The organism is Paucidesulfovibrio longus DSM 6739, from assembly GCF_000420485.1.
Classification (GTDB): Bacteria; Desulfobacterota; Desulfovibrionia; order Desulfovibrionales; family Desulfovibrionaceae; genus Paucidesulfovibrio; species Paucidesulfovibrio longus.
Genome location: NZ_ATVA01000013.1, coordinates 194,465 through 420,466, shown reverse-complemented (window position 1 = coordinate 420,466; position 226,002 = coordinate 194,465). Strand labels below are relative to the sequence as shown.

Genomic DNA, 226,002 nt, shown 5'->3' with positions numbered 1-226,002 from the left:
CGAAACTTTCCTGAACTGGTTCTTCGTCATCAAGCCTGTGGGCCGCATGGGCGAAAAGGACAGCATCATGGGCTGGCGGGCCTGGGCCGACGAGGTCAAGAAGCTCTTCGGCAGGCTGAGCATCAAGTATCTCGTGGGAACCCGCGAGGAAGTATTGATTTTTTCGCTCAAGGGTCTGCGCTCCATGCGGACCTTCATCGCCGAGCTGCTCAAGCTCATCGCCGAAACCAAGAACCAGCCGGAGCGTTCGTATTGGCCCTGCGTCATGGCGGCCGTCGGCCAAAAGGGCAAGCAGTTCACCGAGGAAATCACGCATAAGTTCAATCTCGACTGGAACAAGCTGACTCCTGATCTGCCGCACCTGAGCTACCGCGACGCCTTCATGCTCGGAGAGGGCTTCAAGGTCAACGAAGCCCGCTACGGGGGCGACGAATCCCTGGAATCCTGGTGCAACGTCAGTCTTGCGGCCGACGCCGGAGAGCGTTCCAAGAGCGCCGCGGAGATCATCCTGCCGCGCAAGCTGATGATTTCCCGACACGATTCGGAGTGCTTCTATTGCGGCCTGCGCAGCCATCAGTCCGGCGAGTGCCCTTCCCGCTGGTTGACGGAGTCCAAGCCCGGCGTCTGGAACGCCCTGGCCCGCATCGACATCAAGGAATTTCCCAAGGGCATGCGCAAGCTGGACGAAGCCCTGGACGAGAAGGACACCCTGGGAAGCCTCACGGAGCTGCTCGGCTCGGAAAAGAAGATCGAAAATCTCATGGCCGCGGCCATGTTCGAGATCAACAGCGCCGCGCAGTTCCGCATTCTGGAACGGATCTGGCGCAGCCGAGGCAAGGAGTGGCCCTCAGGACTCAAGCAGCTCGTGCCCGAGGAGGGCCAGTTCGTCAACGAGGCCATGGAAGCCTTCAAAGCGCGGGATTACGAGCGCACTGCCGGCCTGCTCAAGCAGTTGCGCATGAAATACGTGCGAAGCTACATTCCCTCGTCGCTTCAGGGATTTTTAGCCATGGAGGAAGGCGACCAGCACCAGGCCAGATTCTACTGGCAGGAGGCGGAGCGCCTGAGCTACACGCCGTTGCAGCAGGGGTATTTTCTCTTTCTCCAGGCCCGGAGCCTGGAGGTGGAAGGGGAGTACAAGGAAGCCGCGACCCTCTACAGGCGCGCCTACATGGCTTCCCCGAAATGGCTGGACACGCTCTACCGGGGCGGCGTCTGCATGGTCAAGCTCGGCTTCACCGGGCAGGCCATCGACATGTTCAACGACCTTTGGCAGCAGAATCCGCATTTCTTCAACCAGGCCCTCATCGACCCGGAGCTGGACCGGGGCCGCGCGCACGTGCTTTCCGCCATGTGGGACCGCTGGGCCGCCGCCGAGAGCCAGGTGGAGTCGGAGCGGGAGCGGGTGGAGAAGCTGGATGCGGAGATCGAGCAGCGCTTCAGCGAGGACCACGAGTTCTACGAACCGGCCAAGAAGACGCTGGAGAACATGAAGGCCCTTGCGAAGCTGAACAACTTCGTAGCCTTCCTCGAATTGATCAATGAGCTGGCATTGTTCGACGCCAAGCTTTCGCGCCAGGTGGAGCAGGACATCAAGCGGATGCAGTCCAAGGTCGAATACCTGGTGGAGCGGCTCAAGGACGTGCAGCAGGAAGCATCCTGGTTTCCGTTTCCGAAGCTTCTGCGGGAGTTCAACCGCGATTTCAACTACTGCGTGGAAAAAATCAACTGGGTCAACCATCAGCATATCAAGGCGGCGGACAACTTCCGGCAGGCCGCGAAATATCTTTCCGAGGTGGAAGAACGCCTGACCAATCTGCAAAGCCGCCTCGTGACCTTGCGGATCATCCGCGACTCCACGCTGTTCATCCTCATGCTCGGCCGCAGTTTCGTCTGGTTCGAGGTCATCGGCCTGGGCCTGGGACTGATCGGCCTGCCTCTCGCGATCTACTTCACGAGAACCGTCCAGCACGTCTGGATCGTGGACGTCATCCGCGATCAGCAGTGGGAATTCCAGAAAGGCCTGATTCTGATCTTGAGTGTGCTCGCGCTTGTGGTATCCTTGCTCAAGACCGCCATCGGCTTCGAGCGCAGGAAAAAGGAGCTTTTCGAGCGCCCTGAGGAAGAGGACGCAAAGAGCCGCAAGGGCAGGTCCGGCTCGCGGAAGGCGAAGAACGCCGCTTCGCCCAAGGCGAAACGGCAAGTTCAAAAATAGCGGGACGGTTCATCCTCCCGCGCAGGGGGATATTCATGCACAGTCTCGTATTGATCCGTCATGGCCAGAGCGCCTGGAATCTCGAAAACCGCTTCACGGGCTGGACCGACGTCGACCTCACGGAGCAGGGACGAAGCGAGGCGCGTTCCGGAGCGCTCAACCTTCGGGACGAAGGCCTTGATTTCGACATCTGCCATACCTCGGTGCTGAAACGGGCCATCCGGACCCTTTGGATCGTCCAGGAGGAAATGGACAGGCTCTGGCTCCCCGTGCGCAAGACCTGGCGACTGAACGAGCGGCACTACGGTGCGCTCCAGGGCTTGAACAAGGCGGAAACCGCAGCCAAGTACGGGGACGATCAGGTCTTCACCTGGCGGCGCAGTTTCGACGTGCCGCCGCCGGCCCTGGACGCTTCGGACGACCGCTGGCCCGGAAACGATCCCCGCTATGCCGACATTCCCCGCAACGAGTTGCCCCTGGGCGAAAGCCTGGAGATGACCATCGCCCGGACCATGCCCTATTGGTTCGAGGAGATCGTGCCGGACATCCGCGCCGGGAAACGGGTTCTCGTGGTCGCGCACGGCAATTCGCTTCGCGGGCTCGTCAAATATCTCGACGGCCTGGACAATGCGGCCATCACCAAGGTGAACATCCCGACGGGCGTTCCGCTGCTCTATGAGCTGGACGACGAATTGCGCGCGGTTTCCCGTCGCTACCTGGGCGATCCGGACGAGGTGGCTGCGGCGCAGGCTTCCGTGGCGGCCCAGGGAAAGGCCCGGACATAGGGCGGCGGCGCGCGGCGGCGGAGCGGTCTTGCTCCCGGACCGCTCAGGGCGTACACCGACGCCATGTCCTGCAACGAATTCTCTTTTCCGGAAATGGACGGACGGCTTTTTGCCGAGCAGCTTTGCGCCTGGTTCGAGCAACGCGGCCGGGATCTGCCCTGGCGTCGCAGCTATGCCCCCTACGAGGTCTGGATTTCCGAGATCATGGCGCAGCAGACCCAGATGGGCCGCGTGGTGGAATATTTCCAGCGTTGGATGAAGCGGTTTCCCGACGTGGAAAGTCTTGCAGCCGCGGGCGAAGACGAGGTGCTGAGGCTCTGGGAAGGGCTGGGGTATTACAGCAGGGCGCGCAATCTCCGCAAGGCCGCGCAGCACATGCTCAAGGAGGGCGGCTTTCCCTCTTCGCACGAGCGGGTGCTGTCCCTGCCCGGTGTCGGGCCCTACACGGCGGGCGCGATCATGAGCGTGGCCTTCAACGCACCTTACCCCGCTGTCGACGCCAATGTGGAGCGCGTATTCGCCCGGATCTACGACCTGGACAAACCCGTGAAGCTTTCCGCCAACCAGGCCTTTATCGAGGACAGGGCTCAGGCCTTGATCCCGGAGGGAAAAGCGCGCGTCTTCAATCAGGCGCTCATGGAACTGGGGGCGCTGATCTGCACGCCCAAGGGGCCGAAATGCCCGGAATGCCCGGTGCTGGAACATTGCCGAAGCCGCGCCCTGGGGCTTGAATCCGAGCGGCCCGTGCCGGGCAGGCGCCAGGAAACCGTGCACGTCACGGTGGCCACCGGAGCCTTGGTTCACAAGGGCCGCGTCTACATTCAGAAACGAAAGCCGGACGACGTTTGGCCGGGACTCTGGGAGTTTCCCGGCGGGGGCATCGAGAGCGGCGAGACTCCGGAAGAGGCGGTCGTGCGCGAATATGCCGAGGAAACGGATCTGGAGGTGGTTCCCGTGCATTCGTCCGGAGTGGTCAGATACAGCTACACCAAGTTCCGGGTGACCCTGCATTGCTTTTATCTTCGCCATGCCGGACGCGCCAAGACTCCCGCCTGCCACGAGGCCGTGGAGGGGATGTACGTGCTTCCCGAACGGCTTCAGGACTTCGCCTTCCCTGCGGGCCATCGTAAATTCATACGAATGTTGAGCGCTGATCCCGTCTTTTTTGGTCTTCTTTCTTCTTGATTTAATTGATATTATATAGCCATTCCCGCGCATGGCACGGATTCTGCTCAATCCTGGTGGGCACAGCCTTTTGTGTCCGGATTTTGACAGGGGGAGCCGACATGGCGGAAATGGACTATTCCCAACTGATGCAGGTTCTCGGAACGAGACCCGCCGCAGCCGTCCAGCGGCCTATGAGCGCGAAGCAGGCCGGGGATCTGGCGTTTCACACCCAGATGCAGATGGCCTTGAACCTTTTCAGCGATGGAAAGGAAAGTCAGGCCGGACAGTCGCATTTGATGGGCGGCTCGTTGATGAACGACGCGTTGATGATGGACGCGCTTTCGACCATATCCCGTTTGATCGGGGAAAACCCGCTGGAGCGCAGCCAGCCCATGAACGTGGTGCGCGCCAAGGTGCCCGAACCGCAAAAGAACGCTTTGGTGGCCGGAGCGCTTTCAGCCATGTTCGAATCCGGGGACAAGGGCGTGGAGGCCATCGGTTTCGACCGTGTGGGCGGAACGTCCTACGGTAAGTTCCAGATAGCCTCGCGCACGGGATCCATGCATGACTTCCTGAAGTTCCTCGACGAGCGGGCGCCGGAATGGTCCAAGCGGCTGCGCGCCGCAGGGCCTGCCAACACCGGAGGCACGCGCGGGGGAATGCCCCGCGAATGGAAGAAGATCGCCGAGGAGTCGCCGGAACGATTCGAGCTGTTGCAGCGCGAGTTCATTCGGGAGGATCATTACCAGCCTGCGCGGGAAAAGATCATCGCCCAGACCGGAATCGATGTGGACAAGCTGCCGCTGGCGGCGCGCGAGGTGCTCTGGAGCACGGCCGTGCAGCACGGCGCCACGGGAGCTGCGGAAATCTTCGGGCAGGCCATTGCCGGGCTGCACGCCAAGCCGGATAGCGGCGAGTTCGTGCACAAGCTCATCGACGAGGTCTACGACAACCGCAAGACCCAGTTCGGCTCTTCAAGCCGTCGGGTGCGCGCGAGCGTGCAGAGCCGCATGGATCATGAAAAGCGCATGGCTCTGGCCATGCTCGACACCGGAAGCGTGAACATGCTGGCCTGAGAATCCAAGGTCCAAGGTCGCCGAGACGTCAAAACGCCGTCCCGCATAACTGCGGGACGGCGTTTTGACGTTCGGGCGCAGGCGGGTCAGGCTTTGCGGGCGAGCTTCTGCTCCAGTTCCGGGTCGGGCCGCACCGCCAGCGTGCCCTGGACCTGATCCACGGCCACGGAACCGTGGTCCAGTCCCTTGATCTTGCGGATGTCCTTGACGAGCGCGTACATGACTTCCACTCTCCCGTCGCCTTTGAACGAACTCTTCAGAGCGCAGAGTTCCGCGGCTTGGAGCAGGGAGCGTTCCGGGACTTCCTGGGCCGGGTGGTCGCGTTTGAGAATCACATGCGAGCTGGGGCCGTCCTGGGCATGGAACCAGTAGTCGAAGGGACTCGCCGCCCGCGAGAGCATCTCGTGGTTGGCCTTCTTGTTCTTGCCGCGTGCAACGGCGAATCCGTCCTCGGTCGTGAAGAGGCTCACGGCGAGCCCCTGCCAGCGTTTGGGAAGCGGGGCGGGCGCGTCTGCCCCTTCCGTGCCGCCGTGCCGCCTTGGAGCCTGGCCGGGAGCCGGAGCGCCGCCTGCGTCCAGCCGGGCCAGCTCCTTGCCGAGTTCGTTGCGGCGGCGGGCGAGATGGACATACCCTCGTCTGCCCTTGTCCGCGAGGCGGAAGAGTCGTTCCATGTTTGCCGCAGGGGAAATTTGCGGGTCAAGCTCGATTTCCAGAGGGCCGAGTACCGGGTGTTCCAAGGTGATGCGTTCCGGAATCCGGTTTTGCTCTCCGTCATATCCGGTCAGCGTATAGAGGTTGGCCTTGAGGGCTTCGCCTTGCTCGCGCAGGGCGATCAGCCCGTCGAGCCGGGCTTTTTCCTGGTCGAGTCTTTCCAGAGCCTTGGCGATTTTTTTGCGTTGGCGTTTCAGCCGAACGAATTCCGGGCGTTCGGCCTGGTCTTCGAGGTCGGGAAAGAGGGTGCGCGCCCCCCAGGCTTCGGCGGCTTCCAGGGCGGTGTCGAAGGAAAGGTTGCGGCCAGGGGACGGCCAGACCAAGGGCATGCCCGGCCCTTCCTCCTCTTCCGGCGCATGGAAGCGGGAAGGGCGGTCGCCGCGGATCACCTGGAGATAGAGGTCGCGGGCGTCGTCGGGGTCAAGGCTGGCGAGCCGCTTGCGCAGCGGCGGCGAAATCTGGGGATACTCCCGCCAAATGTCCTTGTTCGCCATGACTTCGTCCGGTCCGGGCCATTCCGGTTCCGCGCCGAAGTCCGTGTCCGGCTCGTCGCAGACCCGCAGCCCTTCGCGCAGATCGAGGATCAGGCATCGCCCCGGGTTTTCCCGCGTGGTCGGGGCCAGTTCCAGCGCGAGACGCAGCGAGGGCCAGTCCGCGCGGCAGCCGATGATCCGGCGTCCGCCGAGGCGCTTGCGAAGCCACATGACGCGTGCGGGCGCGGTAAAGGGATTGGCCGGCTTCTGCGCCGAGAAAAAGAGAAGGCCCGCGATTTTCGCGGGCCGGAAAAGCAGATATCGAGCCGCATCCTTTCCGTCCAGGCGAAGCGTCCAGACGTTGTCGGCGGGGGCGTATATTTTTTCGATGCGCCGCCCCGCAAGCAGGATTCCGGCCTCGGCGGCCAGATGGCGGAAGAAGTTCGCCTCCATTGCGGCTGTCTCGAACCGGGGCTAGTCGCCCCGGACCTGTTCGTCCTCTTCCTGTTTGCTTTTGCACTGGATGCACAGCGTGGTCATGGGGCGGGCCTTGAGCCTGGGGGTGCCGATCTCGTCTCCGCATTCGGAGCAGATGCCGAAATCGCCGTCCTCGATGCGCTGCAGGGCCTGCTGGATTTTGCGGACGAGTTTGCGCTCGCGGTCGCGGATGCGCAGAGTGAAGGCGCGATCCGATTCAGCGGTGGCGCGGTCCGCAGGGTCGGCGTAGATTTCGCCGGACTCCGTCATGTCCTCGATGGTTTCCTGGCTCTTCTGCATGATGTCGTCGAGCAGGCCTTCGAGCACTTCGCGGAAATACTTGATATCGTTAGCTTCCATGTGAAAATACTCCTGCGGGGATGTCGGCTGCCCGATTGTTTCGGGTTGCCGCGCTCGAATGAAGTGTGTGGATATATCAGAAAAGTGCCAAAAGTAAAGCATATGAATATGCTTAATGAAACCAGGAAGTTTTACTCTGAGAAAAAGTTAAATCGAAGGGTTGACAGGTGAGGGCGGCACGAGTAAACAGAGTGTCCCTTGATTGAGCGGGAATAACTCAGTGGTAGAGTGCAACCTTGCCAAGGTTGAAGTCGCGGGTTCAAATCCCGTTTCCCGCTCCATGTTTCAGGCCGGCTTTCGAGTCGGCCTTTTCTTTTGCCCTGCGTCCGGCGTGCGCCTGGCTTTGATGTCGAGCCATGTGTGCCCTGCGGCGTCGGCGGTCCGCCGCAAGCACGAGGCCCCGCTTTCGCGGGGCCTTTGTCGTTCGAATCAGTCGATCCAGTCCACCTGGACGGGATTGCGGTCCGGGATCATATAATATCGGAATTTCGTGTAGCCGAGCATGAGCGCGCCGTAGATGCGGTTGCCCTGGGGAATGTTCAGCAGCTTGTCGATCTGGTCCGTGTATTCCACGGCGTTCATCAGAAATCCGGCCCAGCAGGCCCCCACGCCCTTGGAATGGCCCGCCAGTTCCAGATAGGTGCAGGCGATGGAGCAGTCCGCGGCGGGGCTTTCCCCGTCCACGGGCGCGTGGGCCACGGCCATGTGCGGCGCGTGCCGCAGCACCTTGTCGTCCTGATGGTCGCGCCAGGCCCGGATGACGCCCGGGAAGAGCTTCATTTTTTCCATCCATTCGACCACGCATTCCGTGAGCTGGTCGATGGTTTTGCGGTCGTTGACGATGACCCACCGAACCGGCTGGGCATTATGGGCCGAGGGGGCATAGCGGGCCACGTCGAGCATCCATTCGAGATCCTCGCGGGAGACCGGTTTCTTCTTGAAGGTGCGGACGGAGCGGCGCGACTTGAGGAACTGGGCTACCTGTTCCGGACCGGGCTGGAGCTCCTTGTCGAAGGGGATGCAGTTCTCAAGCCGGAGCATCTTCAGGTCGAGGGCCTGGGAAGGGCAGACCGAGACGCAGTGGCCGCAGGCGATGCAGTGCTTTTTGGCGGCGCGGCGCAGACGCGGGTAGCCATCGTCCCCGTAGTAGATCAAGTCGAAGGGACATTCCAGCTCGCAGATGCAGTCGCGATTGCATTTATCCCGATCGATCAGGATCAGGTCTTCGGCGTTTTTTGCCATTTTCTTCTCCTTGCTTCAGGCAAGCTTGTATCAAGGCCACTTCCGAGCGTCCACGAAAAGGTTTCGGCCTGCCCGGACATGACTGACGCAGCGCAATGCTCTGATTTGATTGGGATGTGATTAAAAAATGAATTTTGAAGGAGGCAGGCGGACATCCCGGCACAACCCCTGCACTGGATCGGGGGACTGCAAAAAATGCCCGCCGCGCTTCGCGGCCACTGGAGGAATCGCCATGAGCAAGGTCGCTGCTCCTTGTCATCTCAACAACGAAGAGGCTGCCGGCTTGATCGGTCCGGCTCCGCGCTGGCTGGACCAGGCCCCTTTGGTGGACGACCTTCGGATCCTCGGCGATCCCATGGTTCCTCTTTCCGCACAGTCTCTGATGAACGTCGCGGCAAAGTATTTTTTCGCCTTTGTCCATCCCGGCGCGCAGTCCAATCCGGTTCCGCCCTCGGCAATCGGGGCGCTGCTCGGCATGTTTGCGCGCTGCCGCAGCCTGAACGAGCCGGACGACGACATTGAAATCATGAACATGCTGCGGCGGTTCGCGCCGGCTTTGTCCCTGGCCGGGGAGCCCGAAACAGCGGCCCGCATGTTGCGCGCGCTGTTCGGTCAGCGCGTGGCCGAAACCGGGCGTTTTCTGGGGCTGGATCTCTATTCCGGTGCGGGCCTGCTGGTCCTTGGGCAATATCTTCTGGCCCGCCGCGCCGGCGTCGAATCCATCGAGGTCTGGGGCATGGAGGAGGACGCGGAGGTCGCGGACCGTGCAGGGGCGCTGCTGCGATCCCTGGGGGCGGGCAACGTCGTGCACGCCAGCCCCGCGACGGCTTCCTCCTATGCCTTGGCAGGGGGGCGGAACATCGCTCTCGTCAGCGCAGCAGACACCACGGGCACCTGCGCCGCTCTTTGCGACGAACGGTTTTTCGGTGCCTACGCCGCTCTGTTCGAAGCCTGCGGTCCGGCCTTGGGCCGTGCGGAATTCTTTCCGGAAGGATTGATCGTCTACAGCCGGGAAACGAACGCTTCCCTCATACTCAGCCGGGAGAACGGCTTTCAGCGTCCTGCGGAATTCGAGGGCGCGGCCCTGCATCCCCAGGCCTGGATCGTGAGCGGCGAAATCCTGCCTTTGCACAGGCTGTCCCGCGGATCGGGCTTCGGCAAGAACTAGCCTCTCGAAGTCGCCTGTAAATCCCGCAGGACCAGCGCGGCTATTCCATGAAGGAACGCGCGAACGTCTTGCCGCCTCTGTGGAAGACGAATTCCTTGATCTGGCCGGAAGAGTCCAGCCGGACGGTCAGGGCGAAGGGAGTGCGTCCGTTTTCGAAGAGCTTGCGCATCAGCGGTCCGGGCGACTGGAAGCGCAGGTCGCCGAAAACGAGATTGCGCTCTCCGTGCTCGCCGGGTTCCTCTATATAATATGGGAAGGCGGTAAACCAGAAATAGGTGTCGAGGAAGGGGTCCGCCTTGCGCAGCCGTTCGATCAGTTCGCGGGTGGGGCGCAGGTAGGCGAAATCCGGATCGGCGTTGGCGTCGGAGAGCATGTCGATGCTTTCCAGGGCGTATCGTCCGTCGCTGACGAGAATCGCCTTCCAGTAGAGCGGGGAAAGCACGTCCGTTGTGACGCTGAGGCATTCGTACGGAGCGTCGCTTTTGGCCAGGGCGTCCACGTAGCGGGTTTCGGCCACGACGCGCAGCCCGGCGCAGGCCAGTGGATAGATGAATATCCAGGCCAAGGCGACCAGGGCGATGGTTCGCCTGCGGCTTTTCCAGAATGCGGCGATGAGAATCGCGGCGATGGTCAGGCCGGTGTAGATGGGGTCGATGATGAATATGGCGTCAAAGGAAAGCCGGGCGTGGGAAAGGGGAGCGAAAATCTGCGTGCCGTAGCTGGTGGCCAGATCCTGATAGATGTGCGTCGAGAGCAGGGCTGCGCAGAGCCCGGCCAGGATGCCGAAGCCTGGCCGTCCTGCGGGACGCGCATACAGCCATGCGAAAAGCGGCGAGGCCAGGGCCACGAAGAATACGGAATGGGTGAGCCCCCGGTGGTGCAGCAGATAAAAGGACGGGTCCGAGGGAAAGAAGAGAATGTCCACGTCAGGCAGAACCGCGAGGAGCAGGCAGAGCGCCAGAAGCAGACGCGCCCGGGGAAGGCGGTCGCGTACGGCCTGAAAGATGACGGCTCCGGCGGAAAGATGGGTTACGGGATCCATGCGGTTTTCATACTGGAAGGAACCGGGACGCACAAGAGGCGTGAGCAAGGTTGACCTGGGAACCGAGGCCGGGTAGCCTACGCTTTTATATCAATGTTACCGTTTTGCCCGGAAGCGGAGGTGAACGATGCAGCAGAGGTCCGTCGGCGTATGTCCTGAAGGCTATCCCTTTCTGATTCTGGCGGCGTTCGCCACAGTGATATTCGCCGTTCTCGGCTGGTGGGGCTTCACCTTGCTGAGCTTCGCCCTGACGGCCTTTGTGGGCCATTTCTTTCGCGACCCGGAGCGCGTGCCGCCGGAGGACGCGGAGGCCGTGGTTTCGCCTGCGGACGGGCGCATCGTCAAGATCGCTCGCGAAAAGGATCCCATCTCCGGCGAGGAAAAGCAGGCGGTATGCGTGTTCATGAACGTCTTCGACGTGCACGTGAACCGCATGCCCGTTTCCGGTAAGATTGAGACAATCCGGTATATTCCCGGCAAGTTCTTCAACGCCTCCCTGGACAAGGCCAGCACGGACAACGAACGCAACATTCTGGAGATCGTGGGCAAGGGCAACCAGCGCTTCACCGTGGTCCAGATCGCGGGCCTCATTGCCCGACGCATCGTCTGCTGGTCCGAAAAGGGCGACAAGCTCAAGCGTGGGGACCGGTTCGGCATGATCCGCTTCGGCTCCCGCGTGGACCTCTACCTGCCCGACGGCTTCGAGCTGGAAGTCTCGGTGGGCGACCGCGTCTTTGCCGGAGAAACCGCCCTTGCCAAGCGCAAGGCATCCTAGGAGCTTTCACGTATGGCTGTTCGCAAGCGGCTGCCGCGCAGCAAGGCCGTCTACATCCTGCCCAACCTGTTTACCACCGCCAGCCTCTTTCTGGGGTTCATGGGCATGGTTTGGTCCGTGCGCGGCGATTTCGAGTCCTGCGCGCTGGCCATCCTGGGCAGCGCCGTCTTCGACGCCCTGGACGGCAGGGTGGCGCGCATGACCAACACCACCAGCGAATTCGGGGTCCAGTACGATTCCCTGGCCGATCTCGTGGCTTTCGGCGTTTCCCCCGCGATCCTGGTCTACATGTGGCAGCTTTCGCAGTTCGGCCGCCTGGGCCTGATGGCCTCGTTCCTGCTTGTGGCCTGCGGGGCGTTGCGTCTGGCTCGTTTCAACGTCCAGGTCAAGGTCACGGACAAGCGCTTCTTCACCGGCCTGCCCATTCCCGCCGCGGCCTGCACCCTGGCCACGCTTGTGCTCTTCATGCCTTTCGTCCCGCCGCACATCGCGGAGACGTCCCTGGCTCCGGCCCTGCTTGTGCTGGTCTACCTGCTTTCCTTCCTGATGGTCAGCACGGTGCGCTTCGCCTCCTTCAAGGAGCTCGGCTTTCTGCGCGCCCATTCCTTCAGCACCATGGTCGTGGCCATCCTGCTTTTCGTGCTCGTGGCCACCAAGCCCCGTGTCCTTGGCTTCCTGATCTTTCTGGCCTACATCGCTTCGGGCCTCGGCTATACGCTGTTCGTGCTTTCGCGGCGCGGGGCCAAGCTCTCGCAGCCGCCGCACGAGGATGCGGAACATGGCGAAAAAGAGGGCGGGCGCTAGCGGAGACGAAGCCGCGCACTCTCGGGCAAAGCGCATTGCGGGCCGAGCGGCGTTTGCCCGTTCGGCCCGTTTGTTTTTCCGGGGGGAATCCGGAGCGGCAACGGTTTCTCGTCCCTGTTTCGGAATCGTGCGATTTGTGGTTGACAGCACGCGAGTCCCGCGACTACCTTCGAGGCAAATGATCTCTTCTTTCTCCCGAGCCCATGCGGCTCTTCTTCTCTCCCTCTCTCTACGCCCCCTATCCCTATAGGGGGGCGCAATCACGCGCGAACCGCGCGTTGCTTCAAATCATAGATTTTCTCTCCCTTGCCCCCGGAGAGCCGGTATTGTCCCTGGCGCCGGTGTATCCTGTTGCGGGCATGGCGCTGAACGTTTACCTTCCACAAACCGATGGAGGCTGTCATGGCTGACCGCGTATACGTATTCGACACCACCCTCCGCGACGGCGAGCAGTCGCCCGGCGCGACCATGAACCTGCACGAGAAGATCAGCATGGCCCGGCAGCTCGAGACGCTGGGCGTGGACATCATCGAGGCGGGTTTTCCCATCGCCAGCCAGGGCGACTTCGAGGCCGTGCGCGAAATCGCCCGTTCCGTGGGGGACGGCGTGCAGGTGGCCGGGCTCTGCCGCTCCGTGCTGAAAGACATCGACCGCGCCTGGGAGGCCGTCAAGGTTGCCAAGAATCCGCGCATTCACACCTTCCTCGCCACCAGCGACATTCACATGAAGTACAAGCTTCAGCGCACGCCGGAGCAGGTGCTTGAAATGGCCGAAGCGGCCGTTCGCCATGCCGTGTCCCTGACCCCCAACGTGGAGTTTTCCGCCGAGGACGCCTCCCGCTCGGACTGGGGCTTTCTGGCCAAGGTCTGCGAGCTGGTCATCGACTGCGGCGCAACCACGGTGAACATTCCCGACACCGTGGGCTACATCCAGCCTTTCGAATACCACGATCTGATCAAATATCTGATCGAGAAGGTGCCCAACAGCCACAAGGCCGTCTTCTCGGTGCACTGCCACAACGATCTCGGCCTGGCCGTGGCCAACACCCTGGCGGCCATCCGCGCCGGAGCCCGGCAGGTGGAGTGCACCATTTCCGGCATCGGCGAGCGCGCGGGCAACGCGGCCCTGGAAGAGGTCATCATGGCCTTGAACACCCGCAAGGAAGCCTACGAGGTGGAAACCGGAGTGGACACCACCCAGCTCTTCCCCTCCTGCCGACGCCTGGCCCAGATCATCGGCCAGCCCATTCCGCCGTACAAGGCCGTGGTCGGACCCAACGCCTTTGCCCACGAATCCGGCGTGCATCAGGACGGCATGCTCAAGAACCGCATGACCTACGAGATCATGACTCCGGAGGCCATCGGCCGCTCCGGCACGGAAATGGTCATCGGCAAGCATTCCGGCTCCCATGCAATCAAGGCCAAGGTCAAGGAGCTGGGCTACGATCTGGACGACGCCCAGCTGGCCGTGGTTTTCCAGGCCGTCAAGGATCTGGCGGACAAGAAGGAAAAGATTTACGACGAAGACGTGCAGGCCATGATCATGGAAAAGGTCTTCCGCAAGCGCGACCTTTTCCGCATCAAGGACATGAGCGTTTCTTCCAGTTCCGGCAGCGTGCCTCCCCAGGCCGCCGTGGTCATGGAGTTCCTCCGCGACGGCGAGCTGGTGGAGGAAAAGACGAACGTCGTCTTCGGCAAGGGATGCGTGGACGCCGTGTTCCGCTGCATCTGCGACGTGGTGAACGTGCACCCCAAGCTGGAGCGCTATTCCGTCAATGCCGTGACCGCCGGGACCGACGCCCTGGGCCAGGTCAGCATCCGCATTGAGGAGAACGGCATTCGGGCCGTGGGCCGCGCCGCCGATTCCGACGTCATCCGCGCATCGGCCATGGCGCTCGTCAACGCCTTGAACCGGCTGATGAAGATCAAAGAGGAGAACTGACAGATGCCCCAGACGTTAGCTGAAAAGATTTTGCAGCGGCATACCGACGAGGAGGCCGCTTCCGGCCGGATCGTCCGCTGCCGGGTGGACATGGTCCTGGCCAACGACATTACCGCTCCCCTCGCCATCAAGTCCTTCAAGGCCATGGGCGCGGAAAAGGTCTTCGACAAAGACCGCGTGGCGCTGGTCTGCGACCATTTCACGCCCAACAAGGACATCGATTCCGCCGAACAGGTCAAGGTCGTGCGGGATTTCGCCCGGCAGATGGACGTGACCCATTATTACGAAGGCGGCAATGTGGGAGTGGAGCATGCCCTGCTGCCGGAGCTGGGGCTTGTCGGTCCCGGCGACGTGGTGGTCGGCGCGGACAGCCATACCTGCACCTACGGCGGCCTGGGCGCGTTCGCCACGGGCATGGGCTCCACGGACATCGCCGGAGCCATGGCCCTTGGGGAAACCTGGTTCAAGGTGCCGCCGAGCATCAAGGTGGAGATCAAGGGCAAGCCCGAACCGTTCGTGGGCGCCAAGGACTACATGCTGAAGCTGATCGGGGAGATCGGCGTGGCCGGTGCGCTCTACAAGGCGCTTGAATTCTGCGGTCCCATCGTGGAAGGACTCACCGTCGAGGGACGCATGACCATGGCCAACATGGCCATCGAAGCGGGCGGCAAGGTCGGACTCTTCGCCGTGGACGGCAAGACCCTGGAGTATGCCGGACAAGCCGGGCGCAAGGGCGACGTTGTGCTCTTCCCGGACAAGGACGCCGAGTACGAGCGGCTCGTGGAGATCAACGTGGACGACATGTCCCCGCAGATCGCCTGCCCCCATCTGCCGGACAACGTCCGCCCCGTGGACGAGGTCGCTGGGCTGCGGGTGGACCAGTCCGTGATCGGCTCCTGCACCAACGGCCGCATCGAAGACCTGCGCGAGGCCGCCGCAGTGCTGCGCGGCAGGAAGGTCGCGAAGCATGTGCGCTGCATCGTGCTGCCCGCCACCCCCAGGATCTGGACCCAGGCCCTGCGCGAGGGGCTGCTCGAAATCTTCATGGAAGCGGGCTGCATCGTCGGTCCGGCCACCTGCGGCCCCTGCCTGGGAGGGCACATGGGCATTCTGGCGGGCGGCGAGCGCGCCATCGCCACCACCAACCGCAACTTCAAGGGCCGCATGGGCAGCCTGGAAAGCGAAGTGTACCTGTCCGGTCCCGCCGTGGCCGCGGCCTCGGCAATCGCCGGAGAAATCGCCCACCCCGCGCACGTCTAGAACTGCGCGGGGAGGAAAAGGCACGCCTCCGGCGGCCAAGGGGCCAGCAGCCCCTTGGAACCCCGTTTACCGCCTTGCTGCGCAAGGCGGGGTGGGTTTCGGAAAGAATTGACGCAACTTCGCGGGTCGCAGCAGGCGGACCGCAGAGTAAAGATTTTGGGAGGGGGGTCCGGGAGGAGGGCCTTTTGCAAAAAGGTCACCCCCGGGACTTCTCCAAAGGAGAAATAGCTCATGAAAGTACAGGGCAAGGCGCACGTGGTCGGCGACCACATCGACACGGACGCCATCATTCCGGCGCGGTTTCTGGTGACCACGGACCCGGCGCAGCTCGGCGCGAACTGCATGGAAGGCCTGGAAGCGGGCTGGATCAAGCGGGTCAGCGCCAACGACATCATGGTGGCCGGGGAGAACTTCGGCTGCGGCTCTTCGCGGGAACACGCGCCCATCTCCATCCTCGGCGCGGGAATCCCCGTGGTCGTGGCCAAGAGCTTCGCGCGCATCTTCTATCGCAACGGCTTCAACATGGGGCTGGTGCTTTTGGAAGTGGGCGATGAGATCGACAAGCTGCGCGACGGCGACGAACTGGAAGTGGACACGGCTACCGGCGTGATCCGCAACCTGACCACGGGCGAGCAGGTGCAGTGCGCACCGGTGCCGCCGTTCATGCAGGAGATCCTGGATGCGGGGGGACTGGTTCCGTATGTGAAGAAACGTTTGGCCGCCTGATTCGTGTCAGCTGCAACTGTTTGAAATAGAAGAGAGTTGATTGCCATGACCAAGATTTGCGTATTGGCCGGAGACGGCATCGGGCCGGAAATCGTGGCCCAGGCCCTGCGTGTGCTGGCGAAGGTCGGCGAGCGTTTCGGGCGGAGTTTTGAAATCGAAAACGCGCTGATCGGCGGATGCGCCATCGATGCCACGGGCGGGCCGCTGCCCCAGGAAACCGTGGACAAGTGCCGCGCTTCGGACGCCGTGCTGCTCGGCGCCGTGGGCGGCCCCAAGTGGGACGACCTGGATCCCGCCATCCGTCCCGAAAAGGGGCTGCTCGGCATTCGCAAGGAGCTGGTGCTGTTCGCCAACCTGCGTCCGGCCAAGCTTTTTTCGGAACTGCGCGACGCCTGCTACCTGCGGCCCGACATCACGGCCAAGGGGCTCGACGTGATGGTGGTGCGGGAGCTTACCGGCGGCATATACTTCGGCGAACCGCGCGGCGAGGAGCTGCGCGAGGGCAAGCGCGTGGGCTGGAACACCATGATCTACCACGAGGACGAGGTCCGGCGCATCGGCGTGGTCGCTTTCGAGGCGGCCCGCAAGCGGGGCAAAAAGGTCTGTTCCGTGGACAAGGCCAACGTGCTCGACGTTTCCCGCGTCTGGCGGGCGGTCATGCGCGAGGTGGCGGCCCAGTACCCGGACGTGGAGTTCAGCGAGATGTACGTGGACAACGCGGCCATGCAGCTCGTGCGCGACCCCTCCCAGTTCGACGTCATGGTCACGGGCAACCTCTTCGGCGACATCCTTTCCGACGAGGCCGCCGCCATCACCGGGTCCATCGGCATGCTTCCCTCGGCTTCCCTGGGGAGCGGCGGTCCGGGGCTGTACGAACCCATCCACGGTTCCGCGCCGGACATCGCCGGGCAGAACAAGGCCAACCCCCTGGCCACGATTCTGTCCATTTCCATGATGCTGCGCCACTCCCTGGGCATGGCCGAGGAGGCGGACGCCGTTGACGCCGCCGTGGAAAAGACCCTGGCCCAGGACTACCGCACGGGCGACATCATGCAGCCGGGAGCCATTCCCGTCGGTTGCAAGGAGATGGCCGATGCCGTTCTTGCGAATATCTGATCCTGTTGGTATCGATTCCAAAAGCTCCGCCGCAAGCGGCGGAGCTTTTGGAGGTTCATGTGGTGTTCGCTGAATGGAACGAGGGCTTGTCCGTCGGGGACGAAGAAATCGACGGCCAGCACAAATGGCTGTTCTTCATTATTAACCGCCTCGTGGACGCCATCGGCCAGGACGACGAGGAACGGGCTGTCGTACGCTGCATGGTGGACATGGAGCGCTACGCCCTGACGCATTTTTCCACCGAGGAAGCCTACATGGAAAGCCTGGGCTATCCCGGACTCGCCCAGCACCGACTGTTGCATCTGGGATTCGCCGAACAGGTTGAGAACTTCCGGGAAGCGCTCATTCTTGGGGAAATCTCCGCAGTCGATGTGGCCGATTATCTCAAGAAATGGCTGGTCGCGCATATCCAGAAGGCGGACGGCGACATCGCCCGGACCATGGGGCTTGGCGGCTGACCGCCGGAGGGGGCATGACCTCGCCGCACGACGTGCGCTTTTGGCGCGACCCGGAACTGCAAGACCTGGAAATCCGTTTCTCCCGCTATCGCAGCGTTTCCTTTCCGAAGCATGCCCACGAAACCTATTCGATAGGTGCCGTGCTTTCCGGCGGAACCCGTCTCTGGGCGCGCGGCCGGGAGCAGCGAGTCGCCGAAGGCTGCCTTGTGCTTTTCGCGCCGGGCGAGGTGCACTCCTGCAATCCCGAAGATCCTGATTGGGCCTATTACATGTTTCACGTCCGCCCGGATTGGCTGGAGGCGCTCGCCAGGGACATGGCCGGGGCATCGGCTGCCGGAGAAGCGTCGGTCCGGTTTCCGCGGACGGTGGTTCGCGACGCCGAGCTGGTGGACGCCTTGCAGCGATTGGCGGTGTCCGTGACGGAGCAGGCCGAGCTTCTGGAGCGGCAGGGGCGGGCCGTGGAGGCTTTCGGACTGCTTCTCGCGCGGCACGGCGAAGTGGGCCGGACCGGCGGCGACGTTGCAGGCGAGCGCCGGGCCGTGAGCCGGGTACGCGAAATCCTGTCCGAAAATTTCGCAGACAAGCTGACCCTCGAAGATCTGGCCCGCGAGGCGGCCCTGAGTCCCTACCATCTCTTGCGGGTCTTCCGGGAAAGCACGGGGCTCACTCCGCACGCCTGGCGCACGCAGCGGCGCATCAGCCACGCGCGCGACCTGCTCGCGCAGGGGGTTCCCCTGGCGCGGGCTGCCCAGGAGACCGGGTTCGCGGACCAAAGCCATTTCAGCAAAGCCTTCAAGCAGTATGTCGGAGTGACGCCCGGCGGCTATCTGCGGGAGGCTTCCGCGCAGAGCAATTTTTGACAAGACGTTGCTCCGGGAGCATGGCAGCCTGCCGTCATCCTGACACGGTATCATCGGAGCGAGCAATGCAGCGGAAGGACGAAGTGCGCTTCTGGCGAGATCCGGATATCGCTGGCGTGGAATTCCGCGTCTCGCGATACGAGCGGTTCGCCTTTGCTCCGCACACCCACGACACCTATTCCGTGGGGCTCATGCACACGGGAGGAACCCGGCTCCTCGAACACGGTCCCGGAGAGCCCCGTGTCCTGGCCGGAGAAATCGCGGTCATTCCGCCCGGACGTGTCCATTCCGGCGTACCTCTGAACGGGAGGGAGATCGCCTACCAGATGCTTTATGTCGAGGCGGCCTGGCTGCGCGACTTGAGCCGCGAGATCGGGGGCGGGGACGAACTGCCGCGTTTTCGCGACAACGTGCTCCGCGACCCGGCTCTGCGAAGCGCGCTGCGTTTCATCGTGGACCTGACCGCGAAGAGCGGGCAGGGCGGGAGCCTGGCCAAGCAGTCCGCTTCCGTGGTGGCCTTTTCCTGGCTGCTCGCGCGGTACGGCGAGGTTCGCGGCCGGGGGCTGGATGCGCCCATGGAGCCGCGCGCCGTGCAACTGGCGCGGGAATATCTCGCGGACAACTATGCCCGCAAGGTCAGCCTGGACGAACTGGCGGCGGTGACGGGGCTGAGCCGCTATCATCTGCTCCGGCAGTTCAAGCGCAGCCTGGGGCTGCCGCCGCACGCCTGGCAGGTTCAGCAGCGCGTGCAGCAGGCCCAGCGTCTGCTGGCCTCGGGCGAGCCCATCGCGGAAACCGCCCTGGCCACGGGCTTTGCGGATCAGAGCCACTTCAGCAAGGTCTTCAGGCAGATCGTCGGGGCAACGCCGAATCAATATCGACGCTGCGCGGATTGAGCGCCTTTCCGGAATTCCTTTCGGATCAGCAATTTTCTACAAGATGGATTTCGTGCCTGGGGGTAGAAACGCCCATGCATGAAACGGAGGATGCGATGCGAAAAATGGAACGCAATATCTGGCCCGTGGCCGCCGTGCTCGGCGCAGTGGTGCTCTGGGGCAGTTCTTTTCCGATGATGAAGGCGGTTCTGGCGGTCTTCGGTCCCTGGACCATCATGTGGCTGCGCATGGCCGTGGGCGCGCTGGTGCTTCTGCCTTTTTGCGGCCGCATGAGCTTCGCCGGCTACCGCAGGGGCGATTGGCTGCCCCTGGCCGGCATGGCCCTGTGCATGCCCTGCCTGTATTTCCTGCTGGAGTCCAACGCCCTGACGCTGACCACCTCTTCCCAGGCGGGAGTGGTCTCGGCCATCCTGCCGTTGGTGGTGGCCGTGGGCGGCTGGCTTTTCCTGCGCGAACCCCTGGAACGCGGCTCGCTTCTGGGATTGGCTCTGGCTTTGGGCGGAGTGCTCTGGTTGACGCTGAGCGGCAGCCCGAAGGCGAGCGCGCCGAATCCCGTGCTCGGCAACCTGCTGGAACTCGGAGCCATGCTCATGGCGGCGGTATACATGCTCCTGGCGCGCAGGCTGGGCGACCGCTACTCGGCCCTGACCCTGACCGCGCTCCAGACCGCCGCAGGGCTGATATTCTTCTCGCCCGGAGCGTTGGAACTGGGCTCGCAGACCCTTTCGCAGACCAGCGCGCTGCTCGCCGCCGCCTATCTCGGCGCTTTCGTGAGCATCGGCGCGTTCGGGCTCTATAATTACGGCCTCACGCATATGGCCGCAGGCAAGGCCGCCTCGGCCATCAACCTCGTGCCCGTGGTTTCGGTGACGCTGGCCTGGGTCTGGCTTGGGGAGTCCCTGAACCTGACCCAGGGCATCGCGGCCTGCGCCACGCTGCTCGGAGTCTGGCTCGCGCAGCGCGGCGTTTCCACGCAAAAGGGCATGGAAGAGGTTCTGGCGAACCCCGCGGCGAACGAGGCGGGCTGAGCTTAAAAAATGGGAGGAAGGCTGCGGCTCAGCTTTCCCGCGCCCTCCGCCTGGTCACGCTTTCCCCGCCGATGCCCCAGTTGTCCGTGTCCACTTCTTCGATGATCACCACGGTGGTGGCCGGGTTCTTGCCGAGCACGTCGCGCAGCAGCCCGGTCACGCCTTCGATCAGTGCGGCCTTTTGTTCGGCCGTGGCCCCCTCTTTGGTGATCTTGATGTTCACGAACGGCACGTCGCTTCCTCCTCGGCAGCGAGCTTCAAGGCCGCCGGTTTTTTGTTTCTGGGCAGTTTCTTGATGGCCATTTCCAGACGCAGCGCGGCTCCCTTGTCCGCGCAGGGGCAGCAGGCCACCGCGCGCACAGGGGTTCGGGAACGGGTGTATTTCGCTCCCGCGCCCGCATTGTGAGCGGTCAGGCGGCGGTCCAGATCCGTGGTCACGCCGCAGTAATACGTGCCGTCCGCGCATTCCAGCAGATAGACGAACCAGGGCGAATCGGTCATTTCCATGCTCCAACGAAACCGCAACCAGGGGGTTGCGGATGCTTGCGGTCCAAGTGGGCCGAACCAGGCTTCAAGACGTCCCGCCCTTGCCATTCCTGGCGTCCCGGTATATTCCCATGCACGCGCGGCGTTCGCCTCGCGCACGCAAGTCCGAGTTTCCACGAACCCCAACCAAACCGCAACCCCGGTTGCGCGAAACGAGTGTCTTCATGTCCCGCGTGACGGTGCAGTCCCTTGAGAAATCCTACGGCGGCCGCGATCTTTTCGGCGGCTTGTCCTTCGAGCTCGCCCCAGGCATGCGCCTGGCCATCGCCGGACCCAACGGCTGCGGCAAGACCACGCTGATGCGCATTCTCGCCGGGGAGTCCTCTGCGGACGCGGGGCAGGTCAGCATGGCCAAGGGAGCCCGCGTCGGGTACGTGCGCCAGGAGCTGGACGAGGCGGATCTCTCGGAGCGGCTGCTTTCCTGGGTGCTTTCGGCGCTTCCCTCCTGGCATGATTTCTGGGATGAATGGGAAGCGGCGGTGCAGGCCAAGGACGAGTCCAAGCTGGAGCGTCTTTCGCACCAGCAGGCCGAGTTCGAACAGCAATACGGCTACAACCCGGACCATCAGGCCCGCACCATTCTTTCGGGCCTGGGCTTTTCCGAATCGGATCTGCTCAAGACCCTGGGCGAATTGTCGGGCGGCTGGCGCGAGCGCGCCAAGCTCAGCCGCGTGCTGCTCCAGGGCGCGGACGTGCTCCTGCTCGACGAGCCCACCAACCATCTCGACCTGGAAGCCGTGGAGTGGCTGGAGCAGTATCTGCTCGGCTTTCGCGGCACCCTGGCTTTCGTGGCCCACGACCGGATTTTTCTGGAAAAGGTCGGCACCCATGTGCTTTTCGTCGCCGGCGGGCGGGCGCTTCTGCGCAAGGGCACGTTTTCCCAGTTTCTGGAATGGGAACAGGAGAACCGCGAGCAGCTGAATCGCGAAGCGGCCAAGCTGAGCAACCGCATCGAATCGGAAATGAGCTACATCCGGCGGTTCCGGGTCAAGGCGCGCAAGGCGGCCCAGGCCCAGAGCAAGCTCAAGAAGGTGGAGAAGCTCCAGACCGAGCTGGCCCGGCTTCAGGGCGAGCAGTCTTCCGCGCGTCCCGGCAAGTCCCTCAGTTTCCGGCTGCCCGAACCCAAGCGCGGCGACAAGGTGGCCATCAACGCCGTGGATCTGCGCTTTTCCTATCCCGGCGGGGAGAGCGTCTGGGACGGGCTCGGCTTCCAGCTCTTCCGGGGCAAGAAGGTGGCCCTGGCCGCGCCCAATGGAGCGGGCAAGACCACGCTGCTCAAGATCATCACCGGAACGCTGAAGCCGGAAGCGGGCCACGTCAAGATCGGACAGAACACGTCCGTGGGCTATTTCAGCCAGCATCAAAGCGAGATCCTGAACACGGGCAATACGGTCATCGGCGAGATTCGCCGCCTTTCCGACCCGAACCTGACCGAAGAACAGCTCATGTCCGTGCTGGGGCTGTTCCTGCTCGGCGAATCCTATTTCGAGCGCCGCGTGGAGGCGCTCTCCGGCGGCGAGAAGAACCGGCTGATCCTGGCGACGCTTTTTCTGGCCCGGGCCAATCTGCTCATTCTCGACGAGCCCACCAACCACCTGGATCTGGAAAGCCGCATGGGCCTCGTGTCGGCGCTCAAGGACTACGAGGGCACGCTCTTTTTCGTGGCCCACGACCGCTACCTGCTCAGCGAAGTGGCCGAGGAGGTCTGGTCCCTGAGCAGGGAGGGCATCGAGCAGCATACGGGCTTCGAGGCCTGGGACGCCTGGCGGCGGCAGCAGCTCTCCGGGGCAGGCACGCAGGGCGCGGCCAAGAACCCGACGCAGGACGCAGGCCAGGAAGGGGACGAAGCCCCCGAGGAAAGCGCGGAGGCCGCGTCCGCTCCGCGCCTCTCCAAGGAGGACAAGCGTCGCCTTGCGGAAGCGCGCAACCGTCTGTACCGTGAGCTCAAGCCGCTCAAGGAGGAATATTCCTCCAAGGAGGCCGAGCTGGAAAAGGTGCTGGCCGAGATGGCCGGGCTGGAAGAGCGCATGAACGATCCCGCCACGTATGAGAAGCCGGAAGAAGCGCTTCGGATCAACAAGGCCTATCGCGAGGTCGAGGACTGGTCCGAGCGGCTCATGGAACGCATGCACGAGTTGGAGACGAAGATGGAAGCGATCAACGTCAAGCGCGTCGAGCTGGGGCTGGAGTAGGCCGGGTGCGCGGAGAAATCCACGTCGTTGCCGCCGTGATCTGGCAGGACGGCAGATATCTGGCCGTGGAACGCCCCGATCACGGCCCCTGGGCGGGTTGGTGGGAGTTCCCCGGGGGAAAGATCGAGCCGGGCGAGGCCCGCGAGGCCGCCCTGGCCCGCGAGCTGAAAGAGGAACTGAACATCACGCCCGTGCGTTTCGAATTCTGGCGCGGGAAGCGGCACAGCTATCGGCGCATGGACGTCAACCTCTATTTCTTTCATGTTTTCGAATATTCCGGGCTGCTCGTGCCTCAGGAAGGCCAGGTCATGACCTGGCTTGAGCCGGGGAATCCCGGTTCGCGGGTCTTTTTGCCCGCGGATGTGGAAATCGTCCAGGATCTCAAACGGTCCGGCCCGCCCCGCAGCTGATCTATTGAACCTTCCGGGGGAAGGGAGTAAGAAGCATGACTTGTCCGGACCGGCTCCGAGGCAGCGTCACAGGAGACAAGAGTTTTGCGCATACCTGAACTGATCGACCGTCGGTCCCCGTTCCTCTCGCTGGAATTTTTCCCGCCCAAGGAGCGCGAGGCCTGGCCCAAGTTTTTCGAGGTCGTGGAGCGGCTCAAGGCCCTCGATCCCCTGTTCGCCTCCGTGACCTACGGAGCGGGCGGCGGCACCCAGGACAACAGCCTGGAGATCGTGCGCCGCCTCAAACGCGACATGGGCCTGGAACCCCTGGCCCACCTGACCTGCGTGGGCGCTTCCGCGTCCCGAATCGAGGAGTTCGTTTCCGCGCTCCGCGATGCGGACGTGCAGAACGTCCTTGCCCTGCGCGGCGACCCGCCCAAGAACAATCCCGATTTCGACTTCAGCGCGGGCGAGTTCGGCCACGGTTCGGATCTGGCGGCATTCATCAAGCGGACCTTCCCCGGAATGTCCGTCGGCGTGACGGGATATCCGGAGCCGCACAACGAATCTGCGTCCATCAAAGAGGATCTGCACTGGACCAAGGTCAAGGTCGAGTCGGGCGGCGATTTCATCGTCACGCAGCTTTTCTTCGACAACCGTCTTTATTTCGATTTCGTGGAGCGGCTCGGCGGCATGGGCGTCCATGTGCCTGTCGTGCCCGGCGTGCTGCCCATTTTGAGCATCAAGTCGGCGAAATTCATTCTTTCGCTTTGCGGCGCGTCGATTCCCGGCAAGTTTCTTGCCGCACTGGAATCCGCGTACGAGGACGGCGGGGACGAGGCCGTCCGGGAAGTGGGGCTGGCCTATGCCGTGCGTCAGTCTCAGGAATTGATTGATAAGGGAGCTCCGGGCGTGCATCTGTACACGCTGAACAAGGCCGAGGCCTGCCTGGAGATCGGCAGCAAACTCAAGATGTAGGGGGGAGCATGAGCAGGAATCCCAGAGTCGCGGTCTGCGGCGCCACGGGCGCCGTCGGGCGCGAGATGCTCAAGGTGCTTGAGCAGCGCAATTTTCCGGCCGCCGAGGTCGTGCCGTTCGCATCGGCCCGGTCCAAGGGCAAGAAGGTTCCTTTCAAGGACGGCGAACTGACCGTCCAGGAACTGACCCACGAATGCTTCGAGGGATTCGACCTTGCCCTTTTCTCCGCCGGAGGCGGCACTTCCGAGACGTTCGCGCCCTCCGCGGCCGAGCGGGGCTGCACCGTCGTCGACAACTCCAGCGCCTGGCGCATGAACCCGGAATGTCCGTTGGTCGTTCCCGAGGTCAACCCGCATGATCTGGAGTGGCACAAGGGCATCATCGCCAACCCGAACTGCTCCACCATCCAGATGGTCGTGGCCCTCCAGCCCATTCATCTGGAAGCCAAGATCAAGCGCATCGTGGTCTCCACCTACCAGGCCGTTTCCGGCACGGGCCAGAAGGCCATCGACGAGCTGGAAACCCAGGTCCGCCGCCTTTTCAACGGTCAGGAAGTGGTTCCCCAGGTCTACCCGCACCAGATCGCCTTCAACTGCCTGCCGCAGATCGACGTCTTCCTGGACAACGGCTACACCAAGGAAGAGATGAAGATGGTCCACGAGACCAAGAAGATCATGGGCGATCCGAGCATCAGGGTCACCGCCACCACGGTGCGCGTGCCCGTGTTCTTCGGCCACTCCGAAGCCGTGAACATCGAAACCGAGACCAAGCTCACGGCCGAGGACTGCCGCGCTCTGCTGGCCACGGCGCCGGGCGTGGAGGTGATCGATTTTCCGGAAAAGAAGGCCTACCCCATGGCTCTGGACGCAACCGGCCGGGACGAGGTCTTCGTGGGCCGCATCCGCGAGGACGAGAGCATCGAGAACGGCCTGAACATCTGGATCGTTGCCGACAACATCCGCAAGGGCGCGGCGCTGAACGCGGTGCAGATCGCGGAAAAGCTTCTGGAGATGGATCTTCTCCGGGTCAACCGCTAGGAGGGCCTCGTGGCTGAAGTGCTGGGCTCCGAAGCGTACCTGAGCGCCCTGCTCAATGCCCCCAGACCGGGCATGGGCCAAGTGTACGCCTTCTACGATCACCGGGTCGGAGCGATCTGCCGCGATCCGCGCATGATGCTCATGCCTTGGGACGACCACCTCGTGCATCGCGGGGACGGCGTTTTCGAGACCATGAAGTTCATCGGCAGACGCATCTACCAGGTGGAGCCGCATCTGGCCCGGCTTCAGCGTTCGTCCAAGGCCATTCATCTCAACGCTCCCTGCTCCTGGGACGAGGTGCGCGACCTTATCGTCGAAGTGGCTCGCGCGGGCGAGCGGGATACCGGGCTGGTCCGCGTGCTGCTCGGCCGCGGACCGGGCGGTTTCGGCATTTCGCCGGACGAGTGTCCCCGCGCCAGCCTCTACGTCGTCGCCTATGAGATCCATTCCAAGCCGGAGGCGGTCTATGAGAAAGGCGTAACAGCCTTCAAGACCTCCATTCCTGCCAAGCAGTCCTATCTGGCCACGATCAAGAGCATAGACTATCTCCCCAACGTGCTCATGAAGCACGAGGCGGCGGAGAAGGGCTACGACTTCCCGTTCTGTTTCGACGAGCGGGGCTTCTTGGCCGAAGGGGCCACGGAGAACGTCTGCATCGTGGACCAGGACGGCAAGCTGCACATCCCGGAGTTCACGAATTCCCTGGCCGGGACGACACTGATGCGCGCGGTGGATCTGATCAAGAACGAATACGAGATCATTTTCCGGGCCATCACCGAGTCCGAAGTCCGCGCGGCCAAGGAAGTCATCATCGTGGGCACGACCACGGACGCTCTTTCCGTGGTTCGCTACGAGGGCAAGCCCATCCATAACGTCAAGCCCGGTCCCGTGAGCAGGCGCATACGCGAATTGCTCCGAAAGGATCTGGCGGAAAACGGACTGCCGTTCTGACGGAATCCGGACAATGCCGCATAAGAAAGGCCGCCTTTGGGCGGCCTTTTTCGTGCGCATGTCCTGATGGAAATTCAGGCTCCGAGGGCTCCGAGGGAGCATTGCGGGCCCGGAAAGGTTTCCACGGGGTGTTGTCCGGTGCGGCTCAGCCGTTCCATTCTGATCTGCTCGTGCATCAGTTCTCGAATTTCGCGCGGCGACGGCAACCCGCGGCACTCCGGAAGCATGGCCCAGGCTCTGCGGCGAAGCACGCCGAGCGCCCAGCGCAACTGGTCCACATGGAAGAAACCGGCTTGCCGGGTCACGAGCCGTGCCATTTCCTCAGCCGGGCCGTTGGCTTTCCAGTCGTAGGAGGGCACGGAGTAGAGCAGGCGGGGCAGCCGCAGAAATCGCAAGCCGCGCTGCGCCGCCTGGATGCCCAGCTCCCACGAAGGGAAAGGGGAAGCCTCGCGGAAATGCAGAGCGCGGCGGGCTCGAGAGGTGAGGACCGGAAGAGGGCCGATCGCATCGAGCGAGCGGAGCTGCTCCTGGGGGCTGCCTTGAGGGCGGATAAAGCCCGCGCCCAGGGGGCCGCTGCTCAGGAAACCGGAGAAAAGCACGTCCGCTTCCGGATGTTGGTGCAGCGCCGACAGATGGGCGGAGGCGAAGCCTCGGTCCAGGCGCAGTCCGGGCTGCACGCAGGCGGCGAGAAGTCCCGTGCATTCCTTCAGCCCCAGGTTCCAGGCCTTGGCCGGGCTCGCGCCTGGTGCGGAAATCACGCGCAACAGATACTCTCCCGCCCGCGCCCTGTAGCGCTTCGCCATTCGGGGCAGGGCAGAGTCGGCATTCGTATCCACGAGACAGACTTCGAGGCGGCAGGACGGGATGTCCTGATCTGCCAGGGTGCGGAAGAATCGCGCGAACCTGTCCGTGCCGTGGCGGTCGTGAAGAATGAATGAAAAAGCAGCGATGCTGTTCATGGAACCCTTCCTTGGGAAACCTTGAAGGCGCGTGTGTCGTTCTGAAGGAGTTCTGCCCGTCCTTGGGCGAAACATTCCTTACTCGTGCCTCATCGGCAGGAAATATAAAATCTTTAGGCTGAAGCGATAAGTTTTCGAGGCAGTTGCGAAGCGGACCGCCATGCAATACAAGTAGACATGGATGAATTGAAGTACGATGTCCGCATAGAAGGGAGCATGGGCGAGGCTTCGGACATCCTGGTCCGGGTTCCCGGCGAGAGCCGCGAAATGCGCTGCTGGGGCAGGGGAGGGCTGGACAGGGAGCGCCAGCTTGCGGGTTCCCTGCCTGCGGGCGCCCTGCCCGTGCTGATCGGCTCCGGACTGGGCGCCTGCCTGGAGCTGCTTTCCCGCAACGGGCCTGTGGCCGTCGTCGACCGAGAAACTCCGATCCAGGCGGCCACCGGGGTGCGGAAGCGCTTCGGCGGCGATCGGAACGTCCTTTGGCTGGACGGGGATTTCAAGGACTCCCTGGACCGGCTCCTCGCCTGGAGCCGCCTGATGGACAAGCCGCTGCATACCTTGCGCATGCCGCTCTATCTTCGTCTCGCCCCTTCCCATTACCGAGCCTTGGCCGACGCGCTGCGCGACGCGCCCGGCGGCGCAGGCGACGAATCTTCCGGCCCGCCCCTCTGGGCGCGCTACCCGAAATTTCGCGGCGTCCGGCCTCGGGTGCTTCTTCTGCGCAGGAATTACTTTCTCTATGCCGAAATTCAGGAGGCCTTGGACCGTCTCCAGGTGCCCAACGCGTCCATCGACGTGGGCGAGACGGAAACGGTGCGTCCGGATTTCATGGAGGCGTTGCTCCTCGGCATCGCGCGCTTCCAGCCCGATTTCCTGCTCACCGTGAACCATTTCGGATTGGACCGGGAAGGGAAGATCGCGGCGCTGCTGGAAAAGGCGCAGCTCCCGTTGGCTTCGTGGTTCGTGGACAGTCCCGAGCTGATCCTTCACGGCTGGCCGGGACAGTCGCGATCCAATATCGCCGTGTTCAGTTTCGACGCCGACAGCCTGGGCTATCTGCATGAGCAGGGCTTCAGCCATGCCGAGTATCTTCCCCTGGGGACCGATCCGAATCGTTTCGCGCCCGGAGCGCCCCAACGTCCGGAATGGAAAAGCCCGGTGTCTTTCGTGGGCGAAAGCATTGCCGAGCGCGTGCGCGGACTGGCCGAATCCTTGGGAGCCGATGGTCTGGGAAAACGGCTTTTGGAGGCGGGCAGGCATTTTGCCGAAGCCGAGACGCGATCAAGCGCGGCCTATCTTCGGGAAAGCAGGCCAGAGCTGGCAGCCGAGGTCGCTGCTCTTTCGCCCGAAGGGCAACTCGCAGCCGAATCCTTGGTGACGTTTTCAGCGGCACATCATTACCGGGTGTCCTGCCTGCGTGCCTTGGCTCCGTCCCCGACCTTGGTGGCGGGCGATGATGCCTGGCCCGCCTTGCTGCGCGAACCGAACTTCCGTTTTTTGCCCCGGATGAATTATTATTCGGAACTGCCCGGATTCTACGCCGCCGCGGACGTGAATTTCAACTGCACCAGCGCCCAGATGAAAGGCGCTGTGAACCAACGTGTTTTCGACGTTCCGGCCTGCGGAGGGTTCCTGCTCACGGACGAGCGCGAGCAACTGGCGCTGCTTTTCGACCCCGGCAGGGAGGCGGCCTGCTATGGCCGGGTCGAGGACGTTCCTGAACTGGTCCGGCGCTGGCTGGCTTCCCCGGATGAGCGGCTGGCTGTTGCCCGGCGGGCGAGGCGGCGCGTCCTGGCGCAGCATACGTATGAGCATCGCCTTGGATCCTTGCTGGCCTCCATGCGCGCCGCTTATGACGCGCGGGTTGTGGGCGCTGGAAATATCTGCAATATACTATGATAAAACCAATGCCGCTGTGAGATCAAGGCGGCGGAGAAAGATGCATGGCTCGATTTCATTGTGCCGATTGCGACGTCAGCAAGCAGGTGCCCGACGCGTATGTGGGCCGCAGGGTGCGCTGTCCTGGCTGCGGCCGCGACGTCGCCGTCCGGGATGACGGGCAGGAGCCGACCCGCGGCGGCATGGAACAGACGCCGAAGGGCGAGCGGTCCGGACCTGTCGGCCGGGTTCCTTTTCAGTGCGCCGCGTGCGGACATGTGGCCGAGGTTCCGGAACGTTTTGCAGGGCGCAAGGCGCGTTGTCCGAACTGTGGTGAAGTGGGATCGGTTTCCCCGGCTTCGCTGCCGCTTGCCCCGCCCAGCGAGAGCGATGTCGATTTGGACGATCTTGCCGAGGATTTTGCCGAGAATCTGGCCATGGACGCCGAGATCGAGAGATTGCGGACCCATGCCGCGCACGGAGGCGAAGAGGACGCAGACCTTGATGTTTCCGTGATTGACAAGCAAGCGGCAAGGGGAGCGCTCCAGGAGGCGAGAGGGAGAATTCCGCGTCGCATCTTCAACGGCTTTTGGCTGGGGCTCGTTGCGATATTCTTCAGTCTGGGCCTTGCGCTTGCCCCGGCAGTGGGGGCCGGCGACCAGGCGTTCTATGCCTCCATGCTGCAGATGGCGCTCGCCGCGTCCGTGCTCGGCGGCCTTGCCTATGCGCTGCTGAGCCGGATTCCGTTTGCCTCGGCCGGGGCCGAAGGGGTGACCGGCGCGGGACTCTTCTTGCTCGCCCAGGCTGTGGCGGGCTTGTCCCTCTCTCCGGAGGCGCTCCTGCCCACGCTGGTCGGGGCCGTGCTGGCGACAGCGCTGGTGTCGGGCCTGCTCTGCATTTTCTTTTCGCAGTTCCAGGAAGGCGGCTGGATGCGCTTCGTGCCTTTTCCCGTCATCGGCGGAGTGCTCGCCGGGGTGGGAGTGCTGCTTCTCCAGGTCTCGTTCCGGGCGCGAACGGGCCTGCATCCGGACCTGGACCTGCTGCTCGGCTTCCTGCACGGCTCCGACGGCTTTTCCGGCAACAGCCTGGTGCAGTGGCTGCCGTCCTTGTGTTTCGGGCTCCTGCTCTCCTTGGCCTATCACCGCATTCGGGCCGTCTGGTGGCTGGCAGTGCCATTGCTGCTGGGCGTGGCGTGGTGCCTTGCCGTTCCCTATCTCGGCGCACAGGGGCTGTCCGCTGCGCTGGGGCCGGAACTCGTTCAGGAATTGTCCTGCGGGAGCGCCGCGCCCATGAGTCTGGAGGGGCTTCGTCTCCTGCATTCCCCGGCGTTCCTGGCCGGGGCGGATTGGTCGGCGTTGCTCGCATTGTCGTACCTGGTTTTTGCGCTTGCTCTGCTCCTGGCGGTCAATGCCTCTTCAAAGGCTTTTGTCCTTGAGGAACACCTGGGGAGAGAGGTTTCGCCCGGTCCGGAGTTGCGCGCTCTCGGAGTTGCGAATCTCCTTTCCGGGCTGGCCGTGGGATTTCCCGTGTCCATGTCCCTGGGGCGCAGCCTCGGCACCTTGCGGGCCGGCGGCGTAGGCCGCCTGGGCTCCCTGGTGGCTTCTCTGGTGTGCGCCGCGGCCCTGGTCTGGGGGGGAGGCCTTCTTTCCGCCATCCCGCCGTTTATTCCGGCCGGTCTGCTTTGCTTCATGGGATTGAATCTGATCAAGCGCTGGCTTGTGGATGCCGTTGCCGAGGACTTGCGTTCCGAGGAATTCGCCTGCCTTCTGCTCAGCTTCGCGGTGACCGTGGGGGCCGGGTTCGCGCCGGGCGTGGTGGTGGGAGTGTTCCTTGCGCTCATGCTCGGCCTGGCTCGCCATTCCTCCACTTCGGCCATCAAGTCGATCATGTCCGGAGACACTCTGCACAGCAATGTCGACCGGGCTCCGGGGCAGGCAGACGCCCTGCGCGAACTTGGACAAAGCATCTTCATCCTGCGAATGCAGGGCTTCCTTTCCGGAGGTTCTCTGAGCGCGGCCCTGCGCGCCGTTTGGGAGCGGTTGGAAGAACCCGGCCACAGGCCGCTTCGTTTCGTGGTTCTCGATTTCACCCAGATCAAGGGATTCGGCTCCGGCCTGACCCGCGTTCTGGGCGGCATGGCGCAGCTTGGGCGGGATCAGGAAGTGCGCACGATCTTGACCAACGTGCCTTTCGTGCTTGAGGAGCGCCTGGAAAAAGCAGGGCTTGCAGGGGAGGATCAAAAGGCATTCGTGCTTTTCCGAAATCTGGATTTCGCCCTGGAGTGGTGCGAGGACAAGCTGCTTGAGCAGGCCGGGCTGCTTGAGGCCGAGGAAAGTTCGCTGGTGGATCTGCTCGCTCCGGTCTTCCCGGACAGGAACGATCTGCCTCGCCTGTTGCGTATTCTCCAGAGGATGGAGGTGCGGAGCGGGGAGTACGTGTTCCGGCAGGGCGACGCCTCGGATTCCATGTTTTTCGTCGAGTCGGGAATGCTGACCGTCGAGTTGGAGATTCCCGGAGGCAAGACCGTCCGGCTCAAGAAGCTCGGACCGGGATCCATCTTCGGTGAAATGGGCATCTATACCCACTCGGAGCGCAGCGCTTCCGTGCGGGCCAACGAGCAGAGCGTGGTGCATCGTTTGTCCAAGAAGCGGTTGGCCGTGCTCAAGCAAAAGCTGCCGCAACTGGCGACTTCCCTGGATCGATTCCTGGTCACGTTGCTGGCGCGCCGCGTGGCGGACGCGAACGTGATGGTTCGCGACTTGATGCGTTGAGGCTGTGGCCGGAGGAGTTTATTCCTCGGTGAATTGGTCCGCGAGGTCGGTGTAGACGTAATCCCGCAGGGCCTGCGCCCAGGTTCGGGGCGTTTTCCCGGTTGCCTCGGCGAGTTTGCCGGTGTCCAGTTGAGAAAACGCCGGGCGAACGGCCTTGGCGGGGTAGGCGCTGGAAGGAATCGCTTCGATGCGGCAATTCAGCCCGGCGATCTTGATCGCTTCCGCAGCCAGCTCGCACCAACTGGCCCGTCCGCTGTTGACCACGTGGAATATCCCTTTGGCTCCGGCATCCACCAGGGCGAGGGTGTGCCGGGCCAGGTCCGGCGTGTATGTCGGGGAACCGATCTGGTCGTGCACGACGGAAAGGGTTTCGCGGGTTTTTGCCAGCCGAAGGATCTTGGATACGAAATTGTCGCGGCCTGGACCGAAAAGCCACGCGGAGCGGACGATCAGCAGATCGTCAAGCCCCAAGGCGAGCAGTTTCTGTTCCCCTTGAAGCTTGGTTTTTCCATAGACCGACAGGGGGGCCGTGGGATCGTCCTCGACGTAGGCGGTTTCCTTGCGCCCGTCAAAGACGAAGTCCGTGCTGAAGTGCACGAGCCGGAATCCCATTTTTTGCGAAAGCTGCCCCAGCTTTTCCGGCAGCGAGGCGTTCAAGGCTTTGGCCTCCTCCGGTTCGTCCTCGGCCATGTCGACCTGGGTGTGCGCCACGGCATTGAAGAGCAGGGCGGGTTCCTCCCGGTCGATGAAGCCGTTCAGGGCTTCGCTGTTCAGCGGATTCAGGCCCGAGCGGGCAGTGGCCGTGACCTCGGCTCCGGCCTCATGGAGCGCCCTGACCAGGGCCTGGCCGAGCAGGCCGGTTTTGCCGCCCAGAACGATCGCCTTTTTGCCCTCGAAAAAGTTCATTTTCGTTCTCCGTACCATTGGTCCATGAAGTCGCGGTAGGCGCCGCTTTGAACCTGATCCAGCCACGCGGCGTTGTCGCGGTACCATTCGATGGTCTGCGTCAGCCCCTGGGAAAAGGAAACTCGCGGTTCGAAGCCGAGTTCACGGGATGCAAGACCGTAATCCATGGCATAGCGCCGATCATGCCCCGGACGATCCTTGACGAACGTGATCAGCGAATGGGGCTTGTCCAGGAGGTCGAGCAGGGTCTTGACCAGTTCGATGTTCGGCAATTCGGCGTTGCCGCCGAAGTTGTAGGCCTGTCCGGCCCGGCCCTTGAGCAGCGCCAGTTCCACTCCCCGGCAGTGATCGTCCACGAATATCCAGTCGCGCACGTTTCTCCCGTCGCCGTAGACCGGAAGCGGCTCGTCCCGCAACGCCTTGAGAAACATCAGGGGAATGAGCTTTTCAGGAAACTGATAGGGGCCGTAATTGTTGGAGCAGCGGGTGATGACCGCGTCCAGGCCATAGGTTTCGACATAGGCGCGGACCATGAGGTCCGCCCCGGCCTTGCTTGCGGAATAAGGGCTGTTGGGCGCGAGGGGAGTGCTTTCGCTGAAGCGGCCTTCGGGGCCGAGGGTTCCGTAGACCTCGTCCGTGGAGACCTGCACGAAGCGTTCGACGCCGTGGCGTCGCGCGCGCTCCAGAAGGTTCTGCGCTCCCTGCACGTTGGTGCTGACAAAGGGCGCCGGGTCGTTGATGGAGCGGTCCACATGCGACTCCGCCGCAAAGTTGACCACGGCTTCGATGCGATGTTCTTCGAGCAGCGCGGAGACGAATTCAGGGTCGCGGATGTCTCCGTGGGCGAAGGAGTAGTCGCCGCCCGAAGCGGTTCGGGAAGACGCTTCCAGCGGCAGGAGGTTGAGTCGGTTTCCTGCGTAGGTCAGCAGGTCCAGGTTGACGATGTTCCAGTCCGGATGGGCTTCGCGCATCATCAGGATGAAATTGGTGCCGATGAAACCGCAGCCGCCAGTAACCAACAGCCTCATATCGTATCCTTTTTGGAGTCGATCCGCATTCGGATGACTATACGTGCCCGCTCTCTTGAAGGCAAGGCGGCTCAAACGCCGGGCAGCCCGCCAGTGCGGCGCAGGGCCTCGTACAGCAGGATTCCCGCCGAAGTGGAGAGATTCAGGCTGCGCACGTTGTCCGTGGTGGGAATGCGGACGCAGGCGTCGGCAAGGTTGAGCACTTCGATGGGCAGTCCCACGGATTCCGGGCCGAGCAGCAGGCAGTCTCCGGGGCGGTATTCGAAATCGTGATAGCAGGCCCCTGCGCGGGCGCTGCTGGCCACGATCCGTCCGGGCCGGGCGGCGAAGAAGGCTTTCCAGTCGTCGTGAACGGTCAGGCGCACCTTGGGCCAGTAGTCCAGTCCGGCCCGCTTCAGGTAGCGGTCGTCCAGGGAAAAGCCCAGGGGACGGATCAGGTGCAGGGGAACGTCCGTGGCCGCGCAGAGGCGCGCGACGTTGCCGGTATTGGGAGGGATTTCAGGCTGGTAAAGGGCCATGTGCATGGGATGTACTTCTCGTTCTCAGTAGATCATGCGGACCGGAAAAAGAAAAGGCAGGTTTGATGCAACCTGCCTTTTCATGAATTCGGTGGTGGGCGATCCGGGATTTGAACTCGGGACTTCCACCGTGTGAAGATGGCACTCTAACCGCTGAGTTAATCGCCCTTGGGGAGAGATTGATTACCTAAAGAGTCTGCCGTTTGGCAAGCGCTTTTTTTCATTTCACTCATTTTTTTTCAGGCGGCGGTCTTGTCGCTGCCCGCGTCCGAGGCCACAGAGTCGGAAGACGGCTGGTCCCGGTCGTAGCAGGTCAGGCCGCAACGCAGGCAGCGCCCCGCTTCGTAGAGGGCTTCGGCTTCGGTGATGTTGCCTTCGACCTCGTCGAAGCAGCGGGTGCGCTCGTCCAGGCTGCAACTGTGGGGCATGCTGGTCCGGCGCTTGGGGTCCACGTTCTCCACGTCCTTGAAGAGCGTGTATTCCAGGAGCCCGTGCAGCAGCTTTTCCGGAACGGGCACATGCCGGGAAGCGAGATAATGGTGGATGGAGCGTGCCGCCTTGCGCCCGCCTCCGATGGCGGAGATGACGAGATTCGGTCCGGTGAACATGTCGCCGCCGGTGAAGACGTTGGGAATGGCGGTCTGGAGCGTGTCCGGGTCCGCGGCCAGGGTGCGCCAGCGCGTCGCCTCCAGGGGGCAGGATTGGCCGTCCTCGTAGAGGCAGTCCAGGGCGGGTTTCTGGCCGATGGCAGCCAGGATCGTGTCGGCTTCGAGCACGGTTTCCGAGCCGGGAACGGGTTCCGGGCGTCGGCGTCCCGAAGCGTCCGGCTCTCCCAGTTCCATGCGCACATACTTGAGTCCCTTCGCATGTCCGTTTTCGTCGAGGATGACCTCGATCGGCTGGGAAAGGAATTGGAATTTCACGCCTTCCTCTTCGGCTCCCTCGATTTCTTCCGGGTTTGCGGGCATTTCGTTGCGCGAGCGGCGGTACATCATGGTCACCTCCGCGCCGAGCCGCACGCTGGTGCGCGCCGAGTCGATGGCGGTATTGCCGCCGCCGACCACGATGACGCGCTTGCCGATGCCCGTGCCCACGCCCAGTCCCACCTTGGTGAGCATTTCCGTTCCGCTCATGACGCCGGGAGCGTTTTCGCCGGGAATGCGCAGCGTGGAGTTGGCCCAGGCGCCGATGGAGAGGAATACCGCGTCGAAACCGTGTTTCCCGATGTCGTTCAGGCTCAGATCCTTGCCGAATTGCGTGTTGGTGCGCACATCCACGCCGAGGTCGAGGATGCCCTGGATTTCCCAGTCGAGGACGGCCTTGGGCAAGCGGTATTCCGGGATGCCGTACCGCAGCTGGCCGCCGAGCATGGGCATGGATTCGAAAATGGTCGGGCTGTGTCCGAAACGGCGCAGGAAAAAGGCGCAGGAGAGTCCCGCCGGGCCGCCGCCGATGATGGCGACGCGCTTGCCCGTTGACGGGGCGCAGGGAATGGGCAGCCGGGTGCCGGAGTTCATTTCCCAGTCGGCCACGAAACGCTTGAGCATGTTGATGCCCACGGGTTCGTCCACATGGCCCCGGCGGCAGACGTTTTCGCAGGGGCGCGGGCAGACCCGGCCGCAGACCAGCAGAAGCGGGTTGCGTTCCTTGATGGTCAAAACCGCGCTTGCGTAGTCGCCGTTCTTTACGCAGTTGATGTACTTGGGAATGTTGATTTCGCCGGGACAGCGCTGCCTGCATGGCGCGAGGCAATCTGAAGTTTCGTTGAGATGCAGCAGGCCGTCCGTATTGCCGTAGACGGCCATGACGCCGCGCGGACAGGCTTCCTCGCATTTTCCGCAGGCGCGGCAGGCCACCGGATCCACCACGGGATAGCCGTTTTTGCCCATGAAGATGGCGTCGAACGGGCAGGCGCGCACGCAGCTTCCCAGGCCCAGGCAGCCTTCCGGGCACATCTTGGAACCGCCGTGCAGAAGGTGCTGCGCGCGGCAGTCAAGGACTCCCTCGTAGCGGTAGATGTCCTCGGCGCGCTTTCCGCCCGTGCAGTCGACGCGGGCCAGCCTCGGTTCCAGGGCGACCACTTCCAGTCCCATGATCCGGGCCACGTTGCGGGCGACTTCCTCGCCGCCGATGACGCAGACGCCCGCGCCCTCCTTGCCCGCCACCACGGCGGCAGCCGCACCGGCGCAGCCGGGATAGCCGCAGCCGCCGCAGTTGGCTCCGGCCAGGGCGTCCTCCACGAGGGCCAGGCGCGGGTCTTCTTTGACGTAGAGCAGGCGGGAGGCCACGCCCAGGATGACTGCGGCGGTGAATCCGATGCCCAGGAGGGCGAGAAAAGAAGCGAGAATCATGTGCTCTCCTTTAGGAGATCATGCCCTTGAAGGCGAAGAAGGCCAGGGACATCAGTCCGGCCAGAATCAGCGCGATGGGCGTGCCTTTGAGCGCGCGGGGCACGCGGACCAGGTCGAGCCGCTCTCGGATGCCGGAAAGCAGCACCAGCGCCAGGGCGAAGCCCACGCCGGAGGCGAAGGCGAAGATCACTGACTTGGCGAAACCGAATTCGTTGCGCTGGACGATGAGGGCGATGCCGAGCACGGCGCAGTTGGTGGTGATCAGCGGCAGGAAGATGCCCAGAGAGCGATAGAGCGGGGGCAGCGCTTTTTTCAGGAACATCTCCACGAACTGCACGAGGGAGGCGATGACCAGGATGAAGGCGATGGTCTGGAGGTATTCGAGTCCCGTGGGAACGAGCAGGTATTCCTGCACCGCCCAGGTGATGGCCGTGGAGAGCGTGCCCACGAACACGACCGCCGCGCCCATGCCGGACGCAACGCCGATGCTCTTGGACGTGCCGATGAATGGGCAGTTGCCCAGGTATTGCGCCAGGACGATGTTGTTGACGAAGATGGCCGCGAGAACCAGGAGGACGTATTCCTGCATGGCTTAGTTCCCCGATCCTTTGCAGAGCCCGCAGGAGCCGCATTCGTGCACGGGGTTGCTCTTGGGAGCGAGCCCCTGGCGGCGGCGTTGCAGGTTGCTGAAGTAGTTCATCGCCCCCAGGAGCAGTCCGAGGCAGACGAAGGCGCCCGGAGCTTCGATCATGAAGCTGAAGGGCTTGTAGCCCGCGGGCATGACCGCGTGCCCGAAGATCGTTCCGTATCCGAATACCTCCCGCAGCGAACCCAGGAAGGTCAGGGACATGGTGAATCCGATTCCCATGCCCAGGCCGTCGGCCACGGAGAGGTGGGGCGGGTTCTTGGAGGCGAACGCCTCTGCACGGCCCAGGATGATGCAGTTGACCACGATGAGGGAAACGAAGATGCCGAGCTGCTGGTAGAGCGGGTAGGCGAAGGCCTGCATGAACAGCTCCACGGCCACCACCAGCGAGGCCGCGATGACGATGTAGCAGGCGATGCGCACCTTGGGGGGAATGATCTTGCGCAGCAGGGAGACGAGCAGGTTGGACAGCGCCAGCACGAAGACCACTGCCAGTCCCATGCCCAGGCCGCCGTCCGCGGTCTTGGTGACGGCCAGGGTCGGGCAGAGGCCGAGTACCAGCCGGAAGGGCGGCAGTTCCTTCCAAAGTCCCTTGGCGAATTCCTTCCAGAGTCTGATCATGCTGCCCCCGTTATTGCGCGCCGGTCGTGAAGGCCGTGATGAACTGGTCCTTCAGGGCCGTGTAGACGTTCAAGGCCTGATCCACGGCGAACATGGCCGCAGTGGAGGATATGGTGGCTCCGGAAACAGCGTCGATGTCGCCGCCCTGGGAGCGCAGGGCCAGATTTTCCAGGCCGTGGCCCCGGAATTGGCCGGTGAAGCCGTGCTTGGCCACGCGCGCGCCGATGCCCGGCGTCTCCTTGAGCGTGGTCATGCTGATGCCGGCCACGGATCCCGGCTCGAAGGTGAAGCCGATCATCACTCCGAGATCTCCTCCGTAGCCTTGCCCCGTGGATTCGAAGGCGACGCCGATCAGCTTGCCGTCCTTGCGTGCGGGGAAGACCGTGACCTTCTTGTCCGAACCTGGCACGTCGAACTGCTTGCGTTCCTTGACCGGGTCGTTGTCGAAGTCGGTGAAGACGGCTTTTATGGACGGGCCTTGCACAAAGGTGAGCACCTGTTCTTCGATCAGGGGCGCGGTGAACTGCTTGATGCTCGCCAGCGAAAGCCCGGACAGGCCGCAGATCAAGGAGAGGACGACCACCATTTTCATGATTTCGCGCATCAGATCGCCTCCTTGCCGTACCCGAACGGTTTGGGCCGGATGCGGTCGAGCAGAGGGGCCACCAGGTTGGCGAGAAGCACGGCAAAAGCCGCTCCGTCGGGATAGACGCCCCAGACCCGGATGATCACCAGCAGACTGCCCGCGAAAAGCCCGAAAAGGGCTGAGGGAATCGGATAGGCGGGCGAGGAGGAGTTGTCCGTGGCCAGGAAGAAGGCGGCGAAGACCGTGGAACCGGCGAAAAGGTGGAAGAGCGGCGGAGCGTACTCTTCCGGATACGGAAAGTGGAAACAGGCCGCCGTAAGCAGGACGCCAATGATAAAGCCGACGGGAATGAGCGGTTTGATCCTGCCGCGCAGCAGCAGCCAGAAACCGCCGAGCAGAAGCGGCAGAACCTGGGTCGCGCCGAGCCCTCCGATCTGCTGGCCTGCCAACGCTTCCGTCAGGGGGAAGTCCTCCACGGCCAGGTAGCCGAAATGCTTGAGCTGGTGCAAAGGAGCCATGAAGTTGAAGCCGAGCAGGTTCAGCTCCGTATCCATGAGTTCCGGCCAGGATAGCATCAGCACTGCCCAGCCGATGCACGGAGCGCACAGGGGGCTGCCGCCCAAGCCGCCGAAGATGGCCTTGCCGAGCACGATGCTTGTCGCTGCACCGGCCATGACCAGCCACCAGGGGGCGGAGGCGGGCAGCAGAAAGGCCAGGAGCAGGCCCGTGAGCAGGGCGTGCAGGTCGTCGGTCTCGTTCTCCCGCTCCATGATCCGGGTGGTCAGATATTCGAAGACCACGGCGGAGGAAGCGGCCAGGGCCATGACCCGCAGTGCGGGCAGGCCGTAATTGATCATGGCCATGAACACGGCGGGGGTCAGGGCCATGATGATTTCGAGCATCATGGTCCGCGTGGTTTGCCCGCTATGCACGTGGGGTGCGCAGGAAACGGTCAGCAACGGGGTGGGCGGTCGCATCTATTCGGCTCCCTCGGCGTCTTTGGGCGGTTCGGCGGAGACGGGCCCGCTTGCCTTGCTTCGGGCTTCATCGAGCAGACGAAGTTCGGATTTGGCGAACTGAAGGTATTGCAGCAGCGGGCGTCGGGCCGGGCAGACGTATCCGCAGATGCCGCATTCGAAACAGCTCTCCACATGGCCGAGCCTGGCGCGCTCGAAGAGCTTCGCCTCGGCGCACATGCTCAGTTCTCCCGGAAAAATACGCGCCGGGCAGCTGCGTGCGCATTGGCCGCAGTTCAGGCAGGCCGCGTCGCGCACGGGCGGGTAGGAGTCCGCGGGAATCATGAAAAGGCCGTATTCGTTTTCCGGCAGGCCGAGGTCGAGCCGGCAGAGGGCCGTTCCGCGCATGGGCCCGCCGATGACGGCGCGATCGCCGTCCGAGGGCGTTGCTCCGGCCGCGGTCAGAACGTCGCGCAGGGGGGTGCCGATGAGCGCGCGGACGTTCTTGCCCTGCACGGTGAGGAACACTTCCGTCCGGGGACGCCCCGTTTCATGGATCCTGCCCAGGGCCATAAGCTGGAAAAGATCGACCACGGTAACGTCGTCAGCGTATTCCTTTCCGGTCACGGTCTTGATTATCAGGGGGGCGAGTCCCTGCGGGTAGCGGGCCCGCACGCGGACGACCTCGCAGTTGCCGAAGGCCGAGGCATCCACTTCCGGTCCGGCCAGCGTGACCTTGGTGGGGCCGACGATGGATTTGGCGAGCTTGAGGCCCCGCGCGAGAGTGTCGCGGTAGTCCTTGAGCAGCCTTCCGGTCACGCCGATGCCGGGTTCGGGCGGAACCGCGTTGACGATCATGTGCCGTGTCGGGCGAAGCGCGGGGATGTCTATGCCGCAGCGGGAGAGCGCTTCAAGAAGCGGTTCGCCGCTGAGCGTGGAAAAATCCAGGGGGGCGACGGCCGCCTCCTGGGTCCGCGCGGCCCGCACCGTGACGAAGTCGGCGTCCACCTCCAGCACTTCGCCTGCGATGGGCGTGTGGATCCAGGCGGCCAGCGGCGCGCAGGGCTCGCCCACTGCCGCTCCCGCAGAAAGCGAGTCTCCTGCGGCGACCACCGGGGTGCGCCCCCGCAGGGGAATCCGGGCCAGCTCGGGCGGCGCGAGAATCAAGAATGCGGAGCCTGTTTCCGTCGTCAAGGTAAAATCGTTTCTGCCCATGCCCGTCACCTGATGTGGCATTTGCCGCATTCGTTTTCGCCGTAAGGGCCTTTTTTCAGCTCCTTGTGGCAGTTCATGCACTGGTCGTGGAAGGCGTTGGTGCGCGTGAGCACAAGCTCCCTGTCCGGGCTGGGAGTGCGGTGGCACTGCTGGCAGGGCGTGTACGATCCCGTGTAGCCGGTCATGTCCTTCATCTTGTGACAAGGGGCGCAACCCTTGATGCCCTTGTCGAACATGTCTTCATGGCAGGTCGCGCAGCGTTTGTGCGCGGCGTCGCGCAGGCTGGGCATGGTCTCGCTTCCGGCAAGGTCGTGGCACTGGTTGCAGTGGCCCGGCTCCGCTTCGATGTCCGTCCCGTGGTGGCAGGCCTGGCAATCCTCCGAGGCGTATTCCTTGTGGGCTTCGTGGTCGAAGGCAAGCACTCCGAATTCCGCGTGGTGGCACTTCACGCAATAGCTCTTGTCCGGGAAGGAATTGACGTGTTCGGCCACGTAGTCCTGGTCGAAGGAGGCCGGATGGCAGGAGCCGCAAGGAAGGGGTTCCGAGGAGGTTGCCGCTTGTCCCTGGCCATGCCCGGAGTCCGCCTCATGGTGGCATGTGGCGCAGGCGATCTGGTAGTTCTTGTGGTGCCGGAGGTGCGAGAAGATGACCCGGCCGCCGTTGTTCTGGAACAAGATGCGCACGGGCAGCTTCTGGGCCTTGACCGGCGTGAGGTAACCCGCAAGCGCCGCCGCGGCGAGCAGGCAGACTACAACGGTGATGGGGATGTAGCGTTTTTGCAAGATGGTGCACCTATTTGCTGATCGGCGCGCAGTATAACCACTTTCGGATGAACTCGTCCAGACCCGCGCCTGCGGCGCCGGACTCTGCCTATGCCTCCGGTTCCAGCTCCGCGTCGGTTTGCGCGGTCGTGAGCTTGCGGGCGTATGTCGCGGCCTCGATGCCCGCGACGCAGCCCTCGCCCACCGCCTTGGCGATCTGAAGCGGCGGGCCGCAGATGTCTCCGGCGGCGAACACGCCCGGAATATTCGTGCGCTGTTTTTTGTCCGTCTGGACGTACTTCATGCTTTCGTCCAGCTCCAGGCCGAGGGTGGCCGCCAGTTCCAGCACGCCCTTGGCACCGAGTTCGATGAACACGCCCGTGACGTTCAGAGTGTTGCCGTCCTTGAGGGCCAGGCCGGTCACGGCGGTTTCTCCGAGAATGGATTTGACGCTCGTGCCTTCCAGCAGGGTCACGCCGCTCTCCGCTGCCTGGGCCAGGAGCGCCGGGGCGACCTCGAAGGATTCGTTCACCAGCCAGACCTTGGAGGCGAGCTTGGAGAGCGTCACCGCGCCTCCGACCGCGGCGCTCTGGCCGCCGAGAACGGCCACGGGTTCGTTCCGGAAGAAGCCGCCGTCGCACTCCACGCAATAGCTGACGCCTTTGCCGAGCAGTTCCTTTTCCCCGGGAACCCCGAGCTTGTTGCGGGTGGTGCCGGTGGCCAGGATCAAAGATCGAGCGGTGAAGCTCGTTCCGCTCTCGATGGTCAGCACGAAGTGCTTGCCTTCGGGAACGATGGAAAGCACGTCTTCCTCAATGATTTCCGTGCCGAAATTCTCCGCCTGCATCTTTCCCGTTTCCAGCATTTCCTCGCCCGTGACGCGGAACTGGCAGCAGAAGTTTTCCACGTGGGCCCAGTAAAGGCTGCTCTTGTGCATCCGGCCGAGCATGAGCACTGCGGCTTTCTTGCGGGAGGCGTGGATGGCCGCCTGGATTCCGGCGGGGCCGGAGCCGAGGATGATCACGTCATAAATTTTATTCATAGGTGCTCCTGGAAAAGCTGTGGTGAAGCGGGCGGCTGCCCATTGTAAGCCCGCGCGGGAAAAAAGCAAGCGTGCGCTCCATGCCCGCAATTAAAGGAACGGGAGCAGCAGGAGCCGGTCGATTCTGGAGAACGACGGGGACCGAAAGATATTCAGCCCGATTTCCATTCCGAGTTGTCCCTTGTCCGGGTGCGGCTTGTAGGTCGCGAAGATGCGGTCCCACCAGGGCACGCTGAATCCGAAGTTGCGGTTCGATTCGCGCATGTCCGTGGAATGGTGGACGCGATGCATGTCCGGGGTGATCAGCAGCAGACGCAGGAGCCTGTCGGCGCGGGGGGGCAGCGCGAGATTGGCGTGGTTGAACATGGCGCAGCCGTTGAGCAGCAGCTCGAAGACCAGCACCGAGACGGCGGAGGCCCCCAGAAGAACCACGAGCAGCATCTTGAAGATCAACGACGCCAGCAGTTCGATGGGATGGAAGCGCAGTCCGGAGCTGGCGTCCAGGTCCAGATCGGAGTGGTGCATGCGGTGCACGCGCCAGAGCGGCCGGAAGCGGTGAAAGGCACGGTGTTGCCAGTAGATGGCCGCATCGAGGAACAGGACGGCCATGACTCCCTCCACAAGAGGGGGCAGCGGCAGCGCGTGGAACAGGCCGACTCCCTGCTGGGCGCTCCAGAGCGCGGCCCCGACAGGGGCCATGGGCAGAAGCAGGCGCGCCAGCAGGGCCGCCGAAGCGACCATGCCGAGATTGCCGGGCCAGCGCCGGAGCCGGGGAAGCTTGCGCGGGCGGCGCGGAAACGCCGCCTCCAGTGCGGACATGAGCACGAAAACGCCGAAAAAGGCTCCGAGTCTGATCCAGACTTCGTTCTGCAAGGCTCAGATGTCCTTCTGCGCTTTGGGGGTCGCGCTTTTGGACTTGCGCGGCTTGCCGTCCTCGGGCCGCCAGGCGCGGTTGAAGAGCCGCATGTAGAGCTTTTCCGCCTCCGGAAAATCGCTGTTCAGGGACAGGGCCGAGTCGAGCCATTTTCCGGAACTCTCGATCTCGCCCATGTAGTAATGGGCCTTGCCGAGGTTGAAATGGATGTTCTCGTCCTTGGGCGTGATCTGAAGGGCCTGCTTGTAGGCGTGAATGGCCCCTGCGTAGTCCCCCTGCTTGCGCAGGTTCACGCCGAGGGTATTGTAGGGGTTCGGGGAATCGCTCTGGTACTTGAGAACCTCGATGAAGGTCTGCTTGGCTTCTTCCAGGCGGTCGAACTGTGCGTAGATCTCGGATGCCTTTTGCATGTAGAGGCGGTAGTTTTCCTTGTCCCCCTTGCCCTTGTAGGCCTCTGCCAGCCCCTTGTAGGCTTCCGCGAAAAGGTCGTTGATGCGCAGGGCCTTTTTGAAGGCCACGATGGCCTTGCCGTAGCGTTCTTCGGTCAGGAAGCGATAGCCCATGTCGTAGTAGTGCTGGGCCTCGTCCTGGATGGAGAGGATTTCCTCGAAGGTCTCGATGGCTTCGTCGAAGTTGCCCGCGCTGACCATGTCCTTGGCTTCGTCGAGCTGCATGTCCTCGATTTCTGGGTAGTGCACGAGCTGCTTGGCCATGACCAGGTAGCGCTCGAGGGTTTCCGGAGCGTAGGGCCGCAGCACGTAGCCGATGCAGCCGGCAGCGATGGCGTCGAGCACATGGCTTTTCTGGTTCTCAAGGGTGACCATGACCACGGGAAGCATCTTCAGGCGCATGTTTCGTCGCAGTATGTTCACGAATTTCACGCCGGGCATGTCCGTGAGGGTGTTGTCGCAGAGAATCAGATCGACGGGGTGGGTGCCGACATAGTCCACGGCCTCGGCTCCGGAGCGCAGGATGCGCATGGTCTGGGGAGCGAATGCGGACATGGATTCCTGGTCGCGGCGGGCGTGCACGTCCACATCCGTGAGGATGAGGACATGCTGGAAGTAGCGGAAAACGCGGCTTTCTCTTTTCAGCGCCATGCCACTGGTCCAGGGTTGAAATCTGACAGCATGACCGGAATCTACCTTTGCGCCGCGTGTTAATCAAGGGCGGAGACGCATCGGAGGGAAACGTCGTTCACGGCGAGCTCTCCGAGGATCTTCCGGCGCAGCGTGCGCATGGACTCGTCGTCCGGCAATGCCGCGAACAGGGTTTTGAGGTAGCCGCGCTCGACGTAGAGCCGCATGCTTGTGGGAAAATTCAGGTCGTAGAGCCAGCCGAGAACCAGCAGCCGGAAATCGTGCGCCCAGCGCATTTCTTCATATTTTGCGGATTCCCCGGCCAGCACCTGTTCGTAGATCGAGCGGGTGTAGTTCGTGGGGTGCGACTTGATGCCGAGGGTGACGACGCTGCTGCCTTCGGCACTGGCGTCGAGATGTTCCAGCACCACGGGAACGATGTCCAGCTTGTCGCTGTCGCGCACGACCTTGACCACGGTGGACAGCGGTTCGCGCAGGTTCGGGGGCAGGGTGCGGACGTTGTGCAGGAAAACGGCGCCCAGCACGGTGCGGCGTGCGTCGTTGGGCAGCCCTTCGAGCAGGTTCGTCGAGAGCAGGGCGCGTATGCCCAGGCGGGCGTGGTTTTCGGTGCTGGGATCGTGGAAGCTTCGGTAGCGCTGATACTGAACGAAGCGGCCCGTGTCGTGGAACAAGGCCGAGGTCAGCGCGGCTTCCGCAGCGGGCGCGGGAATCGCCTCTTCCTTCACGATGCGCCGGGCCAGTTCATAGACCCGCAGGCTGTGCCGGAGCTTCAGCTCGATGTGAAAATCGTTGTCCGCGTCTCCGTTGAAAAAGTCTGCGACATACGCGCGGAAACGTTGCTCGAAATCCGCATGGGAAACGTTCATGAGTTTTCGATGTGTCGCTTTTTCCGGCGGTATTGTCTTTCGGACCATTCGCCCCGGCGGTATTCCGCTTCCAGTTCCGCCAATTCCTGGCGGCGCAGTTCTTCGGCCTCGCGGTCCAATTCCTTGTCGCGGAAAAACCCGTTCGGTCCGAACTGAATCCTCAGAAAAATGGCGATGACAGCGAAGATGGCGAGCATGAAGCCGATGCGGGCGATCATGGGCAGCCATTTTTCCCCGTATCCGCTGGAGAAGGGCCAGAATTCCCAACCGTTGGGAACGGCGCTGGCCTGGGAAAGGAAGTGCAATGGGGTCAGATCCATGGGTGCTCCTTGCTGTGTGCAGCCTTCACCCATAATGTGCGCGGCGGCGCATGGCAAGTGGCGAAACCGTCTGGAACTGGACAGTCGGGCCGTCATTCCGTATCGTCCGTCCCGTTCAATCAACCCCCGAACCTGGGAGCTGACCATGGGAAAGACGTGGTTGCCGGCGATTTTCGCTCTGGTCGCGTTGTTGTGGCTTTGCGCGCCCGCGCCCTCCTCGGCGTGGAGTCTGGCCCCCGAGCACGGCTCGGGCGGCGCTTTCGCCGCGCAGCAAAGCGACGGCGGCCTTCCTGACAATCAGGTCGCCCCGGAACGGGAAACGCACTCGTCCCGCGGGTTCGGCATGCAGATCATCCCCTTGATCCTGATCATTCCCCTGGGGTGGCTTTTCTTCCGGAGCATTGCCCGCAGGGGGCGCGACCAGGACGAAGAGGGGCGCCCGGATTCCCCGTCCGGGCCGGATGTCCACACGCGCGATGAGGATCCGCAGAATCTGCAGGAAGCCTACCGCCGCGCCCGCGCCCAGTGGGAGTGGATGACCTCCGAGCCGACCGCCGGACCGAAGAGTGTCGAAAAGCCTTCCGGCGTCGAGCCGGGCGGCTTCGACAAGGCGGAGTTCTTGCGGGGGGCCAAGCTGGTCTATTCCCGGTTGACGGAAGCCTTCGACAAGCTGGATGTGGAAGCCGCCGCGCCCTTTGCGGGCGAGGCCGTTCTCGAAGGACTGCGGGCCAGGACCGCTTCGGGCGCGCGTCCGGCCAGCACGGAGATCGTGCTTGTCGAGGCGGAACTTCTCGAACATGCAAAAAAAGAAGATTCGGAAGAGGCGGTCGTGCTCTACGATGCGCTGGTGCGGCGCGGCCCGGATGCGGCCGAACCCGAACAGCTGAAGCAGGTCTGGCGGTTTTCGCGCGATCCGCGCGACCCGTCCTCCATGTGGCGGCTGGAGCGCATGGAGCCTTACAGCGACCCCGTTTCCTGACGAGGAGCAATCTTGACGAAACCTCCCTTTGATCCCAACGCCTCGTTGGAAGAGCTGCTGGCCAAGGCGCGGGCGCGCTTCGGCGAGCTGGTTTTCGACCAGGTGGAAATCGGCGGAGCCCCCTTGGATATCCTCCAGGTCAAGGACATGCCCGCCTACATCGACAAGCTGCTGGCCCGTGCGGGCGCCGGGAAAAAGGTGGATCTGCCGCTCTGGGCCAAGGTCTGGCCCACCAACGTGGTGCTCTCCATGTTTCTCGGCAAATATCCCTTTCCGCAGGATTTCGAGTTCCTGGAGATCGGTGCGGGCGTGGGGCTGGCCGGACTTGTTCTGGCCCGGCGCGGCTATGCCGTGACCATCACGGACATCGAGCCGGACGCGCTCCTGTTCAGCCGCATCAATGCCTTGCGCAACGGGCTGGCCGACAAGGTGGACATCCGCATCGCGGACTTCACCAAGGACCGCCTCGGCAGACGCTACGACGTCATTCTCGGCTGCGAGATTCTCTTTCGGAAATCCTTTTTCGAGCCTCTGGGCCTGTTCCTGGGCGAGCATCTTTCGGACCGTGCTGAGGCCGAGATCGTGCTGGGCTCGGACGGGGCTCGGCAGGGCTTGGATTTTTTCAAGAAGGCTGCCGAAACATATGCAATGATGCGCAAGGACGTGGAGTATGCCGACATGGAGTGCGACGAGCAGAAGACAGCCTGCCTCTATCGGCTTCGGAGGAAGCAGTAGATGTTCGTGCTGAAGAGCTGCCCCAAGTCCTACGTGGTGGACCAGGACAAGGCCGTTTCCCCGCGGGAGACGATCGAACGCGTCAAGGCCCGGCTGGACCGGGAATTTCAGGGCGTCCTGGAGGAAATCGACCGGGTGGACACGGGGCGTCTCGGTATTCCCGTGTTCGTCAGCCGCTGCGGTCCCCGCGCCAGGGCGATCATGCCCACCCGCAAGCAGATGGGCAAAGGCGCTTCGCCGGAGCAGGCCGAAGCCTCGGCTCTCATGGAACTGGTGGAGCGGTTCAGCTTCTTCAATTTTTGGAATACTCCCGACCGATTCGAGGAATTGACCTGGAGCGAGGCCGAGGAACGCTGGGGCGATATGCTCATGCCCTTGTCCGAAGTGCTCCGCTCCGTGGAAGACGGCCTCTGCGAGGAGGACGCCCGCAGCGTGCTCGATCTGGTGCGCTGGCGTTTTCACCCAGCCTTGCATGTCGCCGCGGGCAAAACGGTGATGGTGCCTCTGGACTGGTTCAAGAAGCTCAATGAGTTCAACGGATCGTCCGCCGGGAACACCTATGAGGAATCCATCCTCCAGGGAGCCTGCGAGCTGGTGGAGCGGCACGTCTGCGCCGTCATCGACAAGGATCGGCGTCAGACGCCGACCATCGACCCCGCGAGTTCCGACGATCCGGTTTTTCAACGCCTGATCGGCTGCTTTGACAACTGCGGAGTGCGCGTGCTGCTCAAGGATTTCAGCATGGGCCTTCCCGTGCCCACCGTGGCCGCGGTGGCCTGGGATCCCAAGTCCTTTCCCGGCATGAGCGAGATCGTGTTCACGGCGGGCACCTCTTCCTCTCCGGTCAAGGCCGCTGTGCGCGCCCTGACCGAAGTGGCCCAGCTCGCCGGGGATTTCGAAACGGGGCGCGTGTACGAGGCTTCCGGACTGCCCAAGTTCACCAGCCTGAGCCAGCTGGACTGGTTGCGGCAGGGGCCGACGGTTCCGATGGACGCGCTGCCCAGCGTGGAGCGGGACGACATCCTGGACGAGCTGCTGGCGCTGGCGCGCGGCCTGGAGCGCGAGGGATATCGGCTTTACAGCGTGGACACGGCCATTCCCGGACTGGAAGCGGCCGCCAACTACAGCTTTGTGCCGGGGTTCGATTTTCGCGAGCGTGCGGCGCGGCGCAGCCTGGGGCTTTTCGTGGGGCGGATGCTCGCGGAGGACGCGCCCATGCCCGAAGCCGCCATCGGCCTTGAAATTCTTTCGGACATCTACCCGGATGCTTATTTCCTGCCGTTCTTCAAAGGCTTGCTGGCCCTGAGGCTGGACGACGCTGAAGAAGCCGCACGGCTTTTCGCCATGGCGGAGACGCTTCAGCCCGCCGCCGAGGAGCAGGCTCTGGCCGCGTTTTACCATGCCTACGCTCTCAGCCGCCTGGACCGCTGGGATGAAGTGGAGCCCGCGCTGGACCGGGCCGCCGAACTGGACGCGGAGATCAAGGAAGTCTTCAACCTGCGCGGCGTGGCCCGTTTCAAGGCCGGTCGATACGAAGAGGCCGCCAGGGATTTCAGCGCGGCCCTGGACATCGACAGCGGCTCGGCCGCGGATCTGGCCAACCTGGGCCTCTGCCACAAGTTCATGGGCAACAGCTCCGCAGCGGTCGATTATCTCGGCACCGCCCTGGGCATGGACCCGTCCCTGGAATGGGCCAAACCGCATCTGGAAGAGCTGCTGGGCGGAGAGTAGTCGAGCTTTGCCGTTCGGAGTATTGACATCTTGAGCCTGGGCATTTATTCCAATGATTGAACCGTATGGTCGACAAGCGACGGATCGTCGCTGATCGGATATGGAACAGCCCCGGACTTCGTTGCCGGGTGCGGAGTTGGCGCCGAAAGGCATTCAACCAACCAGGAGGAAAGAATATGGCTACTGTTGAATTCAAGGGCAAATCCTTTGAGGTCGATGAGGACGGTTTCCTGCAGAGCTTCGATACTTGGAACCCGGATTGGGTCGAGTACGTCAAGGAGCAGGAAGGCATCGCCGAGATTTCTCCCGACCACCAGAAGGTCATCGAGTTCCTGCAGGACTACTACAAGAAAAACGGCATCGCCCCGATGGTGCGCATCCTCTCCAAGGTCACCGGCTTCAAGCTGAAGCAGATCTACGAGCTGTTCCCGTCCGGCCCCGGCAAGGGAGCCTGTAAGATGGCCGGCCTGCCCAAGCCCACCGGCTGCGTGTAATTCGCGCGACCAGAAAATTCTAAGGCGGAAGCTGCGGCTTCCGCCTTTTTTTTGCGCCGTTGCATTTGCCTGTTCCCCGGTGCGCGTAATGTGTGCTAGAAAAAATCGTCTCGCATTGCTCTTCGGGAGTGGTTTGGACCGTAGTACCGTCGTTGCGCATTGTTCAACCCAAATGGAGGATCGTTGATGGCTGGTTTTGATATTGCTGGCACCGTGCAGAGCATGCTGCATATGCTGTCGCTTTGGATCGGGGAATACGGGATTCGGCTGGTCGTGGCCCTGGTCATCTTCTATGTCGGCCTCGTGATTTCCCGCAAGGTCGCCGCACTGGTCGGACGGATCATGTCGAAGGCCAAGGTGGACGACACGTTGATCTGCTTCACCCGCAACATGATTCACTACATGCTTCTGACCGTGGTCGGCATAGCCGCTCTCGGACAACTCGGCATCAACGTGACCTCCTTCCTGGCCGTACTCGGCGCCGCAGGCCTGGCCGTCGGCCTCGCGCTCAAGGATTCCCTGTCCAACTTCGCCTCCGGCGTCATGCTGATCCTCTTCCGCTTTTTCCGCGTCGGGGACTATGTCACCGTCGCCGGCACGTCCGGCACGGTGAAGGCCGTGAACCTCTTCAACACCGAACTGGCCACGCCGGACAACCAGAAGGTCTACGTGCCCAACTCCAGCATCACGGGCGGCGTCATCGTCAACGTCACCGCCAACGACACGCGGCGCATCGACCTGGTCGTGGGCATCGGTTACGGCGACAAGATCTCCCAGGCCCAGGGCATTCTGGAGCGACTGGTCGCCGCGGATTCCCGCATCCTGGAGACTCCCGCGCCCACTGTGGCGGTTTCGGAGCTGGCCGACAGCAGCGTGAACTTCGTGGTCCGTCCCTGGGTCGCCACGGGCGACTACTGGGCCGTGCGTTTCGACCTGATCAGGGCCATCAAGGAAACGTTCGACGAAGAAGGCGTTTCCATCCCCTTCCCGCAGCAGGACGTGCATCTTTTCAACGAAAAGTAGTGCTTCCCCGCGCCGAATCCGGGCCGGGCGCGTCTCGAACGGCGCGTCCGGCCCGCTTGCTCATGCAGGAGCGATCTGCTAGGCAAAACAACAGCCGATAGGGGTGCTTCGGTCGGACCGAAGCTGAGATCACACCCTTCGAACGTGAAGCAGTTCGCACTGCCGTACGGAATTTGGCGCAGATAATCTTTGCACCTCGTTTCGCGCAGTGCCCCTGGAATACCTTCTCCAAAGGGGCTTTTTACGTGTCCAAACAACAGCTTTCCTTTGCCAATCTCTTCTTTCTCTGGTTCGGCGCGGCCGTGTCCGTGGCCGAAATCCTCACGGGCGGGCTGCTGGCCGACCTCGGCCTTGAGCGGGCCATGTGGGCCAACGTTCTGGGGCATCTCGCCGGAACCTCGCTGCTCGTGCTGGCGGGCTGGATCGGGTTTCGCGAGCGCCTGCCCGCGATCATGTCCACGCGCATCTCGTTCGGCCGCCAGGGATCCTGGCTCATTTCCGGCATCAACGTCCTCCAGCTTCTGGGCTGGACCGCATGGATGGTGCTGCTCGGCGGCGGCGCCTTGAACAGTCTGACCACGCAGCTGTGGGGATTCGATCATCAGGCGGCGCTCTCCGCCGTGGTCGGGGCGTGCATCGCCTTCTGGGTCTTTCTCGGCGTGCGCGGCTTCAAGTGGCTGAACATGGTCGCGGTGAGCCTGCTGCTGGTGCTCACGGTCGTTCTCAGCTGGGTGCTCCTGAACCGTCCGGGAGCGCTGTCGGGCGGGGCCGGGCCGGGCGAATTCCATTTCGGCTTTGAAATGGCCATCATCATGCCCCTGTCCTGGTTCCCGCTCATCGCCGACTATACTTCCATGTCCCGGTCGCGCACGGCTTCCTGGCTGGCGCCGCTTCTGGGATATCTCTTCGGCAGTTGCTGGATGTACGGCATCGGCATTCTTGGCGCGCTGCATTCCGGCAGCTTCGACCCCGCACGGATGATGCTCGCGGCCAATCTCGGTCTGGCCGCCCTGGCGGTCATCGGCCTGTCCACGATCACGACCACGTTTCTTGACGTCTATTCCGCCGCGGTTTCCACCCTGAACGTCTTCCCGAAACTGGACCGCCGCTGGACCTCCGTGTTCTTCGCCGCCGTGGGAACGGTTTTGGCCATGTTCGTGCCCATCACGGAATATGAATGGTTTCTCTACCTGCTCGGCTCGATTTTCGCACCGCTTATCGCCGTGCTGCTGACGGATTACTTCATCTTGCGCACGGATCGGCGCGATTCCGACTGGGATCCCGCCGCGACCTTGAGCCTTGCGCTCGGCGTCGCGCTGTATTATCAGCTGAAGCCCTACGGACTCGTGGTCGGTCCAACCCTGATCACGATTCTGGGCACTTGTCTGCTGCACTTGACGGTGCGCGGCCTGGCCAAGACGTTTTTCAGGGTATAAAAATGTTGGAGCATGCCGAATGTCCCTTGCCAAACGGGCGACATGCGGATATATAGCTCTGCTTCACGCAATCAATGACAGGAGACCGTCATGAAACAGGATATCCATCCCAAGCTTTACAAGGCCAAGATCACTTGCCACTGCGGTTACGAAGCCGAGATTCTTACCACCAAGGGCGAGAAGCTTGAGCTTGAAATCTGCTCCCAGTGCCACCCCTTCTACACCGGAAAGCAGCGCTTTGTGGACACCGCTGGCCGCATCGACCGCTTCCGCAAGAAGTACGCGCAGTTCGGGCAGGAAAAGAATTAGCCTTCTTCTTCGGCCTCGGCCGCAAGAAATGCCTCTATTGGGCTTACCCAATGGAGGTTTTCTTGTTTGTCCGAAAAGTGGGGAGGCCCCATGCGGCGCGCTTTACTTTTCCGGGGCAGACATTATCCTCGGTGGGTGGCTGAACGTCTTTCCACAGTGAGGTTCCCGTGAATTTGACTCGTCTTCTCTGCGCTGCGCCGAAAATCTCGGTGGGCGGACAGGCCGTAATCGAGGGCGTCATGATGCGCGCCCGCGACCGTCTCGCCATCGCTGTCCGGCGGCCCGACGGAGAGATCAAGGTCGAGCTGCGGCCCTGGTTCTCGCTGACCGACCATCCCTGGTTGAAAAAGCCGTTCGTGCGCGGCTTTCCCGTGCTGCTGGAAACCATGGTCAACGGCATCAAGGCGTTGAACTGGTCGGCCAACGAGGCCCTGCTGGAAGAAGACGAGGAGACGGGCGAGGAGTCGAGCGGACTTTCCACCTGGCATCTCGTGCTCACCCTCGGTGCTGCGCTGGCCTTCGCCCTGGGGCTTTTCGTGGTCCTGCCGCACTTCTTCTCCATCGTCATGGAATGGTGGGGGCTCGGCGGAGATGTGGACGCGCTTTCGTTCCATGCCTGGGACGGCCTGTTCAAGATGATCATGTTCATCGGCTACATCCTGGCGATCTCCTATATGCCCGATATCCGGCGCGTATTTCAATATCATGGGGCGGAACACAAGACCATCTGGACCTTCGAGAGCGGCGCGGAATTGACCCCGGAGAGCGCACGCGGCTACAGCCGTCTGCATCCCCGTTGCGGCACGGCCTTCCTGCTCTTCGTCCTGGCTCTGTCCATCATCCTTTTTGCCGTGCTCGTTCCCTTGCTGCTGCGAATCTGGTCGCCGCAGGTCTTTCTGCTCAAGCATCTCTACATCGTGGGGCTCAAGCTGGTGCTGATGATTCCCGTCAGCTCCCTTTCCTACGAATTGATTCGTTTTTCCGGAAAGTTCCACAAGAATTTCATGTGCCGCATGCTCTGCTGGCCCGGCCTGCTGCTTCAGGGGCTGACCACCAAGGAGCCGGACGACGCACAGATCGAGGTAGCCATTGCGGCCCTGCAATGCGCCATATCCGAGGAGGGCGCCTAAATGTTCGCAAGATTGGATGAGACCGAGGTCGCATTCGAAGAGCTGGAAAAACAGCTCGCCGACCCCGCCATTTTCAACGACCAGGAACGCTATCGCAAGGTCACCAAGGCGCACAGCGAACTGGGCGAGATCGTGAACGTCTATCGAGAGTACAAGGCGGTTTCGCAGAATCTCGCGGACAACAAGGAATTGGCCCGGGACAAGGATCCTGAAATTCGGGAAATGGCCCATGCCGAGATTCCGGAATTAGAGGAACGAGTGGAAGAGCTTGCCGAAAAGCTCAAGATTCTGCTGCTTCCGACCGACCCCATGGATGAAAAGAACATCATCCTCGAAATCCGCGCCGGAACGGGCGGCGACGAAGCCGCGCTTTTCGCCGCGGACCTGTTTCGGATGTATTGCCGCTATGCCGAAGAAAAGCGCTGGAAGGTCGAGCTGGTCGATGAGCATGAGACCGGCACCGGCGGCTTCAAGGAAGTCATCGCCAGCATCGCGGGCGACCGCGTCTACAGCCATCTGAAATACGAATCCGGAACGCACCGGGTGCAGCGCGTTCCGGCCACGGAATCCCAGGGCCGCATTCATACCTCCGCCGTGACCGTGGCCATCATGCCCGAGGCCGAGGAAGTGGACGTGGAGCTTCGGCCCGAAGAGATCCGCGTGGACGTGTACCGCTCCTCCGGCCCCGGCGGCCAGTCCGTGAACACGACGGACTCGGCCATCCGCGTCACCCACCTGCCCACGGGACTGGTGGTCATCTGCCAGGACGAGAAATCGCAGCACAAGAACAAGGCCAAGGCGCTGAAAGTGCTCCGATCCCGTCTGCTGCAAATGGAGCAGGACAAGGCCAAGGCCGAGCAGGATGCGAATCGCCGTTCCCAGGTCGGTTCGGGCGACCGCTCCGAACGCATCCGGACCTACAATTTTCCCCAGGGCCGCGTCTCGGATCACCGCATCAACCTGACCCTCTACAAGCTGGATCAGGTCATGGAAGGGGATCTCGACGACTTCGTGGACGCGCTTTCGGCCCATTATCAGGCCGAGGCCCTGAAAAGCCACGACGGTTCCTAGCCTCACGCCTCGACGCCCTGAGACGCCGGGGCAAAAGGGAAAACGTCCGGTGCGGGAACGTCTGAACACGTTCCACCGGACGTTTTTCGCGTCCGGAAGACAAGATTTTGCCAGGAGCGGACCATGACCTTGCGCGACAGCCTGCTGGCGGCGGAGCGCCGCCTTTCAGACGCGGGAGTCGATTCTCCCGGCCTTTCCGCGCGCCTGCTGGCGGGAAGGGCCCTCAATCTTTCCGCCGTGCAGGTGCTCACCGAAAGTCGGAGGCTTGTGAACGACGCCGAAGCCGCGCTTTTCGCTTCCCTGATAGCGCGCCGCGAGCGCGGGGAACCCGTCGCGTACATTCTCGGCGAGCGGGAGTTTTACGGATTGTCGTTCCAGGTGGGGCCGGGCGTCCTTATTCCCCGGCCCGAAACCGAATTGCTGGTGGACGAGGCCCGCAAACGCTTTGACGAAACCAGGCCGCTTCGTTTCATGGATTTGGGCACGGGCTCAGGCGTCCTGGCCGTGACGCTGGCCCATGTCTTTCCGCTCGCGCGCGGCTGGGCGGTGGACCTTTCCCCGGCCGCCCTGGACGCGGCGCGGAACAACGCGCGGCGGCTCGGCGCGCAGGAGCGGATAGAGTTCGTTTCGGGGGATTTCACCGCGCCCCTTCCGGCTGCGGACCTGGATCTGGTCGTGGCCAACCCTCCCTATGTCACCTGGGACGAGTACGGCGAACTCAGCCGCGAGGTCGCTGATTTCGAACCGCGCTCGGCCCTGGTCAGCGGCGGCGAGCAGGGCGACGGTCTGGACCATCTCCGAGGTCTGGCTCCCCGCGCGGCCGAGGCGCTGCGTCCGGGAGGAACGCTTCTGGTCGAGATCGGCTGGCGGCAGGGGGAAACCGGCGCGGCGATCCTGGGCGACCCCGCGCTGGAGCTCTGCGACGTTTGCGTGATGCAGGATCTGGCCGGACTCGACCGCATCTTGGCCGCACGCAAGCGTCCTTGCTAGTGGTGCGAATGTCCCTTTCGTGTGGCATCCTTGCGACGATTGGTGAAAAAGACACAGTTCCGGTGCGTGTGGCGTTTCTGAAATGTCCATTTATACTAATCGTTTGAGAGCTGATGAAAGCCTGGTATTTTTCTTGCTTTAAGGGGCGCAGGAGGAGACATGCTACAGACCACCATTCGCACCACCACCCGCTGCACCGGAATCGGTCTCCATAGCGGCAAGCAAGTCGGTTTGACCCTTCGTCCCGCCACCGAGGACACGGGCATTCTTTTTTCCGTGCGCAACGGGGCGGGCTCCGCTTTCCTGACGCCGACGCCGGAACTGGTCGTCAGCACCGGATTGGCCACCACCCTGGGCAACGGCTCCGAATCCGTCTCCACCGTCGAGCACCTCATGGCCGCCGTCCGCGGCATGGGCATCGACAACATCCTCATCGACGTGGACGGACGCGAGCTTCCGATCATGGACGGCAGCGCCGCTCCTTTCGTCTACCTCCTCAAGCAGGCCGGACTCCGCACGCTGAACAAGCCCCGCAAGGCCCTGGCCGTGAAAAAAGCCGTGACCTTCGAGAAGGACGGCAAGTACGTCAAGGCCATGCCCTACGACGGCCTGATCATCGACTACACCATCGAATTCGCGCATCCCGTCATCGGGCGTCAGCGCCTGGAAGTGGAAATCACTCCCGAATGCTTCGCCGCCGAAGTGGCCAAAGCCAGAACCTTCGGGTTCCTGCGCGAGGTGGAGTACCTGCACGCCAACGGGCTCGCCCTGGGCGGTTCCCTGGACAACGCCGTGGTCCTGGACGAATACGCGGTGCTCAACTCCGAGGGCCTGCGCTACGAGGACGAGTTCGTTCGCCACAAGCTGCTCGATTTCATCGGCGACATCGCCGTGCTCAACCGTCCGCTGCTCGGTCGCTTCGAAGTCTTCGCCTCCGGCCATGAACTCAACAACATGTTCCTGCGCCACCTCGTGGCCAACGCTTCGGAATGCCTGGAAGAGGTCGTGGGGGTGCTCCCCGTTCCCAAACGGGAAGAAGTGGAACTCGACATGCTCGAGCCCATGGCCGTTCCTGCCTGATTGCTTCCGCTGGCTTTCGACTGAGCAGAAAACCCCGCTACGGCGGGGTTTTTCTTTTGGGGAAAGCGTCGTTGCGAAGCTCAGATGGACAGTGAGGCAAAAAGCGGGGAGAGCAGTTCGGCGAGCAGCCCGCCGCGATGGCGCTTGGGCATCAATTCCGCGCCGTGGCATTCCAGGTTCCATTCACCAGTGGGGCAAGGCACGGCTCTAGCCAGGAGCGGGGCCAGGCGGGCCGCGATTTCCGGATGTTCCGCGTAGACGCGGCAACGGAGCAGCGGAGGCCTGAGCATGGCGCGAATCTGGACGGCGCCGCAAGGCGGCAGGCGCAGGCCCAGCACCGCGCGGCCGAGTCCCTCGTCCGGAAGCGCCGTGACGAGTTCCGTTTCCCTCGCGTCCGGGGCGATCCAGGGCACGTAGGAAAGGCGTTCGGTTCTGGAAGGGCTGGCGCTGGCGAGATTCGCGTTCACCTCATCGACCGCGGATTCGACCTGCTCCAGAAGCTTGGCGAGCAGAGGGTCCAGCGCGGCGTGATAGGCGTCGCGTCCCGCAGGCAAGGTGTCGCGTCCGTCCAGCTCCGCCTCGTAGGCGGCGCGGGCCGCGTAGAAGTCTTGTACGCCGCCGGACAGGCCGCGTCCCTGCCCGTTTTGGCGCGGCGCGCTTTTGAGGGTGATTTCAGGATGGAGCTGGAGCACCTGAAAACTCAGCACGGATCCGGGAGGGGGGCAGTTGGGGATATTCGTCAGCAACGGCTCGCCGTCGAAGGCGACCCAGGCCATGTCGCCCGGTTCCACCCGGATGACCCGGCCTTGCACATGGTCGCCAACACGGTGGCGACGGCGAAATCCGAGGCCGCGTTCTGAACTGCCGCTGGAAGAGAAGGCGGATGTCTTGCCGGAATTGCGAATGCGCATGGGGGCTTTGTGACGGGTGGACCTCAGCCCGACTGGTCGATGATCAGCTGGACTTCCTCCAGGGAAAGGCCCGTGGAGCGTGCAAGCTCCTGCGGGGCGACGCCGTCCTTGTGGCCAGCCAGGATGATCTGACGCAGAAAGCTGGGGGATTTGCTGAATTCCCTGGCTTTGGCCAGGAGCTTTTCCAGGCGCTGGGCCTGGGTTTCGAGCTGGCGGTCCAATTCGCCGAGGCGCTCCTGGCGTTGCTGAAAGGAGCGCACCAGTTCGTTCTCAAGCTGGGCGTTGAAGTGCAGCTTGTTCAGAAATTCTTCCTGGCGCGATTGCAGCGTGGAGATGATCGCTTCGGATTTCTTGAGCCGCATGAAGAAAGCCACCACAACGCACAGCAGCAGCAGTTCCAGGATGGTGAAGCCCACAAGGAGCAATCCGGTCGCATCCATCAGGTCAGACTCTCCTGTTGACGATGTTTCCCGACCAGGGGGAAGCGTTGGAGCCCAGGGGCGTTTCCTCGGACTCCTGGCCGCGTTCCTTGGCGTTGTTTTGCCGGGGCGCGCTTCCGCCGCCGGAGCCGCCGCCGTCCCTGGAGACCGTATTGGGCTTGTCCTGCTTTTCGACCTGCTGGACCCGCTGTTCCTCCTCCTTCTGCTTCTGCCGCAAAAGCGGCGCGAATAGTTCCTGGCGCACCTCGGGATGGGTCTGCTCCGCCGTGGCGAGCTTGCTCACGAACGGCAGCTGGGATACCAGCATCGGGTAGTCGATGGGAGAAGGCATGGCTTCACCTCACCAGGTATTCCTCGAAGAGGACGGTTTCGAAACGGCCGGCGGACATGTACTGATTGACCACGGTCAGAAGCTCTTTTTTCAGATCTTCCGTATTCTTCTCATCGGTCAAAAACTGCAGATCCTTATTCTTCATGTAATAATAAAGCGCATAGCGGACCGTGGGGGTTTCGCGCGTCAGGTTGGAGGCAAGCATGGGGTCGGGAGTGGAGAACACCAGGCTGACCTCCAGAAATCGAACCTTGCCGTCCGAATCCTGCTGTTCGATGAGGAAGGGGTCGAGCCGCACCAAGGATTCTCCCACGGGAGCTTCTTCAGGAGGAGCGACCTCCTGGGGGGGAGCTTCGGGAGCGGGTTCCGGCGTTGCCGCGGGAGGCGCGGGAGCCGGAGCCTGGGCCACCGGAGGCTCCGGTTCGCCCGGACCCGACAGAAAGTAAAACAGCGCGCCGCCGAGCAGCAGCCCCGCGAGGATGCCGACGATAAGCAGCTTGTTCCGGAGCCAGAGCGGCGGCTCTTTTTTCGGCTTGTCTTCCTGTTCCGGCTGGGGGGCAAAGGGCTCCTCTTCAAGGATTTCCTCCTCCTCTTCCTCTTCTTCGAGGAAGGGGGCGTCGTCCAGGTCGAGGTCGACCTTCTGGGAGGCGCGGGATACTTCGGTGTCGTCGAGCTTGGCCTTTTGCGCAGCATCGCCGCCAGAACCGTCATCCGGCATTTCGAGACTTTCGTCCGGCTCGTCCGGCACCATGAAAACCATGCCTCACCTCCCGGCGGCCGGCATCAGCCGCCGAAGATCTTGTCGATCTTTTGTCCCAGCGTTTCCGGCGTGAAGGGCTTGACGATGTAGTTGTTGACCTTGGCCTGCACCGCCTCGATGATGTTTTCCTGCTGCGCCTCGGCCGTGACCATCAGGAAGGGAAGATCGACGTATTCCTCGCTGCCGCGAACCTTGCGCAGCAGTTCGATGCCCGTCATCTTGGGCATGTTCCAGTCGGAAATGATGAAGTCGATGTTGTCCTTGTTCAGGACTTCCCAGGCCGTGGTGCCGTCGTCCGCCTCGACCACGTTTTCGTAGCCGAGCTGGCGCAGAATATTTTTGATGATGCGGCGCATGGTGGAGAAGTCGTCCACGACGAGAATGCGCATTTTCGGGTTCTTTTTCATTGTCGTTGTCGTGCGTTCGAAGGGTTAATCGCTGTCGAAGCGTTCACGGTATTTCGTGCGCAGCTTCAGCAGCGCCTGGGAATGGAGCTGGGAAACGCGTCCTTCGGTGATGTCCATGACCTCGGCTGTTTCCTTCATGTTCAGCTCTTCGCCGTAGTAAAGGGAGATGACCAGCTTCTCCCGGGGAGTCAGTTCTTCGATCAAAAACGCGACCTTGTCCACCATTTCCTGGAATGCCGCGGATTGGTAGGGTTCGTTTTCACCCAGGGCGTTGCGTCCGCCCACGAGGTTCTCCTGGAAGGCGTCGAGGCTGATGCAGAGCTGGTTTTGCAGCGCTTCCAGTCCCTGCTGCACTTCCTTGGCGTTCATGCCGGTGCGTTCTTCCAGCTGGCTCGACGTGGCCTGTTCGCCCGTTTCATGCTCGATCTGGCGCATGGCCTCTTCCAGGGTCTTCACCTTCTGGCGGAGCCCACGCGAGAACCAGTCCATGCGCCGAAGCTCGTCGAGCATGGCGCCCTTGATGCGGTTTTCCGAATAGGTGTCGAACTTGATGCCCAGCGACGGATCGAATTTCTTCAGCGCGTCGAGAAGCCCCACGCTGCCCGCGCTGATGAGCTCCGAGAGCTCCACACTTTGGGGCAGCTTGGACTTGAGCCTCAACGCAAGAATGCGGATCTTGGGGGCGAAGTGTCTGACCACGGCTTCCTGTTGCTTGGGGCTGAAATCGTCCCAGGCAACGCGGCCCGTTTCCAGATCACGCCACGGATCGCTCTTGGAAGAGGAGCTTTTTCCAGAAGAACTTAATGTTTCCATCGACGTTGTGTGGCGCTTTCCATTTGTTGATACGTTCGGCCGCCTGCCGCACCGCGAGACTCGCCGGGGCTCCCGGTGTGGTCGCGACAAAGGGTCGCTGGCCGATGACCGCCTGGCGCACGGTCTTGTCCATGGGCACGAATCCGACCAGATCGAGGGACACGCCGCTCAGGAAGTGATCGCAGGCGTTGGAGAGCTTGAGATAGACTTCCTTGGCCGCCTTTTCGTCCCGGACCATGTTGATGAGCACTCGGAACCGCTCGACGCCGTGGTGTATCTTGAGCACCTTGATGAGCGCGTAGGCGTCGGTCAGCGAGGTGGGTTCGGGAGTGAGCACGAGCAGTCGGTCCTGGGCCGCAATATTGAAATATAAGACATTGTCGTTGATGCCGGCACCGGTGTCAACGATGAGGTAGTCGATGTCGTCTTCCAGCACGTCCATGGCTTCCAGCAGTTCGAGCTTCTGGCCCGTGGAGAGGCTGACCATCTCGCTCACGCCGGAAGCGGCGGGCAGGATGCGGAAGCCGTAGGGGGTCTCCATGAGGATCTTGTCCAGGGACGCGCCTTCGTGGAAAAGGTGGAACAGGTTGTATTGGGGCGTCAGCCCCAGGATGACGTCAACGTTGGCCAGGCCGAGGTCCGCGTCGAGGAGCACGACCTTCTTGCCCATGCTCGTCAGAGCGCAGGCAAGGTTGACCGAGATGTTCGTCTTGCCCACGCCGCCCTTGCCGGACGTGACGGAGAAGACCAGGGGGAGAGTGCCGCTCATGGCTTATGCGTTCTCCTTGCAGTTTTGCTGACCGGGCAGCTGATGCTTGAACAGAAGCCGCCACATCATCTCGGTTTCGGCCGGGGCGATGCCGTCCCGAAATCCCGCTCCGAAGGAGAGGGCCGAGACGGGCAGGCCGATCCGGACCGCCACGTTGAGCATGGCTCCATACGTACAGGCTTCATCCAATTTCGTCCAGATGACGCTTTTCACGCTTTCAGCGCGGTAGCGGGCTTCAAAGCTCCGGTACTGCGCGTTCGAAAGAAACGGCGGGAGGACCAGATGCGCGGCGAAGTCCTCGCCCGGCAGCATCCCGAGCCGCAGCAGGCGGGCATCGAGCACCTCTTCGCGCTCCAGGCCGGGCAGATCGATGAGAATCCGGTCGAACAGTCCGGATTCGGCCTTGAGCTGCGCGAAATCCTCGGCAGTGGAAACCTCGCGGAACGCGAGGCCGGAAAGGTCGGCGTAGTGGCGCAGCACCAGGCGGCCCTGGCCGCGGGACTGGTCCGCCGAAACAAGGCAGATGCGCGCCTTGGGGTCGCGCTTCTTTTCCATGAGCGCCAGCCGGATGCAGCAGGAGGTCTTGCCCGCGCCGTGCGGCCCGGCAAAAGCGTGGAACTTTTCGCCCCAGCCGCCGCCGAAGGGCTTGGCCGAGGCCAGGGAGTCCAGGATGGGCAGGATGCTCAGCTCCGGATTTCTGCGCAGCTCCTGGTACACGTCCATGACCACTTCGTCCTCCACGCCTTCGCGCTCCAGGTAATCCAGGGCCACCCTCTGGCGGGGCGCCAATTCGTCCAGACGCATCTGGGGCTTGAGCAGCGCGGTGAAGTGGTCCTTGATGCGGCACCATTCCTGGACGAACGGCAGGCCCGCGTCCAGGGCTTCGGAGAGCACGTCGTCCTTGGTGCGGCCGAGGGACGCTCCGTTTCCGTTCGTGGCGGCGCGCACCTTGCCGATGGCCCTCGCGGCGCTCGCGGCCTGGGCCTTGTGTTCCGGTCGCTCCACGGCGGCCATGATCTCGCAGACCTTGCCGCCTTCCTGCTGCACTGTGCGGTTGGAGAGTATCACGGCGTCGTCGCCGAGGCTCTCCTTGACCATCAGCAATGCCTGTGCGGTGCTCTTGGCGTGAAACGTCTTGACTTGCATGGGCTAGCTCAACTTGACCACGGCCAGGGAGTGGATCTTCACGTCTGCCGGAATCTCGGCCTGGGAGATCACCGGCAGGGTCGGCAGGAAGCGGACCGTCAGTTGCGAAAGGTGCGAACGCAGATGCGGCGTCACGAGCAGGATCGGGGTTCCGTCCGTGCCCACGGCGTTGTCCAGGGTGCGGTTGATGGTCTGGATGATGCGTTGCGCCAGGCCGGGCTCCAGGGCGAGGTAGGCGCCCTGGTCGGTCTTGCGCAGGCTGTCGTTGAGGATTTGATCGATCTCCGAGTCGAGCGTCAAAATCGGCAGGCTGTTGTCGCTGGCCAGGTAGGGCTTGAGAATGGTGCGGCCCATGCGGGAGCGGACGTATTCGGTCAGCTGCGCCGGATCGTGAATGGCGGTGCCGTAATCGGCCAGCGTTTCCACGATGGTCAGCAGGTCGCGGATGGAAACGCTCTCCTGCACGAGGGTCTGGAGCACCTTCTGGACGTTGCCCAGGTTCATGACGCCCGGCACCAGGTTTTCCACGGCCTTGGGAGCGCGCTTGGAAAGGTTGTCGAGCAGTTCCTGGACTTCCTGGCGGCCGAGGAATTCATGCAGGTTGCGGCGGAAGACTTCCGTAAGATGCGTGGCCACCACGGTGGAGGGATCCACAACGGTGTAGCCCGCGAGCATGGCCTCTTCCTTCTGGGCTTCGGGAATCCAGACCGCGGGCAGGTTGAACGCGGGTTCGATGGTTTCGACACCCTGGATGCGGTGCTTGGCGTCCCCCGGATCCATGGCCAGGAAGTGGTCGATGAGGATTTCCGCCGAAGCAACGGGGTTGCCCTTGATCAGCACGCGGTATTCGCCGGGCTTGAGCTGGAGGTTGTCCCGCAGGTGCAGCGACGGAACAATGACACCCATGTCCAGAGCGAATTGACGGCGGATGGAGCGGATGCGCGAGAGCAGGTTGCCGCTCTGTTCTTCGTCCACCAGCGGAATCAGGCCGTAGCCCACTTCCAGTTCCAACTGGTCCAGGGGCAGAAGCGACTGCACCTCTTCCGGGGTGTCCAGGGTGGGCGCGGGGGCCTTCTTCTCGTCTTCCGCGGCGTTCTGAAGGTGCGCGTTCTGGTTCTTGGAGAGCCGCGCAAGGACGAAGAGCAGGCCGGCGAGGAAGAGGAAGGGGATGGTCGGCATGCCGGGCACGACGGCGAAGATCAGCATGATTCCGGAAACGAGCTGGAGAGCGCGGTAGTGGAACGTCAACTGCCCGATGAATTCCTCGCCCATCTTGGCCTTGGAGGCGGCGCGGGAGACGATGATGCCCGCCGAAGTGGAGATGATCAGCGAGGGAATGGTGGCGACCAGGCCGTCGCCGATGGTCAGCAGGGTATACGTGGAGGCCGCGTCGCGCCAGTTCATGTCCTTCTGGAGCACGCCGATGAGGATGCCGCCGATGATGTTGACCATGGTGATCATCATGCCGGCCTTGACGTCGCCCGAAACGAACTTGCCCGCACCGTCCATGGCGCCGTAGAAGTCGGCCTCGCGGCGGATGTTCTCGCGCTGCTGGAGCGCGTCCTTTTCGTCGATGAGCCCTGCGTTGAGGTCGGCCTCGATGGCCATCTGCTTACCGGGCATGGCGTCCAGGGTGAAGCGCGCCGCCACTTCGGCGATGCGCGTCGTACCCGCGACGATGACGGACTTGTTCAGGATGAACAGGATCATGAAGATGACGACGCCGATGACGTAGTTGCCGCCGACGACGAATTCGCCGAAGCTTTGGATGACCGAACCTGCGGCGCTGGTGCCTTCGTCGCCGTGCAGCAGGATGGCGCGGGTGGTGGCGACGTTCAGGGCGAGGCGGAGCAGGGTCGTGACCAGCAGCAGCGAGGGAAAGATGGAGAATTCAAGCGGGCTGGTCATGAACATGGAGGTGATCAGCACCACCATGGCCAGGGAGATGCTGACCGTGAGCATGAAGTCCAGGAACAGCGTCGGCATGGGGACGAGCATGACGAACAGGATCGTGACGACGCCTCCGGCAAGCAGGATGTCGCCCTGCTTTGAAAAGCGTTCGTAATCGATCCCGTTCAGGAAGTTCTTGGCGCCGGTTCCGGCCATAATTTTGACACCTCGCGCAGTTGGACAGTGAGCGTGAGCGGAGCCGGGAATCAACGGCGGGTGCGGAATCTGTCGAGTCTGGCCAGAATCGCGGCCACCGCCTGGAAAAGCTCCTCGGGGATGGTGTCCCCGATCTCCACCTGTTTATACAAAGCCTGTGCCAGAGACTTGTCTTCACGGATGGGGATATTGTTTTCCCGGGCGATTTCCTTGATTCGTTCGGCAACGGCTCCGGCTCCCTTGGCCACCAGCAGGGGAGCGGGGGCTTCCAGGGGATTGTAGCTCAGGGCCACGGCGAGGTGCGCGGGGTTGGTGACGACCACGTCGGCTTTGGGAACGTTCTCCATCATGCGCTGGGCCATGCTCATCATCATTTTTCTGCGCTGCTCGGCGCGAATCTTGGGGTCGCCTTCCGCCTGCTTGCGCTCGTCCTTGACCTCGTCCTTGGTCATCTTCAGCTGCTCTTCGTAATTCCAGCGCGTGTAGATCAGGTCGAGGATGCCGATGATCAGCATGGGCACCAGGGCGTAGCAGGCCATCTTGTAGCCGATGCTGAGGATGTAGGCCGTGATGCCTTCGGTCGTCATGTCGAAGAGGGTGATCAGCTTGGGATATTCCTGGCGCAGGATGATGACCGGGGCGATGCCCACGGCGAAGGCCTGGCCGAGGCTCTTGCCGAACCGGACCAGCGCCTGCGGGCTGATCATCAGCTTCTTGATGCCCTTCATGATGTTGAACATCTGGCCCCATTTGGGCTGGAAGACCTCCGTGGTCCACAGCTTGCCCACCTGGAGGCGCATGGTGATGAAGGCGACGGCGGCGATGGTCAGCATCAGGGGCAGAACCATGACGGCCATCTCCGACATGCTCCAGACGAACATTTCGTAGGCGCGTTGCTTGTTGATTTCCATGCCGAGAGCGTCTTGGAGGCTCCAGCGGAAGATCTTGAACAATCTCTCGTAGATGAACGGGATAAGATAGCGGAGGGCGACCACCCCGGCGAGCATGGTCATGACCTTGCCCATCTCGCTGCTTTTGGGAACGTTGCCCTTTTTGCGCGATTTGTTGCGGCGCTTGGCCGTGGCTTTTTCCGTCTTGCTCGGATCTTCCTGACCGAAGGCCATCGCGTGCTCCTATCCGCCGAGGCCCGGCCCGATCGCGTGGAAAAGGTTGTTGTAGACCGCGTCCAGGGATTGAATGTAGTTCCCCACGTAAGTGGCCATGATGTCGAAGAGGAAGCCGAGGAAGAAGAAGCCCACGGCGATCTTGATCGGGAAGCCGAGAACCAGGATGTGCATTTGCGGCGCGGCGCGGCCGATCAGCGCGAGGGCGAGGTCGATCATGAACAGGGCGGCCATGACCGGTGCCGCGATATGAATGGCCAGGATGAAGAGCTGCTTGGAAAAGGAGAAGACCTGGTTGATGGCGTCCGGGGTCAGCAGCAGCGAGCCCGGAGGCACCAGCTCGAAGCTCTGGGCCAGCCCGGCGAGCAGATGCAGCGGGCCGTTGAGGGCGAAGAAGGTCAGCATGGCGATCATGTAGAGAAAGTGGGCCGTAACGGCTTCGCTGGTGCCCGTTACAGGGTCGATGACGTTGACCATGGAGAAGCCCATTTGAAAGCCGATGAGTTGGCCGCCGGTCTGAATGGCGGAAAAAAGGAATTGGACCATCATGCCCATGATCATGCCGAGCAGCAGCTCGCCCAGAAACATGATGCCGATTTCCCAGCCGCTGGCGGGCATCAGGGTGCCGGGGAAAGAGAGTTGCGGCCAGACCGCCAGGGTCAGCACGAGCACCAGCGCCCCCTTGGCCGGAGCGGGGATGGATTTGCCCCCGAAAAAAGGCAGCAGAAAAAGCACCACGCTGATCCGGAAAAGGGTCAGGTAGAAGCTGAGCAGCGCGTTCGGGTCAAAGTTGAAGATGTCCATCGGGCCTTCCGAAGCAAAATGCGATCCAAGCCGAAGTTGCGAAATCCGTGTGCTGGTCTGGAAAAGGGTATAGGAAAACCCCGCGCCTGGAAAGATGCAGCCCTGCTCGGAAGCGGTGAAAGCAATGGCCGCGACCGGACGGCGGGCAAGAAAAAGCCCTCCGTGGAGGGCTTGGGCGTTCTAGTTGAGAATGTAGTGCCGCGGGTCCACGGGCACCCCGGAAAGGCGGACCTCGTAATGCAGGTGCGGTCCCGTGCTGCGGCCCGTGTTTCCGACCCTGCCGATGATGGCTCCCCGCGTGATTTCCTGGCCGACCTTGACGTCGACGGATTCAAGGTGCGCATAGCGGGTCAGCAGGTTCGAATTGTGGGCGATCTTGATGGTCAGTCCGTAGGAGCCGTCGCGCCCGGCGAAAACGACCTTGCCGTCCGCCGGGGCATACACCGGGGTGTCTTCCGGAGCGGAGATGTCGATGCCCTTGTGGAACTCGCGTTTGCCCGTGAACTTGGACACGCGCGGACCAAAGGGGGACGTGACCCAGCCCGCCGTGGGCCAGACCGAAGGCGTGGTCTGGAGCAGATCCTGGTTGTTGCGCAGGGTCTGAAGAATCTCCTGCTGGCGAACCTCTTCCAGCCGGGCTTCCACGTTGAGCTGGTTGAGGAACTCGTGCATCTTCCGCGCGAGCAGCTCCTGGCGGTAGAGCGGCAGATAGCCTTCGGAGAAGTCCGCGCCCGTGGCGCCGCCCTGGGGATTCACGGTTTCGCCGGAATCCTGGTCGATGTTCATCATGACGCGGAGCTTGGAGTCGAAATTGCGGATGCGGGAAAGGTTTTCTTGAAGATTGGCGATTTTTTGAGAGAGGGAAAGCAGTTGGGTCTTTTGTTCCTGAACGACCTTTTCGGAAACGGCCAGCCCGCGTTCGAGACGGGCGTGGTTGCCGTAATACTGCCAGAGGAAGATGTTTCCTCCGGCTAGGCCGGCCATCAGGAAGAAAAGGAAGAACAGCATCCAGCCGCGGAGCTGGAACTTTCGGCAAGACCCCTGTTTGTCCTTGAATACGACGATGTGATATTTCCTAAAAAACATCAATATCCCGGGTCGTTGAGAGGTGGATGAACAGCGGTCGCATGATTATTTCCAAGATTGATTTCATACTCTAGAGTTTCTGCAAGGTCAAGTCAAGCTGGTGCCGCCGGAGCGCGTTGAACACCTTGTTTTTAGTACCTTTTCCGAGCGTCATGCACTCTTCGATCCGGTCGTGGATCTCGGCCCGCTTGGTCTTTCCGTTGGAGGGGCAAGCATTGGACCAGATGGGCAGCGCCCATTGGCGGGCGGCGGTGCGCATGGTCGCTTTTTCCACGAAAAGCGCGGGCCTGATGACCTGAAGCCTGCCGCCGAAAAAGGATTCGCTGGCCGAGAGTCCGTCCACCCGTCCGTTTTGGAAGATGTTCATGAAGAACGTATCCACGAGGTCGTCGGTGTTGTGCCCCAGGGCCAGGTGGCTCAGGCCGTATTCGCTGCACAGCTCGAAAAGCCGCTTGCGCCGCAGCCACGCGCAGTAGAAGCAGGGCGAGTCCTTCCTGTTTTCCTCGGAATGGGCTCGCGGTCCGAAGTCGGAAACTTCGATGTGCGCGGCAACGCCGTTTTCACCGCACCATTTCCCCAAAGCCGCGTGGTCCCCCGTGTTGAAGCCGGGATTGACGTGCAGGACCATAATGTCCATTTCAAAGGGGAGAATGCGTTGACGAATGGTCAATACCTTGAGAAGAGTGAAACTGTCCACGCCGCCGGACACGGCAACTCCCACGCGGGAACCGGGACCGACCATGCGCGTCTTCTGCATCAGCATGCCGACCGTGGCGACGCATTTTTTCTGGGCATAGGAAAGCTTGATCCGGGACATGCATACTCCTTGAACGGAAACGAAGGCGGGCGGTCCTAGGTAGTGGATTTGAGCTTGACTTGCAAGGCGTGCGGGGATAATTTTACCCGCTTTGCGGGAGGGCTTTTCCAGGGCCTCAAATTTTCTGGAAAATTCGTTCCGGACGTTGACAAGCGGCCCCACCGCATTATCTCTCTGTCCTCCGGCCGTTTCGGCTGGACACTTCTTGAGGAGACATCATGGCGAGAATTACCGTCGAAGATTGCCTGGAAAAAGTCGGCAACCGCTTTCTTATTGTGCAGATGGCCATCAAGAGGGTCAAGCAGTATCGCGAGGGCTACGAGCCTCTCGTGGAATCCAGGAACAAGGAAGCCGTGACCGCGCTGCGCGAGATCGCCGCCGGAAAGGTGCTCCCGGACAGCGACCTGCCCACGGCAGGAATCATCGTCAGCGAAGATTCGGCTGAATAAGTATCATGTCCAAGCGGGATTTTTACGAGGTTTTGGGCGTTTCGCCCGAAGCGGGCGACGACGAGATCAAGCGGGCTTATCGCAAGCTCGCTTTTGAATATCATCCGGACAGAAATCCGGACGATCCCGAAGCGGAGTCCCGCTTCAAGGAGGCGGCCGAGGCGTACGACATTCTTCGCGACCCGGAGAAGCGTCGGCGCTACGATCAATTCGGCCATTCCGGAGTGGACGGCAACGGCTTCTCCGGATTCTCCTCCAACGAAGACATCTTCGGCGCATTCAGCGACATCTTTGGAGAATTCTTCGGCTTCGGAGCCGCCGGGCGGCGCGGAAGGCCGCGCGCCCAGGCCGGAGCCGACCTGCGCTATTCCATGAACATCTCCTTCCGCGACGCCGCGCGCGGGACCGAGGTGGATCTCAAGCTGCCCAAGGACGTGCACTGTTCCGAGTGCAACGGGTCGGGCGCGAAACCCGGCTCCAAGCCCGAAACCTGTCCGCAGTGCGGCGGCGCGGGGCATGTTCAGCAGGCGCAGGGATTCTTCCGCATCTCCGTGACCTGCCCTGTCTGCCACGGCCGCGGCCAGCTGATCTCCGACCCTTGCGGCACCTGCGGCGGACGGGGCGTGATGCGCGTGACCAAGGATCTCAAGGTCCGTATTCCCGCCGGAGTGGACGACGGCTCGCGCCTGCGGCTGCGCGGCGAGGGCGAACCCGGCGTGCACGGCGGCCCTCCGGGCGACCTCTTCGTGGACATCCGCGTGGAGCCGGACAAGATCTTCCGCCGCCAGGGCAAGGATCTCGTGGTCAGCCAGGACATCAGCTTCGTGCAGGCCGCATTGGGCGACAAGATCAGCGTTCCCACGCTCGACGAGCCCGTGACCGTGGACGTGCCCAAGGGCGCGCAGAGCGGCGAGGTCTTCCGCATCAAGGGGCTCGGACTGCCGCACCTCGGCAGCTCCCACAAGGGCGATCTGCTCGTGGAGATCAAGGTGCTGACTCCTGTCAAGCTTTCGAAGCGCCAGGAGGAGCTGCTCCGCGAATTCCAGGAGCTGGAATCCCAGAAGCCCATGAACAAGGCCAAGAACTTCTTCAAGAAGGCCAAGGACAAGGTCATGGGCGAATAGGGCTGCGGCCCGCTCCCCGGTTTCCCTCATGTCTCGACGCAACGAATATATGGAAGGCGCGCGGGCTTTGCTGCCCATCGTGCCGGGAGTCCTGCCGTTCGCGGCCATCTGCGGCATGGCCGCCGTGGAGGCGGGCATGTCCGTGCGCGAGGCCTTCGGCTTCGCCTTTCTGGTCAACGCCGGAGCCTCGCAGCTCGCCGCGCTCCACCTCATGGGGCGCGGAGCCGGGTTCGCTCTCGTCGTTCTGGCCGTGCTTGTGGTCAACCTCCGTTTCACCATGTATTCCGCGTCCGTGGCTCCGTACCTTCAAAATGCGCCGACCTGGGCGCGCTGGATCGGCGGATTCATCCTTTCGGATCAGGCCTTCGGCGTCTCCGTGATCCGGATGGAGCAGGGCGCGTCCCACCGCTTTTACATCGGCGCGGCCCTGACCATGTTCGCAAGCTGGCATTTCGGCAACGCCATGGGCGTGCTGCTCGGCTCTTTCGTGCCCGCTTCCTGGGAGCTGGAATTCGCGGTGCCGCTTTGTTTTCTGGCCTTGATATTCCCCGCGCTGCGCGACCGTCCCTGCGCCGTGGCAGCCGTCGTGGGCGGCGTGGTGGCCGTGTTCGCGGCGTCGTTGCCCTACAACCTGGGCCTCATGGCGGGAGCCTTTGCCGGAATCGGCGCGGGCCTGCTGGCGGAAGTCCGCAAGAAGGCAGAAGCATGAACGCCGCGGAAGCGAACACGGCGGTTTCCGGCCTGGGCGGATTCAGCGGCCTCTCGCTCTGGCTGCTGTTCCTGGCCTGCGGCCTGGTCACCGTATGCGAACGTCTTTCCTTCATCCTCGTCTTCGGCAAGCGCGACATGCCTTCATGGCTGATGCGAGGGCTGCGCTACGTCCCGCCGGCCGTGCTTTCCGCCCTGGTATTTCCAGCCATCCTCCGGCCCGAAGGGGTCATGGACCTTTCCCTCGGCAACCACCGCATCCTTGCCGCCGTGGCCGCCGCCCTGGTGGCCTGGAGGTTCAAGAACCTGCTCTGGACCATCCTCACGGGCATGGGCGTGCTTTGGCTCCTGGGGTGGCTCGTCTGAGCTTTTGCCGAATTCCGTCGAACGCCGTTCCCCGCGAATAGACCTTTACCGTCCGTTCCGCTCCGGGTATCCTTTGCACATGAAAAAAACAGCGTGCCTTTTCCTGCTTGCCGGGTTGCTTCTGCTCGGAGCCTGCGCCCCGAAGAACGCGCCCGCTCCCGACTCGGCGAAAGCCGAACCGTATCGCCGGGAGGCTCTCGTGGTGCTCGGCAATCTGCACCGCTCCGTGGGCGGTTTCGCCCGGCTGGAATATCTCGTCTCGTTCCCGAACGAAGAGGGAACGGCCTGGTTCCGCAGCCACAAGAACGATTTCGCCATGGTGCTTCTGGAAGCGCTGTCCATCGAGCGCTTCGACGGGCTGGGCACTGCGGAGGGCAACGAGGTCTTTGCCGCGCGCATGACCGCGCTGGCCAACAAGGAGCTTTCGCCCATGCGCGGGCAGGCCGAGTTGGCCCGTTTCGAACTGCGCTGACGCACGGCATGCTCCCGCGTGAAAAAGGGCGGCTCTCCGGTTCGGAGGGCCGCCCTTGTCGTGCGCGCAGGTTTCGGTCGCTACCAGACCATGCGGGTACGCACGCCCTGGTCGTGCATGAATTTCTTGATCTCCGGGACGCTCCACTCCCCATAGTGCACGATGGAGGCGATCAGCGCGGCCGAAGCCTTGCCTTTGGTCACCGCGTCGACCATGTGCTGGGGGTGGCCTGCGCCGCCGGAAGCGATGACCGGGATGGATACGGCCTCGACCACCAGGCTGGTCAGCTCCAGGTCGTAGCCGTCCTTGGTGCCGTCCGCGTCAATGGAATTGAGGCAGATCTCTCCGGCTCCCAGGGCCTCGGCGGTCTTGGCCCATTCGATGGCGTCCATGCCCATGTGCTTGCGGCCGCCGTGGATGACCACTTCGAAGCCCGAAGGAATGTCCTCGGACTTGTCCACGCGTTTCACGTCCATGCCGAGCACCACGCACTGCGATCCGAACTGGACCGCGCCCTGGCTGATGATGTCCGGGTTCTTGACCGCGCCGGAGTTGACCGAGACCTTTTCGGCTCCGGCCCGCAGCACCGCGCGCATGTCTTCCACGGAGTTGATGCCCCCGCCCACGGAAAAGGGGATGAAGATCTGCTTGGCCACTTCCTCGACCACGTCGAGGAAGATGCCGCGCCCTTCGGAACTGGCCGTGATGTCGTAGAAGACGATCTCGTCCGCGCCTTCCTCATAGTAGCGCTTGGCCGTCTCCACGGGATCGCCGATGTCGACGTTGCCCTGGAACTTGACGCCCTTGGTCAATCGGCCGTTGCGCACGTCGAGGCAGGGGATCACGCGCTTACTAAGCATCTTCCACCTCCCGGCAGTAGTCGTGGAAGTTTTGCAGGAGCTTCAGACCGGGCCTCCCGCTTTTTTCCGGGTGGAACTGCACGGCCCAGAGGCCCCGGCGGCCGTGCACGGAGCAGAACGGCCGACCGTAGATGGTGTTGCCGAGGACGAATTCTTCCTTGGGCGCCGGGTAATAGCTGTGCACGAAATAAAAATTGGCGTCGGGCTCAATGCCCTTGAACAGCTCGCACTCCCGGACCAGCTCGACCGTGTTCCAGCCCATGTGGGGAACGCGGATGGGCATGCCTTCGTAATCCGTCCAGGAAGGGTTGAAGAGGCGGCATTCTCCCGGAATCACGGCCAGCGCCTTGGTGTTGTTCTCCTCGCTGTAGTCGAGAAGAATCTGGCAGCCGACGCAAATGCCGAGAACTGGCTTTTCTTGCCAAATCAGCGCCTTGAGCGCTTCGTCCAGGCCGCCGGAGGTGAGTTCGTCCATGGCTTGCCCTGCGGCGCCCACTCCGGGGAAGATGATTCCGGTCGCTCTTTGAAGCTCGTCCGGATCGTTGGTGATCTTGTTCGGGATGCCGATGGCGTCCAGTGCCCTGCGCACGCTGGTCTGGTTTCCAGCATTGTAGTCGAAGATGGCGAGCATTCCTGCAACTCCTCCTTTGATGCTTTCTGCGACTAGTAGAATATCGCGGGAAGTTCAAGGGGGGGGAAGCCGTCCGGGAGGGGTTTCGAAAACAGGAAAAAAGGCGTGAAGAGGAGAAGCCGTGGCTCCGGCGATGATTCCGGGCTTATTTTGCGGCAATGCGAAGGTAGAGATCCCCTTTGTAGGGGCCGAGTTGGCGTCCCAGCCCTTTGAGACGAATAGGCTTGCCGATGGCAAAGTCGGATGGAAGCCGGACCTCGATGGTCTTCGGCTTGGAAAAGCGCGAACTGACGTCGATGCGGATGAGTCGTCCGGGAATGAGAAGGTGCGCGGGAAAGGTCAGCGTCTGTTCGTCGTCGAGCTGGTGGCGCAGCCAGTCCTTGATCCGCGTCTTCAGGCCGCGGCTGAGGTCGAGGTTGAATTTTCGGCCGCCCCAGTCCAGTTGGATGCTGCGGCGCGAGACCTTTTCCGGTCGCCTGGCGGGCTGGGAAGTGCGTATCTGCTGGTAGATGTCTTCGAAGACCTTGCGGGCGAAGGGATCCTTGAGCAGGTCGCTGAGGACTTCTTCTTCCTTGTAGTGAAACGCTCCGCGTCCCGTGTCCGAGTCGTTGCGGGGTTTTTTGTGTCCCGCATCCGTTCCGGGGCGCTGTCCGGCCCCGCTGCGGCTCTGGCGTTCGTAGGCGCCTGCCGCCTCGGCGCGGTCCGCGCGGGGTTCCGGTCCTGTCTTGCCTTGCGGCCCTTTGCCCGTGCGCCCGCTTTTGGGCGGTTCCTGCTTCAGCGTCCTCGTGAGCAGGACATACGCCTCGTTGAGTTCCCGGAATTTGCGGGCGGCGTCCTGGCCGGGGTTCAGATCCGGGTGAAGCTGGAAGGCCTGCTTGCGAAAGGCGGACTTGACTTCGTCGAGCCCGGCTCCTTGTTGCACCTTCAGAATGCGGTAGCAGTCCCGAACGTTCATGCCCGACGGCTCCCGTCAATCCCGGTCCAGGATCAAGGCGTTGGGGTCCACGGCCGGGTCGTCGCGCAGCAGTCCGTGCGCGCGCAGATACTCCCGGCCCTGGCGGACGAATTCCGCGTGGCCCGCCGCAGGATTCACCCCCGGACAATAGTCCTGGATCATTTCCCAACTGGTCGAGTCGATGAGGTTGCCCCGGAAATAGGGCCAGGCACGGCAGATGTCCGGGCGTCCGGGGTGCACCGTGCAGCCCTGTCCCTCGGCGAAGAACACGCAGTAGCCGTCTTCGCCGGTGCGCAGGCTGGGCTTGCCCGAACCTGGGCGAGCGTATTCGCTGAGAAGGGCGGCTACCTCGATGCCGAGGTGCGCAGCCAGGCGTTCCTGGTCGCGGGGGCTCATGACGATGCCTCCCTCGCCGTGGCAGCAGTGGCCGCACATGCGGCATTCAAAGGCGAGGCTCACAGGCCGCCCCGTATGTGCTGCTGGTGGAAGACCTTCAGGCAGAGATCCTCGACCACGAGGATGCCGGAGTCGGCGAGAATGCTCCGGGCCGCCGGACTGGCGATGCCGGACTGCATCCAGAAGCAGCGGGGCCTGGGGTTCATGGCCAGGGTTTCCTCGGCATGCGCCGGGCAGTGCTCCGGCGCGCGAAAAAGGTCCACGAGATCCACGGGAACGGGAATCGCGGAAAGGGCGGGATAGGTGGTCAGGCCCCAGACGCCGGTGCGCTTGGGGTGCACCGGGATCACGTCGAATCCCGCCTCGATGAGGTAGCGTCCCACCATGTCCACCGGACGGCCTGGCTTGTCCACGGCGCCGACCACGGCGATGGACTTGACCTGTCCGAGCAGGGCGGTTAGCTCCTTGGTGTCGTGCAGCATGATTGTACCTCGTTGTTCCGTGCACCTCCCTACCGCAATTGAACAGCGTTGCCTAGCCCGAAACCCTGTCGGAGCCTGCCATGTCCCATGCCGAGTATCTCATTCCGGAGTCCGAACTGTCCACGCGCTGGCAAAAGTGCCGCGCCATGCTGCGCGAAACCGCGCCGGAAGCGGGCGGCCTCTTGGCCTTTTCCCGCGTGAACATCTATTACCTTTCCGGGACGCTCGGCATGGGGGTTTTCTGGCTGCCGCTGGAGGGTGAGCCCGTGCTCTTCTGCCGCAAGGGGCTGGAGCGCGCCGGGATCGAGAGCGCCGTGCGCCGGAAGGTGGCCTTCAAGTCCTACGGCCAGCTCGAAGCGCTCGCCGCCGAGGCGGGCAGCCCGCTGCCCGAGACCCTGGCCGTGGAGACCGGGGGGCTGACCATGCAGCTCGGCGAGTTGCTGCGCGCCAAGCTCAAGGGAAAGAGATTCGTCCCCGGAGACATGGCGCTCGGACTTGCCCGCAGCTTCAAATCCGAGTGGGAACTTGGGATCATGCGGCGTTGCGGGGCGTTGCATCACGAATGCCTGCACGAATTGCTGCCAACGGTCATCCGGCCCGGCATGAGCGAGCGGGAAATCTCGCATCGGATTTGGGAGGTCTTTTATTCCAGGGGACACATGGGCGTGATGCGCATGGGCTCCTTTGGCGAGGAAATTTTCCTGGGCCATGTCTCCGCAGGGGAATCAGGCAATTATTCCAGCGCGTTCAACGGCCCGCTCGGCGTGCAGGGCGAGCACCCGGCCATCCCGTACATGGGGAGCGCGGGGAATGTCTGGCGGATGGGCCAGCCCCTGGCCTGCGACGTGGGCTTCTCCCTCGAAGGCTACGCCACGGACAAGACCCAGGTCTACTGGGCCGGAACGGATGCCTCCATTCCGGACGCGGTGCGTTCGGCGCATTCCTTCTGCATGGACGTCCAGGCCTGGCTGGCCGAGAGCATGGTGCCGGGCGCACTGCCTTCGCAGCTGTATGCGGGCTGTCTGGAGATGGCGACGAAGGCGGGCATGGCCGAAGGATTCATGGGCATTGGCGACAATCAGGTTCCGTTCGTGGGACACGGCATCGGGCTGACCATCGACGGATATCCCGTCATCGCCAAGGGCTTCGACAGGCCGCTCGAAGTCGGCATGGTCCTGGCCCTCGAACCCAAGCAGGGCGTGCCCGGCGTGGGCATGGTCGGCGTGGAGAACACGTTCGAGGTCACGCCGCAGGGCGCGGCCTGCATCACGGGCGACCGCTTCGAGATGGTCTGCGTGGAGTAATTTTTTCCGCTGACGCGATGCGCCTTGCGCGCGCGAACGCCCCGTTGTCCGCGATCCGGAAGGCGGGGCGTTCGGCGGTCTGGATTTCAGGCTCGCGATTTTCCGTCGAAGACTTCCCGCATGACTTCCAGGGCGAACCGGGCCGAAACCGTTGCCGGGCCGCCGCCCATCTCCATGCCGACCTCCACGGCTTCGAGCACCTCCCGCTCCGTGGCGCCCGCTGCTGCGGCCTGCTCGATGTGCCACTGCATGCAGGATTCGCAGTCTATGACCACGGAGATTCCCACGGCGATGAGTTCCTTGTGCTTCTTGGGGAGCGCGCCGTCGGAGTAGGTCGCCTGTTCCATATCCAGGAAAGCGGCGTAGGTGCGTGATTCCAGCTTCAGGAGGCGGGAATGGGCCGCCTTGCGTTTTCGGGTCAGTTCGCGGAGCTTGTCGGACACGGCTCAACCTCTGCGGTGCGGGTTGGGGTGGAAACGGGCCGGGGCGTCATGCCGCGCGCACTGCGCGGCGCAGCATGGACGCGACGATGAAATGATGGAAGGGCCGGATCAGGTTGAAATACAGCGGGCCGATCCAATGGCGATGGCGCACGCTGGTGGCGACATGGAAAAGGGCCGGACCGGCGGCCGAGGGTTCTCGGACGACAACGACCCAGGCCGATAGATGCGCGTCGTTGATTTCGCCGACCCACCACGTGTTTTCGCGGGCGGAAACAACGTTGAAAAAGCGCACCTTCCCGCCGGGCGACATGGAGATGGCTTCCGGGCTGACGTCTCCGGCGGAGAGCTCCTGATCGTGGCGCAGGCCGAGAAGCCGGGCCAGCAGGCCGCGAATGCGGTAGAAGCCTCGAAGCCATGCCGGGCAGTAGGTGAACATCTCCGTGACCACGGCGCGCAGGCTCTTGTCCGAGCGCGCGTTTTTGTGATCCGTATAATCCTTGTTTTCCAAGAATTCTGAGAGTTCCGGATGCAGCTCGCTGAGTCGGTGCATGCAGCCTCCAGGGATGTGCGCTGAATCTTCGAAAATGATAAATAGAGAAAAGCCGAATCGTCAAGGCGATTCGGCTTTTTGTTGCGCGATTTCAGCCGGGTCGGCTTTGGGAAGGGCTCACCCCCGGATGGCCGATTCAAAAATGGCGGCCACGTCGCGGCGCGTCAGCACGGCCGGGGTGACGTCGAAGAGCGCGCCCATGTTCTCGAAGGCGTTTTCTGCCAGGGCGTCGGCCTGCTCCACGCTGAATCCGTAGTCGGAGAGCTTTTCCTCGCCGAGGCCGACCGTCTCAATAAGTGCGCCGAGTTGCTCCCTGAACAGGCGCGGGCCTTCGGATTCGGGCAGATCCATCGCTTCTTCGGCTCCCAGGGCGAGCGCCAGGTCCGAGAAGCGTTCCGGCGCGAGTTCTCCCAGGCGGGAGAAATAGGGCACGGAAAGCAGCACCAGCCCCGCGCCGTGGGGCAGGTCCGGGTTGAAGCCGCTCAGGGCGTGCTCCATGGAATGGTGCGAGATGCAGCCGCCGATGGACTCGCAGATGCCCGCGGCCGTACTCGCCCAGGCCAGGGCCGTGCGCGCTTCCATGTCGGAGCCGTTATTCACGGCGGCGGGCAGGTATTGGCCGATGAGGTTCACGGCCTCCATGGCGAGCATGTCGTTCATGGGCGAGCGGGTGGTGTTCAGGTAGGACTCCACCGCGTGGAAAAACGCGTCCATTCCCGTGAATGCGGTCTGGCGCGGCGACAGCGAAACCATCAGATTGGGATCCACGATGGAGAGGGCCGGGTACGTGGAGTCGTTGCCGAATCCGATTTTTTCTTTGGAGCCGCTCTTGGTGATAACGGTCCAGGGATCGGCCTCGGTGCCGGTGCCCGCCGTGGTGGGAATGGCGACCACGGGCAGCGCGGGATGCTCCGGCGTTTTTTTGCCTCCGCTGCCGCCTTGCATGTAGTCCCAGTAGGAGCCTTCGTTGGCGGCGAGCAGGGCGGCGGATTTGGCCGTGTCGATGGAACTGCCGCCGCCGAGGCCGACAAGGAAGTCCACGCCGAGCTTGCGGCAGGTGCCCGCCGCTTCCTCGACCATGTCGGATTCAGGGTTGGGGCGGACCTTGTCGAAGACCACGCTGCGCACGCCGCGCTCGGCGAGCAGTCCCTGGACGCGGGCGAGGTAGCCGTTCTGAATCATGGCCCCGGAGGAGCCGATCACGATCATGGCTTTGTCGCCCTTGGGCAGGTTCGGCGTGTCGGCAAGACGGTCAAGGGAGCCGGGACCGAAGAGAAGCTTGGTCGGCATGAAGAATTGGAAGTTGAGCATATGTTTTCTCCTCGCGGCGATAAGGCCGCCGATTGGTTTTGAAATGTTGGGTTGTGGTCAGCGTGCTCCGGCCTGGACAAGGGCTGCCTCCACCTGGCGGGCGCTGAAGAGGTCGCGCAGCACGATGGGCCTCTTCGCGTCCTCGCCTCTGGGGAAGATCGCCAGAAGCGGGATGGAGCGGCTTCCCAGAGCCCGCAAAAGCGCTTCTGCCTCGGGATCGTCGTCCGTGAGGTCCACCCGCACGAACACGGCGTCGTGTCGGCTCGCCCAGTCGCGCACGTTCTTGTCCGCGAGCACCGTCTGCTCCAGGAATTTGCAGGTGGGGCACCAGTCGGCCGTGAAGTCGGCAACGATGAGATCCTGGCCGATCCTGTCGCGCAGCCTGTCCGCGCGAAACTCTTCCCAGGCGAATCCCGCGCTGCGCGGCAGCAGAAGCCAGAGCAGCGCACCCGCGACCAGAACCAGCGCCAAAAGGCGCATGACAATCCGTTTGCGATCCGAGGCTTCCGGTCCGGCCAGCCCCCAGAACCAGCAAGCCAGTGCGATGGTCCAGAGCAGCGCGAGCGCTCTTGAAAGATACGCATCCGGCAGAATGTTGACAAGATAGCCCGCCGTGGCGAGCAGAAAGAATCCTGCGGCGCGTTCCACATACAAGGTCCAGGCGCCGGGCCTGGGGAAGTGGCGCGAAAGGCCGGGCAACGCGGCCATGGCGAGATACGGCAGGCTCATGCCCAGCCCCACGGCCAGGAAGACCAGGGCCACTTCGTAGGCGGGACGCAGCAGCGCCCAGCCGAGCACCCCGCCCAGAAACGGACCGCTGCAAGGCGTAGCGAGCAGGGTGGCCAGAACGCCCGTGAAGAACGCCTGGGCCGCGGGATTTTTGGTCTTGGTGTCCAGCTTGAGGTCGATCACCGGGAGGTTGAAGACGCCGAAGAGGCTCAGGGCCATGGCCAGGACCAGGGCGGCGAGCAGCGCGACCAGCAGCGGGGTTTGGAAGATTTCGCCCCAGGCCATGCCGGACGCGGCCAGCAGGATGGCGAGAAAGCCGAACCAGCTCAGAATCCCCAGGCTGAAGAAGATGTTGTGTTCACGGAAGGCACGCCTCTTTTCCGGGGCGGAGAGGCCTCCCCCGGTCAAAAGGCCTGAAAGCTTGAGGCTGACAACCGGCAGCACGCAGGGCATGGCGTTGAGTATCAGCCCTGCGAGCAGACCGAAAAGAATCGCCGTCAGCAGACCAGTGACCTCCATGCCGGGCGAGGCTGCGCGGGGCGAGAAATCCCAGCCTTCGGGAGCGGTCTGCGCCGGGGTAAAGGCTGGCTGGAAGGTCGGCTGCGCCATTCTTCCCGGCACCTGGGGTCCGAGCTTCACGGCGGCCATGAAGTCGGGCCACCAGGATTGATCCTCGGCGGCGGGCAGCGTCGCCGGGTCCGAGATCGTGAACGGATAGACCAGCTCCACCGAGGTCTCGCGGCATTTGTTGTCCAGGCAGAGGGCCAAGCCGAGCCGAAGCTTCAGTCTTGCCGGGGCGACAAGTCCGGAGGGCAGCGGGAGGAACAGGGGCGTGGGACCGGTGTAGACGCGCATGGTCCGCGTCGGGTCAAAAGGATCGGGCTTGTCGGTTCCCGGAGGGAAATACGGCACCACGGCTTCGCCGCCCGGAATGACTTCGGCCTTGATCACGGGGGGCCTGCCCACGGGACCGGGGTGGTCCGCCGCATAGGCGTACCAGCCATCTTTCGGCGCCAGGGTGAGCACGACCAGAAGAGCGTCTTTTTCGTTCACTCCCGGCGTCGGGGACAGTCGATATACGTCGAAGGATATATCGAAGGGTTCGTCCGGCGCTATGAATTGGGCTTGCGCAGGCAGTGCGGCGAAGCAGGCGAGGAGAATAAGTGCCGCTGTAACTATTTGTTTTTTAATCATAATATTAATCGTGAAAAAAGGTGACATTTGTGGTTGACAATTCAGACCCTGCTGGATAGATACCTCTCCCGTCGGGGCGAAACGCACCGCGCTTCGGGTCACTAGCTCAATTGGCAGAGCAGCGGACTCTTAATCCGGAGGTTCAAGGTTCGATTCCTTGGTGACCCACCAAGAACACAGAGGGAGTTGATCGAAAGGTCGACTCCCTCTTTCTTTGTCCCGTAATCCTCGTAACGTTTTTTCTGTCCTTTGATCCTCATCCCGTATCCTTCTCTCCGCTGCTTCCGCGGCACTTCGGTTGCTTCCCGGCTGGAAACCGCACGCAAAAGTCTAGCTGCCCATGTTGCTCGGCGCAAGCCGTTTTGGTCGTGAGCCCGGAGCGTGGGATTCTCCGGCGCTGCTTCCCGTCCGGCTATTTCCGCGCTTTCCGGACTGGAGGCGTGGAACCGCGCCGCGGCAAAGGAGGACTCTTTTCTTCATGCCGGGGATGCGGGAGAATCATCCTTGCGCGGTTGACCGTCCTGTTTCCGTTTGGCAAGGGCGGTTTCCGCAAAAATGCCGGAAAGCAGCTTGGCGAGGGCGTCCAATTCCACCGGCTTGGAAAGATATCCGCTCATGCCCTGCGCCAGGAATTCTTCCCTGTCCCCCCGCAGGGCGTAGGCTGTCAGGGCGATGATGGGAATGTCGGCCACCTCCTTGAACTCCGGGAGCGTGCGGATTCTTATGGTGGCTTCGAGACCGTCCAGAACCGGCATCTGAATGTCCATGAAGACGATGTCGAAACGATTGTTGCGCAGGAGTTCCAGGGCCTCTTCGCCGTTACCTGCGCTTGTGACGATCATGCCGTGTTTTTCCAGAAAGCGGGTGATGGAAAGCAGGTTGACGCGGTCGTCTTCGGCCACGAGAACTCGCAGCCCCTCCATGTCCAGGCCTGCCGAATCCGTTTTGTCCGGGGCGGTTGGTTTTATGCCCGTTTCGCTGACGGCCAAGGGCAGTCGGACGGAAAATTTCGATCCCTTTCCCGGCGTGCTTTCCACGTCCACGCTTCCCTGCATGAGGTCCACAAGCCGCTTGACGATGGAAAGACCGAGTCCCGCTCCCTGGTAGCGCCGGGTATAGCTGTTGTCCTCCTGCATGAACGGTTCGAAAAGGTGTTGCAGGGCATCCTGCCCGATGCCCGTTCCGGTGTCCTCCACGGTGAAGAGGATGTCGCAGGCCTTCCCTTGTTCGCTTCCCGCCAGCGTCGCCTGCACGGAGACGGTGCCGGCGTCGGTGTATTTCAGGGCGTTCCCGATCAGATTGCTGAATATCTGCTGCAATCTCGACGGGTCGCCCATGAGCGCGGGGGGAATTTCCGGATCAATGTGGAAAATCAGCCGGAGTCCCTTTTGCCGGGCCGATGGCTCGAACAGCGTGGAGAGGGTTTTGAATTCCTCGGCGAGGCTGAAGGGCTCGTTGCGGATCTGCATCTTTTTGGACTCGATGCGCGAGATGTCGAGAATGTCGCCGAGCAGTTGCGTCAGCCGATTGCAGGATTGGATGGCCTCGTGCGCGTAGAGCCGCTGTTCCTTGGTCAGGGAGGTGTCCTCCATGAGCTGGAGCATGCCGAGCATCCCGTTCAGGGGCGTACGGATTTCGTGGCTCATGTTGGCGAGAAAGCGGCTCTTGGCCTGGTCCGCGTTTTCGGCTTCCTCCTTGGCCCGGACCAGGTCCGATTCCATCTGAAGTCTGGACGTGATGTCCCGGACGATTCCGAAAAAGTAGCGCTGATTCCCCTCGGAAAAGGCCGCGAGCCGGACTTCGACGGGCAGGGTGCGTTTGTCCTTGCAAAGGAGCCGCGTCCGGAAGGTGGCCGGCTTGACGCGAAGTTGCTCGAAGAGGCGATCGTTCCGGGCAGCCTGGTAATCCGGCGCGATTTGCGAGGCCGTATGCCCGATGAGTTCGGAGCGGTCGTAGCCCAGGCTGTCGCACGCCGTCTGGTTCACGTCGCGAATGATGCCGCTCCCGTCCAGCAGGAAGAAGGCGTCGCCCGCGTTTTCCACGAGTCTTCTGTAGCGCTGTTCGCTTTTCTCCAATGCGTTTTCGACCGTCTCCCGCTCTGCGAGCTCATGCCTCAATTCGGAGGTCCGCTCGTCCACGGTGCGGCGCAGGAACCAGCTCCAGGCCAGGGCCCAGGCGAGGAAACCAAGGCAGACGGCCAGGGCGACGAGGATTTCATCGCCCCATTTCTCGATGAAGGACGGAGGATTGAAGCGTCCGAACCATTTGTCGTAGAGCTTTCTGTAGGCTCCGGTCTGCCGGGCGATGGCCAGCCCCTCGCTCAGGCTGGAAAGCAGCTCGTCTCTCCCCTCGGGCACTGCGAAACAGTAGTCGCGCGGCTCGATCGGACTTCCCACCGTGATGATGTTTTCCAGTCCGAGCTTCTCCACATTGTAGAGGCCCTGGATCGTCGCCAGCAGCGCGGCGTCGAAGTAGCCCATGGTCAGCAGCCGCATGGCTTCGGCCTGGGTTTCCACGGCCACGACGTTGGAGTTCGGGAACCGCTTCAGGGCGAAATCGTGCATGATGTCGCCGCGCTGCACCAGGATGTCTTTGCCGACGAGGCTGTCCAGGTCGCTTAATCCCGATTCCGAGCGGGTGAAGATGGAGTGGTAGGTGCGGATGAACGGCGGAGAAAAATCAATGTTTTGGTCGCGCTCCGGCGAATAGTACATTCCGGTCATGCCGTCGATTTTCCCAGCTTCAAGCTGGCTGCGGACCTCGCTCCAGGGGCCGAGCTCGATGCGGATGTCCAGGTTCATGATCCTGGCGACCGTCTGCAGCAGTTCCACGTTGAATCCCGTGGGAACTCCGTTCTGCATGTATTCATAGGGAGGGTAATCTTCGTCGCCCCGGAAAAGGTAGGTCCGTTGCGGTTTCGCGGCGGCGTCCGGAGGAAGGAGGCAGGGCAGGACAAGAGCAATGCACATCCCGGCCCACAGCATGAGCATGAAGGCTCGCTGGCGGCTGGCCGCAGAGCATCGTTGCGGCGTTTGCGCGGACCGTGATGCCAAATGACCGGCACAAGGCACGGCGTTCCTCCCTTTGCCCGCTGGGATGGTGGAGAATTGGCGGGTAATAGTATCTATACGCGAATCAAGCGAAAAGTCGAGAACGTGAAGGCGGCTCAGGAAGAGCGGGGGACATGGAAGATATGTTTCAGCATGCGCGACTTGCCGAAGTTTTCGAGCTGCCGGGTCGCAGGCTGGGCGTCCGCATATGTAAGGCCGTGGATGATGTCGTAGCGTTCCTCCACGTTGAGGACGCGGCCGAAATTTTCAAGCTGGAGCTGGAGCGATTCTCCGGAAAAGGGAGTATCGATCTCCCATGCGCAAGTCAGGGAGGCGTCCGCCTGGAGCTGGAAGACGCCGAGCAGATCGTCCTCGCCGAATCCCTTGAGCAAGGGAAGCAGTTGGATTTCAGCCTGTTTCGAATTGATCTGTTCGGGCGACTCCTCGCAGTCGTTGGCCAGGATTTCAATGCCGAAATGCTTGGCCTGCAAGTGCATGCCTTGTCGCAGGACGTTGACCTTGGGGGTGTAGCCGCCGTCTTGGAGGAAATCGCGCAGCAGCCTTTTGCGGTTGGGACCGACCGCCATGAGACCGAGGTGGGTCCGCCAGCTCTCGCCGCGTTGCTGTTGAAGCCTTTTGATGGCGGGGCGGGTCAGGTGCAGCAGGGCGATCGCGTGGAACGTTCCGGATATGATGACTTTCAATTGCATGTACTCTCGGTGCTCCCGAAACACCGATACAGTTCAGAACATGCAAACGCAAGTGCCGGATTCAGTTGATGACGTCCACGTGGCCGGTACGGCGGTCGTAGTGGAGCAGCTTTTCCCCGCGGGAACGGCTCCGCTCCTGCTTTTGCTTTTGCACGGGGCGCTCCACGACCTTGCCGATTTCGGAGACGGCCTTGAGCAGGGGGGCAGCCAGTTCCGAGCGGTCCAACTGGGCTTCCTGCATGATCTTTTCCACATGGATGACGAGGTAGCGGGCAAATTCGCGTGCTTCTTCCGCAGACGCGTTCAGGTCCAGGCTGGCGGCGAGGTTGGACACGCAGGCCTGGTAGTCGCCCTTTTCGAAGCTTGCCCGTGCGAGGTTGAAATAAAGGTTCTCATCCGTGGAATCGAATTCCAGCCCGCGTTGGAAGTAGGCCAATGCTTCGTCGAACATGCCCTTCTTGCGCATCTGGATTCCGAATTCGTTGAAGAGGTGCTTGTGTTCCGGGGCGAAGGCGGCATTGATGGCCACGAGTTCCGTAAACACGAGGCGCGCCTTGTCCGTCTCGTTGCGCGCGAGATACACGAGCCCCAGGCCGAAAAGCGCGCGAACGCACTTCTCGTCGAGGTCCAGCGCGATGTTGTATTCGAACTCGGCGGAATAGGGTTCTCCGCGCTGACGATGGCTGTCGCCGCGTTCCACGGCGGTTTGTATCTTGCGCAGAACCGGCATGATCTTCGTGTTGAAGATGTCCACCTCGGGGTGGAAATCCTTGAAGAACTGCGCAGAAGAAATAACCGAGACATCGCCGGAGGGGGCCAAGTGATTGTTGACCCGCTGGACTTCAAAAAGGTCGTCGCCAATCTGCTTGCCGATCCAGAGAATCTTGGATTCCTTCTTCTGGGTGGTGGTCCCGGTGCCTATCTTGATGATCTTTCGCGTCGAAAAGGCGCACTTCGGCATTCCGCTGGTCCGCACATACTCGTCCCAGGCTTCCGCGGCTTCGTTCGGCTTGCTCATTTTCAAAGTCCTCCAGTGGCCACCTTTCCGCTCATCATGATTGATCAGGGAAACGGAAACCTTGCCTGGGTTGTGCGGTCTGGCAATCTCGGAAGAGACCCATGACTTTCCGTCCCCGCCTTGCGACGGGTTTAGCTTTTGACATGTGGAGACTATGTTTGAGCGGGCAGATTGTCAAATCAAGAAACCGACATGTTTTCGCAGGGATATAAATGAGGCCTCCTAACTATCTGATAATTATTCTCAAGTTTTTTGTTATGAATATGTGACGCAAACCCGGTCCTGCCGGACTTGTCCTTTGGTGCAAAAACTGCGATGGAGAATAGTCTGATTTTAGTACGTTGTGAGCGCATGAGGAAGAATAATGCCGACAAAGCAGCGCATTCTGGTCGTTGACGACGAGCCAGTAAATATTCTTGTTTTGCAAGGACTTTTGAAGAGCGCGGGCTTCGATGTCGTTTCCGCCAACAGCGGGGAAGAGGCTCGCGAGTCCGTGGACAGGCAACCTCCGGACCTGATTCTGCTCGATATCATGATGCCCGGGGAGTCCGGTCTGGAAACATGCAGGATATTGCAAGAAAATCCAGCCACATCGGGAATCCCCGTGATCTTTCTGTCCTGCCTCGACCGGGTCGACAATAAAATTGAAGGCTTGAGCCTTGGGGCCGTCGACTACATCGCCAAGCCGTTTCACGGACCTGAGGTCTTGGCCAGGATTCGAAGCCATCTCGGCTTTTCCCGCAAGCGGGAGCGGATCATCGAAAGCCAGTCGCAACGGCTCGGCCAGGTCAAGCAGGCCCAGCGGGCCATGCTGGTGGGCCCGGAAGAACTGCCCCAGGCCAATTTTTCCGTGGCCTACATCCCCACGCAGGAAGCCGGGGGGGATTTTTACGACGTGGTGGACCTCGGCGAGGGGCGCATCGGGTATCTTGTCGCGGATGTCAGCGGTCACGACCTGGGCGCTTCGTTTCTGACGTCTTCCCTCAAGGCCCTTTTCCGGCAGAACGCGCGCCCCGAATATTCGGCGGCCCAGACCCTGCGCCAGATCAACGAAGTGCTCCGGGGCATCACCCTTCCGGAAAAATTTCTCACCGCCGCCTATGCGGTGCTCGACCGCGCCCGCGGAATGCTGGACATCGCCCTTGCCGGGCATCCCGCTCCGGTCATCCTGCCCGCCGACGACGCCCCATTCTTTCTCCAGGGCGAGGGCGACATCATGGGCGTCTTTTCCGAGATCGAACTCGGAGAGCTGGAACTTCCCGTGTCTGCGGGCGACCGTCTCGTCCTCTACACCGACGGTCTTGTGGAATCCAAGGGAGTCAGCCTGGCGCAGGAGAATCTGCTCAAGCTCTTCTCAAGCGGCCGCAGCCTGCCCCTGAAAGAGGCGGCCGAGGGAATCGTCGCGGAAATCTACGGTTTTTCCATTCCTGAGGACGACGTCCTGGTCCTGACGGTGGAGGTCTGAGATGTACTCCAGGTCAGGGGGCAAGGATCGTCTTCAGGTGGTCATGAGTGCGGATGTCGGCTACATTGACCGCCTGTGCGACGATATCGCCGCTTTTCTCGCGGACGCCGGATTGGCCGACCTGGAATTCGACATCACCCTGATGCTTCGGGAGGCGGTGTGCAATGCCGTGCTGCACGGCTCGGACCGCGCGCAGGACAAGCAGGTTCGGATCCTTGTGGAATGCGGCTCCGAGAGCCTGATGTTGCGGGTCCGGGACGAAGGACCGGGCTGGGACTGGAAACAGCATGACTGGTCTCCGCCGCCGCCCACCGAGGAGGGGGGACGGGGGCTTTTCATTGTCCGGCATTACTCCGACGGCGTGCGTTTCAATGATCGGGGTAATGAAATCAGTATAACCAAACGATATAAGGCTCGGGAGGAGGGCATGGATACAACGAAGCAGAAGGCGCGCCGCGAGGTCGTCATGGGGCAGGTCCTTTCCGCAGGGGTTCTGGACGAGTACCGTGCCGACTTTAAAAGTTACATCGACGGCGGCGTACGGGAACTCGTCTTGGATTGCTCGTCGCTGGAAGCGGTCGATTCCATGGGCATCGGCCTGCTGGTCGCCACGCACAACAGCCTGACCAAGCTCGGCGGCGAACTCGTCATGATCAACACTTCCGAACCGATCTACAACCTGATGAGCACCATGCGTCTGAACCGCCATTTCACGGTGCGACGGGCCTAGGGGAGAAACCCATGTCCTATGTCGGAGACGAACTCGTCGTCAGTTTCGTAGAGGATTGCAGAGATCATCTGGCCCACATCGAACAGGATCTGCTCGACCTGGAAGCCGCGGGCAAGGGCGCGGACGGCTCCCTGGTGAACTCGGTTTTCCGCGCGGCGCATTCCATCAAGGGCGGCGCCGGCATGCTCGGCTTCAACAACATCAAGACGCTCGCCCATAAGCTTGAGAACGTGCTGCACATGATCCGCAGCGACGAGCTCGACCCTTCCCAGGAAGTGGTGGACACCCTGCTCAAGGGATTCGACCGTCTTTTGACCCTTGTCGAAAGCGTGGACCAGAGCGATTCCATGTCCATAGACGAGGCGCTCCAGCCTTTGACCCTGCTGATCTCGCCGGACAGTCCGGAGGCCGCTTCCCCGGCAGGCGCGGACATCCGGCTGGACAGCGGCAGCGTGTTCACGGTGGACGCCGTCAGCCTGGAACAGGCGCGCCGGGGCGGCAACAACATCTTTCTGATCGAATACGATTTGATTCACGACATCCATCTGCGCGACTCCTATCCGCTTGAGGTATTCACGGATCTGGAGAAAAGCGGCCGCGTTCTCGATTGCCAGCTGGATTTCGCGGCCGTGGGCAGCCTTGAAGGCGACTTCGGCAACCGGATTCCATTTTACGTGCTCTTCGCCACCATCCTGGAGGCGGATCTGGTCAGCACCGTGACCCGCGTGGCCCTGGAGCGCATCCGCAACCTGGAGACGGCCCTGGAAAGCGGAGCCGTGCAGGTGGTGGACAAGCAGGCCGAGTTCGGCCCGTATGTGCTGCTGGGCGACGAACAGACTTCGGTTTTGCGGTTTCCGCAAAGCGCCACCCTTGATAATGCGCAGCATCTTCGGTCCGCGCTGCTGCAAGGATTGGCGGGCAACCGCCGGTTGCAGCTGGACCTGGAAGAGGTGTCCGAGATGGATTTCCACAGCCTGCAACTGCTTTGCGCGGCCCTGAAACATCATGGCGGCGATGCCGGGAATGTCGTTCGCGAGGGCGGGGTTTCTCCGGAATTGCGCAAGCAGGCCAGAGAACTCGGATTGCTCGCCGAGCCGGGCAAAGGCGTGGAGCCGCTTTTCAGCGAATAGAATCGCTGGCGCATCGTGTCGGCAACGAAAAACCGCCTCCTGAAGAATCAGGGGGCGGTTTTCCGTTGCCGATCCGTTTGGATGGCTATGCGGTCTGGTCGAGACTGTTTCCGGCCTTGGGAAAATCCTCGGCCTGATATCTCTCGACGGCCCGGCGCGTGACGGTTCCGGCCGTTCTGTCCGGGCTGGCTTCGGTGGCGCTTTGGTGAACTGCCGCAAGATTTGCGTGGGACGCGGCTGGCCGATTCGGGATCAGCGCCATGACGGATTGGGATTCGAGGGCTGCGGCTTCGGCCGCGACGTTCTTGTTCTGCTTGACCGCCTGGGCGGCCGGATCGCTCAACGCGGCTACCGAGGCGCTGGCCATGGGATCAATGGCGGAATAATCCGCAACGCCTTCATTGCGGCGGGGGAGCATGGCGGCCAGGGAAAGGCCGTGGTCGGAAATGGCGAAGCTCATGGTTTCTCCCGAAGCGGTGTTGGGGATTGAAATCCGCTCCGCTTTTCTTATCGGCGGGCAAGAGAGAAAACTTTAGGGTGCGAATGCATAAATAAGTGCTCTTGCGGTGCGCCAAAAAAAAAACGGCGACCGGGATACGGTCGCCGCAGTGGGTTCGCGTTCGGAGTCCGGGCTGCGCTCGCCTAGTCCAGGGGGAAGCCCGCCCGTGTCCAGGCCGTGATCCCGCCCGCAAGGGAGTGCACGTTTTCGTAGCCCTGCTTTTTCAGGGCGGAGGCCGCGATGTTGGAGCGGTATCCGCTTCCGCAATAGACCACGGTTCGAGCTTCCTTGGGCAGGGGCAGCCCCTTTTCCAGGACTTCTGTCAGGGGCGTGTGCTTCGCGCCGGGAATGATGCCGCCCTTGACTTCTCCCGGAGTGCGGACGTCCACGATGTTCAGATTCTTGTCGCCGGCGAGTCCGCGCAGTTCCGAGGCGGAGAACTGGTCCAGCTTTTCAAGATCGCGTCCCGAAAGCAGCCAGGCGCTGATGCCGCCTGCGAGGTACCCGAAAATCCGGTCGTAGCCGATGCGATGCAGTTCCGTGGTCATGGCGTCGTAGGCGTCTTTGTCCTCGACCACGAGCAGCAGATCCGCATCCGGCGGAACCACCATGCCGACCCAGTTGGCGAGCTGTTTTTCAAAGCCGATGTTCAGCGAACCGGGAATGTGGAATCCGCCGAAGGCCGCCGTGTCGCGCGTGTCGATGACCAGCGTGCCTTCCTGGATGCGCTCGGCGAAGCGTTCCGGCGGCAAGGCTTTTTCCAGGGGGCAGCACTCGAGCAGGGGGGCGCCGTCCTTGTTCGTGCTGATGATGTGCGTGAAGCTCTTGGGCCGGGCCGGGTAGTCCCCGGTCATGGCCTTGTGGAACTCGTCGAAGGAGGCGAACTGGAGCATGGGATTGTGCTTGCGCTCGAATCCCAAGGTGGAGCTTGTCTTGGAGCTCATGCCCTTGCCGCAGAGCGAGCCCATGCCGTGGGCGGGAAAGACCTCCAGATAGTCCGGAAGTTTCGCGAACTTGTTGTAGAGGGTGTTGTGCAGGTTGCGGACCTGATCCTCGATGACCTCGCTTCCGGCGAGATCGGGACGGCCTATGTCGCCCACGAAAAGCACGTCTCCGGTGAGGATCATCCAGGGCTCTTCGGAGCGGGAGAGGTCCGTGACCAGGACGGAAAGCGCGTCCGGCGTGTGGCCGGGAGTATGCATGAACTCCATTCGCGCGTTGCCTATCTCCAGCTGCTGGCCTTCGGCGACCTTGCTGAAGCGGAAGTCCACGGGAGATGATTCGTACATCATGATTTCGGCCCCCGTGGCCGCTCGAAGCTCATGCGCTCCGCTGACGTGGTCCGCGTGCACGTGCGTGTCGATGATGTGCGTGATCTTCATCCCTTCCTCGCGCGAGATGTCCAGGTAGTCCTGAATGTCGCGCTTGGGATCGACAACGGCCATTGCTTTGGCCCCCGGGCAGCCGATGGCGTAAGAAAAGCAGCCCAGTCCGGGCACCGTGATTTGCTTGAAGTACATTTTTAGCTCCTCGTTTCAAGATTCAACATTAGATAATAATGATTATCGAAATTGTTTCAAGTAGATTATTGGAAAGTACTTTGCCCGGTGTCGAATCGTCATGAAAATTTTTCTTGTTGACTTGAGCTATCCCCATGCTAGTGGTAGAAAATATGTTCAAGCAAACATGATATGGAGGAAGCAAATGAAACAAGTACGTATGATTGTGATGGTTATGGCGCTGATGCTCCTGACGCTCGGCGTTGCCCGCGCGGAAACCCTGATGATGGCCACGACCACCAGCACCGACAACACCGGCCTGCTTGATTACCTCGCGCCCATTTTCCAGGCGGACACCGGCATCGAGCTGAAATGGACGGCCGTCGGCACGGGCAAGGCTCTCAAGATGGGCGAAAACTGCGACGTGGACGTTCTGCTGGTGCATGCTCCCGCCGCGGAGAAGGCCTTCATCGAAAGCGGTTTCGGTTCGGAACGCCGTCAGGTCATGTATAACGACTTTGTGATCATCGGCCCTGCGGCCGACCCCGCCAAGGTCAAGGGCATGAAGGTGGCCGCCGCGCTGAAGACCATCGCCGGTTCCGGAACGAAGTTCATCAGCCGAGGGGATGATTCCGGCACCAACAAGAAGGAGATTTCCCTTTGGAAGGCCTCCGGCATGGAGCTGCCCGACAAGGAAGCCTGGTACGTCCAGACGGGCCAGGGCATGATCGCCACCATCAAGGTCGCCGAGGAGATGGGCGGGTACACCATGACCGACCGCGGCACCTTCATCAAGTACGCCGACACCAACAACGGCAATCCGCCGCTGGTGGTCCTGGTGGAAGGCGACGACGTGCTCTTCAACCAGTACAGCGTCCTGCTGCTGAACAAGGAGCATTGCCCGAACGCCCGCCACGACCTGGCCGAGAAGTTCGCCGACTGGATGACCTCCGAAAAGGGACAGAAGATCATCGGCGATTATCTGATGCTGAACCAAAAGCTCTTCACCCCCAACGCAAAGTAATATAGTTGTTTTCGGACGGGGGAGCGGCTGACCGCTCCCCCGCCTTTTGTGTTCGCATCCGGCACGCCCGTGCCGCAAACCGGAATGCCGCAGCTTATGGATTTCATCGCGCAAGGAGTGCTTGAGGCATTTCGCCTGCTCATGCTGGGGGACCCGCAGACGTGGTCCGCCGTCCGCACGACCATCGGCGTTTCCACCATGTCCATCATGGCGAGCCTGGTGCTGGGGGCTCCGCTCGGCTTCGCTCTCGGCTACTATGAATTTCCCGGCAAGCGGGGCGTTCGCCTCCTCGTGGACACGCTGCTCAGCCTGCCCACCGTGGTCATCGGCCTGCTCGTCTACGCCTTCATCACCCGCCAGGGCCCTCTGGGCGACTTCGGGCTGCTCTTCACCATGCGCGGCATCGCCCTGGGCCAGACTCTGCTCGGACTGCCCGTTGTCGTGGCCATGACCGCCACCGCCGTGGAGAGCCAGGACCGCAGGCTGCGCCAGACGTTGCTGACGCTGGGGGCAAGCCCGGGCCAGGTGCTGCTGACCACGCTCGCGGAGGCCCGTTTCGCCGTGGCGCTCGCGGCCATGGCCGCGTATGGGCGCATCGTTTCGGAGGTAGGCATTTCCATGATGGTCGGCGGCAACATCAAGTGGCACACCCGGACCATCACCACGGCCATCGCCCTGGAAACGGGCAAGGGGGAATTCGGCATGGGCGTCGCTCTCGGCCTGGTGCTCATGTTCATCGCCTTCGCCGTGAACCTGCTGGCCGTCATGCTGAGGAGGTCGTCGCAGCGATGACCGAACCCCTTTACCGATTGGAAGGAGTGCGCCGCATCTACGGCGAGCGCGTGGCCCTGGACGTGCCGCAGCTGGCCATTCCCGAAGGCGGCATCCTGGGGGTGGCCGGCCACAATGGTTCGGGAAAGAGCACCTTGATGCGCATCCTGGCTTTTCTGGAAGCGCCCGACAAAGGCGTGCTCTATTTCATGGGCAGGCCCGCCGGACCGGCGACTCCTAACATCCGCAGACAGGTGGCGCTGCTGACCCAGGAACCGTATCTGCTCCTGCGCTCCGTCGCGGCCAATGTGGGGTACGGTCTCAAGGTGCGGGGCGGTTTTCGTTCCGTGGAAATTCAGGCGCGGGTGAACGAGGCGCTGGAAACGGTCGGCCTCGAACCCGATTCCTTCGCGCGCAGATCGTGGCGGGAGCTTTCCGGCGGCGAAGCCCAGCGGGTGGCCCTGGCCGCGCGGCTGGCGCTGCGTCCGAAGGTGTTGCTGCTGGACGAGCCCACAAGCAGCCTTGATCCCGAAAACGCCGAGCGCATCATGACCGCCGCCATGCTGGCCCGAAGAGAATGGGGCGCAAGCCTGGTCATCGTCAGCCACGACCGGAACTGGCTGGAATCCGTAAGCGACGGCGTCGTTCTCATGGAACGCGGCCGGGTGTCGTCTGTTCCGGAATTTTGTCTGCCGCCGGAAAACGGCCGGACCTGACGGCTCCGTCGTCCTTGACTTGTTCTGCTTTCGACGGGTATTCGTAACAATACGAAAATCATGGGCAGTCAAGGGAGTGCGCAATGGCAGCGGAAGGCGGACGCAAGACAATTCTCATCGTGGATGATGAAGAGATCAACCTGAAGGTACTGTCCGGATTCGTGGAGAGCTTCGGATACGATTTTCTTCTTGCCGATTCCGGGCGCAAGGCGCTGGACATGATTCAGAATGCCGACCTCGTGCTGCTGGACGTGATGATGCCGGACATGGACGGCTTTGAAGTGGTTCAGAAGATCCGCTCCATGCAGGGGTTTCAGGATTTGCCCGTGGTCATGGCCACGGCTCTCTCGGACAAGCGCGACCGTCTCGACGCGGTCCGTTCGGGTGCCAGCGACTTCATCACCAAGCCTGTGGACGTGACGGAACTGCGGATTCGTCTCGACGCCCATCTTCGGCTCAAGGAATACCACGACCAGGTCATGCGCTACCAGGAGGGACTGGAGCGGCTAGTGGCCGAGCGCACCCGCGAGCTTGAGGAGGCCCAGGAAGCCAAGATGGCCGCTCACCTGGAGACGCTGCGGCGGCTTTCCCAGGCGGCCGAATACAAGGACGAGGACACGGCCCGCCACATCGACCGCATGAGTCGCTATTCCGCGCTGCTGGCCGAAAAGCACGGCCTGGACCGTGCGGAGGTCGATCTCGTTCTGCACGCCAGCCCCATGCACGACATCGGCAAGATCGGCATCCCGGACTCCATCCTGCTCAAGCCCGGCCCCCTGACCCCGGAAGAGTGGGAGATCATGAAGACCCACACGCTGATCGGGGCCAATATTCTGGACTCCCCTTCCTCCGCCTATCTCGAGGCGGGCAGGATCATCGCCATCAGCCATCATGAGAAGTGGAACGGTTCCGGATACCCGAGGGGCCTTTCCGGCGAGAATATCCCGCTGCACGGCAGGATTTGCGCCATTGCCGACGTCTTCGACGCCCTGACGACCCGAAGACCCTACAAACAGCCTTATTCCAACGAGAAAGCCCTGACCATCATGCGCGAAGGACGAGGAACTCATTTCGATCCGGGGTTGCTCGATCTCTTCCTGACGAACCTGGACGAAATCCTGGCCATCCAGGAGCGCTTCCGGGATTAGACCGCATCCTTTGCCCCTGAAAGGGGCGTTGCATCCGATGAATGCGTTGTAACGATATCGGCATGCCATCGTAACCTGACCTTCAATTCGGGGCGGCGGCATGGGCGTATTGTTGCAAACATGAGCAGATCGCCCTTCCTTTCCCCCTCGGCATGGTTGCGGCTGGCGCGCAAGCGGGTTCCGGGCCAGGTCGTCGTCCAGTACACGACCCGGTGCAACGCTTCCTGCACCCAGTGCGGCATGCGGACGTCCAATCCCGAACCGCGCGTGACCATGAAGCCGGATCAGGCGCGGCGGCTGATCGACGCCATGGCCGAACGCGGCGTGTTCTCCGTTTCCTTTACCGGAGGCGAGCCCCTGCTCCACGCCGAAGAGATCGTCGCACTCGCGAACCACGCAGCGAGCGTGGGGATCCGCTTCATTCGTACCGGCACAAACGGTTTTGTGTTCCGCAATCACGACCGCCCCGATTTCATGGACCGCATCAGACGGCTTGCCGATCTCCTGGCTGGCAGCGCGCTGAACAATTTCTGGATCAGCCTGGATTCGTCCGACCCAGCCCTGCATGAACGCAACCGGGGTCTGCCGGGCATGGTGGCGGGCCTGCGCAAGGCTCTGCCCCTGTTCCACGAGCGCGGTCTCTACCCCGCCGCCAACCTGGGCATCAACCGTCTGACCGGAGGGGCGGGACTGGTTCCCGATGCGGACGAGCCTTTCGAGCAGGAACGCTTCCGGGCGGCTTTCGACGAGGCCTTCCGGCGCTTTTACGCTTTTGCGGAGGAGTTGGGCTTCACGACGGTCAACGCCTGCTACCCCATGAGCATGGATGCGGAGGAGGCCGGGGACGGCGCTGTGTATGCCGCCACTTCCACCGACGGCTTCATACGTTTCAGCCGCGAGGAAAAGGCGGCCATGCTGCGCGCCCTCTTCGACGTCATTCCGGAATTTCGCCACAGGCTGCGCATCTTCACCCCGCGCAGCGCGCTTCTGGCCTTGATGCGGCAGCATGTGGGGCTGGACGAGGGGATGTTCCCTTGCCGTGGGGGAATCGACTTCTTCTTCGTGGAGGCGGGAAGCCTGGATGCCTTCCCATGCGGGTATCGCGGAAAAGAGAATCTGGGAAAATTCTGGGAGCTGGACGTGAATCGTTTGGACCGCCGCCAGGTCTGCGAGAAGTGCGACTGGGAATGTTTCCGGGATCCGTCCGTGCTGCTTCAGCCCATGCTCAACGTCCTGGAAAATCCGTTCACGGCGTGGGCCCGTCTTCCGAGGCACAAGGGGTTCCTGCGCGCGTGGTACGAGGATTTGCGATACTATCGAGCCTGCGGCTGGTTCGATGCCCGCTCCGCGCCGGATTACGGGCGCATGGCGCAGTTCGCCCGAACGGGGCAGGCGGCGTTGCTGCCCGTCTTCTGATTTCCGTCGAGTCTGGTCAGCGGCAATCGGGCCTTACCGGGCCGCTGAAGACGCTTTCCACGTATTCCCCCAACAGCTTGCGCGCTTTTTCCTCTTCATGCAGGAGCAGTACCGCGTAGCGTTTTCCCGAAGCGATGAATTCGCGCAGCAGGCGGCAGCGGAAGGAAAAGCGTATTTCCGGGTCGATGACGTGGAATTCAAGGAGAAGCTCGTCGTTTTCCGTGAAGAGGAAAACGGGGTGTTCTTGGAAAACGTCTTCCAGGGCCACGCGGAACGCGCTGGCGGAAATATCGTGCACGAGGCCGGGCAGGTCGAGTCCGTTGCCGATGATCCGGGACGGAAAATTGCACAGCAGGCGTCGTTCGCTTCGCTGGTCGCAGGGCGTGGTCTTGTCTGGAAAGGTCAGGAAAAGGAGCGATTCGGAACTCTTCGGCTTTTCCAGCAGCGGTGCGTCAAAGCCGAGCAGCGTGCTTTCGTGGGCGTAGCGCACGGAGACGAACGGATGCTTCCGCAGGCCTTTGGCCGCCATCGCGGGCAGGTCGGCATAGACCACGAGCAGGCGGCCTTCTTCTTTTCCCACCAATACGCCCAGGTGGCGTTCCTCAAAATGTGCGCATTGAATCAGCAGCGTGTCGCCGATATCGAGATGTAGCATGCTTCTCTCCGGGCTCAATGGCGGAGGGACGCGCCTTTGCGCCCCCATCGCATCTATGCCGTAAATGGAGAGGACGGGCAAGGAGGAGGAAGGTTCTTCCGTGGTTTCGTGTGCTCGGATCAGTGACGGTTTTGTTCGCGCGTTTTGGCCGCGTCGAAATCCAGCTCGATGGGCATGCGGCTGGCAAACGACTTGGTGCGGGACTTGCCGCGTCGCAACAGGGTGCAGGTCAGTCCGAAGCCAAACAGGGCAAGGCCGGATAGCAGCAGGGTGCTTTGCATGGTCATTCCTCGTGTTGCGGGGGCGCTCCGCTGGAAAATGAGCGGGCCGGCGGAAAATCACGCTGGGCGTGCGAAAACCCCCGGTATTGGCCGCTCCATCGCGACCGACATGAAAACGGAAGGGTGCGTTTAATACAAAAGGATGTGCTTGGCAAGAATTCCGATCACGACCGGGGAGCCTGCGCGGTTGGCAAGCGGTCCATGTGGATGTAAAGGGAGGGAAAGGTTTCGCGCGTTCAGGATAACTTCGCGGGAACCAGGGAGAACAATACGCATGAATAAGCTGGCCATTACCGTCACGTTGGCTCTCGAGGAGGAAAATCTCGAGGATGCCTACCTGGATTTCCTGCTCACCGTGGACGGCACGTATCTGCACGATTCCCAGAACCATTGGGTCGATCCCATGGACCTTGCCGCCAGCGCCGCTGCGCCCGGAGAGTATTTCATCTTTACCTGCAATTGCGGCGACCCCGGCTGCGTGGGCATCGACGAGGGGATACTCGTCGGCCACGACAGCAGCTCCGTGACCTGGAAACTGCGCACTCCCCTGGGCTGGCCGCCGGAAGACGAGCTGCCGGAATGGACGCACGAAGTGGAATACCGTTTTCCGCTCGAAGAGTACGTTCAGGTCGTGGCCGGAGCCTTGCGGCAGGCAAAGACCCTCGTGCGCCATTGGCGCTCGCCTGGCCGGCTTTGGGTCGGCCCCGACATGACGGTGGAGGAGCTCATGGCCTTGGAGGTTTCCCAGGAGGCCCCCCCCACATCTGCAGCAAGGAGCCGTTTCGTTCACTGAGCGCGCGGCAGTGCCGGATCGTCCCTGGCGGCGATGGCCGGGGATTGCCGGGAACGTGACATGGGTCGATCGGAGGTTGAGCAATGGGTGTGCTTGATGTGATTCCCGGCGTCAGCGCCGCCAAGAATATCGCCGCGGGAGTGGGCGGCGCGGCTCTTGGTGGCGTGATGGGCTTTTTTGTCGGGCGGCGCGGACAAAAGGAAGCCCGCAAGGAACTGGAAGTGGCCCGCAAGGAGTTTGAACAGGAAAAAAACCGGCTTCTTGCGCGGCTGGAGAAAATCGACCAGGAGCGAGAGGAAATGGCCCTGCTCCGCGTGGCCCTGCTGCGGCAGCTCGCCTGGGAGGACGGCGTTCTCTCGGACAGCGAAAAGCTGTTCATCATCGATTATATCGTGCACAGTGAAGAGATCATGGACAGCAAGAAGATCGAGGCCATCAAGGAACTCGACCTCAAGCCCGCGCGGATTTCCAGCTTCCTGAAGCATGTGGCCGAGCGCTTCGGCTCTCCGCCGCATATCTGCGGCTCGCGCATCGAGGCGGAGGGCTTTGTCAGCGTGTTGACCAAGGTCGCCCATGTCGACGGTGAATACACCAGGGACGAGGAACGGTACGTGGAGTACGTCAAGCGTCTCGTGGGAGTTTCCTGAGGAAATCCCGATCGGATGGGATGCGAGGTTGACTGATCCCGGCGGATTGGAATAGCGAATCAGGTTGCGTGTGCGGCAATGCCGCCGAACCGGATGTTGGATCTGAAGCACGAAAACGGGTTGCACGTGGGCAATACGACACGCATCGATCTCCATTACCATGCCAACGTGTACGGACTTTCCCGCAGGCTGCGGCGAAAGCGCGTCCGTCTGACGCGCAGGATTGTCGCCGACGGCGGTCTCGCCTGCCTCGCATCCACCGAACATTCCTACAAGAATCCTCTGGAGGCGTACCACCATCTCCTGGAAGTCGCCGAAGGGGGATGTACGCATGTTCTGCCCGGCGTGGAGGCGGTTTCTTCGGAGAACGTCGAAGTCATTTTTCTGTTCCGGGACGAAGACCATCTTCGCAAGGGCCTGGGACTGCTGCCGAGTTTTGGCTGGTCCTGCCGGGACGCGGCCCGCATCGCAGCCGAGCTGGACTGCATCACCTCCATCCCCCATCCGTTTCACATCTGCAGGAGCGCCGCCGGGAACGTCCTCTCCAGCGACGCGTACGCGGCATTGCTGAACATGGTCGATTACGTCGAAATCCACAACAGCTCGGCCCTGACCATCAGTTGCAGGTTGTTCGGCCCCATGACGCGTTCGTTGTTTCGCCGCTCGCTTCACAAGCTGCACGCCACCTTGGACCTTCCGCCTGAAAAGCGGGGCAGGGGCCTGGGCTGGGCCATCGGATCGGACGCGCATTTCCCGCAGGAGCAGTTCATAGTCGGTGAAACCGGGCAGCAGCTGTGCGAAGGTGAAACCTACTTCGACATGTTGCGGCGGAGAATCCGATTTATGCCTTACGGCATGGTTTCCCTTTTCGAGCAGGGGCTTTCCAACGACATGAGCCTCCTGCGCAATTGCCGGAGCGCGATGCAGGAAGGGATCATCAAGAAGTATTGCAAGACGTTGTTTCAGGCGGGAGTGTACGCCACGGCGTTGCCGTTCATCAGTGCGGCGCCCGCTTTTCTCACCAAGATCAGGTAGGGGTCCGTTGGACAGTTTCAATAGAAAGGAACGAAGGACGCAGAAGGCGTTCGCGGTCATGCGGGACAAGCTCTTCAGCCCGCTCGTGATTCTGCTGCAAAAAATCGGGGTCACCCCCAATCAGGTCACGCTGCTTGGCGTCGTTTTTCTGGTGCTCGCCTGTCTGGTTCCACCGGACTGGTACAAGGTCGCCATCGTCTTCATCGTGCTGAACGTGACCTGCGACGGCATAGACGGCCCGCTGGCGCGCCGAAAGGGTCTGGCGCATCCCGGCGGCTCCCTCGTGGACATCGTCGCGGACCAGCTCGGGGTGGTGTTTCTTCCGGCAGCGGCGATCTATCACCTGAATGCGTTCGGTCCGGTCATGCTGCTCTTCAGTTCGGCCTACCTGCTTTTCATCGGGCTGGTGGTCTACGCCAACGAGCTTGGCCTGGAGGTCCGCCTGTTCATCCGTTCCAAGTACCCGTTCTACGTTCTCTATCTCTTCTGTCTTTACCAGCGGGTGGACTGGGTCACGTATTTCTGCGGGGCATTCGGGTTGTATTATTCCGTGGAGTCCTTTTTCACGCTGCGCAAGATCTACCGATATTTCGGGGAGCGTGCCGCGCGGGACGACTGACGTCCGCAAGCTCAGCGATGGAGTGGACGCGCATGTCTTCCGGGGCGTTGATTTCGTCCTGCCGCCGATGCTCCGGCGCAAAAAACGGGTCACCCGGCCTTTCTCAGGCTGGGTGACCCGTTTTTTCAGCTTGCGTATCGGCCTATGGTGAACACCGGCGGCCATGCCTGGCCTTTCGGCATTCCGGATGACGGCAGGGGGCGGCGCGTTCAGCGGCGGCTCGTTTCATATTGATCCGTTCAGACGCGAAAAAGGGCTGACTTGGCGTTTTGCCTTGTCAGCCCTTGATCATTCTGGCTCCCCAGCACGGACTTGAACCGCGAACCTAGTGATTAACAGTCACCCGCTCTGCCGATTGAGCTACTGGGGAATGTGACTCGCTCTCGCGAGGTCGAATCTCTATCGAAAACCGCCCGGATTGGTCAAGAGCTTTTTTGGTTTTTTTTTTCAATTCATGCGCGGTGCCTCGCCCGGCGGCAGGCCGCTTGACGCTCGCAGTGAATTGGCATAGTCATTTCCTTCTTGTGCCTACGGGCTTAAGAGACTTGAATTCACACGGGATATCACTTTGGCAAACAACAATAAGAACAAAAAGATCAAACTGCAGGCCAAGCCTGAGCATGCCGAGCGTTTCATGCCCATGCTTGAGGCTCTGCAGGTGCGTGACGAACTGAACCCGGTCATCAAGACCCGGGTGGAGAAGGCTTGCGCCCTGCTTGAAGGCGGGGTCAATCTCTATCCTAACGATTTTTCTAAAGATTCCAACGTCGAAGATATCCTGAACGAGTTCGGGAAAGCCGATGCCGAAGAGCTGGAAAAGCTCGACCGCGAATTCACCGTGGCCGGCCGCGTCATCGCGTGGCGTTCCTTCGGAAAGGTCACCTTCTTCCAGATTCAGGGAAAGACCGAGGGGCTTCAGGTCTATGCCGCGCGCGATGAACTCGGCGCCGAGCAATACGGATTGTTCAAGAAGTCGGACATCGGCGACATCGTGGGCGTCCGGGGCAAACTCTTCCGGACCAAGACCGGCGAGCTGACCATCGCGGCGGCGGAATGCCGCCTGATGACCAAGTCGTTGCGTCCCTTGCCCGAAAAGTACCACGGCCTCAAGGACGTGGAGATCCGCTACCGCCAGCGCTACGTGGACCTCATCGTCACGCCGCGTACCCGGGAGATTTTCACCAAGCGGACCAAGATCGTGCGCGCTCTGCGCAACTACATGGATTCCAGGGGCTTCATGGAAGTGGAAACGCCCATGATGCAGCCCATCCCCGGCGGGGCCACGGCCAAGCCCTTCGAAACCCATCACAATGCCATGGACATGAAGCTGTACATGCGCATCGCCCCGGAGCTGTATCTCAAGCGGCTGCTGGTGGGCGGGTTCGAACGGGTTTACGAGGTCAACCGCAACTTCCGCAACGAAGGCATTTCGACCCAGCACAACCCGGAATTCACCATGATGGAGTTCTACTGGGCCTATGCCACGTTCGAGGATCTCATGGACCTCACCGAGGACATGTTCTCCAGCGTTGCCGCCGAGGTCTGCGGTTCTCCCGTCGTGGAATACCAGGGCGAGAAGATCGATTTGACCCCCGGAAAGTGGGTCCGCATGCCTTTCCACGAATCGCTGGAACGCATCGGGGGCGTGTCCCCGGACGTTTATTCCGATTACGAGAAGTGCAAGGCCCTGGTGAAGCAGAAGGGCGAGAAGGTCGTCGAGGGGGAAAAGCTGGGCAAGCTCCAGGCCAAGCTCTTCGACGTTCTGGTGGAGCCCAAGCTGGTCCAGCCCCATTTCATCTATCATTATCCGACGGACATTTCGCCGCTTTCCCGCCGCAACGAGGCGAACCCCGACATCACGGACCGCTTCGAGCTGTTCATGACGGGACGCGAAATGGCCAATGCCTTCTCGGAACTCAACGATCCGGTGGATCAGCGGCTGCGCTTCGAGGAACAGGTTCGGGAGAAGGATGCGGGCGACGAGGAGGCGCACTTCATGGACGAGGACTATGTCCGCGCCCTGGAGTACGGCATGCCCCCCGCCGCGGGGCAGGGCGTGGGCATCGACCGGCTGGTCATGCTGCTCACGGACAGCCCGTCCATCCGCGAGGTCATCCTCTTCCCGCTCCTGCGGCCCGAGGCGGTCACTGGAGGGTCATGAGCCTCGAGTCCATCGTCGCGGTCCGCTATCTCTTCGCGCTCCGCAAGCAATCCTTCATCTCGGTGATTTCCCTGTTCGCCGTGTGCGGCGTGGCTCTGGGCGTCGCCGCTCTGATCGTCGTCATCGGAGTCATGAACGGGTTCACCAAGGATCTCCAGTCCAAGATTCTCGGCGTCAACGCCGACATCATCGTGGGCGGCGGCGTGGGCGGCGTGCACAATCCGGAAAGCCTGGCCGAGGTGATCCGCACGGTGCCCGGCGTCACGGGTGTTACTCCCTTCCTCTATTCCGAGGTCATGCTTTCCGCGCCGGGCGGAGGCGTCAAGGGGCTGGCCCTGCGCGGCATCGACCCGCACAGCGCAGGCAAAGTGCTCAGTCTCGGCAAGGACATGGTCCAGGGCGACATCGAATCCCTGGACACCAAGGACGAAATCCCCGGATTGATCGTGGGAGCGCAGCTCGCCGACAGGTTCGGCCTATGGAATGGCGCCACCATCTATCTGCTTTCCCCCAGCGGTACGCAGACCGCTGCGGGCTACTCGCCGAAAATGCTTCCCTTCCGCGTCGTGGGGATCTTCCGAACCGGGCTGTACGAATACGACACCACGGTGGCCTACGCCACGGTGGAATCGACGCGTGGTCTGCTCGGCTATCCCAAGGGCATCGTATCCGGGCTGGAAGTCAAGGTGGACGACATCTACAAGGCGCCGGAAATCGCAGTGAATCTGCGCGAGCTCCTCGGAGACAGCCCTCTCGACGTGCAGACCTGGCAGGAGATGAACGCGAACCTTTTCGCGGCGCTCAAGCTGGAAAAAACGGCCATGTTCATCATTCTGGCCATGATCGTGCTGGTGGGGTCCTTTTCCATCGTGACCACCCTGGTCATGCTCGTCATGCAGAAAACCAAGGACATCGCCATACTTATGTCCATGGGGGCGGAAGTCTCAAGCATTCGCAAAATTTTCATGTATCAGGGAACGCTCATCGGCGCCGTGGGTACGGTGATCGGTTATTGCATCGGCGTGCCCGTTGCTCTGCTGCTGAAGAAATACCAGTTCATCAAGCTGCCGAAGGATGTGTATCCCGTGGACTATCTTCCAATCCGCCTGGATGCCTTGGATCTGACGTTCATCGGAGCGGCTGCCTTTCTGCTTTGCTTTCTTGCGACCATCTATCCGGCATGGCGAGCTGCCAAGCTGCGGCCCGCGGATGCCTTGCGTTATGAGTAACGAGGCGTTATACGAACTGATCGAAGTGGGGAAGACGTTCCGCGGCCCCACGGAAGAGATCGACGTGCTGCGAAACGTCAATCTCGATGTCGCCGCAGGGGAATCCCTGGCCATTCTGGGGGCGTCGGGCTCCGGGAAAAGCACCTTGTTGCATATTCTCGGAACCTTGGATTCGGCTACGAAAGGTGTTATACGGTTCGCGGGCCGGGACTTGGCGGGCCTGAAATCAGGCGAGCGGACCCGGTTTCGAAATAAAGAGATAGGCTTCATTTTTCAGTTTCATTATCTTCTGCCGGAGTTTAATACACTGGAAAACGTCGCCATGCCCGCGATCATCGCGGGGAAGTCCAGGCAGGAAGCGCTGGCCCTCGCTGAAGAGGCGATTGAAATGGTCGGACTGACCGGCCGAAAGGATTTCGGGGTCACGACCCTGTCCGGCGGGGAGCGCCAACGGGCCGCCATCGCCAGGGCGATTCTGATGCGGCCGCGCGCGGTTCTTGCGGACGAGCCCACGGGCAACCTGGACGAACGGAACGGACAGAGAATTGCGGAAGTATTGGCTGGCCTGAATGCCGACTTGGGAATGACACTCATCGTGGTGACGCACAATGCGGATTTGGCCGGCAAGATGAATCGCCGGTATGAGCTTCGCGCAGGAGAACTGTATGCCCAATCGTAGACGCTGCCTCGCCCTGCTCGCGACAGTGCTGTTTCTCGTCTTGAACTCCTTTTCCGCGCTGGCCCAGGACGTCGGAACGACCAAGGTCGCCGTGCTTCCGTTTCAGGTCAACGCCGGAGGGGATCTCTCCTATCTCAAAGACAGCCTGCCGACACTCATGGCCGACCGCCTCAAGGCGGCCGGGTTCGAAATCACCGACCCGGACGCCGTGCAGCGTGTCCTCGAGGAGATGGGGATCAGCGTCGTGGACCTGGCCAAGGCTCGCGAAATAGCCCTCATGACCGGCTCCAGCTACGTTCTCTATGGGAGCTTCTCCCAGCTCGGCGATTCCCTCAGCATCGATTCACGCCTTGTGGAGGCTTTCGGCAAGGAACCTGCGCAGCCGATCGTCGCCGAGACGGAGGGCATCATCAACCTCCTGCCGCTTGTCGACGATGTGGTCGCGCAGGCGAAGAAGGTCATGCTCAACCAGCAGCCCATCGCCGTCATCGACGTCGATGGAACCAAGATCCTGGACAAGGAAGTGGTCTTGATGCGTCTCGGCCTCCAGAAGGGCGAGACCTATGATCCGGCCCGGATCAACCAGGAATTGAAAAATATTTATGACCTCGGCTACTTCGACGACGTGAAGGTCGTGGTTTCCGACGTTTCCGGCGGAAAGAAGGTGCTGTTCCAGGTCGTGGAAAAGCCCCGCATCCAGGAGCTTGGCGTCAAAGGTGCGGACAAGCTGGACGAAGCGGACATCCTTGAAGCGGTTTCCACCAAGAAAGGGGCCGTGTTGAACCTCAAGGTGCTTCGCGACGACATGAACACCATCCGCGGTCTTTACCGTACGGAAGGGTACTACAAGACCAAGGTTTCCTACGAGGTCGAGGGCGGGGAAAACGGGCAGGCCAAACTTAATTTCGTGGTCGAGGAAGGCCCCAAGCTCTACATCAAGGAAATCATTCTCGACGGCGCCGAACAGGTCGATGCCGATGACCTCAAGGGAGAATTGGCCCTTTCCGAGAGCGGCATCATGAGCTGGTTCACTTCCTCGGACGTCCTCAACGAGGAGTTGCTGGAGCGCGACGCCACGGCCATAAAGGCTTACTACGGCAACCGCGGCTTCCTTGACGTTCAGGTCGGACGTCCCGAAGTGGACTTCCGCGACGACGGCATCTACGTCACCTTCCGCATTTCCGAAGGCCAGCGGGTCAAGATCGGAAACATCCAGTACAAAGGCGATTTGATCGAATCCCCGGAGGAACTGGACAAGGTCATCAAGCTCGACGAAGTCCGCGAAGACGAGGAATACCTCAATGCTTCCGTGGTGCGCGAAGACGTGGAAGCGCTGACTGCCCTGTACAGCAATCAGGGCTACGCCTACGCCGATGTCGGAGTGCAGTTCGCCCAGGGCGCGACCCCGGAGCTGACAGATGTCATCTACACCCTTTCCAAGCACCAAAAGGTCCATATCCGCCGGGTGCTTCTGGAAGGAAACACCAAGACGAGGGACAACGTCATCCTGCGCGACGTCTCCTTGTCCGATGGCGACACCTTCAGTGCCAAGGCGCTCCAGGATTCCGTGAAGGCTCTGGAAAACCTCGCTTATTTCGAGGGGGTGGACATCGAACCCATTCCCACCGGCGACCCTGACGAAATGGACCTGAAGGTCAAGGTCAAGGAGGCCCCCACCGGCCAGATCGGCGGCGGTTTCGGCTTCTCCTCCACCGGCGGCTTTTATGTGGCCGGCGCGATTCAGGAAAACAACCTCTTCGGCAAGGGCTACATGCTCAGCCTGAGCGGTTCGTACGGCGGCAGTTCCAACGAGTTTTCCCTGCAATTCGTGGACCCGCGCTACGACGATCAGCCCTGGGGCTATTCGCTGACCGCCACCCGTTCCGTGAATGATTACGACGAATACGACATGAGCGACCTGAGCCTGACCGGGGCTCTGCTGTATCCGCTCGGCGACCACACCCGGGCCAAGCTCAGTTATACCGCCAGCTTCTATAATATCTACGACGTGGCTTCGGATGCTTCCGACTCCATCAAGGACGACGAAGGAAATCATCTGCTCAGCGCCGTTACGGCCACCATCGCCAGGGCGAACCTGACGCGCGACACCTTCTTCATCTCCGAGGGCACGTCCCAGAGCGTTGCGCTCACTTACGGCGGCGGCGTGCTTGGGGGCGACGACGCCTTCGTCAAGTATGGATACGATATCGAGCATTACGAGCCGATCTTCTGGGACATGTCCTTCCGCGCGCACGCGAACCTCGGGTATGTTCACGAGAACTTCGGCGGCGATGACATCCCCACGGCGCAACGCTATCGTCTCGGCGGCATTACTTCCGTTCGCGGGTACACGAACAGAAAGATTTCCCCGCGCGATGAAAATGGCGAGGCCATCGGCGGCGACAAGGCCCTCTACACCAACCTCGAACTTCTTTGCCCCCTCAGCAAGGAATACGGCGTGCTCGGCATTCTCTTCTTCGACGCTGGCAATGCCTGGAAGGAAGGGGAATGGTTCACCACATCCGACAACACGACGACCGAGGAAGGCGGCGATCCTTCCCTTGGACTCTATAAGAGCGTCGGTATCGGCGGACGTTGGAACTCGCCCATGGGGCCGCTGGAAATTTATTGGGGGTATGGCTTGGACGAACTTCAGGACAGTTCCAACAACCGTCTTGAATTCCGCATGGGCCAGACGTTCTAGAGAACCCCAGGCATTGTTGATGAGTTGATCATGACGAAGAGCGTCGGGCCGTTGCGTGCCCCCGCGCTGTCGTTACTATTTGCTGAAAATGAACGGCCAAAGGAGATACGGATGAAAAAGGTATTGTTTCTCGCGGTGATCATGGCTCTCGTTCTGCAGGTTCCCGCTTTCGCGGCTGATCTGAAGATCGCGGTGATCCATATGGAACGCCTGAAGAAGACCTCGGAGCCCGGACAGCAGATTGCGGCTCAGCTCAAGACGAAGCTTGATCCGATGGTCCGCGAGCGCCAGCGCCTGGAAGACGAACTGAAGCAGCTTTCCGAAGAGTTCAAGAACAAGAGCGCTGCCTATTCCCTGGACACCAAGCGTGAAAAGGAACTCCAGCTCAAGCGCAAGTATCGCGATCTCGAAGACCTGCGCCGCGACTTGCAGCAGAAGGCCATTGCCGAAGACAAGGCGCTTTCCGCCCCTGTCCTTGAAATGATGCAGAAGGTCGCAGAGAAGTTCATCGAGAGCAAGGGCTATACCCTCGTTTTCGAATTCCAGCAGAGCGGTCTGCTTTATCTGGACAAGAGCTTCGACATCACGGACGAACTGATCCAAGAGGTCAACAAGGCCTGGAAGGCTCAGGGCCACTAGGCATATGCTTCTTTCCGAGATAGCCATGCAGTTGGGGCTGGAGCAATCCGGCCCCGACCGCGAGATTCTTGGGGTAAATACACTGGAGAGCGCCGGGGAATCGGAGCTCTCTTTTCTCGTCAATCCCAAGTATGTCAAAATGCTGGAGCAGACCAAGGCCGGCGCGGTTCTTCTCGCCGCCGACCAGGTCGGCATGGTCGAGTCCGCGCTCATCAGCGCAAACGTATATATGGATCTCGCCCGTGTGGTGACCCTGTTCGCCAAGCCGCAGGGCGAATTCGCCGGGCAAAGTCAGCTTGCCTTTGTCGGCAAGCAGGCCGAGATCCATGAAACGGCTACGATCTATCCGTTTGCCTTCATCGGCCCCGAAACCGTCATCGGTCCCGGAACCGTCGTTTTCCCGGGCTGCTATATCGGCGAACGCTGCCATATCGGCAGTAATTGCCTGATCTTTCCCAATGCCGTGTTGATGGCCGATACCACGCTTGGCGACCGTTGCATCATGCAGCCGGGCAGCGTGCTGGGTGGGGATGGATTCGGCTTTGCCCAGACTCCGCTGGGGCATATGAAGATTCCTCAGATCGGTCGCGTCGTTCTTGGCAACGATGTTGAGGTCGGGGCGAATTCTTCCATCGATCGCGCAGCCCTGGACAAGACTTCCATCGGATCCGGTTCCAAGATCGACAGCTTGGTGCAGGTCGGCCACAACGTGCGCATCGGCGAGCATTGCCTGGTCGTCGCGGGGACGGGAATCGGCGGCAGCACCAAGATCGGCGACGGCGTGATCATCGGCGGACAGGCCGGTATCAAGGATAACATCGAGATCGGCGACGGTTGCATGATCGGCGCGCGCGGAGGCATCAACAACAATCTTCCCGCCGGGAGCAAGGTCACCTACAATCCGATGATGGAGGTGGGCACCTTCCTGCGCGTCGGGGCCGCCTTGCCCCGTCTGCCTGAACTGCTCAAGCGTGTCCGCCGACTCGAAAAGGAATTGGAACGCCTTCAGGAGGCGGACTCCGGAGATTCGAATGGCTAGCAACACGACTGTTTTGGACATCCGTCAGATCATGAATCTGATCCCGCATCGCTACCCTTTCCTGCTCGTGGACAGGGTCGTTGAATTCGAAGCGGGTTCGCATATCGTCGCCTACAAGAACGTGACCTTCAACGAACCGTTCTTTCAGGGGCATTTTCCCGGACTTCCCGTCATGCCCGGCGTGCTGATGATCGAGGCTCTGGCGCAAACCGGCGGCCTCTACGTCATGCAGGATCCGAGCATCGACATTGTCGGCAAGGTCTTCATGTTCACGGGCATCAACAAGGTCAAGTTTCGCAGGCCCGTCATGCCCGGCGACAGACTGACGCTCCGCATGTCCGACTTTGTCCGGAAAATGTCGCTCTGGAAGATGCAGGGCGTTGCCGAGGTCGACGGGGAACTCGCCTGCGTGGCTGAACTGTCCGCGGCTCTCGTGGACAAGGAGAATCTCTAGTGTCCAATACCATTCATCCCTCCGCCATCGTATCGCCCAAAGCGGTCATCGGCGAGGGCGTCGTCATCGGTCCCTACAGCGTCGTCGAAGACAACGCGACCATCGGCGACGGCAGCACGATCGAATCCTTCGTGCACATCAAGTCGTTTGTGCGGCTTGGCAAGAACAACCACGTCCACTCCTACGTCTGCATCGGCGGCGAGCCGCAGCACCTCGCCTACAAGAACGAGGAGACCTGGGTTGAAATCGGCGACTCCAACACAATCCGGGAGTGCGCCACCATCAACCGCGGCACCGTTCAGGGACACGGCAAAACCAGCATCGGCTCGCATTGCCTGATCATGGCGTATGCGCACGTGGCTCATGACTGCGTCCTCGGCGACCATGTGATCATGGCCAACGCCGTGAACCTCGCCGGACACGTCGAGATCGGCAATCATGCCGTGGTCAGCGGCATGGCGGCCGTGCAGCAGTTCCTTCGCATCGGCGAATACGCGTTTCTCGGCGGTTCCAGCGGCTACAACCTGGACATTCCCCCATACATGCTCGCGCACGGCGTGCGGGGCAGACTGATGGGGCCGAACCTGATCGGGCTGCGTCGCCATGGGTTCGACACCGAGGCCTGCCGTGCCTTGAAAAAAGCCTACAAGATCATTTTCCGTTCCGGGCTGCCGCGCGAGAAAGCCATTGAGCAGGCGCTGGCCGAGTTCCCGAACGTGCCCGCCGTTGCCAACGTGGTCGAATTCATGCGCGGTTCCAAGTGCGGAGTCGCCCCGGATTACCACAAGAACGGAGACTGAGCGGATCCATGCCGGATTCCAAGTGCGTGATCGGCCTGATCGCCGGGGGCCGCCAATTCCCCGTGCTTGTTGCTGAGGGCGTGAAAAAGGCGGGACACAAGCTCGTGGTCGCCTGTTTCGAGGGCCACAGCAACATGGAGGTGGCCGTTCATGCCGATGTCGTGGAAACCCTGAAGCTCGGCAAGCTCGGCAAGCTTCTTGACTTCTTCAAGCGGAACGGGGTCGAGCAGGTCATCATGGCCGGCACGATCGACAAACCCAGAATCATGGATGTGCGGCATTTCGACATGCGCGCGCTCAAGGTCATCTTCAAGAACAAGAACAAGGGCGACACGAATCTGCTCGGCGCACTCACGCATGAGCTTGAATCCGAAGGGATGCGCGTGGTTCCGCCCCATGTGCACGTTCCCGACCTGCTGACTCCCGAAGGCGTGCTGACGCGGCGTCAGCCCACTGAGCGCGAATGGGATGATCTGCGGCAGGGATGGACCGTGGCCAAGGAATTGGGCCGTCTGGACATCGGACAGTGCCTGATCCTTCGGGAGGGCATCGTGGCCGCCGTGGAAGCCCTGGAAGGAACGGATGAGGCCATCCGTCGCGGTTGCCGACTTGGCGGCGAGGAGTGCGTCGTGGTCAAGGTCTTCAAGCCGGGCCAGGAGGAGCGCGTTGATTTGCCCAGCGCGGGCAAGGACACCATCCGGACCATGAGCGAGGGCAAGGCGACCTGTCTCGGCATCGAGGCGGGGAAGAGCCTGCTTTTCGATCGCGAGGAAACCATTGCGGAAGCGAACCGATCCGGCATCAGCATCGTGGGCTTGACCGGGAAAGAGTAGTCTGTTTTCCCCGCTTGATCGTCTGGGATTCAAAATGCCGCCTCCCGCACGGGAGGCGGCATTTTGCTGTTTCCAGCCTCGGCGCCGCATGTGTATGGCGCCGCGGGGAGGATCCGACGAAGTTTCCGGGACTCAGGCCAGAAGTGTTTCCAGACGGGACCAGATGGTCCGGACGTTTTCCCCCAGGCCGTTCGGGTCGAACTCCAGGATGCTTTGTCCGGCGATCTGGGCCTTCGTGAAGATCGGGTCGTAGGGGAGGCTGCCCAAAACGGGAATCCCTTCCAGTTCGCAATATCGCAGCAGCTCGCTCTCCATGTCGTGGTTCAGTCCGGACTTGTTGACGACAAGGGCCGCGGGCATACGAAAATGCTTGGTCAGGTCGTGGACTCTTTTCAGGTCGTGGACGGCCGAAACAGTTGGTTCCGCCACGAGTATGGCGAGGTCCGCATCCGTAAGCGAAGCGATCACGGGACACCCGACGCCTGGCGAGCCGTCCACGAGAACCAGTTCGAACCCGCGATCTTCGGCCAGGCTTTTTGCTTCGCGCCGGACCGAAGTGACCAGCTTCCCGGAATTCTCTTCGCCGACCCCAAGCGCCGCGTGGGCCATCGGGCCGTGCCGGGTCTCGGAGCGGTATTGCTCTCCGCAGACACGCGGGCGCATGGATACGGCCCCGACCGGGCAGACATAGTCGCAGACCCCGCAGCCTTCGCAGTGTTCCGGAAGAATCCGGAAATCCTCGCTTACGGCTCCGAACCGGCAATGGGTGCGGCACAGCCCGCATTCGGTGCAGAGATTCGGATCGATGCTCGGCTGCTCGCCGCTGACGAACGGCCAGCGTTCCTTGATCTCGGGCTGGAGCACGAGATGGAGGTCGGCGGCGTCCACATCGCAGTCCGCCAGGACTTTAGCCGGTCCCAGGCCGGCCAGGGCCGCTGTCACGCTTGTCTTTCCGGTTCCGCCTTTGCCGCTGATGACGACCAGCTGTTTCATCCCAATGTCCTTCCCGTTTGGTGTTCGATGGCGGCGACGAGGTCGCTGAAGCGGTCGGCGAAGCCCGGAACGCCGTCGATGAGCAACGCACCCGTGGAATAGGCTTCGGCAGCTGCCCGTTCGTGGGGAATGGCCGCGAGAAGGGGGATCGCTTCCTTTTCGAGATATCTTTCGACGCGCTCATCCCCCATGCCCGCCCGGTTGAGCACTACCCCGAAGGGCAGATGCAGCTCGCGCAGGAGCTGGACAGCGATATTCAGATCGTGCAGGCCGAAAGGCGTGGGTTCGGCCACGAGCAGCGCGTAGTCCACGTCCTGAAGGGAACAGACCACGGGGCAGGACGCCCCGGGGGGGCAATCGAGCAGTGTCAGGCCGCTGTTTTCCGCGCGCGCTTTGACGGCCTTGATCAGCGGTGGGGACATGGCTTCCCCGATGCGCAGCAGACCCTGGAAAAATGTGATACCGTCCTTACGGCCGATGCCGCTTTCCCCGATGTCGCGGGTGCCTTCCTTGATCGCATCCGCCGGACAGGCCAGTTCGCATAATCCGCAACCGTGGCAGAGCTCGGTGAAGGCCATGACGGTTCCCGCCATGCAGATCAGCGCCTTGAAGCGGCAAAGCTCGACGCACTTTCTGCATGATTCACCGAGGCAGGAATCCTCGTCGATGACGGGGACGGGAACCTGTTCCACACGGGTATCCCCGATGTCGATTCCAAGGAAAAAGCGGGCGTTGGGCTCTTCCACGTCGCAATCGATGAAGTTGAGGGGAATACCCCTGCGACTGAGATGTGCGGCAAGGTTGACGGCGACAGTGGTCTTGCCAGTGCCGCCTTTGCCGCTGGCGATGGCGATTTTCATGTTTCTCCCGGCTTGCCGCGCTGGAATATGCGCGTCGTTTCGTTGCCGCTACCGGAGCAACGTGCGTGCCAGTTGTAAAAGTCACGGCTGGAGGGCATTCCGGCGCGCCACACGATTTTGCCAGGCGTATTTTGCGCCGTTGCGGCAAAAACAGGAGGGAGAATAATGCGCCGTTTCACCGCTTGCGAAAGCCGGTGCGCCGGGCCATACTTCGCGGGGAGTAACCGCATGAAAACGCAATTGGATTGTCTGCCCTGTTTTTTTCGCCAGGCTCTCGCGGGAGCGCGTCTGGCGCGCCCAGAGGATGCGGCCGTTCAGAAACGTGTCTTGCTGGAACTGGCAGAACTGCTCCCCCTGTTCGATCTCGACCAACCGCCGCCCGCACTGGCTGGGCGTCTGTACGCCCTGCTGCGCCGCGTCACCGGGGTGGATGATTGTTTTGCCGAGGAAAAGCGACGATCAAACGCAAGGGTCTTGACGTTGTTGCCCGAACTCGGCGAGAAGCTTCGGCGCAGTCGCGATCCATTGTCGACGGCATTGGAAATATCAATCATCGGCAATTACATGGATTCGGGCGTGGAAACCCGATTCGATTGGGAGGGCGAGCTGGAACGCGTGGACGAGACGCTGGACCCCGCTGCCGTCACCAGCTTTCGCAAGCGCGCCGTTCCGGGAGCGCAGGTGCTCATCGTCGGCGACAATGCCGGGGAAATAGGGCTGGACAGGTTGCTGGTGGGCGAGTTGCTTGCGCTGGGCGCGCAGGTGTCCTATGCGGTCAGAGGACGGCCAGTGCTCAACGACGCGACACTGGACGATGCGCGCCAGGTGGGGCTCGACGAGCTTTGCGAGGTTTTCTCTTCTGGTGCCGACACTCCCGGCGCGGTTTTGGAACGTTGTGATGGCGACTTTCGAAAGCGTCTGCGGGAAGCGGACATCGTTCTCGCCAAGGGGCAGGGGAACTACGAGTCATTGACCGATTCCGGGCTGGACGTGTATTTTGCCTTCAAGGTCAAGTGCCCGGTGGTGGCCGCCCGTACGAAGCTGCCCGAATCGTCGTCGGTTTTTTTGAGAGAGCCCTGATCCGTGGCTGACCATCTGGCCATTGAGAGCACATGCTGCGCAAGATAACCTTCATTCTTTTGATCACCCTGCTGCTGAGCACCACACTGTTCGCCGCAGGGCTGTTCGCTCTGGATTGGTATCTGGGAACCGAGCGTTTCCGAACGCATCTCTCCCAGGCCATCAGCGACGCCTATGGATATGAGGTCGCCTTCCAGGGGAATCTCGGCGTCAGCGTATATCCGTGGCTCGGCCTGGAAACTGGGCCTCTGGAAGTGCGGACCGCGCCGGGAAAGGAGCCGCTGCTGCGGGCGTCCGAAGTCTCGGCAAAGGTTTCCCTGGTGCATCTATTCTCGCGTCAGCTCAACTTCGACACCGTCTTTCTGAACAGGATCGAAGTCTCGGTGCAGCGCAAAAAAGACGGCACCACCAATATCGACGCGCTGCTGGCGTTGTTGTTGCCCCAGGGCGAGAGCAAGCCGGTCATGGACCCCGCGCTGCGCCTGGATTCCTTGAGCGTTCGCGGCGTGCAGCTGCACAACGCCCACTTCCGGTTTGACGACGAGGTCACGGGCCAGTCCTGGACCGTGGCGGACGCGGGCTTTCAGACCGGCGAATTCGAGCCGGGCCGCCCCTTGCCCTTTTCCATGAATGGAACCTTCACCCGCAGCGGGCTGGATGTGGAAGCCAGCCTGGACATGAGCGGCAATCTGGAAACGGATCTCGCGGCCAATGCCTTTCAGCTGCTGGACACGCGGGTGAACTTGATACTTCGGGGCGATACCCTGCCCGTGCAGGGCGGCGAGATACACTTCACCTCTCGTCTGGACCTCGATTCCGTCAAGGGCGAGGCGCAACTCCACGATTTCCATCTTAAATTGCCGCAGTTGATGCTTGCCGGGGACATGCGCCTGGAGAACCTCAAGGACGCTCCTCGCGCCGAGGGGGAATTGCGTTCGGGCGTCTTCTCGCCGCGCGCCGCAGTGAACGATTTCTTCCCAGGCACGATTCCGGAAAAGGATTCCGAGATTTTCAAGAACGGGAATTTCTCCCTTTCCTTCAAGGCGGACGCCTCCGGGGTGGACGTCAGGGATCTCAAGGTCTTCTGCGACAAGACCAATGTGACCGGCGAATTCTCCGTGCATGGCTTCGACAACCCGGACTATCGTTTCAGGCTCAAGGGCGACAGTCTGGATTTCGACCGCTACTATCGGCTCTTCATCGTGGACGAGCCGTTTTATCTCCGCGATTTTTTTCCTGATTTCTTTGCGAAAGTCCATGCCGGCGGCAGCGTGGACCTGGATTCCGTGATCCTTGCGGGAGAACATCTCGAGGGGTCTCACTGGGCCGCGAGCTGCGGGAACGGTACGCTCCGGGTCGATGTGGCCCCAGCCGGGCTCAAGGGGGGCAGCCTCAAGGCCGGGTTCGAGGCCAGCATAGCAGGCAGCGGGAACGGAGAGTACAGCCTTGGACTGGGGCTGGACGTGCGTCTGGATGGACTGGATGCCGCCGACCTTCCGTTGCTGTCTGTCGGGAAGTACCGGATCGACGGCAGGGGCGGCGCGAAGTATTCCATGACCATGCCGCCCACGCCGTTCAAGGCGAGCGACGTCATCGACGACGTTCTGTTCTCGCTCGAAGGGCACCTGGCCTACGATATCGACAATTTTCGACTGCGGACCCCGCCTTCCGACGGATCCAAGGGGCGCACGGTTTCCTTTGGAAAGGCTTCTGGCGAGACGGATTTCAAGCCCACGCGAGTCGCCTACAAGGAAGGGGGCTTCGCTTTCAGCTTCAAGGGCGGGGCAAGGGGCGCGGATCGCGATTACTCGTCCTGGCTCTCCTTCACGGGCACGATGCGCACGAACCGGAATTATGCCGATCTGCGTCTCGACGACGTGAAGATCAAGGGGCGCTACGAAGGGGGCGATCTGCCGAAATACGCTCCTGCGCTGGACTTTTTCGTCAATGGGGGGCTGGAGGCGGACAAGCAGCATCTCCGGCTGAAGGACGTGCAGGTGTCCGGATTTGGCGGCGATTTCACGGCGACCCTGGAAGGGCATCGCATCTTTGAGAAAGACTATACGCTGACCGGGGGATTTGAATACGACACGGACAATCCGCTCGGACTGCTGCGCTGGATGAGTCTCAAGCCGGGCAAGCCGCGAGGCAAGAACGCCTACACCAGGATTCACGTCCGCAGCAAATATTCGGTAACGCCCTACAAGGCGGTGTTCCACCATTGCGAAATCGGCATGGACGGTGCTTTGGCCACCGGAGTCGTGCGCGTCGAGGATTACAAGACCGGGAAGTTGAGTTTCGACCTTTCGGCAGGCACCGTGGACATCGACCAGTACCGCCCGAACAAGGGCAAGCGCCGCGACCCCAAGGAATGCGTGGACCCGACCCAGGTCCGGCCCATCGGCCTGCCTGTGGAAACGCTGCGCGACCTGAACGCGGAAGGGACGCTCCAGGTCAAGGATCTCATCCTCTACAAGCTGCATTTCACGGATATCAAGGCAGAGGTCCGCGCGCGGGATGGCCAGCTCACGGGCAGCCCGCTTGCAGGCACCTTCTACGGCGGAAAGCTGGAGGGCGGATTCACCGCGCGTTCGACCAAGGAATTCATCGTCCTCTCCCTGAACCTCAAAGCCGACGACTTCAAGGTGGGACCGTTCATGGCCGACGTGGGCGGCAAGGAATACGTCATGGGCCGGGGGACGCTCTTCATGGACGTGCAGAGCCTCGGCGCCACGGACGACGACGTGATCGCCAACCTGGAGGGTCGGGGCGGTTTTACGGTGGAGGAGGGCTCGTACAAGTTCTCCGGCAAGGGCGGAGGGGAGAGCCTCGCCAAGGGAGAGCAGAGCATTCTGGACGGCCGCAACCGTTTCAACGGTGCGGGCGCTATCTTCCGCATCGACCACGGTGCGTTCTACAACGAGGACTTCAACATGGAAGCCTCGTTCATGGAACTGGGCGGGCGCGGTGAATTCAACATCGACATGAACACCATCGATCTGGAGCTGGAGGCCAACTACAAGGCCGGCCCCACTGTGCCGCTGCACATCGTCGGCTGCCTGGACGATCCCGCTGTGGAGGTTCCCGGCGGGGAACTGATCACCAATACGGTCAGGGATCTTATTGGAATTCCCTTGAAGCCCTTCCAGTATCTGCGCGATCTGCTCTTCTGATCATTGCGGCCCGTTTCCGCAGGAAGCGATCCGGGCTTGCCCACGCACGGTCCGGGCGTGTATGCAGTCTAAGGATTGTTCATACTCAACAGGGAGCTGGACGCATGAGCGACAAGGGACTGGGCAGGATTGTCTCGCAAATCTTTCACTGGTTCACGGTGGACATCTGGGACGACGGCAGCAAGCGTCAAGCGAGCAGGCTTTCCGCTTTTTCCCGCTGGATTTATCTCGTCTTCAAGGGATTCCTCGGCAACCAGTGCCTGATTCGATCCGGCGCGCTGACCTTCACCACCATGCTCTCCATCGTTCCGTTGCTGGCCGTGGCGTTTTCCATCGCCAAGGGATTCGGCCTGCAAAACTCCGAATTCATACACGACCTGCTCAGCCGCATGGCTTCCGGCAACGAACAGGTCGTGAAATCCATCATCGGCTATATCGACAACACCAATGTCAAGACCCTGGGCTGGATGGGCGTGGCGTTTTTGCTCGTCACCGTCTTTTCCATGGTTTCCAGCGTGGAGCAGGCCTTCAACACCATCTGGGGCGTCAAGCGGGGTAGAAGTCCCTGGCGCAAGTTCACGGATTTCTTTTCCGTAATCCTGATCATGCCCGTGATCTTCATCGTTGCCACCAGCACCACGGTGACGGTGCAGAAAAGCGACATCGTCCAGCGCGTCATGGAGGTGTCCGGACTCGGATGGCTGGAGAGCCTGATGCTCAAATCCGCACCGCTGGCGCTCCTCTGGCTCGCCTTTACGTTCATGTATTCCTATGTGCCGAACACCAAGGTCAGCCTGAAGAGCGCGGCCCTGGGAGGAGCCGTGGCCGCGATTTTGTGGCAGCTCTCCCAGGGAGCCTACATCCGCTGGCAGATGGGCTTCAACAACTACAACGCCATCTACGGCAGCTTCGCGCAGTTGCCGCTCTTTTTGATCTGGATGTACATCGGCTGGATCATCGTGCTGTTCGGGGCGGAAATGTGCGTGGCCGTGCAGCATTTGCGTCGGTTCACGAAGCAGCAGTTCATCCGCAAGGCCAGCCTCGTGCAGCGCCAAAAGCTGGCCGTGATCATGATGCTCCTGACGGTGCGCCCGTTTCGGGAGGGATGCGTCCTGCCGGATGTGGACGAGATTTCCGACCGCCTGATGATTCCTCGCGAGATGGTCGTGGAGCTTTTCGGGCAGATGGCTTCCGCGGGCCTTTGCGCTCCGTCCGAAGACGAGGATGACCTGCGTTTCTATCCTGCCATGCAGCCGGAACTCATCAGGATTACGGACGTGCAGCGCGCCGTTGTCTCCGGGGGGGACGAGGAAGGCGCGGGCGAGGATTTCGGCTTCGTGGACGAAGCGTTCGATTCCCTTGCCTCGGCCGCCTACAACGACCCCGCCAATGCGACCCTGGCCGATTATTCCTCGCGCCTCAGTCGCGAGGCGGATGTCTGTCCGACAGCACCCGGAGCAGATCTCCCGGCGTCCTGACAGGAGCGAGGCAGGTCGTGTCGCGGCAGACCTGCGCGGCGTCCGACGAATTCTGATCGTCCGCGACGGTCAGCACCATGCCGGGCAGATAGCGCGTCCGCAGGGCGTTTTCGAACCCGGCCCTGGCGTCGGCGTTTCGGGGCAGCGCGACACGCAGGGGCGGACGCAGCGCGTCGCTCAGGGCGCAGAGCAGAAACGCGAAGCCGGAGGGGTGTTGCCGGAGTTGCCCGGCATAGGCCCGCAGGACGCCGATCCCGCTTTCCCGCAGGTGCGGTTCGCCGCTCAGGACGGAAAGCCGCAAGAGCACCCAGGCGGCCACGGAGTTGCCGGAAGGCGTGGCTCCGTCGTAGGCGTCCTTGCGCCGGACGGGCAGTTCCCGATGATCGACGGGCGTCAGCCAAAATCCGCCTTGTTCCCTGTCTTCGAACCTTTCCCTGATGATTCCCGCCAGCGAGCGGGCGTGTTCCAGCCAGAGCGAGTTCAGGCTTGCCTCGTGCAGTTCCAGCAGTCCCCAGGCCAGAAATGCGTAGTCGTCCAGCAATCCCGGCACGGGTTCGGCGTCGTCGCCGCGCAGGCAATGCAGCAGGCCGCTCTCCCGCAGGCGGGAGCGCAGAAGCGCTGCGGCCGCCGTTTCCGCGGCGCGAAGCAGGTCTGGATCGTTCAGCACGCGTGCTCCCCGAGCCAGAGCCGCAAGCATCAGCCCGTTCATGTCCGTGAGCACCTTGCTGTCCAGCCCCGGCCGGACGCGCTCCTGCCGCGTTGCCAGAAGCCGCGTGCGGATGGATTCCATGCGGGAGGCGAGGACAGGGAGCGGCATGTTTTCCCGCCGCGCGAGGTCCGCAAGGGGCAGGGGCAGATGCAGGATGTTCGTTCCTGTGGAACGTCTGGTGGCCTCGTCCTGGAAATTCCCGCCCGGTTCGACTCCGAAGACCCGCGCTGCCAAGGCGCCGTCCTCCGGGCCGAGGATGTCGTCGAGCTGCGCTCGCGCCCAGACGTAGAAGCGTCCCTCCTCCCCCTCGGAGTCCGCGTCTTCCGCCGTGTGGAAGGTTCCTTCCGGCGAGGTCAGATCTCGCCGCACGTAGCTGATGACCTCCCGCGCGAGGGCGGCGAATTCCTCCTCTCCGGAGGCTTGGAAGGCTTCCAGGGCGGCAAGGGTCAGCAGGGCTTGGTCGTAGAGCATCTTTTCGAAGTGCGGCAGCAGCCAGCGTTCGTCCGTGGAGTAGCGGTGCAGCCCGTAGCCGAGCTGGTCGTAGACGCCGCCGCGCCGCATGCCCCGAAGGGTGCGCAGAACCATGTCCAGGAGCGCGGGATTGCCGGTGCGGGCGTGTTCGCGGAGCAGGAACAGCAGCACATGCGGGGAAGGAAACTTGGGCGCGTCGCCGAATCCGCCGTGCTCGGCGTCGAAGCGGGATTCCAGCTCGCGTGCGGCCTGCGCCGATACTTCATCGCCGGGCAGGGAGCTTGTTGTTCCGGCGTCCCCGGATGAGGAAGCGGCTGCGAGGTCCGCGACGGCAGCCGTGGTCCGTTCCGCCGCGTCCAGCACGGCCTGGCGCTGCGTCCGCCATGCTTCGCCGAGTCGGGGGAGCAGTTCCTTCATGCCCAGACGTCCGCCGCGGCTTTCACGCGGGACAAAGGTCGTTGCGAAGAAAGCCTTCCGGTCAGGGGTCAGGGCCAGAGTCAGGGGCCAGCCGCCCGATCCGGTCATCAACTGGCAGACGGTCATGTAGAGATCGTCCACGTCGGGACGCTCTTCGCGGTCCACCTTCACGCAGACGAAATGCTCGTTGAGCAGGGCGGCGGTCGCTTCGTCCTCAAAGGACTCATGGGCCATGACGTGGCACCAGTGGCAGGCGGAATAGCCGATGGAGAGCAGGACGGGCTTGTCCTGTTCGCGGGCCAGCGCAAAGGCCCGGTCGCCCCAGGGCAGCCAGTGCACGGGATTGTCCGCGTGCTGGAGCAGGTATGGGCTGGTTTCGCGAGCCAGCTCGTTGCGGGGCTGGGCATTTCGGGCTTTGGTCATGGCGGCCTCCTGGCTGAACGTTCAGTTCAAAGGGTGGGGCCGCAGACTGAAAAGTCAACCGCGCGCGCAAGAAGGGGAGACGGAGACTGGACTTATTGCGCCGGGTCCGTGGAGCGGTATGCGCCGCCCAAAAGGTAATGGAGGGTTTTGGCCGTTTCCAGCACGACCATCTGGGCCGAATGCTGGTCCTCCCACCAGCGTTCCCTGAAGGATTCGTCCGGTGAGACGATCATCCTGATTTCCGCTTCCGGGTAGACGTCCTCGAAGATCGTCTTGGCCCGGCGGGCGTGGTAGGGCGAGGTCACGAGCAGGAGCCGCACCGGGGCCGCGTCCAGGTGCTTCCGCAGTGCTTCGGCCTCTTCCACGGTGGAGATGTGGCCGGTGCCGAAGAACTCGACCGCTTCGGGAGGTACGTCCAGCGCCGCGAAGATCGCGGCATACCATTCGCGCTGGGAGCCGTATTGCGGATAGCCCATGCGTTTCTGGAGCGCGTCCATGGGCGTGGGCGGATAGACGTGGGCCAGGCTTGCCAGCACTTTCGGGGCCCACCCCTGGTGGTAGAGCCCGGCGGCGTGGATGATGCGGTTGCCGTCCCCGGCCAGCGGCAGGATGTAGTCGGCCTTGGCCGGACCGTCGTCCACCTGGAGCCACTGCCCGGCAAAAGCCATCAGCACGCAGAAGGCGAGCGCGCCGAGCAGGGTGGCCGCGCCGGTGGCCTGGAGCAGGAGGGCGAGCGTCCGCTTCATTTGAAATGCCTCACAAGGATCGTCTAGCCGAAACGTTTTTTGGGCTTGTGCTGCGCGCCGCCCTTGGGCGCGTCGCGCCCGTCCCTGCCGTAGATGTCCTGATAGCGCGCCTTCAATTGCTGGAACCGTCCCTTCTCGATGGCCTCGCGGGCCTGCCGGGCAAGGTCCAGGAAGAAGGCGATGTTGTGGATGGAGTTCAGGCGGTAGGAGAGAATTTCCCGCGCGGTGTAGAGGTGGCGCAGATAGGCGCGGGAGAAGTTCCGGCAGGTATAGCAATCGCAGGCCGGGTCCAGGGGCGCGTCGTCCTCGCGGAACTCGGCCCGCTTGATGTTCACCTTGCCCTCCGACGTGAAGAGCGTGCCGTTGCGCGCGTTGCGGGTGGGCAGCACGCAGTCGAACATGTCCACGCCCGCGGCGATGCCTTCCAGAATGTCCAGGGGGGTGCCCACGCCCATGAGGTAGCGGGGCTTGTCGTCCGGCATCTTCGGGCCGATGTGGTTCAGGATGCGGTACATCTCCTCCGTTGATTCGCCCACGGACAGCCCGCCGATGGCGTAGCCCTCGAAGGGGATTTCCGCGAGCTGGGCCAGGCTTTCGTCGCGCAGATCCTCGAAGAATCCGCCCTGGACGATGCCGAAGAGAAGCTGGCCGTTTTGGCCGGGCGCGTGGGCCTCGCGGCAGCGCCGTGCCCAGCGTGTGGTCCGCTCCAGGGAACGGGCGGTGTATTCGCGGTCCGCGCCGTAGCCCACGCATTCGTCCAGAACCATCATGATGTCCGAGCCGAGGTTCTGTTGGATGGAAACCACTTTCTCCGGGGAGAAGAAATGCTTGGAGCCGTCGAGGTACGACCGGAATTCCACCCCTTTTTCGCTGATGGTCCGGATCGTGGCCAGGCTGAAGACCTGAAATCCGCCGGAGTCGGTGAGGATCGGCTTTTTCCAGTTGGCGAAGCGGTGCAGACCGCCGCGCCGGGCCACGAGTTCGTCGCCGGGGCGCAGGTAGAGGTGGTAGGTGTTGCCGAGAATGATCTGGGCGTGCGCGTTTTCCAGGTCGTCGGGGCCCACGGCCTTGACCGAACCCTGGGTGCCGACGGGCATGAACACCGGGGTCTGGATTTCTCCGTGCGCCGTGACAAGGGTGGCGCGGCGGGCCTGCCCGTCGCGGGCGTGAATGGTGAAGTCGCCCGGCGCGGTCATGGAATCGGCCATCTTACTTGACTCCCTTTTTCGGACAGAGGTCTTCGAGCTCGCATTCGGCGCAGCGCGGTTTCTGCGCCTTGCAGACCTCGCGGCCGAAATAGACCAGGAAATGGTTGATGTCTCCCCATGCCTCGCGCGGAAAGAGCGGCATGAGGTCTTTTTCGATGCGCACGGGATCGGTGTTCGCCGTCAGGCCCAGGCGGAAGGTCAGCCGCTTGACGTGGGTGTCCACGGCGATGCCCTCGTGCACGCCGTAGGCATTGGAAAGCACGATGTTGGCGGTCTTGCGGGCCACGCCGGGCAGGCGCACCAGTTCGGCCATGCTGCGGGGCACCTGCCCCTGGAATTCATCCATGACCAGCCGGGCCGAGGCCACGAGGTTTTTGGCCTTGTTGCGGAAAAATCCGGTGGAGCGTACGGCTTCCTCCACTTCGCCCACGTCGGCGGCGGCCATGTCCCGGATGGACGGCCAGCGGGCGAACAGCCCCGGCGTGACCTTGTTGACCCGTTCGTCCGTGCACTGCGCGGCCAGGACGGTGGCAACGAGCAGTTCCCAGGCGTTCGTCCAGTCCAGCGCGGGTTCGGGCGCGGGGTAGCGCTTTTCCAGTCGCCGGAAGATTTCTGCGGCCTTTTGTTTCTTGTTCATGCAGCTCCTCGCCTGCGCGGCGCGTCAACGTAGCGCAGGGGTAGCATTCAATGCGATTCAGCTCAAGCGGCGCGCCGTGTTGCATCCAGGCGCGAACCTGCTACACTGGCAGCCGTAAACAGTCCACTCCAACCTTTGCGAGGTCGTTTCGTGAAACGGATCATTCCTTCATGTCTGCTGTTTTTCGGCGCTGCTGCGGCGCTGCTGGCCGTTGCGGCCCTTGCCCCGGCCCGATCCGCCTTCGCGGTGCAGCCCGTGTCCGGGACTGAAGTGGTCAACGCGCAGTTCATAGCCGCGCGCTGCGGGGACTGCCACGCAATGGACAAAACCTGTTCCAAGCTCGGGAAGAAGGACAGGAACGCCTGGCTGGGAACCGTGAAGCGCATGGTCGAGACTCGCGGAGCGGATATTTCGCCCGCCACGGCAAAGGGAGTGGCCGATTTTCTTTTTCAGCCGGACCCCGCCCTGAACCAGCTCTGCGGAAAGTGAAATGGACGCCTGCCGTCTCGTCTACATCACGGCGCCGGATATGGCCCAGGCCGAGCGCATCGGCGCGGCGATCGTGGAGCGCCGTCTCGCCGCCTGCGTGAACATCCTGCCGGGCATGCGTTCGCTGTATCACTGGCAAGGGAAGGTGGAACAGGGGGAAGAGGTCGTGGTCATCGCCAAGACGCGCGCCGAGCTGGTGGACAGGCTCACCGAGGCCGTGGTCGAGCTGCATCCCTATGAATGCCCCTGCGTCGTGTCCCTGCGTATCGAGAGCGGCCATCCGGCCTTCCTGCGCTGGATCAGCGAGGAAACATCCTGACGCCGCTCCGCTCGGCCGCCCCTTGCCGTTGACGCGGGACCAGGGCTGACTTAACACTGCGGCTTCGCGGATATTCGCATAACCACAGGAGGAAGCGTGCAGATTTATATTTCCGGCTCCCTGGCCATAGACCGCATCATGACTTTTCCGGGAAGGTTTCAGGACCACATCCTGCCCGACAAGATCCACATCCTGAACGTCTGCTTTCTTGTGGACGGTTTGGAAGAGCGGTTCGGCGGCACTGCCGGCAACATCGCCTACAACCTGGCCCTGCTGGGTGAGAAGCCGCTGATCCTCTCCTGCGTGGGCAAGGATTTCGACAACTACCGGGCCTGGCTCGAAAAGCACGGTCTGCCCATGGACGGGGTCCGCGTCGTGGAGAACGATTTCACGGCCAGCGCCTATATCACCACGGACAAGTCGGACAACCAGATCACGGGATTCAACCCGGCGGCCATGCGCAATCCTTGCGGATACGACGTGCTCAAGGCCGATCCCGCGTCGGGCATGGCCATCGTTTCGCCGGGCAACGTCGAGGACATGATCGAACTGCCGCGCAAGTATCGCGCCATGGGCATGCCCTACGTCTTCGACCCCGGTCAGCAGATCACCGCGCTGACGGGCGAGCAGTTGCTGGAGGCGATCACGGGCGCGGCCATCCTGGCCTCCAACGACTACGAGCTGGAAATGATCATGAAGGCCACCGGCCTGGACAAGGCCCAGCTGCTTGAGAAGGTCGGGGCCATCGTGACCACGCTCGGCGAACAGGGCTCCAGCGTCCTGCGCAAGGGCGAAGCCGTGCAGATTCCCGTCTGCCCGGCGGCCAAGGTCGCCGACCCCACCGGCGCGGGAGACGCGTTCCGGGCCGGAATGCTCCGGGGCATCTCCCAGGGGCTGGACCTGCCGGACGCCTGCCGGATCGGGGCCGTCTGTGCGGCCTACTGCGTCGAACGCAAGGGCACGCAGGAGCATTCTTTTTCCCCGGCGGAGTTCAAAGCCCGCTACGAAGCGACTTTCGGCCCCATGTAGCGGGACCGATCGACCGCCCGTGCCCGCAGAGGGGCGGGCGGTCGAGCATGAACCGGAGGGAAGCGGGGCCGGAAAGGGGGACGCATGATCGAGCTGACGTCGGCCCGGCTGGACTCCTTCGTCAAGGCGGCTTTCGGCGGGAACGCCAGGCTTGTGGATTACGGCGATCTCGCCTCGTTGGACAAGCAGGGCATGAAGCGTTTCGGCTACGGCAAGCCCCTGCTGCTGCGGTACGAAGTGGACGGAGAGCCTCACGAGGGAGTGCTCTCGGTCATGCGCGGCGACAAGTACGGCCATCAGTTTTACTGGGACCGGGCGTCGGTGCTGATGTTCCAGTTCGAGACCTCCGCCGCCATGCCGCGCCACGTCCGGCCGCTTGGGCTCGGTTATGTGGACGCGGCGGGAAATCTGGTGCCGCTGCGCGGCCCCCGGGAATTCTTCATCCTCAACGAGAAGCTCGAAGGCTACGATTATTACCACGACCTGGAGCGCATTCGCGGCGGAGGGATGGTGCCGCTGGACGTGGAAAACGTCCGGGCGCTGGCCCGCTGGCTGGCGGAAGTGCATTCTGTGAAGAAGGACGATCCCGATCTCTATTTTCGCCGTGTCCGTGATCTCGTGGGATCAAGCGAATGCATCATGGGACTTGTGGACGAAGCCTTTCCCCACCCGTACTCCGAATATCCCGATGAACGGTTCCAGGCTTTGGAACGCGGCGTGCTGGACTGGCGCTGGAAGCTGAAAGGCTATGCGCATCGGCTCGCGGCCGTGCACGGCGACCTGCATCCCTGGAACGTGCTCGTGGACGGGAGGGGGGGCTTTTCCGTGCTGGACCGCAGCCGGGGCGAATGGGGCGAGCCTGCGGGCGATCTGGCCACGCTGGCCATCAACTATCTGCTCTTCGGGCTGTACGACAAACCCCGGCTGCAAGGCGATTTCGAGCGCCTCTACCGCGTCTGGTTCGAGGAATATCTGGAACGCACGAGCGACGACGAAGCCCTGGAGGTCATCGCGCCCTTCTTCGTCTTCCGCGCCCTGGTAATCGCCTCTCCGGAGTGGTATCCGTCCCATCCTCCCGAGGTCCGCCGGGGGCTGTTCCGGTTCATGGAGAACGTGTTGCGGGAGGAGCGCTTCGATTGGGAGCGCATCAATCGATACATGGAGTAGGCGAGCGCATGGCGAAGCAGCGGCCGGAATCAGGGTGGGCGGTCTGGATCACGGGCTTGCCCGGCAGCGGGAAAAGCACGCTGGCCGATGCCCTGGCGGATCGTCTGGCCGCGTCCGGACGCGACGTGATCCTGCTGCGCATGGACGAGCGCAGGAAAGCGTATTTTCCCAAGCCGGAATACACCCCGGAAGAGCGGGAGAATGCTTACGCCCGTTTCGCAGCGGAGGCGGCCGGGCTCGTGGCCAAGGGCCGGGGCGTGATTCTCGACGGCACGGCGCATCGCCTGCGGTGGCGCAGGCTCGCCCGGCAGCGGATCGCGCGGTTCGCTGAAATTTACTTGCGTTGTCCCCTGGAAACGGCGATGCAGCGCGAGGCCGAGCGTCCGGAAGGATTGGTCATGGCCGGACTGTATGCCAAGGCTTTGGAACGCCGCCGGACAGGCGTCGAAATCGAGGGCCTGGGGGACGTGGTCGGCGTGGACGCCCCCTTTGAGCTGGACCCGGAAGCCGAGTGCGTCATCGATGTGGACGCGGCGAATCGGGAAGCGGTGGTGGAGTCGGCCTTGCTGTTTCTGGACCGCTGGCTGCCCGAAGTTGAAGAACCTTGACGCAAAGGAATGGGATGAAGTTTCATATCGTCACCTTCGGGTGCCAGATGAACGTCAACGATTCGGATTGGCTGGCTCGCGCCCTGCTGGCGCGCGGCTGGCAGGAGGCCCCGGAGGACGAGGCCGATCTCGTGGTTCTGAATACGTGCAGCGTGCGCGAGAAGCCGGAGCAGAAGGTTCACAGCGCCCTGGGCCGACTGGGCCAGTCGTTTCGCGGGCGGCCCCAGGCCTTCGCGGCCGTGGGCGGCTGCGTGGCCCAGCAGCTCGGCGAGGATCTGCTCCGGCGCTATCCTTTTGTCCGGCTCGTTTTCGGTTCGGACGGCATCGCCCAGGCGCCCAACGCCCTGGAACGGATCGCCGCCGAACCCGGCCTCCAGATGGCGCTGCTCGATTTCCTGAAAACCTACCCGGAACGCGAGGAAGCCTGGGAAGGCGGCGCTGCGGCCCATGCGGACGCTCCCGGTCCCCGGCAGTGCTTTGTGAACATCATGCAGGGCTGCGACAATTTTTGCGCCTATTGCATTGTCCCCTACACGCGCGGCAGGCAGAAGTCGCGGCGGCCCGAGGCGGTCCTGCGCGAATGCCGCGAGCAGATCGCCAGGGGCGTCCGCGAGATCACCCTGCTCGGCCAGAACGTGAACAGTTTCGGCCAGGACGCGGGCGGCGCAGGGATGAATTTTGCGGAATTGTTGCATGCGGTGGCTGCGCTTCCTGGGCTGGACAGGTTACGCTTCACCACCTCGCACCCCAAGGATATCGCGCCGGAGGTCGTCCGGGCCTTCGGAGAGCTGGAGAATCTCTGTCCGCATTTGCATTTGCCGCTGCAATCCGGTTCGGACGCGGTGCTGCGGAGGATGGGCCGCAAGTACGACACGGAGCGCTACCTGCGCATCGTGCGCGAGCTTCAGGCGGCGCGGCCGGACATCGCCCTGGGAACGGACCTGATCGTGGGCTTTCCCGGCGAGACGGACGAGGATTTCGAGCGTACGCTGGAGATGATGCGCGAGGTCCGTTTCGAGTCGAGTTTTTCCTTCAAGTATTCGGACCGGCCCGGCGTCGCCGCGGTGAACATGACGCCCAAGGTGGACCCGCAAACGGCGTCGGATCGTTTGTCCCGCTTGCAGGAATTACAAAATGAGATTACGTCTGAAGCGTTGGAAAGCCGGGTTGGAGCGGTCTGCGAGGTGCTTTTCGACGGGCCGAGCAGGGTGCAATCCGAGGACGCGGCCTTCTGGCGAGGACGAGATTCCGGCGGGCGCATCGTCAACGTTCCGCTCTGCGGAGCCGAACGGGAGGAAGACCTGGCCGGCAGGATGATGCCTGTCCGGATTACGGAGGCGAAGAAGCATTCCCTCATCGGGGAGAAGACGGGAGAGGCATGGTAGAATTGCGGGTGTTCGGCCTGGCGCTGGATGAGAAGAACCAGTCTCCGGTGCTGATCCTCAAGGATCTCGCCGAAGAGATGGTGCTGCCCATCTGGATCGGGGCCATGGAAGCCATGGCCATTTCCCTTGCGCTGAACAAGGTCGATTTTCCCCGCCCCATGACCCACGATCTGCTCCTTTCCGCCATATCCGGCCTGGGAGCCGTCGTCTCCGGAGTGGAGATAACCCGCGTGGAAGAGGGAACCTACTTCGCGGAGCTGGTCCTGCGTCTGGGCGAGGAGGAACGGCGGATCGACAGCCGTCCCTCGGATGCCATCGCGTTGGCGGTGCGGGCCGAGGCTCCGGTCTTCGTCGCGGAGGCCGTTCTCGCGGAAGCGGGCATCGCCTCCGGGGAAAGCCAGCACGCCGTGTTCAAGACCGACGCCGCGAAGAAGTGGACCGAGGAACTGGAGAAGATCTCCGCCGACGACTTCAAATACAAGATGTAGCCACCGATATGATTGATCTGCACACGCATTCGACGTTCAGCGACGGGGAACTTATTCCCGCCGAATTGGTGCGCCGCGCCCGCCATGCCGGGTACGAGGCCATCGCCATCACGGACCACGGCGACGCGGCCAACCTGGAATTCATTCTTTCCCATGTTTCCAAGCTCGCGAAAGTCGGGCATTTTTTCGACATGACCGTGCTCGCGGGCGTGGAGTTGACGCATATGCCGCCGGGACTCATCGGCGAGTACGTTGAAAAAGCGCGGGCTCTGGGCGCGGAGATCGTCGTCGTGCACGGCGAGACCGTGGTGGAACCCGTGGCCGCCGGGACCAACCTTGCCGCCATCGAAGCGGGAGTGGACATCCTGGCCCACCCCGGCCTGATTTCCGAACTTGAGGTCAAGCTGGCTGCGGAAAAGGGCGTTGCGCTCGAAATTACCACGCGGGGCGGCCACAGCCTGACCAACGGCCATGTGGCGGCCCTGGCCCGCAAGCACGGGGCCACGCTCGTCATCGACAATGACGCGCACGCCCCCCGCGATCTCGTCTCCCGCGAGCTGCGCCGAGCCGTGGCGCTCGGAGCAGGGCTGACGCTGGAGGAATACGCCCGCGCCGAAGCCAATTCCAGGGATATCGTCCAGAGGCTGCTGCAACGCTGACGCCGTATTGTCCGGACCGAGCGTCGAGACGCGTCCAAAATACCAATGAATTTGCGCCGGGATTGCGCCCGGCAGTGATGAGGTGAATTCGCATGACCGAACTGATGCCCGAAACCGGGATATTGTCGATGCTTATGGGCGCGACCCTGGTGGTCAAATGCGTCCTTGGGTTCCTGCTCTCCATGTCCGTGTGGAGCTGGACCATCATATTTACCAAGCTTGTGAGCATCAATCGGGCCAAGAAGAGCGTCAGCGAAGGCTACGAGCTGTTCTTTCAGGCTTCCGACCTGGGCTCCGGGCTTCAGCTCCTGGGCCAGACGCCCAGTTCGCCCCTGACGCTTCTGAGCACCAAGGCCGTGCGGGAATTCCGCAATCTTGAACGGGCGGACATCGAGCGCGACCGCAAGCGGGCGCTGGTCAAGGACACCCTCCGCCGGATGCTGCGCCAGGGCATTACCGCGGAGCTGAAGCGCCTTTCAAGCTCGCTTCCGTTTCTGGCGACCTGTGCCAACGCCGCCCCCTTTATCGGCCTTTTCGGTACGGTCTGGGGCATCATGGACGCATTCCACGAGATCGGAAAGGCGGAGTCCGCCGCGCTGACCACGGTTGCTCCCGGCATCTCCGAGGCCCTGGTCGCCACGGCCATCGGTCTTGCCGTAGCCATCCCCGCGACCATCGCCTACAACTATTTCCGGAGCGTGCTTTCCGATGTCCAGGGCGAGATGATCAACTTCGCGGGCGCTTTTTTGAACCGCGTCGAGCGCGAAGTCTCCTGGGTCAGCCCCAAGGGCAAGCGCAACGGCATGGAGGAGTAGGCCATGGGCATGCTCTCCGGCGGCGACAAGGACGGCCTGCTTGCGGAAATCAACGTCACGCCCTTTGTGGACGTGATGCTCGTGCTCCTGATTATTTTCATGGTCACCGCGCCCATGCTCACGCAGGGCGTGCAGGTGGAGCTGCCGCAGACAAAGGCCGTTCAGAACCTGCCCCAGGACAAGGACCATCTGGTGCTCAGCGTGGACGCGCAAGGGCATATTTTTCTCGACGATTACGAGGTCCAGCTCGATCAGTTGGAGGACATGCTCGTGAAGCATGTCGTCGAGCAGAAAAAAGAGCTGTATCTGCGGGCGGACAAGGCCGTGAATTACGGTCTGGTGGTTGAGGTCATGGGCGAGGCCAAGGCCGCGGGCATCGAGACCCTCGGCGTGGTGGCGGAGCAGCCCAAGAAACGCGACAAGGACAAGAAAGCCAACTAAACGGCCCATGAGGTCATCGCCTTCGGGCGCGCCATGCACAAGACTGGTATTCTCTTTTCCCTGCTCCTGCACACCGCCATCGCGGCCCTGATGATTTTCGGGCCGGAGTTTTCCACTGCGCGTGTCGATCTGGACAGGCCTGCGTATACGGTCAACCTGGTTTCCCTGAATCCCGGCAGACCCGGTCCGGCCAAGGCCAAGCCCCAGCCCGTGGAAACGGCGAAGCCGACTCCCGCGCCGGAACAGCCCAAGGCGGAGGCAGCACCCGTAGAGCCTGCCGCGCCGGAACCGGTCAGCGTACCCGAAGCTCCCAAGCCGGAGCCTCCCAAGCCGGCGGCCGTTGTTCCGCAGCCTCCGAAACCGGAGCCGAAACCGGAGCCGAAGCCCGAGCCGAAGCCCGAGCCGAAGCCCGAGCCGAAGCCGGAGCCGAAACAAGAACCGGCCAAGGAAATCAGCCCCAAGACCGACCCGAAAAAGAAGGAGCCGGAAAAACAGCCGGAACCGACGAAGAAGCCGGAACCAAAGCCCGACAAATCGGCCGAAACGGCCAAGAAGCCGGAAGCCAAGCCCGCGCCTGCCGCCAAGCCGGAGCTGACGGCCGCCCAGAAAAAGGCCCAGGCCGAGCAGCAGCGCAAAGACCGCGAACAACAGGCGCTTGCGGACGAGCTGGCTTCGTTTTCCAAGGATGTCGGCGATATTTATGAAACCGGACAGACAGGCTCCGGCGGCCAGGGCGGCGACGGCGGCTCAGGTTTCGCCGCGGTCTATCTGGACATCGTGGCCCAGACCATCAAGAAGAACTGGTCCTTCCCCGGCTACGGCGCGGACGAGGGCTTGCTGGCTTCCGTGGAAGTGACCATCGAGAAGGACGGAACCATATCGCAATACCGGCTCGTCAAGTCTTCGGGAAGAGAAAGCTATGACGATTCGGTGCTGCGGGCCGTGGCCGACACGGAGCGCGTTCCCGCGCCGCAACGAGATGACCTGCGCGTCATCGTCATCAATTTCAACCCATTGGAGAGATAGGTCCGCTCGTCATGAAACATGTGAACCGATCTGCCCGCAGTCTGCGAATGCTGTTCCCTCTTGTCTGCCTGCTGGTCTTGTCCTGTCTTGCGGGGACGATTCCCGCCTTTGCCCAGACCGGCGGGGTCAGCGTGGATATTTTCGGCCCTGGCCAGCGCAAGCTGAGCCTCGTCATTCTTCCCCCGCGCGACCTCAAGGGCGGCCTGCCGCCGAACCTGGCCGCCGAGTTCGAGAAATACGTGCGCCAGGATCTCGATTTTCTGCCGTTCCTGCAAACCACGCCCGTGAGCGAGCTGCTCGGCGGCGATCCGAGCAAGGGGGTTCGCATCGAGGAGATCGACCTTCGCCCGCTGCGCCTGGCCAAGGTGGACTTGATCGTGACCATGGGCTGGGAAGGCAACAGCGTGCAGGCGCGCGTCTATGACACGCTCAGCGGGCGCAGGCTCGTTGGCAAGGCGTATCCCGGCCTGGACGCGCAGAAAACCCCGCTGGCCGCGGACGCCTTTTGCGCCGAATTCATGCGCGCGCTCACCGGGCGCAGCGGATTCTTCAACTCCGACCTGGCCTTCGTGCGCAAGGTTCCCGGCGGGCGCGAGATATTCACGGTCAGCCCCCAGGGGCGCAATCTCAAGCAGGCGACCAAGACGGGCGGCATCAACCTGAGTCCGGAATGGGACAAGGAAGGCCGCAGGATCATCTTCACCCACGTCGGCGAGAAATCGCACAGCCTCGGCGTGCTCACCCGCGCCACGGGCAAGGTCACCATGCGCACCTTCCCCGGCTTCACCGTCATCAGTCCCGCTTTCCTTCCGGACGGGGACGTGGCGGTGACCCTGGCCATCAAGGGACAGCCCGACATCTATCGTCTTTCCAAGTCGTTCAAGATCATGGAACCTCTGGCGGACAGCCGCTCCATCGAAGTCTCGCCGAGTTTCGACAGCAAGGGCCTGCGCATGGCGTTCGTTTCGGACAGCCGCGGAAATCCGCACATCTTCGTCAAGGAGATGAGCACCGGGGAAGTCAAGCGGGTGACCTACGAGGGCAAATACAACACGAGTCCCTGCCTCAGTCCGGACGGCCGCTACATCGCCTTTTCCAGGCAGTTGCCGGGCGGGCACAAGATTTTCGTGCACGACCTGATCACCGGACAGGAAAAGCAGATCACCTTCGGCCCCGGCAGCGACGAAGAACCCGCTTTCGGACCGGACGGTTATTTCATCGCATTCTCTTCCAACAGGGGAGGGCAATACCAGATTTACTTGACCACCCGGCATGGGGACGAACCGAAGCTCGTGCCCACCGGAGCAGGCGAGGCAACGGCTCCCTCCTGGGACACCTCGCGAATCAAGTATTAAGAAGCAACATTTTTTCTGGGGACTTGATTTTTGTTGTGGAGAAGGTACAAGTTTGCATGGGCTTGAAATACGATTTCAGCCCCTTGAGCAGATAACAACCCGCAGCGTGGGCGGCAGCGTTAAGGAGAGGACATGAGCAGCAAGCGTATGTTGATGATGGTTCTTGTGTTGAGCGTTACCGCAGCCCTCCTTGTCGGCTGCGCGAAGAAACGCACGGAGACCATGCCTCCGGGAGCGACCAAGGTCGAAGTCGTGGAAGAGCCCGTGGATTGGGGCAGCCAACAGTCCTCCTCTACCCTGACCGAGGAAGAGCTGCGTGCGCAGAAAAAGGCTCAGGCTGTCCATGACCTGACCACCATGATCTTCTTCGCCTTCGACTCGAACGAGCTGACCCCGGAGAGCCGTCAGGTGCTCCAGGCCAAGGCGGACGTTCTCAAGCAGTACACCGACTTGACCATGGTTGTTGAGGGGTATTGCGACGAGCGCGGTACCGTGGAATACAACCTCGCCCTGGGCGAGCGTCGCGCTCGCGCCGCTTACGACTATCTCGTTATACTGGGCGTTGCCCCGGATCGGCTCTCCATCGTCAGCTTCGGCGAGGAGAACCCGCTGGAATCCGGTCAGAGCGAGCAGGCCTGGGCCAAGAACCGCCGCGACCAGTTCCGTGTTTTCCAATAGATCGTAGATCCTGGATCGTACACTGCAACGCCGCGTTTCCGAAGAGGAGACGCGGCGTTTTTCTGTCCGTGGCCAGGACAAGTCAGGGCAAGGGCAGGCCGATCAGCTTCAGGCCGAGAGGAATCAGCCAAAGTCCCAGGGCGGCGAAGATGCCTGCGACGAGGTCGTCGGCCATGACGCCCAGGCCGCCGGGAAGCTTGCGCTCCACCTGGCGGATGGGGAAAGGCTTGAGGATGTCGAAAAAACGGAAAAGCGCAAAGGCCAGGGCGTATTCCCACAGCCGGGGATAACGGATGATGGTCGGGATCGTGGCGGGCAGCAGCGCTGTCCACTGGCCGAGCACCTCGTCGATGACCACGCAGCCGGGATCCGTCTGCCCCAGGGCGGTTTCGGCACGGCTCGCAGCCCAGGTGCCCACCGCGAAGACCGCCAGGAGCACGAGAAGCCGGGCCCAAAGCGGCAGCGGCACGAAACAGAAGGGAGCCAGCAGCACCGCGGCTGCCGAGCCCCAGGTGCCGGGGGCGAAGGGAATGTTGCCGATGGGGCCGAGCGTGGCCAGATGCAGGGCGAAGCTGTTTTTCGAAGCGGTCATATCCTCTCCTTTGGGCATGTTCGTCTTTTGCCGGGCTTCCTTGCACATGCCGACTCTGCTTGCAAGCCGACTTGGCCTGTGTCCCGCTGTCGCCTGCGGCGGGTCATCGCGCCCGTTCGCGGGCGCTTGCGCGTCGGGAGCGAAGTCCCTTCCAGATGCCGATGATGCTGATGACGGTCCAGACGCCTTCGATGAACGCGGCCGCAAGATTGAACTCGAAGCAGAGCGAATAGAGAATGAAGAGCGCGCCGAGCAGATTGACGGCGGAATAGGTGATGGAATTGCTGCGCAGCTTTTCGACTTGCAGCAGAAAATAGGCGAGGATGATCAATGATGATCCGGTCAGACCGATGACATCGTAATATTCCATGATGCCGCCTTCTTGCCTTCTCCAGGAGCGGATGTCAAAGTTGTCGTGGAATGAACACGTTGCTGGCAACGGAAATCTACGGACTCAACGAGCATGTGGAGGCGATGGCCCGGCTGCTTGCCGCTTGCGGCGGCAAGGTGGCCGTAGTCGATCCCTACTGCGGCGCTCGGCCTGGGCCCATGACCGAACAGGACGCTTATGCCCGCTTTCTGCGCGACTGCGGGCCGGAGCGGTATGCGGAGCTCGTTGCCGCCCGGGCGGAAGAATGGGGCGGGGAGCCGTTCTGCGCCGTCGGCTTCAGCGCCGGAGCCGCCGCGGTCTGGGCCCTTGCCTGCGGCACGGGACCATTGCCCGCCCACGCGTTTTGTTTCTACGGTTCGGGCATTCGCCACATGACGGAACGTGCGCCGCGTTGCCCCGTGGATGCCGTCATCCCGTGCCGGGAGCCGCATTTCGACGTGGCCGCCTTGGGACGCGCCCTTGCGGCACATTCGAACGTGACCTGTCATGCGACTCCCTGGCTGCACGGCTTCATGAACCCGCTTTCTCCGAATCTCGCTCCGGACGGCTATGCCTTGTGGCTTGCCCGGCTCGAAGCGGAGCTTCGCGCGTTCAGCCTTCCAGCTGGGTGAGATATTCGTCCTTGGTCAGCCAGAGTTCCTCGATGCGGTACATGTGCCAGTATTCGTGCATGAGCATGTGTCGCACGAGAATGCGTAGGCCGTAGCGCTCGTATTCGGGGTGTTCGGCCTCTCTGCCCCACGCGGCATCGTCCAGCCCGTCCAGCAGGGCAAGCTGGCGGCTTCGTTCGCGCCGGAAGATGTCGAGGGCGTCGGCGACAACCAGTTCCGGTTTTGGTGCCGCCTGCGTGTCTTCATCCGGAAAGAACGGCACGAATTTGGGGCAGTCTTCCCTGATCATGCGTTCGAGCCGCTCCATGAGCATGGGCTGCACTTCGGCCAGGTGCGCCACATGCTGGGCGATGGTCCAGAAGCCTTTGCCGCGCCAGGCGTGAAGCCGTTCCGCCGAAATGCCCTCGACAAGTTTCGCCAGTACCGTGGGGGCGCCGCGAAGGCCTGCAAGCAACTCCTTGATCTCCTGCATTCCATCCTCCTCTTGTTCGTTTCTGCTGCCGCACGTCTCGCATCGCCGACCTGGGGGGCGATGGCCAAGAGCGAACGCTCGTCAGTGCCGAATGCTGCGTGTAGCGAGGTGATCATAACCCGACACTTGGCCCTTCCAGGAGGCAGTGGTCATGTCGCTCTTGTGGTTCATCTGTTCACTATGCACCAGGATGGTCGACATGTCTGTCTTGCACGGGGACATCAACCTGTTATTCTTCCAGCAGATTCGATCATCCTGTTCATGGCCTTCCCCTGCGAAGGCTTTCTCTTTTCGCGCAACAGAAGCATTCGCAACCGTCAAAGCTTCCTTGCCCGGTATCGCATTTGCGTGACCGTTGAGCAGGAGCACTTTTTGCGCGTGCGAGGCTTCTGAATGTATTTTCAGCCTTGCTGCGGAACGATGATTCCCCACTTCAGCAACACTTCCAGCACCCTCGCCAGCGGGAGGCCCACGACGTTGGTGTAGGAGCCGTGGACATGCTCCACGAGGAAGGCTCCGATGCCCTGGATGGCGTAGGCTCCGGCCTTGTCCGCGGGTTCGCCCGTCGCCACGTAGGCCGCCAATTCTTCATGCGAAGCCGCGCGCATCCGGACGTCGGTGCAGGCATGGAAAACGGCGCTTTCGCCTCCTGGGAGCAGCAGACAGCACCCCGTGACCACCTGATGCGTCCGACCGGTGAGGAGTTGCAGCATGCGCAGGGCATCCTCGTCGTTGTCCGGCTTGCCCAGGAGAATGCCCTCCAGCGCAACCACGGTGTCAGCGGCGATGACCACGCAGTCGGGGTGGCGTTCCGCGACTTCTCGCCCTTTCATTTCGGCCATGCGCTGCGCGTAGCTTTCGGGGCTGTCCCCGGGGGTGGGGTTCGGTTCTTCGGCCAGGCTGGGCACAACGCGGAATTCAAGGCCGAGGGATGCCAGGAAGTCGCGTCTTCTGGGCGAGCCGGAAGCGAGGACGATGGGGGTTCGCGTGGCGTAGATGGGGTTCGTTGAAATGGGAGCGGGGTGCGTTTTCATGCCTTGTTTCCTACTGTTTCTTGCGTGCATGTCAACCTCGCCTTTGGACGACGGAATTTTGTCCTCAAAACGTATCCGGTATGAGCCTTGTTCACAATATCCTGAAACCATGATGTTTTCATGGCTGGCAGGAGAATTGCTTGTCTCAGGCAGGGTTCAGCCGTCCACAACGGGCGGCGGCTCAAGGAGAAAGGCCATGCAGCGCGATTTCGAGCAATACTTCCGGAACGATCCTCTCGGCGCGATGACGCCAGGAGACGGGGATGGTCCTGCGGGGCACTGGTCCGTGCCCTGGGCGGATTTGATGATGGTCATGTTCGTGCTCTTCGTGGTGCTCTACATTTTTGCCGTTCGCCATAAGGATGTGGTCGTGCTGTTCAGCCAGCGCACGGCCCCGGGCGAAGCGCGCGGCCAGGTGGATCGCCTGGACGGGCTGATCACCCGCATTGCCGGACGGAACGGGAATGAAGGCATGCCTGTGGAGGAGCGGCGCGAGGTCTATTACAAGTCCACGGCCAACGGCGTGTCCGTCGTCCGCGAGGAGCAGCAGGTGCGCGTGACGCTTCGCGGTGGGCTGTTTTTCAAGAGCGGCGGCACGGAATTGCAGGTCGATGCGAAAGAATACCTTTCGGATGTGGCCGAGATCATCCGTCTGACGCAGGGCGGGGTCGAAGTGATCGGGTATGCCGACGCCAAGGAGGCGGACGGGGTTCAAGGCTTCAAGCTCACGGCGGAGCGCGCGTCCAACGTGGCTCGCTGGTTCATAGAAGAGGGCGGAATCGCGCCGAGCCGATTCTCCGTAGCCGGTCGCGGCGGGTACGTTCCCGAACTGCCGTCCATTTCCCCAGGGCATGAGGATGCCAACCGGCGCGTCGAGATCATCATTCATACCGGGAGTTAGAGGAGCTTTGCAATGAACAGGCGAAATCTTATCGGCGTAGCCCTCGCGGGCGCGGCCTTCGCGTCAAGTTTCTGGCTCATGGGCGGCGTGGCCGCATATTGGAACTTCGCCGCGTTGGTGGTGGTCGTTTCCGGGTTGGCCGCAGCTCTCTTGCTCAGCTATCCCTTTCCCGAAGTGCGCCGGGCCGCCGGAGTAGCCCGCGAAGCCTACGCGACTCCGCTCGTCACGCCTGGGGAAATCGTGGCCACCCTGCTCGATCTCTCGGTGCGCAGCAAGGTTGACGGCGTGCTCTCTCTGGAGCAGATGCGCGAGAAGACCACCAGCGCCTTTCTGCGCAACGGGCTGATGTTTCTCGTGGATAATTACAAGGAGCGCGAGATACGAGACTTCATGACCACGGAGATGTCGTTTTTCAGTCTGCGCCGTCAGCAGAGCGAACGGATCTTCCGCAATATGGCCCGAACCGCTCCGGCATTCGGCGTGGCGGGAAGCGTCATCGGTCTCATCGGCCTGCTCCTGGGCATCAACGACACCGCAGTGATCCTGGAATCCATTCCCGTGGCCTTTCTCTCGACCCTGTACGGAGTGGTCATAGGCAATCTCATGCTCGCCCCGGTTGCAGAGAACATCCATTTCCGCACAGGAGCAGAGCTGCTCAATCAAAAGCTGATCATGGAAGGGGTCGTGGCCATCAGCCGCGAACAAAATCCCTACAAGCTGGAAAAAAAGCTCTGCTCTTTCCTTTGTCCGGAAGAGAGAGCCGGGCATGCCGAAGCGCTGCGCGGCCTGACGAAGCGCTACCTGATCCGCAAGCGGGAGCAGGAGCGCGAGGGCGTCGTCCCCAAGGGGTTGGAGATCCGGGATGAGCCGGTCGCCAAGGTTTCATGATCGATTCTTCTTCGAGGATTGCGTGCAAAATCAAAAAAGGGAGCCGAACGGCTCCCTTTTTTCATCATCTGGCGACGGGTCGTGTGCTGCGAACCGTTTTCTGCTGCCTTGAGCGCTTCAGATGTCGTCGCCTTCCACGATCAGGTTGGGCAGTTCGTCGCAATCGTCCGACCGGACCGGGAAGTGGGAGGCCAGAAGTTCGCCGCAGCGCGTGACCGCCTCGGCCAAGGCCGCTCCCTGCATGCCGCTGCGGATGCCGCTGGTGACGATGTTGACGACCTCGTCCCAGGTGCTTGGGTCGACTTTGTCGTTGATGCCCTTGTCCGCCAGAACGTGCACCCGGCGCTCGAAGACCGAGACGTAGATCAGCACTCCGGTCAGGTCGCGGGTGCGGTGCAGCCCGTGCGTGTGGAAGGCGGTCATGGCCGCCTTGGTCACTTCGTCGTTCTTGACCGCGTTCGGGATGAACAGCCGCTTCAGTCCCGGCAGCAGCCGCACGGCCAGGAAGCTGGCGGCATAGGCGGCGCAGAAGATCAGCAGGAAGGTCCACATGTCCTGCTTTTCGAGCAGCCAGGCTGCGACGATGGACAACGAGAGGCCAAGGGCGAGAGCGCCGTTGAATTCCGCGGCGTGATAGTCGGCGCTGCTTCCCGCGACCAGGGGCACGATTTCGCCCGAGGTGATGCGTTCCGCGCGCTGGACAGCCGCAACGATCTGTTCGCGGTCGGTATCCGTCAAGAATGATTGTGCAATTGTCGTCATGATTCTTCTCCTACCAGCCGCCGGAAGCGCCGCCGCCGCCGAATCCGCCGCCACCGCCGCCGAAGCCGCCACCGCCTCCGAAGCCGCCGCCACCGCTGCCAAAACCGCCACCGCCCCAGAAGATGAAGGGCGGGAGCGAGCCGCGAGCGATCGAGCTGGACTTGCGGCCCACACGCGACCCCATGGCGTTCATGAAGATGATGAAGGCAGGGATGCTCAGCATCAGCAGAAGCAGCATGAATCCGGGCATTTCGTCTTTCTTTTTCGCAGGCGCGGTGTATTCGCCCCGGACAGCCTGGATCATGGCCACGACCCCGGCCACAAAACCGCCGTCGAAGTCGCCCTGCTTGAAGCGCGGGGTGATCACGTTGTCGATGATCGCACCGGAAAGAACATCCGTGAGGTTGCCTTCCAGGCCATATCCGACCTCGATGCGCAGTTTGCGGTCGTCCCTGGAAACCAGCAGGATGGCGCCGTTGTCTGTTTTGCCCTGGCCGATCTTCCAGGCTTCGGCAACTCGGATGGAGAAGTCTTCGAGGTTGTCTCCTTCCAGGGAGGGAATCGTCAGGACGGCGATCTGGGTGGAGTCGGTTTTCTCCACGTCGGCCAGCGCCTCGTCGAGCATCTTTTCCACCTGCGGGGAGATCATGTTCCCATAGTCGTTGATTCTCCCCTGTAGCGGCGGAACGTCCAGGGCGCGTGCCGGAACAGGCGCCAGGACGGCGGACAGCAAGGCGAGGCAGACAAAAGCCCGCAGCCGGGACTGGAAGCGTGCAATGAAGCGGGGCATGATTATTCCTTGGTTCCGAAGTCCACCTTCGGGGCCTGGCGCGCGGCTTCGTCGGCAGCGAAAAATTCCTTGCGCTCCAGGTTGAGCAGCACGGAGTTCGTCAGGCTGTTGGGGAACTTGCGGATCGAGAAGTTGAAGGTCTTGACCGCTTCGTTGTAGCGCTGGCGGGCGACGTTGATGCGGTTTTCCGTGCCTTCGAGCTGGTGTTGCAGGGCCAGGAAGTTCTGGTTCGCCTTGAGGTCGGGATAACGCTCAACAACGACCATCAGCCGGGCCAGCGCGGAGCTCAGTTCACCCTGGGCGGCCTGGAAGTTGGCCAGGGCTTTGGGGTCGGCCAGGGCCTGGGGAGAGATCTGCACGGAGGTGGCCTTTGCACGCGCCTCAATGACGGCCTGCAAGGTTTCTTTCTCGTGTCCGGCGTAGCCCTTGACCGTTTCCACGAGGTTGGGGATCAGGTCGGCGCGGCGCTGGAGCGCGGCTTCCAGATTGCCCCAGGCGGCAAAGACTTCTTCTTCGTTCTGTTGCATGGTATTGTATCCGCATCCGGTGAAGAGCGGCAGACAGGCCAGACAAAGCAGAAGCAGGGTGATTTTTCTTTTCATTATTGTTTCTCCTTGGGAAATCTTGCTTGGGCGGATACCCTATCCGGAATGGAAAGGAAACCGTTCTCATGGGATAATCGGGGATGCGTTTCGGAAAGAGGGCGGTCGTGCCCGACCATCCGGAGCGACCGACGGGTTCAGGATAGCATGAATCGGTTACGGCAGGAAGAAGAGGGGGACCATTGAGCGAGATTTTCGTGGCGGACATCGGCGGCACCAACAGCCGTTTCGCCTTGTTTCACTCTGGTTCCGGCAGGTTGGAGATGCGGGAGCGCCTGGAATTCCCGACCGGGGAGTCCGACTCGTTTCAGGAATTGCTGGAACGCTGCGTTCGCTCCCTGCTCCCGGCGCTGCCGAAACGGCTGGACATGTCGGTGTTCGCGGTGCCCGGAGCCGTGGTGGACGCTTGCCGCTGCGAGCCGCCCAACATCGACTGGGACATCGATCTGAGGCGGGATCTCGCAAGCGCCGCGGAGGCGGCCGGAGGACTTGGACTTTTTCCGGAAAGTCGCGTGCGGATGGTCAACGACTTCGTAGCCCAGGCTTTTTCCACGCGAACCCGGTGTGCGGACGCGGCCGAGACCGTGCAGGCGGGAGTGCCCCGACCGGGCAGGACCGTGGCGGTCTTGGGCGCGGGGACCGGGCTTGGCCATTGCGCGCTTGTGCCGGACAATGGCGTCCTGGTCGCGGTCGCCTCCGAAGCGGGGCACGCGGCGTTTCCCTTTTCCGGCCCGGAGGAACGCGAGTTCGAAGCCTTTGCGCGCAAGAGGCTGGGGGTGGGCTATTGCTGCCAGGAACATGTTGTTTCCGGGAGCGGGCTCGCCCTGGTGCACGAGTTTCTCAGCTTGGAACGACTCGCGCCTGTCGAAGTGGCTGCACGTCTGGACGAGCATCCGCGAACTGTGCGCTGGTTCGCCCGGTTTTATGGGCGGGCGGCGCGACAGTACGTGCTGACCGTCATGGCTGCCGGGGGGCTTTGGCTTTCCGGCGGGGTTGCGGTCAAGAATCCGCATCTCGTGCTCGCGCCTTCGTTTCTGGAGGAATTTTTGGATTGTCCTGGGTTCGGAGCCCTGCTGGGCGAGGTTCCGGTGCGCCTTCTGGTCGGGGAGGATAACGGGCTTTTCGGCGCGGCGTATTACGGCCTTCAGGAATTGAACCGCCTGGAAAGGGGAACCGGATGATGGTGTGGTCTCCCGCAAAGCGGCGTTTTCTGCTCGTGTTGCTCTTCGCCCTGCTCGTGGGAGCGTATTTCTATTTCGATCTCGGACGCTACCTCGCCATTGAAGAAATCAAGCGCTCCCTGTCGCAATTGGAAGCCTGGCGGTCGGCGCATCCGTTCCTGTCCGCCGGGGCTTACGTGGCGCTGTACGTGGCCGTCACGGGATTGAGCCTTCCCGGAGCCGTCCCGGTCAGCCTCGCGGGCGGCGCGATTTTCGGCCTTTGGCTCGGCACGGCGCTGGTCTCGGTGGGCAGCACGCTGGGGGCGACCCTGGCCTGCGCCGCCTCGCGCTATCTGCTGCGCGACTGGGTGCAGGGGCGTTTCGGACAGCGATTGACGCGCATCAACCGGGGAGTGGAGCAGGAAGGGGGCTTCTATCTCTTTACCCTGCGCCTCATTCCCTTGTTCCCGTTTTTTTTGATCAATCTTGCCCTGGGGCTGACCCGGATGCGGCTCTGGACGTTCCTCTGGGTTTCCTGGCTGGGAATGCTGCCGGGAACCCTGGTCTTCGTCAATGCGGGCAAGGAACTCGGACGTCTGGATTCCGCGTCCGGCATCCTTTCGCCCCGTCTGTTGCTGTCGTTCGCATTGCTCGGCATTTTCCCGTTGGTGGCCCGCCGCATCATCCAGTGGTATCGGAGGAGAACCGGACATGGCGAAATTTGATTTCGATCTCTGCGTCATCGGCGGGGGAGCCGCCGGACTGACTGCGGCTTCCGGGGCCTCGCAGCTGGGAATGCGCGTGCTGCTTGCGGAGCGCGATCCGCACCTCGGCGGCGATTGCCTGCACTACGGCTGCGTTCCCAGCAAGACGCTGATCAAGACCGCCAAGGTTCGCAGGCTCATGGAGCGCGCCGCCGACTTCGGCCTGCCCTGTTCGGATCTTCCCCCTGTTGACTTCCAATCCGTATCTTCCCGGATTCGTTCCGTGATCGAGACCATCCAACGGCACGATTCCGTGGATCGGTTCTGCTCCTTGGGCGTGCAGGTGGAGTTCGGGCCGGCCCGTTTTCTGGACGAGCACCAAGTGGAAATCGGGGCGCGGAAGTTCAGTGCGGCCCGGTTCCTGGTCGCCACGGGATCCTCTGCGGCGATTCCTGGAATTCCCGGTCTGGAGTCCGTGCCGTTTCTGACGAATCGTGAAATCTTTTCTCTGGACCGTCTGCCGGGGTCGCTGGTGATCTTGGGGGCGGGGCCTGTGGCCTGCGAGCTGGGCCAGGCGTTTTCGCGGCTCGGCAGCAAGGTGACGCTGCTCCAGCGGAGCGGCCGGATTCTCAGCGGAGAGGATGCGGACATGGCCTCTGTGGTGGAGCGGGCATTGCTCGATGAAGGCGTGGACATACGCCTCGGATGCTCCGTGGAACAGGTCCGCCCCGCGCCGGAAGGGGTCGAGGTGGCCTTCCTGCAGGACGGCCGTTCGGCTTCGGTCGCCGGCGAACGGCTGCTTGTGGCGCTCGGAAGGCGCGCCAACGTCGAGGGGCTGGGGCTGGCCGATGCCGGGGTGGATTATTCCGCCAAGGGACTTGCCGTGGATACGCGGATGCGCACTTCGCGGAAGCATATCTTCGCAGCGGGCGACGTGACCGGGCAGCATCAATTCACGCATGCCGCCGGGTACGAGGGGGGAATCGTGGTCGCCAACGCGGCCATGCGCCTGCCTCGGCGGGCCGATTACAAATACATGCCCCGCTGCACGTACACGGAGCCGGAGCTGGCGGGCATAGGACGCAACGAGAAGGATTGCCTGCGGGAGGGCATCGGGTATTCGGTCGTCGTCGAGCACTTTTCGTCCAACGACCGGGCCCAGGCCGAGCACGAGACGCGCGGCAAGATCAAGCTCCTTTTGGACAAGCGCGAACGCCCCCTCGGCGTGCAGATCGTCGGGCCGCACGCGGGCGAGCTCGCCGGAGAGTGGATCGCGGCGCTGAACGGCAAGGTCGGACTTTCGACCCTGGCCGGAGCGGTGCATCCGTATCCGACCCTGTCGGAGATCAACAAGCGGGTCGCGGGATCGATCTATGCGGATAAGATTTTTTCCGATCGGGTCAGAAAAATTCTCCATTTCTTGTTCCGATATCAGGGGAAGGCGTGCAACATCCCAAAATAATGGGATTCTCAGCTGAATTTCATCCCTCGGACCGCTCTTGCCCCCAAGCCGCTCCTGGGCTACATGATGCCGATTCAACACGGAGCGAGAGGAGGCTATCAGTGGCTGTCGATCCCAATCGATACACCAAGATGTTCCCTGTTTCCTGGGAGCAGCTGCACCGGGACTGTCGGGCGCTTTCCTGGCGTCTTCTCGAATTCGGTCCGTTTGAGGGCATCTACTGCATCACGCGGGGCGGGCTTGTTCCCGGCGCGATCCTGGCGCGCGAGCTGGATGTCCACGTCATCGACACCATCTGCGTCTCCAGCTATACGTGGCAGCAGCAGGGCCGGAGCAACGTGCTCAAGAGCATCGAGGGCGACGGCGACGGCTGGCTCCTGGTGGACGATCTCGTGGACACCGGTCGGACAGCCAAGCTCGTGCGCGAAATGCTTCCGAAGGCCCACTTTGCGACCGTGTACGCCAAACCCGAAGGGCGGCCCCTCGTGGATACGTTCATTACCGAAGTGAGCCAGGACACCTGGATTCTTTTCCCCTGGGACGCGGGGCATCAGTTCGTGGAGCCCATTGTTCAGAGCCGTCCGGAACGCTAGGCATCCGGGCGTTAATCGTATATGAGACAGGTTTGCGCGTCTCCGGGCGTCGGAGCCGCGTCGATATGTGAACACTCTGGAGGAGAGCGATGATGAAGGTGTGGAAAGTTCTGCTGGCCGTCCTGATGGTGGCGGTCTTTGCGGGCGCGCTTGCGGGCTGCGGCGAAAAGGCCGAGGAAAAGAAAGCCGAGGCTCCCGCCGAACAGGCTGCGGTCGCCGAACAGGCTCCGGCCACGGAACAGGCTCCGGCTGCCGCCGAGCAGGCCAAGACCGTCAAGGCCGGTTTCGTTTATGTTTCCCCCATTGGCGACGCGGGCTATTCCTATGCCCAGGACCAGGGCCGTCTGTACATCGACAAGCTCGACTGGGTCGAGACCGCCTTTGCCGAGAACGTGGCCGAAGGCCCGGACTCCGAACGCGTGATCCGCAACATGGCCCGCAAGGGTTTCGACGTGATCTTCGCCACCAGCTTCGGATTCATGGATCCGATGATGAAGGTCGCTTCCGAGTTCCCGGACGTGAAGTTCATGCACTGCTCGGGCTTCAAGACCGCGCCCAACGCCAGCAACTATTTTGGCCGCATGTATCAGGCCCGCTATCTCACCGGACTGGTCGCCGGCTCCATGACCACGTCCAACGAGATCGGCTATGTGGCCGCCATGCAGATTCCCGAAGTCATCCGCGGCATCAACGCCTTCACGCTGGGCGTGCGCGCCGTGAACCCCCAGGCCCAGGTCCGCGTCGTCTGGACCAACACCTGGTATGATCCCGTTCTGGAAAAGGATGCCGCCATCAGCCTGCTCGACGCCGGTTGCGACGTCATCACCCAGCATCAGGATTCCCCCGGCCCGCAGGAAGCCGCCGAAGAACGCGGCGCGTACTGCGTCGGCTACAACTCCGACATGGCCGCCTTCGCGCCCAAGGCGCACCTGACCGCGGCCATCTGGAACTGGGGACCGCTGTACCAGGAAGTCGTCGAGCAGATTCGCGACGGCAAGTGGCATGGCGGGGAGTCCCTGTGGTACGGCATGGAGCGCGGCATCGTGGACATCGCGCCCTTCGGGCCGATGGTTCCCGAAGATGTCAAGGCTCTTGTGGCCGAGAAGAAGGCCGAGCTGCAGAAAGGCAACGACATCGTCTTCCGCGGCCCGATCAAGAACCAGGCCGGTGAGGTTGTCGTCGCTGATGGCGCCACCCCCACTGACGGCGAACTGCTCGGCATGAAGTACTTCGTCGAGGGTGTCGTCGGCAGCATCGACTAAACAAAGCTGAGTGATATGAGCACGTTCCGCATAAGGAAACGTGAAGAACCCTGGAAGTGGGGCGCCCTGGTGACTTTTCCGGGCGCCCTGCTCTTTTCCCTCTCCATCTGCGCGCTCCTGCTGCTCTGGCAGGACAAGTCCGTCTGGCAGGGCATGCAGGTGCTGTGGGCAGGGACCTTCGGTGAAACTTGGGCCCTGGAGGAGGCGCTGCTCAAGGCGGTGCCCATCTTCCTCTGTTCTCTCGGCGTGGCCGTGGCCTTTCGCATGCAGATCTGGAACATCGGCGCGGAGGGGCAATTCGCCCTGGGCGCCATCGGTGCTTCCTGGATGGCGCTGACGTTTCCCGGACTGCCGCATTGGGTGCTGATCCCCCTGATGTTCCTCATGGCCTTGGTCCTGGGCAGCCTTTGGGCACTGGTCCCGGCGTTTTTGCGCCTGAGGCTCAAGGTCAACGAGATCATCTCCACCCTGATGCTCAACTATATTGCCATCCTGCTCATCGACTACCTCGTCTTGCGCGTCTGGAAGGATCCTTCGGGATTTCCCGTGTCTCCGGAATTCAGTTCCGCCGCCCTCATTGGCAAGATGTATGGCCGGATTCACTGGGGAATCGCTCTCTGCGTGGCGTGCGGATTCGCGGTCTGGGCCTTCATGCGCTTCACCCGCCTCGGCTACGAGCTCAAGGCCAGCGGCGAAGGCGCGCGCGTGGCGAGGTATGCCAAGCTGCCGTATTCCTTCCTGGTCATGTTCGTCATGGGCGTGAGCGGCGCGCTCGCGGGCTGGGCCGGAGCGCTCGAGATTTCCGCCGTGGTCGGCCGTCTTCAGCCGAGCGTCATGGCCGGTTACGGCTATACGGCCATCGTCGTTGCCTGGTTGGCGCAGCTTCAACCTCTGGCCATCGCCGTGGTCGCCTTTTTGCTCGCGGCCCTGCGCGTGGGCGCGGAAAACCTTCAGATAGAATTGCAGATTCCCGCGGCCTTCGGCGTGATCATGGAAGGGTTGATCCTTCTCACCGTGCTGGCGGCGCAGTTCTTCAGCACCTACACCATTGAGCGACGCAGGGAGGGCGAGGAATGAATTTCGAATTGATCGTCGCCCTGCTGGCGGCCACTGTCCATTCCGGAACACCGGTGCTCTATGCCACCCTGGGCGAGATGCTTTCCGAGAAAGGCGGCGTCCTCAACCTCGGCGTGGAAGGCATGATGAGCGTTTCCGCGTTTGCCGCCTTCATGGTTTGCCTGGTCACGGGGTCGGCTTGGCTCGGACTGCTGGCCGGAGGCGTGGCGGGCTTTCTCATGGCCGCGCTGCACGGCTTCGTGACCATCACCTGCCTGGGCAACCAGGTCGTGTCCGGTCTGGCGCTGACCATTCTCGGCGGCGGCCTGACCGAGTTCATGGGCACGCCCTACATCGGACTGAACACATCCGGATTCAATGTTTGGGCCATTCCCGGCTTGTCCTCCATTCCCGTGCTCGGACCAATTTTCTTCAAGCATAACGTCCTGGTCTACATGTCCTATCTTTTGCCGGTGGCGTTTTGGTTCTTCATGCGCCGCACCCGGCTGGGCCTCGCCGTGACCGCCGTGGGAGAAATGCCCGCCGCCGCGGCGGCAGCCGGGCTGAATCCCAAGCGGCTGCGCTGGTTCGCCGTTACGGGCGGCGGTTTTCTGGTGGGGCTTTCCGGGGCGTATCTCTCGCTGGCCTACACGCATCTCTGGACCACCGGCCTGTCCGGCGGGCGCGGCTGGATTGCCGTGGCCCTGGTCATATTCGCATTTTGGCGGCCGTTCCGCGCCGTGGTCGGCGCCTATCTCTTCGGCGGCGTCATGGCTTTTCAGTTGCGACTCCAGGCTACGGGAACGGCCCTCGCTCCCCAATTCCTGCTCATGCTGCCGTATGCCCTGACCGTGATCGTGCTGGTCCTCTCCGCCTGGAAGGGCAAGCGCCGTTCCCAGGGGCCGGGCGCGCTGGGCGTGAACATCGAGCCGGAGGGCTGATCAATGGATGTCGCCAACCTGCTCAAGCAACTGGATCGAAGCAAGCGCACCGTGCCGCATCAGGGTGCCCCCCTGGTGAGCATCAAGGGGTTGACCAAGCGTTTCGGCAAGGTCGTCGCCAACGACGACATCTCCCTGGAGATCTATCCGGGAAGGGTCAAGGCCCTGCTCGGCGAAAACGGCGCGGGCAAGAGCACGCTCATGAGCATGCTCGCGGGGCGCTACCAGCCCGATGCCGGCAGCATCGAGGTGGACGGGAAACCCGTGCGCTTCACTTCCTCCCGCGACGCCATTCAGGCCGGAATCGGCATGGTCTACCAGCATTTCATGCTCGTGGAGTCCATGACCGTAGCCGAGAACGTCCTTCTGGGCCAGGAAGGCGGATTCTTCCTGAATCCCAAGGAAATGCGCGAGCGCGTCCGCGTGCTCTCGGAGCGGTACGGTCTGGATATCGATCCGGCAGCGCGCGTCTCCACGCTTTCCATGGGCGAAAAGCAGCGCGTGGAGATTCTCAAGTTGCTCTACCGCGACAGCCGGGTGCTCATTTTCGACGAACCCACGGCCGTGCTGACGCCCAGGGAAACATTCCATCTTTTCGAGGCGCTCTGGAAGATCGCCGGTCAGGGCAAGGCCATCGTCTTCATCAGCCACAAGCTGGAAGAGGTGCTGGCCGTCGCCGACGAAATCGCCATTCTCCGGCAAGGACGGATCGAAGGCGAATTCTCCGAATCCGAGGTTACTTCCAAGGCCGATCTGGCCTGCCGCATGGTCGGCAAGGAAGTGCTCCTGGAAGTGGAGCGGGAGCCCGTTGCGCAAGGCGATACGGTCCTGGAAGTGCGCAACCTCACCGGAATCGGCCTGGAGGACATCAACTTCACGCTGCGCCAGGGAGAGATCGTGGCCATCGTCGGCGTGGCCGGAAACGGGCAGAAAGCGCTTGTCGAGGCCATTTGCGGCCTGCAGAAGCCGCCCGCGAACACGCTCTTCATCATGGGCAAGCGCTGGCGCGACTTCTACGCCAAGTCGTCCTGGAAAAATTCCCTGGCCTACATTCCGGAGGACCGGCTGGGGCTGGCCACCTGCCGCAACCTCGACCTCGTGGACAACCTGCTGCTGACCACCCGCCAGGGCTTTGCGCGCGGTCCCTGGTTGGACAAGAAAAAGGCCGCCCGCGACACCTCCGAGCTGATCAAGAAATACGACATCCGCCCCGGCCGCATCGCCGCGCTGGCCTGGCAGCTGTCGGGCGGCAACCTGCAAAAGTCCGTGCTTGCGCGCGAGCTTTACCGCTGCCCGCGACTCATCGTTGCCGAGCAGCCCACGCAGGGCCTGGACATCGCAGCCACGGAGCAGGTTTGGAACCACCTGCTGGCCGCGCGGGAAATGGCGGGCATCCTGCTCGTCACCGGCGACCTCAACGAGGCGCTTCAGCTCGCGGACCGCATCGCCGTGATTTATCGCGGCAAATTCATGGATCTGTTCTCCGCTTCGGACAAGGACAAGGTCCGCCGCATCGGATTGATGATGGCCGGAGTGGAGGAGGAGTAGACTTCTTTGCCGCTGTGCTTCGCACGAAGCGGCGAATGAAAGGGAAGACGGCTTGACGGTCGTCTTCACTTTTTTTTTGCGCTTCTGCCAGGTCGGGCCGGACCATGCGCAAGAACCAACAGGCCGGAATGCTGCTGAATGCGTCCTGACCCGGCGTGCCGGAAATCAGAAAATCGCGGGCTCCGAGTCTTCGAGCAGGGCGTTCAGCCCTGCGTAGCCTGTGGGATTGCCCACGTCGAAGACCGTGCGGGCAAGCGGGCAGCCGAAAAATTCCACGCCCTGCGCCAGCATGACTCTGCGAATTTTCCCGTCCGTGAGTTCGCCGACGAGGTTTTTTTGTCTGGCGAGTTCAATGTAATCAAAGAAATGGGGAAGCGTGACGAAAAGGCCGCATGTGCGCCATTCCTGGGCGTTGTGCAGCGGATAGCTTCCCGGCCCCTTGGGCAGGAACTCCAGAATGGGCCGCAAGGTCGTTTTATCGCAGGGCGGGCCAAGCCGCACGCGTCCGGAATTGCCGATGCCGGGCGCATTGTCCGGCGTCACCCGCATCAGGGCCACGGTGTCCTTGCCGGTTCGATCAAACGCTTCGCAGACCTCCCGGAGCATTCCAGGGGCCGGATGTCCCACGTTGTCGGGATACAGGACGGCGAAAGGCCCGCTCCCGGCATGCTCGCGCGCCTGGGCGATGGCGTCGCCCTCTCCGGTTTGCCTGTCCTGATGCACGAAGATAATCCGGATCCTCTTCGCGCAGTTTTCGAGATGATCTCTCAATATTTCCTTGCCGGTTCTGATGATGACCACAACGGTTCTGATTTCAGCGTCCGCTGCTTCCAGCAGGGCGTGCTCGATGACCCTGCGCGGACCGAGAGGAAGCAGTTCCTTGGGCAGGTTCGGATCCACGGGGCGCATTCGCGTACCAAAGCCGGCAGCGGGCAGGATCAGGGTTCGGATCGGGGTGTTCATGCGCCGAGCCTAGCAGAGTGGGGCCGTCATGCAAGGAAATCCAGCGAGGGAAGCGTGTGACGATGCCGCGCCTCATGAAAAAGGGGAGCCGCAGAGGCTCCCCATGTGGTGGCGTTGTCCGGTGCGCGGAAGCGGCTATTCGGCGGGGGCGTCGTTGGTTGCCCGCACGAGTCGCTCCAGGTAGTCGTAGTCCGCGTCCACCTGTTTCTGGATGTAGGCCACGTCCTTTTCCGTGAGGTGGCGGAAGCGGCGCTGCGGCTTGAGATAGTCCAGAATCGGCTTCGGTTTCTTGATCTGCTTGGTGAAGTTGAACCGACCTCCGACCACTTCGTAGAGCGGGAAGGAGTTGGTTTCCGTGGCCAGCTTGGCGATCTCGATGCCGGTTTCGCCCTTGATGCCCCAGCCCGTGGGACAGACCGCGTAGATGTGGATGTACGCGGGACCGTCCACGGCCAGGGCCTTCTGGACCTTGTTCATCAGGTCGAGATGGTAGGCGGGGTTCGCCGTGGCCACGTAGGGAATGTTGTGGGCCGCGCAGATCAGCGGCATGTTCTTCTTTTGCGTCTGCTGGCCGATGGACTCCCTGCCAGCGGGCGAGGTCGTGGTGGAGGCACCGTACGGCGTTGCGGAAGACCGCTGCACGCCGGTGTTCATGTAGGCCTCGTTGTCCAGGCAGCAGTAGAGGAAGTTGTGACCGCGTTCCAGGGCGCCGGAGAGCGACTGAAAGCCGATGTCGAAGGTGGATCCGTCGCCGCCGAAGGCGATGACGTTGGGATTGTCTCCGATCTTGCCCTTGCGGCGCAGAGCCTTGAGTCCGGATTCGATGCCGGAGGCCACGGCCGAGGCGTTCTCGAAGGCCACATGGATCCAGGGGCACTTCCAGGCGGTCTGCGGGTAGGGCGAGGTGATGATTTCCATGCAGCCCGTGGCGTTGACCACCACGGTGTTCGGCCCGGCCACCTTGGTGACCATGCCCATGGCCAGCACTTCGACGCAGCCCTGGCAGGCGCGATGCCCGGAAGCGACCAGCGATTCCTTGGGCATGTTCTTGGCGGTGATCTTCTTGTAGCCGCTCAGGTCGATGTCTCTAAGCATTGCTGTTCAACCCCCAGAGCGTGTAGGTTTTTTCCAGCTTGCCCGCCTGGGCCAGCGCGTAGATTTCCTTGAATTCCTCGATGGGCACGTCGCGTCCGCCGATGCCGCAGATGACGTTGACGATTTCCGGCGCGTTCGGCTGGCCGTAGAGCACGCTTTTCAGCTCCTGGGCCACGGGGCCGCAGACCGATCCGGGCGAGATGGCCCGGTCGATGACGATGAGCCGCTTGGCTCCCTTGCAGGCCGCGAGGAATTCCTCCACCGGGAAGGGACGCCAGAGGCGGATGCGGGTCTGGCCCACGTCCTTGCCCTCGGCATTGAGGGCCTCCACGGCGGTGTAGACGGATTCGCCGAGCGAGCCCATGGTCACGAAGCGGGTTTCCGCGCCGTCCTTGCCGTTGGTCTGCACGAGGTCGTAGTCGCGTCCGAAGAGTTCGTTCAGCTCGTCGAGCACTTCCTTGACCACGGGCTTGGAATCGAGCAGAGCCTGCTCGCACTGTTTTTTAGCTTCCAGGTAGACTTCGGGCACACCCACCGGTCCCATGCTCACGGGGTGGGCCGGATCGAGGCGCATGGCGGGCTCGAAAGGCGGCAAGAAGGCGTCCACGGTCTTCTGGTCGGGGAATTCGATGGGTTCGATCATGTGCGTGAGGATGAAGCCGTCCATGTTGATGATGGTCGGCAGCAGCACGCGATGATCTTCGGCGATCTTGAAGGCCGCCATGGAAAGTTCGAGAGCTTCCTGGCCGTCTTCAACGAAAAGTTGAACCCAGCCGATGTCACGTTCGGCCATGATGTCCGAATGGTCGTTCCAGATGGAGATGGGGCCGGAAAGGGAACGGTTGGCTACCGTCATGACGATGGGCAGCCGCATGGCCGAGGCGATGAACAGGATTTCGTGCATCAGGGCCAATCCCTGCGAGGAGGTGGCCGTGTAGGTGCGCGCACCGGCTGCTGCCGAGCCGACAGCCGCGCTCATGGCGGAGTGCTCCGATTCCACGGGAATGAATTCCGCGTCCAGTTCGCCGTTGGCCACGTAATGGGAAAGCTCTTCCACGATGTGGGTCTGCGGGGTGATGGGATAGGCGGAAATGACGTCAGCCCTGGCAAGCCTGACCGCTTCGGCCACAGCCAGGGAAACTTCGATACCGACTCGTTTGAGCATCCTATTTTTCCTCCATCACCATCTTGATGGCGTCCTTGGGGCAGATGTTGGCGCAGATGCCGCAGCCCTTGCAGTAGTCGAAGTCGGGCCGGTAGAATTCGTCTTCGCGTTCCGAGATGCAGAATTCAGGACAGTACACGGCGCACATGCCGCACTTGATGCACTCTTCCTCATTCAATACCGGGATGAGCGTGCGCCAGTCGCCCGTGCGGAGCTGCGAAGCGTTGCCGGGCTCCACAACGGCGCAGCCCAGCGCCAGCTCTTGCCAGGCGCAGATGGAATTTTTGCTCATGTATGCCTCCTTTAAGGATCGGCTGACGTGGATGGCGATGCAGAGGAAAAATACCAGATTGTCGTAAGAGTGACAAAGTTTTTAGATGAACGGACTTTCTGCGTCCATGAACGGCAAAAGCCCGGAGCATGGCGCAGCGGAGGGCGGGGAGGAGCCGACGCGCAGCTGGGGCTTGGCCGGGCGCGGCGCTTGGAACCGTGGCTGGACGGGCTAGAAAAGCGACTGGGCCGCGCTCAGATGCGTTTCGAGCTGCGCGTCCGAGAGTTTCAATCGCGTTTGCAGCCTGTGCATGGCCTCGCTGGGGTCGAAGAGCGGATAGTCGCTGCCGAAGAGGATGCGGTCTTTCGGGTGGCGGTCGAAAATGGCGGCCAGTTCGGCGTCGCTGATGAACGGCAGGGAACTGGAGGTGTCCAGCCAGATGTCCAGGCCGCAGAGATGTTCGGGAACGTATTTCCAGTGCTGATATCCGCCGAGATGGGCCGCGATGATCCGGGACTTGGGGAAGGCCCTGCGTATGGCCGCGAGCTTGCGCGGACAACTGGGGTTTTCGTCCGGGGGCAGCGTGTCGCCCACGTGGAACATCAGCAGAAACCTGCCGTTGATCATTTCCATGAGCTCGTAGAACGCGGGGTCGTCGAGCCGGAATCCTTGAAAGTCCGGATGGAACTTGATGCCCTGGATGCCTTTGCTCTCCAGACGGTCGAATTCCTTTTCAGGCTCATCGAAGGAAGGATGCATGGTTCCGAAGGCCACCACTTCCGCATGTTTGGAATGCAGATCAATGGCCCAGTTGTTGGCGGGGATGACCTGGGCCGGGTCCGTCGCGGCGGTGTGCAGGAAAAAGCGGTCGATGCCGGCCTTGCGTTCCCGTTCCAGCAAATCCTCCAGCGTTCCGGAGCCGACAGGCGGGATGCCGTAGTGGTCCTGGAGCTGGGCGGTTACCTTGTGAGCGATTTTGGGATGAAATGCGTGTGTGTGGACATCGTAGTACATTTCAAAAACATACCCGACCTGACGTGGTAATCAAGGCCGATGCGGGCGCTCGCCCGCATCGGCCGGAGTAGCTTAAAAGCGTTCGAATTCCGAATCTTCGGCGAGGTCGTCTTCCTTCCGGGTGCCGGAGGCGTGCAAAGCGCGCCTGGAGACGCTGCCGATGCTTTTTCTGCGGGGCGCCTTGTCGGATTCCGAGATTTTGAAAAAACCCATCAACTGCCGAAGTTCCTCGGCCTGGCTGGCGAGCTCTTCCGAGGTGGAGGCCATTTCCTCGGCCGCGGAGGCATTCTGCTGCACGATGTCGTCGAGCTGGTCCACGGCGCGCTTGATCTGCGTGTTGCTGCGGTCCTGCTCGCGGGAGGAGGCCGCGATTTCCTGGATCAGGCTCGCGGTCTTGCGGATCGCGGGCACGAGGCCGTCCAGCAGGGTGCCCGCCTCTTCGGCGGTCTGCATGGTATGAGCCGAAACCTGGCTGATCTCGGCAGCGGCCTTGCCGCTGCGTTCGGCCAGCTTGCGCACTTCCGCGGCGACGACGGCAAAGCCTTTTCCGTGTTCCCCCGCCCGCGCCGCCTCGATGGCCGCGTTCAGGGCCAGCAGGTTGGTCTGGCGCGCAATTTCCTCGACGAAGGTGATCTTGTCCGCGATGTCGCGCATGGCCACGACGCTCCGGCGGACAACGTCGCCGCTGTGCTCGGCGTCCTTGACCACCTTGCCCGCGATCTCATCCGTACGCTGGGCGTTTTCGGAATTCTGGCGGATGGAGTGGGTCATGGTCTCCATGCTCGAAGCGATTTCCTCAACCGAGGCCGCCTGTTCCGTGGAACCCTGGGCCACGGATTGGGAGGTGGCCGAAAGCTGTTCCGCGCCGGAGGCGAGGTTGTCCGCGGAGGCCAGCACTTCTCCGACCACGCCGCGCAAGCGCATGGTCATGCTGTTCAGCGAAGTGACGAGCTTGCCGACCTCGTCGCGCTGGCGCACTTCCATTTCCGTGCTGAAGTCGCCCTCGGACATGGCCTTGGCAAAATTCACGCCCTGGTTCACGGGGCGGGTGATGGCCCTGGCGATGAGCATTGCCAGGAAGGCTCCGACCAGCAGGCAAAGCGCGGAGATGGACAGCAGCAGAAGCCGGGAGCCGCTGACGAGGTCGTCCATGCGCTGCATCTGGGCCGCGTTGGCGGCGTCGGAGAGATCGCCGACCTGGACGCCCTTGGCGGCCATGTCCTTGACCAGGCTGTTCTTGGCTTCCGCGCTCCGGCCGAATTTCGCGAGCTCCTCCATGTAGGAGGTGTTTGCTTTTTGGAGCTGGGTGGCCAGGGATTGGATCTCGCCGGTAGCATCTTCGAAAATCGAACGAGCTTGAGCCGCCACTTCGAGCAAATCTTGTTTTCCGGCATTCAGGCGTTCGGCATCGCCCTGCCAGAGGAAATAGAGCACTTCGGCGCGCGCTTTGAGGAACGTCCTGTGGAGGCTCTGGATTTGCTGCGAAAGCGCGTACAAGTCCGCCAGATTCCGCGAGGCTGTGCCTTGGTTCAGCGCTTTTTCGAATTCAGCGGATATTTCATGGGAGAGGGTTTCTACGATGTCGTTGACTTTTCCGCCGATCTCAGCGGCCCGGACGACGTTTTGCTGAAAGTCCGTTTCCTGCGCCTGGAGTTCGCCGAGCATGCGCCTGTAGTCTTCGGCATTGGTGCGAATATCCTGGAGACGGGCCACGGCTTCGGGGGTGGCGGCCAGCGCCTCGGCCTTGTCCGCGGAGTCCCGCAGCTGGTCGATTTGTTTTCCGAACGTCCCGATATACTTGTCGTCCTGCTTCCAGAGGTAATAGAGAATGGAAACGCGGCCTTCGAGCATGTGCTGCACGATCTGGGCGTTCAGTTTCGAGGCGGTGGAGCCGTTTGCGAGGCGGCCCTGAACGACGAGGGAAACAAGGGCCACTGTGGCCGAAAGCAGCAGGACCACTCCGAAGCCGAGACCAAGTTTGAGGGCGATGGGGAGATTCTTGAACATGATTTCCTCAGTATGCTGGTGTGTGGCTGGGGCTGGGGATCAAAATCGCAGACTGCGCGCACGATTGGCTGTGGTCTTATGCGTCGGCTCCCGTGAACATCCGCCGGAGCCATTCCGGAATGCGTACCGGGCGCCCTTCCGAATTCACGCAGGCGTGTTCCGTCATGCCCGTGGCGTGGAGGACGGCTTTGTTTTCATCGTACATTTCATAGATAAACTTAAGGGATGCGCGGTTCCATTCCGAGATTCCGCAGCGGATGAAGATCCGGTCGTCGTAGCGCGCCGGGGCGCGGTATCTGCAGGAGGCTTCGCGAATGGGGAGGTAGAATCCCCTTGTTTCGACCTCGGCGTAGCTCATGCCCCGCTCTCGGATGAACCGGCTTCTGGCGCGTTCGAAAAGATGCAGATATTCGGCGTAGTAAAGCACCTTCATGGCATCTGTTTCGCCGTAGGAGACAAAATGCTCGTACCAGCAATCCGGATCCGGAAAAGGCTTGGTCATTTTGCCGCTCCGGATTGGCGCAGTATCCAGGGCAGCAGCGCGTGCCCTTCTTCGATCATCAGTCCCGTGGAATCGGCCTGGGCCTCGCTGAAGCTCTCCGGGCCGGAAGGAGTGCACCCCGGGAACTGGAGCAGGAAGGGCACCGGGTCCGTGGTGTGGGTCCGTTCCACGATGGGCGTGTAGTGGTCGCAGGCCGCGACCCAGACGATGTCCTGTCCAGCCAGAGACTCGCGCAGGGGGCCGACGATGCGGGCGTCGAACCGGCGCATGGCCTCGACCTTGTCCGCGGCGATGCCGGAATGGCCGCACTCGTCCGGCGCTTCCACATGGAGAAAAACGAAATCGCCGTGTTCCAGGAAGGCCAGGGCCGCATCGACCTTGCCCTGGTAGTTGGTGTCGAGCAGGCCCGTGACACCTTCCACCTCCAGCACTTCCATGCCGGAGGCCAGGCCGAGCCCCTTGATCAGGTCCACGGCGGAAATGACCGCACCCCGCAGACCGAATGTCTCCCGGAAGTCGGGCAGGAGCAGCGGTCCACCCTGGCCCCAGGGCCAGATGGATCGAGCTTTCGTGGTGTTTTCCGGACCCGCCAGCAATTCCGCCGCGCGCCGCACGATGCGGTCGAGTTCCGGGCTGGCGGCGAAAGCCTCCACGTCCGCAGCGATGGACTTGTTCGTCAGGTCGTGGGGCGGGTTGACGAAAAGCCTGGCGTCGGGACCGTTGGCTCCGCCTTTCTGGATCAGCAGATGCCGATACTGTACGCCCGGAACAAAGGAAAAGGTCTCGTCGCCCAGTTCCGCTTGAAGCATTTCGATGAGCGGTGCTGCCTGCGGGGTCGTGATGTGGCCCGAGGAATAGTCGAGCATGACGCCGTCGTCGGCGAGGCTCGTCAGGTTGACCAGGTTCATGCGCCAGATGAGGTCGTCCGGCTCGAAACGCAGGCCCTGGGCCGCGGCTTCGATGGGGCCTCGGCCGGTGTGGTAGCGGGCCGGGTCGAATCCGAGCAGGGACATGTTCGCGGTGTCCGAGCCGGGAGCCATGCCCTGGGGGATGGTCTTGCAGCGTCCGAGAATGCCGGTCCGGGCCAGTTCGTCCAGGTGCGGGGTTTCAGCGGCCTCGATGGGGGTCCGGCCGTTCAGTTCATCCAGAGGCCAGTCGCCGAATCCGTCGGCGATGAGAAAAAGAACCTTGCTTGCTTTGGGGCTCATGAAAAAAACTGCTCCTCGGCGGTTCGGAGTTACAGAATGCGGTAATGCACGGTGGGCTTGACCGTGAAGCCCATGGCGTCGATGTCGGCGATGACCTTGCTCATGGCGGTGGCGCTGGCGTCGTGAGTGATGAAGACCACGGAGACCGAGCCGTTTTCGCTGTCTCCCTTCTGGACGGCCTGGGCGATGGATACGCCGTTGTCGGCCATGGCCTGGGCGATGCTGGCCATGACGCCGGTGCGGTCCTCCACGGTGGCCCGCAGGTAGTGCATGCACACGGCCTGGTCGGGCGGGAGAATCGGCGCGGGGGCCAGGGGCGCGTTGCGGAAGCCCGTGTTGTCCGGTTCCTGCGGGCCGCGCACCAGGGCCATGATGTCGGCGAGCACGGCCGATCCCGTGGGCAGGTCGCCCGCGCCCTGGCCGTGGAGCATGACCGGTCCCACGGCGTTGCCCGTGAGCCGGATGGCGTTGTAGTTGCCGCCGACGCGCGCCAGAAGGTAGGTGTAGCGAACCAGGGCCGGAAAAACGCCCGCTTCGATCTGTCCGTCCACTTCGCGGGCCTCGGCAATGAGCTTGATGCGATAGCCGAATTCGCGGGCGTAGGTGATGTCCTGCGGCGTGACGCCCGTGATGCCGCGCACGGGCAGCTTTTTCAGGGGGTAGTCCAGCCCGAAGGCGAGACGGATGAGCACCACGAGCTTGTGGGCCGTGTCGTGGCCTTCGATGTCCAGGGTCGGGTCGGATTCGGCGTAGCCCAGATCCTGGGCCTGGCTCAGCGCGGTGTTGAAGTCCAGGCCGTTCACGGTCATTTCGGAGAGAATGTAGTTGGCCGTACCGTTGAGGATGCCGACCACCTCGCTGATGCGGTCGCCCGCAAGGGCTTCCCGGAAAGTGGAAATGGTCGGGATGCCCCCGGCCACGCTGGCTTCATAAAACAGGCCGAGGCCGTTTCTCGCGGCCAGGGCGAAAAGCTCCGGCCCGTGTTCCGCGAGCAGGTGCTTGTTGGCCGTGACCACATGCCTGCGCTTTTCCAGGGCCGATGTGATCAGGGAACGGGCGGCGTCGACGCCGCCCATGAGTTCCACGACGATGGAGATGTCCGGATCGTTGATCAGTTCGGCCGGATCGGCGGTGAAGGTCGCCTCCGGTCCGGGGGAAGCGGCGCGGGCCTTGTTCAGGTCGCGCACCAGCACTTTCTTGATGGCGATGCGCTTGCCGAGCCTGCGCTCGATCCAGTCCCCGTTGCTCTCCAGGATTTTGGCCAGGCCGGATCCCACCGTGCCGAATCCGGCGAGGCCGATATAGACCGTCTCCATGCTTACCCCTTGGCGAAGAAGCGTTTCAGGTTGCGGCAGGCCTGATTGGTGCGGTGGCGGTTTTCCACAAAGGCGAAGCGCACGTGGTCGTCGCCGTAGGCGCCGAAGCCGAGTCCCGGCGAAACCGCCACTTCGGCCTCGCGGATGAGCAGCTTGGAAAACTCCACGGAGCCGAGGTGCTTGAACTCGTCGGGAATCTCGGCCCAGAGGAACATGGTCGCCTTGGGCGGGGTCACGTTCCAGCCCGCGCGGTTCAGCCCTTCGCAGAGCGCGTCGCGGCGGTCCTTGTAGATGTCCATGATGTCGCGCACGGCCTTGTCCATGTCTTCGGCGGTGAACCTGGGATCATCGCCGAGGTCGCCGCTGAGCGCGCAGGCCGCGGCGATCTGGATCGGGTTGTAGATGCCGTAGTCGAGATAGCTCTTGATGCGGGTCAGGGCCTGGACCATGTCGCGGTTGCCGCAGCAGAAGCCCACGCGCATGCCGGCCATGGAGTAGCTTTTGGTCATGGAGAAGAATTCCACGCCCACGTCCTTGGCGCCCCTGGCCTGAAGGAAGCTCGGAGCCTCGTAGCCGTCAAAGGTGAAGTCCGCGTAGGCGAGGTCGTGAATGACGTAGAGATTGTGCTCTTTGGCGAAGTCCACGATCCTTTCGAAGAAGGGGATGTCCGCGCAGACCGTGGTCGGGTTGTGCGGGTAGTTTATGATCAGCAGCTTGGGCTTGGGCCAGGTGTGGCGGATGGCCACTTCCAGATCTTCGAAGAAGTCCCGGTCCGGACCGATGGGCACGCGGCGAACGTCCGCGCCGGCGATGATCGAGGCGAAGGGATGGATGGGGTAGGCCGGGTCGGGCGCGAGCACCACGTCGCCGGGGCTGAGCATGACGAGGGCGAGGTGCGCGAGTCCTTCCTTGGCTCCCATGGTCACGCAGGTTTCCATGTCCATGTCCAGGTCCACGTCGTAGCGGCGGCGGTACCAGTCGGTGATGGCCTTCCGCAGGCCCTTGATGCCCTTGGATGCGCTGTAGCGGGAGTTGCCGGGGCGGTAAGCCGCTTCGGTGAGCTTGTCGAGAATGGGCTTGGGGGTGGGCACGTCGGGGTTGCCCATGCCGAGGTCGATGATGTCCACACCCTGCTTGCGCATGGAGTGCTTCAGTTCGTTGACCGTGGCGAACACGTACGGGGGGAGGCGATGCACCCGGGCAAATTGTTGCACGTCCGGCTCCTTTGGGTTCAAGGGATCAAGGTTGAATTGATATTTCTATCCACCGGAACGGGCGCGTGTCAAAGGGGAATTGCGGCTTGCCCCGCGTTGCCACCTGTTTGGGATTCGGATACGGTGTACATGGTCCGGAAATTTGCCTTATGGAGAAGAGGGAATGTTCTGCCGAATATGCATCTCCCTGCTGCTGTGCGCCTGCATTCTCCTGTCCGGGCGGGTCGCCTTCTGCTCCGACTTGGTGGTGGCCACCCTGGAATGGGAGCCGTACGTCGGGAGCACGCTGCCGGAGAACGGCTACGTGGGCCGGGTCGTCCGGGAGGCATTCGCACGCGCCGGGCATGAGGTGCGTTTTCTTTTTCTGCCCTGGGTGCGGGTGCTGGACAGGGCCAGCCATGGCGAGGTGGATGCCTATGGTCCCGAATATCTCGACCCCAAGCTGCAAGACCGGTTCGAGTTCTCAGATCCCTTTCCCGGGGGGCCGCTCGGACTTTTCGCCCTGGCCGATTCCGAAATCAGCTTTCGGACGGTGCGCGATCTGCGCCTCTATACCATCGCCGTGGTGCGCGGCTACGTGAACACTCCGGAGATCGATTCGGCCGACTATCTTCACAAGCAGTACGTGACCAGCGATTCCCTGGGGCTTCAGATGCTCATGAACCACCGGGTCGATCTCGTGGTGGCGGACAAGTACGTCGGGCGTCGGCTCCTTTCCGAAATGTATCCGACGAGGCAGGCGGAGGTGGATTTTCTCGACCCGCCCCTGGCGAACAAGCCCCTCTATCTGTGCTTCCCGCGCTCCCGTCCCGGTCACGAAAAGCTGCTCCGCGACTTCAATGCCGGGCTCCGTTCCATGCGCGACGACGGCACCCTCGCCGAGTATCGCTCCGCCTTGGGCGAGTAGGCGCAGCGCCTGTCCTCCTTGACCTCGGAGCTCGAATTCTTTAGCCTTCGAATCTTTCCTGGGAGAAGTCTCCCGGGCATCCCCACTTTATCCAGGCACCGCTGGCCATCCGGGAGGAAGAGTATATTATGGTGCAGAAATCCGACAAAATCTGGTTCGACGGCAAGCTCGTCCCCTGGGACGAGGCCAACGTCCACGTTCTGACCCACGCCCTGCATTACGGCACCGGCGTCTTCGAGGGCATCCGGGCCTACGAGTGCTCCAACGGCAAGTCCGCCGTGTTCCGGCTGGAAGAGCATATGGAGCGTCTCCTGGACTCGGCCAAGATCATCGGCCTGAAGGTTCCGTTCGACCGCGACCAGCTTGTCGAGGCCACCGTGGCCACCCTCAAGGCCAACGGCCTCAAGGCGGGCTATGTCCGTCCCCTGGTTTTCGTTGGGGCTGGCGCCATGGGCGTTCACCCTGGCCAGAACCCCATCCAGGTCTGCATCGCGACCTGGCCCTGGGGCGCATATCTCGGCGAGGAAGCCCTGGAAAAGGGCATTCGCGTGAAGTGCTCCTCCTTCACCCGCCACCATGTCAATGTGATGATGACCAAGGCCAAGAGCTGCGGCAACTACGTCAACTCCGTGCTGGCCAAGACCGAGGCCGTGGCCGACGGGTACGACGAGGCCATCATGCTCGACCCGCAGGGCTACGTGGCCGAAGGTTCCGGCGAGAACATCTTCATGGTCAAGGACGACGTGCTCTACACTCCGCCGCTGCATAACGTGCTCGGCGGGTTCACCCGCGATTCGGTCATGACCCTGGCCGCCGACCTGGGCTACGAGGTCCGCGAGGCCACCCTGGGCCGCGACATGCTCTACATCGCGGACGAAGTCTTCTTCACCGGCACCGCCGCGGAGATCACCCCCATCCGCGAGATCGACCGCCGGACCATCGGCGAGGGCAAGGCCGGTCCGCTGGCCAAGCTGCTCCAGGCCGAGTTCTTCGGCGTGGTCAAGGGTGAGAATCCCGACTACGCCTTCTGGCTGCACGAATACGAAGTCTAACGTCGGCGGGGGAGGGGTGCTTCGCCCCTCCCCTCCGACCTGCCCGGCCCCACCCGGAGAGCCCGCGCCATGAGCATTTCCAGCCTTACCGCAAAGCACAGGCCCCAAACCTTCGCCGAAGTGGCGGGGCAGCAGGCGGTCAAGACCATCCTGTCCCGCGCCGCCGCCGAGGACCGGGTCGCCCCGGCCTATCTTTTTTCCGGCACGCGCGGCGTGGGCAAGACCACCATCGCGCGCATCTTCGCCAAGGCGCTCAACTGCGTGGAAGCCCCGACCGCCGAGCCCTGCAACCGCTGCCATCGCTGCAAGCAGGCGACCGCCGGGGTCTTCCCCGACGTCATCGAGATCGACGGCGCTTCGCACAACAAGGTGGACGACGCCCGGAGCCTCAAGGAGGACATCGGCTACGCTCCCCTGGAAGGCCGCTACAAGGTCATCATCATCGACGAAGCGCACATGCTCACCGTCCAGGCCTTCAACGCCCTGCTGAAGACCCTGGAGGAGCCGCCCGCCCGCGTGACCTTCATCATGGCCACCACCGAGGTGCGCAAGTTTCCCGCGACCATCGTCTCCCGTTGCCAGCACTACGTCTTTCAGATGCTCTCCCAACAGGAGCTTTCCGCCCACCTGGCCGACATCCTCGCCCGCGAGAACGTGCAGTACGATCCGGGGGCGCTGGAAATCATCGCCAAACGCGGAGCGGGCAGCGTGCGCGACTCCATGTCCCTGCTGGGGCAGGCGCTGGCCCTGGGACAGGGGGCGCTGCGCGAGGGGGACGTGCGCGCCTTTCTCGGCCTTGCGGGCCAGGACGTCTTTTTCTCCCTGATGCAGGGCATCCACGACCGCGATCTCGTCGCCGTGGAGCAGGTTTTGCGCGGGGTGCTCGACCAGGGCCTGGACCTGGGCTTCTTTCTGCGCGAGCTGGCTTCCTGCTGGCGCAACATGTTTTTGCTGCGGCAGGCGGGCGAATCCGCCATGCAGTTGCTGAACGTTTCCGAAAACGACGCGCGTTCCTGGCTGGACTGGGCCGAGCGTTTCCATCCCGGACAGATTCATGCCTCCTGGCAGATGACCCTGGAAGGACAGCGGCGGGTCATGAGCAGCATGGAACCCGCAATGGCCCTGGAGCTTCTGCTGCTCAACCTGGCTTCCCTGCCGGACCTGCTCGACTTGGAATCCCTGGGCGGGGCGCGCCCGGCTTCTCCTCCTTCCCGACCGGGAACCGGCGGTGCTCCGCCAGCCGGACCAGGAGGGGGGCGGGGCATGCCCGCGGCCAGCCGTCCCGTTCCCGGACGGAGCGCGGCTCCCGCCGCAGCGGCCCCGCAATACGCGCCGCCCCGATCCGCAGTGAACGCGCCGAATCCGGCGCAGGCCGCTCCTGCCCAGGCGTCCTATCCCAACGGACGGGAGCGTCGTCCCCAGGCAGCTGCGCAGCCCGCTTCCGGCGTTGCGGAATCAGGGCCGGGATGGCAGTCGCCTCCTGGCGGGCAGGAACCGCCGCCTCCGGGCGACGACCCTGAGCCCGGCCCAGGGGACGATTTTACCTACGGCTCTGATGCGGGTGTTTCGTCTGACGCGGACAGTGGCTCCGGTGCGGGCTTTTCCGCTCCCGGCCCCCAGGATTGGCAGTCTTTCCTCGGCTATCTCCGCGAGAAAAACGGGGAGAGCGAATTCAGTTACGCCAACCTGCGCGGGGTTCGCGGGGACTATCGCGAAGGATTGCTGACTCTGGTCTGTCCCAACGACTTCGTGAGCGGCAGGCTTCGCGGCGGCTCGAGCGGATTGGCATTTCTCAAGACCGCGCGTGAATATTTCGGGCCCGACGTGGAACTGCGGGTGCGTGTCGAGGAGGGCTTCGGAGCCTTGACCAACCAGCAACGCGTGCAGGAGATCGAGAAACATCCTGCCGTGCAGCGGGTCAAGAACGCCTTTGACGCATCCGTCAAGGACGTCTCGCCCCGTGACCGGGCCTAATCGGCCGTTCACCGAAAATCCATCGCCATACGCACGAGATTAATGGAGGAATCATGAAAGGAATGAACGAGATGGTCCGTCAGGCGCAGATCATGCAGCGCAAGATGGCGGAATTGCAGGAACAGCTCAAGACCCGCGTGGTCGAGGCCGCCGCTGGAGGCGGCATGGTCCGGGTCAAATGCACGGGCGGTCAGGAATTGGCGGAAATCGCCATCGATCCCAGCGTGCTGGAAAGCGGCGACGTGGAGATGCTTCAGGATCTGGTTCTGGCCGCCGTGAACGAGGGACTCAAGCAGGCCAAGGAGATGGTCGAGCGGGAAATGGGCGCCGTCACCGGCGGGATCAAGATCCCCGGCATGTTTTAGAGGTCGCCTGTGCACAAGCTTCCCGCTCCCCTTCGCGAGGTGGTGGACCAGTTTGCCGGGCTGCCCGGCATAGGCCCCAAGTCCGCCCTTCGCATCGCCTTGACGCTGCTGAAGATGCCTGAGGAGCGCGCCCGCGTTTTCGGGCGTTCGATTCTCGAACTGCGCGACAATCTTTGCCTTTGCGGCGAGTGCGGCGCGCTTTCCGAGAGCGACCCCTGCGCCCTCTGCGCCGACCCGGACCGCGACGACGCCCAGCTCTGCCTCGTTGCCGAGTGGGATTCGCTGCTGGTCCTGGAAGAGATGGGCATGTTCAAGGGGCGCTACATGATTCTGGGCGGCCTGATCGATCCCCTGAGCGGGACCGAGGCCTGTTCCCTGGAGTTCGAGCGCCTCAAGAGCCGGCTCGCGCGCGGCGAGGTCAGTGAGCTGATCCTGGCCCTGGGCGCGACTTTGGAATCGGAGTCCACCTGTTCCTATGTGAAGAACCTCGTGGAAAACGGCTGGCCCGGTGTTCGGGTCTCCCGACTGGCGCAGGGGATTCCCATGGGTGCGGAAGTCAAGTATATGGACAAGGAAACCCTCAAGCAGTCCCTGCTGCACCGGCAGTCGCTCTGACCGCCGGACAGGCGAGCGGACAGAACGGAGCGAGGAAGACATGATCGAGATCAGACTGCACGGCAGAGGCGGGCAGGGCGGCGTCACTTCGGCGGAGCTGCTGGCCCGGGCGGCCATCGCCGAGGGAAAATTCGCCCAGGCGTTCCCCAGCTTCGGACCTGAGCGGCGCGGCGCGCCGGTCATGGCCTTCGTCCGCGTGGACGACAAGAAGATCCGTATTCGTGAGAAGGTCTACAACCCCGACGTGGTCCTTGTTCTCGACCCGACGCTCCTGGACATCGTCGATGTCTCCGAGGGACTCAAGGAGGGCGGCACGGTCGTCGTCAACACCGGCCAAAGCCCGGACGAGCTGAAGAAGAAATACGGCTTCCCCAAGGTCGCCTGCGTCGACGCCAACAAGGTCGCGCTGGAGGAGCTGGGAGTGCCCATCACCAACACCACCATGCTCGGCGCGCTGCTGCGGGCCACGGGCATCGTGGAGGTGGACCACATGGAAGCCGTCATTGCGGACCGTTTCGGCCCCAAGCTCGGACCCAAGAACTACAACGCCCTCAAGCGGGCTCACGGCGAAACCCGTGCCGCCTGAGCCTTGCCCCCGCGAACGTTTGTCAGTACAAGGGCCGGAACCCCCGGCCCTTTTCCTTTTCATTCTCCCAGGCCGGATGACCCGGAGATTCCATGCCCGCCACCCTCACCGCCGAAGTCCAGTCCGTCGTCTACCACAATGAGGAGAGCGGCTGGGTCGTGGCCCGCGTCCGCGCGAAGGACGAGCCCGGCATCGTTTCCATCGTCGGCACTCTCGGACGACTGACCCCGGGAGAATCCCTCGTGCTTACGGGCGAGTGGAAGACCCACCCCAAGTTCGGCCGCCAGCTGGACGTGACCTCCTTCGAGCAGGCCCGGCCCGCCACGGAAAACGGGGTCATCAAGTATCTGGCCTCGGCCGCGGTCAAGGGCATCGGCCCCAAGATCGCGGAGCAGCTCGTGAAGCGCTTCGGCGTGGGCGTGCTCGACATCCTCGACGAGGAGCCGGAGCGCCTGCTGGAGGTCAAGGGCATAAGCAAGAACAAGCTCAAGGACATCGTCGCTTCCTGGGACAAGCAGCGGGAGATCAAGAACCTGATTCTGTTCCTGCACAGCCACGGAGTGCCCCCGACCTTTGCGGGCCGCATTTTCCGCCTGCACGGCGCGCAGTCGGTGAAGCGGCTCACGGAAAACCCTTATGAGCTTGTCTACGAGATTCGCGGTGTTGGCTTTCGCACCGCGGACAGCATGGCCCTCAAGCTCGGCTTTCCTGCGGATTCGCCGCAGCGGGTGCAGGCGGCCCTGGTCTTCACTCTTTTTTCCATGAGCGAACGGGGCGGGCATCTCTTCGTGCCCCGCGACAAGTTGCTCAACGAAGCCGGGCGGCTGCTCGAAGGCGTGGATTTCGATCTCGTGGAACGGGCCATCGCCGCGCTTCAGGAAAAGAAAAAGATCCATGTCGAGGATATCCCCGGCGAGGACGAGAGCCAGGCCGTCTATCTCTGGCATTTCTACCGCTACGAACGCGAGATCGCGCAGCGGCTGCACGCGCTGCTCTCGCACCCCTCGCCCGTGAGCCGGGCCGAGGTGGAAAAGGCCCTGCCCAAGGTGGAACGGGAGCTGGGCTTCGAGCTTACCGACGAGCAGCGCGAGGCCGTGTTCGGCGCATGCGCCAACAAGGCATTCATCATCACGGGCGGACCGGGCACAGGCAAGACCACCATTACTCGCGCCGTGGTCGCCACGCTCAAGGAGCTGGGACTCAAGCCCAAGCTGGCCGCGCCCACGGGCCGGGCCGCCAAGCGCCTTTCCGAGGCCACGGGCCGGACCGCCCTGACCCTGCACCGGATGCTCCAGTTTCAGCCGGACGGCGGGTTCCAGTATTGCGAGGACAAGAAGCTCAAGGCCGACGTGATGCTCGTGGACGAGGCCTCCATGCTCGACGCGCATCTCTGCCTGTCCGTGCTGCGGGCGCTGCCCCTGACCTGCCGCCTGGTGCTCGTGGGCGACGTGAACCAGCTGCCAAGCGTGGGACCGGGCAACGTGCTCGCCGACCTCATCGACTCCGAAGTGCTGCCCTCGGCCCGGCTTTCCTACATTTTCCGGCAGGCCCAGGAAAGCTCCATCGTGACCAACGCGCACCGCATCAACGCCGGACAGTATCCGGAGGAAAGCCCCTACGCGCCGCCGCGCGCGGATTTTTTCTGGGTCCGGCAGGACGATCCCGCCCGCGTGCAGGAGCTGATCGTGGAGACGGTCTGCGAGCGCATTCCGGAGCGCTACGGCCTGGATCCCATGCGCGACGTGCAGGTGCTCACGCCCATGCACAAGGGCGAGGTGGGCACCCAGGCCCTGAACAGGCTGCTTCAGGACCGCCTCAATCCCCGGCCTGCCCTGGCGCGCGGCTGCGAGATCAAACGCGGCTTCCAGACCTTCCGCTCAGGAGACCGCGTGCTCCAGTTGCGCAACAATTACGAGAAGGAAGTCTTCAACGGCGATTTGGGCTGGATTCACGAGCTGGATGCGGAAGCCGGGGAGGTGGCCGTGGATTTCGAAGGCAACCTCGTCTATTATGAAGCCTCGGAGCTGGACGACCTGACGCTGGCGTATGCCGTGTCCGTGCACAAGTCGCAGGGCAGCGAATACCCGGCGGTCGTGGTGCCCGTGGTGACCCAGCACTACATCATGCTCCAGCGCAACCTGCTCTATACCGCGCTGACCCGCGCCCGGCGTCTGGCCGTCATGGTCGGCGGCGAAAAGGCTTTCGGCATCGGGCTGCGCAACGTGGACGCCTTCAAGCGGCATACCCGGCTGCGGACCCGGTTGCAGGATTTGTTCAATCACAATTAGGCCTTCCGCGTCATGACGGAAGGCCAGGGAGGCGTGCTGCAATGCGGATTTCCCCCCAGTGCCTGAATACGGTCGAAGAGATGTGGAAGTTGATCCAGGAGACGCCGGAGAATCTGGTGGACGTGCGCATGGCCCCGGACGCCTGGACGCTCAAGGAAATCCTGGGCCATCTGGTGGATTCCGCGGCCAACAACCATCAGCGTTTCGTACGGCTCGGCCTCGGCGATCTGCGCGATTTTCCCGGCTACGACGCCGAAACCTGGGTGGCGCTGCAAGGATATGCGGATTTCGACTGGGAAGCCCTGGCCCACCTCTGGCTGACCTACAACGAACTGATTGCCCACGTCCTGCAACGGCTCCCGGAAGAAGCCGCCGGACATCTCTGGCACGCCTGCGACGGTCCGCTTTCCCTGGAATTTCTCGCGGAGGACTACTACGCCCACATGCGGCTGCATCTGGAGCATTTCGCGCGCAGGCGGCGCGAGATCGAAGTCTGCTGATCCGCTTCGCCGCCTATTTTTCCGGAATCCCATTGCCGAGGCGCTCTCGCGCTTCGGGCGGTTTTTCTTTCCTGCACATATTGCGTCCCCGCCCCTTTCTTCCTCGCGAAAATGTGCTATGAATCAAGAGTGCTTGAGTCGCGAGCCCTGTCCGGCCGTCCGTCGGCCGCACTTTCGGACGAAGGCGCACATCCCCAAACAAAAATCAGAGCAAGCGAGGTTCATCATGCTGACGAAGAAAATGGAAGAAGCCATCAACGAACAGATCAAATGGGAATTCTACTCTTCCTATCTCTACCTTTCCATGTCTGCCTATTTCCAGGGCCTGGGGCTGCCCGGCTTTGCGACATGGATGGAGGCCCAGTACCAGGAGGAGGTCTTCCATGCCATGAAGATGTTCAAATACGTCAACGACCAGGGCGGCCGCGTCAAGCTCCAGGCCATCGACCAGCCGGAACAGGAATGGAAATCCCCGCTGGATTGCATGGAATTCTCCCTCAACCATGAGCGGCTGGTGACCAAGCGCATCAACGATCTGGCCTCCCTGGCCCAGGAGGAGAAGGACCACGCCACCTTCATCTTCCTGCAATGGTTCATTTCCGAGCAGGTCGAGGAGGAGGACACCTTCGGCGACGTGGTCAGCAAGCTCAAGCTCGTGGGCGACGGCGGCGGGCTGTTCATGCTCGACCGCGACCTGGGCACCCGCGTTTTCACCCCGCCGACCAAGGCGTAGCCTTCCAGCAAAGGAGCAGGACATGTCCGGCAAGTCGCACGAATATCTCTGCAAGGCCCTGGAACTCGCCGAGGAGGCGGGAACCTTCTTCGAGAAAACGCTTCAGGTCTGCGAGGACGGACTCGGAAAGGAGGTCTTCGGCATGCTCGCCGACCAGGGAGCACGCCAGAAGGAACTCATCGACGAAGTCTATTCCTCCTTGGAGCGCGGAGAGGACTGGGCGGGAGCGTGCAGCCTGGACGAGTCCGACAAGAACGACGTCCGCGGGGTGTTTCAGAGCCTTGCGGAAAAACATGTTCCCCAGGGCGCCTGCGCCACCGAAGTGACGGCGGCGCGGGCGGCCATGGACATGCAGGCGGCCGCAGTGGACTTCTACGACAGCTGGCTCAGCGACGCCGGTGATCCGGTTGAGAAGAAATTTGTCGAGCACATGCTCGGCGAACTGCGCATGCAGCGAGTCCTGTTGGCGGATCTGGTGGAATATTATGATGATCCCGAAGGCTGGGCAATGGCCCAGGACCATGCGGGACTCGACGGCGCATAACTTTCCGTAAGGAGGACGCATGTCCGAAACGGCAATCAACATTCTGGTCGGCGGCGAAGCCGGTCAGGGACTGGCGACCATAGGCCAGCTCATGACCAAGGCCCTGGTCCGGGCAGGATACGAAGTGTCCGTGACCCAGGACTATCAGTCGCGGATTCGCGGCGGGCACAATACGTTCGCAATCCGCACCGGGCCGGACCCGATCCACGGCCCGGAGACAGGCGTGGATATCCTGGTGGCCCTTAATCAGGAAACCGTGGACCTGCATCGCGACGCGCTCAAGGAAGGCGGCGTGGTGGTGGCCGGGGAAGGCATCGAGGCGGACGACTGCCAATGCCTGCGGGTTCCCTTCAAGAAGCTCGCTCCCAAGGCCATCTACCAGAACGTGGCCGCCCTGGGCGTGCTCGGCTCCACGCTCTGCGGCGAATTCGGCATTCTGGAAAAACTGGTCTCGCAAACCTTCGCCAAGAAGGGCGAGGAAGTGGTCAAGGCCAACCTGGCCGTGCTGCGGGACGCCTATGATTGGGTCAAGGAGCAGGACTATTCCTTCGCCTGCATGCCCCCCGCGCCCCAGGGCAACGAGGGGCGGCTGATGCTGCACGGCAACGAGGCCCTGGCTCTGGGCGCGCTGGCCGCGGGATGCAATTTCCTGTCGTTCTATCCCATGACTCCGTCCACATCCATCGCCTTGACCTTGATCGGCAAGGGCGGCGAGCTGGGGCTGGTTTCCGAGCAGGCCGAGGACGAAATTTCCGCCATCAACATGGCCCTGGGCGCTTCCTACGCCGGGGCGCGTTCCTGCGTGACCACCTCCGGCGGCGGATTCGCCCTGATGATCGAGGGGGTCAGCCTCGCGGGCATCACGGAAACGCCCATAGTGATCTTTCTCGTGCAGAGGCCCGGCCCGGCAACCGGACTGCCCACGCGCACGGAGCAGGGCGACCTGAACCTCGCGCTCTACGCCGGGCATGGAGAGTTTCCCCGAGCCTTGCTCACCCCGGGCACCGTGGAGGAATGCTTCCATCTCGCACACCTTGCGTTCGACCTGACGGAACGCTGGCAGACTCCGGTTTTCGTGCTTTCCGATCAATACCTGGCCGACAATTACCGGTCCGTGGAGCCGTTCGACCTGGACGCTCTGCCCGAAACAAGCTCGCCGCTCCTCTCGGTGGATGATCCCGCCGGGTACCGCCGCTATGCGCTTTCGGAAGACGGCGTCAGCCCGCGCCTGATTCCGGGCTACACCAAAGCCCTGGTCAAGGTGGACAGCGACGAGCACGACGAATTCGGCCACATTGAGGAAGGACCGGAAAACCGCATCGCCCAGAACGAAAAGCGGCTGGCCAAGGCCAGCGGCCTGCGGGGCGAGGTGATTCCTCCGGAGCTTTTCGGCGAGGAGAATCCCGACCTGCTTCTCGTCTGTTGGGGCTCCGGCCTGGGAGCCTGCCTGGAAGTGTCCGAAATTCTCACGGACCAGGGGAAAAAGGTCGCCACCCTGCATTTCAAGCAGGTCTGGCCGCTGCGGGAGGACCAGTTCATGCCGTTCCTCGAAGGAGCGAAAACGGTCGTGGGCGTGGAAGGCAACGCCACGGGACAATTCGCGCGGCTGCTGCGGCAGGAAACGGGATTCGTCATGGACGGCATGGTCTTGCGTTCCGACGGGTATCCCTTGAACGCGGAATACGTGCTCAAGGCTCTTGAAAGCCTGGTTTAGCGACCCGGAGGAGGATATATGGCTACTGTGGAAGATTACGGACAATTCGAAACGGCCTGGTGTCCCGGTTGCGGGAACCATTCCATTCTCAAGGCGCTGAAGACGGCCCTGGCCGAACTGGATCTGGAACCGCATCAGACCCTGTTGGTTTCGGGCATCGGACAGGCGGCCAAGATGCCGCAATATTTGAACTGCAACATGTTCAACGGGCTGCACGGCCGTTCCCTGCCGCCTGCCACCGGGGCGCGCCTGGCGAATCCCAAGGTCAAGGTGATCGCGGTCAGCGGCGACGGCTGCAACTACGGCGAAGGCGGGAACCATTTCCTGGCCGCGCTTCGCCGCAATCCGGACATCACCCTGCTGGCCCACGACAACCAGATTTACGGATTGACCAAGGGACAGGCCAGCCCGACCACGGCCCAGGGACAGAAGACCAAGGCCCAGCCCGGCGGCCAGCCTTCCGTGCCCTTCAATCCCATCGCCGTGGCCGTGGCCATGCGCGTGAGCTTTGTGGCGCGTGCCTTTTCCGGCGACGAGGAACACCTCGCGGACCTGATCGTCCAGGCTGCCCGGACGCCCGGCTTTGCCCTGGTGGACATCCTTCAGCCCTGCGTTTCCTTCAACAAGGTCAACACCTTCGGATGGTACAAGCAGCGCTGCTACAAGCTCGGCGAAGAGTACGACCCCACGGATTGGGGCGCTGCGGTGGTCAAGGCTTCGGAATTCGGAGAAAAGATTCCCGTGGGCGTGATCTGGCGGGGCGACAGGGCTCCCTTTGAGGATTTCGCTCCCGGCGGGGGCAAGCGTGCCCTGGCGGAGCACCGCGTGGACAAGGCCGCCTTGGCCGACGTGATGCAAAGCTTTGCCTAGACGGGGAGAAATGTCGTGGAAAAAATTGCGCTTTTCGCCTTCAACGGCGAGATGACCTGTTTCGTGCACGTGCTGCTCAATGCCCTGGATCTGCATCAGAAGGGGCATGAAGCGCTGATCGTGTTCGAGGGGGCGTCCGTGAAGCTGGCGCCCGAATTGAACAGGGAATCCAATCCGTTTCATGCGCTCTACGCCAGGGCCTTGCAGGCCGGGATCGTCGCGGGAGTCTGCCGCGCCTGTTCCGCCAAGCTGGGCGTGCTTGCCGAGGTGGAATCGACGGGCCTGCCCCTCTTGGACGACATGCAGGGCCATCCCTCCATGAGCCGCTACATCGAAGAAGGATTTCGGATCATCACCTTCTAGAAGCATTTGAATCGAAATGAAAAGCCCGCATGTCCAAGACATGCGGGCTTTTATCGCTTGATCGTCCCGCGCCCGGCCGAATCCTTGGGGCCAAATCCTAGGGGCCAGATCCTTGAAGTCGGATTCTTGGAGTCAGGCGCTTGGCGGCATCACCGGAGTGCTGTCCTCGTCCGCTTCCGTCCTGGTCCGGCGGTCGCGCACATAGGAGTTGCCGGGGATGGATTTGGCGTATTTCTTGATGCTTGCGGCCCGCTCGCTGATTTCCTTCAGGCTCGTCGGACCTTCGATGGCGATGATGCCGAGAGAAATGGAAACCAGGGGATAGTCGCGCTCCTGACCGTCGCGGCCCGTAGCCTTGATCCAGCCTCGGCTGCGGTCTTCCTCGCAATAGCAGTTCTGAACGAGACGCTTGAAGCAGCGCATGGTTCCGACGCAGATGCGTTTGCTTTTCCCAGGACTGGTCACGATCACGAAGTCGTCGCCGCCGATGTGGCAAAGCTTGCTGCGGGAATCGCCGTGCCTGCGCGTGGCCCAGGAGAGGATGTCCGCGGCCAGCTTGATGATCATGTCGCCGTTCTTGAATCCGTAAGTGTCGTTGTAGACCTTGAAGTTGTCCAGGTCCGCGTAGATGACGTCGAACGTTTCGCCCGATCGGATGCGGGATTCCAGTTCCTTTTCCACGGAGACGTTGCCGGGCAGGCCGGAAAGAGGATTTGTTCCCTTGGCCATTTCCACCTGCACCTGGGCCAGGGTGTTCATCAGCCGCTGCACGGTGATGGCGCCGAAAAGCCGCCCTTGGCGCGTGATGATGATGTCGTCGTAGGCTTTGAGCGGTTCGCGTTCCATGGCCATTTTCGCGGCCTGCTCCACCGGCGTCCGTTCGTCGATGATCAGCGGGAGCGGGTCCATGACGTTGGTGATGGGGCGGTTGTAGAACAGGGCCATGCCGTACTGCGTGGTCAGTTGGCGGTTGAGGTGGTACTCCATGACCAGCCCTACGGGCAATCCGTCTTCCTCGACGACGAGGTTCGAAATATGTCGATTTTCCTCAAAGAAGCTCCGGGCTTTGCAGGCCAGGAAATCCCTGCTCACGGGGTGGGGCGCTTCGGCAAGCTTTCCCACGGGGATAGAACAGGAAAATGTTTCTTTTGCGATGTCCGCAAGAGGCTTTAATTTTTGAGGATCGATTGAGAGTCCGGGTTTCGGCGCGTTGGGGCGGGCCAGGTAGAAGCCCTGCCCGAAGTGCACGTCCATGTCCACGAGGCAGGTTGCCTGGGCCTTGTTCTCGACGCCTTCCGCAATGATCCGGGAGCCGATTTTGTTCGCGAAGGAGACGAAGGTTTCGATGAGCGCTCGTTTCACCGGATCGCGGTCCACATCCATGACCAGGTTCTTGTCGATCTTGATGAAGTCGGGCCGGATTTCCGCGATGGAGGTCAGGCCGGAATAGCCCGCACCCGCGTCGTCCACGGCCACGAGAAAGCCCTGGGACCGATAATGCGCCAAGGTTCGATAAAAGAGATCGAAGTTCTGGATGCTGTGCCGTTCCGTGATCTCGAAGACGATGTTTTCAGGCGTCAGTCCCGCCTCTTCGATCTTGCGCAGCGTCTTGCCCGGCGTGAAGTTGGGATCGGCCATGGTCTTGGGATGGATGTTCAGAAACAGCTTTTGGGACTTGGCGATCTCTCCGAGGTTGGCAAGGGCTTTCTCCCGGCAGATCTCCTCCAGGGGAAAGAGCCGCTCCAGCTTTTCCGCCATTTCGAAGAGCATTACCGGAGAGCGGAACGAGGATTCCTTGGGACCGCGCGCCAGGGCTTCCCAGCCGAAGATGGTTCCGTTGTGGAAGTCCATGATCGGCTGGTAGTGCATGGTGATGTCGCGCTGTTCGATGATTTCGCGGAACTTGTGCGCCAGTTCGAGCTGGCTGATGACGATCTGCGAATGGGCCGCGCTGCGGGCCTCGTTCACGGCGTGCAGAAAGGCGTTTACGGGTTTGGTGCCGTTGTTCAGCTTGAGTCTTGCGAATCCGATGCCCAGTTCCACTTCGCGGCCCGTGCGTTGGAGCATGAGCTGCATGAGGTCGTTCTGGGCCTTGAGCTTGATGGCGTAGGTGATGTCCGCGAGCTGCTGCATGAGGTGTTCCGAGTCGGGCCAAAGGAGCAGCAATTCGCCCGGATTGCTTTGCAGCAGAACAGTCTTGGGATTCCCGACCTCTTCGCGCGCGGCGTTGACGATGCTTGATCCGAGCCGATCTTCCAGCTGGGCGACAAGCGTCTGGCCGTAGAGGTTGGTGAGCAGGTAGTGGTCCTGGATCGAAAAGACGAGGACCACCCAGCGGTCGGAGCAGCGGATTGCATCGAGGAGATTGCGTTCGGACGCGATCAGGCATTGAGAGTTATGCTCTTCGCCGTGCGGAGAACATCCGGAGCGAAGGAGGGCTCGCAGCATAGTTGGTTCCTGTGGGCCGGCAGGACCGGCCTATGGATTACGCGGTTTGGGACCGATGAAATTCTTACCTCCCGGCTGGTTGCGGGGTGTTACGGGGGCGTGTCGGTTTCGTGTATTTTCCCAGAAAAAAGGGCGCGGACCGCATGTCGGCGGTCCGCGCCCGGAATGGGCGTTTCAAGGGCGGGATCAGCGGTAGTAGAGGTTGCGTCCGCCGATGGTCAGGAAGGCCTGGTGGAGATTCTTGCGGATCTCCTTGCGGTCCCAGACGTCCTGGATGTGTCCGCGCGTCAGCGCCTTGAAGCAGTTGTGGTAGTCCGGCGGAATGTCCAGTCCGGTGGTTTCCTTGATGACTCCGGGGCCGGCGAAGCCGATGCGCGAAGAGCGCACCGCGTACTGGTAGGGCGAGCAGCCCAGGAACGAGGCCAGCGGTCCGGCGTACGAATTGGTGTCGTAGAGCACGATGTAGAGCCCGCCCGCTTCGATGTACTGGCGGACCGCCATGGTGACGCGGGGCATCTGGATCAGCCCGTTGACGCCTTCCTGGATGCGTATGCCGGCAGTGCCGTGAATGTAGGCCAGGAAGGGCTGATGCTTCTTGCGGGCGATTTCCAGGGCGCGGACGAATTTTTCGCCCTCGGCCGCTCCCACGGAGCCGCCGCGGAAATCGGCGACGAGCATGGCGCAGGTCAGGCGGATGCCCATGAGCGAAGCGTTGAAGGTCATGCTCGCGCTTTGCAGCCCGGTCTTGTCCTTGGCCTTCTGGACGCGGTCCTCGAAGTTGGGAAAGCCCGTCGGGTTGCCGGAGGCGATGTTGCGGTTGAACTCCTGGATGGAGTCCTTGTCGAAGATGTTCGCCAGATACCACTGGTATTCCATGCGGAAGTGGTGGCCGCAGTTGGGGCAGGTTCCGGCGAAGTCGTCGAAGAGGTCGCGCGCCCAGATGTCCAGGCAGCCGTTTTTCGCCGCGTTGGGACAGGAGATTTCCCGGTCCACGCGGGCCTGGGGGCTGACGTAGCGGGCCAGGGCCTCGCTTCCGTTCGGCTCGGCAGGGCGGCTCAGGTTGGTCAGCTCGTTGACTTTTTTCCCGGCGCTGTTGCCGTTCAGGCCCAGAAGCCGAGCTGCGGCGATGCGCACCTGGTTCATCCGGCTTGCAACGGCATGCAGTTCGTCCGTGGCCTCGGAGGTGACGTTCTTGATGCTTTTGCCCACGCCGCGCAGCAGCCTGTAGCGGATCAGGGACTGGGCCGTGTCCATGAAGCTCTTGTTGGCCATGAACAGCCGCTGGAAGAGAGAGCGGTTGTCCTGGTAGGCATGCTTGGACAGGACGAGATACTTGTTGCGGCGTTTGCGGATCAGCCTCGCGCGCGCGCGGCGGCTGAGGTGCCAGCGCACGAAGATCTTCTCCACGTCGGAGGGATCGTCGCTGCGCCATTTCATGGCCAGCTTGCGCAAGAAGCGCAGGCTGCGCACGGAAAGCGCGACCTTGTCCGTCGCCCGGATGACTTCGCCGCGCAGTCGCTTGAAGAAGTCGAAGTGCTCCGGCCGCGCTCCGAGGGGCGGCTCCTGCACGATCACGTCGATGTAGCCGTTCTTGCGGTTGTCCTGGGCCGTGATGCGCTGGTGCAGGGCGCATTTTTCGATCATCTCCGGCGTATTGCGCTCTCCGGCCTTGATGCGGCCTTCGATGGCGGCAGCGCCTTCGGGGGAAATGACGGAATAGTAGCCGTGGGAGAACATCAGCCGCCGGTCGGCCATGCCGATGGCTTCGGCGCCGCCGGATCCGCCTTCGGAAAAGACGGCCACGATGGGCACGGACAGGCCGCACATCTCGTAGATGTTCTCGGCGATCTGCTGGGCCGCGCCGGGGTAGTCCTCGATGGGATACGAACCGGGCGTGAACACGTAGGTGTGGATCGGGATGTTTTCCTGGGCGGCGACCTTCATGTATTTCAATGCGTTCGCGTTGCCCCAGGGCTTGATGGAACCGCCGTTGCGAAACTCCTGGCCATGGCCTTTTTCCTGGCCGACGACCATGACGGGCTGGTTGTAGACCTTCTTGCCCACCCTGCGGGTGATGTAGGCCCTGGCGATGACCATGCCCGGATCGATGCTGTTTTCGTCCCGTCCGCCGATCTCGTTGTAGTTGTCGTAGACGTTCTCAAGGATGTCCTTGAGGCAGACGCGCTCGGAGTGGCGCACGATGCGGACCTTGTCCATGGCGGTCAATTCGCGGTCGATGCTTTCCTCAAGCACCTGGAGGCGCTGTTCGTGCGCGTCAAGGGTGGCCATGAGCCGTTCGTCGCCGCAGGTGTCGCCCAGCTCGAATTCCGAGAGTTTTTCAAGGAAGGCGTCGAGCCGGGGATTGCGCTTTTCGCCGAGGATGTCCTGGGCGTATTTGACGCGCTGCCGCAGCTCTTCGAGTTTCTTTTCGATATCCATACAATACCTTTTGTTCTCCTCGAAAAGGGAAACTGAAATTCAGGATCAGAATTTCAGGAGGGCCGTGTTTTTCTCACGCAGGAAGTCGAGGTTGGATTTCAGCTCCAGCCCGGACGCGTCTCTGCCTTCGAGAGTGATGCCGTCCAGGGCGACCACGCCGCGGGCCTTTGCTTCTTCCAGATCCTTGCCCCAGACGATGGCGAGAGCCAGGTTCGGGTCGTATTCCGTGGGAATCTGGTACGCCCGGTCCGTGGGGACGTGGGAGTGCATGGTCAGCCAGGGAGCGTCCTTGTAGTCGAATGTTTCGATTTTTCCGGCCCAGGGCTGGAAGCGGTTTGCCGTGTCCTCGGCGATGATCCTGTACTCGATGCTCACGCCCTCGAAGCTCACGTCGCTCTGAGTGTAGCCCATGGGCTCGCCCAACGCGAGGCGGATCTGTTCGCGCAGGAGGTTCACGCCGTTCTTGCCCTTGATGCGGGCTATGGCGGCGGACACGCCGTTCTCGACCTGTATGCGAGTATTCACTTCCATCAAGAAGGGATCGCCTTTCGGGGTGACAATCCATTCCCATGTTCCCACGTTGTCGTAGTTGATGGCCTCGGCCATGCGCAGGGAATAGGCGGTGATGTCGTCGATGACCTTTTGGGCGTCGAAGGCGTAGGTGATGCCCGAGGGATAGAAGCCGGGAGCGGTCTCGATGCGCTTCTGGCGTCCGGGACTCTGCACAGAGCAGTTCCGGGTGCCGAAGGTCACGTGGCGCTTGCCGGAACGCTCGGAAACGAGCTGCACTTCCAGGTGGTTGAAGTCGAAGATGCGCTGCTCGATGAGCACGCCCTCGTCGTTGAACTGGCGCAACGAATAGTTGCGGATGCGACGGTAGATCTGGCGAAAGCGGTCCATGTCCGGCACTTCGTCGATGCCCATGCCGCCGCCGCCCGCCGAAGCCTTGACGAGGACCACGGGGCAGGAAATGCCCTGGCTTTCCTGAAAGGCGAAGAGGCTCTCGGCGATTTCCTCGGCTTCCAGCTCGTCATAGATCGCCCGGTCGGAGCCGGGAACCGTGGGCACGTTCAGGCTGCGTGCCAGTCGTTTGGTGTTGATCTTGTCGCCCAGGTCGCGGATCACCCACCAGGAGGGACCGATGAAGACCATGGGGCGTTCGCGCTGCACGACGCGGCGCGCGAAACGGTAGTTCTCCGAGAAGAATCCGTAGCCGGGGTGCACAGCCGTGGCTCCGGAAGCGTCGGCCACGCTGAAGAGTTCGCCCGCGTCATTGTAGGAGCTGATGCGGTACAGGCATTCTTCGCCGCCGAGGCGCCGGGCCGTTTCCACATGCCCGGAAGCTTCGTCCTCGACCGTGTGCACGGCGACGAAGTCGTGACCGAGGTCACGGCAGGCTTCCATAATGCGAATGGCGATCTCGCCGCGGTTGGCGATAAGGACTTTGTGTTTGTTCACGGTGGTAAGTCTCCAGGACAGGATTCACGAGAGGGCCAAGGCATATCGTTTCTTTTGCAGAGATGCAAGCGCACGCTCCTCCACGTATTTGATTGTATACGCCATGCCTTGGCGGTCCACAAGGGGGCAGGAAATGGAGTGGATTTTTTTGCGAAAAATGGGTATGTGTCTCTCTCGAACTGTCGTCCTGACAGGGCTTGTTTCCAATCTTGTCAAACAGCTCTCCGGAGGAAAATAATGGAATATGTGATTGTCGGCAACGGCGTTTCCGCCATCGGAGCCATCGAAGGCATACGCAGCAGGGACCAGGAAGGGAAAATCATCGTGGTCAGCGACGAGGCCGTTCCTACTTACGGGCGTCCCCTGATATCCTATTATCTCGCCGACAAGATCAAGCTGGAGACCATGCCCTTCCGTCCCGAAGAATGGTACAGACGCAACAAGATCGAGATGAAGCTCGCCTCCAGGGTGGTCAAGGTGGACCGGGAGGCGAAAAAGATCGTGCTTCAGTCCGGAGAGAACCTGCCCTACGACAAGCTCCTGCTGGCCACCGGCGGAACGCCTGTCACGCCCGGCATCATGGGCGTGGACGGCGAGGGCGTCTACAACTTCACCACCATCAGCCACGCCGAGCAGCTCCGCGAAATCGTGGACAAGGTCAAGAGCGTCGCCGTCATCGGGGCAGGGCTCATCGCGCTCAAGGCCGCCGAGGGCTTTGCGGAAAAAGGCGTTCCCGTGAGCATGATCGTTCGCTCGCGCATCATGCGCGCATATTTCGACGAGGCCGCCAGCGACATGGTCGTCCGCCACCTCGAAAAGCACGGCCTGTCCTTCAAGCAGCAGGCCAATACCCGCGCCATCGTCCGGCGCGACGACGGCAGCGTCGAAGGCGTGGACACGGACAAGGGCTTCGTGCCCGCCGACGTGGTCGTGGTCGCGGCGGGCGTCAAGCCCAACAAGGCCCTGGCCGAGTCCGCCGGGCTGAAGGTCAACAACGGCATCGTGGTGGACGACACGCTCTGCACCACGGACAAGGACATCTTCGCCGCGGGCGACGTGGCCGAGGCCCTGGACATCCTCACCGGCGAATACACCGTCCGGCCCATCTGGCCCAACGCCTATACCCAGGGACGCTACGCGGGCATGAACATGGCGGGCGAGGAGGACCATTACTCCGGCGGGCTGTCCATGAACTCCATCACCTATTACGGCCTGCCCACCGTGGCCGTCGGCAACTCGAACCCGGAAATCGAATCCGGGCTGGAGATCCACAGCCAGATCGACACGGAAAAGTCCGTGTACCGCAAGGTCGTTTTCGAGGGCGACGTGCTCGTCGGCTGCATCCTCATCGGCGAGATCGACCATGCCGGGCTGTACACCAGCTTCATCAAGAACAAGTTCCGCCTCGAGCCCGTGGCCAAGCAGGCCATCATCGACGGTGATCCCAATCCGGTGCATTGGCCGGAAGAATACATTCAGCAGATGCAGAACACCCCGTAACCCGGGGGAGTGACCGCATCGCCGGGTCGAATCGCAGGCCCGCACCTTCGCGCATGTCTCAGCGCGGCGGGTGCGGGCCTGCTTCTCGTTCCGGGCCATGTGCTGGTCCAGTCAGCGCTCCACGCTGAAGACCAGCGCATCCGAACGGCCTTGATCGTCCTGCACCGCGATTTTGTGTTCTCCGGGCGGGGGCGCGGGCAGAAAGAACGGTACCCCGGGCCGGGCCGCGCTCAGAAGCTTGCCGTCCAGGAACCAGAACAATTCCCGCGTTTCCGGTGACGCGTCCGCCACGAGTGGGATTTGCTGGTACTCCGGAGGAGTGCCGGGGCGAATCCGATACGGCGTGGCCGGATCCGGCGATACGATTCGCAGCAGGCCCCCATCCGGCAATGCCTGGCAGTCGGGATGCAGCCGAGGCAAACTGGTCACGGGCAGTCCCACGGATTCGCGCCAGGCCGCCAGACCCGGAGGCAGGCGCACGAATGTTTCCGCATGGTGCGGGCGGGCCGCAAGGCAGTCCCCGGCCAGCCGCTCGCCTGTGGCGTCGTCCACGAATATCCGAACGGTCCAGTCGTCCTGCTCAAGCTTGGTCCGCCCTGGGATGATCGTGGCCGTGATCCGATCCGTGCAGTAGGGACCGGGAAGCTTGCGGCTCTGGGCGCAGAGTTCGACCTGGTCCAGGTCCAGGGGGCCGAACTCCGGCAAGGTCGAGGCGTTGTCTTCGAGAAGATGGAAGAGATCGAAGAGCAGCGGTCCTGCGTGGCGCGCGCCGGAGATGCCTTTTGCCGCGCGGCCGTCCAGGTTGCCGACCCAGACGCCGATGGTGAACCTGCCGGAAAAGCCGATGGCCCATGCGTCGCGGTGCCCGAAAGACGTTCCCGTCTTCCAGGCCGCTTCCGGAGCCGTCGCGGTCAGCGCCCAGGCCCGAGGCATGTCGGGGCGTTCCACCTGGGAGAGGATTCGCGTGGTCAGGAAACAGGCTTCCGGCGAAAGCAGGGGCTTGTCCCGGGTCGGTCGGGCTTGAGCCGGGTCCGTGGAAATCGCCGGAGCGAAGCGCACGGGTGCGGGGCGTCCCCCCTGGGCGAGAGTGGCGTAGAGGTTCACGAGATCGAGAAGCGTGACCTCGCCCCCGCCGAGGATCAGCGGGAGGCCGTAGTGTCCGGCGGGCTTGTCCAGACTGTTCAGCCCGCCGCGCCGGAGCAGGTCGAGGAAGCGCTCCAGGCCGACGGAGCCGAGCAGGCGGACCGCCGGGACATTCAGGGAATGCGCCAAGGCGTATTCCGCAGTGACGGAACCGCGAAACGTGCCGTCGTAGTTCTCCGGGGCATATCCGGCGTAGTCGGTGGGAATGTCCAGCAGGAGCGCGTCCGGGAAAACCAATCCCAGGTCCATGGCCTGGGCGTAGAGAAAAGGCTTCAGGGTCGAGCCGGGCGAACGCCGAATCAAGGCTCCGTCGATCTGACCGGAGCGTTCGTCGTCGAAGAAAGAGGGAGAGCCGACCAGGGCGCGGATTTCGCGTGTGGCGGTGTCCAGGACGACCACGGCCGCGGAGTCGATGCCCTGGATGCGCAGCTCGTTGATGCGGGCGCGCACCGTTTCTTCGGCGAGTCGTTGCGCCCGTGGATCAAGGCTGGTGCGAAGGCGGGGGCCGGAGAGGCGGGAGAGCGCCTCCAGGGCGAAATGCGGAGCGCGCATGGGCTGGGGCGTCAGCGCGGTGGGCAGGGGCTCCTGGGCGACCTGGGCCAGCCGCTTGTCCGGAAAGAGTCCGTGGAGCCGGTCCAGCACGCGCGATCTCACCATGTGCGCGGCAGCGGGATTGCGAATGGGGTCGTATCCGTTGGGCGAGCGGGGCAGAGCGGTCAGCAGGGCGGCCTCCCCCAGGGAAAGGCGGTCCGGGGTCTTGTTGAAGTAAAATCGGGAAGCCGCCCCCACTCCGACGATATTCCCTCCGAACGGGGCCATGTTCAGCCAGAATTCGAGAATCTCGTCCGGGCTGTGGTTCCAGCGCAATTGCACTGCGCGAAACGCTTCCACAAGCTTGGAGCGCAGGGTCCGGGGGCGCGGCTCGGCCAGGCGGGAAACCTGCATGGCCAGGGTGGAGCCGCCGCTGACCACTCTTCCCGAAAGCAGGTTGTCCCAGGCGGCGCGCAGGATGGCGAACGGGTTGACGCCCGGATGCCAGCGCAGCCAGCGATCTTCGGAACGCAACAGGGTTTTGCGCATGACCGTGGAAACTTCCTCCAGCTCCACGGGAAATCGCCATTGGCCGTCCGGGGCGAGGAACGCGCGCAGTGGTTCGCCCTCGCGGTCGAGAACCAGTCGGGCCGGAGCCGGGTGAAGCGCGGATTCCGGAAAGGGGAAAGCCGCATTCAGCCCCAGGAAGCAGAGCCAGGCCACCATGAACGCGGCGACTCCGCCCGCCGCGCCGAAAAGCAGCAAACGCGGGACCGGAAGCCTTGTCGAGGGTCCGGTCCCGCGCTCCCCGAAAAGCCGACGCATCAGAAGTCCTTGGCCACTTCCAGGCGGCCCGCCTCGCCCTGGGCGAAAACCGCCGGATCGTACATGGCCTCGACCCGAACAGGCGGCAGCGTGAATTCGCCCGCGCTCACGGCGCGGACCAGAACGTACTGGCTTCGCCATTCGTCGGGCGTATCCGCGCTGAAGGGCAGGTCGCCGAAGAGCAGCACGCGGTCGTCCCGCAGATCCTGATACGCCGCATCGAAAGGAGCGTCCTCCATCCAGTCCAGCCGCTCTGTCGTGGCCAGACGGGGGTTCTCCACTTCCAGTCCGGTGGGCAGCAGGGTCTGCACCGCCATGTTCGGAACCGCGCCGCTTCTGGAGCGAACGTCCACCTTGAGCACGAGCAGATCGCCCTGCTTCACGGCGCCTGCGAGCGCCTTGCCCTGGCGATCGAGCAGGCTGCGGCGCACCTCGATTCCCTTCGACTGCGGCGCGTACGACTTCGAGGAGGGGGCTCCACGCGTTTCCAGGCTGTAGAGGACCGCTCCGGGTTCCGTCTGTCCGTCCAGTTCGATGCGGATTTTGCCCGCTCCGAGTCCTTCCAGATGCAGGGCCGATTCATTGCTGAATTTCCCTGCGACTTCGCCGTCCACGAGAACCTTGCCGGAGAAGGGCGCATGGCTGGCCTGGCGTTCGAAGAACGCGCCCAGCGCCATCAGGGCCAGCGCGTTTTCCTGCGTGGTGTGGCTTCCCGTGTCCATGAGTCTGGTGAGCTGTTCCACAGTGCCGGGCACGCGCGGATCGGCCGGGGCCGCGTCCATGAGCGCCAGCAGGATCAACGCATGATCGCGCAGGGGCGAGCCCAGGTTGCCGCCGCGCTCGCGATTTTCGTCCGGCATCTGGGGAGCCTTGGTCAGCAAGGCTTCATAGGTGTGCATGTCCCCGACGGCGGCAAAGCTCGCAGCCAGAAGAGAGGCGGAACCGGCGTCCAGGCGTTCGCGTTCCTGTTCCGCCAGATAATGCATCATGCCCCTGTCCGGTTGCCCGGCGCGGGCGAGGACATACAGGCCGTAGGCGATGCGTTCCAGACCGGAGCGCTGCTTGGGATTCTGTTCCTTGACCAGTCGGGCCACAAAGCCCAGCGCGGGGCCGTAGCTTGCTTCGGAAACGCCGAATCCCGCGCGTTTGGCTTCGATGAGGAAGTGGGTCGCATAGACGCTGACCCAAGGATCAGCTTCGTAGGCGCCTGGCCAGAATCCGAAACCGCCGTCGCCCGTCTGCATGGCCGAAAGGCGGCGCAAGGCGCTCTGAACCATGAACGCCGGGCCTTTTTCGCCCACGAGGTCCGGAGCCAGCGCCTGGGCCAGTTCGCCGAAGCGCAGCAACGGGAAGGCGCGGGACACGGTCTGCTCGGCGCAGCCGTAGGGATAGCGGAGCAAGTCACGCAGTTCGCCGCTGTAGCGGATCATGGGCAGTCCGCCCACGTGCAGTTCGCGCCGCAGCGTGGGGGCGAGCAGGCCTTCGGGAGCAGGAGGAAGGTCCAGGGCCTGGCTGTCCAGGCTGCCCGAATCCACATGGCGCTCAAAGGGGTAGGCCGTTCGAACGGGAAGCTCCGTCTCGCTGCGGAAGCTCTGGCCGCCGCCTTCCGCGGACACGACGAACCGAGCCCGGCCTTCCGAGGCGCCGGTGCGCAGCTCAAAGGGAACGGTGACCTCACGGCCTGCCGGGACCGGGACTTTTCGTTCCTCCGCATCCAAGGTCAGGGGGCCTTCGGCCGTGATGCGCAGCGCGATCTCCAGATCCCCGTCCGTATCGTTGCGCACGGTTACGGGCACGAGAACCCGCTCGTCCAGCGCCAGGAAGCGAGGGAAGGTGGCTGTGGCGGATACCGGAGACTTGATGCGGGTCAGCACGCTGCCCGATCCGAAGTGTTTTTGCTCCGCGGCGACAGCCATGATCCGCAGCGCGCCCTGGAAGCCTTCGGGAGCCTGGGCCGAGAAGCGCACCATGCCCTGGGCGTCCGCAGTGAGCGGCCCGGACCAGAAGGTGACGGGCTTGACCCTGCTGATGCCTTCGCTGCGAACGTAGTCGGCCATGGCCTCGAGCATTTCGCCGCCGCCCGCCGGAGCGGAACCTTCCACCCCCGGTTCGGGAAAGAGCATGGAGAAGATGTCGAAGCTCTCCACGTCCAGCCGACGCTTGGCATAGAAGAAGTCGAATGGATTCGGCGTCTTTTGGGCGATGAGCCGCAGGATGCCCTCGTCCACGGCCGCGATGGTCACGGTGCTGCCGGGCCGGGTTCGCGCCTCGATCCGGATTGCACCGCCGGGTCGGACTTCCTCCGGCGCGCGCAGGGCGACGTCCAGGCGGTTCACGGCCCGATCGACGTTGAAGGGGATGGAACCGAAGGCCCGTCCCGCCTCGCCCGGCGCGAGGTCGCCGGCCTTCCGCAGCAGCATGGCCGAGATGTAGACGTTGGGGGCGTAGGAACTCTTGGCCGGGAAGCTGACTTCGGCCGTGTTGCCGACAACGTCCACCACGTGCGTTTCCAGGATGTCGCGGCTTTCCACCGTGACCAGGGCCTTGCCCGCGAAGGGCGTGCGCAGCTGGAAGGTGGCGCGTTCGCCCGCCTTGTATTCCTCCTTGTCCGGCACGATTTCGATGCGCGCCGGGTTTTCCATGGCCCAGGGCGAATAGCCCCAGCCACCGCAGTAGAATTCAAGCTGCGTCGATGCGCCCGAAGCCGGGTCCGTGAGCGTCACGCGGTAGCTTCCGAATTCTTCCGGCGTGAACTTGAAGTCTCCCACGACAGGTCCGTTCTTGGCAGTGGTGTCCGGGGTTGAGAGTTCCTTGCGTTCGAGCAGTTTGGGGTCGCGGCTGGATTCATACCGGAAGCCGCCGGACGGCGTGCGCCGGACCACGGTCTGCCATTCGTCCTTGTAGAAAGCGGCCTGGAGTTTTCCCTGGGCAGGGGCTCCGTCCGGCGAGACGAGCACGAAACGGAAGTCCACGGGCTCGCCTGGATCAAAGGCGTTCCTGTCCAGCAGGGCGAGGCCGGGGTAGCGCGGATAGGCATGAACCGGCACGCCCTGGCCGCCGCTGACGCCGCGACCGCCATGTTCGCGGACTCGTGCAGAGATGTAGGCTTCCAGTGCGGCGGGCGGGGTCAACCCCTTGGGAATCTTGACGCTGAAATCGAGTCTTCCCTGGTCGTCGAGCTTGCCGTCGGTCTGGGCGAAGATTTCCGTATTCGGAAATTCCTTTTCCGGGTCGCCGAAGGCGAAGTTTTCATACCCTCTGGGCGCAAAGGACAGGGGACGGAGCGTGACGCGGGCTTCCGCGTCCAGGTCCGCCGCAGGAGGCCCGAAAAGGTAGCGCCCCTCCACGCTGAAATCGAGGTTTTGTCCGGGCGCGCTGGAGAGCGACGCGGGCCGGATGTCCACGCGGATGCGGTCGGGGACGAATTCCTCGACCTGGTAGCGGTACTCGCCGACAGTGTCGCCGCCCGCCTCGAGCTGCATGAAATAGGAGCCGGTCAGGGCGTAGTCGGGGATCTCCCGTTTGAACGCGGCCACGCCTTGCGCGTCGGTGCGCAGCAGCCGGGATTCCAGCAGCCGACCTTCGGGGTCGTAGCTGCGCAGGGTCAGGGGCAGGGCCGGGGGCGCGGAAAGATGCTGGTCGCGCACGATGGCCGCGCCTTCGAGGGTTTCGCCGGGACGGTAGATGTCCCGTTCGCCGTAGATGAACGCGCTCAGCCCGTGCTGGGAAAATCCGCTGCCGCCCACGTCCAGCCCTGTGGTGTCCACTTGGAAGCGGTCCGGAAGCATGAAGCTGAAGTCGTTGCCCTTCTCGGCGGTGATCATGAAGGCCTGCGCTTTGCCGAGCTTGGCGGCGAGCCCGCCGAGCCGCCAGAAGCCGTTCGCGTCGGTGACGCCCCGCGCCAGAATCTGGTTGCGCTCGGAGCGCAACGTCACGCTGACGCCGGCCTGCGGCGCGAGCGTTGAGAAGGAATTGACCCAGACCAGCAGTTCGTCCGCGCCCCGCTTGGCCGCGATGCCGAGATCCGTGACCAGCACCCAGCGCTGCTTGCCCCACCAGGAACCCGGCAGGGTCAGCCCCACGCGGTAGAATCCCGGCGTCTTGCCGTCGATGTAGCGGCCCAGGTCCACACGGCTGCGCGCCGTGCGGTTGGGCGCGGCCGGGACATTCAGGGTCTTTTCGGCCACGCGGTCGCCTAGGGAGTAGTTCAGTCCCGACGGGTTGAATTCCTGGTCGAAGACCATCCAGCCGTAGTCGGCGAAAAGCCAGAAGAGGTTGTTTCGGTAGACGCGGTCCACGGTCAGGTCCACGCGGTCCGTGTTCACCGTTTCCAGACTCAGGGCGCGGGCTCCGCGCAGGGAGAGGAACATGCCTTCGTCCGCGAATTCCGCTCCGGGGGCAAGATCGGGCATGACGCCGCCCGCGGACCAGTCTTCGCCGAGCACTGCGCCGTCGATGGCGGTCAGTCCCTTGCGCAGTTGGACGGCATATTCGGAGCCGGGCAGGAAATCGCCGCGCAGGATCAGGTCGTTGCCGTCCGTGGTGAGACGGTAATCGGTTTCCGGGGTCACCCGGACGAAATCCGCCGCGCTTTCCGGGTCCACGGCGGTGGAAAGACCGATGCGGAGATTGAAATGGTCGCCCTGGTCGACGCTGTCGAGCCGCTCGGCCCGCAGGACCGGGTCGAGCACCACGCTGAATGCGCTCGTCGATTCCCGCCCCAGGGGAATGTTCCCTTCTTCGGAAGTAAGGTCCGCAGAGACGGTCAGGGTCAGGTCGCGGGCTTCGGGCATTTTTTCCAGCGGAGCGCTGCGAAAGGATATCTCACGGCTGCGCCAGCCCGTGAGCGCGCTGATTTCCAGGGGCTTGGCCGCGTGCGGGTCGGTCAGGGTCATGGCCTTGAGCAAGGCTTCGGGATCCACGGGCGCATTGAAGCGCGCCGTGCCTTCCAGCGTGATCATGGTCGGCCCAGCCGGGGAGGGGACAGCCCGCAGGTCGAGGCTTTCCAGCATGAAGCTGCCGGTCTTGACCCGCAGCGTGCGTTCTCCGGTGAAGCGCTGGCCGGCGGCGGTCAAAGCTTCCGAATGCAGGGTCAGTTCGTATTCCGTCGCCAGCCGGAAGGGCTCCTCGGCCTTGTAGGTCAGCGAGTATGCCCCGGTCCAGATCCACTGGCCCGGAAGGTCCGGAGCGATGTCCACGGCCGTGGCGTTGGCCGCTTCGCCCACGTGTTCCCGGCCGAGGGGAAAACTGAATTCCAGGGTCAGGTTCTGGCGGTTGGCAAGATCGATGACCGCATCGCTTACGGTGATCGCTGCGGGGTCGTCCGGTTGGATCGCGGCCGGGCCGCCGGGGCCCATGACGAGCAGGCCGGTCTCAACGGCCACCACGAGGGACAGCGCAAGTATCGCGATGTTTTTTATGTTCTTCAACCAAGCGAAAGGGCCGGGAATATTCATCTTGCTCGCTCCAGGGCTTATGGTGGCCGGGCAGGTTCAGACGTCCGGCCCTGGAAGATGATTAGCCCATTTCCGGGAAGGACGGAAGCTTTGGCGTGGGAACGGGATTTGCTATGTCAGGCGGACATGCAGATTATTCCCACGGAGGTTGTCGTCCATGCGCATGAGTCTGTTGCTGCTCGTATTGACGTTGTTCTTGGTTGTCGGCCTGGAAAAAATAACGGAACACAAGCGGACTGCCGGGACTTGGCCCCCGGAACCGGAGTACAAGGTCCAGGTGACCAATAACGGACCATTTTTCTATGTGGAATAGCGTCGTTCGCAACACTTTCCCCCTCGTTCTCGCCCTCGCGCTGGTCGGGGTGTTCTTTGCCCCTGCCCGCGCGAAGGCCGCCACGGACTGGCAGGCCGCAGAGCGGGCATGCCGCGCCAAGTGTCCTCCCTTTCCCCGGTTCAGCGGGGTGGAGACCGATGCCCAATACCAGGACCGAATGCGGCGGCAGGCGGCTCACGACAAATGCTTTCTGGAGTGCGCGCACAAGTCGAGCAGCGGATTCGCGCCGAGCTTCACGCCCATCGACGAAGCCGCCAAGGCCTATTACCGCCGAAACGGGGTCAAGATGGGCAAATGAGCGCGGTCCGCTCTGCTGCGGGAGAATTTGAAACTAACGGGGCAGACAGGATCGGGCATTCAGGTTACGCCGGAGAAAAGGAGAGCGTCATGGCCGATACTCCCCATTCCCCGGATGCCGAATCCAGCTTGATCGCAGGCGAATCCTTGATGCCCGAAGATTGTGCTCCCGATCGTGCCGCTCCTCTGGCCGAGAGCGTGGCTTGCCTGTGGGAGGAGGGCGAACGGGTTTTTCGTGTCGGCGTGGTCGGCACGGGACCGGGCTTCATGGCCCTGCTCGATCTGGCCTTCAATCCCCGCTTTCATGACTTTCTGCCGCCCGTGGAAGTTGTCGGCGTTGCCCGGCCCGGCGTCAATCCCGCCAAGCTGGATTATGCGCGTTCCAAGGGGGTGCCCGTGTACGCCGATCTGGAAACGCTGCATCGCGAACATCCCGAATTGAACATGCTCGTGGATCTCACTGGTGAGCGCGCCGCGCTGCGGCAGGCCCGGAGCCTTCTCGGCGAGGAGGTTTCCCTGGTGGATCAGGACGCCGCCATCTTCATCTGCGGCATGCACGACATGGCCAAGGCCAACACCAGCTCCCAGGACGACCTCGATCGGCAGCGGCATCTGCTTCAGGCCATCGTGGACGAGATCCGCGAAGACGTCATGCTGCTCGATCTCGAAGGGCGCGTCGTGGACATGAACCGAAACGTCTGGCGGCGGACAGGACACACCAAGGAGCAGCTCCTGGGCAAGCATTGCTGGGAAGTGCTCACCAAACGGGACGGCAAGCCGTTTTGCGTCAGGTATGATCCCGCCTGTCCCCTGCGCAGGAGCATCGAGACGCGGACCAAGGACGAAGCGCTGTTCACGCGCGTCAGCGCGGGCGGCAGGCTGCTCTATTACCGCATCTATTCCTATCCGATTTTCAACCGGGCAGGCGCGCTCAGCCATGTGATGATGATGCACCGGGACATCACGGCGCGCACGCATCGCGAGCAGAGCCTCCAGCAAACCGAAAAACTGGCGCTCATCGGCGAGATGTCCACCTATCTCGCCCATGAAATCCGCAATCCGCTCTGCGCGATAGGCGGATTCACCCATGCCCTGCTGCGCTCTCCGAACCTGTCGGAAAAGGAGCTGGAAAAGGTTCGGATCATCGCCGAGGAAACGCAGCGCCTGGACCAGATGCTTTCGAACATCTTGAACTTCTCCAAGCCGGGCAAGCCGCCGCAAGGGGAAGTGGACATGGTCGAGCTGGTTTCGGGCACGGTGGAACTGATGAAGGTCGGGTACGAGTCGGTGGGGTATGAATTCGTCTTCGAGGCCGAGAGCGAGCTGCCGCGTGTGCGCGGCGACGCCGAATCCATAAAGCAATGCCTCGTGAACATGATCAAGAATTCCCTGGAAGCCATGTCCGGCGGAGGCCGAATCCGCGTCTGCCTGACGCGGGAGTTCGATTTCGTGCGGCTGGGAGTCGAGGACAACGGGGCGGGCATGAGCGAAGCGGAGCAGGACAAGGCGTTCAGCCCGTTCTACACCACCAAGGCAGGCGGTACCGGACTCGGCCTGCCCATGATCAAGAAGCTCGTGGAGGAGATGGGCGGGCACATCGACCTGCGCAGCAGCCCCGGCAGCGGAACCGGCATCTACTTGTATTTCCGCCCTGTTCTTGCCGGGGTGCCGCTCAAGGACGGACGGACTCCGCACTGACTTCGGCGCGTTTTTGCCCGTCTAGCGGCAAAGCCACAGCGCGGAAGACTTGAGCCCGAGCATCAGTTCCCGGCTGACGGAGCCCATGAACATGCGTCCGAGCAATCCCTTGCCCGTGCCGGTCCTGCCCACGGCGATGGCCGCGTAGCCGCCGAGTTCGGCCATGTCCAGCACCACGGGGGCGACCCTTCCTCCCGTGAGCACGCGTTCGTCGATGCGGTCTTCGTTGATGCCGTTGTCGCTCAGGATTTCCCGTCCCCTGCGGAAGATCGCTTCCACCCCGGACGTGTCGCGCCCGCTGCGGACCTGAAGCATGGTCACCGGGTGGTGCGGCTCCAGCGCGAGCATGAACGCGGCGTGGTCGGCGATGCGGTAGGCCGGGTCGGAACCGTCCAGGCAGAGCAACACGCCGCTGCGGTCCTCGTCGGGGTTGCGGCAGATCCAGATGGGCACGGTGGTGTTGCGCTTGATGACCTCTTCCGTGACGCTTTGTTCCACGAGCTGCTCCAGCCGGGCCAGACCTCGCTTGCCCAAGACAACGGCGTCGTAGAGCCCTTTTTCGCCTTCGTGGAGAATGTCCTCCACCCGCGTGCCGGACTGGGGAACGCATTTGACCTCGATCCGCTTCTCGTCGAATCCGCCGGAAGTGAGCATGGCCTTGGAGGCGTCCAGGGCCTTCCGAAATTGGATCTCGTACTTTCGGGAGGATTCTTCCGCGTCCATCAACGTTTCATAGCTTTTTTCCTCGGTCCAGACGCGCGGCCCCGTGGGAAAGGCCGCAAAGAGCGTGAGCCGGAGGTCGCAATCCTGGGAAAAAAAAGAAGACACGAAGCGGACTCCGTGGATGGCGCGGGGGTTGTCGCTGACTGCGACGAGCAGGTGGCGGTTCATGGCATTTCTCCTGTTGCGGGCTTTTTTCGGATCGTGCCGTACTGGTGCGATGCGTTGCTGTCTTTATGACACGATCTGGATGTTTTTGCAGCCATTATCATTCGATCGCAAGAGCATGGAGCACGGGACCGATTTGGACAAAACGCATTCTCGGCCGATCCTTGACGCGATCGATGTAATCAGGGAAGAAGTAAAGTACTCATCGATGCTGTGTCCGATGAACAAGATGACATTCGCATGTTGAAGCGGTTGGAGCAGGGAGAGGCGTATGGACTGCAAGGGTAAAAGCTGTGTGATCTTGCTGGGGTTGTTCCTGATTGCCGGTCTTGCTCCCGGCGGAGCGCAAAGGTGCTGGGCCGCCTGGGGCGAGGAGGGAGGCATCCCGCTCTTCAGCGGCTCTGCCGGAAAAGTCTGGGTGCCCGTGGAAGAACAGACGGGGCAGTTCGGGCAATATGCCAAGGAACAGAATTCCACTCTCGTTGTGGACGTGCCGGACGGCCTGGGGCGGGGCCGCATCGGGCTGGCTTCGCGGAAGCATCTGCTTCTGGTGCCGCCCGAAGGACGCGAGGAGGGCATCGATTTCGAGTTCGACCCCGAACTCACCACGGGACTGCGCATCGTCATTTCGGACGGGCCACTGAACACGCCCGGCGTCAATGCGCTGGTCTATTGGTGGGGGAGCTGGGGAAGCATCATGGGCTACATGACCTCCCTGGACGAGAAGCAGAAAAGCCTGACCAATGCCGCGGGCTGGAAGGCGGGAGTCTTCACGCTGTACGTCGTCCCCGGCAAGCTGACGCTGGTCAGCGGGAAAGGGACGGCTATGGAGGTGCCCGTGGCCTGGGCCAGTCCGGGAACCCCCCTTTATCTGACCGTCACGGGGAATTCCTATTACGAAGACAAGGCTTCCGTCATGGCGCTGCGGTCGGTGAAACTGCTCCCGCCGCCGCCGGATCCGGCGCTCTTCGAGGCCGGGCTGGACGAGGTGCTCGACGAATTCGACCTGCGCGGCGAGAAGATTCTGCCGTTCATCGAGGTGCCGGAAGTCGCGCCCGTTCCTGTTGCCGCGCCCGGTTCCGATTCTCCGGGCAGCGAGCCCGCCGGACCGGGAACCGTTTCCGGGATCGGAATGCGGAATCTCCTGTCGGAAGTGGGCGGACTGTTCGTCGGCGAGGCTGTGGCCGACGAAGGCTGCGGCAAGTCGCTGGACGGGTTCATCGATCAGCAGCGCCGCATCGAGGCGACCCTGGGCAAGACGTCGAACCTGAGCGGAGCCATGAAGGATCTTTTCTGGGACATGGTCGGCAAAAGCTCGTTTTCGCCGGGATTCCTGGAGAGCGTACGCAAGAATCTCGATCTCGCTGGGGCTGGCTGGGACTACGGAAAGGCGGGATACCAAGCCTACGAGGCGGGCAGTCCGGAAGGCATGGCCTTGGCCATGACCCAGATGACGCTCAAGGTCATGCTTGATTCCTGCAAGACCGAGGCCGACCTCAAGCAGCTCAGCGGTGTCACGCGGAACATGCTTGCCTCTTCGCTGAAGAAGATGAGCAAGGAACAGCGCCGTAAGGTGCTGGAACAGCTGGCCGTGGCCCTGGGCAGGCAGAAGACCTATGCCGAGGTGCTGGCCAAGAGCCTTGATTACAATCCGGGGACCGAAGCCGGCCAGATCGCCGGGGGCGAATACAAGGAAGCCCTGTTTACGGTCACGTCCGGCGTGGTCATCGCTTTTGTCCCTCAGATCGGCATTGCCAAGTCGGCGGTCAAGGTGGCCTGGGAGGGGGTGAAGGCTACGCGGGACTGGGTCGTGGACCAGAACGTCTCGACCCTCTACGAGGCTTGGCGCGAAGAGGTCGGAGAAGGGGGCATGGGCGCGCGCGACTTCTACATCGCCCGCTCGCTGCGGGACGGCCCCAGCATGCAGCGCACCCGGGAACTCATGGAATCCCTGGGCATGAACGTGGGAAAGGACGGGAAAAAGCGGGATCTCAGCGATGCCGAGGTGGAGAAATACCTCGAAGCGCAGTTCCGGAAGTGGCACGCCATGGAAAAGGAAGGCGAAAAGCGCGCCGACGCCTACTCGAAGCTCAAGGACGACTATCAGTCGCTCGATCCCTCCTGCAAGAACGGCCTGCGCGACAGGCTCTGGCCCAAGGGGCTGTATGGAGCGACCTACCAGTACAACAAGTATCGGGATCCCTGCCATTATGAGAAGATCATGTTCGAGGAGTACGCCAAGCTTCAGTTGCGCATTCGCAGCGAACTGGAGAAATGGCGGCAAAAGGGGCGCAAGGGGGAGTGCGACGCGCAGCGCCTGGACTACCAGGCCGGAAAGCTCGCCTGCCGTCTGCTTTCTTCGGGCGAGGACGCCTACCGCGGCCTTTTCGCGCAGGCGCTGAACGACTGCAAGCTCCTGCCCGAACCCAAGGAGCTGATGGTCGAGCGGTACAAGAAGCGTGTGGAGAAGCGCATGACCGGCATGCGCAGCCGCAACGCCACGGTCATGCTTCAGCATATGGAGCGGACGGATTTGCTCAGCTGCCTGTGCAATCGCTACTCGATCATGGGCAGCGGGTGCCGTTATCATCCGCAAGCCTCCGAAGGCTGTCCCAACTCGGGCGGACCGTGCGTGCAGGGCAACTGGGGCTGCTCGCGCCTGCCTCTGCCCACGGATGAAAAGGCCATGGCCGCCTGTCAGATCGGCAAGCGCCTCGCGGAAAAGGCTGTGGAGCGCAGACTGGCCGGGGATACGCCCTAGCCCTGCGTCCGCGCAACCAGCGCAGGAGGCGGGAACCCGGAAACGGAACGCCAACAAAATCAAAAAAGCCACCTCCATATGGAAGTGGCTTTTTGATTGCTGGTGGAGGGAACGACGACCTACCGCAAAACAGTCTCAAAGCCCGCGCTCCTCGTAACTCCTTGATAATAAACGCCGAAGTCATCTCACACAACCATTTTCCGACAACCCGACCAGAGAAATGATTTTCTCCTCTGATTTCCCGGCACCGGACGAGGGTGACGGGTTTGCAGTAAAAACGGACACCTGGCGTCGAGCCGCGACAACTTCGAATCCGGTTTTCGGACGCCAGTTCGGTTCCCAAAACGGGAATCGAATTGGGCCTATGCCTGCCCGCCGAAAACCGTGCTGATCAGGTAGGCCGTATAGCCCACGTAACAGACCAACAGCACCGCGCCCTCGATGCGGTTGATACGTCCCGGTCCCCGGAATCCATAGCCGATGACGAACAGCGACAGGGTCAGTGCGGCCATCACCAGTATGTCTCGGTTGAAGACTTCCGGCCCAACGGCCAGCGGATGAATCGTACCGGCGATCCCTACCACCGCCAGCGTGTTGAACAGGTTGGAGCCTAGGATGTTGCCGAGAGCGATATCGTGTTCGCCCTTCCTGGCTGCAATGATTGATGAAGCTAATTCCGGTAGCGAGGTGCCCACCGCGACGACGGTCAGGCCGAGGATCAGGTCGCTGACCCCGAATCCATGGGCGATCTCCACCGCGCCCCAGACCAGTACACGGGAGCTGACAATTAAAAGCGCCAGCCCCACCACCAACCAGAAGACCGCACGGCGAATGGGCATGGCGCGATTTTCCAGCTCCTGCTCCATCTCGCTTCCCAGCGCATCGGCTTTTTTCTGCATGCCCTGCCAAATAGTCCAGGCCATCAGCCCGCCGAATACTGCAAGCAGCACAACAGCATCGAACCGGGTAATCTCACCGTCCCATAGTTGCCATGCCGCCAGAGCGGTCACAACCGTGAGGATAGGCAGCTCCTTACGCAGCACCTGCGAATGTACGGCGATGGGGCTTATCAAGGCCGTCACCCCCAGGATCAGGGCGATGTTGGTGATGTTCGAGCCGTAGGCGTTCCCCAGCGCGATGCCCGGGTTACCCTGCGAGGCGGCCAGAGCCGAGACCACCATCTCCGGCGCGGAGGTGCCGAACCCGACAATCACCATGCCGATCAGCAGCGGCGGCATGCCGAAATGGCGGGCGGTAGAGGCTGATCCCTCCACAAAACGGTCAGCGCTCCAAACGAGGAGCGCCAAGCCAAAAATTACAGCGATGAAGGCCAGTGTCATACAGAACAAAAACTCCCTGAAAGCATATGCACTGGATTACCCCTTCGGCGGATACGGATCGTTCCCGTGGCTGTCCTTGTTCTGGATCTTCCCGTCCTTGCCGTAGATGTAGAACTCGGTGCCCTGGTTCTGGCTGATCTTGCGCCCGGCATCAACGGCATCCTGCTTCTTGTCGAAGTGACAGCTGCTACGGGTCGCGCCGTCTTTCTTGACGTCCCAGCCTCCATTGGCTTTCCAAATTAGATGATGTGATCCGGGATGCTCGATAAACACTTCCAAAAATAATTTTCACGTAAATTTAAGCATTCCGTAACAATACATTAACAATGCCCGGGTAGTTTGCCATGGTCATCTAGATATATAGCCAGAAGAAAACGAAATGAGCCTCTTTATAATTGAACGCAACCAGGGAACCGCAGTCTATGCCCAGATTGCCAGAATCCTGGAAACTGAGTTCGTAAAAAACGGAATGCCAGGAGACCGCTTGCCTTCTGAAGGTAATTTGGCTGAGCAGTTTGGTGTAAATCGACACACCTTGCGCAGGGCTGTTGATGAACTCATTACTGCGGGAATGCTTGAACGATTACATGGCATCGGTGTTTTTGTTTCAGAAAAACATCTTGATTATAAATTGAAATCAAAAACACGGTTCACACAGACGTTGCATGATTTGGGAATGACAACAGATTGTGAAGTCATGAGAAAAAATGTCATCGAAGCTCCAAAAGGAGTGGCGGACGCCCTGAAACTGAAAAACAAGCGAGATGTTTTATGGATTGACACATTGCGTTATGCGGACGGCATTCCCCTTTGCGTTATTTCCCATTTTTTACCGATTTCGCCGTTTGGGGATTCTTTGCGTGATTATGACGGCGGCTCTCTTCATGAAGTACTTCATGATCAATTCGGCCCGTTGTTGCGTCTGGAGAGTTTGGTCACCGCTGTCGTTGCCCCTGAAGACGATGCAAAACTACTGCGCGTAGTCAACGGACAACCGGTTTTGCGGGTTAAGAGCCTGAATGTTCTTGAGCAGGACAATACCCCGGTGGAATACGCGGTAACAAGATTTCGGTCAGATATGATTCAGTTGCGAATCGACATGAACGACAGCGTTAATTGTTGGATGTGAGATTTAACGAAATTGAAACATTCACGACACGTAACGATAACATGCGCACTGTATCTTTATTGCTGTCGACAGGATCAGGCGGTCTGATCATGTCTAGATAACTATACCAGATAAGGAGAAAGAAGAAATGAAGACGGTCTTGAAAAAAATTGGTGTTTTTTGCGCCGGAGTGGCGGTATCAGCCATGCTTGTGCTTCCGGCTGTGGCCGGAGAACTCGTCATGGGTCTGATTCCGGCCGAAAACAACGAAGAGATGATCAAGCAGTTCGAGCCGATGCGTGCCTATCTTGAATCCAAAACCGGACAAAAGGTCAAGGTTTTCACCGCCACGGATTATGCAGGCGTTATCGAGGCCATGAGAAAAAAACGGGTGGATATCGCCTGGTTTGGCCCTCTTTCGTATTACCTTGCCGAGCAGGAAGCAGGCGCGGAAGCGTTCGCGGCCGGTATCCGCAAGGGCAGCGATTCCCACACCTATAAGAGTATTTTTGTCGTTCCGGGCAACAGCACCATCAGGACTATTCAGGATCTGAAAGGGAAAAACGTGGCCTTTGTCGACCCTGCCTCCACTTCAGGAGGGCTGATGCCCACATTCATGGTGAAAAAGGCCACCGGCATGATGCCTCAGGACTTCTTCGGCAAATTCACCTATGCGGGCTCCCATGACGCCGCAGAGCTGGCCGTCAAAAACAAGACCGTGGATGCCGCCGCCGACAACGACATCACCTACGGGAAGATGTTGAAAAAAGGTCTGATCACCAAGGAAACAAACCGAGTTCTGCTGGAATCCGATCCCTTACCCGGTTCCCCCCTCGTCTATCGCAAGGATCTTCCCGAAGATCTGAAAGCCAAGATCCGGGAGGCGATTCTGGATGCCCACAAGGACATCCAAGTCACCGGCTACGGTGAGTTGAGCCATTACGTCGCCGTGACTCCTGCGGACTACCAGGTCATTCGGGATATGGTGCGGGAACTCGGGTTGAAGAAAGAGAATATACTCAAGTAATTTTTACAACAACTTGTTCAAACAACACGGATGCAGCGCCGCTCGAATGCGGCGCAACATCCTTCTTTATAAGGAGGCCAGCAAATGGCAAGCATTTCCCTGCAAGGGGTTACAAAGAAATTCGGCAATGGTTTTCAAGCATTGCGCGGTGTAAGCGTTGACTTCGCGCCGGGTAGCCTGACGGCTATCATCGGACCTTCAGGGGCGGGCAAATCCACCATGCTTCGGATGATCAACGGACTGGAGCTGCCGACAAGCGGCGAGGTAAAAGTGGCGGAGCGGGTCGTCAACCGATCCAATCTCAGAGAGGTGCGCGGCGACGTGGGAATCATCTTCCAGCATTACAATCTCGTGAGCCGTCTGTCCGTAATGACCAACGCCCTGACCGGACGACTCAAGCATCGTTCCTGGCTCGGGAGCATGCTCTACCTCTTTCGCAAGAACGACATGGATCTGGCATTTCAGGCGCTGGACAGAGTGGGTCTGCTTGACCGCGCCTGGGATCGCGCCGACAAGCTTTCAGGCGGACAACAGCAGCGTGTGGGAATTGCCCGGGCGTTGGCGCAACAGCCCCGGGTTCTCCTGGCCGATGAGCCGGTTGCAAGCCTTGATCCGGTGACCAGTGAAGAGATCATGCAATTGCTTCGGGAGATCTGTGACCGAGACGGCATCACCGTGATCGTCAATCTGCATCAGGTGGATCTGGCCAAACGTTTTGCCTCCCGGGTCATCGGCCTGAATGCGGGGCAAATTGTTTTTGACGGTCATCCCAATGACCTTGATCAGCGCTCGCTTGACCAAATCTATCACACCAAGAAGGAAGCCAATGATGAACAACAGCCTGCCCCTTTGCTGGCCTACGCGTAACGGGCTTCCATCTATCGCGGTAGTGATCGCTTTCGTTGTCGTCGTCGGTTTGTTGGCCTGGGCCGCTCCCATCGCGGAAATCGATCCTCTGCGTCTGGTGGCGTCCATTCCCCGCCTCCTGAGCTTTCTCGGCAACATTTTCGTCATGCCGGACATTGAGTATTTGCCCGAACTTTTTAAGAAAATGCTGGAGACCATCGAAATGACGCTGCTTGCCACGAGTATCGCTCTGGCAATCAGCCTGCCCCTTGGCTTCCTTGCGGCGAAAAACACCAGCCCCCACCCGATTGTATTCCATGTTACGAGGACCTCACTCTCATTCATGCGTGCCTTGCCGGAATTGGTCTGGGCGCTAGTTTTCGTCTCGGCGGTCGGCCTCGGCCCACTCCCTGGCGTCATGGCTCTGTCATTCGTGACGGTCGGCTTCATGGGCAAGTTTTTCGCCGAGAGCATCGAAGTGGTCGACGCCAAACCCATTGAAGGAGTGGAAGCGCATGGGGCCGGATGGTTGCAGGTTCGCACCTTTGCCTATCTGCCCCAGGCCATGCCGGATTTTATCGGTTCAACGCTGTATATCCTCGATCACAATCTTCGTGCGGCGGCGATTCTCGGCCTGGTCGGGGCGGGTGGCGTCGGCTATGACATGGTCATGGCGATGCGCCTGTTCGATTATGACCGAATCCTCGGCATCGCTTTGGCCATATATCTCATCGTTGCGTTACTGGATCGTCTATCCAGCCATTTCAGGGCGAGGGTGATTTAAATGAAGAAGCTCTCCGCGCTCCCGCCCAAAAAACCGTTCAATCCCGCGCCGGTCTGGTTTTCCTTATGGATTGTCCTGCTTTGGCTGATCGTTTTCGACCTGGATATTTCCTTCCAAACGCTGCTCTACGGCGTGGAGGACATGGCTGAATATTTCAGCCGCTATACGGCTCCGGATTTTTCGGAGATGTCTAGATATCTACAACTCATGGCACAGACCATCGCGACGGCCTTGTGGGGCACGCTCATCGCCTTCGTCACGGCTTTTTTACTGGCCCCTTTCGCGGCGCGCAACCTGACGCCCGGCAGGGCGACATACCGGATTGCCCGAGAAACACTGAATTTTCTCCGCGCCATGCCCGATCTGTTGCTGGCGCTTATTTTTGTAGCGGCCCTGGGCCTCGGTCCGCTTCCCGGCGCATTGGCCCTTGGTGTTCATACCGCAGGATTCCTAGGGAAATTTTTCGCCGAGAACCTGGAGCGTATCGACAAGGGGGTTATTGAGGCGGTCCAGGCGACCGGCGCGAGCAGAAGTCAGGTTGTGATGTACGCGGGCTGGCCTTCCATTCTACGCGAAGCCATCGGCTACACCCTCTACATCATGGACCGGAATGTCCGCATGGCGTCGGTGCTTGGCCTGGTAGGAGCAGGCGGCATCGGTCTCGCCCTCCACGATACCTTGCGACTGTTCAAGTACGATGAATCCGCCGCCCTGATCCTGGTGATTCTGAGCGTCATTCTTGTTTTTGATTATTTTTCAACCTGGTTGAGAGGAAAACTCACATGACCGATTCCATATCATATCAGCGCCGTGACTGGCCGCGTTTGCTTTTATCACTACCACCGCAAAAGATTAAAGAAGCTGTGCGAACCATTACGGAGCTGTGCCGGGTCGATGACCAGGCCCTGCCGCAATCGGGACTCGCACTGCTTCAATTACGCGACGGTGCCTTGGCTGAACCCTATTTTATCGGGGAAATTCCTCTTTCCCGAGCCCAGGTCAGGGTCATTGATAAAAACGGTAAAAAGGGCGCGGGCGCGGCACAGATTCTTGACGACCGGACGAGCTTGGCGAGAGATGTCGCCATCTTGGACGCCATTCTCGCCAACAGGTTAAACGGGCATGAAATCATCGCGCATTTACTTGAGGAAGGCGCGCGTGGACTCGCGCGCAATGAAGCATCCCGCAGTGTGATCCTTGAGCGCACCCGCGTGGACTTCTCTCTGCTCGACGCAACCGGTGAGGACAATGACATATGAAGATCGAACCAATCTGCAAACCACAATCAGCCGTATGGGAACCAGCCGTCCAACAGAAGGCTTTTCGCCAACTGATGAATGCCTTCGCCTTCCCGGGGTCACTTGAAACACTGCTTCCTGAGGTTCAGGAACGCGAAAACAACCTGTTGCGCCTAATTCTGGCGACTCTGACCGATGGTGCGGTCACCGTCGCCGACCCGCATCACATGATTGACGATCATGACTGGTCAAAACTTGAGACAAACAGGGAGACACCGGAAAAAGCGCGGTTCATCGTCGCTCGCGGCGATACCGCCCCGATATTTTCTCCGGCTCTTGGTTCCCTGGAATGCCCCGAGATGGGGGCAACAGTCATCCTGAACGTTACCTACATCGGTCGGGGCGAAGCCTTGGTCATGCGAGGCCCCGGGATTCAATCTGAAAAAGTAATTGCCTGCTCGGGACTCACCCCGGCCTGGCTGAACAAAAGAAGTGAGTGGAACGGAGCATTTCCGCTGGGCGTGGACATGATTCTCTTTGATACGGCTCGGGTCATCGCCATTCCCCGCACCACGCGGATCAAGATAAAGGAAGGACAGTCATGGGATATGTAGCGATCAAAGGTGGCGGCATCGCCATCAAGGGGTCACAGGAAGCGCTTGAAGCGCTGCGTGCCGCCGAGGGAGAGCAGGGCGTTCCTCTTTCTCTTTCAGCCATCGAGAATCAATTACGTCTGCTCACCTCACGAATCGTTTCCGAAGGTGGGCTGTACCACCCGCGCCTGGCCGCCCTGGCGATCAAACAGATGCAAGGGGACACGCTTGAGGCGGCATTCGCCCTGCGTGCCTATCGTTCCACCAAGCCGCGCCTGATGTCGACGCCGGTACAGGAGACCAGTCGCATGCGTGTCATCCGTCGCATTTCCAGCGCCTTTAAGGACATACCAGGAGGGCAGATGCTGGGGCCGACCTATGATTATGCGCTGCGATTGATGCGGATCGACCTGGCGGATGAGTCTCCCGAGGTATTTCGGGAAATCGCCGCGAAGTTCATGGCCGACACTCCGGGCGATGCTTTGCCGGAAACCTTTCCCAAGGTTGTGGAGGCGCTGCGCAAGGACGGCTTGCTGCCGAAAGCCCCTGCCCACGACATCGAGCCTTTCGACATTACGAGAGAACCCCTCATTTTCCCCATTCCGCGCTCGGCGGTGCTGTCGAGCATGGCGCGGGCCGAGACCGGATCGCTCCTCGCCCTCGCCTATTCCAACATGCGGGGTTATGGCGACATTCATCCGACCATCGCCGAACTGCGCGTCGGTTATCTCCCGGTTTACTTACCCCATCCGGTAACAGGGGAAGAGATTGAGGCCGGCGAGGTGCTGATCACGGAATGCGAGGTGGTCGCCATGTATGAAAACAGCGACAACAAGAGCAAGCCGGTGTTCACGCTCGGCTACGGAGCCTGCTTTGGTCACAACGAAACCAAGGCCATATCCATGGCGGTACTGGATCGCGCCCTGCAAAAGGGCATGAAGGAAGGTCCGACGAATCCGTCGGAAGATCCGGAATTTGTTGTCCTGCATGTCGACGGCGTGGATTCCATGGGGTTCGCGAACCATTACAAGATGCCGCACTATGTGACGTTCCAGTCGGATATGGACCGGTTGCGCACGACCCAGGCGAAAGCAGAGCAAAAAAGAGGAAATAAAAAATGAACCCATATTACGAACTACCACAGGATGAAGCCGGATACAGCTTTGGTTTCCTGGATGAATACGCAAAGCGGGAAGTGAGACGCAACATCCTCAAGGCCATCTGCATTCCCGGATACCAGACCCCCTACGCCTCCCGCGAAATGCCGATGGGGCGAGGCTTCGGCACGGGTGGACTGCAACTGACCCTGAGTCTTGTCGGCCGGAGCGACACACTCAAAGTCATCGATCAGGGATCGGATGATTCGGTGAACGCGGTCAATTTGCGCCATTTTATCGAATTGACCTGCCCAGGCGTAGACACCACGGAACGCACCCAGGAGGCGACGCTTATCCAATCACGCCATCGCATCCCCGAGAGGCGACTGACGAGTGCGCAAATCTTAGTGTTGCAGGTGCCGTATCCAGATCCATTGGTCGTTGTCGAGCCTTCAGAAGCACGGCGCAAAATCATGCACGGCGAGGGGGATTATTCACGGCTGCTGACCAAGCTGTACGAAGACATCGTCCGTTTCGATGAAATCACCATCTCGCACCGTTATCCGACGCGCATCAACGGCCATTACGTGCTGGACCCCAGCCCCATTCCACGTTTCGACATACCCAAGCTCAACCAGTCGCCCGCGCTGATCCTGTTCGGAGCCGGGCGTGAAAAAAAAATCTATGCCGTGCCGCCCTACACCAACGCGGAGCCGTTGGCCTTCGACGATATCGCTTTCAGAACCGAGGATTTCACCGACGAGCAGGGGCTGCGGCGATCCTGCCACCGTTGCGGCGCGACGGATTCTTTTCTGGATGAATTCACCAGCAATGACGGCGTGCGGATCTATCAATGCTCAGATTCGGATTACTGCAATCAGCGGTTGTCCACGCAACACAGTGCCGCAAATGAGGCTTCGCGATGAAAAAAATTCTTGGAGTAAAAAACCTCGGCAAGATTTACGGCTCCGGATGCCCTCGCTGCCTTGAAAGCACTGGGCCGGAAGCGGGCAGCAACATCTGCTCCCACTGTGGCTCCGTGGTGGCCGCAGCCAATATCAGCTTTGATCTGCACGCCGGAGAGATTCTCGGCATCATGGGAGAGTCCGGCAGCGGCAAATCGACCATCGTGAAGATGCTTTTTTTCGATGAAGCGCCATCGCACGGCGAAGCCGTCTTTTTCGACAGCGAACGGCAGTGGGACCTCTTCAGCCTGAATGCGGCACAGCAGCGCTGGCTGAGAAACCACCGCTTCGGCATCGTCTACCAGAACCCGCATCTCGGCCTCAATTTCAATTTTTCCGCTGGAGGAAACATCGCCGAGCGTCTGTTGATGAGCGATTTCTCGCACTACGGCAGGATACGCGAACGGGCGCGCAGCCTCTTGGCCCGCACGGAAGTCATGCCCGAGCGCATGGACGAATCCCCGAAAAAATTTTCCGGCGGCATGCAACAACGCGTCCAGATCGCCAAAGCGCTGGCGACCAGCCCCCCTGTTCTTTTCCTGGACGAAGTGACCACCGGCCTCGACCTCTCGGTTCAGGCCCGCATTCTCGATCTTATTTTGGAAATCCAGCAGGAACTCGGCACGGCAATGATCGCGGTGACCCATGATCTCGGCGTCATACGGTTGCTGGCGACTCGTACCATTGTCATGAAGAACGGACGAATCATCGAAGCGGGGCTGACGGATCAGATACTGGAAGACCCCCAGCACGCCTATACCCAGCAGCTTGTCGCTTCCGCATTATAAGGAGCATTATAGTGGACACACCGATTTTAACAGTTGAAAAATTAAGCAAACGCTTTTTTCTGCACGAGCAGAAGGCGTTCATTCCTTCCTGCGACGATGTCGATCTGACGGTTTACAATAAGAAGATGACGGCCCTGGTAGGGCCGACCGGCTGCGGTAAATCATCCGTGCTGAAATGCATCTATCGCACCTATCTTCCGCGCGGCGGCCGCATACTTTATCACGACGAGACGGGCCATACCACCGATCTGGTGCAGGCGTCGGATCATCGGATACTGGAATTGAGGAAGCGGGATATCGGGTTTGTGACCCAGTTCCTTCACTGTCTGCCGCGAAAGGCCACCTTGGACGTGGTCGGGGAGCCACTGGTCGTTCGAGGCGAGAAAAAAGAAGGGGCCCGTGACGCCGCCGCCGATATTCTGCGTCTTCTCGATGTCCCGGAACGTCTCTGGCATGTGCCGCCCGCCACGTTTTCCGGAGGAGAAAAGCAACGGGTAAACCTGGCGCGCGGGCTCATTTCAAGACCACGTCTGCTCCTGCTCGATGAACCCACCGCAAGTCTTGATCCGGCAACCACCGACCGAGTCATCGATCTCCTTTCCTCCATCAAGGCCAAAAACGTCGGCATGCTGGCTGTGTTCCACCACCCCGAACTGGTCCGCCGTCTCGCGGACCGGGTCGTTGAACTGACGCCTCAAGGGGCGGAATTCCATGAAATCGAGGAAAAATTATAATGAAGCAAACTTTGCTGACCCATGCTCGGGTCGTATTTCCAGCCGAAGTAGTTGAGGACATCGCTGTTTTAATAGAAGACGGACGCATTGCCGCCATTGATCCGAACGGCACGAAAGATGCCAAAATCATCGACCTTTCCGGCAGGATTCTTATTCCCGGCATGATCGACCTGCATTGCGACGCTCTGGAAAAGGAAATCGAACCAAGGCCAAACGTGCACTTTCCCCTCGATTTTGCCTGCGCCCAATCAGACAAACGCAACGCCGTGGCTGGTATTACCACAGTATTTCATGCCCTTTCCTTTGCCAATCATGAATTGGGCGTGCGCAACAACGCCTTCGCCGCAGAGATTGCCCGCGCCGTCCATGCCTGGCGTCTCCATGCGCTGATCGATAACCGGGTACATGTCCGCTATGAGGTCACTGACGAAACCGCACCGCCGGTCTTGCGTGATCTCATTGAAAAAGGCGACGCCCATCTGATCTCCTTCATGGACCACAGCCCGGGTCAGGGACAATTTCGGGACGTGGAGGCCTATCGCGAGTATCTCGCTCGTACCTACAAGACAGATGCCGACGCGCTGGACACCATTCTGACACGCAAGCTTGAGGCCGCACAGGGGGCCATGGAGCGCATGAAGTCTCTGGCCGAGCAAGCTCGGATTCATAATGTGTCTATCGCCAGTCACGACGACGACTCGCCGGACAAGGTCGCCACGGTGCGGGCGCTTGGCGCAGTCATCTCCGAGTTCCCGATCAACCTCGAAACCGCCCGCGCCGCCCGCGAAAACGGCTTGGCCACCCTGTTCGGAGCTCCCAATATCCTGCGCGGAAAATCCCAGTCGGGCAATATGCGGGCGCTTGATGCCGTCAGCAATGGGGTAGCCGACTGCCTCTGCGGCGATTATTCCCCTGCTGCGTTGCTGCCATCCATCATGCGTCTGCCTTCTCTTACGGATATTTCCCTCTGCCAAGCCGTGGCCATGGTGACCGTCAATCCGGCGCGCGCCGCTGGGTTGTCTGATCGTGGAGAGATAACCATCGGCAAGCGAGCCGACCTTGTAGCCGTGAAGATGCTTGGCTCTCTTCCCCAGGCGGAAAAAGTCTGGGTGGGCGGCGAGCTCGTACTCTCTGCCTCTTTTGATCATGTGTGAGCGACCCACGATGAAAGCCCGACTCATTTACGTCATGGGGGCATCGGGAAGCGGCAAGGACAGCCTGATGCGTTACGCCCGGGAAAAACTGGCCAAACACTCCAATATCGTTTTCGCTCATCGCTATATCACCCGTCCAGCGGATGCGGGAGGTGAAAACCATGTGTCGCTCACCCCGGATGAATTTTCCTCGCGGGTTGCGGCCGGGCTTTTCGCCTTTCATTGGCAAAGCCACGGCCATCATTACGGGATCGGCATCGAGATCGACCAGTGGCTTGCAAGCGGCGCGACCGTCATTGTGAACGGCTCCCGCGAATACTTGCCCCAGGTTTCCGGTCGATATCATAATGTGGTGCCACTCTTGATCGAGGTTTCTGCGGATGTCCTCCGGGAACGGCTCCTGAGCCGGGGCCGCGAAACGAGGGAGCAGGTTGAAAAACGTCTGCAACGGCACCAAGCTCTTGCAGGCGCCTGCAAGGGCTGTCTCAAGGTCAATAACGACGGGCCGCTTCACGAAGGTGGTGACACGTTGATCGATCTCATTCTGCATGATTCCGTGAATGACCGTTTACAGCCCGACAGGCGTCTTCATTCATGAGCACACTGAACTCAGGAATCCTTCCGTCATCCGGGAAAATTGATTCAAGGCATGACTCCCGGACCGGCCCGATGCCACCAAAAAACACGGGTGGTTTGCGTTTAAGCTTGCTGGGAACAGGCGACGCCGGCGGCGTACCCCTTTATGGGTGCAGTTGTCCGGCCTGTGAACGGGCAAGGCTCGATCCACGTTTCATGCGACGTCCAAGCACGGCGCTTGTTGAATCCAGCGGCACGCGGCTCTTGATCGACGCGGGGCTGATCGATCTCGCCGAGCGCTTTCCTTCCGGAAACCTGACCGCAATCCTGCTCACCCATTTCCACCCCGATCATGTTCAGGGACTGTTTCATCTCCGCTGGGGCACAGACCCACGGATCGATGTCGGAGCGCCTCCCGATCCGGAGGGCTGTGCCGACCTTTACAAAAACAACGGCTTGCTGAAGTTTCACCGGCTCCAGGAATTCAGCCCGGCTCTCTTTGGTGACGTGACGGCTACCCCTGTTCCCCTGGTGCATTCCAAGATGACCTTTGGCTACTGCCTTGAAGCGGGTTCGGCAAGGATTGCCTATCTTTGCGACACCATCGGCCTGCCGCCCGGCAGCGTGGAGTTTTTTAAACAGTGGCGGCCTGATTGCGTTATCCTCGATTGCTGTCATCCACCTCTGGAGAGGCGGCCACGTAACCATAATGATGTGCGCACCGCGCTGGAAAGCGCGGATGCCATCGGAGCGCGGAGGGTGATCCTCACCCATGTAAGTCATGAGTTGGATTTGTGGCTGATGGACCACGCAGGAACCCTACCCCGCCACGTTGCGGTTGGAAGGGATGGAATGGTAATCGATGATCGAAATACTGAGCCCTCAAGGTAATCACTTGGTTTGAGTAAACACTGGGATGCTTATTCGATTTTTATTTTTTGACGGGGCAAGACTCGAAGATCTTCCTATAAGCTTATTCCCCCGCCAGGCTCTGCCAGGTTTGCGCTACATCGAGCATGCGATTGGCGTAACTCCACTCGTTGTCGAACCAAGCCATGAGTTTGAGCAGCCTGCAGGCGCTCACCCGGGTCTGAGTTCCGTCGATGATCGCCGAGCGGGGGTCGGTGTTGAAATCGACCGAAGCGTGGGGCTCTTCGGTGTATCCCAGGAGCCCCAGCAAGCGTCCTTCCGAGGCTTCACGAAAGAGGGCGTTGACCGAAATGGCATCCGCAGGACGACGTAGGTTGATGGCCAGGTCCATCAGAGAAACATTGATGGTCGGTACGCGCAGGTGCAGACATTCGAAACGGCCGCTCAGGGCGGGCATCATCTTGCCAATCCCCTGACTCAGGCCGGTATCGACCGGGACCATGGACTGCATGGCGCTGCGGGTCAGCCGCAGATCGGTGTGGTGATAGCTGTCGATCACCGGCTGGTCGTTCATTGCCGAATGGATGGTCGTGGTTACGCCGTTCTCGATCCCGTAATGTTGGTCGAGCAGGTCGAGGATGGGAACGATGCAGTTGGTGGTGCAGGAGCCGCAGGAGACGATCCGATGGCCGGGTTTTAGGTGCCTACTGTTGAAACCGTGGACAATGGTGGCATCTATGTCCGCATCGGCGGGCTGTGAAAAGAGCAACCGTCGCGCACCGCTGGCCAGGTGGCACTCCGCAGTGGAGCGATCGGTAAAGGTACCCGTGCATTCGAAAACAAGATCGACATCCAGGTCCTTCCAGGGTAGATTCTCGGGGCTTCTCTCGTTCAGTGCCCGGATGCGGTCTCCGTTGATCAGCAGATGGCTGCCGTCGTTCCTCACCTCCACGGGGAAACGGCCATGGGTGGTATCGTAGCGTGTCAGATAGGTCAAAGTGTCGAGGTCGGACAGCTCGTTGATCGCCACCACCTTCAGGTCGCTGTGGCGGCGACCGACATAGAGCGCCCGCAGGACGCTTTGACCGATGCGGCCATAGCCGTTAATGGCGATGCGGAATTTTGGGGCGGTTCTGGACATGGCGGCTCAAGCTCCTCTTGATCAACCAATCCCTTTGAATAGGGGGTGTGAAAACCGGTGAATGTCAGCAGGATATCCATCACTTTTTACCCCGCACCAATTCGTGTTGTGGATTGATAGGTGACGCCAAAGATTGTTTCTACATCATTCCATATGGCTATTCCTTAATTGCATTCTGGTGAGCAGCAAACTCCTCATCGATCTCAAACAGATCAGGCGTCGAGCGATGAACGCCGATGCCGTGTTCCATCAGCAGCATCACAAGCTGGTCCCCGTTCATCAGGGCGATGGGGGTTTTGTCTGCCTGGGCGGCCTCCTTGACGGCTCCGGGGCTGAAATCGCTTGTGGTGATGATCAGGCCTTGCTCGTGCGCCCCCAGGCTGCCGCGCACCTGCTGCACCACCGGAGCCTGGATGTTGTTCTTGAGCTTCCATTTCTTGACCTGGACTGCCATCTTGATGCGGACCACGTCACCGACCACCAGGGTGCCCCGGACATCGATGCCGCCGTCGCCGCTGAGCTTGGTCACTTTAACCATCTCGAAGCCCATCTCCGCCAGCAACTGCGAGATAAGCTCCTCGAACTCGCCGGGTTTCATTGCCAGCAAGCGCTCACGCAGGACCTTCCGGACCTGGTGGTTGTGCTGTTCGATCTGGAACGCCAGTCCGCGCCCCATCCATTGGCTCAGGCCCACATAGCCACGGCCGTGCTGGACAAAGCGGGGGCGCTCACCGCGTTTCTGCTGGCGTTTGATCTCGGTGATCACCTGGGCGTACATGGTGGCCTCGGGCGTTTTGCCGCCTGTCACCAGCCAACCTTTTTGCAGGGCCTTCTCGGTGATCTCCTTGTAGTGCATCGGCTTCTTGCCGCCGAACTCCTCGAGCACCTTCTGAGCGCAATCGGTAAAGGAGAAACCCGCGTTCGGATGATGTTTTGGGGCTTCTTCGACGGCCACAGGAACCGACGCAGCGCCGCTCGGTATTTCAGTGGAATCCCGAAGAGCGAAGGTCTGAGGGCCGACCTTTACAAAGGGTGACTTGTCTCCGTTGTTCTTGATGTCGGAGTAGAGCCGGGCGCTGACAGTGGCGTCTGGGGTCTTGCCATCGGACTGCCAGAGACCGGCAGCCATGATCTGCTCGGCGATGTCCTTGGCGTTCAGTGCCATTTCGGCCTGCTGCAAAACCTGAATAGCTGCCGTTTTAACGTCCATGGCTCGCCCCCGTTGCGGATTGTTCGGCCTGTTGCTGATAGGTCACGCCGAAGATGGTGTCACCCAGCCATTTCTTGAAAGACGGGTTGTCGCTGAACTGCTTGAACAGCTCGGTGTGGTCGGACAAGAGGTCGATCATGACCCGCTGTAGCGCAGCGTCGTGTTCGATCCTGGCGGTCTTCTTATCATTGTTCTTCATGGCGTTCTGGTAGGCCGCGTCCGCCGCTACCTTGGCCGGGATCTCCTCGGCGATGACCTGGCGGATTTTGTCGCCGTCCTTCCAATCGATGTTGCCGAACTGGTCGTTGAACGCCTTGATGATGTTGCTCAGTTGGTCCAGCTCCGGTTCCGGTTTGCGGCCGCCGCCGCTGGTCGGCACCGGTCCGATTTCGGCATCCTGATCCGCAAGGCCGATCTTCAGGCTGGTTTTCACCTCGACACGGTAGCTGTCCATATCGATGGCCTCCAGGATGCCCCGGGACAGATCCTCTTCCTTGGGCGCGGGGAGCTTCGGGATCAGGAAGTTCAGGAAGATCGACAGCTTTTCCCAGTCGGCGTTCGAGTACGGCAGAATCGAGGCCAGAAAGCCGTAGGTGCGCACAAAAGCCTTGGCCTTACCCTTGAAATCCACCTGGCCGTCCTCATCGAGATCGGCGTTGTAGGTGGCCACGCAGGCGTCCAGGATCGGGTCGAGCTTGTCGCGGTCCGCGCCGTTCAGATAGAGCCCCACCAGGTCGTCGATTTGCGCCTGCGAATAGACCTGGTAGCCGTCGAGATCCGACTTGAGGTCGTGCAGTTTGTTGGGGTCGGTCTCGTCACTAAGGATGGTTGTTCGGTAATAGGGCTCGAACGACTTCTGGATGGTTTCCGAGTCGTTATAGAAATCCAAGACAAAGGTATCGTGCTTCTGCGGATGGGCACGATTGAGCCGCGAGAGGGTTTGCACCGCCTTGATGCCGGAGAGCGCCTTGTCCACGTACATGGTATGGAGCAGCGGTTGGTCGTAGCCGGTCTGATATTTGTCGGCGACGATCAGGAAGCGGTACGGGTCCTGCTGGATCTTGTCTGTAATCTGGCTACTGGGAAATCCATTTAGCGTCGCCTCCGTCACCTTGTTGCCACCAAACTCGTGTTCGCCGGAAAAAGCCACAATCGGCTCATACGGGCTCCTACACTCCTTGAGGTAACCCTTGAAGGCGTGGAAATACTGGATGGCCCGCACGATGCCGTTGGTGATGACCATGGCCCGGGCCTGGCCACCAACCTTGCGGTGGCCGATCACCTGGGCGTGGAAGTGATCCACCATGATCTCGGCTTTCTCGCGAATGGCGTGCTCGTGAGATTCTACATAGCGGCGCAGCTTTTTCTGGGCCTTGTTGGCGTCGAAGAGCGGGTCGTCCTCCACGGTCTTGGCCAGGCGGTAATAGCTTTCCACCGGGGTGTAGTTCTTCAGCACATCGAGGATGAAGCCTTCCTGGATGGCCTGTTTCATGGTGTAGCTGTGGAAAGGGTAGTGCTTCACTGTGCCGTCGGGTTGCGGGTCCGGCTCGCCGAAGATCTCCAGAGTCTTGTTCTTTGGGGTCGCGGTGAAGGCAAAGTAGCTGGCGTTGGTCACCATCTTCCGGCCTTCCATAATCTTGTTGATCTTGTCCTCGACCGTCTCTTCCCCCTCGTCATCAGAGTCGCCGTAGGGCGCGGTCTCCTCCAACACGCGGTTCATGGCGGCGGTGGTCTTGCCACCCTGGCTAGAATGGGCCTCGTCGATGATGATGGCGAATTTGCTCTTGCGGTGTTCGTCGCCGATCTCATCGAGGATGAACGGGAACTTCTGCACCGTGGTGATGATGATTTTTTTCCCGGCCTTGAGGAATTTGCGCAGGTCGCCGGAATGTTCGGCATGGCCGACGGTGGCGGAAACCTGGGCAAACTGCTTGATGGTGTCGCGAATCTGCTTGTCGAGCACGCGCCGGTCGGTGACCACAATGACCGAATCGAACAACGCCTTGCTCTCGTGTTCCAGCCCCACGAGCTGGTGCGCCAGCCAGGCGATGGAGTTGCTCTTGCCGCTGCCCGCCGAGTGCTGAATCAGGTAGCGCCTGCCGATGCCGCTCTCGGCGGCATTGGCCAGCAGCATGCGCACCACCTTCAACTGGTGGTAGCGGGGGAATATCTGCTTGTATCTCTTTTTACCGGTCTTCTCGTCCTTTTCCTCCACCACCTGGGCGTAGTTTTCCAGAATGTCGGTCAGGCCCGCCTTGGAGAGGGACTCCTTCCACAGATAGTCGGTGGCAAGCCCGGCCGGGTTGGGCGGATTGCCAGCGCCGTCGTTGTAGCCTTTGTCGAAGGGCAGAAACCACGAGCCCTTGCCCTTGAGGTGGGTACAGAAGCGGACCTCGTGATCGTCCACGGCAAAATGGACGACGCAACGGCCGAAGTGAAATAGCAGCTCCTTCGGGTCGCGGTCGCGCTGGTACTGCTGCACGGCATCGAGCACCGTCTGCTTGGTGAGTTTATTTTTGAGTTCGAAGGTGGCGATGGGCAGGCCGTTGATGAACACGGCCATGTCGAGGGAGAGCGCGGTCTCGTTGCGGCTGTAGCGGAGCTGGCGGGTGACGCTGAAGATGTTGGCCGCGAACCGTTCGGCTGCCTTCACGTTGCCCGGCGTCGGCGTGCCGTAGAAAAGGTCCACATGGGCCGGGCCGTGCTTGATGCCGCCGCGCAGCACGTCCACCACGCCGCGCTTGGCGATCTCGCCCTGCAGGCGGTGCAGGAATTGTGTGCGCTTGGGGCCTTCCTCGTCGATGCCAAGAGCCTCATAGCCATCGGGCTGGGTGGCGGCGAGGAACTGCAGCAGTTTGACCAGATCGACGGCGTGTTCCCGGTCGTAGTCCTGCGGGTCGCCCTGAACATATCCGGCATCCTCCACAAGGGAGGCGACGATGATCGATTCCAGGCCCTTTTCGCTGGTGTCGGTAGGTTTCATAGATCCTCCAGCAAATGGGCGATGTCCTTCGGCGACGGCAGTTGGCCTTTTAGCGCCTTGGGCAGGGTCTTGGTGATTTCATAAGTGGCCACGCCGATGGGCTTGCGGGCGTCGTGCAGGGCGTATTCCACAATCGTGCGGCTCTTCTCCTTGCACAGGATGATGCCGATGGAGGGGTTCTCGTCCTCCTGGCGGACCTGCCGGTCCAGAGCCGCCAGATAAAACTGCATCTTGCCGACGAACTCCGGCAGGAATTCGCCGACTTTCAATTCAATGGCGACAAGGCAGCGCAGGCGGCGGTGAAACAACAAGAGGTCGATAAAAAATTCTTTGCCGTCCACCTCAAGCCGGTATTGGCTGCCCATGAAGGCGAACATGCCGCCCATGGCCCGGAGGAAATCCTCGATCCGGGCGATGAGCGCCCGTTCCAGCTCCCGCTCGCTGTGTTCCTCGCCCAGCTCCAGAAAATCGAAGGTGTATTCGTCCTTCACCGCCAGCTTGGCCTGGGCGCGAAGTTCCGGCGTAAGCGCCTGGTCGAAGTTGGTCTGGCCCAGCAGGGATTTTTCATAGCTCTGGTTGTCTATCTGGTGAATGAGGACATTCTTGGACCAGCCGAACTTGCGGGTCATGCGGATGTAGAATTCCCGTTCCAGCGCGTCCTTGCAGCGCTCCAGGATGGCCAGGTTGTGGCTCCAGCCGATTTCTCGCACCAGTGGTGCGAGTTTTTCTAGACCGGTGTAGGCTTCGAAAAAGGCCTTCATTCGCCAGAGGTTGGAAGCCGAAAAGCCACCTACGCCGGGGAACTCCGTCCGCAGATCGGCGGCGAGCTGTTCCACCACCGCCTTGCCCCAGCCTTCAACATCCTGCCGCTCCACGATCATCCGGCCGATATCCCAGTACAGGCCGACCAGCTCCTTGTTGACCGCCTTGAGGGCTTCGTACTGGGCGGAGCGGATGCGCTCCTTGATCTCGGTCAGCAGGCGCGGATAGTCCTGCGGTTTGCCGAGGCTGTTTTTTGGGGTTTTGTCAGTCGGTTTCATCCATCTCCCCCTCGTCATCGATCACTTCATCGGCCTCACCGGTGTCCTCAACCAGCGCCAGCAGTTCGTCCTCAGCAACATCCGGCACCTCAATGCCACGTACATCCACTTGACCGGTGACTACGTCAGAAATCAGTCGGGTGCGGTATTCGCGCATCAGCTCGATCTCACGCTTGGCGTGGGTTATCGCGTAGTCAATCGTCGCCGTCTCGTTTTCTATAAAGGTGACAATATCTCCCTGCTCCTCGATTGACGGAATGGGCAACCTCAATCCCTTGATAGTATCTTGGCTGATATTAGGCTGTCCTCCGCCGTAGCCCATTCGTACCAAGTCAGGCTTAATCTTGAGAAACAGTTGCAGCATGAATTTGTTATTAATGTCATTGCGAGGGTTGGAGAGCACGCAACATGCCTGATTAGTACATGCGCGAATCGATGTAAGGCTTACTTTGCCAATAGTCGCCCCATACATAGCAACAACCAATGAACCTTCTGGATACATTTTTAAGGTTGAATAGTCCTGAACCGCTTTGTCAGTTACCTTTTTTGATGTTGTCTCTAGAAAACCATCAGTTAAATCACCGGAGATGATCCAAGGAATGTTTCCGTCGTAATAATCTGCATTGCCACTCTGAGGCGTAGTTCCACTTCCAATCTGCCTATAAAGATGCGTTATCTTCCGCATCTCCCAATGCCCCGGAATATCCCCGATCCATTCCACGCCGCTGGGCTTGAGCTTGACGTTGGGATCAAGCCCCCGGGTCACGGCCTGGTTGATGACGTTCTGCTTCTGCTCCTTGAGCAGTTCGATGAGCCGCCGCTTGTTGCGGATGAATTTGTTGATCTGCGCATGAATTGATTCCACATATTGGTGAATTTTGCTTTGTTCGGTGGATGAAGGGACAAGAACAGGCAATCGCTTAAAATCGCTAAAATCCAGATTCTGACGAAGCCCCGATCCCATACCATAATAGATTTTCATCAAGTCATACCCATGCAATAGCAAATGGGCGTAGTCTGGATTGATTTTTTCGTTGGCTTGTAGGCATAGGTAAGCGGATGTAATTATCCCTCTGTTGCGCACCTTACCGACACGGAGGCTTGTCTTGTCATTCTGAAGATCAGTGCCCCTTATGATGATATTCCCAGGGACGGCAATCTGATAGGTTTCGAAAGACTCAGGTACCAACCCATGAAGCTTTTCAGGGGGCTTTACGACTATTTGTCCATAACTCAGGGACAGTACTGTAGATTCTTTCATGCCGGTGTTCTTTTCTTTGCGCTCCGACAAAAAGGCAAAACCCGGCTTTACGTCCCAATGGGCCGGAATCTTCCCTAACCACGGCACACCGGAATCCTTGTATTCTGGATATGGGGCCAGTTTCATTATTTGGCCCCCCCGACAATCTGTTCCAGCAGCCCTTCGGTTTCCTGCTCCAGGGCGTAGATGTCGGACTTGATCTCATCCAGGGTGCGCATGGGCGCGGGCCGGTAGAAATGGCGGGTGAAGGAAATTTCGTAACCTACCTGGGTTTTGCTCGGGTCGATCCAGGCATCCGGGGTGTAGGGCAGCACTTCGCGCTGGAAGAAGGCCTCGATACCGCCTTCTTCCAGCAGCGGCACCTGTTCGCTGTCGCGCAGGGCGGTATCCGGCTCGTATTCGACCACGCAGGTCTTGCCGTTCACCTCGGCCTCAAAGAGGCCGTGGATGGGATCGGGCGTGGCCTTGCCGGGCTTGTGAACCTTCTTCAGTACCGGCGCGGCGTCCTCGCGGGTGTCGCAGAGGTCGCTTTGCAGCAGCTTCTTGCGCTTGGCGGTGAGCTTGACGCCGTGCTTGTCGGCATCGGCCTCAACGGTGTCCATAAAGGCGTTGAAATCCAGGTGAGGACCGGCTCCAAGCGTCTCTGCCACGCGGCGGGCCAGCTTGGCCAGCGGCTCTTCCTTGGCCTTGGCGCAGGCCCGCTCGAACCGTTCCAGCCGGGCCGGGCTCAGGTGGGCGGCGAGGCGCAGCGGGCGGTCCACCGTCACCTTCCAGTAGCCGAAGGCCTCGTTGGGGAAGATCTTGGATTTCTCGGTTTCGACCGGATTCACCACCAGATCGCAGATGGCGCGGATGTGTTCCTCGGAGAACTCGCAGTTCTTCTTGCCGAGGTTGCGGCGCAGTGGCACGTACCATTCGGTGGCGTCAATGAGCTGGACCTTGCCTCGGCGCGTATCAGACTTGCGGTTGGTCAGTACCCAGATGTAGGTGGCGATGCCGGTGTTGTAGAACATGTTCTCCGGCAGGGCGATAATGGCCTCCAGCCAGTCGTTCTCGATGATCCAGCGACGGATGTTGCTCTCGCCCTGACCGGCGTCGCCGGTGAAGAGTGACGAGCCGTTGTGGACCTCGGCGATGCGACTGCCGAGGCGGGTGGTGTGCTTCATCTTGGAGAGCTTGTTGACCAGAAACATGAGCTGCCCGTCCGAGGAGCGGGTGATCATCTTGTATTCCGGGTCGCCGCCGTGCTGGGTGACAAAGCGCGGGTCCTTGATGTCCCCCTTGCCGCCCAGGCGCTCCAGATCGGTCTTCCAGCTCTTGCCGTAGGGCGGATTGGAGAGCATGAAGTCGAATTCCTGCGACGGGAAGGCATCGCTGGAGAGCGTGGAGCCGTACTTCATGTTCTCGGCCTCGGCCCCTTCGCCTTTGAGCAGCAGGTCGGCCTTGGAGATGGCGTAGGTTTCCGGCTGCACCTCCTGGCCGAACAGGTGGATGGAGACATCCTTGCCGTGGCTTTCGGCCAGCTCGGCCAGGCGCTCTTCTGCCACGGTCAGCATGCCGCCGGTGCCGCAGGCCCCGTCATAGACGAGGTAGGTGCCCGATTCGATGTCGTCGGCCACCGGCAGGAAGATCAGGTCGGCCATGAGTTTGACCACGTCGCGGGGCGTGAAGTGCTCTCCGGCCTCTTCGTTGTTCTCCTCGTTGAAACGGCGGATCAGCTCCTCGAAGATGGTGCCCATCGAATGGTTGTCGAGCGCCGGGAGCAGTTCGTTGCCGTCCACGTCCTGAACAGGCTTGGGGCTGAGATTGACGCGGCCGTCGAGAAACTTTTCAATCAGGTGGCCGAGGATGTCGGCCTCGATCAACGTGGGGATCTGGTTGCGGAACTTGAACTTGTCGAGGATCTCCTGGACGTTGGGTGAAAAGCCATCCAGATAGGCTTCGAAATCGGCCTTGAGCTGTTGCTGCTTGGCGCGGTTCTTCAGGTCGCGCAGGGTAAAGGGCGAGACGTTGTAAAAGGCCTCGCCTGCGGCCTGGCAGAGCGCAGCGTGCTGGTTGGCGATCCCGGCCCCGTCGAGCTGCTTCTTCATGCCGAGCACCTTTTCCTTGCTCGGCTCCAAAAGCGCGTCGAGACGGCGGATGACCGTCATCGGCAAGATCACGTCGCGGTACTTGCCGCGCACGTAGACATCGCGCAGCACGTCGTCGGCGATACCCCAGATAAAATTGACGATGCTGTTGTGGATCACATGGTTCATAGCCCGTTATTACTCCTTGCGCTTCTTGTCGGTTTCCGCAGGCTCGGCCGCGCCGCCAGCCTTGACCCAGGCGTCGACTTCATCTTTCTTGAACTTCCAAAGACGACCCATGCGGTGGGCGGGCATACCATGCTTGTCGATCCACTTGTAAACGGTGTCATTGCTGACTCCGAGGTGTTTGCAAATCTCGGTTATTGATAACCAACGGTCTTCCATTTCGTTCATTCTCTTGCTCCACGGGCGTTTTGGTTGTTTGCCACGTCCGCCAGAGGCGAAACGGGAGAGACTGGACGCACCTCTCCCAGGTTAAAAAACTTCATCAATATACAAAGGCGCTATGTGCTATGTCAAACGATCTTTACCGATTTGAGCCGATTATTTTCTATCACGCTCGATGCCAGACGCCGGAGTCAAGCCGGGTGCCGTTTTCAACACGGGGCATCCAGTAGATCCAGGCAGGAATCGAGGTGCGCCCGCACAGCACCGCCACCATCACCCGCTTGTACATGCTGTGCCCGCCGGGCCGAAATCCTTCCAGCCGGTCGATGGGCGGCAGATCGCGCTGCGGATCGGTGAAGGTCACCAGTTCCCCATGGATCAGATCCCAGTCTCCGGTCGGGCGGCCGAAACGCGGTGTGCCGATCTCCTGCTGTCTGCTGGCGTCGGCCAGTGGATCGGCGCTGCCTCGGGCCAGGATCAGACCCTCCGGCACTTCGAGGGCCGGAAAACCGGCGTGGAGGTGGTAGAGCCTGCCCCAAACCACGGCCGGTTCGATGCTGCGGGCCTGGGCGCAGAAACGTTGATGGTTCCAGTAGCCCCGTTTCAGGGTGCCGTAGACGAAGAGCCGGAGGATGGTCTCGGGACTGTCTTCCGGGCTTGTGTTCAGCTTCGCGGTGTCTCCAATGTTCATGCATTCACTCCTTCGGGCAGTGTCCCTTTGCGCTCCTGGGGGATGAAGCGGAATTCGCTGTTTTCGATGACCCGCACATCCTCGTGACGGATGGTGAGCATGGTCATGGGCGGTACTTCCAGCTCGCGCCAGCCCTTCTCGTTGTCCAGGGCAAAGTCGATAAAGGCGTCGTCCGAGGCGTAGAGCACCACCCGGTGCTGGCGGTGGATGCGCAGGCAGAGCGGCTTGTTGCCCTTGAGCACGGTGATGGTGCCGGGGTCGAGCCGTGAGGCCAGCACGGCGCTCATCTGGCCGCGACAGAGGGCAAGCGCCTTCTTCAGCCCCTCCTGGTCGATGGGGCCTCCGGGCGCGAAGCGGTCGGCCAAGCGGAAAATCAGTTCGCTGTCCACTTCGGCGTAGCGCGGTAGCCGGAGGCGGCGGAACAGATAATCGGCGTTGTAGATGGTGCCGTTGTGGGTGCCGATGACGATCCCGGCCCGGATCGGATGGTTGTTGCGGTTGTTGAACTCGTTGCCCCGGGTGCGCCAGCGGGTATGCCCCATGAGAACGGTAGTCTCGTTGTCGACCTGTCCGAGCAGCTCCTGAAACGGCTTCTCGTAGACCAGCTCGTGTGCCCGCATCGGACGCTTGAAGATGCGATGGCTGCCGTCGGTCTTGAGCCAGGCCAGACCGGAGGCGTGTGGGCCGCGTTCCTCGCTGTGCAACAGCATGCGGATGAAGACCTCGCGCAGGTAATCCTGCTCGTCGGGCCGTCTGCGCTTGCGGCCGAAGATGATGCCTACTTGTCCGCACATGGAGCCGGGTCCCCCTTGCCGCCGAAGTTCTTGCCGAGCAGTCTTGTCCCTTCGAGAACGAAGGCCGCGTATTCACGCCGGTGGTCGGCCAGCCACTCGGCCACCTCCGGGTAGCCCATCTCGGCGGTCAGGCGGGTCACCTCCGGGTGGTCGAGCATGTTGGTGCGCCCGGAGAGCCGTACCGTCTCCAGGGCTTCGAGGAAGCGGTCCGGCCAGGGATCGCTGGCCTTGTCGTCGGGCAGGAATTCGATCAGGCCGTGCCGGGCCAGGCGGGTGAGAAACTCGGCGGCTGCAGCGGTGGCGTCCTCCGGCAATGGTTGGGTCGGCCCGCCTTGGATGCCGGAGAGCACCTCGGTCATGTAGTCCCGGGGCGCTCGGCTGGCGGTGAACGGCGTCTGGCCGCGCATCAGCTCGACAACTTCGAGGCAGTCATTGGCCTGGATGGTTTCCCCGCTGCCGGGGATCGGTTCGCCGTCCAGCGTGGTGGAGCGGATCAGAATCTTCATGGGGCACCTCCTTAAACAGTGAGGCCGGGAACTTGCCCGGCCTCGTTGGTGAGAGTGGTGGTTTCGGTTTCGTCCAGCAGGACCTCCTCCGGTTTAGGGCGTCCGTTCTTGAAGGCGGCGTCACCTGGCATGTTGGCCATCAGATGCTTGCGGGCAGTCTTGAACTCGTCGCCGATCAGGCCGAGGTGGAGCAGGAAGACCCGGAAGTCGTATTTGGCGCTCTGGGGATCGAAATCCCGCTTGCGGCTGGAGGCGGCCCTTCCATTGAGCGCCTTGGCGGCGACCGCAAGGCAGAACTGCAGGTAGGCCTTGATCCGCCCCGCGTGAAGGGTCGCCTCGAACCAGCGGAACTCCACCGTGCCCCGGTACCAGACGTTGTGCAGGTTGACCCCGTGGTAGCGGCTGTTGTCGTAGTGCTGGGGCTGGCGGTTGTGGTAGCCGTACCAGATGCGGTTGAGCTGGTCCTTGGTGCGCGGGCGATGCTGTTCGATGCGTTGGATCAGCTCGTCGCTGACCGGCCGGGTGTAGCGGTTGAGCCGGTCGCGGCTGATGCCGAGGGCGTGGAGGATCAGCGGTTCCTGCTTGTAGACGATCTTGGCCAGGTTGCCCAGGTGCCTGCCGTCGAAGGGCGCGGCGTCGATATGGATGTGGATGCCGCACTGGCTGTTGATCTTGCCACCGGCGCGGCGGATGGCCCGGACCGCCTCCTGCAGTTGCGGGATGTCGTCGTAGCCGAGCACCGGGCTGACCACCTCGGCCCGCAGATGGGCCGGGACGCTGGTCAGGGAGGCGTCCCCCACCACCTTCCAGACGCGGCCGCGCAGGTCCTCGACCTCCCAGGGGTCATAGCTGCTGGGGATGCCGACATGGCGGACCGTGCCGCCCACCACCGAGTGGATGGCCCAGGCGATCTGTTCCCGGGTGCGTTTTACGGTCTCAATCTCGATCCCGTAGTGGATCTCTTTCAGGTTCATGCGTGCCTCCGTCGCTCATGGCGCTTCTAAGTCGTTGTCTGGCAAGGCTTTTTAGCCTCCGCTTACACCATGAATGAATGCTTCTTTCCGGACACAAATCAAGTAGAAGAACAGCCGAAGCCGACATTTAACACGTTTATTTTCAATGACTTGCGAACTTGGCCGGATTGGGCGGCGCACAGGCGGCAGAACCCCCGGAACGGGCTGGCCGTATCCGGGGGTTCTATGTTGGCGGTGGCAGTGAGCCGGTCAGCCGGAGGCGGTATCAGAGGTGATCAGGCTGGCGTGCAGCTCGAGGTTGCGCGACTCGTCGGCCCGCATCCGCGCCAGCAGCGCCGTGAAGGCCTCCGCTTCGGCGGCCGGGAGCTTTGACGCCCGTTCCAGCCTCGCCAGGCGCTGGTGCAGATTCTCCAGCAGGCCCAGGGCGTGGTCGCGGATCAGGCCGTCGCGCTTCTCCTGCGGCGTGGGAATGAACTCGGTCAGGCCGCCTTTGCGTCGAACGATCATGGCCGTGCCTCCTTAGCTCAGGGTCGCGCCCAGCGAATGGATGCGCGGGTAGATCAGCGGCGTGCCGGTCATCTCGGCCTTGTAACGGACCTTGTTGCCGGTGTTGTCGGTGAAGGTGCGCACCAGGGTGTACTCGGTCCAGTTCTCGTCGATGGGCCGGGTGTCCTGGATGGTCATCGCCTCCCAGGTCAGGCCGCCGTCGTTGCTGGCGAACCATTGCAGGGTGGTGCCGCTGGGGATCTGCATCTGCACATAGGCCTTGGTCGATTCCACTCCCTGGGTCAGCTCGTTCTCGCGGGTCAGGTAGGCCCCGGTGGTCTTATTGAGGTAGCCCACCAGGTTGACGTCGCGGAAGTTTATGGCCGGGGTGTCGTTAGAAAGCGAGCTGCTCAGGCGCACGCGGATCTGAACCCGGGTGGCGAGGTTGGGCAGCCGTTCCTCCTCGGCGGGAACCATGGCGTCCCAGGTCACGCCGCCGTCGGTGGAGTATTCCCAGTCGAGACCGGTGCCCTGCGGGATGGCCGAGTACTCGTCGAGGTTGATGTCGGAGAACTGCACGCCGGTGATCGGCTGGAAGCGGATCATCCCATCGGACTGGAAGTTGTAGCCGTAGATCTTCATCGCCAGGTCGGAGCCGTTGAGCGGCGTCCAGGTCTCGGCGTTGGAGCTCTCCAGCAGCACGCCCTCCATGTAGGTCTGCCGGGTGATGATGCCCCAGCGGCCCATCTTGCCGAGGGTGGCGGTGCGCACCTTGTAATTGGTGCTGTTGGTCAGCAGCACCACGGCGTAGCTGGTGTTGGCCTCGGCGTAGAACGGGTCGTCGAAGCGAATGCGGGTCTCGCCGCTCAGGCTGATCTCGTTCGGGGCCAGCACCTTCTCGGCGAACACCACGCCGTTGGGCAGACCGGTGGTGACGCCGCGAATCTGTACCGTGACCGGAATGCTCGGGTCCCTGGCGGTGAACTGCAGACCGATGCTGGAGATCACCTGGTTCTGGGTGAAGCTGAAGGTCTGGGCCAGTGGATCGCGAGGCACGAAGATGGTCTGGGTGCGCCAGACCACCTGCACCACCGGCACGCGGATAATGCGGTTCTCGATGATGCGCTCGATGCGGGTGATAACCAGCGGATCGTTGATCTGCAGGCTGGTCCGAGCCGAGTAAACGCCGTCGTTCATCTCCACGATCCGGTTGCCGTTGCGGGCGTTGGTCGGAATGGTGAAGGAGGCGCTGACCCGACCGGCTTCGTCGCTGATCAGGTTGCTGGCCATTACCTGGCCGTCACAGCGCAGCACGATGCCGGATTTGCTTGGGGTGAAGTTGATGCCGGTGACGGCAATGCCGGTCTGCCCGCGCCGCCCGAGGTTGGGCGTACTCTGCAGCATGGCCGGAGGCTTGTCGAACACGGCGTAAGGGTTGATGTTGCGCTCCTCGGACCAATCGTTCTGCTCCACCAGCACGGTCTCGTTGCCCGGCAACAGCGCCAGGCTGCCGAAGAAGCTCGCGTTGCTGCCCGCCTGATCGACCGAGAGCACCGTGGAGTGCGGAATACGGTCCGGCGCGACGAACCGGGCGATCTCATTGACCCGGGCGTCCCATTCGGCGTGGTAGATGTCCGACTGAGCGGTGTTCGAAAAGTCGTCCGAGTAGATGCCTTTCTTGGTCTGGGCGTCCCGGTTCTGTAGCTCGTTGTTCATCTGGTACTGGGCATCGTTGTACTTCAGGTCCTCGACGTCCTGAATGATGTCGTGGATCTGGTCCATGGTGATGCGGGTCAGGCCGAAGTTGCGGATCTCCATGTCGGTGGAGTTGGGCGGGCAATCGATACTGCACAGCCCCAGGGCGTTTTCCTGCACGATAGGCAGCTTCGGAAAATCCGCCGGAGCCCCTTCGAGGCGCTTGATCTCGGTGGTGGTGGCGTAAACGATGTCGCGGCGGCCAAGGTAATAGTCGTAATCCAGGCTGCAGTTGGAGCCGTTCACCGGCTGGTCGCCGAGGCTGCCGCGTCCGAAGTTGATCACGTTGAGGTTGCCCAGCTCGAGCTGGACCGGCGACATGGTGAGCCCGGCCGTGTTGGTGGCCGGAGGCGAAGCGGTGGTGGTTTCCTCGACGCCGTCGTCGACGTAGGAGAGCGCCTCGCTGCCCAGTTCCATCAGTCGCTTGTAGTCGGTGCGTGCGCCGTTGGTGGCGGCCCGGTAGACGCGATAGCCGGTCGCGCCGCTGACCGGCAACCAGGAGAGCTTGTTCATCTCCCCGGCGGTGGTGGCCCGGGCAACGACCGCAGCGGCGTTGAAGGCCGTCTCGCCGGTGGCGTTGTAGGCGGTCACCAGATAGAAATAGTTTCCGGCCGCCGGATGGTTGGCCTGTCCGAACCAGCCGCTGTCCACGTAGTCGGTGCCCTTGACCATCTGCTTGGTGTAGGTCCAGCGCACCGTGTAGGTGGTGCCGATGGCCGGTTCGTTACCGGAGCCGAGCCAGTCGACATGGTTGCCCGACTGCTGCCAGTCCACGCCCTCTTGGAAGATGGTCGCTCCCTGGCTGACCTCGAGGATGTCCACTACCGGATTGGGGTCGAGCAGGTCTTCGCCGCCGCCCACCGAGCCACGAGTGACGTTGCGGGTAATCTCGACGATGGCCTCCACCTGGGTCGTCTCCTTGAGCGGCGTGGAGTTGACCGGATAGCGGCGCTTGTTGATGTCGAAGGTCTTCTGCTCGCCGCGCACCGATTTGGTGGCGATGGATTTGGGCACCAGGGTCGAGGTGGGCAGATCGCGCTGATGCCGGAAGCCCTGGATGTAGGCGCGTCCGGCGTTGGTGATCGCCTCCACACTGTCGTCATCGACCCCGCCGATAAAGGTGTCGAATCCCCGCACCAGGTAGCTTCCTGCCTGGTCGAAGGTGCGCTCGGCCAGGTTCTGAATCAGTGAGTTGAGACCCTCGGCGGCGGCGAAGGAGAGCTGGTCCTCGGTGATCGAGGAGACGGTGATCCGGCTGCCCGGCAGCGTGCCCAGCAGATCACGTAGGTAGAGGTTGGACTTCTCCTGCACCGTGGGCGTGACGTCTCCGCTCTCGCGGTCGAACTTGTAAATCGGGATCACCCGGCGCTCGGTCACGTTGTTGGGCAGCGTCTGGCCGCTGGTATCCGTCGCCTTGAGAGAGAGCGCCCATTTTTCCCGCTCGGCAGTGGGCTCGCCGGTGGCCGGATTGATCAGGGCCGGGTCCTGGGTGTAGCCGTAGTTGTACTTCAGCAGCTCCACGTAAACGTAATCGGCTCCGCTGGTGGTGGCCGGGTCATAGGTCAGGGTCGCGCCACTCACCTGTTCCAGATGGCCGTCGATGTAGACCACGCCCGGGGCCAGGGTCAGGACGTTGGCGGCCGCGCTGACCTCGAGGCCCATGATGATGGAGCCTTCCTTGAACAGGATGTCGGCGATCTTGCGCCGCTCCAGGTTGATGATGTCCTGCTGCTCGTTGAGTTCGGAATCCAGCAGGTCGCGATCCTGATGATAGCGGATGCGCTTGTAGTTCTTGGTCGGGTCGAATGTCTCGCGTGAGATGCTCATGTTTGAATCCTCCAGTTAGATCTTGATGATCCCGACCAGCTCCACGCGGGTGTCGGAAATCTTGTTGAAGTCGGGAATGTTCTTCACCTCGTACAGGTAGCCCGGGCGCAGCACCTCGCCGGTCGGGTTGGTGTCCTGATGGAACACGCCGCCCATGGCGAGATCCCCGGTGACGCTTTGCACGTACTGCACGTCGCCGCCGAAGAAGCCGTATTCGCGGATGGTGATGCCGTTGGCCTCGGCCTCGTCGAAGCGAAAGAAGATGCCGATGGTGTTAGTCTCCTCGCCGGTTTCCAGGTAGCGCACGCCGTTGACCAGCAGCGCCCCTTCGGCGTCCTCCTTGAGGAAGGTTCGCTTGTAGTAGCGCTTGCGGGCGCGTTCGTTTCTGAGCCCGATCTGGCCGATGTCCGGCGCGGGCGGATTCTGCGGGTCGGTAAAGCTGGCATCCCCGTCGCCGATGGCGCAGTGGGTGATGCCGTCCACGGCCTGGCCGAGGAGGAGTTTGGCCGTCAGTATTCGGCCGGTTTTGACGATGAGTCCCAGTGCCATTGCTGTTCTCCTTTAGGTCTGAATTTCGTGGTCTTGATCGATGAGCACCGCGAACAGGATCTGGCGCGTGTCGGCCAGCAGCCCGGCCGGGATCGCGATGCGCTGAACGGTGTCGGATCGGCTGATGTGTGCGCCGGATGTCCGGACGCTGGAATCGATGCTCCGCAGCCAGGGGCGCGTGACCCGCACCGCCGCGTCAACATCGACGCCCAGACGGCCATGGACGACGAGCCAAAGGTCGGCGTTCCGGTTCAGGTGGTTGTGGACTGCCTGGCCGGTGGCGAGCAGCCTGGTGATTTCGGCAAACACGACAGCCTGAATCCGCGCCAGCACATTGACGGGCTGATGAATACGGCACGCCGCATCCACCTCAGCTTCGAAAGCGCAAACCACCCGGTTGGCGGTATCCGTATCCACCAGGATTGAGCCCAGGAGCACTTGACGTGTGTCCAGGTCGCTTGCCCAAGGCCGGGTCACCCTTGCGGAAATATCGATATCAATCGTGATGCCAGCCATCTATGCGCCTTTAGAGAATCGGGTTTTCCGTGCCGGTCAGGCGCAGCTTGATGTCGAGTTTGTTTTGCACTGGGGTGCCCGGGAGCACGGTGCAGCGCCGCCAGAAAGACAACGTCTGCTGAAATGCCTTGTCGCCGAGATTGAGCGGTGCGCCCTGGGTGGCGGTGTCGAGTTCGGCCTGAGTCAGGGCCAGGCGGTACCAGACCGCTTCGTCGGTGCCGGTTTCGTCGATGGGATCGAGCACCAACCCGGTGTAGTCGTAGCCGGAATAGACGGTCGTCCCCGCGTCGTGCGCGGCCGCAGCGGTGTTGGCCACGCCCCGCTGCACGGTGAGATTGACGGTGCCGCAGCCGCTTTCGACGAGCATCTGCTCGCCGTCGATGATGATGAGCTCACCGTCGGCAAAGCGCGGTTCGGCCAGAGCGATGGCGGTCTGCGCCGCATCGATGGCCGAAGCGAGGCTCGTCTGCTCGTTGGCGACGTAGAGTTGCCGATCCTTGATGTCGCCGTCGGTGCCGTTGTAGCTCTCGGCCTCGGGGCGGCTGAAATCCCCCTCGGAAATCTGCTGGGTCAGCGCTTCGTCAAGATAGAGATGTATCGCCATGGGTTCTCCTTCAGGTGGGCCACTGGGTGGCGCGATAGTTGTTGGTGGCGGCCTCGAACCCGGCCTGCGTGGGCGCGTGCAGATCCTGCTGACGGAACAGCCAGCGGTAGGAAGGCCGCGACCAGCGGAATCCAGCCTGGTTGAGGCGCATGCGGCTGACGCGCATGGGTCGGGTCCGATCCACGGAAAGGCGCAGGCCGGTGGTGTTGAGCGGGCTCGCGCCCAGCTTCATGGTCTCGACTCGATGGCGCTGGAGAGAGCCCGTGTCCACGTAGACTTCAAGCGAAGCCCGTTCGCCGGTCAGATTCGCATTGCTCAGA

General features: G+C 61.9%; 217 protein-coding genes, 4 tRNA genes and 2 riboswitches (2 of these 223 only partly in view). Of the genes, 120 read left to right on the top strand and 101 right to left on the bottom strand.

Annotation, left to right across the window (positions count from 1 at the left end; genetic code table 11):
* From G452_RS18745 to G452_RS18740, 4 genes are all read left to right on the top strand, one after another.
* Positions 1-2,215, top strand: the 3' portion of a protein-coding gene (locus G452_RS18745; RefSeq protein ID WP_022661946.1) for a tetratricopeptide repeat protein. 494 nt of this gene lie to the left of the window's left edge; the window shows 2,215 of its 2,709 coding nt (coding positions 495-2,709); its start codon lies off the left edge, out of view; its stop codon occupies positions 2,213-2,215.
* A 35-nt stretch (positions 2,216-2,250) separates the two neighbouring features.
* Complete coding sequence (gene gpmA, locus G452_RS0109095; protein ID WP_022661945.1) at positions 2,251-3,000, top strand: 2,3-diphosphoglycerate-dependent phosphoglycerate mutase; 750 nt, start codon at positions 2,251-2,253, stop codon at positions 2,998-3,000.
* A 63-nt stretch (positions 3,001-3,063) separates the two neighbouring features.
* Positions 3,064-4,185: an A/G-specific adenine glycosylase gene (gene mutY / locus G452_RS0109090; RefSeq protein WP_022661944.1), complete on the top strand. Its 1,122-nt coding sequence runs from the start codon at positions 3,064-3,066 to the stop codon at positions 4,183-4,185.
* 101 nt (positions 4,186-4,286) lie between these two features.
* Positions 4,287-5,243, top strand: a complete 957-nt coding sequence (locus tag G452_RS18740; protein WP_022661943.1) for a VgrG-related protein — start codon at positions 4,287-4,289, stop codon at positions 5,241-5,243.
* Positions 5,244-5,329: 86 nt separating this feature from the next.
* On the opposite strand, the gene G452_RS0109080 is transcribed toward G452_RS18740, so the two are convergent.
* Entirely contained in the window at positions 5,330-6,880 is a 1,551-nt protein-coding gene (locus G452_RS0109080; RefSeq protein ID WP_022661942.1) for an NFACT RNA binding domain-containing protein, read from the bottom strand.
* A 21-nt stretch (positions 6,881-6,901) separates the two neighbouring features.
* Positions 6,902-7,264 (bottom strand): RNA polymerase-binding protein DksA, encoded by a 363-nt coding sequence (gene dksA / locus G452_RS0109075; protein ID WP_022661941.1) that lies wholly within the window; start codon positions 7,262-7,264, stop codon positions 6,902-6,904.
* 206 nt (positions 7,265-7,470) lie between these two features.
* Here dksA and G452_RS0109070 point away from each other — a divergent pair.
* Positions 7,471-7,545: transfer RNA gene (locus G452_RS0109070), tRNA-Gly, on the top strand.
* Positions 7,546-7,693: 148 nt separating this feature from the next.
* On the opposite strand, the gene G452_RS0109065 is transcribed toward G452_RS0109070, so the two are convergent.
* On the bottom strand, positions 7,694-8,506 hold the full coding sequence (locus G452_RS0109065; protein ID WP_022661940.1) for a nitroreductase family protein: 813 nt from the start codon (positions 8,504-8,506) through the stop codon (positions 7,694-7,696).
* Positions 8,507-8,738: 232 nt separating this feature from the next.
* On the opposite strand from G452_RS0109065, the gene G452_RS18735 reads away from it, so the two are divergent.
* Positions 8,739-9,674 (top strand): hypothetical protein, encoded by a 936-nt coding sequence (locus G452_RS18735; RefSeq protein WP_051142019.1) that lies wholly within the window; start codon positions 8,739-8,741, stop codon positions 9,672-9,674.
* Between the two features lie 40 nt (positions 9,675-9,714).
* On the opposite strand, the gene G452_RS0109055 is transcribed toward G452_RS18735, so the two are convergent.
* Positions 9,715-10,716, bottom strand: a complete 1,002-nt coding sequence (locus G452_RS0109055; RefSeq protein WP_022661938.1) for a metal-dependent hydrolase — start codon at positions 10,714-10,716, stop codon at positions 9,715-9,717.
* A gap of 127 nt (positions 10,717-10,843) precedes the next feature.
* On the opposite strand from G452_RS0109055, the gene G452_RS0109050 reads away from it, so the two are divergent.
* The 10 genes from G452_RS0109050 to G452_RS0109005 all read left to right on the top strand — a co-directional run bounded on the left by G452_RS0109050 (position 10,844) and on the right by G452_RS0109005 (position 20,580).
* On the top strand, positions 10,844-11,491 hold the full coding sequence (locus G452_RS0109050; RefSeq protein WP_022661937.1) for a phosphatidylserine decarboxylase family protein: 648 nt from the start codon (positions 10,844-10,846) through the stop codon (positions 11,489-11,491).
* A 12-nt stretch (positions 11,492-11,503) separates the two neighbouring features.
* Positions 11,504-12,295: a CDP-diacylglycerol--serine O-phosphatidyltransferase gene (pssA, locus tag G452_RS0109045; RefSeq protein WP_022661936.1), complete on the top strand. Its 792-nt coding sequence runs from the start codon at positions 11,504-11,506 to the stop codon at positions 12,293-12,295.
* Positions 12,296-12,697: 402 nt separating this feature from the next.
* Positions 12,698-14,236 carry a 2-isopropylmalate synthase gene (locus G452_RS0109040; protein ID WP_022661935.1) on the top strand — a complete coding sequence of 513 codons (1,539 nt, stop codon included), beginning with the start codon at positions 12,698-12,700 and terminating at the stop codon, positions 14,234-14,236.
* Positions 14,237-14,239: 3 nt separating this feature from the next.
* The gene (gene leuC / locus G452_RS0109035) at positions 14,240-15,496 is read left to right on the top strand and encodes a 3-isopropylmalate dehydratase large subunit (protein ID WP_022661934.1); all 1,257 of its coding nucleotides are present in this window, start codon (positions 14,240-14,242) and stop codon (positions 15,494-15,496) included.
* 231 nt (positions 15,497-15,727) lie between these two features.
* Positions 15,728-16,222, top strand: coding sequence for a 3-isopropylmalate dehydratase small subunit (locus G452_RS0109030; protein WP_022661933.1), 495 nt, complete (start codon positions 15,728-15,730; stop codon positions 16,220-16,222).
* Positions 16,223-16,267: 45 nt separating this feature from the next.
* The gene (gene leuB, locus G452_RS0109025; protein WP_022661932.1) at positions 16,268-17,338 is read left to right on the top strand and encodes a 3-isopropylmalate dehydrogenase; all 1,071 of its coding nucleotides are present in this window, start codon (positions 16,268-16,270) and stop codon (positions 17,336-17,338) included.
* A gap of 59 nt (positions 17,339-17,397) precedes the next feature.
* A complete protein-coding gene (locus G452_RS18730) occupies positions 17,398-17,796 on the top strand; it encodes a bacteriohemerythrin (protein ID WP_022661931.1) in 399 nt (132 codons plus the stop codon).
* Between the two features lie 14 nt (positions 17,797-17,810).
* Positions 17,811-18,656: a helix-turn-helix transcriptional regulator gene (locus G452_RS0109015; protein ID WP_022661930.1), complete on the top strand. Its 846-nt coding sequence runs from the start codon at positions 17,811-17,813 to the stop codon at positions 18,654-18,656.
* Between the two features lie 65 nt (positions 18,657-18,721).
* Positions 18,722-19,552, top strand: coding sequence for an AraC family transcriptional regulator (locus tag G452_RS0109010; protein ID WP_022661929.1), 831 nt, complete (start codon positions 18,722-18,724; stop codon positions 19,550-19,552).
* 104 nt (positions 19,553-19,656) lie between these two features.
* Positions 19,657-20,580 carry a DMT family transporter gene (locus tag G452_RS0109005; protein WP_027189134.1) on the top strand — a complete coding sequence of 308 codons (924 nt, stop codon included), beginning with the start codon at positions 19,657-19,659 and terminating at the stop codon, positions 20,578-20,580.
* Between the two features lie 28 nt (positions 20,581-20,608).
* Here G452_RS0109005 and G452_RS0109000 read toward each other — a convergent pair whose 3' ends face one another.
* Together G452_RS0109000 and G452_RS0108995 are read right to left on the bottom strand one after the other, a co-directional pair.
* Positions 20,609-20,812: a 2-hydroxymuconate tautomerase family protein gene (locus G452_RS0109000; protein ID WP_022661927.1), complete on the bottom strand. Its 204-nt coding sequence runs from the start codon at positions 20,810-20,812 to the stop codon at positions 20,609-20,611.
* A complete protein-coding gene (locus tag G452_RS0108995; RefSeq protein WP_022661926.1) occupies positions 20,800-21,081 on the bottom strand; it encodes a GIY-YIG nuclease family protein in 282 nt (93 codons plus the stop codon). The genes G452_RS0109000 and G452_RS0108995 overlap by 13 nt, the downstream gene beginning before the upstream one ends.
* A gap of 209 nt (positions 21,082-21,290) precedes the next feature.
* Between G452_RS0108995 and G452_RS0108990 the strand changes: the two genes are divergently transcribed.
* From G452_RS0108990 to G452_RS0108970, 5 genes are all read left to right on the top strand, one after another.
* A complete protein-coding gene (locus G452_RS0108990) occupies positions 21,291-23,318 on the top strand; it encodes an ABC-F family ATP-binding cassette domain-containing protein (protein ID WP_022661925.1) in 2,028 nt (675 codons plus the stop codon).
* Between the two features lie 5 nt (positions 23,319-23,323).
* A complete protein-coding gene (locus G452_RS0108985; RefSeq protein WP_022661924.1) occupies positions 23,324-23,728 on the top strand; it encodes a (deoxy)nucleoside triphosphate pyrophosphohydrolase in 405 nt (134 codons plus the stop codon).
* An 84-nt stretch (positions 23,729-23,812) separates the two neighbouring features.
* The gene (locus G452_RS0108980) at positions 23,813-24,685 is read left to right on the top strand and encodes a methylenetetrahydrofolate reductase (RefSeq protein WP_022661923.1); all 873 of its coding nucleotides are present in this window, start codon (positions 23,813-23,815) and stop codon (positions 24,683-24,685) included.
* 8 nt (positions 24,686-24,693) lie between these two features.
* Positions 24,694-25,722, top strand: a complete 1,029-nt coding sequence (locus G452_RS0108975; protein ID WP_022661922.1) for an aspartate-semialdehyde dehydrogenase — start codon at positions 24,694-24,696, stop codon at positions 25,720-25,722.
* A gap of 9 nt (positions 25,723-25,731) precedes the next feature.
* Positions 25,732-26,673 (top strand): aminotransferase class IV, encoded by a 942-nt coding sequence (locus tag G452_RS0108970; RefSeq protein ID WP_022661921.1) that lies wholly within the window; start codon positions 25,732-25,734, stop codon positions 26,671-26,673.
* Positions 26,674-26,747: 74 nt separating this feature from the next.
* On the opposite strand, the gene G452_RS0108965 is transcribed toward G452_RS0108970, so the two are convergent.
* Positions 26,748-27,632 (bottom strand): glycosyltransferase family A protein, encoded by an 885-nt coding sequence (locus G452_RS0108965; RefSeq protein WP_022661920.1) that lies wholly within the window; start codon positions 27,630-27,632, stop codon positions 26,748-26,750.
* A 177-nt stretch (positions 27,633-27,809) separates the two neighbouring features.
* Here G452_RS0108965 and G452_RS18725 point away from each other — a divergent pair, with 177 nt between their 5' ends.
* Positions 27,810-29,531 (top strand): CgeB family protein, encoded by a 1,722-nt coding sequence (locus G452_RS18725; protein WP_081650545.1) that lies wholly within the window; start codon positions 27,810-27,812, stop codon positions 29,529-29,531.
* A gap of 44 nt (positions 29,532-29,575) precedes the next feature.
* Positions 29,576-32,281 (top strand): SLC26A/SulP transporter family protein, encoded by a 2,706-nt coding sequence (locus tag G452_RS0108955; protein ID WP_081650544.1) that lies wholly within the window; start codon positions 29,576-29,578, stop codon positions 32,279-32,281.
* Positions 32,282-32,299: 18 nt separating this feature from the next.
* Here the strand turns inward: G452_RS0108955 and rfbD are convergent, their stop codons facing one another.
* From rfbD to G452_RS21680, 16 genes are all read right to left on the bottom strand, one after another.
* Positions 32,300-33,187, bottom strand: coding sequence for a dTDP-4-dehydrorhamnose reductase (gene rfbD, locus G452_RS0108950; protein WP_022661917.1), 888 nt, complete (start codon positions 33,185-33,187; stop codon positions 32,300-32,302).
* Complete coding sequence (gene rfbB, locus G452_RS0108945) at positions 33,184-34,215, bottom strand: dTDP-glucose 4,6-dehydratase (RefSeq protein ID WP_022661916.1); 1,032 nt, start codon at positions 34,213-34,215, stop codon at positions 33,184-33,186. The genes rfbD and rfbB overlap by 4 nt, the downstream gene beginning before the upstream one ends.
* Before the next feature lie 71 nt (positions 34,216-34,286).
* Positions 34,287-34,739 (bottom strand): tRNA (cytidine(34)-2'-O)-methyltransferase, encoded by a 453-nt coding sequence (locus G452_RS0108940; protein WP_022661915.1) that lies wholly within the window; start codon positions 34,737-34,739, stop codon positions 34,287-34,289.
* A gap of 86 nt (positions 34,740-34,825) precedes the next feature.
* Positions 34,826-34,901, bottom strand: a tRNA-Val gene (locus tag G452_RS0108935).
* Positions 34,902-34,972: 71 nt separating this feature from the next.
* A complete protein-coding gene (locus G452_RS0108930) occupies positions 34,973-37,084 on the bottom strand; it encodes an FAD-dependent oxidoreductase (protein ID WP_022661914.1) in 2,112 nt (703 codons plus the stop codon).
* 10 nt (positions 37,085-37,094) lie between these two features.
* Complete coding sequence (locus tag G452_RS0108925) at positions 37,095-37,673, bottom strand: electron transport complex protein RnfA (protein ID WP_022661913.1); 579 nt, start codon at positions 37,671-37,673, stop codon at positions 37,095-37,097.
* Positions 37,674-37,676: 3 nt separating this feature from the next.
* On the bottom strand, positions 37,677-38,351 hold the full coding sequence (gene rsxE / locus G452_RS0108920) for an electron transport complex subunit RsxE (RefSeq protein ID WP_022661912.1): 675 nt from the start codon (positions 38,349-38,351) through the stop codon (positions 37,677-37,679).
* 10 nt (positions 38,352-38,361) lie between these two features.
* Entirely contained in the window at positions 38,362-38,955 is a 594-nt protein-coding gene (rnfG, locus tag G452_RS0108915) for an RnfABCDGE type electron transport complex subunit G (RefSeq protein ID WP_022661911.1), read from the bottom strand.
* On the bottom strand, positions 38,955-39,914 hold the full coding sequence (locus tag G452_RS0108910; RefSeq protein WP_022661910.1) for an RnfABCDGE type electron transport complex subunit D: 960 nt from the start codon (positions 39,912-39,914) through the stop codon (positions 38,955-38,957). The genes rnfG and G452_RS0108910 overlap by 1 nt, the downstream gene beginning before the upstream one ends.
* Positions 39,915-41,108, bottom strand: coding sequence for a 4Fe-4S dicluster domain-containing protein (locus G452_RS18720; protein WP_155887616.1), 1,194 nt, complete (start codon positions 41,106-41,108; stop codon positions 39,915-39,917).
* 5 nt (positions 41,109-41,113) lie between these two features.
* Positions 41,114-41,890, bottom strand: a complete 777-nt coding sequence (locus tag G452_RS0108900) for a cytochrome c3 family protein (RefSeq protein ID WP_022661908.1) — start codon at positions 41,888-41,890, stop codon at positions 41,114-41,116.
* Between the two features lie 88 nt (positions 41,891-41,978).
* Positions 41,979-42,911: an NAD(P)/FAD-dependent oxidoreductase gene (locus G452_RS18715; protein ID WP_022661907.1), complete on the bottom strand. Its 933-nt coding sequence runs from the start codon at positions 42,909-42,911 to the stop codon at positions 41,979-41,981.
* 90 nt (positions 42,912-43,001) lie between these two features.
* Positions 43,002-43,784, bottom strand: coding sequence for a sterol desaturase family protein (locus G452_RS0108890; protein ID WP_022661906.1), 783 nt, complete (start codon positions 43,782-43,784; stop codon positions 43,002-43,004).
* Between the two features lie 3 nt (positions 43,785-43,787).
* Entirely contained in the window at positions 43,788-44,885 is a 1,098-nt protein-coding gene (locus G452_RS0108885; RefSeq protein WP_022661905.1) for a tetratricopeptide repeat protein, read from the bottom strand.
* 59 nt (positions 44,886-44,944) lie between these two features.
* Positions 44,945-45,751, bottom strand: a complete 807-nt coding sequence (locus G452_RS18710) for an HD domain-containing protein (RefSeq protein ID WP_022661904.1) — start codon at positions 45,749-45,751, stop codon at positions 44,945-44,947.
* Positions 45,748-46,071: an SHOCT domain-containing protein gene (locus G452_RS21680; RefSeq protein ID WP_022661903.1), complete on the bottom strand. Its 324-nt coding sequence runs from the start codon at positions 46,069-46,071 to the stop codon at positions 45,748-45,750. Before G452_RS21680 ends, G452_RS18710 begins: the two co-directional genes overlap by 4 nt.
* A 145-nt stretch (positions 46,072-46,216) precedes the next feature.
* Here G452_RS21680 and G452_RS20560 point away from each other — a divergent pair, with 145 nt between their 5' ends.
* From G452_RS20560 to lpxC, 11 genes are all read left to right on the top strand, one after another.
* Positions 46,217-47,050, top strand: coding sequence for a TIM44-like domain-containing protein (locus tag G452_RS20560; protein WP_022661902.1), 834 nt, complete (start codon positions 46,217-46,219; stop codon positions 47,048-47,050).
* A gap of 12 nt (positions 47,051-47,062) precedes the next feature.
* Complete coding sequence (locus tag G452_RS0108865; RefSeq protein ID WP_022661901.1) at positions 47,063-47,785, top strand: class I SAM-dependent methyltransferase; 723 nt, start codon at positions 47,063-47,065, stop codon at positions 47,783-47,785.
* Positions 47,786-49,516, top strand: a complete 1,731-nt coding sequence (locus tag G452_RS0108860; protein ID WP_022661900.1) for a YcaO-like family protein — start codon at positions 47,786-47,788, stop codon at positions 49,514-49,516.
* 176 nt (positions 49,517-49,692) lie between these two features.
* A complete protein-coding gene (locus tag G452_RS0108855; protein WP_022661899.1) occupies positions 49,693-50,010 on the top strand; it encodes a TusE/DsrC/DsvC family sulfur relay protein in 318 nt (105 codons plus the stop codon).
* 186 nt (positions 50,011-50,196) lie between these two features.
* Positions 50,197-51,033: a mechanosensitive ion channel family protein gene (locus G452_RS0108850; protein WP_022661898.1), complete on the top strand. Its 837-nt coding sequence runs from the start codon at positions 50,197-50,199 to the stop codon at positions 51,031-51,033.
* 89 nt (positions 51,034-51,122) lie between these two features.
* Positions 51,123-51,222: riboswitch (TPP riboswitch) on the top strand.
* Between the two features lie 56 nt (positions 51,223-51,278).
* Positions 51,279-52,469, top strand: a complete 1,191-nt coding sequence (gene cytX, locus G452_RS0108845) for a putative hydroxymethylpyrimidine transporter CytX (protein ID WP_022661897.1) — start codon at positions 51,279-51,281, stop codon at positions 52,467-52,469.
* Between the two features lie 90 nt (positions 52,470-52,559).
* Positions 52,560-52,778: a 50S ribosomal protein L31 gene (rpmE, locus tag G452_RS0108840; protein ID WP_022661896.1), complete on the top strand. Its 219-nt coding sequence runs from the start codon at positions 52,560-52,562 to the stop codon at positions 52,776-52,778.
* A 167-nt stretch (positions 52,779-52,945) separates the two neighbouring features.
* Complete coding sequence (locus G452_RS0108835; RefSeq protein ID WP_027189130.1) at positions 52,946-53,908, top strand: DUF1385 domain-containing protein; 963 nt, start codon at positions 52,946-52,948, stop codon at positions 53,906-53,908.
* Positions 53,909-54,979, top strand: coding sequence for a peptide chain release factor 1 (gene prfA, locus G452_RS0108830; protein ID WP_022661894.1), 1,071 nt, complete (start codon positions 53,909-53,911; stop codon positions 54,977-54,979).
* 123 nt (positions 54,980-55,102) lie between these two features.
* Positions 55,103-55,969, top strand: coding sequence for a peptide chain release factor N(5)-glutamine methyltransferase (gene prmC / locus G452_RS0108825; protein WP_022661893.1), 867 nt, complete (start codon positions 55,103-55,105; stop codon positions 55,967-55,969).
* Positions 55,970-56,128: 159 nt separating this feature from the next.
* Entirely contained in the window at positions 56,129-57,049 is a 921-nt protein-coding gene (gene lpxC, locus G452_RS0108820) for a UDP-3-O-acyl-N-acetylglucosamine deacetylase (protein WP_022661892.1), read from the top strand.
* Between the two features lie 80 nt (positions 57,050-57,129).
* On the opposite strand, the gene G452_RS0108815 is transcribed toward lpxC, so the two are convergent.
* From G452_RS0108815 to G452_RS0108755, 13 genes are all read right to left on the bottom strand, one after another.
* The gene (locus G452_RS0108815) at positions 57,130-57,960 is read right to left on the bottom strand and encodes a hypothetical protein (protein ID WP_022661891.1); all 831 of its coding nucleotides are present in this window, start codon (positions 57,958-57,960) and stop codon (positions 57,130-57,132) included.
* 23 nt (positions 57,961-57,983) lie between these two features.
* Positions 57,984-58,400, bottom strand: coding sequence for a hypothetical protein (locus G452_RS0108810; protein WP_022661890.1), 417 nt, complete (start codon positions 58,398-58,400; stop codon positions 57,984-57,986).
* A 4-nt stretch (positions 58,401-58,404) separates the two neighbouring features.
* Positions 58,405-58,731, bottom strand: a complete 327-nt coding sequence (locus G452_RS0108805) for a hypothetical protein (protein WP_022661889.1) — start codon at positions 58,729-58,731, stop codon at positions 58,405-58,407.
* Between the two features lie 4 nt (positions 58,732-58,735).
* Entirely contained in the window at positions 58,736-59,491 is a 756-nt protein-coding gene (locus G452_RS0108800; protein WP_022661888.1) for a flagellar basal body-associated FliL family protein, read from the bottom strand.
* Positions 59,492-59,514: 23 nt separating this feature from the next.
* Positions 59,515-59,898 (bottom strand): chemotaxis response regulator CheY, encoded by a 384-nt coding sequence (locus G452_RS0108795; RefSeq protein WP_022661887.1) that lies wholly within the window; start codon positions 59,896-59,898, stop codon positions 59,515-59,517.
* Positions 59,899-59,922: 24 nt separating this feature from the next.
* On the bottom strand, positions 59,923-60,711 hold the full coding sequence (locus G452_RS0108790; RefSeq protein WP_027189129.1) for a FliA/WhiG family RNA polymerase sigma factor: 789 nt from the start codon (positions 60,709-60,711) through the stop codon (positions 59,923-59,925).
* Entirely contained in the window at positions 60,653-61,480 is an 828-nt protein-coding gene (locus G452_RS0108785) for a MinD/ParA family protein (protein ID WP_022661885.1), read from the bottom strand. The genes G452_RS0108790 and G452_RS0108785 overlap by 59 nt, the downstream gene beginning before the upstream one ends.
* 3 nt (positions 61,481-61,483) lie before the next feature.
* A complete protein-coding gene (locus G452_RS0108780; RefSeq protein ID WP_022661884.1) occupies positions 61,484-62,626 on the bottom strand; it encodes a flagellar biosynthesis protein FlhF in 1,143 nt (380 codons plus the stop codon).
* 3 nt (positions 62,627-62,629) lie between these two features.
* A complete protein-coding gene (flhA, locus tag G452_RS0108775) occupies positions 62,630-64,732 on the bottom strand; it encodes a flagellar biosynthesis protein FlhA (protein ID WP_022661883.1) in 2,103 nt (700 codons plus the stop codon).
* A 50-nt stretch (positions 64,733-64,782) separates the two neighbouring features.
* Positions 64,783-65,856, bottom strand: a complete 1,074-nt coding sequence (gene flhB / locus G452_RS0108770; protein WP_022661882.1) for a flagellar biosynthesis protein FlhB — start codon at positions 65,854-65,856, stop codon at positions 64,783-64,785.
* Positions 65,857-65,865: 9 nt separating this feature from the next.
* The gene (gene fliR / locus G452_RS0108765; protein WP_022661881.1) at positions 65,866-66,660 is read right to left on the bottom strand and encodes a flagellar biosynthetic protein FliR; all 795 of its coding nucleotides are present in this window, start codon (positions 66,658-66,660) and stop codon (positions 65,866-65,868) included.
* Between the two features lie 180 nt (positions 66,661-66,840).
* Positions 66,841-67,746, bottom strand: coding sequence for a M23 family metallopeptidase (locus tag G452_RS0108760; RefSeq protein ID WP_022661880.1), 906 nt, complete (start codon positions 67,744-67,746; stop codon positions 66,841-66,843).
* A gap of 70 nt (positions 67,747-67,816) precedes the next feature.
* On the bottom strand, positions 67,817-68,563 hold the full coding sequence (locus G452_RS0108755; RefSeq protein ID WP_022661879.1) for a tRNA lysidine(34) synthetase: 747 nt from the start codon (positions 68,561-68,563) through the stop codon (positions 67,817-67,819).
* Between the two features lie 218 nt (positions 68,564-68,781).
* Between G452_RS0108755 and rpoZ the strand changes: the two genes are divergently transcribed.
* The 5 genes from rpoZ (at position 68,782) to G452_RS0108730 (ending at position 71,682) form a co-directional block, all read left to right on the top strand.
* Positions 68,782-69,012 carry a DNA-directed RNA polymerase subunit omega gene (gene rpoZ / locus G452_RS0108750; protein WP_022661878.1) on the top strand — a complete coding sequence of 77 codons (231 nt, stop codon included), beginning with the start codon at positions 68,782-68,784 and terminating at the stop codon, positions 69,010-69,012.
* A 5-nt stretch (positions 69,013-69,017) separates the two neighbouring features.
* Complete coding sequence (dnaJ, locus tag G452_RS0108745; RefSeq protein ID WP_022661877.1) at positions 69,018-70,136, top strand: molecular chaperone DnaJ; 1,119 nt, start codon at positions 69,018-69,020, stop codon at positions 70,134-70,136.
* A 28-nt stretch (positions 70,137-70,164) separates the two neighbouring features.
* Positions 70,165-70,845, top strand: a complete 681-nt coding sequence (locus tag G452_RS0108740) for an AzlC family ABC transporter permease (RefSeq protein ID WP_027189128.1) — start codon at positions 70,165-70,167, stop codon at positions 70,843-70,845.
* Positions 70,842-71,210 carry an AzlD domain-containing protein gene (locus G452_RS0108735; RefSeq protein WP_022661875.1) on the top strand — a complete coding sequence of 123 codons (369 nt, stop codon included), beginning with the start codon at positions 70,842-70,844 and terminating at the stop codon, positions 71,208-71,210. The genes G452_RS0108740 and G452_RS0108735 overlap by 4 nt, the downstream gene beginning before the upstream one ends.
* A 79-nt stretch (positions 71,211-71,289) precedes the next feature.
* A complete protein-coding gene (locus G452_RS0108730; RefSeq protein WP_022661874.1) occupies positions 71,290-71,682 on the top strand; it encodes a hypothetical protein in 393 nt (130 codons plus the stop codon).
* A gap of 80 nt (positions 71,683-71,762) precedes the next feature.
* Here G452_RS0108730 and hisF read toward each other — a convergent pair whose 3' ends face one another.
* The 5 genes from hisF to G452_RS0108705 form a co-directional block, all read right to left on the bottom strand.
* A complete protein-coding gene (gene hisF / locus G452_RS0108725) occupies positions 71,763-72,542 on the bottom strand; it encodes an imidazole glycerol phosphate synthase subunit HisF (protein WP_022661873.1) in 780 nt (259 codons plus the stop codon).
* Complete coding sequence (hisH, locus tag G452_RS0108720) at positions 72,535-73,173, bottom strand: imidazole glycerol phosphate synthase subunit HisH (RefSeq protein ID WP_022661872.1); 639 nt, start codon at positions 73,171-73,173, stop codon at positions 72,535-72,537. Before hisH ends, hisF begins: the two co-directional genes overlap by 8 nt.
* Positions 73,174-73,318: 145 nt before the next feature.
* Positions 73,319-74,128, bottom strand: a complete 810-nt coding sequence (locus tag G452_RS0108715) for a J domain-containing protein (RefSeq protein WP_022661871.1) — start codon at positions 74,126-74,128, stop codon at positions 73,319-73,321.
* Between the two features lie 15 nt (positions 74,129-74,143).
* Positions 74,144-74,587: a YkgJ family cysteine cluster protein gene (locus tag G452_RS0108710; RefSeq protein ID WP_022661870.1), complete on the bottom strand. Its 444-nt coding sequence runs from the start codon at positions 74,585-74,587 to the stop codon at positions 74,144-74,146.
* A complete protein-coding gene (locus tag G452_RS0108705) occupies positions 74,584-75,006 on the bottom strand; it encodes a CoA-binding protein (protein WP_022661869.1) in 423 nt (140 codons plus the stop codon). Before G452_RS0108705 ends, G452_RS0108710 begins: the two co-directional genes overlap by 4 nt.
* 80 nt (positions 75,007-75,086) lie before the next feature.
* Here G452_RS0108705 and G452_RS0108700 point away from each other — a divergent pair, with 80 nt between their 5' ends.
* Positions 75,087-76,310 (top strand): M24 family metallopeptidase, encoded by a 1,224-nt coding sequence (locus tag G452_RS0108700; RefSeq protein WP_022661868.1) that lies wholly within the window; start codon positions 75,087-75,089, stop codon positions 76,308-76,310.
* Between the two features lie 86 nt (positions 76,311-76,396).
* On the opposite strand, the gene G452_RS18695 is transcribed toward G452_RS0108700, so the two are convergent.
* From G452_RS18695 to G452_RS18690, 4 genes are all read right to left on the bottom strand, one after another.
* Positions 76,397-76,753, bottom strand: a complete 357-nt coding sequence (locus G452_RS18695) for a carboxymuconolactone decarboxylase family protein (RefSeq protein WP_022661867.1) — start codon at positions 76,751-76,753, stop codon at positions 76,397-76,399.
* Positions 76,754-76,799: 46 nt separating this feature from the next.
* Positions 76,800-77,303 carry a DUF2867 domain-containing protein gene (locus G452_RS0108690; protein WP_022661866.1) on the bottom strand — a complete coding sequence of 168 codons (504 nt, stop codon included), beginning with the start codon at positions 77,301-77,303 and terminating at the stop codon, positions 76,800-76,802.
* A 117-nt stretch (positions 77,304-77,420) separates the two neighbouring features.
* Entirely contained in the window at positions 77,421-78,614 is a 1,194-nt protein-coding gene (locus G452_RS0108685) for an iron-containing alcohol dehydrogenase (RefSeq protein ID WP_022661865.1), read from the bottom strand.
* Positions 78,615-78,671: 57 nt separating this feature from the next.
* Positions 78,672-80,396, bottom strand: a complete 1,725-nt coding sequence (locus tag G452_RS18690) for a protein-disulfide reductase DsbD family protein (protein WP_022661864.1) — start codon at positions 80,394-80,396, stop codon at positions 78,672-78,674.
* Between the two features lie 236 nt (positions 80,397-80,632).
* On the opposite strand from G452_RS18690, the gene G452_RS0108675 reads away from it, so the two are divergent.
* Positions 80,633-80,708 (top strand) — tRNA-Lys (locus G452_RS0108675).
* A 305-nt stretch (positions 80,709-81,013) separates the two neighbouring features.
* Here the strand turns inward: G452_RS0108675 and G452_RS20555 are convergent.
* The 3 genes from G452_RS20555 to G452_RS18680 form a co-directional block, all read right to left on the bottom strand.
* Positions 81,014-83,527 carry an ATP-binding protein gene (locus G452_RS20555; RefSeq protein WP_022661863.1) on the bottom strand — a complete coding sequence of 838 codons (2,514 nt, stop codon included), beginning with the start codon at positions 83,525-83,527 and terminating at the stop codon, positions 81,014-81,016.
* Between the two features lie 176 nt (positions 83,528-83,703).
* Entirely contained in the window at positions 83,704-84,297 is a 594-nt protein-coding gene (locus G452_RS0108665) for a hypothetical protein (RefSeq protein ID WP_022661862.1), read from the bottom strand.
* A 61-nt stretch (positions 84,298-84,358) separates the two neighbouring features.
* Positions 84,359-85,315 (bottom strand): tetratricopeptide repeat protein, encoded by a 957-nt coding sequence (locus tag G452_RS18680; RefSeq protein ID WP_022661861.1) that lies wholly within the window; start codon positions 85,313-85,315, stop codon positions 84,359-84,361.
* Between the two features lie 70 nt (positions 85,316-85,385).
* Positions 85,386-85,461: riboswitch (cyclic di-GMP riboswitch) on the bottom strand.
* A gap of 218 nt (positions 85,462-85,679) precedes the next feature.
* On the opposite strand from G452_RS18680, the gene G452_RS0108655 reads away from it, so the two are divergent.
* The 3 genes from G452_RS0108655 to G452_RS18675 are packed head-to-tail and all read left to right on the top strand — an operon-like array spanning position 85,680 to position 88,640.
* On the top strand, positions 85,680-86,780 hold the full coding sequence (locus G452_RS0108655) for a PP2C family protein-serine/threonine phosphatase (RefSeq protein ID WP_022661860.1): 1,101 nt from the start codon (positions 85,680-85,682) through the stop codon (positions 86,778-86,780).
* Between the two features lies 1 nt (position 86,781).
* Complete coding sequence (locus G452_RS20550; protein WP_051142017.1) at positions 86,782-87,510, top strand: ATP-binding protein; 729 nt, start codon at positions 86,782-86,784, stop codon at positions 87,508-87,510.
* Between the two features lie 11 nt (positions 87,511-87,521).
* Positions 87,522-88,640 (top strand): Hpt domain-containing protein, encoded by a 1,119-nt coding sequence (locus G452_RS18675; protein WP_022661858.1) that lies wholly within the window; start codon positions 87,522-87,524, stop codon positions 88,638-88,640.
* An 85-nt stretch (positions 88,641-88,725) separates the two neighbouring features.
* Here G452_RS18675 and G452_RS0108640 read toward each other — a convergent pair whose 3' ends face one another.
* Complete coding sequence (locus G452_RS0108640) at positions 88,726-89,100, bottom strand: hypothetical protein (protein ID WP_022661857.1); 375 nt, start codon at positions 89,098-89,100, stop codon at positions 88,726-88,728.
* Positions 89,101-89,282: 182 nt separating this feature from the next.
* Positions 89,283-90,659 carry an MBL fold metallo-hydrolase gene (locus tag G452_RS0108635; protein ID WP_022661856.1) on the bottom strand — a complete coding sequence of 459 codons (1,377 nt, stop codon included), beginning with the start codon at positions 90,657-90,659 and terminating at the stop codon, positions 89,283-89,285.
* 184 nt (positions 90,660-90,843) lie between these two features.
* Between G452_RS0108635 and G452_RS0108630 the strand changes: the two genes are divergently transcribed.
* The 5 genes from G452_RS0108630 to G452_RS0108610 all read left to right on the top strand — a co-directional run bounded on the left by G452_RS0108630 (position 90,844) and on the right by G452_RS0108610 (position 95,713).
* A complete protein-coding gene (locus G452_RS0108630; RefSeq protein ID WP_022661855.1) occupies positions 90,844-91,662 on the top strand; it encodes a substrate-binding domain-containing protein in 819 nt (272 codons plus the stop codon).
* 96 nt (positions 91,663-91,758) lie between these two features.
* Positions 91,759-92,454, top strand: a complete 696-nt coding sequence (locus tag G452_RS0108625) for an ABC transporter permease (protein ID WP_022661854.1) — start codon at positions 91,759-91,761, stop codon at positions 92,452-92,454.
* Positions 92,451-93,149: an energy-coupling factor ABC transporter ATP-binding protein gene (locus G452_RS18670; RefSeq protein WP_022661853.1), complete on the top strand. Its 699-nt coding sequence runs from the start codon at positions 92,451-92,453 to the stop codon at positions 93,147-93,149. Before G452_RS0108625 ends, G452_RS18670 begins: the two co-directional genes overlap by 4 nt.
* Positions 93,150-93,232: 83 nt before the next feature.
* Positions 93,233-94,297: a response regulator gene (locus tag G452_RS0108615; protein WP_022661852.1), complete on the top strand. Its 1,065-nt coding sequence runs from the start codon at positions 93,233-93,235 to the stop codon at positions 94,295-94,297.
* Between the two features lie 120 nt (positions 94,298-94,417).
* Positions 94,418-95,713, top strand: a complete 1,296-nt coding sequence (locus tag G452_RS0108610) for a radical SAM protein (RefSeq protein ID WP_051142016.1) — start codon at positions 94,418-94,420, stop codon at positions 95,711-95,713.
* Between the two features lie 16 nt (positions 95,714-95,729).
* Here G452_RS0108610 and G452_RS0108605 read toward each other — a convergent pair whose 3' ends face one another.
* The gene (locus G452_RS0108605) at positions 95,730-96,368 is read right to left on the bottom strand and encodes a PilZ domain-containing protein (RefSeq protein WP_022661850.1); all 639 of its coding nucleotides are present in this window, start codon (positions 96,366-96,368) and stop codon (positions 95,730-95,732) included.
* Between the two features lie 119 nt (positions 96,369-96,487).
* Positions 96,488-96,649, bottom strand: a complete 162-nt coding sequence (locus G452_RS21455) for a hypothetical protein (protein ID WP_022661849.1) — start codon at positions 96,647-96,649, stop codon at positions 96,488-96,490.
* Between the two features lie 274 nt (positions 96,650-96,923).
* Between G452_RS21455 and G452_RS0108595 the strand changes: the two genes are divergently transcribed.
* From G452_RS0108595 to G452_RS20545, 4 genes are all read left to right on the top strand, one after another.
* Positions 96,924-97,442 (top strand): hypothetical protein, encoded by a 519-nt coding sequence (locus tag G452_RS0108595; protein ID WP_022661848.1) that lies wholly within the window; start codon positions 96,924-96,926, stop codon positions 97,440-97,442.
* Between the two features lie 83 nt (positions 97,443-97,525).
* Entirely contained in the window at positions 97,526-98,089 is a 564-nt protein-coding gene (locus G452_RS0108590) for a TerB family tellurite resistance protein (RefSeq protein ID WP_022661847.1), read from the top strand.
* 93 nt (positions 98,090-98,182) lie between these two features.
* Positions 98,183-99,124 (top strand): hypothetical protein, encoded by a 942-nt coding sequence (locus G452_RS0108585; RefSeq protein WP_155887613.1) that lies wholly within the window; start codon positions 98,183-98,185, stop codon positions 99,122-99,124.
* Positions 99,125-99,182: 58 nt separating this feature from the next.
* Positions 99,183-99,743: a CDP-alcohol phosphatidyltransferase family protein gene (locus tag G452_RS20545; protein ID WP_022661845.1), complete on the top strand. Its 561-nt coding sequence runs from the start codon at positions 99,183-99,185 to the stop codon at positions 99,741-99,743.
* Positions 99,744-100,037: 294 nt separating this feature from the next.
* Here G452_RS20545 and G452_RS0108575 read toward each other — a convergent pair.
* Positions 100,038-100,113 (bottom strand) — tRNA-Asn (locus G452_RS0108575).
* A 264-nt stretch (positions 100,114-100,377) separates the two neighbouring features.
* On the opposite strand from G452_RS0108575, the gene lysS reads away from it, so the two are divergent.
* From lysS to G452_RS0108530, 9 genes are all read left to right on the top strand, one after another.
* Complete coding sequence (gene lysS, locus G452_RS0108570) at positions 100,378-101,904, top strand: lysine--tRNA ligase (protein ID WP_051142025.1); 1,527 nt, start codon at positions 100,378-100,380, stop codon at positions 101,902-101,904.
* Positions 101,901-103,133, top strand: a complete 1,233-nt coding sequence (locus G452_RS0108565) for a lipoprotein-releasing ABC transporter permease subunit (protein ID WP_022661843.1) — start codon at positions 101,901-101,903, stop codon at positions 103,131-103,133. The genes lysS and G452_RS0108565 overlap by 4 nt, the downstream gene beginning before the upstream one ends.
* Positions 103,126-103,812 (top strand): ABC transporter ATP-binding protein, encoded by a 687-nt coding sequence (locus tag G452_RS0108560; protein WP_022661842.1) that lies wholly within the window; start codon positions 103,126-103,128, stop codon positions 103,810-103,812. The genes G452_RS0108565 and G452_RS0108560 overlap by 8 nt, the downstream gene beginning before the upstream one ends.
* Positions 103,799-106,516, top strand: coding sequence for an outer membrane protein assembly factor BamA (gene bamA, locus G452_RS0108555; RefSeq protein WP_022661841.1), 2,718 nt, complete (start codon positions 103,799-103,801; stop codon positions 106,514-106,516). Before G452_RS0108560 ends, bamA begins: the two co-directional genes overlap by 14 nt.
* A gap of 111 nt (positions 106,517-106,627) precedes the next feature.
* Positions 106,628-107,155 (top strand): OmpH family outer membrane protein, encoded by a 528-nt coding sequence (locus G452_RS0108550; protein WP_022661840.1) that lies wholly within the window; start codon positions 106,628-106,630, stop codon positions 107,153-107,155.
* A gap of 4 nt (positions 107,156-107,159) precedes the next feature.
* Positions 107,160-108,194 carry a UDP-3-O-(3-hydroxymyristoyl)glucosamine N-acyltransferase gene (gene lpxD / locus G452_RS0108545; protein WP_022661839.1) on the top strand — a complete coding sequence of 345 codons (1,035 nt, stop codon included), beginning with the start codon at positions 107,160-107,162 and terminating at the stop codon, positions 108,192-108,194.
* Positions 108,187-108,648, top strand: coding sequence for a 3-hydroxyacyl-ACP dehydratase FabZ (fabZ, locus tag G452_RS0108540; RefSeq protein WP_027189123.1), 462 nt, complete (start codon positions 108,187-108,189; stop codon positions 108,646-108,648). Before lpxD ends, fabZ begins: the two co-directional genes overlap by 8 nt.
* Positions 108,648-109,448, top strand: a complete 801-nt coding sequence (gene lpxA / locus G452_RS0108535) for an acyl-ACP--UDP-N-acetylglucosamine O-acyltransferase (RefSeq protein ID WP_022661837.1) — start codon at positions 108,648-108,650, stop codon at positions 109,446-109,448. The genes fabZ and lpxA overlap by 1 nt, the downstream gene beginning before the upstream one ends.
* An 8-nt stretch (positions 109,449-109,456) precedes the next feature.
* On the top strand, positions 109,457-110,281 hold the full coding sequence (locus G452_RS0108530; RefSeq protein ID WP_022661836.1) for an LpxI family protein: 825 nt from the start codon (positions 109,457-109,459) through the stop codon (positions 110,279-110,281).
* 132 nt (positions 110,282-110,413) lie between these two features.
* Here the strand turns inward: G452_RS0108530 and G452_RS0108525 are convergent, their stop codons facing one another.
* Positions 110,414-111,274, bottom strand: a complete 861-nt coding sequence (locus G452_RS0108525; RefSeq protein WP_022661835.1) for an ATP-binding protein — start codon at positions 111,272-111,274, stop codon at positions 110,414-110,416.
* Entirely contained in the window at positions 111,271-112,134 is an 864-nt protein-coding gene (locus G452_RS0108520) for a nucleotide-binding protein (RefSeq protein ID WP_022661834.1), read from the bottom strand. The genes G452_RS0108525 and G452_RS0108520 overlap by 4 nt, the downstream gene beginning before the upstream one ends.
* Before the next feature lie 228 nt (positions 112,135-112,362).
* On the opposite strand from G452_RS0108520, the gene G452_RS0108515 reads away from it, so the two are divergent.
* The 3 genes from G452_RS0108515 (at position 112,363) to G452_RS18660 (ending at position 117,865) form a co-directional block, all read left to right on the top strand.
* Positions 112,363-113,214, top strand: a complete 852-nt coding sequence (locus tag G452_RS0108515; protein WP_027189122.1) for a damage-control phosphatase ARMT1 family protein — start codon at positions 112,363-112,365, stop codon at positions 113,212-113,214.
* A gap of 32 nt (positions 113,215-113,246) precedes the next feature.
* A complete protein-coding gene (locus tag G452_RS0108510; RefSeq protein WP_022661832.1) occupies positions 113,247-116,387 on the top strand; it encodes an AsmA family protein in 3,141 nt (1,046 codons plus the stop codon).
* Between the two features lie 104 nt (positions 116,388-116,491).
* Positions 116,492-117,865, top strand: a complete 1,374-nt coding sequence (locus tag G452_RS18660; RefSeq protein ID WP_022661831.1) for a YihY/virulence factor BrkB family protein — start codon at positions 116,492-116,494, stop codon at positions 117,863-117,865.
* Here G452_RS18660 and G452_RS0108500 read toward each other — a convergent pair.
* The 4 genes from G452_RS0108500 to nth form a co-directional block, all read right to left on the bottom strand.
* Positions 117,807-119,885 carry a thioredoxin domain-containing protein gene (locus tag G452_RS0108500; RefSeq protein ID WP_022661830.1) on the bottom strand — a complete coding sequence of 693 codons (2,079 nt, stop codon included), beginning with the start codon at positions 119,883-119,885 and terminating at the stop codon, positions 117,807-117,809. The two genes, G452_RS18660 and G452_RS0108500, sit on opposite strands and share 59 nt — an antisense overlap.
* 92 nt (positions 119,886-119,977) lie before the next feature.
* The gene (locus G452_RS0108495; RefSeq protein WP_027189121.1) at positions 119,978-120,631 is read right to left on the bottom strand and encodes a YdcF family protein; all 654 of its coding nucleotides are present in this window, start codon (positions 120,629-120,631) and stop codon (positions 119,978-119,980) included.
* A 23-nt stretch (positions 120,632-120,654) separates the two neighbouring features.
* Positions 120,655-121,827 carry a tRNA guanosine(34) transglycosylase Tgt gene (gene tgt / locus G452_RS18655; protein WP_022661827.1) on the bottom strand — a complete coding sequence of 391 codons (1,173 nt, stop codon included), beginning with the start codon at positions 121,825-121,827 and terminating at the stop codon, positions 120,655-120,657.
* A gap of 13 nt (positions 121,828-121,840) precedes the next feature.
* Positions 121,841-122,476 (bottom strand): endonuclease III, encoded by a 636-nt coding sequence (nth, locus tag G452_RS0108485; protein ID WP_027189120.1) that lies wholly within the window; start codon positions 122,474-122,476, stop codon positions 121,841-121,843.
* Positions 122,477-122,626: 150 nt separating this feature from the next.
* On the opposite strand from nth, the gene G452_RS0108480 reads away from it, so the two are divergent.
* The 13 genes from G452_RS0108480 (at position 122,627) to pal (ending at position 132,935) form a co-directional block, all read left to right on the top strand.
* A complete protein-coding gene (locus G452_RS0108480; protein ID WP_022661825.1) occupies positions 122,627-122,965 on the top strand; it encodes a hypothetical protein in 339 nt (112 codons plus the stop codon).
* Between the two features lies 1 nt (position 122,966).
* Positions 122,967-123,284 carry a divalent-cation tolerance protein CutA gene (gene cutA, locus G452_RS0108475; protein ID WP_022661824.1) on the top strand — a complete coding sequence of 106 codons (318 nt, stop codon included), beginning with the start codon at positions 122,967-122,969 and terminating at the stop codon, positions 123,282-123,284.
* A gap of 96 nt (positions 123,285-123,380) precedes the next feature.
* Positions 123,381-124,313 carry a carbohydrate kinase family protein gene (locus tag G452_RS0108470; protein ID WP_022661823.1) on the top strand — a complete coding sequence of 311 codons (933 nt, stop codon included), beginning with the start codon at positions 123,381-123,383 and terminating at the stop codon, positions 124,311-124,313.
* Positions 124,314-124,397: 84 nt separating this feature from the next.
* Positions 124,398-125,480 carry a phosphotransferase family protein gene (locus G452_RS0108465; RefSeq protein ID WP_022661822.1) on the top strand — a complete coding sequence of 361 codons (1,083 nt, stop codon included), beginning with the start codon at positions 124,398-124,400 and terminating at the stop codon, positions 125,478-125,480.
* A gap of 8 nt (positions 125,481-125,488) precedes the next feature.
* Positions 125,489-126,088 (top strand): adenylyl-sulfate kinase, encoded by a 600-nt coding sequence (locus G452_RS0108460; protein ID WP_022661821.1) that lies wholly within the window; start codon positions 125,489-125,491, stop codon positions 126,086-126,088.
* A gap of 14 nt (positions 126,089-126,102) precedes the next feature.
* The gene (miaB, locus tag G452_RS0108455; RefSeq protein WP_022661820.1) at positions 126,103-127,473 is read left to right on the top strand and encodes a tRNA (N6-isopentenyl adenosine(37)-C2)-methylthiotransferase MiaB; all 1,371 of its coding nucleotides are present in this window, start codon (positions 126,103-126,105) and stop codon (positions 127,471-127,473) included.
* Positions 127,467-127,961, top strand: coding sequence for a bifunctional nuclease family protein (locus G452_RS0108450; RefSeq protein WP_022661819.1), 495 nt, complete (start codon positions 127,467-127,469; stop codon positions 127,959-127,961). The genes miaB and G452_RS0108450 overlap by 7 nt, the downstream gene beginning before the upstream one ends.
* An 8-nt stretch (positions 127,962-127,969) precedes the next feature.
* Positions 127,970-128,620 carry a histidinol phosphate phosphatase domain-containing protein gene (locus tag G452_RS0108445; protein WP_022661818.1) on the top strand — a complete coding sequence of 217 codons (651 nt, stop codon included), beginning with the start codon at positions 127,970-127,972 and terminating at the stop codon, positions 128,618-128,620.
* A gap of 92 nt (positions 128,621-128,712) precedes the next feature.
* Positions 128,713-129,435 carry a MotA/TolQ/ExbB proton channel family protein gene (locus tag G452_RS0108440; RefSeq protein WP_022661817.1) on the top strand — a complete coding sequence of 241 codons (723 nt, stop codon included), beginning with the start codon at positions 128,713-128,715 and terminating at the stop codon, positions 129,433-129,435.
* A gap of 3 nt (positions 129,436-129,438) precedes the next feature.
* Positions 129,439-129,876, top strand: coding sequence for a protein TolR (tolR, locus tag G452_RS0108435; protein ID WP_022661816.1), 438 nt, complete (start codon positions 129,439-129,441; stop codon positions 129,874-129,876).
* Between the two features lie 33 nt (positions 129,877-129,909).
* Complete coding sequence (locus G452_RS0108430; RefSeq protein ID WP_022661815.1) at positions 129,910-130,902, top strand: cell envelope integrity protein TolA; 993 nt, start codon at positions 129,910-129,912, stop codon at positions 130,900-130,902.
* Positions 130,903-130,949: 47 nt separating this feature from the next.
* Complete coding sequence (locus tag G452_RS0108425) at positions 130,950-132,257, top strand: protein tolB (protein ID WP_235619604.1); 1,308 nt, start codon at positions 130,950-130,952, stop codon at positions 132,255-132,257.
* Positions 132,258-132,389: 132 nt separating this feature from the next.
* Positions 132,390-132,935 (top strand): peptidoglycan-associated lipoprotein Pal, encoded by a 546-nt coding sequence (pal, locus tag G452_RS0108420; RefSeq protein WP_022661813.1) that lies wholly within the window; start codon positions 132,390-132,392, stop codon positions 132,933-132,935.
* A gap of 82 nt (positions 132,936-133,017) precedes the next feature.
* Here the strand turns inward: pal and G452_RS18650 are convergent, their stop codons facing one another.
* Both G452_RS18650 and G452_RS0108410 read right to left on the bottom strand, forming a co-directional pair.
* Complete coding sequence (locus G452_RS18650) at positions 133,018-133,527, bottom strand: phosphatidylglycerophosphatase A family protein (RefSeq protein WP_040368487.1); 510 nt, start codon at positions 133,525-133,527, stop codon at positions 133,018-133,020.
* A gap of 103 nt (positions 133,528-133,630) precedes the next feature.
* A complete protein-coding gene (locus G452_RS0108410; RefSeq protein ID WP_022661811.1) occupies positions 133,631-133,897 on the bottom strand; it encodes a CBU_0592 family membrane protein in 267 nt (88 codons plus the stop codon).
* Positions 133,898-133,947: 50 nt separating this feature from the next.
* Here G452_RS0108410 and G452_RS0108405 point away from each other — a divergent pair, with 50 nt between their 5' ends.
* Positions 133,948-134,529 carry a dienelactone hydrolase family protein gene (locus G452_RS0108405; protein WP_022661810.1) on the top strand — a complete coding sequence of 194 codons (582 nt, stop codon included), beginning with the start codon at positions 133,948-133,950 and terminating at the stop codon, positions 134,527-134,529.
* On the opposite strand, the gene G452_RS0108400 is transcribed toward G452_RS0108405, so the two are convergent.
* Positions 134,510-135,001, bottom strand: a complete 492-nt coding sequence (locus tag G452_RS0108400) for a DinB family protein (protein WP_022661809.1) — start codon at positions 134,999-135,001, stop codon at positions 134,510-134,512. The genes G452_RS0108405 and G452_RS0108400 overlap by 20 nt on opposite strands.
* 401 nt (positions 135,002-135,402) lie before the next feature.
* Positions 135,403-136,035, bottom strand: a complete 633-nt coding sequence (locus G452_RS0108390) for a Maf family protein (protein ID WP_022661807.1) — start codon at positions 136,033-136,035, stop codon at positions 135,403-135,405.
* Positions 136,036-136,231: 196 nt separating this feature from the next.
* On the opposite strand from G452_RS0108390, the gene G452_RS18645 reads away from it, so the two are divergent.
* Both G452_RS18645 and G452_RS0108380 read left to right on the top strand, forming a co-directional pair.
* On the top strand, positions 136,232-136,936 hold the full coding sequence (locus G452_RS18645; protein ID WP_022661806.1) for an OmpA/MotB family protein: 705 nt from the start codon (positions 136,232-136,234) through the stop codon (positions 136,934-136,936).
* Positions 136,937-136,948: 12 nt separating this feature from the next.
* A complete protein-coding gene (locus G452_RS0108380) occupies positions 136,949-137,824 on the top strand; it encodes a motility protein A (protein ID WP_022661805.1) in 876 nt (291 codons plus the stop codon).
* 117 nt (positions 137,825-137,941) lie between these two features.
* Here the strand turns inward: G452_RS0108380 and G452_RS0108375 are convergent, their stop codons facing one another.
* From G452_RS0108375 to G452_RS0108365, 3 genes are read right to left on the bottom strand one after another with little or no spacing between them, the layout of a single operon-like run.
* Entirely contained in the window at positions 137,942-138,586 is a 645-nt protein-coding gene (locus tag G452_RS0108375; protein WP_022661804.1) for a TPM domain-containing protein, read from the bottom strand.
* A gap of 10 nt (positions 138,587-138,596) precedes the next feature.
* Positions 138,597-139,376, bottom strand: a complete 780-nt coding sequence (locus tag G452_RS0108370) for a TPM domain-containing protein (RefSeq protein ID WP_022661803.1) — start codon at positions 139,374-139,376, stop codon at positions 138,597-138,599.
* A 2-nt stretch (positions 139,377-139,378) separates the two neighbouring features.
* The gene (locus G452_RS0108365; protein ID WP_022661802.1) at positions 139,379-139,978 is read right to left on the bottom strand and encodes a LemA family protein; all 600 of its coding nucleotides are present in this window, start codon (positions 139,976-139,978) and stop codon (positions 139,379-139,381) included.
* A gap of 182 nt (positions 139,979-140,160) precedes the next feature.
* On the opposite strand from G452_RS0108365, the gene G452_RS0108360 reads away from it, so the two are divergent.
* The 8 genes from G452_RS0108360 to G452_RS0108325 all read left to right on the top strand — a co-directional run bounded on the left by G452_RS0108360 (position 140,161) and on the right by G452_RS0108325 (position 148,704).
* Positions 140,161-141,159: a glucokinase gene (locus G452_RS0108360; RefSeq protein WP_022661801.1), complete on the top strand. Its 999-nt coding sequence runs from the start codon at positions 140,161-140,163 to the stop codon at positions 141,157-141,159.
* A complete protein-coding gene (locus G452_RS0108355) occupies positions 141,156-141,863 on the top strand; it encodes a TVP38/TMEM64 family protein (protein ID WP_022661800.1) in 708 nt (235 codons plus the stop codon). The genes G452_RS0108360 and G452_RS0108355 overlap by 4 nt, the downstream gene beginning before the upstream one ends.
* Complete coding sequence (locus G452_RS0108350) at positions 141,850-143,304, top strand: dihydrolipoyl dehydrogenase family protein (protein ID WP_022661799.1); 1,455 nt, start codon at positions 141,850-141,852, stop codon at positions 143,302-143,304. Before G452_RS0108355 ends, G452_RS0108350 begins: the two co-directional genes overlap by 14 nt.
* Positions 143,305-143,405: 101 nt before the next feature.
* Positions 143,406-143,897 (top strand): xanthine phosphoribosyltransferase, encoded by a 492-nt coding sequence (gpt, locus tag G452_RS0108345; protein ID WP_022661798.1) that lies wholly within the window; start codon positions 143,406-143,408, stop codon positions 143,895-143,897.
* 89 nt (positions 143,898-143,986) lie between these two features.
* On the top strand, positions 143,987-145,159 hold the full coding sequence (locus G452_RS0108340; protein ID WP_081650538.1) for a BMP family ABC transporter substrate-binding protein: 1,173 nt from the start codon (positions 143,987-143,989) through the stop codon (positions 145,157-145,159).
* Positions 145,160-145,174: 15 nt separating this feature from the next.
* Complete coding sequence (locus G452_RS0108335) at positions 145,175-146,236, top strand: ABC transporter permease (protein ID WP_022661796.1); 1,062 nt, start codon at positions 145,175-145,177, stop codon at positions 146,234-146,236.
* Positions 146,233-147,156 (top strand): ABC transporter permease, encoded by a 924-nt coding sequence (locus G452_RS0108330; RefSeq protein WP_022661795.1) that lies wholly within the window; start codon positions 146,233-146,235, stop codon positions 147,154-147,156. Before G452_RS0108335 ends, G452_RS0108330 begins: the two co-directional genes overlap by 4 nt.
* 3 nt (positions 147,157-147,159) lie before the next feature.
* The gene (locus G452_RS0108325; protein WP_022661794.1) at positions 147,160-148,704 is read left to right on the top strand and encodes an ABC transporter ATP-binding protein; all 1,545 of its coding nucleotides are present in this window, start codon (positions 147,160-147,162) and stop codon (positions 148,702-148,704) included.
* Positions 148,705-148,869: 165 nt separating this feature from the next.
* Here the strand turns inward: G452_RS0108325 and G452_RS0108320 are convergent, their stop codons facing one another.
* The 10 genes from G452_RS0108320 to G452_RS0108275 all read right to left on the bottom strand — a co-directional run bounded on the left by G452_RS0108320 (position 148,870) and on the right by G452_RS0108275 (position 159,459).
* Positions 148,870-149,667 carry a sugar phosphate nucleotidyltransferase gene (locus G452_RS0108320; protein WP_081650537.1) on the bottom strand — a complete coding sequence of 266 codons (798 nt, stop codon included), beginning with the start codon at positions 149,665-149,667 and terminating at the stop codon, positions 148,870-148,872.
* 135 nt (positions 149,668-149,802) lie between these two features.
* On the bottom strand, positions 149,803-150,762 hold the full coding sequence (gene porB / locus G452_RS0108315) for a pyruvate synthase subunit PorB (RefSeq protein ID WP_022661792.1): 960 nt from the start codon (positions 150,760-150,762) through the stop codon (positions 149,803-149,805).
* Positions 150,755-151,927, bottom strand: coding sequence for a 2-ketoisovalerate ferredoxin oxidoreductase subunit alpha (gene porA / locus G452_RS0108310; protein ID WP_022661791.1), 1,173 nt, complete (start codon positions 151,925-151,927; stop codon positions 150,755-150,757). Before porA ends, porB begins: the two co-directional genes overlap by 8 nt.
* A gap of 1 nt (position 151,928) precedes the next feature.
* A complete protein-coding gene (locus G452_RS0108305; RefSeq protein WP_022661790.1) occupies positions 151,929-152,219 on the bottom strand; it encodes a 4Fe-4S binding protein in 291 nt (96 codons plus the stop codon).
* 210 nt (positions 152,220-152,429) lie between these two features.
* Entirely contained in the window at positions 152,430-153,212 is a 783-nt protein-coding gene (locus tag G452_RS0108300) for an amidohydrolase family protein (RefSeq protein WP_022661789.1), read from the bottom strand.
* Positions 153,213-153,284: 72 nt separating this feature from the next.
* Positions 153,285-155,219, bottom strand: a complete 1,935-nt coding sequence (locus G452_RS18640) for a methyl-accepting chemotaxis protein (RefSeq protein WP_022661788.1) — start codon at positions 155,217-155,219, stop codon at positions 153,285-153,287.
* A gap of 76 nt (positions 155,220-155,295) precedes the next feature.
* On the bottom strand, positions 155,296-155,721 hold the full coding sequence (locus G452_RS0108290; protein WP_022661787.1) for an acyl-CoA thioesterase: 426 nt from the start codon (positions 155,719-155,721) through the stop codon (positions 155,296-155,298).
* Positions 155,718-156,929: a cofactor-independent phosphoglycerate mutase gene (locus tag G452_RS0108285; protein ID WP_022661786.1), complete on the bottom strand. Its 1,212-nt coding sequence runs from the start codon at positions 156,927-156,929 to the stop codon at positions 155,718-155,720. The genes G452_RS0108290 and G452_RS0108285 overlap by 4 nt, the downstream gene beginning before the upstream one ends.
* Positions 156,930-156,958: 29 nt before the next feature.
* Entirely contained in the window at positions 156,959-158,245 is a 1,287-nt protein-coding gene (locus tag G452_RS0108280) for a homoserine dehydrogenase (RefSeq protein ID WP_022661785.1), read from the bottom strand.
* 2 nt (positions 158,246-158,247) lie between these two features.
* Positions 158,248-159,459, bottom strand: coding sequence for an aminotransferase class I/II-fold pyridoxal phosphate-dependent enzyme (locus G452_RS0108275; RefSeq protein WP_022661784.1), 1,212 nt, complete (start codon positions 159,457-159,459; stop codon positions 158,248-158,250).
* A gap of 163 nt (positions 159,460-159,622) precedes the next feature.
* On the opposite strand from G452_RS0108275, the gene G452_RS18635 reads away from it, so the two are divergent.
* From G452_RS18635 to G452_RS0108210, 13 genes are all read left to right on the top strand, one after another.
* A complete protein-coding gene (locus G452_RS18635) occupies positions 159,623-160,366 on the top strand; it encodes a substrate-binding periplasmic protein (RefSeq protein WP_022661783.1) in 744 nt (247 codons plus the stop codon).
* Between the two features lie 128 nt (positions 160,367-160,494).
* Positions 160,495-161,418 carry a branched-chain amino acid transaminase gene (locus G452_RS0108265; RefSeq protein WP_022661781.1) on the top strand — a complete coding sequence of 308 codons (924 nt, stop codon included), beginning with the start codon at positions 160,495-160,497 and terminating at the stop codon, positions 161,416-161,418.
* A 69-nt stretch (positions 161,419-161,487) separates the two neighbouring features.
* Positions 161,488-163,392 carry a DNA polymerase III subunit gamma/tau gene (gene dnaX / locus G452_RS0108260; protein WP_022661780.1) on the top strand — a complete coding sequence of 635 codons (1,905 nt, stop codon included), beginning with the start codon at positions 161,488-161,490 and terminating at the stop codon, positions 163,390-163,392.
* Between the two features lie 53 nt (positions 163,393-163,445).
* Entirely contained in the window at positions 163,446-163,757 is a 312-nt protein-coding gene (locus tag G452_RS0108255; protein WP_022661779.1) for a YbaB/EbfC family nucleoid-associated protein, read from the top strand.
* A gap of 9 nt (positions 163,758-163,766) precedes the next feature.
* Positions 163,767-164,372: a recombination mediator RecR gene (recR, locus tag G452_RS0108250; RefSeq protein WP_022661778.1), complete on the top strand. Its 606-nt coding sequence runs from the start codon at positions 163,767-163,769 to the stop codon at positions 164,370-164,372.
* Positions 164,373-164,412: 40 nt separating this feature from the next.
* Positions 164,413-164,958, top strand: a complete 546-nt coding sequence (locus G452_RS0108245) for a pyruvate ferredoxin oxidoreductase subunit gamma (RefSeq protein ID WP_022661777.1) — start codon at positions 164,413-164,415, stop codon at positions 164,956-164,958.
* Positions 164,959-165,050: 92 nt separating this feature from the next.
* Positions 165,051-167,246 carry an SF1B family DNA helicase RecD2 gene (gene recD2 / locus G452_RS0108240; RefSeq protein ID WP_022661776.1) on the top strand — a complete coding sequence of 732 codons (2,196 nt, stop codon included), beginning with the start codon at positions 165,051-165,053 and terminating at the stop codon, positions 167,244-167,246.
* A 41-nt stretch (positions 167,247-167,287) separates the two neighbouring features.
* Positions 167,288-167,746 (top strand): DinB family protein, encoded by a 459-nt coding sequence (locus G452_RS18630; protein WP_022661775.1) that lies wholly within the window; start codon positions 167,288-167,290, stop codon positions 167,744-167,746.
* A 226-nt stretch (positions 167,747-167,972) separates the two neighbouring features.
* The gene (locus G452_RS0108230; protein WP_022661774.1) at positions 167,973-168,479 is read left to right on the top strand and encodes a ferritin; all 507 of its coding nucleotides are present in this window, start codon (positions 167,973-167,975) and stop codon (positions 168,477-168,479) included.
* A gap of 22 nt (positions 168,480-168,501) precedes the next feature.
* On the top strand, positions 168,502-169,023 hold the full coding sequence (locus tag G452_RS0108225) for a ferritin family protein (RefSeq protein WP_022661773.1): 522 nt from the start codon (positions 168,502-168,504) through the stop codon (positions 169,021-169,023).
* Positions 169,024-169,042: 19 nt separating this feature from the next.
* Positions 169,043-170,737, top strand: coding sequence for a 2-oxoacid:acceptor oxidoreductase subunit alpha (locus G452_RS0108220; RefSeq protein WP_022661772.1), 1,695 nt, complete (start codon positions 169,043-169,045; stop codon positions 170,735-170,737).
* Positions 170,738-170,755: 18 nt separating this feature from the next.
* Complete coding sequence (locus G452_RS0108215) at positions 170,756-171,607, top strand: 2-oxoacid:ferredoxin oxidoreductase subunit beta (RefSeq protein WP_022661771.1); 852 nt, start codon at positions 170,756-170,758, stop codon at positions 171,605-171,607.
* Positions 171,608-171,622: 15 nt separating this feature from the next.
* Positions 171,623-171,970 (top strand): DsrE family protein, encoded by a 348-nt coding sequence (locus tag G452_RS0108210; RefSeq protein WP_022661770.1) that lies wholly within the window; start codon positions 171,623-171,625, stop codon positions 171,968-171,970.
* Between the two features lie 132 nt (positions 171,971-172,102).
* On the opposite strand, the gene G452_RS18625 is transcribed toward G452_RS0108210, so the two are convergent.
* The 3 genes from G452_RS18625 to G452_RS0108195 form a co-directional block, all read right to left on the bottom strand.
* The gene (locus G452_RS18625) at positions 172,103-174,418 is read right to left on the bottom strand and encodes a GGDEF domain-containing protein (protein ID WP_022661769.1); all 2,316 of its coding nucleotides are present in this window, start codon (positions 174,416-174,418) and stop codon (positions 172,103-172,105) included.
* A 186-nt stretch (positions 174,419-174,604) separates the two neighbouring features.
* Positions 174,605-176,857 carry an acetyl-CoA carboxylase gene (locus G452_RS0108200; protein WP_022661768.1) on the bottom strand — a complete coding sequence of 751 codons (2,253 nt, stop codon included), beginning with the start codon at positions 176,855-176,857 and terminating at the stop codon, positions 174,605-174,607.
* Positions 176,858-176,902: 45 nt separating this feature from the next.
* Positions 176,903-178,315 (bottom strand): biotin carboxylase N-terminal domain-containing protein, encoded by a 1,413-nt coding sequence (locus tag G452_RS0108195; protein ID WP_022661767.1) that lies wholly within the window; start codon positions 178,313-178,315, stop codon positions 176,903-176,905.
* Between the two features lie 237 nt (positions 178,316-178,552).
* Between G452_RS0108195 and G452_RS0108190 the strand changes: the two genes are divergently transcribed.
* Entirely contained in the window at positions 178,553-179,815 is a 1,263-nt protein-coding gene (locus G452_RS0108190) for an NAD(P)/FAD-dependent oxidoreductase (RefSeq protein ID WP_022661766.1), read from the top strand.
* 111 nt (positions 179,816-179,926) lie between these two features.
* Here G452_RS0108190 and pbpC read toward each other — a convergent pair whose 3' ends face one another.
* Positions 179,927-182,314 carry a penicillin-binding protein 1C gene (gene pbpC / locus G452_RS0108185; protein WP_022661765.1) on the bottom strand — a complete coding sequence of 796 codons (2,388 nt, stop codon included), beginning with the start codon at positions 182,312-182,314 and terminating at the stop codon, positions 179,927-179,929.
* The gene (locus tag G452_RS0108180; RefSeq protein WP_022661764.1) at positions 182,314-187,770 is read right to left on the bottom strand and encodes an alpha-2-macroglobulin family protein; all 5,457 of its coding nucleotides are present in this window, start codon (positions 187,768-187,770) and stop codon (positions 182,314-182,316) included. The genes pbpC and G452_RS0108180 overlap by 1 nt, the downstream gene beginning before the upstream one ends.
* A 302-nt stretch (positions 187,771-188,072) precedes the next feature.
* Here G452_RS0108180 and G452_RS0108170 point away from each other — a divergent pair, with 302 nt between their 5' ends.
* Both G452_RS0108170 and G452_RS0108165 read left to right on the top strand, forming a co-directional pair.
* Positions 188,073-188,402, top strand: coding sequence for a hypothetical protein (locus G452_RS0108170; protein WP_022661762.1), 330 nt, complete (start codon positions 188,073-188,075; stop codon positions 188,400-188,402).
* 89 nt (positions 188,403-188,491) lie between these two features.
* Positions 188,492-190,099: an ATP-binding protein gene (locus G452_RS0108165; RefSeq protein ID WP_022661761.1), complete on the top strand. Its 1,608-nt coding sequence runs from the start codon at positions 188,492-188,494 to the stop codon at positions 190,097-190,099.
* Positions 190,100-190,120: 21 nt separating this feature from the next.
* On the opposite strand, the gene G452_RS0108160 is transcribed toward G452_RS0108165, so the two are convergent.
* Positions 190,121-190,990 carry a universal stress protein gene (locus G452_RS0108160; protein ID WP_022661760.1) on the bottom strand — a complete coding sequence of 290 codons (870 nt, stop codon included), beginning with the start codon at positions 190,988-190,990 and terminating at the stop codon, positions 190,121-190,123.
* A 268-nt stretch (positions 190,991-191,258) separates the two neighbouring features.
* Between G452_RS0108160 and G452_RS0108150 the strand changes: the two genes are divergently transcribed.
* The gene (locus tag G452_RS0108150) at positions 191,259-193,748 is read left to right on the top strand and encodes a hypothetical protein (protein ID WP_022661758.1); all 2,490 of its coding nucleotides are present in this window, start codon (positions 191,259-191,261) and stop codon (positions 193,746-193,748) included.
* Positions 193,749-194,110: 362 nt separating this feature from the next.
* On the opposite strand, the gene G452_RS0108145 is transcribed toward G452_RS0108150, so the two are convergent.
* Together G452_RS0108145 and G452_RS0108140 are read right to left on the bottom strand one after the other, a co-directional pair.
* On the bottom strand, positions 194,111-195,088 hold the full coding sequence (locus G452_RS0108145; RefSeq protein WP_022661757.1) for a calcium/sodium antiporter: 978 nt from the start codon (positions 195,086-195,088) through the stop codon (positions 194,111-194,113).
* Positions 195,089-195,124: 36 nt separating this feature from the next.
* Entirely contained in the window at positions 195,125-195,361 is a 237-nt protein-coding gene (locus G452_RS0108140) for a DUF2188 domain-containing protein (RefSeq protein WP_235619606.1), read from the bottom strand.
* 106 nt (positions 195,362-195,467) lie between these two features.
* Here G452_RS0108140 and phnF point away from each other — a divergent pair, with 106 nt between their 5' ends.
* The 14 genes from phnF to phnP all read left to right on the top strand — a co-directional run bounded on the left by phnF (position 195,468) and on the right by phnP (position 206,889).
* Positions 195,468-196,217, top strand: a complete 750-nt coding sequence (gene phnF, locus G452_RS21120; RefSeq protein WP_081650536.1) for a phosphonate metabolism transcriptional regulator PhnF — start codon at positions 195,468-195,470, stop codon at positions 196,215-196,217.
* 127 nt (positions 196,218-196,344) lie between these two features.
* A complete protein-coding gene (gene phnD, locus G452_RS0108130; protein WP_022661753.1) occupies positions 196,345-197,223 on the top strand; it encodes a phosphonate ABC transporter substrate-binding protein in 879 nt (292 codons plus the stop codon).
* 84 nt (positions 197,224-197,307) lie between these two features.
* Positions 197,308-198,090 carry a phosphonate ABC transporter ATP-binding protein gene (gene phnC / locus G452_RS0108125; protein WP_022661752.1) on the top strand — a complete coding sequence of 261 codons (783 nt, stop codon included), beginning with the start codon at positions 197,308-197,310 and terminating at the stop codon, positions 198,088-198,090.
* The gene (gene phnE, locus G452_RS0108120; protein ID WP_022661751.1) at positions 198,053-198,853 is read left to right on the top strand and encodes a phosphonate ABC transporter, permease protein PhnE; all 801 of its coding nucleotides are present in this window, start codon (positions 198,053-198,055) and stop codon (positions 198,851-198,853) included. The genes phnC and phnE (G452_RS0108120) overlap by 38 nt, the downstream gene beginning before the upstream one ends.
* Positions 198,854-199,639 carry a phosphonate ABC transporter, permease protein PhnE gene (gene phnE, locus G452_RS0108115; RefSeq protein WP_022661750.1) on the top strand — a complete coding sequence of 262 codons (786 nt, stop codon included), beginning with the start codon at positions 198,854-198,856 and terminating at the stop codon, positions 199,637-199,639. It begins immediately after the preceding gene.
* Positions 199,636-200,112, top strand: coding sequence for a phosphonate C-P lyase system protein PhnG (gene phnG / locus G452_RS0108110; protein ID WP_022661749.1), 477 nt, complete (start codon positions 199,636-199,638; stop codon positions 200,110-200,112). The genes phnE (G452_RS0108115) and phnG overlap by 4 nt, the downstream gene beginning before the upstream one ends.
* Positions 200,109-200,705, top strand: a complete 597-nt coding sequence (gene phnH, locus G452_RS0108105; protein WP_022661748.1) for a phosphonate C-P lyase system protein PhnH — start codon at positions 200,109-200,111, stop codon at positions 200,703-200,705. Before phnG ends, phnH begins: the two co-directional genes overlap by 4 nt.
* Positions 200,693-201,805, top strand: coding sequence for a carbon-phosphorus lyase complex subunit PhnI (locus tag G452_RS0108100; RefSeq protein WP_022661747.1), 1,113 nt, complete (start codon positions 200,693-200,695; stop codon positions 201,803-201,805). Before phnH ends, G452_RS0108100 begins: the two co-directional genes overlap by 13 nt.
* The gene (locus G452_RS0108095; protein WP_022661746.1) at positions 201,802-202,707 is read left to right on the top strand and encodes an alpha-D-ribose 1-methylphosphonate 5-phosphate C-P-lyase PhnJ; all 906 of its coding nucleotides are present in this window, start codon (positions 201,802-201,804) and stop codon (positions 202,705-202,707) included. The genes G452_RS0108100 and G452_RS0108095 overlap by 4 nt, the downstream gene beginning before the upstream one ends.
* Positions 202,704-203,534: an ATP-binding cassette domain-containing protein gene (locus tag G452_RS0108090; RefSeq protein ID WP_022661745.1), complete on the top strand. Its 831-nt coding sequence runs from the start codon at positions 202,704-202,706 to the stop codon at positions 203,532-203,534. The genes G452_RS0108095 and G452_RS0108090 overlap by 4 nt, the downstream gene beginning before the upstream one ends.
* Before the next feature lie 11 nt (positions 203,535-203,545).
* Positions 203,546-204,268 carry a phosphonate C-P lyase system protein PhnL gene (gene phnL / locus G452_RS0108085; protein ID WP_022661744.1) on the top strand — a complete coding sequence of 241 codons (723 nt, stop codon included), beginning with the start codon at positions 203,546-203,548 and terminating at the stop codon, positions 204,266-204,268.
* Complete coding sequence (locus tag G452_RS0108080; protein WP_022661743.1) at positions 204,268-205,422, top strand: alpha-D-ribose 1-methylphosphonate 5-triphosphate diphosphatase; 1,155 nt, start codon at positions 204,268-204,270, stop codon at positions 205,420-205,422. Before phnL ends, G452_RS0108080 begins: the two co-directional genes overlap by 1 nt.
* A gap of 10 nt (positions 205,423-205,432) precedes the next feature.
* A complete protein-coding gene (phnN, locus tag G452_RS18615; RefSeq protein WP_022661742.1) occupies positions 205,433-206,020 on the top strand; it encodes a phosphonate metabolism protein/1,5-bisphosphokinase (PRPP-forming) PhnN in 588 nt (195 codons plus the stop codon).
* Complete coding sequence (gene phnP / locus G452_RS21115; protein ID WP_235619603.1) at positions 206,017-206,889, top strand: phosphonate metabolism protein PhnP; 873 nt, start codon at positions 206,017-206,019, stop codon at positions 206,887-206,889. Before phnN ends, phnP begins: the two co-directional genes overlap by 4 nt.
* Positions 206,890-206,971: 82 nt before the next feature.
* On the opposite strand, the gene G452_RS0108065 is transcribed toward phnP, so the two are convergent.
* The 17 genes from G452_RS0108065 to G452_RS0107985 form a co-directional block, all read right to left on the bottom strand.
* Positions 206,972-208,009: a type I glyceraldehyde-3-phosphate dehydrogenase gene (locus G452_RS0108065; protein WP_022661740.1), complete on the bottom strand. Its 1,038-nt coding sequence runs from the start codon at positions 208,007-208,009 to the stop codon at positions 206,972-206,974.
* A gap of 157 nt (positions 208,010-208,166) precedes the next feature.
* Positions 208,167-209,219, bottom strand: a complete 1,053-nt coding sequence (locus G452_RS0108060) for an HTH domain-containing protein (RefSeq protein ID WP_022661739.1) — start codon at positions 209,217-209,219, stop codon at positions 208,167-208,169.
* Positions 209,209-212,202 (bottom strand): type I restriction endonuclease subunit R, encoded by a 2,994-nt coding sequence (locus G452_RS0108055; protein WP_022661738.1) that lies wholly within the window; start codon positions 212,200-212,202, stop codon positions 209,209-209,211. Before G452_RS0108055 ends, G452_RS0108060 begins: the two co-directional genes overlap by 11 nt.
* On the bottom strand, positions 212,199-213,242 hold the full coding sequence (locus G452_RS0108050) for a PDDEXK nuclease domain-containing protein (RefSeq protein ID WP_022661737.1): 1,044 nt from the start codon (positions 213,240-213,242) through the stop codon (positions 212,199-212,201). Before G452_RS0108050 ends, G452_RS0108055 begins: the two co-directional genes overlap by 4 nt.
* Positions 213,229-214,629, bottom strand: coding sequence for a restriction endonuclease subunit S (locus tag G452_RS0108045; RefSeq protein ID WP_022661736.1), 1,401 nt, complete (start codon positions 214,627-214,629; stop codon positions 213,229-213,231). Before G452_RS0108045 ends, G452_RS0108050 begins: the two co-directional genes overlap by 14 nt.
* Positions 214,629-216,761, bottom strand: a complete 2,133-nt coding sequence (locus tag G452_RS0108040; RefSeq protein WP_022661735.1) for a type I restriction-modification system subunit M — start codon at positions 216,759-216,761, stop codon at positions 214,629-214,631. Before G452_RS0108040 ends, G452_RS0108045 begins: the two co-directional genes overlap by 1 nt.
* A 9-nt stretch (positions 216,762-216,770) precedes the next feature.
* Positions 216,771-216,986 (bottom strand): helix-turn-helix domain-containing protein, encoded by a 216-nt coding sequence (locus tag G452_RS0108035; RefSeq protein ID WP_022661734.1) that lies wholly within the window; start codon positions 216,984-216,986, stop codon positions 216,771-216,773.
* Between the two features lie 160 nt (positions 216,987-217,146).
* A complete protein-coding gene (locus G452_RS0108030; protein ID WP_022661733.1) occupies positions 217,147-217,671 on the bottom strand; it encodes a gamma-glutamylcyclotransferase family protein in 525 nt (174 codons plus the stop codon).
* Entirely contained in the window at positions 217,668-218,465 is a 798-nt protein-coding gene (locus tag G452_RS0108025) for a glucosamine 6-phosphate synthetase (protein ID WP_022661732.1), read from the bottom strand. The genes G452_RS0108030 and G452_RS0108025 overlap by 4 nt, the downstream gene beginning before the upstream one ends.
* A complete protein-coding gene (locus G452_RS0108020) occupies positions 218,450-218,971 on the bottom strand; it encodes a DUF5049 domain-containing protein (RefSeq protein WP_022661730.1) in 522 nt (173 codons plus the stop codon). The genes G452_RS0108025 and G452_RS0108020 overlap by 16 nt, the downstream gene beginning before the upstream one ends.
* Positions 218,972-218,982: 11 nt before the next feature.
* Positions 218,983-219,945: an amidoligase family protein gene (locus G452_RS0108015; RefSeq protein ID WP_022661729.1), complete on the bottom strand. Its 963-nt coding sequence runs from the start codon at positions 219,943-219,945 to the stop codon at positions 218,983-218,985.
* 249 nt (positions 219,946-220,194) lie between these two features.
* On the bottom strand, positions 220,195-220,452 hold the full coding sequence (locus tag G452_RS0108010; protein ID WP_013219032.1) for a hypothetical protein: 258 nt from the start codon (positions 220,450-220,452) through the stop codon (positions 220,195-220,197).
* 12 nt (positions 220,453-220,464) lie between these two features.
* Positions 220,465-224,013: a DUF4815 domain-containing protein gene (locus G452_RS0108005; protein ID WP_022661728.1), complete on the bottom strand. Its 3,549-nt coding sequence runs from the start codon at positions 224,011-224,013 to the stop codon at positions 220,465-220,467.
* 15 nt (positions 224,014-224,028) lie between these two features.
* Positions 224,029-224,562, bottom strand: coding sequence for a hypothetical protein (locus G452_RS0108000; protein WP_022661727.1), 534 nt, complete (start codon positions 224,560-224,562; stop codon positions 224,029-224,031).
* 12 nt (positions 224,563-224,574) lie between these two features.
* Positions 224,575-225,078, bottom strand: a complete 504-nt coding sequence (locus tag G452_RS21840; RefSeq protein WP_022661726.1) for a hypothetical protein — start codon at positions 225,076-225,078, stop codon at positions 224,575-224,577.
* Between the two features lie 10 nt (positions 225,079-225,088).
* Positions 225,089-225,682 carry a hypothetical protein gene (locus G452_RS0107990; protein ID WP_022661725.1) on the bottom strand — a complete coding sequence of 198 codons (594 nt, stop codon included), beginning with the start codon at positions 225,680-225,682 and terminating at the stop codon, positions 225,089-225,091.
* Positions 225,683-225,692: 10 nt separating this feature from the next.
* Positions 225,693-226,002 carry the 3' portion of a phage tail protein gene (locus tag G452_RS0107985; RefSeq protein WP_022661724.1) on the bottom strand. 1,265 nt of this gene lie beyond the right edge of the window, so the window shows 310 of its 1,575 coding nt (coding positions 1,266-1,575); its start codon lies off the right edge, out of view — the gene reads right to left on this strand; the stop codon is at positions 225,693-225,695.

Bases quoted from the DNA above. Each gene is read 5' to 3' on its own strand.
- leuB (WP_022661932.1), top strand. From the start codon at position 16,268: ATGACCAAGATTTGCGTATTGGCCGGAGACGGCATCGGGCCGGAAATC.
- leuC (WP_022661934.1), top strand. From the start codon at position 14,240: ATGCCCCAGACGTTAGCTGAAAAGATTTTGCAGCGGCATACCGACGAG.
- G452_RS0108790 (WP_027189129.1), bottom strand. From the start codon at position 60,711: ATGGAAACATTAAGTTCTTCTGGAAAAAGCTCCTCTTCCAAGAGCGAT.
- G452_RS20555 (WP_022661863.1), bottom strand. From the start codon at position 83,527: ATGCTCATGCTGTGGGCCGGGATGTGCATTGCTCTTGTCCTGCCCTGC.
- G452_RS0108910 (WP_022661910.1), bottom strand. From the start codon at position 39,914: ATGCGACCGCCCACCCCGTTGCTGACCGTTTCCTGCGCACCCCACGTG.
- G452_RS0108515 (WP_027189122.1), top strand. From the start codon at position 112,363: ATGAAAACGCAATTGGATTGTCTGCCCTGTTTTTTTCGCCAGGCTCTC.
- G452_RS0108025 (WP_022661732.1), bottom strand. From the start codon at position 218,465: ATGTGCGGACAAGTAGGCATCATCTTCGGCCGCAAGCGCAGACGGCCC.
- G452_RS0108585 (WP_155887613.1), top strand. From the start codon at position 98,183: ATGTTGGATCTGAAGCACGAAAACGGGTTGCACGTGGGCAATACGACA.
- G452_RS0108030 (WP_022661733.1), bottom strand. From the start codon at position 217,671: ATGAACATTGGAGACACCGCGAAGCTGAACACAAGCCCGGAAGACAGT.
- prfA (WP_022661894.1), top strand. From the start codon at position 53,909: ATGTTCGCAAGATTGGATGAGACCGAGGTCGCATTCGAAGAGCTGGAA.
- G452_RS0108460 (WP_022661821.1), top strand. From the start codon at position 125,489: ATGGCGAAGCAGCGGCCGGAATCAGGGTGGGCGGTCTGGATCACGGGC.
- G452_RS0108290 (WP_022661787.1), bottom strand. From the start codon at position 155,721: ATGACCAAGCCTTTTCCGGATCCGGATTGCTGGTACGAGCATTTTGTC.
- G452_RS0108160 (WP_022661760.1), bottom strand. From the start codon at position 190,990: ATGAACCGCCACCTGCTCGTCGCAGTCAGCGACAACCCCCGCGCCATC.
- G452_RS0108320 (WP_081650537.1), bottom strand. From the start codon at position 149,667: ATGAACACCCCGATCCGAACCCTGATCCTGCCCGCTGCCGGCTTTGGT.
- G452_RS18650 (WP_040368487.1), bottom strand. From the start codon at position 133,527: ATGACCGCTTCGAAAAACAGCTTCGCCCTGCATCTGGCCACGCTCGGC.
- G452_RS0109010 (WP_022661929.1), top strand. From the start codon at position 18,722: ATGCAGCGGAAGGACGAAGTGCGCTTCTGGCGAGATCCGGATATCGCT.
- G452_RS18680 (WP_022661861.1), bottom strand. From the start codon at position 85,315: ATGAGCAAGCCGAACGAAGCCGCGGAAGCCTGGGACGAGTATGTGCGG.
- phnE (WP_022661750.1), top strand. From the start codon at position 198,854: ATGAAGAAGCTCTCCGCGCTCCCGCCCAAAAAACCGTTCAATCCCGCG.
- hisH (WP_022661872.1), bottom strand. From the start codon at position 73,173: ATGCTCGCCATCTTCGACTACAATGCTGGAAACCAGACCAGCGTGCGC.
- G452_RS0108590 (WP_022661847.1), top strand. From the start codon at position 97,526: ATGGGTGTGCTTGATGTGATTCCCGGCGTCAGCGCCGCCAAGAATATC.
- G452_RS0108925 (WP_022661913.1), bottom strand. From the start codon at position 37,673: ATGCAGGAATACGTCCTCCTGGTTCTCGCGGCCATCTTCGTCAACAAC.
- dnaJ (WP_022661877.1), top strand. From the start codon at position 69,018: ATGTCCAAGCGGGATTTTTACGAGGTTTTGGGCGTTTCGCCCGAAGCG.
- miaB (WP_022661820.1), top strand. From the start codon at position 126,103: ATGAAGTTTCATATCGTCACCTTCGGGTGCCAGATGAACGTCAACGAT.
- lpxD (WP_022661839.1), top strand. From the start codon at position 107,160: ATGCTTCTTTCCGAGATAGCCATGCAGTTGGGGCTGGAGCAATCCGGC.
- G452_RS0108050 (WP_022661737.1), bottom strand. From the start codon at position 213,242: ATGAAACCGACTGACAAAACCCCAAAAAACAGCCTCGGCAAACCGCAG.
- G452_RS0108785 (WP_022661885.1), bottom strand. From the start codon at position 61,480: ATGAGCGGCACTCTCCCCCTGGTCTTCTCCGTCACGTCCGGCAAGGGC.
- G452_RS0108255 (WP_022661779.1), top strand. From the start codon at position 163,446: ATGAAAGGAATGAACGAGATGGTCCGTCAGGCGCAGATCATGCAGCGC.
- G452_RS0108805 (WP_022661889.1), bottom strand. From the start codon at position 58,731: ATGCCTTCTCCCATCGACTACCCGATGCTGGTATCCCAGCTGCCGTTC.
- G452_RS0108410 (WP_022661811.1), bottom strand. From the start codon at position 133,897: ATGGAATATTACGATGTCATCGGTCTGACCGGATCATCATTGATCATC.
- gpmA (WP_022661945.1), top strand. From the start codon at position 2,251: ATGCACAGTCTCGTATTGATCCGTCATGGCCAGAGCGCCTGGAATCTC.
- G452_RS0108810 (WP_022661890.1), bottom strand. From the start codon at position 58,400: ATGGATGCGACCGGATTGCTCCTTGTGGGCTTCACCATCCTGGAACTG.
- G452_RS0108700 (WP_022661868.1), top strand. From the start codon at position 75,087: ATGTCCCATGCCGAGTATCTCATTCCGGAGTCCGAACTGTCCACGCGC.
- G452_RS0108370 (WP_022661803.1), bottom strand. From the start codon at position 139,376: ATGCCCCGCTTCATTGCACGCTTCCAGTCCCGGCTGCGGGCTTTTGTC.
- fabZ (WP_027189123.1), top strand. From the start codon at position 108,187: ATGGCTAGCAACACGACTGTTTTGGACATCCGTCAGATCATGAATCTG.
- rpmE (WP_022661896.1), top strand. From the start codon at position 52,560: ATGAAACAGGATATCCATCCCAAGCTTTACAAGGCCAAGATCACTTGC.
- rnfG (WP_022661911.1), bottom strand. From the start codon at position 38,955: ATGCGCGAAATCATGAAAATGGTGGTCGTCCTCTCCTTGATCTGCGGC.
- G452_RS0108735 (WP_022661875.1), top strand. From the start codon at position 70,842: ATGAACGCCGCGGAAGCGAACACGGCGGTTTCCGGCCTGGGCGGATTC.
- G452_RS0108715 (WP_022661871.1), bottom strand. From the start codon at position 74,128: ATGAACGTTCGGGACTGCTACCGCATTCTGAAGGTGCAACAAGGAGCC.
- rpoZ (WP_022661878.1), top strand. From the start codon at position 68,782: ATGGCGAGAATTACCGTCGAAGATTGCCTGGAAAAAGTCGGCAACCGC.
- rfbB (WP_022661916.1), bottom strand. From the start codon at position 34,215: ATGAGGCTGTTGGTTACTGGCGGCTGCGGTTTCATCGGCACCAATTTC.
- G452_RS0109005 (WP_027189134.1), top strand. From the start codon at position 19,657: ATGGAACGCAATATCTGGCCCGTGGCCGCCGTGCTCGGCGCAGTGGTG.
- G452_RS0108035 (WP_022661734.1), bottom strand. From the start codon at position 216,986: ATGAACGAAATGGAAGACCGTTGGTTATCAATAACCGAGATTTGCAAA.
- phnF (WP_081650536.1), top strand. From the start codon at position 195,468: ATGAGCCTCTTTATAATTGAACGCAACCAGGGAACCGCAGTCTATGCC.
- prmC (WP_022661893.1), top strand. From the start codon at position 55,103: ATGACCTTGCGCGACAGCCTGCTGGCGGCGGAGCGCCGCCTTTCAGAC.
- phnD (WP_022661753.1), top strand. From the start codon at position 196,345: ATGAAGACGGTCTTGAAAAAAATTGGTGTTTTTTGCGCCGGAGTGGCG.
- G452_RS0108665 (WP_022661862.1), bottom strand. From the start codon at position 84,297: ATGCAATTGAAAGTCATCATATCCGGAACGTTCCACGCGATCGCCCTG.
- G452_RS0108400 (WP_022661809.1), bottom strand. From the start codon at position 135,001: ATGCAGGAGATCAAGGAGTTGCTTGCAGGCCTTCGCGGCGCCCCCACG.
- G452_RS0108760 (WP_022661880.1), bottom strand. From the start codon at position 67,746: ATGTTTTTTAGGAAATATCACATCGTCGTATTCAAGGACAAACAGGGG.
- G452_RS0108975 (WP_022661922.1), top strand. From the start codon at position 24,694: ATGAGCAGGAATCCCAGAGTCGCGGTCTGCGGCGCCACGGGCGCCGTC.
- G452_RS20545 (WP_022661845.1), top strand. From the start codon at position 99,183: ATGCGGGACAAGCTCTTCAGCCCGCTCGTGATTCTGCTGCAAAAAATC.
- G452_RS0108445 (WP_022661818.1), top strand. From the start codon at position 127,970: ATGATTGATCTGCACACGCATTCGACGTTCAGCGACGGGGAACTTATT.
- G452_RS0108655 (WP_022661860.1), top strand. From the start codon at position 85,680: ATGCCGACAAAGCAGCGCATTCTGGTCGTTGACGACGAGCCAGTAAAT.
- phnG (WP_022661749.1), top strand. From the start codon at position 199,636: ATGACCGATTCCATATCATATCAGCGCCGTGACTGGCCGCGTTTGCTT.
- G452_RS0108080 (WP_022661743.1), top strand. From the start codon at position 204,268: ATGAAGCAAACTTTGCTGACCCATGCTCGGGTCGTATTTCCAGCCGAA.
- lysS (WP_051142025.1), top strand. From the start codon at position 100,378: ATGCCCATGCTTGAGGCTCTGCAGGTGCGTGACGAACTGAACCCGGTC.
- G452_RS0108885 (WP_022661905.1), bottom strand. From the start codon at position 44,885: ATGGCGCTGAAAAGAGAAAGCCGCGTTTTCCGCTACTTCCAGCATGTC.
- G452_RS0108995 (WP_022661926.1), bottom strand. From the start codon at position 21,081: ATGACCGATTCGCCCTGGTTCGTCTATCTGCTGGAATGCGCGGACGGC.
- G452_RS18710 (WP_022661904.1), bottom strand. From the start codon at position 45,751: ATGAACGTTTCCCATGCGGATTTCGAGCAACGTTTCCGCGCGTATGTC.
- G452_RS0109015 (WP_022661930.1), top strand. From the start codon at position 17,811: ATGACCTCGCCGCACGACGTGCGCTTTTGGCGCGACCCGGAACTGCAA.
- G452_RS0108550 (WP_022661840.1), top strand. From the start codon at position 106,628: ATGAAAAAGGTATTGTTTCTCGCGGTGATCATGGCTCTCGTTCTGCAG.
- G452_RS0108495 (WP_027189121.1), bottom strand. From the start codon at position 120,631: ATGAAGCGGACGCTCGCCCTCCTGCTCCAGGCCACCGGCGCGGCCACC.
- G452_RS0108965 (WP_022661920.1), bottom strand. From the start codon at position 27,632: ATGAACAGCATCGCTGCTTTTTCATTCATTCTTCACGACCGCCACGGC.
- nth (WP_027189120.1), bottom strand. From the start codon at position 122,476: ATGAACAAGAAACAAAAGGCCGCAGAAATCTTCCGGCGACTGGAAAAG.
- flhB (WP_022661882.1), bottom strand. From the start codon at position 65,856: ATGGCCTTCGGTCAGGAAGATCCGAGCAAGACGGAAAAAGCCACGGCC.
- G452_RS0108335 (WP_022661796.1), top strand. From the start codon at position 145,175: ATGAGCACGTTCCGCATAAGGAAACGTGAAGAACCCTGGAAGTGGGGC.
- G452_RS0108860 (WP_022661900.1), top strand. From the start codon at position 47,786: ATGTTCGTGCTGAAGAGCTGCCCCAAGTCCTACGTGGTGGACCAGGAC.
- G452_RS0108090 (WP_022661745.1), top strand. From the start codon at position 202,704: ATGAAAAAAATTCTTGGAGTAAAAAACCTCGGCAAGATTTACGGCTCC.
- phnC (WP_022661752.1), top strand. From the start codon at position 197,308: ATGGCAAGCATTTCCCTGCAAGGGGTTACAAAGAAATTCGGCAATGGT.
- G452_RS0109080 (WP_022661942.1), bottom strand. From the start codon at position 6,880: ATGGAGGCGAACTTCTTCCGCCATCTGGCCGCCGAGGCCGGAATCCTG.
- G452_RS0108305 (WP_022661790.1), bottom strand. From the start codon at position 152,219: ATGAGCAAAAATTCCATCTGCGCCTGGCAAGAGCTGGCGCTGGGCTGC.
- phnH (WP_022661748.1), top strand. From the start codon at position 200,109: ATGAAGATCGAACCAATCTGCAAACCACAATCAGCCGTATGGGAACCA.
- phnE (WP_022661751.1), top strand. From the start codon at position 198,053: ATGAACAACAGCCTGCCCCTTTGCTGGCCTACGCGTAACGGGCTTCCA.
- G452_RS0108010 (WP_013219032.1), bottom strand. From the start codon at position 220,452: ATGATCGTTCGACGCAAAGGCGGCCTGACCGAGTTCATTCCCACGCCG.
- G452_RS0108730 (WP_022661874.1), top strand. From the start codon at position 71,290: ATGAAAAAAACAGCGTGCCTTTTCCTGCTTGCCGGGTTGCTTCTGCTC.
- G452_RS0108500 (WP_022661830.1), bottom strand. From the start codon at position 119,885: ATGACCAAAGCCCGAAATGCCCAGCCCCGCAACGAGCTGGCTCGCGAA.
- phnP (WP_235619603.1), top strand. From the start codon at position 206,017: ATGAGCACACTGAACTCAGGAATCCTTCCGTCATCCGGGAAAATTGAT.
- G452_RS18670 (WP_022661853.1), top strand. From the start codon at position 92,451: ATGACCGAACCCCTTTACCGATTGGAAGGAGTGCGCCGCATCTACGGC.
- mutY (WP_022661944.1), top strand. From the start codon at position 3,064: ATGTCCTGCAACGAATTCTCTTTTCCGGAAATGGACGGACGGCTTTTT.
- G452_RS0108045 (WP_022661736.1), bottom strand. From the start codon at position 214,629: ATGAAACTGGCCCCATATCCAGAATACAAGGATTCCGGTGTGCCGTGG.
- G452_RS0108520 (WP_022661834.1), bottom strand. From the start codon at position 112,134: ATGAAAATCGCCATCGCCAGCGGCAAAGGCGGCACTGGCAAGACCACT.
- G452_RS0108065 (WP_022661740.1), bottom strand. From the start codon at position 208,009: ATGTCCAGAACCGCCCCAAAATTCCGCATCGCCATTAACGGCTATGGC.
- tolR (WP_022661816.1), top strand. From the start codon at position 129,439: ATGGGCATGCTCTCCGGCGGCGACAAGGACGGCCTGCTTGCGGAAATC.
- G452_RS18630 (WP_022661775.1), top strand. From the start codon at position 167,288: ATGCGGATTTCCCCCCAGTGCCTGAATACGGTCGAAGAGATGTGGAAG.
- G452_RS18645 (WP_022661806.1), top strand. From the start codon at position 136,232: ATGCAGCGCGATTTCGAGCAATACTTCCGGAACGATCCTCTCGGCGCG.
- G452_RS0108390 (WP_022661807.1), bottom strand. From the start codon at position 136,035: ATGAAAACGCACCCCGCTCCCATTTCAACGAACCCCATCTACGCCACG.
- G452_RS20550 (WP_051142017.1), top strand. From the start codon at position 86,782: ATGTACTCCAGGTCAGGGGGCAAGGATCGTCTTCAGGTGGTCATGAGT.
- G452_RS0108685 (WP_022661865.1), bottom strand. From the start codon at position 78,614: ATGCTCAACTTCCAATTCTTCATGCCGACCAAGCTTCTCTTCGGTCCC.
- G452_RS0108350 (WP_022661799.1), top strand. From the start codon at position 141,850: ATGGCGAAATTTGATTTCGATCTCTGCGTCATCGGCGGGGGAGCCGCC.
- G452_RS0108690 (WP_022661866.1), bottom strand. From the start codon at position 77,303: ATGCACCGACTCAGCGAGCTGCATCCGGAACTCTCAGAATTCTTGGAA.
- G452_RS0108635 (WP_022661856.1), bottom strand. From the start codon at position 90,659: ATGTACTTCAAGCAAATCACGGTGCCCGGACTGGGCTGCTTTTCTTAC.
- G452_RS0108640 (WP_022661857.1), bottom strand. From the start codon at position 89,100: ATGAGCTTCGCCATTTCCGACCACGGCCTTTCCCTGGCCGCCATGCTC.
- G452_RS0109050 (WP_022661937.1), top strand. From the start codon at position 10,844: ATGCAGCAGAGGTCCGTCGGCGTATGTCCTGAAGGCTATCCCTTTCTG.
- G452_RS0108055 (WP_022661738.1), bottom strand. From the start codon at position 212,202: ATGAAACCTACCGACACCAGCGAAAAGGGCCTGGAATCGATCATCGTC.
- G452_RS0108150 (WP_022661758.1), top strand. From the start codon at position 191,259: ATGGACTGCAAGGGTAAAAGCTGTGTGATCTTGCTGGGGTTGTTCCTG.
- recD2 (WP_022661776.1), top strand. From the start codon at position 165,051: ATGCCCGCCACCCTCACCGCCGAAGTCCAGTCCGTCGTCTACCACAAT.
- G452_RS18635 (WP_022661783.1), top strand. From the start codon at position 159,623: ATGTTCTGCCGAATATGCATCTCCCTGCTGCTGTGCGCCTGCATTCTC.
- G452_RS0108225 (WP_022661773.1), top strand. From the start codon at position 168,502: ATGTCCGGCAAGTCGCACGAATATCTCTGCAAGGCCCTGGAACTCGCC.
- G452_RS0108005 (WP_022661728.1), bottom strand. From the start codon at position 224,013: ATGAGCATCTCACGCGAGACATTCGACCCGACCAAGAACTACAAGCGC.
- G452_RS0108440 (WP_022661817.1), top strand. From the start codon at position 128,713: ATGACCGAACTGATGCCCGAAACCGGGATATTGTCGATGCTTATGGGC.
- G452_RS0108340 (WP_081650538.1), top strand. From the start codon at position 143,987: ATGATGAAGGTGTGGAAAGTTCTGCTGGCCGTCCTGATGGTGGCGGTC.
- G452_RS0108015 (WP_022661729.1), bottom strand. From the start codon at position 219,945: ATGAACCTGAAAGAGATCCACTACGGGATCGAGATTGAGACCGTAAAA.
- G452_RS0109040 (WP_022661935.1), top strand. From the start codon at position 12,698: ATGGCTGACCGCGTATACGTATTCGACACCACCCTCCGCGACGGCGAG.
- G452_RS18625 (WP_022661769.1), bottom strand. From the start codon at position 174,418: ATGCTGCGAGCCCTCCTTCGCTCCGGATGTTCTCCGCACGGCGAAGAG.
- hisF (WP_022661873.1), bottom strand. From the start codon at position 72,542: ATGCTTAGTAAGCGCGTGATCCCCTGCCTCGACGTGCGCAACGGCCGA.
- G452_RS0109055 (WP_022661938.1), bottom strand. From the start codon at position 10,716: ATGGATCCCGTAACCCATCTTTCCGCCGGAGCCGTCATCTTTCAGGCC.
- G452_RS18740 (WP_022661943.1), top strand. From the start codon at position 4,287: ATGGCGGAAATGGACTATTCCCAACTGATGCAGGTTCTCGGAACGAGA.
- G452_RS18640 (WP_022661788.1), bottom strand. From the start codon at position 155,219: ATGTTCAAGAATCTCCCCATCGCCCTCAAACTTGGTCTCGGCTTCGGA.
- G452_RS0108245 (WP_022661777.1), top strand. From the start codon at position 164,413: ATGATCGAGATCAGACTGCACGGCAGAGGCGGGCAGGGCGGCGTCACT.
- phnN (WP_022661742.1), top strand. From the start codon at position 205,433: ATGAAAGCCCGACTCATTTACGTCATGGGGGCATCGGGAAGCGGCAAG.
- G452_RS0108630 (WP_022661855.1), top strand. From the start codon at position 90,844: ATGAAACAAGTACGTATGATTGTGATGGTTATGGCGCTGATGCTCCTG.
- dksA (WP_022661941.1), bottom strand. From the start codon at position 7,264: ATGGAAGCTAACGATATCAAGTATTTCCGCGAAGTGCTCGAAGGCCTG.
- G452_RS0108625 (WP_022661854.1), top strand. From the start codon at position 91,759: ATGGATTTCATCGCGCAAGGAGTGCTTGAGGCATTTCGCCTGCTCATG.
- G452_RS0108325 (WP_022661794.1), top strand. From the start codon at position 147,160: ATGGATGTCGCCAACCTGCTCAAGCAACTGGATCGAAGCAAGCGCACC.
- G452_RS0108850 (WP_022661898.1), top strand. From the start codon at position 50,197: ATGGCTGGTTTTGATATTGCTGGCACCGTGCAGAGCATGCTGCATATG.
- G452_RS0108365 (WP_022661802.1), bottom strand. From the start codon at position 139,978: ATGAAAAGAAAAATCACCCTGCTTCTGCTTTGTCTGGCCTGTCTGCCG.
- fliR (WP_022661881.1), bottom strand. From the start codon at position 66,660: ATGGACATCTTCAACTTTGACCCGAACGCGCTGCTCAGCTTCTACCTG.
- tgt (WP_022661827.1), bottom strand. From the start codon at position 121,827: ATGACCGCGCCGGGCGACTTCACCATTCACGCCCGCGACGGGCAGGCC.
- G452_RS0109065 (WP_022661940.1), bottom strand. From the start codon at position 8,506: ATGGCAAAAAACGCCGAAGACCTGATCCTGATCGATCGGGATAAATGC.
- G452_RS0108095 (WP_022661746.1), top strand. From the start codon at position 201,802: ATGAACCCATATTACGAACTACCACAGGATGAAGCCGGATACAGCTTT.
- G452_RS0108465 (WP_022661822.1), top strand. From the start codon at position 124,398: ATGATCGAGCTGACGTCGGCCCGGCTGGACTCCTTCGTCAAGGCGGCT.
- G452_RS0108000 (WP_022661727.1), bottom strand. From the start codon at position 224,562: ATGGCACTGGGACTCATCGTCAAAACCGGCCGAATACTGACGGCCAAA.
- G452_RS0108780 (WP_022661884.1), bottom strand. From the start codon at position 62,626: ATGCAAGTCAAGACGTTTCACGCCAAGAGCACCGCACAGGCATTGCTG.
- rfbD (WP_022661917.1), bottom strand. From the start codon at position 33,187: ATGAACTTTTTCGAGGGCAAAAAGGCGATCGTTCTGGGCGGCAAAACC.
- G452_RS0108705 (WP_022661869.1), bottom strand. From the start codon at position 75,006: ATGCTGCACGACACCAAGGAGCTAACCGCCCTGCTCGGACAGGTCAAG.
- G452_RS0108560 (WP_022661842.1), top strand. From the start codon at position 103,126: ATGAGTAACGAGGCGTTATACGAACTGATCGAAGTGGGGAAGACGTTC.
- G452_RS0108330 (WP_022661795.1), top strand. From the start codon at position 146,233: ATGAATTTCGAATTGATCGTCGCCCTGCTGGCGGCCACTGTCCATTCC.
- G452_RS0108265 (WP_022661781.1), top strand. From the start codon at position 160,495: ATGGTGCAGAAATCCGACAAAATCTGGTTCGACGGCAAGCTCGTCCCC.
- G452_RS0108510 (WP_022661832.1), top strand. From the start codon at position 113,247: ATGCTGCGCAAGATAACCTTCATTCTTTTGATCACCCTGCTGCTGAGC.
- G452_RS0108300 (WP_022661789.1), bottom strand. From the start codon at position 153,212: ATGTACTACGATGTCCACACACACGCATTTCATCCCAAAATCGCTCAC.
- G452_RS0108605 (WP_022661850.1), bottom strand. From the start codon at position 96,368: ATGCTACATCTCGATATCGGCGACACGCTGCTGATTCAATGCGCACAT.
- porB (WP_022661792.1), bottom strand. From the start codon at position 150,762: ATGCTTAGAGACATCGACCTGAGCGGCTACAAGAAGATCACCGCCAAG.
- G452_RS0108530 (WP_022661836.1), top strand. From the start codon at position 109,457: ATGCCGGATTCCAAGTGCGTGATCGGCCTGATCGCCGGGGGCCGCCAA.
- dnaX (WP_022661780.1), top strand. From the start codon at position 161,488: ATGAGCATTTCCAGCCTTACCGCAAAGCACAGGCCCCAAACCTTCGCC.
- G452_RS0108280 (WP_022661785.1), bottom strand. From the start codon at position 158,245: ATGGAGACGGTCTATATCGGCCTCGCCGGATTCGGCACGGTGGGATCC.
- bamA (WP_022661841.1), top strand. From the start codon at position 103,799: ATGCCCAATCGTAGACGCTGCCTCGCCCTGCTCGCGACAGTGCTGTTT.
- G452_RS21680 (WP_022661903.1), bottom strand. From the start codon at position 46,071: ATGGATCTGACCCCATTGCACTTCCTTTCCCAGGCCAGCGCCGTTCCC.
- porA (WP_022661791.1), bottom strand. From the start codon at position 151,927: ATGCTCAAACGAGTCGGTATCGAAGTTTCCCTGGCTGTGGCCGAAGCG.
- G452_RS18675 (WP_022661858.1), top strand. From the start codon at position 87,522: ATGTCCTATGTCGGAGACGAACTCGTCGTCAGTTTCGTAGAGGATTGC.
- G452_RS0108020 (WP_022661730.1), bottom strand. From the start codon at position 218,971: ATGAAGATTCTGATCCGCTCCACCACGCTGGACGGCGAACCGATCCCC.
- G452_RS20560 (WP_022661902.1), top strand. From the start codon at position 46,217: ATGGGAAAGACGTGGTTGCCGGCGATTTTCGCTCTGGTCGCGTTGTTG.
- pbpC (WP_022661765.1), bottom strand. From the start codon at position 182,314: ATGCGTCGGCTTTTCGGGGAGCGCGGGACCGGACCCTCGACAAGGCTT.
- G452_RS0108565 (WP_022661843.1), top strand. From the start codon at position 101,901: ATGAGCCTCGAGTCCATCGTCGCGGTCCGCTATCTCTTCGCGCTCCGC.
- lpxC (WP_022661892.1), top strand. From the start codon at position 56,129: ATGCTACAGACCACCATTCGCACCACCACCCGCTGCACCGGAATCGGT.
- G452_RS0109030 (WP_022661933.1), top strand. From the start codon at position 15,728: ATGAAAGTACAGGGCAAGGCGCACGTGGTCGGCGACCACATCGACACG.
- pssA (WP_022661936.1), top strand. From the start codon at position 11,504: ATGGCTGTTCGCAAGCGGCTGCCGCGCAGCAAGGCCGTCTACATCCTG.
- G452_RS0108375 (WP_022661804.1), bottom strand. From the start codon at position 138,586: ATGACGACAATTGCACAATCATTCTTGACGGATACCGACCGCGAACAG.
- G452_RS0108955 (WP_081650544.1), top strand. From the start codon at position 29,576: ATGGCTCGATTTCATTGTGCCGATTGCGACGTCAGCAAGCAGGTGCCC.
- rsxE (WP_022661912.1), bottom strand. From the start codon at position 38,351: ATGATCAGACTCTGGAAGGAATTCGCCAAGGGACTTTGGAAGGAACTG.
- G452_RS0108355 (WP_022661800.1), top strand. From the start codon at position 141,156: ATGATGGTGTGGTCTCCCGCAAAGCGGCGTTTTCTGCTCGTGTTGCTC.
- G452_RS0108740 (WP_027189128.1), top strand. From the start codon at position 70,165: ATGTCTCGACGCAACGAATATATGGAAGGCGCGCGGGCTTTGCTGCCC.
- flhA (WP_022661883.1), bottom strand. From the start codon at position 64,732: ATGGCCGGAACCGGCGCCAAGAACTTCCTGAACGGGATCGATTACGAA.
- G452_RS18725 (WP_081650545.1), top strand. From the start codon at position 27,810: ATGGATGAATTGAAGTACGATGTCCGCATAGAAGGGAGCATGGGCGAG.
- G452_RS0108060 (WP_022661739.1), bottom strand. From the start codon at position 209,219: ATGGACGTTAAAACGGCAGCTATTCAGGTTTTGCAGCAGGCCGAAATG.
- G452_RS0108800 (WP_022661888.1), bottom strand. From the start codon at position 59,491: ATGGTTTTCATGGTGCCGGACGAGCCGGACGAAAGTCTCGAAATGCCG.
- G452_RS0108215 (WP_022661771.1), top strand. From the start codon at position 170,756: ATGGCTACTGTGGAAGATTACGGACAATTCGAAACGGCCTGGTGTCCC.
- G452_RS21840 (WP_022661726.1), bottom strand. From the start codon at position 225,078: ATGGCTGGCATCACGATTGATATCGATATTTCCGCAAGGGTGACCCGG.
- G452_RS0108425 (WP_235619604.1), top strand. From the start codon at position 130,950: ATGCTGTTCCCTCTTGTCTGCCTGCTGGTCTTGTCCTGTCTTGCGGGG.
- G452_RS18660 (WP_022661831.1), top strand. From the start codon at position 116,492: ATGAGCGACAAGGGACTGGGCAGGATTGTCTCGCAAATCTTTCACTGG.
- G452_RS0108525 (WP_022661835.1), bottom strand. From the start codon at position 111,274: ATGAAACAGCTGGTCGTCATCAGCGGCAAAGGCGGAACCGGAAAGACA.
- G452_RS0108165 (WP_022661761.1), top strand. From the start codon at position 188,492: ATGGCCGATACTCCCCATTCCCCGGATGCCGAATCCAGCTTGATCGCA.
- G452_RS0108220 (WP_022661772.1), top strand. From the start codon at position 169,043: ATGTCCGAAACGGCAATCAACATTCTGGTCGGCGGCGAAGCCGGTCAG.
- G452_RS0108430 (WP_022661815.1), top strand. From the start codon at position 129,910: ATGCACAAGACTGGTATTCTCTTTTCCCTGCTCCTGCACACCGCCATC.
- G452_RS0108930 (WP_022661914.1), bottom strand. From the start codon at position 37,084: ATGATTCTCGCTTCTTTTCTCGCCCTCCTGGGCATCGGATTCACCGCC.
- G452_RS0108145 (WP_022661757.1), bottom strand. From the start codon at position 195,088: ATGACACTGGCCTTCATCGCTGTAATTTTTGGCTTGGCGCTCCTCGTT.
- G452_RS0108190 (WP_022661766.1), top strand. From the start codon at position 178,553: ATGGAATATGTGATTGTCGGCAACGGCGTTTCCGCCATCGGAGCCATC.
- G452_RS0108180 (WP_022661764.1), bottom strand. From the start codon at position 187,770: ATGAATATTCCCGGCCCTTTCGCTTGGTTGAAGAACATAAAAAACATC.
- pal (WP_022661813.1), top strand. From the start codon at position 132,390: ATGAGCAGCAAGCGTATGTTGATGATGGTTCTTGTGTTGAGCGTTACC.
- G452_RS0107990 (WP_022661725.1), bottom strand. From the start codon at position 225,682: ATGGCGATACATCTCTATCTTGACGAAGCGCTGACCCAGCAGATTTCC.
- G452_RS0108795 (WP_022661887.1), bottom strand. From the start codon at position 59,898: ATGAAAAAGAACCCGAAAATGCGCATTCTCGTCGTGGACGACTTCTCC.
- G452_RS0108990 (WP_022661925.1), top strand. From the start codon at position 21,291: ATGTCCCGCGTGACGGTGCAGTCCCTTGAGAAATCCTACGGCGGCCGC.
- G452_RS0108405 (WP_022661810.1), top strand. From the start codon at position 133,948: ATGAACACGTTGCTGGCAACGGAAATCTACGGACTCAACGAGCATGTG.
- G452_RS0108285 (WP_022661786.1), bottom strand. From the start codon at position 156,929: ATGAGCCCCAAAGCAAGCAAGGTTCTTTTTCTCATCGCCGACGGATTC.
- G452_RS0108200 (WP_022661768.1), bottom strand. From the start codon at position 176,857: ATGGATATCGAAAAGAAACTCGAAGAGCTGCGGCAGCGCGTCAAATAC.
- G452_RS0108815 (WP_022661891.1), bottom strand. From the start codon at position 57,960: ATGCGCATTCGCAATTCCGGCAAGACATCCGCCTTCTCTTCCAGCGGC.
- G452_RS0108170 (WP_022661762.1), top strand. From the start codon at position 188,073: ATGTGGAATAGCGTCGTTCGCAACACTTTCCCCCTCGTTCTCGCCCTC.
- G452_RS0108380 (WP_022661805.1), top strand. From the start codon at position 136,949: ATGAACAGGCGAAATCTTATCGGCGTAGCCCTCGCGGGCGCGGCCTTC.
- G452_RS0108610 (WP_051142016.1), top strand. From the start codon at position 94,418: ATGAGCAGATCGCCCTTCCTTTCCCCCTCGGCATGGTTGCGGCTGGCG.
- G452_RS21455 (WP_022661849.1), bottom strand. From the start codon at position 96,649: ATGCAAAGCACCCTGCTGCTATCCGGCCTTGCCCTGTTTGGCTTCGGA.
- G452_RS18715 (WP_022661907.1), bottom strand. From the start codon at position 42,911: ATGAATAAAATTTATGACGTGATCATCCTCGGCTCCGGCCCCGCCGGA.
- G452_RS0108100 (WP_022661747.1), top strand. From the start codon at position 200,693: ATGGGATATGTAGCGATCAAAGGTGGCGGCATCGCCATCAAGGGGTCA.
- G452_RS0108855 (WP_022661899.1), top strand. From the start codon at position 49,693: ATGGCTACTGTTGAATTCAAGGGCAAATCCTTTGAGGTCGATGAGGAC.
- G452_RS0108595 (WP_022661848.1), top strand. From the start codon at position 96,924: ATGAATAAGCTGGCCATTACCGTCACGTTGGCTCTCGAGGAGGAAAAT.
- G452_RS0108040 (WP_022661735.1), bottom strand. From the start codon at position 216,761: ATGAACCATGTGATCCACAACAGCATCGTCAATTTTATCTGGGGTATC.
- G452_RS0108940 (WP_022661915.1), bottom strand. From the start codon at position 34,739: ATGCACATGGCCCTTTACCAGCCTGAAATCCCTCCCAATACCGGCAAC.
- G452_RS0108615 (WP_022661852.1), top strand. From the start codon at position 93,233: ATGGCAGCGGAAGGCGGACGCAAGACAATTCTCATCGTGGATGATGAA.
- G452_RS18720 (WP_155887616.1), bottom strand. From the start codon at position 41,108: ATGGGCAGAAACGATTTTACCTTGACGACGGAAACAGGCTCCGCATTC.
- G452_RS0108230 (WP_022661774.1), top strand. From the start codon at position 167,973: ATGCTGACGAAGAAAATGGAAGAAGCCATCAACGAACAGATCAAATGG.
- cutA (WP_022661824.1), top strand. From the start codon at position 122,967: ATGGACGCCTGCCGTCTCGTCTACATCACGGCGCCGGATATGGCCCAG.
- G452_RS0108450 (WP_022661819.1), top strand. From the start codon at position 127,467: ATGGTAGAATTGCGGGTGTTCGGCCTGGCGCTGGATGAGAAGAACCAG.
- G452_RS0108755 (WP_022661879.1), bottom strand. From the start codon at position 68,563: ATGTCCCGGATCAAGCTTTCCTATGCCCAGAAAAAATGCGTCGCCACG.
- G452_RS18735 (WP_051142019.1), top strand. From the start codon at position 8,739: ATGAGCAAGGTCGCTGCTCCTTGTCATCTCAACAACGAAGAGGCTGCC.